Below are 221615 nucleotides of genomic sequence, written 5' to 3' on the forward strand. Positions count from 1 at the left end.
CACACCACCGCGCCCCAGGGCGTCGCGAGCCAGAGGCCGACCGCGGCAACGAGCTCGATCACGGCGAAATAGACCGTGGCGGCCTGCCAGGCCATCGACTGGTTCTCGAACGCCTCGTCCTCGCCGCCGACGAAGCCTGTGACCTGGGCCCAGTGATAGAGGCCCTTCAGAATCGACAGCAGCGCCATCACTCGCAGGAACAGCACGAGCCGGCGCGTCCAGACATTGTCGTCGGACTCGGAGCGCTCCGACGAGATCGCCGCCACCGACATCGCATTGTCTCTGGCGTTGTCTCTGGCGGCGTCCCTGGCACTGGCGCCGTCGCGGGCCGCATCGCGGGTGGAGATTTCGGACATGGTCCCCTTCTGGCTGCTTCGCCCCGCAAAATCAATCGGCTGCCCGAGTGACTTCAATTTTGCCTTGCGGCAGGTCAAGCCGCGGTGGCGGGAACCATGCGAGCTGGTATAAGAATAATTCCAGCCGGAGGAAGAATGATGGCGATCAAATACGGACGTCCGATCGAATTGCGCGAGGTTTCGCGCCGGGATGGCGCCAGTGCCTCCCCTGCCCTCGATCTGACCGTCCGCCCGCGCCGCAACCGGAAGGCCGAATGGGCCCGGCGCATGGTGCGCGAGAACGTGCTCACCACCGACGATTTGATCTGGCCGCTGTTCCTGATCGACGGTGACAACAAGCGCGAGCAGATCGCCTCGATGCCGGGCGTCGACCGCCTCAGCGTCGACCAGGCCGTGCGCGAGGCCGAGCGCGCCATGAAGCTCACCATCCCCTGCCTCGCGCTGTTTCCCTACACCGACCCGTCCCTGCGCGACGAGGAAGGCTCCGAAGCGACCAATCCGAACAACCTGGTCTGCCAGGCGGTGCGCGCGATCAAGAAGGAGTTTCCCGACATCGGCATCCTCTGCGACGTCGCGCTCGATCCCTTCACCAGCCACGGCCATGACGGCCTGATCTCCGACGGCAAGATTTTGAACGACGAGACGGTCGCGGTGCTGGTGCGTCAGGCGCTGGTCCAGGCCGAAGCCGGCTGCGACATCATCGCGCCCTCCGACATGATGGACGGCCGCGTCGCCGCGATCCGCGAGGGGCTGGACCGCTCTGGCCTGCTCGACGTGCAGATCATGGCCTATGCGGCCAAGTACGCCTCCGCCTTCTACGGCCCGTTCCGCGACGCCATCGGTTCGGCCAAGACGCTCACCGGCGACAAGCGCACCTACCAGATGGACAGCGCCAACACCGACGAGGCGCTGCGCGAGGTCGATCTCGACATCTCCGAGGGCGCCGACATGGTGATGGTGAAGCCCGGCATGCCCTATCTCGACGTGGTCCGGCGCGTGAAGGACACCTTTGCGATGCCGACCTTCGCCTACCAGGTCTCCGGCGAATACGCGATGATCGCAGCGGCCGCCAACAATGGCTGGCTCGACGGCGAGCGCGCGATGATGGAGAGCCTGTTGGCGTTCAAGCGCGCCGGCGCCGACGGCGTGCTCAGCTATTTTGCGCCGAAGGTGGCGGAGAAGCTGCGAAGCCAAACGTAAGGTATCGCGGGGTGGGCCAAGCGGCTTGTCCGCCGTAGCTCGAAGAGCGAAGGCGGAAGCGTGCCCACCATGCCAGCTAACGATCGCGGAACGATGGTGGGCACGGCGCTAACGCGCCTTTGCCCACCCTACGACGCCTTCCCTGAACGACAGCGGTAACAGCCCCGCCCCCGAATTGCCGGAATATTTCGGCTTGTTGACGCCCGCACGCCCTTGGCACGGGGATGACTTGCTCCCATGTCCTGCCACGGGAGTTTCCCTTGGGAGAACGGACTATGTCGTATTCGGACTCGGGCAATGCCTGGCGCAATGACGGCGCCATGCAACCGCACGCCTTCGATCCCTATCTGCACCCGGAATTGTTCCGTGGCGTGGCAACGCGGCGGGCGTTCGCGTTCCTGATCGACATGGTCGTGATCTCCGTTCCCGTGATCCTCGGCTACATCTTCATCGCGCTGTTTGGCATCGTCACGCTCGGCATCGGCTGGGCGCTGTTCTGGCTGGCCTGGCCGGCCTCCGTTGTTTGGGCCATCGTCTATTATGGTGCCTGCATCGGCGGTCCGTCGTCCGCGACGATCGGCATGCGCTTGATGGATCTGGAGTTGCGCACCTGGTACGGCGCGCCCGGCTATTTCGTGCTCGGCGCCACCCATGCCGTGCTGTTCTGGGTGACGGTCTCGTTCCTGACACCTTTCGTGGTGCTGGTTGGGCTGTTCAACGGCCGCCGGCGCCTGCTGCATGATGTCGTGCTGGGAACGGTCGTGATCAACAATTCCGTCCGCGCGCCCGTGCCGCAGGCCGCAAGGACCTACTGAGAGCCTGATGATCAAGAACCTATCAACCAGGACCGACTAAACTGACTGATCTGACCTGCCGAGTAGACCGATTGACCGGGGGCCTTCGTAGCGCGATGTTAATGCCCACTTTGGAGGCCCACGACGTCCCTTGACCCAGCACTCGCGCGACACCCCCCAATTTTACCTCACGGCGCCCTCTCCCTGCCCGTATCTGCCGGGCCGGCATGAGCGCAAGGTGTTTACGCACCTCGTGGGGGAGCGCGCGGGCGACCTCAACGACCTTCTGACCCATGGCGGGTTCCGCCGCAGCCAGTCGATCGCCTACCGGCCGGCCTGCGACCAGTGCCGCGCCTGCGTCTCCGTCCGGGTGGTCGCCAACGAGTTCCGCCCCTCCCGCAACTTCCGGAAAGTCATCGCGCGCAACTCCGACATCATCGGCGAGCAGCGCAGTGCGGTGCCGACCTCCGAGCAATATTCGGTGTTCCGCGCCTATCTCGACTCCCGCCACCGCCATGGCGGCATGGCCGACATGACCGTGCTCGACTACGCCATGATGGTCGAGGACAGCCATGTCGAGACCAGGATCATCGAGTACCGCAAGCGCGGCCCCGACAGCGGTATCACGGGCCGCGGTGAGGAGCTGATCGCGGTTGCGCTGACCGATGTGCTCAGCGACGGCCTGTCGATGGTCTATTCGTTCTTCGAGCCCAGCCAGGTCAGCCGCTCGATGGGCACCTTCATGATCCTCGACCATATCGCACGGGCGCGACGTCAGGGCCTGCCCTACGTCTACCTCGGCTACTGGATCGAAGGCTCCAAGAAGATGGACTACAAGGCCCGCTTCCTGCCGCAGCAGCGCCTTGCGCCCTCCGGCTGGCTGCGCATCGATGCGCAAGGTGACGCGACGTCAGAGCCGCAGGACTAGCTCGCTGTCATGCCCCGGCTTGACCGGGGCATCCAGTACGCCGCGGCTTCTCGGCTCAATCACAACCGTCTCTGGAATACTGGGTCGCCCGGTCAAGCCGGGCGACGACGGCGGTGTGTTGGGCGAACACTTACCCGAACAGTGTATCCACCAACAACTTCACGTTCAAAACCACGATCACGCCCGCGACGATCCACGCGATCGCGGCGACGTATGGCGGTATCGCGAACTTCCCCATCTTGCGCCGATCCGAGACGAAGCGCACCAGCGGGATGACGGCGAAGGGCAGCTGCATCGACAGCACGACCTGGCTGAACACCAGCAGATCGGCTGTGCCACGTTCGCCGTAGATCGCGGTGACGACGATCACCGGAACGATGGCGATGCCGCGCGTCAGCAATCGCCGCGCCCAGCTCGGCAAACGCAAGTCGAGAAAACCTTCCATCACGATCTGGCCGGCGAGCGTCGCCGTCACCGTCGAGTTCAGGCCCGAGGCGAGCAGCGCAATCGCAAACAGCGTCGAGGCGATACCGAGGCCGAGCAGCGGCGACAACAGCTCGAAGGCCTGGCCGATCTCGGCGACGTCGGAATGGCCGCTCTTGTGGAAGGTCGCGGCTGCCACGACAAGGATCGCGGCATTGATGAACAGTGCCAGCATCAGGGCGATGGTCGAGTCCGTCGTCGCCCATTTGATCGCTTCGCGCCGGCCGGTGTCGTTGCGCTCATAGGCACGCGTCTGCACGATCGAGGAGTGCAGATAGAGATTATGCGGCATCACGGTCGCGCCGATGATGCCGATCGCGATGTAGAGCATTTCCGGATTGGTGAAGATCTCGGTCTTCGGCATGAAGCCGTGCAGGACTTCCGCCATCGGCGGCGCCGCGGCCACGATCTGGACCACGAAGCAGACCGCGATCACGACAAGCATCGCGATGACGAACGCTTCGAGAAAGCGAAAGCCGCGGTTCATCAGGAGCAGCAGCAGGAACGCATCGAGCGCGGCAAGCAGCGCACCGCCGATCAGGGGAATGCCGAACAGCAGTTTGAGCGCGATCGCTGTGCCGATGACCTCGGCGAGATCGCAGGCGATGATCGCCGCCTCGCAGGCGAGCCAGAGCAGGAAGTTCACCGCCGGCGAATAGGTCGCGCGGCAGGCCTGCGCGAGGTCGCGGTCGGTGACGATGCCGAGCCGCGCCGCCAGCGACTGGAGCAGGATCGCCATCAAATTCGAGAGCAGGATGACCGAAAGCAGCGTGTAGCCGAACTTCGACCCTCCGGCGAGGTCGGTCGCCCAGTTGCCGGGGTCCATGTAGCCGACCGAGACCAGATAGCCGGGGCCGACAAAGGCGAGGAATCGCCGCCACCACACCCCCGCCGTGGGGATGGCAATCGTGGCGTTCACCTCGGCGAGGCTCTTGGTAGCAGGCGCATCAGTGCGCCAGCCGGCGGCATCTTGGGTCAAATCGGGGGAGCGGGCATCCATATCAGCAGAATACCGAAGTCGAAGCTTATTGCAACTCATTTGCAACTGCATCTAGCCGATGAGGTCCCGACGCGGCGGTTATCCGCCGCCCTGTCGGGAAGCGGGTGGGTTTGGCCGTCCTCGGGGGCGGATACTGGCGCCAACACGACTTTGCAGGAAATGCGCCATGTCAAACCCGCTTCGCCTCCCCGACACCTTCAACCGCCTCGCCTGGTCCAACCTGGCGGCGCAATCGGCCGAGCAGATCGCGCTGGCCGCGGCCCCCATCGTCGCCGTGCTCACGCTGGGTGTTGCGGAAGGCCAGACCGGCCTGCTCCAGACCGCCCTCACCCTGCCCTTCGTCCTGTTCGCCATTCCGGCCGGCCTGCTCGCCGACCGCATCTCCCGCCGCTCGCTGATGGCGGGTGCCGAAGCGCTGCGCGCGGTCGCGCTGGCGGCCATCGTGCTGCTGCTTACACTTGGCGCCCTCAATTTGCCGCTGCTGGCTCTGCTCGGCTTTGCCGCCGTATGCGGCACGGTCGTCTACAGCGTGGCGGCGCCGGCCCTGGTGCCCTCGCTGGTGAGCGCGGAGCTGTTGCCGTCGGCAAATGCCCGCATCGAGCTCGCCCGCACCATCGCCTTTGCAAGCGGGCCTGCGCTCGGCGGCGCGCTGGTCGGCTGGTGGGGCGCGAGCCCGGCCTTCGGCTTTGCCGCGGCGCTCTCGGCCATCGCTGTCGTGCTGCTCTCCGGGATCTACGAGCCCACCCGGACGCCCTCGCCGCGGCGCCATCCGTTCCAGGACATCCGCGAGGGCGCGGCCTTCGTGTTCCACCATCCGCTGCTGCGGCCGGTGTTCATCACCCAGTTCATCTTCAACACCGGCTGGTTCCTCCAGATCGCCGTGTTCGTGCCATATGCCGTGCGCCATCTCGGCCTGACGGCCGCAGGCGTCGGCACCGTGCTGACGATGTACGGGGTCGGCATGGTGATCGGCGCGCTGTTCGCCACGCGCGTGATGAAGCGCATCGCCTTCGGCACGGTGGTCGGCCTTGGCCCGGTCACGGGTTTCGTCGCCGCGGTGGTGATGGCGCTGACGGTGCTGGTCCCCTCGCCCTGGCTCGCGGCCTTGAGCTTCTTCCTGCTCGGCGTCGGGCCGATCCTGTGGGTGATTTCGACCACGACCCTGCGCCAGTCCGTGACGCCGCCGCGCCTGCTCGGTCGCGTCTCCGCCATCAACATCATGAGCTACGGCGCTCGCCCGCTCGGCTCGGCACTGGGCGCGATCGTCGGCGGCCTCTGGAGCGCGGAAGCCTGCCTGTATCTCGCAGCCGCCGTGTTCGGCGTGCAGGCGCTGGTGATCTGGCTGTCGCCTGCAGCGGCGCTGGACCGGCAGCCGGCCATGGTGGGGGATGAAGTGCCGGCGCGGTGCTAGTCCGGTACCCAATCAGCGGCGATGGCCCGCGCCAGTCGGGCGACCGCCGGCGCAATGGTCTGCTGCGGGTAGCCGCTAAAGCCCAGCATCAGCGCCGACTGCGCCGGCGCCTCGATATAGTGGCGGCTCATCGCGCGAACGGTGACGCCGTGGTCGCGAGCGGCCCGCTCGATCTTCACGTCGGAAAGTCCCCTTCGCGTGTAGGCAACCAGGTGCATGCCCTGGTCCGGCGGCTCGACCGACAAATGGTCGCCCAGGCGCCGCCTCAGTGCCGCAACGAGGGTATCGCGCTGGCGGCGGTACACTTCCCGCATTCTGCGGATGTGGGCTGCGAAATGCCCCTCTTCCATGAAGGCCGCGGCAACGGATTGGCAGAGGCTCGACGGTTGACGGTCGATCAGATAGCGCGCGGCAACGAAATTCCGCACCAGCGGGTGTGGCAGCAGGGCGTAGCCAAGCCGCAGTCCCGGGAAGAGCGCCTTGTTGAGCGTTCCGACGTAAATGACACGGCCGGCCTCATCCAGGCCTTGAAGCGAAGCGAGGGGACGGCCGCCGTAGCGGAATTCGCTGGCGTAATCGTCCTCGATGATCCAGGCGCCGGACTCGCGGGCCCAGGCGAGAAGTTCGAGGCGGCGCGCCATCGACAGGGGAACGCCTGTCGGAAACTGATGCGAGGCCGTTATGAAAACTGCGCGCGCCTTCGGGGCGCGGCGGATCCCTTCCGTGACGTTGACGCCGTGCTGGTCAACCGGGATGGCGCAAACCTTCGCGCCCGACGCAGCGAGCGTAAGACGGGTCAGGGTATAGCCGGGGTCTTCGATCCAGACCTCCTTGTCCGGCCCGGGCATGACACGTGCGACGATGTCCACGGCTTGCTGCGTGCCGGCGGTGATCACGATCTGGTCGACCTCGCAGCGCACGCCGCGTGCGGCCCGAAGATAGTCGCAAACCGACTTGCGCAGTTCCAGCAAGCCACGCGGATCGCCATAGCCGAGATGATGTCGCTCAAACGATCGCAGCGTGCGCGCCGTGAGTTTGCGCCACAATTCGGCGCTACGTGCATCCAACAGCGTGCGACCCAGGTTGAAGGGACGCTCGTCATTCTGCGTCGTCACATCGACGAAATCGCCGAGGCCGTGGAAGGAGGCCGCGCCTGCCGCGGCCGGTGCCGCCCGCGTCTTACGGCCGTGGGGCGCGGCAAACGGTTCAGGCAGATCGGACGCAACGTAAGTCCCCGCCCCCTTCCTGCCGAAGGCATAACCTTCGGCTAGCAGCTGCTCGAAAGCCGAAACAACTGCGGTACGCGAGACACCGAGCTGCGCCGCAAGGTCGCGCGTCGAGGGCAACTTGGCCGCCGGACGAAGCGCTCCGGACAGAATTGCCGATCGTAGCTCGAGGTAGATTTGGCGGAATACCGGCGCCTCCGCCGTGCGGTCGAGGCTGAAGGAATAGAGTTCTGCCCAGCTCTGCCTGCTCTTCACGGGTCCTCGTCCGACAGGTGAGCGCACGTCGGGAAGTGGTATGCCGCAATAGGGCCAAGTGGACCTTTGCTCAAGACCACTATTTTTCTATCCTGTTTCGGATAACAAGGAAACCTGAAATGTCCGCTCATTCGGATCGCGGCGCGGAGCGCCTTGCACCATGAGTTCACCGCAAATCCGTCGCGAGGACCGCGCCATGTCGCAGGAGCGGATTCTGGAGATGCTGGCACGCGGATATGCCGGCCATATTGCGACAGTCAGCGAGGACGGCTTTCCCTACTGTATCCCGCTCCTCTATCTCTGGCTCGACGGTGAGGTGTATCTGCACACGACGGCCGCCCGGGGACATCTGCGCGCAAACATCGAGCGAGATCCCCGCGTCTGCATCGAGATCGATGAGCACGAAGGTGTCTTCGACTATGGCCGGTTCGAATGCGATTCCGGTCTCGCCTATCGAAGCATATGCCTGTTCGGCCGCATCAGGGTCGTGGGCGACACGGGCATCAAGCAGCGGTTCTGCGAAACGTTGATGGCCAAGTACGGCAAGCCGGATACGACGCGACCGAAGGGGTTCTTCCCGCGGCTCGACGTCATCACCGTCTACGCCGTCGCCGTTGAGCGCATGACCGGCAAGGAGACTTCAATGCCGCCGCTTTCCGAACAATGGCCCGCCAAGGATCGAACGAAAACGCCCAATGTCTCGGCCCCTACGATCCGCCGCTAATTCGCCAGATACCGCTCGTAGCTCCCGGTCACCGGCTCGCTCGTATCGACCTCGGGATCGAGCGTGTAGAGGTCCTGCGCGCGGCCGATGCCGCGCAGCGCGTAGCGTCCGGTGGAGACGAGGTAGCGGCGGCCGGCGGCGTCCAGGCCCTTGTAGAACTCGGCCGAGGCCAGCAGCTCGCGGTCGACCGAGCGGCTCATCGAGGCGATGCGGCTGACCTCGTTGACGGTGGGGCCAACGACGGTGAAGTCGAGCCGATCCGCGCTGCCGATATTGCCGTAAAAGACCTCGCCGACATGCAGGCCGATATAGGCCGACGTTGTGGGACGGCCATCGGCCTCCCGCCGCTTGTTCAGCGCAGCGACGTTCTTGCGGAACAGATGCTCGGCGCGCAGCGCAGCGCGCCGCGCGTCCGACATGTCCTCCCCCCAGAACATCGCGAGCACGCCATCGCCGATCAGCTTCAGCACGTCGCCGCCGGCATCGTGGATCGCGTCGATCACGGCCTGGGCATAGTCGTTGAGGAACGGGATGATCTCGTCGGGGCCGATGCTCTCGCTGATCCCGGTCGAGCCGCGCAAGTCCGAATACCACAGCACGGCGTTGATGCGCTCGGTGACGCCGCGCGTGATGCGCCCGCCCAGCACCTGCGCGGAGGCATCGCGGCCGAGATAGACGCGGCCGAGGGTTCGCGCGATGTCGACCTGCTGCGCCGACTTGATCGCGAGCCCCAGCACCGGCACGAGATCGCGCAGAGCTTCGAGCTCGGGTTCGGAGAAGCCGCTGTCGCGGCGCGTGGTCCAGCAGGAATAGAGGCAATCCATCAGGCCGAGCGCGCCGTTCTCGCCGAAGCGATGCACGAAGGCGAGATAGTGCTTGTGGCCTTTTTCCGCGAGCTCGCCGATCTGTGAGAAATCCATCGACGGCGCGTCGGCAAGGTCGATCACCCTCTCGTCCTCACCGTGCTCGAGCATGTGGAAGAACACCGAGCGGCGCCAGCTCTTGGCGGCATCGCCTTCGGCGGTCGAACCGTATTCGAACACATCGCTCTCGTTGCTCTGCCGGTCGCTCCACCGGAAGCCGCGGCCCTCATAGATCGGATGCAGCGTGTCGATCACGACGAGCCCGCGCGAGAGTTCCAGCCCTTCGGCGCGGCAGCGCTCGCAGAAGCCGCGGAGTAGCTCGTTTTCGGGCAAGCCCGTCAGCCCTTGGCCGGTCAGCCAGTTCATCAGCGCGAGGCGCGAGGTCAATTGCATGCGCCATTATGGCGTGCATTCGTGACGAGCGAAAGGCCACGCGCGAACCGTGCGCAACCAAGGCTCCCGTCCGCAGCAGATCGAATATGTCGCGGACGCTGTTGACGCACTCTCGCCGCGGGCCGCAAATGCAACCGATGACACCGCCACACACCGCGACCAGCATCGCACCGAGATGAGCCAGCGCCAGCTTCCAATCATCCTGGCGCTCGGCACCACGCAGACCCTGGCCTGGGCTTCCAGCTACTACCTGCCGGCGCTGCTCGCCGATCCCATGGCGCGCGACCTCGGCGTCTCCTCCAACTGGATCTTTGGCGCGTTCTCGGCCTCGCTGGTGATCTCGGCGATGCTCGGCCCGCGCATCGGGCGGCAGATCGATCTGTTCGGGGGCCGGCAGGTGCTGTCGGTCTCGAACCTGACGATGGCCGCCGGTCTCGTCCTGCTCGGCCTCTCGCACTCATTGGCGGTGATGGCGTTCGCGTGGCTCGTGCTCGGCATCGGCATGGCGATGGGGCTCTATGACGCCGCCTTCGCCGCGCTCAGCCGCATCTACGGCACCGAGGCGCGCAGGCCTATCACCGGCATCACGCTGATGGCAGGCTTCGCCTCGACCGTCGGCTGGCCCCTCACCGCCTGGGGCCTGTCCCATATCGGCTGGCGCGAGACCTGTTTTGCCTGGGCGGCCGCCAACATCCTGATCGGCCTGCCCCTGAACTTCTTCATGCTGCCGGCGATCAAGGGCGCCAAGCAGGCCGCGGCGACGGCCGAGAAGCCGCATCTGCCGCTCGACCGCACCATGGTGCTGCTCGCCTTCGTGTTCGCGGCGGTCTGGACCGTCACCGGCGCAATGGCCGTCCATTTCCCGCGCCTGCTGGAGGCCATGGGCGCGACGCATGTCGAGGCCATCGCCGCCGGCGCGCTGATCGGTCCCGCACAGGTGGCCGCGCGCATTCTCGAAGCGGGCTTTCTGAGCCGCTTCCATCCGCTGTGGTCGACGCGCCTTGCCTGCGTCACCCACCCCCTCGGCGCCGCCGTCGTCGCCATCTTCGGCGCGCCCGCCGCAACCGCGTTTGCGCTGCTCCACGGCTCGGGCAACGGCATTCTCACGATCGCGCGCGGCACGCTGCCGCTGTCGATCTTCGGTCCGAAGGATTTCGGCTACCGCCTCGGCATCATCGGCGCGCCGGCACGGATGGCGCAGGCGGTGGCGCCGCTGGCCTTCGGCCTGCTCATCGACGTCATGGGCGCCAAGGTGTTGATGGTCTCCTCCGCGCTCAGCCTCTCGGCGCTGGCCGCGCTGTTCATGATCCGCGCCGAACGGCGCCCGGATTGACCGCGCAGCCGCTTTCGCGCACAAGCGGGCCATGAGCGAAGACAACAGCCCGCCCCGCACTTTCAAAGGCCTGCTGCGCTGGGCAACCACGCCGCCACAGGCCTGGGGCGTCTATCTCCTCGCCATCATCCTGGTCTGGCTGCTCTCGTTCTACGCCGGCACGCTCAAGCCGAAGAAGACACCGGACGCCAGCCCGCCCCCGGTCGCGGCACCGCGCAACTAGGCCGGCTTCGCCTGGCTGGTCGCGATCCAGATGCCGGCGAACACAGCAACTAGCCCGATCAGAAGGTTTGCCGTGATCGGCTCGCCGATGAGCAGCGCCGCCAGCAAGGTCGCGGCAATCGGATTGACCGTCATGGTATTGGCAACGCGGGTCGGCGTCGCCCGCGCCAGCGCCATCACCCAGAGGATGAAGGCGAGCGCGCCGCCGCCGATGCCGAGATAGATGCCGGCGATCCACTGCGCTGTCGTGAAATGATCGAGCGCCGCAAAGCTGCCCTTCACGAACCCCGCCAGCACCAGCACGGCGGCGCCCGCGCCCATGCCGACGGTGAGAAAACCCAATGCGCTGGAGCGCTGCATCAGCGGGCGCGACAGCACGTTGTAGAACGCCATGCAGAACACGGCACCGGTCATGATCAGTTCGCCGCGCCAGGCGCCGGGCGGGCTCTGGGCAAGCCCCGCTGCCAGCGCGGCTGTCACACCGAGCACGGCGATGCCAACGCCAATGATCTTGCGCGCCGTCAACCGCTCGACGCCGAGGATCGCACCGACGACCATGGTGTGGAGCGGCAGCGTCGCCAGCGCGAGACTGGCGCGCGCGGCGGTCGTGTAGGACACCGCGATATTGTAGAGGATGAAGAACAGGCCGAAGAAGCAGATGCCGAGCAGCGCCACCGCCGGCCAGTCGGGCCGCTGCGGCCAGCGTACGCCGAGCAGGAGCGCACACGGCAGGAGGCAGAGAAAGCCGCCCCCCCAGCGCAGGATCGCGAGCAGAACCGGATCGGCGCCACCGACGAGATAGCGGGTGATCGCCGCGGCGGTGCCGCCGAGGCTGCTGGACGCCAGCGCGATCGCAACCCCGGCCCACTCTCCCACGATCATCTCCTGTCGCGGAGCTTTCCCGGGCCGTAGCACGCTGCTGCTGCCAGCGTCATGGCAGCAGCCTCGGCGCAAACGTTAGTCGTAAAACTCAGGCGCCATCTTCTGGCTGTCGCGCTGGGCCTTGTCGTGGTTGATCCAGAGCTGCGCCTTCTCCTTGGTCAGCGTGTCGGCGATCTTCTGCATCGACGCCGCGCTCTGGTCCTTGTTGGCGTTCATGCTGGGGACGCGGCGGTTGTCCCAATTGTCCTTGAAGTGGACGGCGTCGCCCGACAGCACCACCGCCCCGGTTTTCGGCAGTTTCACCAGCAGCGACTGGTGTCCCGGCGTGTGGCCGGGCGTCGACAGGATGGTCACGCTGCCGTCGCCGAACACGTCCTTGTCACCCGCGAGCAACTCGACCGGATGCGAGGGCTTGAAGCGCGGTTCGTTGTTGGCGCCGGGCCAGTCATATTCGGCCTTCTGCACGTAGAGCATGGCCTGCGGGAACAGCTCGACATTGCCGGTGTGATCAGGATGCGTGTGCGACACCGCCATCGCCTTGACGTCATCCGGCTTGAGGCCGAGCTGTTCGAGCTGGGCGGCAAGCGTCTTCGGCCGGCGCCAGGTGACGGCCTTGGGATCGGCGGGGACCAGGCCATTCGGCATGGCGGCGACGGCATCGGCGATGCCGGTGTCCCACAGGAACCAGCCCTTGCTGCTGTGCTTGATGAGATAACAGCTGTCGACGAAATCCATCGCCTTGCCCTCGTTCAGGCCGGGCGTCCAGCGCGAGATGTCCCCGGCGGTGCCCTCCCCGCAATTGAGGACGTAGAGCTTTTCGACGCCCGATTTCTCGGACCGCGCAACGGCCGCGTGGCCGGACAGAGCCAGCGCGGCAACGGCGAGAGCAAACTTGATCCTGGGCATCATCCTTGGTCCCTCTTGCAGAGCCGTGTATGGCTGCGACCGAGGATCAACCCCGGCCGCGCCGCCGAATTCCGTTTCGGCAGATCACATCAATGCGGGCAGGTCTCGACCTCGACCGTGACGTGGCTCAGGCCCTTCAGCCCAGCGAGCCGCTTCTTGTAGACGGCCGGCTGCTTCGGCTTGTCCGACACCACGGAGACCAGCACGGCGCAATGGCCGGGCCCGACCTGCCAGAGATGCAGGTCGGTGACGCGGTCCTCTCCGACCTCCATGCGGGCGCGGATGGTGCGTTCGAGCTTCTCGTCGGCGCGCACGTCGAGCAGCACCGCGCCTGATGACTTGACCAGGCCGAACGCCCAGCTCGCGATCACGGCGCTGCCGATCAGGCCGACGGCCGGATCGGCCCAGACCCATCCCGAATACATCGCGACCACCAGCGCTGCGATCGCCAGCACCGAGGTCGCCGCATCGGCCATGACGTGGACATAGGCCGCACGAAGATTGTTGTCGTGATGATGGTGGTGATGACCGTGATCGTCGTGATCATCATGCGCATGCCCATGGCCGTGGTCATGGCCGTGATGATGGTGATCATGGCTGTCGCGCAGCAGCCACGCGCTGGCGAGGTTGACGCAAAGGCCGAGGGCGGCGACCGCGATGGCCTCGCCATAGACGATCGGCACCGGCGTGAACAGCCGCAGCACACTCTCATAGGCGATCTCGACCGCGATCAGGCCCAGGATGATCGCGCTGGAGAAGGCGGCGAGATCGCCGAACTTGCCCGTGCCAAAGGTGAAATGCGCATTCCCCAGGTGCCGGCGCGCGAAACGGTAGGCGAAAGCGGTAATGCCGAGCGCGGCCGCATGCGTGCCCATGTGCCAGCCGTCGGCCAAAAGCGCCATCGAGCCGAACAGCGAGCCGGCAACGATCTCGCCGACCATCATGACCAGGGTCAGGACGACCACGAGCCAGGTGCGCCGCTCGTTCTCGTCGTGCTTCTCGCCGAGAAAGGCGTGGTCATGGGTCCATTGCTCGATCGAATGGGAATGCATCGAAAAGTCTCCGAAAGGTCCGGTCCGTTGACCCGCAATATAGACCTGCGGAATGTCCGGGCAAAATCAAGTCAACGAGCCGATTGACAGCCCGGGGCGGTTTCGTTGTAATGACGCTCATGGGGACTGAGCGATCTCCCCACGAGGCGACAAGCCCAAGTATCGCGTCCCGTTTGTTCTTACGAGGGCGCATCATGTCTTCCTACACAACGATATCATCTGACAAATTGGCACGGCTGATCGGCACGGCGAACGCACCTGTCCTGATCGACGTGCGCACCGACGAGGATTTTGCCGCCGACCGGCGACTGATTCCCGGCTCGATCAAGCTCAGCCACGACAACGTTCCGGATTGGGGCGGCGAATTCTCCGGCCGTTCCGCCATCGTCGCCTGCCTGCGCGGCGAAAAGCTCGCACAGGGCACGGCCGCCTGGCTGCGCCAGCTCGGCGTGCAGGCCGAGACGCTGGAAGGCGGTTTCGAGGGCTGGAAGAACGCAAAGCTGCCGCTGGTCGATGCTGCAAAACTGCCGCCGCGCGACGCTAAGGGGCGCACCGTCTGGGTGACGCGGGCGCGGCCCAAGGTCGACCGCATCGCCTGCCCCTGGCTGATCCGCCGCTTTGTCGATCCCAACGCGGTGTTCCTGTATGTCGCGCCGTCCGAGGTCGTCGCCGTGGGCGAGCGCTTCAACGCGGCGCCGTTCGACATCGAGAACGTGTTCTGGAGTCACCGCGGCGAGCTCTGCACCTTCGACGTGATGATCGAGGAGTTCGGGATTGCAACACCGCCCCTGCTGCGGCTTGCCACGCTGGTCCGTGGCGCCGACACCGCGCGGCCGGACCTCGCGCCGGAAGCGCCCGGCCTGCTCGCGGCCTCGCTCGGGCTGTCGCGGATGTACGATGACGATCTCGAGCAGCTCGAAGCCGGCATGACGCTCTACGACGCCTTCTACCGCTGGTGCCGCGACGCGACGGCCGAGACCCACAACTGGCCGACCAACAAGGTGAAGGCGTGATGGACACCCGCGCCAATCCAACGGGAGCTGATGCCGGTCACGGCATCAGCTTCGGCGAAGCCTTCCGTGTCTGGCTCCGCGTCGCCTGCCTGAGCTTTGGCGGGCCCGCGGGCCAGATCGCGGTGATGCACCGCATTCTGGTCGAGGAGAAGAACTGGATCTCCGAAGGACGATTCCTGCATGCGCTGAACTACTGCATGCTCTTGCCCGGACCGGAGGCGCAGCAGCTGGCCACCTATGTCGGCTGGCTGATGCATCGCACCGCCGGCGGCCTGATGGCGGGCGGGCTCTTCATCCTGCCCGGCATCATCGCCATCATGGGCCTCAGCTATATCTACGCGGCTTTCGGCAATGTCAGCTTCGTCGAGGCGCTGTTCTTCGGGCTGAAGGCGGCCGTGCTGACCATCGTCCTCGAAGCCGTGGTGCGCGTCGGCAAGCGCGCGTTGAAGAACCGCATCATGATTGCACTCGCCGCAATCGCCTTCGTCGCGATCTTCTTCTTCGCGGTCCCCTTCCCGATCATCATCATCGCCGCCGGCGTGATCGGATATGTCGGCGCGCGAGCCGGCCGTCCGGAGTTTGCCCCGGCGGCCCACGGCCCCGGCGGCAGCACCGCCGTGATCGACAGCATGCTCGGCGAAGCCGTTCCCGAGCATGTGCGCCCCAACACCGCACGCGCGATCCGCGTCGGTGCGCTCTGGCTCGCGCTCTGGCTGGTGCCGGTGATCGCGCTGCTTTTAATCCTCGGGCAGGCCAGCGTGTTCAGCCAGATCGCGCTGTTCTTCTCGAAGATGGCGCTGGTCACGTTCGGCGGCGCTTATGCGGTGCTGGCCTATGTCGCCCAGCAGGCGGTCGAGCATTATCACTGGCTGAAGCCGCACGAGATGCTCGACGGTCTCGGCATGGCCGAGACCACGCCGGGTCCGCTGATCATGGTGCTTCAGTTCGTTGGCTTCATGGCCGCCTATCGCGATCCAAGCGGCCTGTCGCCGATGCTTGCAGCGACGCTCGGCGGACTGCTTGCGACCTGGGTCACGTTCACCCCCTGCTTCCTCTGGATCTTCGTCGGCGCCCCCTACATCGAGCGCCTGCGCGGCAACACGGGCCTCGCCGGCGCACTCAGCGCGATCACCGCCGCCGTCGTCGGCGTGATCCTTAACCTCTCGATCTGGTTCGCGCTGCACACGCTGTTCCGCGAGACCGTGCCGGTGCACGCCTTCCCGCTGTCCTTCGACAGGCCGGTGCTGACGAGCGTTGACGTCCCGGCGCTGCTGCTGTCGATCGCGGCCGCGACCGCGATCTTCCGCTTCAAGCTCGGCATGCTCACCGTGCTCGCCGGCAGCTGCGCCGCGGGCGTGGCATTCCGGCTGGCGGGGGTGATCTGAGCAGCAGCTTCATCGAGCTGTCATCCTCAGGCCGCAACCTCATTGCGTGACATTTGCGCCACGCTCTACCAAAACTTGTATGGATCGCATCGATGCGACCTTCCGCCACGCCCACCATATCTGGCAAAGATGCATGCACGTTTTGGGCATGTGGGGACATTTCAGAAATGACGCGTTGCATCAATCTTTGCGCCGGTATGCTTTTGGCATTGGGATTTTCCAGCGCGGCCTTGGCGGCTGATCTGGCGGTGAAGGCACCTCCCCTCGCGCCTATCCCCTTCACCTGGACCGGTTGCTACGTCGGCGCACACGTCGGCGGTGTCGTCAGCGACGACCGGACCACCAACTCGCTTGGAAACTCTGTCTCCTTCAGTTCAACAGGCTTCGTTGGGGGCGGACAGGTCGGCTGCGACTATCAATTCGCGAGCAGATGGGTCGTGGGTGCCGAAGGCCGTGCGGCCTGGAACAGCCTCCGCAACTCGCACGCCGGCACGGTCAGAAACCTCGTGACGGGCGTCGTCGTTCCCAGCCAGTTCACGATGAGCAACGACTTCCTGGCCTCGGCCACGGCGCGGCTCGGCTACGCGTTCGCTGATCGCTGGCTGGTGTTCGTTCGGGGCGGCGGCGCCTGGACGCGTGAAAAGCTTGACGATGCCTTCACGCCCGCTGGTGGCGTCCCCGTCAATCCCAGCGGAGCCAGCACCCGAACCGGCTGGACCGCCGGCACCGGCGTCGACTGGGCGTTCGCGCCGCATTGGTCCGCGGTTTTCGAATACGACTATTACGACTTCGGCGACCACAGCGCGTTCCTGAGCAACGGGGCCGGCACGACCGTCAACATCTTCAGCCTGAAGGATCGCATTCACGCAGTGACGGCAGGCGTGAACTATCACTTCTAGCGCTAACGCATCATCATCCGCGCAATCGCCTCGCCGATCACCACCGTCGTGAAGTGGGTGTTGGCGCGGCAATCGGACGGCATGATCGATGCGTCGGCGACGCGTAGGCCCGAGATACCCTTCACGGTGCCGTCGGGGTTGACCACGCCATCGGGGTCGTTGACCCCAGTCATGCGGCAACTGCCGGCGGCATGCTGGATGTCTCCGGTCTCGCGGCGCAGCAGCGCATCGAGCTCGTGATCCGGCAAGGCCGCAGCTTGCGGCAGCGTCAGATCGGTGTCGGTCAGCCTGATCCAGTCAGCAATGCCTGAAAGCGCCGGCTGCGAGGTGATCACGGCCAGTCGTTTCACCGCGTCCATCATGCGCAGCATGTCGCGGGGATCGGCGAGCATGTTCTCCTCGACGATGGGATCGATCGCCGGATCGGTCGAAGCCAGCTTGAGCGTGCCGCGCGAATAGGCGTTGAACAGGCCGGCGCCGATCGCACCGGGCACGCCGATGCCACGGTGGTTGAAGGCGATCAGGATCATGTCGCGCTTGCCGCCATCGGCGAGGCCGGAGGAATAGGTCACGCAGCAATTGGTGTGGCGGGTGTCCGGATCGGTCGGCCGCAGATTTTCGTGGAGCTGGATCGTGGCGCGAAACAGCGGGTGGTCGAAGAAGTGGCGGCCGACCGGCAGATCGCGCTCGACCGCAATCCCCATCGCCTTCAGCTCATCCGCCGGTCCGATGCCCGAACGCAGCAGGATCGCCGGACTGTGGATGGCGCCGGCGCAGAGCACGATCTGGCGCGCGCTGATCTCGTGGGTGCCCTGCCCTTCGATGTGAACACGAAGGCCGGTCGCCCGGCCGTCGCTGATCAGCACGCGATCGACCAGCGCGTGCCCGCGAATCTCGAGATTGGCACGGCCGCGCGCCGGCTCGAGATAGCCCTCGTTGGTCGTGATGCGGCGGCTGTCCCGGCTGTTGATGGGATAGCAGGCGACGCCCTCGCCATCAGGACCGTTGAGGTCGGCGCACCAGGCATAGCCGCTCGCCAGCGCCGCATCGCGCAGGCCGCGATCGATCGGGCCCCACTTCTCGGGCGGAGCGCGATAGACCGGCAGCGGTCCGCTGCGTCCATGGCCCGGGGCGTCACCAAATTCCAAATCATCCTCGATCACCGAGAACAGCGGCATCACGTCCTTGGCCGACCAGCCGGTGCAGCCATTGGCCGCCCATTCGTCGAACGCGTCAGCGACGCCGCGGATGGCGATCTGGCCGTTCATCATCGATGAGCCGCCAAGCCCCTTGCCGCGCCAGTAGAAGCGCGGCTCCTGCCCCGCCACCCGGCGCGTCAGGAGATCGGGCCATTGCCATTTCTCCTGGTACTCACGCTTGTGGATGATCGGGATCGGATTTGGCGTCATCACCTCCCAGGGCGCCTCGTCCGCGCGCCAGTCCAGCCCCGCCTCGAGCAGCAGGACACGCCGTGCGGGATCTTCGGAAAGCCGTGCCGCAACAGCGGCGCCGGCGGAGCCGCCGCCGACAACAATGACATCGTACATCGCGTTACTTCTCAACGTTCCAGAACACCGGGATGGCGGACGGTATCAGACCACGCAGGGTGGCGCGATAGGCCGCCGGCTGCGCAAACTGGCCCCACGGGATCGCGGGCGCCTGATCGTACATGACGCTCTGAATCTCGCCGGCGATCTTCTTGCGATCCTCCTCGGCAGGCGCCTTGGCGAAGGCTTCCATCAGCGGCGTGATGCGCGCATCGCACTGCCAGCCGGTGAAGTCGGCGCAGTTGAAGGCGACCATGACGTTGGTCAGCGGCGAGCCCAGGTCAAAACCGCCGGCGTGGACGCCATAGACGCTCCAGCCTTCCTTCTTGGCGCGGCGCGCCAGCACGCTCGCCCAGTCCATCACCTGGAGATCGACGTTGAACCCGGCCTGCTTCAGCCGCTCGGCCAGCACCTGCGCCGAGACACGCGGGGCTTCGAGATCGTTGGCTTCCATGACGACCACGGGCTCGCCGGCATATTTGGTCGCCTTCAACGCGGCGTTCGCCGCTTCAATCGACGTCTTTGCGGCCGCTTCCGTGCCGGCCTTGCTCTCATAGGTGGTGCCGCAGGTGAAGAACGTCGCGCAAGGAGCGGCGTATTTGGCATCGAGCCCGAGCGCATCCAGCACCTCGCGCTGGTCGACCAGCTTCCACAGCACGCGGCGAATTTCCGGATCATCAAACGGCTTCGATGCGGCGTTGAGGCGGTAGGCGCCTGCGAACATGTTGCCGCCGGTGAAGTTCACGAGTTTTACGCGGGAATTCTTTTCCAGCTGCGGCAGCAGATCGAACGGCGCATATTGCATGAAGTCGACCTCGCCCGCCTGCAGCGCAGACGCGGCGGTCGCACCATCAGGGATGACGCGGATCTCGAGCGTGTCGATGCCGACGCGCTTGCCGCCGGCGAGGAAATCGGCGGGCTCGGGGCGCGGCACATAGTCGGCGAATTTCTTCAGGATCATGCGATCGCCGGTGCGGTGATCGGCCTTGCTGTAGACGAACGGGCCGGAGCCGATGATCTCCGTGATGCGCTGGTCGCCGGGTGTTTTCGCGATGCGCTCGGGCATCATGAAGGCGACGGGGCTGACGGGATTGCCGAGCGCATCGATCACGAGGCCGGACGGCTCCTTCAGCGTCAGCACGAAGGTTTTCGCATCCGTCGGCTCGAGCGAGGCCGTAATCGCGAAGATCCGACGGCCGAGCGCGCTCCGGGTGCCCCAGCGGCGCAGCGACGCCACGCAATCGGCCGCCGTGACCGGCTGGCCGTCATGCCATTTCAGGCCATCGCGCAGCGTGAACGTATAGGTCAATCCGTCGGATGAGACTTTCCATTCCTGCACCATCTGCGGCTTGATGTCGCCCTTGGAGTCTTTCGCAAAGAGCGTGTCGAACACCATGTAGCCAAACGTGCGCGAAATGTAGGCCGTGGAAAAATGCGGATCGAGCGTGACGATCTCCGCCTCGAGCACTGCAACGAGATTACCAGCGGCATGCGCGGGCGCCGCGACCAGCGCGAGGCCGAACAGCGCCGGAATGAAAGCCTTCAGTTTGAACATTGTGCCTTTTGCTTCTTCTTGAGAGTTCATTTGCAGGCAAAGAAAAAGCAATGTTCGTGCCCGATCAACGCAGGCACTTATGCGCTCACGCCTATCTGCCAAGCGTTTGCGCCACACTCGCTGTCATCGCCCGCCTAGTGCGCACTTGCGCACAGGGGCGGGCGATCCAGTATTCCAGAGAGGGGCGTGATGAAACCGAGAAGCCGCGGCGTACTGGATGCCCCGGTCAAGCCGGGGCATGACACCTGTGTTGTGGCGTCCCGGTTCTGCGCAGCAGCGTTTCACGCTGCAGCGCGTCCGGGACACGAGCCTGCTTACCCGATCACCTTGCCGAACTTGTTCGACTTCGGGAAACCCTTCGGCGGCATGCGGCCGGCATCCGCACGGGTGCCTTGCCACTCGGCAAGCTCCTTCATGGTCGCGGAGAATTCGCGGCCGGCGGAGTCCTTCCAGGTCAGGCCCGCCTTGGCCTCGAACACGGCGACGTCGGACAGGCCGCCGTCCTTGTACTTCTGCAGCCGCACGCCGCGACCGCGGGCCATCTCCGGCACCTGGTCGAGCGGGAAGATCAGCATCTTGCGGTTCTCGCCGATGACCGCGACGGTGTCGCCGATCACCTCGGTGACCGTGCGCGCCTCGTTCGGCATGTCGACGTTGAGGACTTGCTTGCCCTTCTTGGTCGTGCCGACGCAATCGTCCTCGTTGACGACAAAGCCCTGGCCCTCGTGGCTCGCGACCAGGAACTTGCGCCCGCCCTTGTTGACGAACAGCGCAACGGGAGCGGCCTCCTGCTCGAGGTCGATGAACAGACGGATCGGCTCGCCGTGACCGCGACCGCCCGGAAGCTTTGCGACATCGAGCGAGTAGAACTTGCCGTTGGTGGCGAACAGCAGCAGCTTCGAGGTCGTCTCCGCAAAGAAGGCAAAACCGAGCTTGTCGTCCTGCTTGAAGGCCAGCCCCGAGAGATCCTCGACATGGCCCTTCATGGTGCGGATCCAGCCCTTGTCGGAGACCACGACCGTCACCGGCTCGCGCTCGACGAGGGCTTCCTCCATTGCGGCGAGGTCGTGCTCGGGCGCATCCGCAAAGGTGGTGCGGCGCTTGCCGAGCGGCGTCTTCGGTCCGAACATGTCGCGGACCTTGCCGACCTGCTCGCCGACCTTCTTCCACTGCTCCGGCTCCGAGGCGAGCACCGCGTTGATGCCCTTGAGCTCGGCTCGGAGGTTCTTTTCCTCGGTGCGGATCTCCATTTCCTCGAGCTTGCGCAAGCTGCGCAGGCGCATGTTGAGGATGGCCTCGGCCTGCACCTCGGTAAGCTTGAACGCCTTGATCAGCGCCGGCTTCGGCTCGTCCACGGTGCGGATGATCCTGATCACCTCGTCGAGGTTCAAGTACGCGATCAACAAACCGCCCAGAACTTCAAGCCGGTTCTCGATCTGCGCCTTGCGGAAGTTGGTCCGGCGGATCAGGACGTCGCGCAGATGGTCGAGCCATTCGCGCAAGCACTCCGCGAGCCCGACGACCTTGGGGATGCGGCCCTTGATCAGCACGTTGAGGTTCAGCGGAATCTTGTTTTCGAGCTCGGTCAGCCGGAACAACGATTCCATCATCAGGGCGGGATCGACGTTCTTCGACTTCGGCTCGATCACGATGCGGACGTCTTCGGCCGACTCGTCCCTGATGTCGCCGACCAGCGGCAGCTTCTTCTGGTCCAGCAGCTCGGCGACCTTCTCGATCAGGCGCGACTTCTGCACCAGGAAGGGAATCTCGGTGACGACGACGACCCAGGTACCGCGCGTACCCTCTTCCTGCTCCCATCGAGCGCGAACACGGAACGAGCCGCGACCGGTCGTGTAGGCTTCAGCGATCGCCTGCTTGGAATCGACGCAGATGCCGCCGGTCGGGAAATCCGGGCCCTTCACCCACTTCAGCAGCGCCTTGGATTTCGCGTCGGGCTTCTCGATCAGATGCAGCGCGGCGTCGCAGAGCTCGGCGGCGTTGTGCGGCGGGATCGAGGTCGCCATGCCGACCGCGATGCCCTGTGCGCCGTTGGCGAGCAGGTTCGGAAAGCCGCCGGGCAGCACGACCGGCTCTTTCGACTGGCCGTCGTAGTTGGGCCGGAACTCGACGCCGTCCTCGTCGATGCCCTCGAGCAGAAGCCGCGCGACGTCGGTCATGCGCGCTTCGGTGTAGCGGTAGGCAGCCGGGTTATCGCCGTCGATATTGCCAAAATTGCCCTGGCCGTCGACCAGCGGGTAGCGCGAGGAGAAATCCTGCGCGAGGCGTACCATGGCGTCGTAGATCGCCTGGTCGCCATGCGGATGGAACGAGCCCATCACGTCGCCGACGATCTTGGCGGATTTCTTGAACGCCGTGCCGGGGTCGAGCCGGAGCAGGCGCATGCCGTAGAGGATGCGCCGGTGCACCGGCTTCAGACCGTCGCGCGCATCCGGCAGCGCACGGTGCATGATGGTGGAGAGCGCATAGGCGAGATAGCGCTCTTCCAGCGCCTCACGCAGCGGCACCTCGTGAATTTCGGCCGGTTCCTCCGGCGGAATCAATCGTTTTCCCATGCCGCCCGGTTAAACCGTGGAAGCGAATCGGGCAAGGATCGATTGGTTCCCTGTGGGCGGCTATTGCCCTGCCCAGCCGGCGGTCACTGGCTGCTGGGTCTTGGCTTGCGCGGTGACCGGCGCATTCGTCAGGCAACGCCGGGCGACCTCGATTTCGGCCTCCGTTGCCCCCTTGGACCGCGCCCAACTCTCTGCGGCCGCAGCGGAATATTTCGCCACGTAATACCGGATCACGGTGCAGGATGCCCGGCGAAAGACACCCGGTTGCGGCTCGCCAGCCACGGCGTCAGGCGCGAACGCAAGCAACGCCGCCGACACGGCGAATCCCTTGATCAACATTTTTGGCTGTCCCCGTTGTGGAACCCTGCGAGGGCCAATTCAGCCAGGGGGATTTCGTTCCCGGGAAATATCATGCCCGCGGGCAAGGCAGAGGCGCCCTCAGGTCATGGCGCCGGAATAGCCGCCTTCGCCTGCTGCCGCGTCAGCGCATTGATGAAGCCGGCGCGCGCGTCGGAATGGCCCTGGCCGCGGGGCTCCAGCACATGGCGCAGCAGGAACAGGCCGGTGAGCCGGAAGCCGTCCTGGAGATCCTGGTCGGTGAGGTCGCTCGCGGCCTCGCCACGACGCAGGAACGGCGGCAGGCGCAACAGCCGGTCGCGCCACGGTTCGCCGGCCCCGCGCGACACCGCGCCGCCGGATTTCGGCGAAACATAGATCAGGTCCGTGGTCTCGCCGGTCACCGCGCAGTTTTCCAGCGCGAGCCCGAAGCCGAGCTCGGCGAGCATCGCCAGCTCGAAATGGATGAGGTGCACAGCGGCACTGCCGATATCGTCGAAATCATCGAGCGAGTGTTCGAGCATCGCAAAGATGTCTTCGTGCGGATCGCGCTCCGGCAGCAGCCGCGCAATCGAGGCGAGATGGGTGACGCCATAGACCCCGTGGGCGGATCCCAGCAGCGTCGCCGCGCGCAGCTTGAGGCCCTCAATCGCATAGGTGCCGAGATGCTCGTCGAGCCGCGCCCGCCACACCACACCGACGCTGTTGCCGGGCTGCAAGAGCGGCCGCATCCGCGAACCGGCGCCACCGCGCACGAGGCCGAGATGCCGGCCGTGCGCACGCGTCAGCAGCTCGACGATGGCGCTGCTCTCGCCATGCCGCCGCACGCCCAGCACGATGCCTTCGTCGGTCCATTCCATGGAACGGAGCTTATCGCATTTCAGGTGAGTGTAGGACGGGCAAAGCGAAGCGTGCCCACCAATTTGATCCGCAGCGCGATTATGGTGGGCACGGCGCGCAAGGGCGCGCCTTTGCCCACCCTACGGCATCGCGCAAGACGTTAGGCGTTGAACCAGCCCTGGGCGTCGCCGCTGAACGAGAAATACAGCCCCATCGCGGTCAGCACGCAGGAGACGATCTCGATGACGCTGTCGAGCTCCAGGCCCTTCTCGCCGATGATCTGGCCGAGCGAGATCACGGACAGCACGAGGGCCGCCGCCAGCACCCAGCGCGGCCAGTTCTTGCGCCAACGCGCAGCCAACCAGACGAAATAGACCAGCAGCAGGATCATGCCGCCGGCGAGCATGGTCGCCATCATGATCATCTGCTCGGTCATCTCGGCATTGGGCGTGCGGTCCTGCACCGCGACCGACAGGGCATCCAGCATCAATGACGCATAGAGCAGCGCTTCGAAGCGCCGGACGTTGCTGGGTACGCTCATCGGTGACCGATCTTTTCTTGGTTATTCTTTGGGAAATTCCAGGCCCATCTCGCGATAGCGATCGGGATCGTCGCCCCAGTTTTCGCGCACCTTGACGAACAGGAACAGGTGCACCGGCACGCCCAGGATCTCGCCGATCTCCTTGCGCGAGTCCGCGCCGATCGACTTGATGGTGGCGCCGCCTGCGCCCAGCACGATCTTGCGCTGGCTCTCGCGCTCGACGAAGATCGTCTGCTCGATGCGCACCGACTTGTCCTTGCGCTCCTCCCACTTGTCGGTCTCGACCGTGGATTGGTAGGGCAATTCCTGGTGCAGCTTGCGATAGATCTTCTCGCGCGTGATCTCGGCCGCAAGCTGCCGCATCGGCGCGTCCGACATCTGGTCTTCGGGGTAGAGGAACGGGCCCGGCGGCACGATTTCGGCCAGCGTATGCCTGAGGTCGTCGACGCCGTCGCCCGAGATCGCCGCGATCATGAAGGTCTTTGCAAAGGCCATGCGCTCGTTGGCGGCCTGCGCCAGCGCCAGCAGCTTCTCGCGCTGGACCAGATCGACCTTGTTGATGACCAGGATCTTCTCGTGCTTGACGCTGGCGACCTTGGTGAGGATCGCCTCGGCCTCTTCATCAATCCCGGCCTTGGCGTCGAGCAGCACGCAGACGAGGTCGGCGTCGTGCGCCCCGCTCCAGGCCGTCGAGACCATGGCGCGGTCGAGCCGGCGCTTGGGCAGGAAGATGCCGGGCGTGTCGACCAGGATGATCTGCGCGTTGTTCTCGATGACGATGCCGCGGATCAGCGCGCGCGTGGTCTGCACCTTGCGCGAGACGATCGTGACCTTGGCCCCGACCAGCGCATTGACCAGCGTGGATTTTCCGACATTCGGCGCGCCGATCAGCGCAACGAAGCCGCAGCGCGTTGTGGAGGGCGCCTCGCCGCTTGCTTCAGCCGTCATTGCCGCCGCCAACACCTTCACGTTCGATCATCACTGAGGCCGCCACCTTCTCCGCTGCACGCTTGCTGCCACCGATGCCTTCGGCCGACGCCAATCCCGGCAGATCCACCGCGACGCGGAACTGCGGATCGTGATGCGGGCCGGTGCGCTCGACCTCGCGGTAGACAGGCGTCGGCAGCCCCTTCCCCTGCGCCCATTCCTGCAGCACGGTCTTGGGATCGCGCAAGGGACGCCGCGGCTTGTGCATGCGTTCGGTCCAGTTGCGCCTGACGAATTCCGCCGCCGCCGCGTAGCCACCGTCGAGGAAGACGGCGCCGATCACGGCCTCGCAGATGTCGCCGAGCACGCTCTTGCGCAGGCGGGCATCGGCGCTCGGTCCGACCGAACCGAGCTTGACGTCGTCGAGCAGACCGAGCGACTTGGCAACGTCGGCGCAGCTCTCCTTGCGCACCAGTTCGGCAAGTCGCTTGGACAGCTCGCCCTCATCAGCATTCGGGAAGGCGTGATAGAGCATGTCGGAGACGACGAGCCCCAGCACATGGTCGCCCAGGAATTCCAGCCGCTGATAGCTGTCGCCGCGCTTGCGCCCCGACTTCAGCGCCGAGACATGCGTGATCGCCTGCATCAGCAGATTCGGATCGGCAAAGCTGTGGCCGATGCGCGCCTCGAGCGCCGCGTTCGCATCCGAGCCCTTGGCCTTGCTGCTGCGCACCCGCTTCTTCTTTGCAGGCGTCTTGGTTTCAGGTCTCTTGGCTTCAGGCGTCTTGGTCGCAAGCGTCTTGGTCGCAGCTTCGCCGTCGGCGCCCGCCGCGGGCTCGGTCGATTGGATCGGGATGTCCTTGGCTTCGTCTTTCATCGGACGATTTTGAAGAAACGGTTCCAGCGCACCGCCCAAGGCCAGCGCCAGAACATCCAGGCATGTTCGCCTTCGGCGATGGAGAAGAAGATCATCTGGGCGCGGCCGATCAAATTCTCCTGCGGCACGTAGCCGACCTGGCCGAGGAAGCGGCTGTCGGTGGAGTTGTCACGGTTGTCGCCCATCATGAAGAAATGGCCCGGCGGCACGTTGTAGACGTTGGTGTTGTCCATGTAGCCGTTGTCGGCGCAGTCCAGCGTCTCATAGGACACGCCGTTCGGCAGCGTTTCCTTCCAGCGCTTCACCCGCGAGATGCCCCCGCCTTCGGATCCGCAGGGATCCTCGCCGAAAAATTCGCTCATGCGCTGCCGTTCGACCGGGATGTCGTTGATGTACAGCAGCCCATCCTTCATCTGGACGCGGTCGCCGGGAAGGCCGATGACGCGCTTGATGTAATCGGTGGAGTCGTCCTTCGGCAGGCGGAACACCACGATGTCGCCGCGGTTCGGGTCCGAGCCCCAGATCCGCCCCGAGAACAGCGGCGGCGAGAACGGGATCGAGTAGTGGCTATAGCCGTAGGAATATTTCGAGACGAACAGATAGTCGCCGACCAGCAGCGTCGCCTTCATCGAACCGGACGGAATATTGAACGGCTGGAACAGGAACGTGCGGATCACGAGCGCGATCAGGAGAGCATGGATCACGACGCGGATCGTTTCGCCGACGCCGCTTTCAGTTTTCGTTCCCGAAGTCACGCTCATTGCTCTCTCAATTCCGGCCGGCGGTCACAGAGCGCCCTCCTTCCGCGAACAGCCCATCGCTTCGCGGCCCAAGGAGATTGTCCTGATTCTGATAATGAGGGCCAATTCCGGCGTAAAGCCGAATTCGCCCAGCCTGATTTGCGTTCGCGGACTTTTAGACGGTTGTCGGGGGCCACGCAATCAAGGATCGCATCAAAACTGCATAAGACATTGATTTTTAATGTGAATTATAAAAACAGCCCGCCGACGGTCAGGGCTTGGCCAGCGGCACCGCGGAAATGATGACGAAGGCCTGCGCCAGCGGCCAGTCGTCGGTGATCGACAGGTCGATTTTCGCCTCGAACCCCTCGGGCGTCAGGGCCTGGAGCCGGGCCAGCGCCCCGCCCGTCAACTGCATGGTCGGCCGCCCTCCCGGCAGGTTGACCACCCCCATGTCGCGCCACCAGACACCGTTCCGGATGCCGGTACCGAGCGCCTTCGAGCAGGCCTCCTTGGCCGCGAAGCGCTTGGCGTAGGTTGCGACCACCATCTTCTCGCTCTTGGCGCGCCGCTCCGCCTTGGCCCGCTCGGCCGCGGTGAAGATGCGGTCGAGGAACCGTTCGCCATGGCGCTGGATCACCTTGCCGACGCGGGTGATGTCGATCAGGTCGGAGCCGATGCCGATGATCATGCCCGGCTCCGGCCACGGTCCATCGCCGCGCGCATGGTCCGCACCGTCTCGGCAAGCCCGACGAACAGCGCCTCGCCGATCATGTAGTAGCCGATGTTGAGCTCCATGATCTCCGGCAGCGCCGCGATCGTCTCCGCCGTCGCGTAGTCGAGCCCGTGGCCGGCATGGATTTCGAGCCCGGCTTGCTTCGCCAGCTTCACCCCCGCCACGATCCGCTTCCACTCCGCCTCGGCCTTGTCGGTATGACCGTCGACGACGGCGTCGCACCAGGCGCCGGTGTGGATCTCGATCACGGGCGCCTTCAGCCGCGCCGCCATCTCGATCTGAGCGGGATCGGCGGCGATGAACAGCGAGACCCGGATGCCGGCATCGTTCAGCCGCGCGATGTAGGGCGCGAGCGCATTGTGCTGGCCGACGACGTCAAGGCCGCCTTCGGTCGTCACCTCCTGGCGGCGCTCCGGCACGAGGCACACCGCGTGTGGCTTGGTCGCGAGCGAGATCCGCATCATGTCGTCGGTCGCCGCCATCTCGAAATTGAGCGGCCTGGAGATCTCGGCCTTCAGCCGCGCCATGTCCTCGTCGCGGATGTGGCGGCGATCCTCGCGCAGATGCGCGGTGATGCCGTCGGCGCCGGCCTCGATCGCCAGAAGCGCGGCGCGCACCGGATCGGGATGGCGGCCGCCGCGCGCGTTACGCACGGTTGCGACGTGGTCGATATTGACGCCGAGGCGGAGCGGAGAAGCGGACATTTCAGGACTCTCGAAATCAGGGAGATGGAGCCTACGAAAGGCGTCTATCCATTAACACGTTCGACGCGAGCGACGACCGCCTTCGCGCGCAACTGGGCGAGGATCGCGCTCAGATGCTTGAGATCGTAGACCTCGAGGTCGATCGTCGTCTCCGTGAAATCGGGCGAGCGGCGCTGCATGCTGATGTTGTCGATGTTGCCGTCGTGCTCGGCGATCACAGTCGCGATCTGCGCCAGCGCGCCGGGCTCGTTGACGTTCTCGACCTTGATGCGGGCCGGGAAGCGCTGCGGCGCGGAATCCTCGATGTCCCAGCGCACGTCGAGCCAGCGCTCCGGCTCCTCCTCGAAATCCTTCAGGGCCGGCGCCTGGATCGGGTAGATCGTGATCCCCTCGCCCGGCGTGACGATGCCGACGATGCGGTCCCCGGGCACGGCGCCGCCGTTCGGCGCGAACTTCACCGGCAGGTCGGAATTGATGCCGCGGATCGGGATCGCGACCGGGCTGCGCGGCGGCTCCGACGACTTCTCCCTGAGCTTGGCGGCGAGCCCCTTCTTGACGCCGTAGCGCGCGATGCGCTCCTCCTTGTAGTCGGGATACATCGCACGCGCGACGTGGGAGGCCTTGATCTCGCCGCGGCCGACCGCCGCCATGACGTCCTCGATCGAGGTGCGCGCCAGCCGCGGCAGCGCGCCCTTGAGCTTGTCGTCGGCATATTCGATCTTGGCGCGCTCGAACAGGCGCTCGACGATGCGCCGGCCGAGACCGACATATTGGTCGCGCACCGCGGTCCTGGTGGCGCGGCGGATCGCGGCGCGCGCCTTGCCGGTGACCGCGAGCGTTTCCCAGGCCGAGGGCGGCGCCGCTTGCGCCTCCGAGGTCAGCACCTCGACCTCGTCGCCATTCTGGAGCTCCGAGGACAGCGGCGCGAACTGGCCGTTGATCTTGCAGCCGACGGCGCTGTTGCCGACGTCGGTGTGCACGGCATAGGCGAAGTCGATCACATTGGCATGGCGCGGCAGCGCGATCAGCTTGCCCTTCGGGGTGAAGCAGAACACCTGGTCGTGGAACAGCTCGAGCTTGGTGTGCTCGAGGAATTCCTCGGGGTTGGCGCTCTCCGAGAGGATGCCGATGGTGTGGCGCAACCAGGCGAACGCATTGGACTCGCGCTTGAGAAACTCGGTCGGCGAGCCCACGTCTTCCTTGTAGAACACGTGTGCGGCGATGCCGCGCTCGGCGATCTGGTCCATCGCCTCGGTACGGATCTGGAGCTCGACGCGCTGGTTGCCGGGGCCGATCACCGTGGTGTGGATCGAGCGGTAGTCGTTCTGCTTCGGCGTCGAGATGTAGTCCTTGAAACGCCCGGGCACGACCGGCCAGTTGGTGTGGACGATGCCGAGCGCGCGATAGCAGGCCTCGATGTCGTTGACGACGAGGCGGAAGCCGAAGATGTCGGACAATTGCTCGAAGCCGACCGACTTGCGTTCCATCTTGGTCCAGATCGAGAACGGCTTCTTGCGGCGGCCATAGACCCGCGCGCCCAGCCCCCGGTGGCGCAGATTGTTGGAGAGCTGGTCCTCGATTTCGCCGATCAGGTTGCGATTGCGCTCGGCGAGCGCGTCGAGCCGCTGCATCACCACCGAATAGGCTTCCGGATCGAGGGTGCGGAAGGACAAATCCTCCAGCTCCTCGCGCATTTCCTGCATGCCCATGCGGCCGGCCAGCGGCGCATAGATGTCGAGCGTCTCCTCGGCAATGCGCCGTCGCGACTCCGGCGGCACGAAGTCCAGCGTACGCATGTTGTGCAGGCGGTCGGCGAGCTTGACCAGCAGAACGCGGACGTCGTCGGCAATGGCCAGCAACAATTTGCGCAGGTTCTCGGCCTGCTTGGCCTCGCGCGACACCAGTTCCAGCCGCTTCAGTTTGGTCAGGCCCTCGACCAGCGCGCCGATCTCGGGCCCGAAGATCTGGTCGATCTCGGCACGCGTCGCCTCGGTGTCCTCGATCGTGTCGTGCAGCAGGGCAGCCACGATGGTGGCGTCGTCGAGCTTCAGATCGGTGAGAATCGCCGCCACTTCGAGCGGGTGCGAGAAATACGGATCGCCCGAGGCACGGGTCTGCGAGCCGTGTGCCTTCATGGCGTAGACATAGGCGCGGTTCAGCAGGTCTTCGTTGGTATTGGGATTGTAGGACCTGACGCGCTCGACGAGGTCATATTGACGCATCATGCGCGCGCGAGGCTTGGCCGGGCGCCCCACCGGCGCAGTCGGGGCCACGGCAACCGATTCGGTTGCGGCCAGCATCTGCGTTTGTCTCCGGCGCCGATACACCATGCCATCCTGCCTTCAAACGGACCATGAGCCGTCCGTTGCATACATCTTAGCCCCGATCGCGCGTGCGTCCGATCAATTCGGTGACAGGCGCGCAACGCGATGCGGCAACGCTATGGTAACCACGAAAACGCCAACAAAAGCAAAGGCCCGAACACGGGTTCGGGCCTTTGATAAGATCACAAGAAATCGACGACTGCGACGGGACGATTACTCGTCCTCCTCGGGCTGTTCTTCCGGCGGCGCGAGGCCCTCGAGGCCCTTCAGGAGCTCCTCTTCGGTCATGCGCTCAACGGCAACTTCGGTATCGTCCGCATCGACGCTGGCGCCGGCGGAACCGATCAGCGGGACCGTATCGGGCTCAGGCTCGTCGACCTCGACGAATTTCTGGAGCGAGTGGACCAGCTCCTCGCGGAGGTCCTCCGGCGAGATGGTTTCGTCCGCAATTTCGCGTAAAGACACAACGGGGTTCTTGTCGTTATCGCGGTCAACCGTTAGTTGTGAACCGGACGAAATCATGCGGGCCCGGTGGGCGGCCAGCAGGACCAAGTCAAACCGGTTGTCGACCTTGTCGATACAATCTTCTACGGTGACGCGAGCCATGGACTGTCGCTCCGTTGTGGGTGGGACGAAATATGTGGATGATTGGGGCTAGTTATAGGGGACAGGGCGATTTCGCAAGGCCAATTTGTGATTTGGCCTCGCCAAACGGCTCTGCTACCCCCACATTGGGGCTGGGATGGGTGGTTTGCCGGGCTGCTATTGAGGGTGGCACCGGGCGTATGCAGGTCCGCCATAACTATACCTTGATTGCCACGACTTCTCCGGATTTGCGGTTTCGACGGGCTTCGGCGGCACCATAGACCTGCGCGGCTTGCTGTCGCCGCGCCAACAATAAACGATCAATCACGAACGCTACGCGAGCAAACTGAATGTCACCTTCTGCCACTAACAAGATCGCGCTCTTCATCGATGGGGCCAATCTCTACGCGACGGCGAAAACTCTCGGCTTCGACATCGACTACAAGCGCCTGCTGAAGGAGTTTCAGAGCCGCGGGACGCTGTTGCGGGCGTTCTACTACACCGCGATCATCGAGGATCAGGAGTACTCCTCGATCCGCCCGCTGATCGACTGGCTCGACTACAACGGCTACACGGTCGTCACCAAGGCGACCAAGGAGTTCATCGACGCCTCCGGCCGCCGCAAGGTCAAGGGCAACATGGACATCGAGCTCGCCGTGGACGCCATGGAGCTCGCCGAGCACATCGACCAGATGGTGCTGTTCTCGGGTGACGGCGACTTCCGCTCCCTGGTCGAAGCCGTCCAGCGCCGCGGCGTCCGGGTTACCGTGATCTCCACCATCGCGAGCCAGCCGCCGATGATCGCCGACGAGCTGCGCCGCCAGGCCGACGTCTTCACCGACCTCGTCGAGCTGCAATCCAAGCTCGGCCGCGACCCGTCCGAACGCCCCGCCCCGCGTGACCGCGGCGAGCGTGGCGAGGGACGCCATCACGCCCCGCAGTTCCTCCAGCGCGCGACCACGATGGCGCCGAGGGGCGATGACGACTTCGAGGAGTGAGGCGGCTCGGTCAAGCCGCCAGCCTCTCACCCTCGTCCCCGACCGTGACTGTCCGCTTTGTCCGCGCCTGGTCGCCTTTCGCGAGGCGAACCGCGCGCGCGAGCCGTTGTGGCACAACGCCCCGGTCCCCCCCTTCGGCGACATCAAGGCGCGCCTGCTGATCGTTGGCCTTGCACCAGGCATGCAGGGCGCCAACCGCACCGGCCGCCCCTTCACCGGCGACTATGCCGGCGACCTGCTCTACGCCACGCTGCTCGAATACGGCTTCGCCAAGGGCACCTATCAGGCGCGGCCCGACGACGGCCTGAAGCTGGTCGACTGCCGGATCGCCAATGCCGTGCATTGCGTTCCGCCGCAGAACAAGCCGCTGCCGGTCGAGATCAACACCTGCCGCCAGTTCCTCGGGGCTACCCTCGCGTCGATGCCGAAGCTGCGCGCCATCGTCGCGCTCGGACGCATTGCGCACGACACGGTGCTCAAACCGCTGAACCTGAAGGCCTCGCAAGCTCCCTTCGGCCACGGCGCCGTGCATCAGGCTGGCGCATTCAGGCTCTACGACAGCTATCATTGCTCGCGCTACAACACGAACACCGGCGTGCTGACGACAGACATGTTCCGCAGCGTGTTCGCGAAGGTGAAGGCCGACCTGGACTAGGGCTCGGCTGGATTGGCCTTGAGCCAGTCCAGGACATCGCCGGCGTTCCGGTCGGGCGGAAACACCGGATAGAACACATGCGTGATCTTGGCGTCGTCGATGATCAGCGCAAGGCGCTTGATCAAGGTCAGGCCAGCGACCTCCATGGTCGGCAGATTGAGGGCGCGCGTCAGCGCCAGCTTCTCATCCGACAGCACGGGGAACGGCAGGTGCAGCCGCGATGCCATCTCGGTCTGGTACGCATTGCTCTGGGTCGAGAGGCCGTACACCTGGGCGGCGCCGGCGGCTTTCAGCTCGGCAAACAGATCACGAAACGCGCAAGTCTGCGGCGTGCAACCGCGCGCGCCCGGGATCATGTCCCAATCGTCCACCAGCCCGATCTTGCCGGGCTCGCCGGTGCGCGGATAGGCGAACACCACGGTCCGGCCGGAGAGCGCTGACAGATTCACCGACGTATCGTCGGTCGCGAGCAGGCTGACCGGAGGCAAGGTCAGGCCCTTGAGATGCGCGGCGCCGCCGTCGTCGGCGGGTGCGGGAATCTGGCTCCAATCGACCTCGAGCAGGTTCTTCTGAGTCATCCGCCAACCTCTTGCCGCTATCCCCTCGCCCGCAACAGCCGGCCCTTCTCCCGGCTCCAGTCGCGCTTCTTCTCGGACTCGCGTTTGTCGTGCAGCTTCTTGCCCTTTGCAACCGCCAGCTGCAGCTTGGCCCGCCCGCGCTCGTTGAAATAGAGCTTGAGCGGGATCAGCGTCATGCCTTCGCGGTCGACCGCGCCCATCAGCTTGTTGATCTGCTTGCGATGCAGAAGCAGCTTTCGCGGCCGCTTGGGCTCGTGATTGAAGCGGTTGCCCTGGAGATATTCGGGAATGGTGGCGTTGATCAGCCAGATCTCGCCGTCCTTGGAATCGGCGTAGGACTCCGCGATCGTGCTCTTGCCGTTGCGGATCGATTTGACCTCGGTGCCGGTGAGCGCAATGCCCGCCTCGATCGTGTCTTCGATCGCATAGTTGAAGCGGGCCTTGCGATTTTCCGCCATGACCTTGATTGGACGTTCGTTCTTGTCGGCCATGGAAGACAAACCTGATCGAGATACGCGCGTAAGCTAACAGCTCGGATGAAGCGCGCGCGTCACTTCTTGAGGAGATCGCGGATCTCGGTCAGCAGTTCGACCTCGGCCGACGGCTTCGCTGGAGCAGCGGGCGCAGCCTCTTCCTTGCGCTTCAGCGTGTTCATGGCGCGGATCACCAGGAACAACACGAAGGCAACGATGATGAAGTTGATCGTCAGCGTCAGGAAGCTGCCGTAAGCAAGTACTGCACCTTGCTTTTTCGCATCCGCTAAGTTGGTGGCGGTCACCGCCTTCGACAAGGGGGCGAAGTAGTTCGAGAAGTCGAGGCCGCCGGTCGCGGCGCCGATGATCGGCATGATGACGTCACCGACCAGCGACGTGACGATGGCGCCGAAGGCCGCACCGATGATGACGCCGACGGCGAGGTCGACGACGTTGCCTTTCATGGCGAACTCGCGGAACTCCGTGAGCATCTTCCTGCCCTTCTCGTCGACGCTCATGAACGGCTCCCCGGTTGGCTAAATCAGTTGATCAGCCCAGCATGAACCATCGCGCTGCGCACGGCAACGCGCGTCGGCTCGGTGACCGGAACCATCGGCAGGCGCAGCGTCTCGTCCAGCTTGCCGAGCAGCGACATCGCGTACTTGATCGGCGCCGGATTGCTCTCGATGAAGAGGTTGTTGTGCAGCGGCATCAGCTTGTCGTGGATTGCGAGCGCCGCCTTGGTGTCGCCCTTCGCCCAGGCGGCCTGGAATTCCGAGCACAGGCGCGGCGCGACGTTCGAGGTCACCGAGATGCAGCCATGGCCGCCATGCGCCATGTAGCCGAGGATGGTCGCGTCCTCGCCGGAGAGCTGGTTGAAATCCTCGCCCATCGCCGCGCGCTGCTGCGAGACGCGGACCATGCTGGCGGTGGCGTCCTTGACGCCGGCGATGTTCTTCAGCTCCCACAGCCGCTTCATGGTGTCGACCGACATGTCGATCACCGAGCGCGGCGGAATGTTGTAGATGATGATCGGGATGCCGATCGCATCGTTGATTGCCTTGAAGTGCTGGTACATCCCTTCCTGGGTCGGCTTGTTGTAGTAGGGCGTCACGACCAGCACGGCATCCGCGCCAGCCTTCTCGGCGTGCTGCGCGAGCTCGATCGCCTCCTTCGTCGAATTGGAGCCGGCACCCGCGACCACGGGTACGCGCCCCTTGGCTTCAGCGATGCACCATTCGACGACCTTCTTGTGCTCGTCATGGCTGAGCGTCGGGCTCTCGCCGGTGGTGCCGACCGGGACCAGGCCGTTGGTGCCTTCCGAGATCTGCCAGTTGACCAGCGAGCGGAACGCCGCCTCATCCAGCGAGCCGTTCTTGAACGGCGTGACCAAGGCGGTGAACGATCCCCGGAATTTCGTCTTGGCTGCCATGGACTTCCTCCGTACGCGGCTATCTCTTGAGCAAGCTGCATTCATATCGGGTCTATCCCGCCGGTAAAAGACCCGCTTCCGTGTGACGCACCGTTTAGGCCGCGATTTTGCCGCGGTGGTGGTGCAAACCGGGCAAAGGTAAGCAGCTGTTGGTATTTTGTCCGCATATTCAAGCGAATACAGCTAGGTCTTGAGCCAACTGACTGATTCGGGGCGACCAAACGCCGTGACCTCCTTTCCTCGTTCCGCATGGCGATCCACCGGTCTGGCCGTGTGCCTCATGGCCGGGCTGTCGGTCGGCTGCGCCGCCCTGGCCAAGTCCAATGAGACGACCGCGGACGGGGCCAAGGACACCGCGAAGCCGGCGGCCAAGGACGCCGCGAAGGGATCAGCCAAAGAAACAACGAAGGGAACCGGCAAGGAAACACCGAAGAGCGCGAGCAAGGGAGCAGCTGCCGCCCCGGCCAAGGATGCCGCGAAGAAACCTGGCAAGGATGCTGGCAAGGACGCCGCCAAGGATGCAGGCAAGAGCGCCGGCAAGGAACCCGCCAAGGACAAGCCCAAGCCCGCAGCCGCCGCGCCAAAATCACAGCCGGCCGCCAATGGCTCGCCCCCCAAGACCGCACCCGCGCCGGCCGTGACGGCTACCGTCAGGCCTGCCGCCCCGGCGCCCGTCGCCAAACCCGTCGCAGCTCCTCTGCTTGCGCCGGCGACCCGCCAGCACGCCACGCCGCGCAAGCCAGTCACGCCGGCCGCGGTCGCTGCGACCTCCTCGACGTCGCAGGCCGACAAGGACACGCTCGAGAACGTCATCGAGCTCGTGCGCAAGCGCAAGGCGGCCGACGCTACCAATTACGCCGCCTCGATCTCGGATCCCGTCGCACGAAAGCTCGCCGAATGGATCATCCTGCGCAGCGAGGACAATGGCGCGACCGTGGAACGCTATCGCGCCTTCCTCTCCGCCAATCCGAGCTGGCCGTCGCAGACCTTCCTGCGCCGGCGCCTGGAGGCCGCGATGTGGGACGACAGGCGCGACGATTCGGTCGCGTGGTCGTGGTTCGAGAATGAATCGCCTGTGTCCGCCAAGGGCCGCTTCACGCTCGCCAAGGCGATGCTGGCGCGCGGCGACCGCGCCAACGCCGAGCGGCTGGTGCGCGAGGCCTGGCGCAGTGATCCGATGTCGGAGGAGACCGAGAACAACGCGCTCGACCAGTTCGGCGCCCTGCTGACGCCGGGCGACCAGAAGGCGCGGATGGACACCTTGCTCTACGGCAGCGAGAACGAAGCCGCGCTCCGCGCCGCAAAACGCCTCGGCGCCGGCTATGTCGCGCTGGCCAAGGCCCGCATCGCCTCCGTCAAGAAGGCGCCGAATGCGCGCGCGCTGCTCGACGCCGTGCCGCGCGAGCTGCACAACGATCCCGGCTTCATCTTCAGCAAGATCCAGCTCCTGCGCCGCGAGGAGAAGTTCGCCGAAGCCGCCCAGCTGATGTTGTCGGCGCCGAAGGATCCGAACCGTCTCTACAATCTCGACGAATGGTGGATCGAGCGGCGTCTACTGGCGCGCAAGATGATCGACACCGAGGAATTCCGCAGCGCCTATCTGATCGCGCGCGACGCGGCCCTGCCCTCGCGCGACATCTACAAGACCGAGCAGGAGTTCACCGCCGGCTGGATCGCGCTGCGCTTCCTCAACGACCCCGCGGCCGCCACCCAGCATTTCGCCCGCATCGGCGTCGGCAGCGTCAATCCGACCACGCTGGCGCGCGCCGGCTATTGGCAGGGCCGCGCGGCGGAAGCGGCGGGCCGCCAGCAGGAGGCGCGCAACGCCTACGCCCGGGCGGCCGAGCAATCCACCAGCTATTACGGCCAGCTCGCGCGCGCAAAACTCGGCCTGCCGCAGATCGAGCTCAACAGCCAGCCGCGCGGCCGCGGCGCCGAACGGCTGGAGATCGTGCGCGCCGCGCACCTGCTCTACGAGCTCGACGAGCGGGAGATGGCGATACCTGTTCTCGCCGACATGGGCGAGAACGGCGATCCCGAGGCGCTTGCCGGCCTTGGCGAGCTCACCCAGCGCTACAGCGACGCGCGCGGCATGCTGCTGCTCGGCAAGGCTGCGCTCAACCGCGGCCTCCCCTTCGACTTCTACGCCTATCCCGTCAACGGCATTCCGCAGTTCACGCCGATCGGCCCTGAGGTCGAGCGCAGTATCGTCTATGCGATCGCGCGGCAGGAAAGCGCGTTCAACCCCTCCGTGGTCTCGCCGGCGCAGGCTTACGGCCTGATGCAGGTGACGCCGGACGCCGCGCGTTACGTCTGCAAGCGGCACGGCGCGACCTACGATCTGGGGCGGCTGAAGAACGATTCGGTCTACAACGCCACGCTCGGCTCGGCCGAGCTCGGCGGACTGCTCGAGGACTACCGCGGCTCCTACATCATGACCTTTGCCGCCTACAATGCCGGCCGCGGCAGCGTGAAGAAATGGGTCGACCGCTACGGCGACCCGCGCGATCCCAAGGTCGACGCGGTCGACTGGGTCGAGCTGATTCCGTTCTCCGAGACGCGCAACTACGTGCAGCGGATCATGGAGAATCTTCAGGTCTACCGCGCCCGCTTCGGCGGCGGCACACGGTTGCAGATCGAAGCTGACCTGCGCCGCGGCACCGGCAGCGTGGAATAGAGCCATCCTCCTGTGCGCTCCCGATTGACCACCGAGAGCGTCGGCGGCGAGCGCCGCAGCGCGTCCGGACGTGAGCTGCTGAAGAAGAGCTGAAGCTCGCGCGTGATCTTCAGGCGAGCCTTGCTCGACGCTGAGCCCTGAGCGCTCCCTGGTCGTAGTCCGATCGGCAAGCTAGCCGTTCCACGTCCTCAAACATGAAGGGGTCGATCGCCGCCTGCTGCAGCGTCAGGACGGTGGGGCGCTTGCAAGGCCATGCCGGTCAACGGCAGGCGGCCCGTTGCATACATTGCGCGGAGATGCCCGCAGCGCAGAGGCCCCTCCTCCGTAACAGCCTCGTCGAGATCGTCACGGACGATGGAGCACGGGAGCAACGTCGCCCTCCGCCAGCCCTCCGCGGCGTTAGAACAGCCATGCCGCCAAAAGAAAAGCCCCGGCGGTTTCCCGCCGGGGCTCTCTGTCAGGTCGTTAGACCGAACTTACCAGTTGCGCTGAGCGCGGAGCAGCAAGCTGACCGTGTTCTGATCCTTCAGCTCGTACACAGCACCCGGCTTTGCGACAACTGCCGCAGGGCCAGCAGCGAGCGTGCTGATCGTGCCCGCGAACTTCTGGTCGAGCATGGTGTAAGCCACGTCCGCCGAGAAGGTCAGGTTCTTCACCGGCGTCCAGCGGGTGATCAGACCGATCGTGCCGAGGTTGAAGTTCGGGTTGCAAGAGGTGATACCCGCAGTGGCGGCACCCAACGTAGCGAGTTGGTTGCAAATGAGAGTCGCACCACCGTTGCTGTACGTCAGCTGAGCGTACGAACCGTAGATCGCGGTGTTCCAGTAAGGATCCCAGTTGTGGGTGTAGGCGCCGCGCATACCCCAGCTCGTAACCGTGTTGATACCGGTTCCGTTGGCGAACACACCGTCAGCCGCACCGGCAAGGCCAATGCTCTGATAGGCACCAGCCAGGTTGGTACCGCCGAACATTGCATAGTTCTGCGAAGCCAAGCTCTGGAAGTTGTAGCGGGTCGCACCATCGGTGTAGACCGCCTGGACGTTGATCACGTCGCCCGCACCAGTCGGAATGTTCTTGATGGACAACGCCGCCTGGACAGCCCAGCCCCACTTGTCGCCCGGATGACCGGCCGCTTCGGTTCCGACAAGCCCCGGAGTCGCGTAGTACGCTACGTGGTTGTTGTGCGCCGCGGCGGACAACTGGAACAGACCCCAAGCCTGGTCAATACGGACCATACCCTGGATGTCAGGAGCCCGCGTGCCGCCGAAGGCATTGATGCCGTAGCCGCCGGTACCAAAATTCGCGACCGAAACGCCGGCGCTGGTGTTGTACAGGTTGCTCTGATAGTAGGCCGTCGGATCCACCGCCGAAATCGCGGCAGTGATGCCCTGACCGAAGTCGGCAGTATAGGTGAACTGGTTCACACCAGTGACCGTGCCGCCGCCGCCAGTCAGACCGTCGAAGTTGTTACCCGGATAGTTGGTCCAGGGAGCGTCGAACTGGGCAACAGCTTTACCCATCGTGAAGCCCGCGAACTGGATGAAGGCGTAGTACACGCCGAGCGTACCGCCGGCGATTGCGCCTGAGGTAGCATTGTTGGGTCCGCCAACGCCGGTGCTGCCGAGCTGCGAGTAAACGGTGGAGCCGTTGCCGGTGCCGTTGCCCGAGTAGTTATCCGTCGTCCACGAGAACACCACGTCGGCGAAGGTACGAACCACGCCGTATTCGGTCGCGGTGCGCGTGTCGACGTTGAAGTCTTCACGGGCGCGAGTGACGTAGTAGTTCGTCAGACGGTTCGCAGAACCGTTAACACTGCTGAAGTTACCGTTGAAATCGGTAGCGTTGATCGCGACTTCAGCACGCAGGTAACCACCCAGCTTGATGCAGGTGTCAGTGCCCGGGATGTAGTAGAATCCGGCACCGTACAGGGAGCAGATCTTCACGTATTCGACCGCTTTGGCCTTCACGGGGAGATCGGCTGCCTGTGCTCCGCCAACGGCAATCAGACCTGCCGCTGAACCGAGCAAAAGGCTCTTAACCAACTTCATGTTAAACCTCCAAGTTTGCTCTATAGGGAAGGTTCCGGATCCGCTGGGTGACGACACCCTAAGGTTGGTTCCCTTGTCCCTTAACTCACCGCTTAGTCGCTTCGCGCCTTCGGACACACCCGCTGAACGCGAGGGACTTAAGCGAACCACCTAAAACGGGACGACCTCGGGATGCCCCCCTCCGTCGCTCAGTCACAATTACCGAACGTCTTTGCACACACAACAAGAGAACGCTCCGTAGCGAACCCATGACGTTTGTTTTCCGAAGGGTGTTGCACAAATAACACGCAGATGTGATCGAAGCGCTCTCGCAACATATTGTTTTTGCTTATTTTTCTAGGACGGTTCCGTTTGCCGTCAAAATTCCCCACCTGAGGCGTTGTGGACGGAACTCCGGCCTGAACAGGCTTTGACGCGCACGAATCGTGGAATCAGAAGGAGACTCAACGAGAAGGCACACAGGTCTTCCCGCGACTCTCCACCAGGCGCAGACATGGTCGCGGCAACACTCAAGGCGCGCTGCGAAGGCTCTTTATCGATGGTGGGGATGATTGAGACCGGAGCGGACAGCTCGGCTGGCGGAGACGGAGGGATTCGAACCCTCGATAGGCCTTTACAAGCCTATAACGGTTTAGCAAACCGCCGCCTTCAGCCACTCGGCCACGTCTCCAATATGCCGGGTATGCCCGACACGGCGGCGAGCCGCAAGCGGCAGAATCAAGGTCTGTGCGTTCTTTCACCTGAAAGCGACCGCCGGACGGCTGCGAAAGCCTGGCGCATGGATCAGCGCGGCACGCGCAGCCGATTCGCGCTCTCTATATATGTGTGCATCCATCCACGGGATTGCCGGATCCGCCGCTGCCAGGGCGCATTCAGCACCACCTCGCCGGCTCAGATATTGAACCAGACGCCGGAGCTGCGCCGGGACGGAAGGCCCAAGACCTCTGTATCCCCGGCAAGAGGCCCGTCTTGTGCGGCCGTCCGGGTTCCAGAGCGGAATCGTCGGGCGGCGGCTCGGTCATGCCGCGCGGGTCGATGCGGCGACACGACGAAGGAACTTGATTGAGCGCAATCCGTCCCCGTGAAGACAAGGGTGTGGATGCGATTCTCGGCTCAGTGAGCCGAGACCCACGCCCTCGCCTCGCGCTGCGCGGCCGAGATCTCGGCGTCCGACATCTGCCCGGCGACTTCCTGGCGCAGCGCCACGGCGTCCTTGCGGCCCTTCAGCGCGGCGAGGTTGAACCATTTATGTGCGGCGACGAGGTCGACGAGGCCGGAGCGGCCGCTCGCCCAATAGATCCCGCGCTCGAACAACACGTCCGACAGCGCGCTCGCGTCGATCGGCGTCGCCGTCTCCAGATCGAAAGTACCCTGAAACATAACGCATCCCCTTTTTTTCTGCCGCCTCGTTCCCCCGAGCGCGGCTCCCGTCCAAAGACTTGTTCAACTCATCCCCATGCCGTTTGCCGGCTTGTTGAAGGCGATGATGGCGGGCAAATTTGAATGGCAGTTTAAGTATCGCGATGAAGCAGACGTAAACGCACCCGCACGGGGCGCACGCGACGAATGCAAGAAGTCCGCGCTTTGCAGGCACTTCTGCGATTCGTCAGATTCGGTTTACCCTGGGATTTTGGGAGAACGATAACCATCGCGCGCGGTGACGCGTGTCCTGCGGTTACAATTCGTGGGAGGGGCGCGTTGTGGGAGGGGCGCGCTGGCAAGGCCACACAGGCGCCTCGCGCGGCGGCGCCACCCCGTGGCCGGCAGGCCGCGCAGCACGAAGCGCGCGACTTTAGGAATCGGAGCGACGGCCTCGCATTGCGCCTGCGCGGCGAACGTCGCGGCAAACGACAGTTCGCCGCAGCCCTCGCCTGCCCCACGGCAGCGCGGCCACGTCACGGTCAGATCAGCAATGTGGGAAAAGGGAATGCCGGCAATACCCCGGCCTCAAAAGAACGAGGGCGTCGGCGAACACGTCAGGACCAGATTCCACGTTGGCCCGAAGGCCGCTTGTGAAATTGCGGAGCCCTTGAGAAGGAGAACCGCACCGAACGAAGAAAACTTGTTTCTTCTGCCGGACCGTACTTTGGCGAGCGAACCCGCGAAAGAGAACGATCCGACCGTTGGCCTGATGTCTCGCCGACACCCTCTATCGCCGACCAGAACCTGTTAGAAGGCGCTGATGACGTGCCGGCTCTCTAGGAGCCGGCAACTTCAGAAGCGAAGTTACTTCTTCTTCGCGACCTTGCGGGTCTTCTTCGCAGTCTTCTTCACTGCGCTCTTCGCCTTCTTCGCCTTCTTCGCCTTCTTCGCTTTCTTGGCCATGTTGCCCTCCGATGTGTGAGATGGCTGTAATCGCTGCATGCAGTCGGGGATCGAATGCACACTCATCCCGAATACACCAACACGACGAAAAAAACAGCTTCTCGCTTAAAGAAGTGTTGACGGCACAACGCGCCTGCGCTTGGCGAGCGCGATGCGGGCGCACTGCATGACGCGTGCTTGCGATCGCGGGGAGTGCCCGCATCGTCGATGTTTGCGCGAGATGCGATTGCAGAAAAACACTACACGGCAAGTATTTTTCTGCACGCGCGCATTGCGCATGCGCGATGCGATGATGTGCATCGTCGATCCCGCGATCGCCGCGCAAGGGCGCTTCGCGGACTCTGAGTCGCGAGTTTTGGCAACGAAAATATTTTCATGCTTAACGGCGCAAGCGCTCGTCAGCGCGTGTGGAAGCCGCCGTTTTGCGCGAATCGCGTGGCGGCGATTCGGCCGCCGCATCGCCGTCGGTCGGGATGGAGTTTGCCGCCGAGGGTGCGCGCGAGCGTCGCAGCGCGAACCGGAAACGAGGTGACGAAGCGTATCCGTCACCTCGTTCGAACGTGTGACGTCAGATGCCGAGCTTCGACTTCAAGAGGTCGTTGACGCTCTGCGGGTTGGCCTTGCCGCCGGACGCCTTCATCACCTGACCGACGAACCAGCCGAGCGACTGCGGCTTGTCCTTGACCTGCGCGGCCTTGTCGGGATTGGCCGCGATGATGTCGTCGACCACCTTCTCGATCGCCGAGAGGTCGGTGACCTGCTTCATGCCGCGGCTTTCGACCAACGCGCGCGGATCGCCGCCCTCCTGCCAGACGATCTCGAACAGATCCTTGGCGATCTTGCCGGAGATCGTGCCCTCGCCGATCAGGTCGATGATCGCAGCCAACTGCTCGGCGTTGACGGGAGAGGCCGTAATATCCCGGCCTTCCTTGTTGAGACGGCCGAACAGCTCGTTGATCACCCAGTTCGCCGCCATCTTGCCGTCGCGGGCGCGGTTGCCGAGCGTGTCCAGCACCGTCTCGTAGAACACCGCGCTCTCGCGCTCGGCGACGAGCACGCTCGCATCGTAAGCCGACAGGCCGAAATCAGCGACGAAGCGCGCCTTCTTCTGGTCCGGCAGCTCCGGCAGCTCTGTCTTCAGCTCGTCGACGAAGCTTTGCGAGAATTCGAGCGGCAGCAGGTCGGGATCGGGGAAGTAGCGGTAGTCATGCGCCTCTTCCTTGGACCGCATCGATCGCGTCTCGCCCTTGTTGGGGTCGTAGAGCCGCGTTTCCTGGTCGATCTCCCCGCCGTCCTCGAGGATCTCGATCTGGCGCCGCGCCTCGTACTCGATCGCCTGGCCGATGAAGGTGATCGAGTTCATGTTCTTGATCTCGCAGCGGGTGCCGAGCGGTGCACCCGGCTTGCGCACGGAGACGTTGACGTCGGCGCGCAAAGATCCCTTCTCCATGTCGCCGTCGCAGGTGCCGAGATAGCGCAGGATCGAGCGCAGCTTGGTCACATAAGCCTTGGCCTGCTCGGCGTCGCGGATGTCGGGCTTGGAGACGATCTCCATCAGCGCCACGCCGCAACGATTGAGATCGACATAGGACATGGCCGGCGACTGATCGTGCAGCAACTTGCCGGCGTCCTGCTCAAGATGAAGGCGCTCGATGCCGATGATCGCGGTCTTGCCGCCATCCAGTTCGACCACGACCTCACCTTCGCCGACGATCGGCGACTTGTACTGGCTGATCTGGTAGCCCTGCGGCGAGTCTGGATAGAAATAGTTCTTACGGTCGAACACCGAACGCAGATTGATCTGCGCGTTCAGCCCGAGCCCGGTCCGGACAGCCTGTCTGACGCATTCCTCGTTGATGACGGGCAGCATACCCGGCATCGCGGCATCGACCAGCGACACGTGGCTGTTCGGCTCGCCGCCGAACGTGGTCGAGGCGCCCGAGAACAGTTTTGAATTCGAGGTCACCTGGGCATGGATCTCCATGCCGATGACCATCTCCCAGTCGCCGGTGGCGCCCTTGAGAAGCTTGCCAGATTTACGCTCTACGGTCTCGTGCATGTCAGATATCTTCGAAATAGAGAGGCTTAGGTTGGACATGATCTGTTCCACCGCTGGTAGGAAGCCCAAAGCGGCAAGAATGAACAGACCGTTCTTATCGGGATCTCGCTCGTCTGAGAAATGATACGTCTCCTTCGGCAAATCTAACCGACCAAACAAATAGGTGTGCCCCAGAGCATTAGGGTGGCACCGTTCAGAGAGATCGAGATATAGCTTCTCAGCACCGGGATGCTGCTTGTCGAAGTTTTTCAGGCAAGTGAGAACGTTTTTGGCCTTAACCTCAGGGGCCTGCTCCAAGACTTCGGAGTCTCGAATCGCGAAAACTCCCTTTTTCGCAAGCTCATCTAATCCATTGATGTCCTTCTCAGCGAGAAGTGGACCCGTAAGCTTCTCTAGTTCGGCCAGCACCGAGACCGTTTCAAGGAGTGCTCTGCTAGCGAGAAAAGCCGAAACGATGGATCGGCCGTTCCAAGCTAAGGCTATTCCATCAGTCAAAGCTACGATGCGATAAAGAAGCCCTTGCTGCAAAGCAGCCAAATTCCAAGCGGCCCGTGAGCGAAGTTGCCCTGAGTGCCTTACTTCTCGAACTCTAAGCTTCGCGAGACGCTCTGCGCAGGCATTGAACTCAGCAACCGACTCCTTGTCGGCGGTCTCCAGGCGATCGTCCCAATTCATCGAAGTTGGGACTTTCAAGCCTTCCTGAGGGTGATGGGCCGGTCCTCTCGCCATCACCCCACCCCGAGCAGCGTGGCAGCGATCCGCTCCCACTCCGCCTCCAATGAATCCTTTGCCGCGGGTTGGCCGGCCTGGCGATACCAGTAGCCGGCATTGCCGAGATCGCCTTCGACCCGGTGCAGATAGGCGTGCACCCAGGCGGCGTCGCGGCTGCTCTCGTCCTGAACGATCTTGTGCGCCTGATCCCAGTCGCCCTTCGCGGCCCACCAGAGGCCGGCGAGCGGCGCGCTCAGATCCGGCGCGGGCGCCGCGCCGTCGAGGCTCGCGATGAACGCGGCGACATTCACCACCACCTCGCGGGCGTGAAGCGGCCGGCGGCCTGCTCGATCACCTCGCCGAGCGAGAACAGCGTCTCCTCGTCGAACGGACGTCCGATCAGCTGCAGGCCGAGCGGCAGGCCTTGCGCGTCCTTGCCGGCGGGCACGGCGATGCCCGGCAGGCCCGCCATGTTCACGGTCACCGTGAAGATGTCGTTGAGATACATCTCGACGGGATCCGCCCCGCCCTTCTCGCCGATGCCGAAGGCCGCCGACGGCGTCGCCGGCGTCAGGATCGCGTCGACGCCCTTGGCGAAGCAGTCTTCAAAATCCTTCTTGATCAGCGTCCGCACCTTCTGCGCGCGCAGATAATAGGCGTCGTAATAGCCGGCCGAGAGCACATAGGTGCCGATCATGACGCGGCGCTTCACCTCCGCGCCAAAACCCTCGGCGCGGCTGTTCTCGTAGAGCTCGATGATGTTCTTGCCCTGCTCGCGCAGGCCGTAGCGGACGCCGTCATAGCGCGCGAGGTTGGAGGACGCCTCCGCCGGCGCCACGATGTAATAAGCCGGCAGCGCGTATTTGGTGTGCGGCAGCGACACCTCGACGAGCTCGGCGCCGGCCGCCTTCAGCCAGGCCGCCCCCTCGCTCCAGAGCTTCTCGATCTCGGCCGGCATGCCGTCGAGGCGATATTCCTTGGGGATGCCGATCCTGATGCCCTTCACGGACTTGCCGATCGCGGCCTCATAGTCCGGCACGGCAATGTCGACCGACGTCGTGTCCTTCGGATCGTGCCCGGCCATCGAGCGCAGCAGCATCGCGCTATCGCGCACGCTGCGCGCAATAGGACCGGCCTGGTCGAGCGAGGAGGCGAAGGCGACGATGCCCCAGCGCGAGCAGCGGCCGTAGGTCGGCTTGATGCCGACGGTCGCGGTGAACGCCGCCGGCTGGCGGATCGAGCCGCCGGTGTCGGTCGCGGTCGCACCCATGCACAGCAGCGCCGCCACGGCCGAGGCCGAGCCGCCGGACGAGCCGCCCGGCACCAGCGTCGTGTTGCTTCCGTCACGCCGCCAGGGATTGCCGACGGGACCGAAGCACGAGGTCTCGTTGGCCGAGCCCATCGCGAATTCGTCATTGTTGAGCTTGCCGAGCATCACGGCGCCGTCGCGCCAGAGCTGGGAGGTGATCGTGGACTCATAGGTCGGCACGAAATTGCCGAGGATCTTTGAGCACGCCGTGGTGCGCACGCCCTTGGTCGCGAACAGGTCCTTGATGCCGAGCGGAATGCCGGCGAGCGGGCCGCCCTCACCCTTGGCGATCTTCTCGTCCACGGCCTTCGCCATGTCGCGCGCGCGATCGGGCGTCTCCATCACGAAGGCATTGAGCACGCGTGCGGCTTCGATCGCGTTCAGATGCGCGTCGGTCAGCTCGAGGGACGTGAAAGTCTTGGCCGCGAGACCCTTGCGGGCCTCGGCGAGCGTCAGCGATGTCAAATCGGTCATTTATTGATCGGGCTGCAGAAGAACGGGGACAGGGTTTTGTCGTTGGCCGGGTCGTCTTTTTTCTTGGCGGCGGCGTTCGCGGCGGCCTCGATCTCGTCGAGCACGGCATTGACGGCGACGTTGGGATCGGCAGCCTTGCCCTGCCGCTCCATCTTGTCGAGATAGTTCATGTAGGCCTGATAGGCCTTCTCATCGTCGCAAAGCATGCACATCGGACTTGGTCCTAAGGCTCTTTAGTTTGACGCGTTTTCTTTACGCGAACCGGCTTCCACTTCGCTCGAAAACGCTACGTCACTCGACCACCTTGGGCACAAGAAAGAAGTGACCTTCGGTCGCGGGCGCGTTGGCAACGATATCGTCGGCGATCTCGCCGTCATTGACCACGTCCTGCCGCTTCTTCATCTGCATCGGGGTGACCGAGGTCATCGGCTCCACGCCCTCGACGTTGACCTCCGAGAGCTGCTCGACAAAGGCGAGCATGGCGTTGAGCTCGCCCTGCAGATGCGGAACCTCGCCCTCGGAAACCGCAATGCGCGCCAGATGCGCGATGCGGCGGACGGTAGTGGCGTCGACGGACATTATATAAGGCCTCTCACGGCAAAATCTAACTGCCGTATAGCAGAGGCCGGTTTTGCGCCGCAACCGGCGGCGCGACCTTAGCCAGCCAGTCCCTTCATGCGGGCCAGGGCCGATTTGGCGAAATCCCGGGTCAATTCGGCTGCGGGGACCTCGCGGCCCAGGGCCACGGCCTGGCCGGCCCAGAGATTGGTGAAATCCACCCTGCCCTGCTTTTCGGCAGCCGCCTTGAGCGGCCCCAGCGCGGTCGCGGCATGGGGAAACGGCGGCGCCTCGGGCGAGATCGGGCCGGCTTCGCGCATCAGGCGGTTCTGGACGCCGCGCGCCGGACGCCCGGTCATGACATTGGTGATGACGGTGGAATCGTCCCGCGCTTCAGCCAGCGCCTTGCGCCCGCCCGCGCTGACCTTGGATTCCGGGCAGCGCAGATAGGCGCTGCCGATCTGCACGCCGGATGCGCCGAGCGCGAAGGCTGCGGCGATGCCGCGCCCGTCGGCGATACCACCGGCCGCGATGACAGGCACCTTCACGGCGTCGGCGACCTGCGGCACCAGCGCAAAGGTGCCGGGCTGCTCGGAGATCTTGTCGGTCAGGAACATGCCGCGATGGCCGCCGGCCTCGGCGCCTTGCGCAATGACGGCATCGACGCCGCGCTCTTCCAGCCAGACTGCTTCCTTCACCGTCGTGGCGGACGAAATGACGAGGCAGCCGGCAGCCTTGACGCGCTCGAGCAGCGCCTGATCCGGCAGGCCGAAATGAAAGCTGACGATCTCCGGCTTCAGCTCCTCGACGACCTCGCAGAACGCGGCGTCGAACGGCGCACGGTTCGCGGCGTTGATGGGCGCTGCGGGATCGAGGCCGTGCTCGGTGTAATAGCCCGTGAGCCGCTGCTTCCAGCGCGCTTCGGCTTCGGCCGTGAGGTCAACCGGCGTGTGGCAGAAGAAGTTCATGTTCACCGGCGCCTTCACCCGCTGGCGAATGATGTTGACCTGCTCGCGCGCCTTCTCCGGCGACAGCATCGCGCTCGGCAGCGAGCCAAGCCCGCCGCCCTCTGCCACGGCAATCACCAGTTCGGCATCCATCACACCGGCCATCGGCGCCAGCACGATCGGGAATTCGGTCTTGAAGAGATCGATCAGTCGACGGTCAGGCCACATAATTCTTGCCTCATGTTCGCTCTTCCCTCTCCCCTTGTGGGAGAGGGCGGATCGCCGCGCAGCGGCGAGACGGGTGAGGGGTTTGCATCCGCGGAGACAGACCCCTCATCCGGCGCGGATTGCATCCGCGCCACCTTCTCCCACAAGGGGAGAAGGAAAAGAAGAAACCGAGTTGCGCCGGCCGGCGAGCAATTGCTCCGCTTCAATCGCAATCCGCTCCACGATCTCGGCCGCCGGTGGAATATCATGAATCAATCCGACCGCTTCGCCTGCGATCACCGCCGCGACATCGAAATTGCCGGTTGCTTTCGCGGCCACATAGTCCACCGCGACTGCGGCAACATTCTGCATCAGCTCGACCTCACGGCCGATCCAGCGCCTGGCGTGGTCGTTGATGAGGCACCTTCCCGTGAAAGGCGCCGGCCAGACATTGTTGCGCGAGAGATCGAAGATGATGCCGCGCACGGTCGTGCCGCTGTTCGCTGCGCAGATACGCCGCTTGGCCTCCTCCGCGCCATCAGCCTCCTGGCTCGCATAGAAGCGCGTGCCGAGCAGCACGCCGCTCGCGCCCAGCATCATCATGGCGGCGAGACCGCGCCCGTCGGCGATGCCGCCGGCCGCGACGACAGGCACGTGGCCCGCGGCAAGATCGACGATTGCAGGCACGAGATCGACGGTAGTGCGAGAGGCGCCGTGACCACCCGCCTCCGTGCCCTGCGCGATCAGGATGTCGGCGCCGGCATCGAGCGCCTGCCGCGCCATGGCTTCATCCTGCACCTGGCAGATCAGGCGTGCACCTGCGGACTTGATCTTCGGCGCGAACGGCGCGGGATCGCCAAACGACAACATGATCGCAGACGGTTTTGCGGCAAGAGCGACATCGAGAAGCTCGGGCCGCTTGGCGAGGCTCCAGGTGATGAAGCCGATCCCGAATGGCGCCGACAAGCCCGCAAGCTTCGCAGTCTCCTGCTCCAGCCACACCTTCTCGCCATAGCCGCCGCCCAGAATGCCGAAACCGCCGGCACGGCTCACGGCCGTCACAAGCCGGCTGCCGGCACGATGTCCATCGGCGCCAGCAGGATGGGATGCTCAATCTTCAGCAGCCTGGTCAGCGACGTCTCAATGGGCATAGCCCCTCCCTGATCTGGACAGGGAGACTAGGCGCGACTAACATTCTCGAAAAATGAATTGTTACGAACACTGCCATCACAAAAGCGAAACGACGCCACCATGGAACTCAGCGATATCCAGACCTTTGCCGCGGTCGCTCGTACCGGCGGCATCACCCGCGCCGCCGAAGAGCTCAACACGGTGCAATCCAACGTCACCCAACGCGTGAAGGCGCTGGAAGCGGAGATCGGCACACCGCTGTTCGAACGCCACAGCCGTGGCATGACGCTGACCGGCGCCGGCAAACGCCTCCTCCCCTACGCACAGCGGATGGCCGCGCTATCGCGGGAGGCCGTGCTCGCCGCGCGTGACGACGGCGAGCCGAAGGGACCGCTCGCGATCGGCTCGATGGAGACGACGGCAGCCGTGCGCTTGCCGTCCCTCCTCGCCGATTTCCACCGCAGCTTCCCTGCCGTGCGGCTGAGCCTACGCACCGCGACCACCGCCGACCTCGTCGCGGGCGTGCTCGAAGGCACGCTCGACGGTGCCTTCGTCGCGGGTCCCATCGCACATGCCGACCTCACTGCGACGAGCGCGTTTCGTGAAGAGCTGGTGCTGGTCAGCGCGCGGCGCTGGGCCTCACTTGCCGAGCTGCGCGCCGGCACGCCGGAGTCCGGTCCGACCGCGCTGGTGTTCCGTACCGGCTGCACCTACCGCCAGCGTCTCGAACAGATCTTTGTCGAGTTCGGCTGGCCGTCGGCGGCACGCTTCGAGCTCGGCACGCTCGATGGCATGATCGGCTGTGTCGCCGCCGGCATGGGCGTAACGCTGCTGCCGCGCGCCGTGGTCGAACGCAGCGCGATGGCCGGCAGCGTGTCGATCCACGCGCTGGGCCCGTCACATGCGCGCGTCGAGACGCTCTTCATCCAGCGCAGCGGCGGACATCAATACAGCGCGCTCGGCGGTTTCATCTCCTGCCTGAAGAAAGACAACGACGTCATCGCGGCCTGAGATACCATCGCCGCAATGCAACGAAGGCCCAGATGGCTTCGACGAGGCCAAACGGCCAGGCGCCTTGCAGGAAGCCGTAAGCCGAGCCAAGCGCGCAGGACACCGCGAACAGCAGCACGAACCAATGGCTGCGATCCTCCAGAGCATAGCAGACCAGCATCGCCGTCACGGCAAACAGGCCGAATAGTGTCAGTGCATCCATGTTCCGGGTTCACTCCGCAGCGCGACGCGTGATAAGCGCTAGTCCCATGCCGGCTCTTATCCTGCCCCTGATCGATGCTGCAACCCACTGGCCCGAACGCGGCGGGTTGGTCGGCCTTGACCTCGGCACCAAGACCATTGGTGTTGCCGTGTCCAACCCGGACCGGCGCCTCGCGACCGGCGTCGAGACCATCCAGCGCAAGGCGTTCAAGCATGACGCGGCGCGGTTGCTCGCGATCGCGGCCGAGCGCAAGGCGGTCGGCTTCGTGCTCGGCCTCCCCATCAACATGGACGGCAGCGAGGGCCCGCGGGCGCAATCGACCCGCGCCTTCGCCCGCAACCTTGCCGGGCTCACCACACTCCCCATCGGCTTCTGGGACGAGCGTCTGTCGACCGCCGCGGTCGAGCGCGAGCTGATCGGCATGGATGTCAGCCGCGCCAAGCGCGCCGAAGTGATCGACGAGCACGCCGCGATCTTCATCCTTCAAGGCGCGCTCGACCGCCTCGCCAATCTTCGCGCGGCATCGGGCTGATCCATGGCCGTCGTGATCGCGGCGCTGCTGCCGGTCTTCATCCTCATCGTGCTCGGCATAGTGCTCAGACGCACCCTGATGCGGCTCGACACGCAATGGCACGGGCTGGAGCGGCTGACCTATTTCGTGCTGTTTCCGATGCTGCTGATCCAGACGCTGGTGAAGGCCGACCTCTCCAGGGTGCCGGTCGCCGGCGTCGGCGGCGCTCTGCTGCTGTCGGTGCTCGCGATGTCGCTGCTCTGCCTCGCGCTCCGCCCGGCGCTCGCGCGGTTCGACATCGACGGTCCCGCCTTCACCTCGATCTTCCAGGGCGCGACGCGCTGGCAGACCTATGTGGCGCTCTCGGTGTCCGCCAACATGTTCGGCGATGTCGGACTGGCGCTGGCGTCGGTGGCGATGGTCGCGATCATTCCGCTGGTCAACGTGTTCAGCGTCGCCGTGCTCGCGCACTATGCTTCGCCCGAGAAGCAGTCCGCGCGCGCCATCGTCATGACGGTGGTCCGCAATCCCCTGATCTGGGCCTGCGTGATCGGCCTCGGCATCAACGTCATCCATCTGCCGCTGCCAAAAATCTGGCACGAGGTCGCGGACGCGCTCGGCCGGTCCTCGCTCGCCATCGGCCTGCTCGTCACCGGCGCCGGCCTGCAGCTCAACGGCCTGCTCCGCCCGAGCGTGAGCGCAACCATCGGCGTGGCGTTCAAGCTGGCACTGATGCCCGTGCTCGCGCTGGCGCTCGCCGCCTGGTTCGGGCTCTCGGGCGACAGCCTGGCGATCGTCGCAATCTGCGCGGCGGTGCCGACCTCGCCCAGCGCCTATGTGCTGGCCCGCCAGATGGGCGGCGATGCGCCGCTGCTGGCGCAGATCATCACGCTGCAGACGATCTTGGCGGCGGTCACGATGCCGATCGCGATCGCGCTGGTAGCTTAGGCCTCATGCGAGGCCTCAGCTCCCCAGCCACATCGTCAGCACCACCGCAGTCAGATTGTTCAGCGCATGCAGCACGATGGTGAGCCAGAGCGAGTTGGCGCGGTAGCGCATGTAGCCGAACCACAGGCCGATGGAGAAGACCTCGGCGAGGAAGTACATATCGTACTGCAGATGCACGACCGTCCACACCAGTGACGACAGGATGATCGCGCCGGGCACGCGCAGGAAGCTCGCCGACCAGCCGCGAAACAGGAAGCCGCGCGCCAAAACCTCTTCCGACATCGGCGCAGCGACACTGAACGCGAACAGCAGCATCACAGCCGCGCCCTTGTCGCGGCCCGATTTCAACAGATCGGTCATGAAGCCCGGCGTCGCCTCGCGGCCCAGGCTCCGCGACATCGTCTCCCAGGCGACCACGATCAGGACAAGCCCGATGGCGCCGAACAGCATTTGCTTCCAGGACGGCCAATGCAGCGCGAGGTAATCGACGAACGAGGCCTTCTTGATGCGGATGGCGAGCCACACCGCGGCCAGCGTCGCCGGCAGGCCCATGGTCACCGACAGTGCGAGCGCCGCGGGCTCGCGACCGACACGCTGGATCGACATCAGGTCGAGGGGATCGCCACGGTCCCAGGCCAGATAGAGGATGGCGCCGACCTGGCCGAGAAACATCGCGACGAAGATGAGCAGACCCCACACCGCCGTGCCCCAGAATTTCCAGACACGCGGCGCGGCTGGCGTCACGGTCATCGGCGGGAGATCGGGATTGAGGGAGTCCATTCAAGCGCTTTCGTTGGGACGGCACCGTCATTCCGGGGCCGTTCGCACGACGATCTACTTCGTTCGCGGCGGAATCGGGAAATCATAGGCCGCCCCGCCCGCCCCCGGCAGGGAAAAATGCCACCACTCCTTCGCATAGTTCACAAAGCCTTGCTTCGCCATCGCGGCCACCAGCCGCTTGCGCCAGGCGCGCTGGTCCGGATTGATCGACGTTACAGCGGTATGCCCCTTCACGTCCGTGCAGTCATAGCCCGTGCCCATGTCGACGCTGCCCTCCGGCAATCGTGCCTCGACCGGCGCCGTGCAATCGGCATAGGTTTTCGACGGGTCGTATCTGGCGGAATTGTCGGCCTTGAGATCGACCAGCGTGAGATCGAGCGCCGCGCCCGTGGAATGCTGCGAGCGGCTCGCGATGTAGCCGAGGCGGAACAGCTCGCTCTTCGGGATCTTCGGATTGTAGCGCCGCTCGGCCGCCGTCTCGTTGCCGTTCTGCGACCACTTCACCATGTCGAGCGAGGCCCGCGCCGGCCGGTAGCAGTCGAACATCTTCAGCGACAGGCCTTGCGCCGCCAGCTCCTGCTGGACCGCCTTCAGCCGCAGCCCCACCTCCCGCTTCACCACGCATTCGCCGGCGCCGTAACCGGCCAGCGGACGGCCGACGAAATTGTTCGAGGTGGCGTAGCGGATGTCCTGGATGATGCCGGGATCGATGTCGCGCAGATAGACGAAGCCGCCGGGGAGCGACTGGGCGTGGGCTTCGCTGATCACGGTTGCTGCCAAGAGCGCGGTCAAAATTGTTTTCAACTGGAGCTCCCCACATCGTGATGGCCGGGCTTGTCCCGGCCATCCACGGCCTTTTACGTCAAATGCGAATGAAGCACGTGGATGCCCGGGACAAGCCCGGGCATGACGGAGAGGATGAGCCCGCACCGACAGATCAGGGGATAACTCCCCGCCCCGGCATTGGCCCTTGCCCCCCCAGCCATCCCCGCCTATAGCTCTCGTTTTAATGACATCGAAATCGACCTTCGTCCTCGGCCACCGGCATTTGCTGGGCATCGAGGGCCTTTCCGCGGCCGACATCACCGGCCTCCTCGACCTGTCCGAAGAATATGTCGAGCTCAACCGCCAGGTTGACAAGAAGCGCACCGTCCTGCGTGGACGGACGCAGGTGAACCTCTTCTTCGAGGCCTCCACCCGAACCCAGTCCTCGTTCGAGCTCGCCGGCAAGCGGCTGGGCGCGGACGTCATGAACATGTCGGTCTCCTCCTCGTCCATCAAGAAGGGCGAGACGCTGGTCGACACCGCGATGACGCTCAACGCCATGCATCCAGATATCCTGGTGGTGCGCCATCACGCCTCCGGCGCGGTGGAACTGCTGGCGCGCAAGGTCGACGGTTCCGTGATCAATGCCGGCGACGGCGCGCACGAGCATCCGACGCAGGCGCTGCTCGACGCCCTGACCATTCGCCGCAACAAGGGCCGGATCGAGGGCCTCGTGGTCGCGATCTGCGGCGACGTGCTGCATTCGCGCGTCGCCCGCTCCAACATCATCCTGCTCAACACCATGGGCGCCCGCGTCCGCGTCGTCGGCCCCTCGACGCTGCTGCCGCCCGGCATCGAGCGCATGGGGGTCGAGGTCGCGCGCGACATGCGCGAAGGGCTCAACGGCGCCGATATCGTCATGATGCTGCGGCTCCAGCGCGAGCGCATGAACGGCTCCTTCGTGCCGTCGACCTCCGAATATTTCAACTATTTCGGGCTGGACCAGAAAAAGCTCGCTTACGCCAAGCCGGATGCTCTCGTCATGCATCCCGGCCCGATGAACCGCGGCGTCGAGATCGACACAGCGGTCGCCGACGGCGCGCAATCGCTGATCCGCGAACAGGTCGAGATGGGCGTGGCGGTACGGATGGCCGTGCTCGAAGCGCTCGCCCGCAATTTGCCGAACGCGTGATGCTCATGCTGACTGACCGCCGTCCCATCCTGCTCGCCAACGCCCGCGTCGTCGATCCCTCCAGGGATTTCGACGGCCCCGGCGATGTCCTGATTGCCGACGGCATCATCCGCGAGACCCGTCGCGGGATCGGAGCGGCCGGCGTCCCCGAGGGCACCGACGTCGTCAACTGCGCCGGCAAGATCGTGGCCCCCGGCCTCGTCGACATGCGCGCCTTCGTCGGCGAGCCCGGCTTCAGCCACCGCGAGACCTTTGCCTCCGCGAGCCAGGCGGCTGCGACCGGCGGCATCACCACCATCATATGCCAGCCCGACACGTCTCCGGTGATCGATAACTCGGCAACCGTCGACTTCGTGATGCGCCGCGCCCGCGACACCGCGATCGTCAACATCCTGCCGATGGCGGCGCTCACCAAGGGCATGCACGGCGAGGAGATGACCGAGTTCGGCCTCCTCAAGGCCGCCGGCGCGATCGCCTTCAGCGACAGCGACAAGAGCGTGATCAACGCGCAGGTGATGCGCCGCGCGCTGACCTACGCGCGCGATTTCGACGCGCTGATCGTGCATTACACCGAGGATCCCGATCTCGTCGGCGAAGGCGTGATGAACGAGGGCGAGTTCGCCTCGCGGCTCGGCCTGATGGGCATCCCGAACGCGGCGGAGGCCGTGATGCTCGAGCGCGACATGCGTCTCGTCGCGCTCACCGGCGGGCGCTATCACGCGGCATCGCTGACCTGTATCGACTCGCTCGACGTCCTCAAGCGCGCCCGCGACGCCGGCCTCGCCGTGACCGCCTCCGTCTCGATCAATCATCTTGCGCTGAACGAGAACGACATCGGGCCCTACCGGTCGTTCCTGAAGCTGTCGCCGCCGCTGCGGACCGAGGACGACCGCCGCGCGCTGGTCGCAGCGGTCGCCTCCGGCCTCGTCGACGTCATCATGTCCGACCACAATCCGCAGGACGTCGAGGTCAAGCGCCTGCCGTTCGCGGAAGCAGCACCCGGTGCCATTGGGCTCGAGACCATGCTGCCCGCGGGCCTTCGCCTCGTGCACAATGAGGAACTCGACCTGAAGACGCTGATCCGGGCCATGTCGACGCGGCCGGCCGAGATCCTGGGCCTGCCGGGTGGAACCCTGCGCACGGGCAGCCCGGCCGACGTCATCGTGATCGACCCCGATGTGCCCTGGATCGTCGATCCCGCCGACCTCAAATCGCCCTGCAAGAACACCCCGTTCGACGAGGCCCGCTTTACAGGCCGCGTGGTCCGCACCATTGTCGGCGGACGGACGGTCTACGAACATGTCTGACGGGCAAATTCATGCGTGGCGTCGCAGTTCAGCATGGAGATGCGCCCATGGGGCTTGAAGCCTTCCTGCCGGTGGCCTTCGTCATCGGCTACCTGCTCGGCTCGATTCCGTTCGGGCTGGTCCTGACCAAACTCGCCGGCACGCAGGATATTCGCTCGATCGGCTCCGGCAGCATCGGCGCCACCAACGTGCTGCGCACGGGCCGCAAGAGCCTTGCCGCGGGCACCCTGCTGCTCGACGCGCTCAAGGGCACGGTCGCGGTGGTGATCGCCGGCTACATCGCGGGACCCAATGCCGCCATGGTGGCCGGGCTCGGCGCCTTCCTCGGCCATCTCTTCCCGGTCTGGCTGAAGTTCAAAGGCGGCAAGGGCGTCGCCGTCTATATCGGCATCCTGCTCGGCCTGTTCTGGCCCGGCGCAATCGTGTTCTGCCTGCTTTGGCTCGCCACCGCCTTCACCACCCGCTACTCCTCGCTGTCCGCGCTGGTGGCGGCATTCATCACCCCGATCTTCCTGTGGTGGTTCGGGCACCTCGCGCTTGCATCGCTGTTCGCCGCGCTGACGCTGCTCTTGTTCTACGCGCATCGCGAGAACATCAAGCGACTGCAATCCGGCAAGGAAAGCCGGATCGGCGAGAAGGCCTAGAGCGTTTTCGAGCGAAGTGGATACCGGTTCGCGTCAAGAAAACGCGTCAAAACAAAATCCCAAGGCCGGAAAAAGTACGGATATCGCCGCACCGCCTCCGCATTATGTGCCAATTCCTGTTCGCAACTCGGAAGCTGCTCGCGGCCGGAGTGGCGAACGAGTTCCACGCCTGTCATCCTGACAGCGGAAATGGCGTTACGCGGTAGCTCAGAATGAGCGAGAAGATTGTCGGCGCGCATGACGGGTCCGGTTCGCACGGTGCTTCCAGCACCGCAGCAAGCCGGCTGCTCTCAGCGACCAATGTCTGGTGCGATGCGCCCTCGCCGCGGCCCGCGCCCGAACCTGCTCCCGTTCCCCCGCCAGTGACCCAGCCTGCGCCCGTCGCGCAAGCCGCAGCGCCAGTCGAGATTGTGACCATTGCCGCGCCGGTCGCGCCCATGCAGCCGCACTCCGGCCAATGGCCGCCGCAAAGATTGTCGCTAGCCCTTCAGGGCGGCGGCACTTTTGCCGCCTTCACCTGGGGCGTGCTGGAGCGGTTGCTGGAACACCCGACCATCCAGATCGACACCATCAGCGGCGCCAGTGCCGGCGCCATCAATGCGCTGCTGCTCGCCTCCGGCCTCGCCGAAGGCGGACGCGAAGGCGCCCATTCGCGGTTGAACCGGTTCTGGGCCCGCCTGATGCACGAGGCCTCGTTCCGCTCCTTGATGCTGGTCGGTGGATTCTCGCCGGCGGGAAGCTCGGTCGCGTTCGGTCCGACGCTGCGCTCCGGCCAGTTCGATCCGTTCGATCTCGATCCGCTGCGGCTGGCACTGTCGCGCGACATCGATTTTGCCGCCTTGCGCGACGCGGCCTGCCCAAAACTGCTGATCGCCGCGACGCGAATCCGCGATGGGCAGCAGCAGATCTTCCGCAACGATTGCATTACCGCCGACGTCGCGCTGGCCTCGACCTGCCCGCCTTTGGTTCACTGCGCCGTCGAGATCGACGGCGAGGCCTATTGGGATGGCGGCATTGGCGGCAATCCGCCGCTGGTGCGCCTGGCGCAGGAATCGACAGCCTCCGACCTGCTGCTCGTCCAGGTCACGCCCACGCGTGACAGCTACGTGCCGATCACGCTCGCCGCGATCGACCGCAGGCTCGACCAGATCGCGGCCAACGCCGCTCTCAACGCCGAGATCGCGGCGCTGGAATGGGCGCGAGCCACGGCCGCACCTTCGCTTCGGCTCTCCAAGATCGCGGCCGAAGACTCCATTGAGGGCCTGGCGCAGCGCTCATCCACCGATCTCGGCCGCGGCTTCATTCGTGCGCTGCACCGGAGTGGCCGCGAGGCCGCCGAGCGTTGGCTCGGACAAGGCGCGACAGGCGCCGAGGCCGAACGCGTGCTGCCCGCCGCTGAGCCTGCGCTAGCCTGATTTCGCCAGCGCATCCTCCAGGAACCACGCCGCCGCAAGCGCGCCCGGATCGTTGCCGAACCGCGCGATCACCTGCACGCCGATCGGCAGGCCGCCGACCTTCAGCACCGGCACGTTGACGCAAGGATTGCCCATCAGCGTCCAGAGCCGGTTGTAGCGGGGCGAGCCGGTCGAGGCGAGCTCCTTGGCCGGCGCGGTGCCCGGCGCCGAATAGGTCAGCAGCACGTCAAAACCCTCGAACAGTTCGCCGAGCTCGCGGCGGCCACGGCGGGCGATCCGACGCGCGTCGTCATATTGCTTCGGCGTCAAGCCGACGGCGTCATCGAGGCTGGCACGCAGCATCGGCGCGATCTCGTCGTGATGCTCCGAAAACTCCCAGGCCAGCGCGCGATGCGCCTCGAAATCCTGGATGATCGGGTGGATGCGCCAGGCTTCCTGCACCGACTCCGGCAGATCGATGGTCTTGACACTGGCACCGGCCTTCTCGGCCGCCTTGATCGCAGCCTGCAAGCCCTCTTCCGCCGCCGGCTCGACGGCCTCGGCAAACTCCTGCCTCACCACGGCGATGCGCGGCGCCTTGGCCGCGGCGATGCCATCGAATTCAGTGCGGCCGGTGATCGCCAGCAGCCCGCGCGCGAGATCTTCCGCGCGCGATCCGAACAGGCCGACAGTATCAAGCGCCCATGAGTAGCACTTCACGCCGATGGTCGGCAGCATCCGGAACGACGGCTTGATCGCGGCAGCCCCGCAATAGGCGGCGGGCCGGATCACCGAGCCGCCAGTCTGGGTGCCCAGCGCCAGCGGGATCATGCCGGCGCCGACGGCCGCGGCCGAGCCCGAGGACGAGCCGCCCGGCGTATGGCCGAGATTGTGCGGATTGAGCGTCGGGGTCGGATCGCGCGAGGCGAACGCCGTGGTGGTGGTCTTGCCGATGATGGTGGCGCCTGCCCGCTTCAGCATCATCACGACCGGCGCGTCCGAGCGCGGCTGCCAGCCGCGATAGATCTCCGAGCCCATCTCGGTCGGCATGTTGGCGGTGTCGATGATGTCCTTGATGCCGACGGCGATGCCGCGCAGCGGGCCGGAGGCTTGCGCCTTCGCGGATTTGTCGTGACGGACGAAGGCGTGGACGTCCTTCTCCCTGGCCTCGATCGCCGCGTGCGACTGGGCGATTGCGTCATCGGGCGAAAGCTCGCCCGCTTCGATGCGGCGCTGGAGGTCGGCGAGTGAGATCATGGCAATACCCTTCTTATTGCCATCGCTTTTAGCATCGGGACGAGGTCGCGCAAGCGCACGTGGACGCGGTCGATCCATGCGTGCAGTCGACCGGGACCAGCGGCTCGACCAGAGCATCCGCGTCCGCGGGCGCCGCGCGGATGAGATCAAAAATGGAAACAGTATCTTTCAATTATTTCTATTTTTATCGCGATTCAATCGAGCCAGTGTGAGGTCACAACGCAGGGCCCTGCGGCGCGCACTCTCTTACGAACCACAAACGCCTGGTGCGTCACCGCCGTCGGACCTCAACCAAGCACAGGAGCGATGACCATGGATACGACCCGTTATGCTTCCCTCGTTGGCCGCCTGCTGATCGGCCTCCCGTTTGCAATGAGTGGCTTCAGCAAGCTCACCGCTTATGGTGCGACGACCGCTTACATCGCCGCTGCGGGATTGCCGGTGCCCCCGTTGGCATATGCGATCGCAGTTCTCGTCGAGCTCGGTGGCGGTCTCCTGCTGATCGCGGGCTATCAAGCCCGCTCGGTCGCGCTGGCGCTCGCCATATTCTCGCTGGCCGCGGCAGTCTCGTTCCACAACAACTTTGCCGACCAGAATCAGATGATCCACTTCCTCAAGAACGTGATGATGGCAGGCGGCCTGCTCCAGATCTTTGCCTTCGGTGCCGGTGCGCTCAGCCTTGACGCTCGCGTCTCGCGGAGCGGCGTCGCTGTCGCTCAGGCGGCCCACGCGCGTTGAATCGACGACCTTGCGGAAGACCCGTCGACCACGTCGGGTCTTCCGGCAGCGCCTTTGAAGCCCGATCAAGCGCACGCAGCTGTTGCCCACGCCCTCAGGTTGTTCCATGCTGCCTCCACAAGGAGACGCCGTGGACGCCATCAATCCGAGCGTTGAGCTGACCGAGGCTGAGCGGATCGACCGCCTGCGGCTGATCCGTTCCGACAATGTCGGGCCGCGCACCTTCCGTTCTCTGGTCGATCATTTCGGCGCGGCGCGCGCCGCGCTGGAGCGGCTGCCCGATCTGGCGCGCCGCGGCGGCGCTCAGCGATCGGGGCGCATCTGTAGCGTGGACGAGGCGAAGGCCGAGCTCGCCGCGAGCCGCAAGTTCGGCATAGCTTGGCTCGCGCCCGGTGAGGACGGTTATCCGGCGCGGCTCGCCACGCTCGACGATGCGCCGCCGCTGCTCGCCGTGCGCGGCGACACTACGACGCTGATGCGGCCGATGATCGCGATCGTCGGTTCGCGCAACGCCTCCGGCGCTGGCCTCAAATTCGCCGGCCAGCTCGCGCGTGAGCTCGGCGAAGCTGGCTTCATCGTCATCTCGGGCCTTGCCCGCGGCGTCGACCAGGCGGCGCACCGCGCCAGCGTCGACAGCGGCACCATCGCCGTGCTCGCCGGCGGACATGATTGCATCTATCCGCCCGAACATGGCGATCTGCTCGCCTCGATCCTCGATCACGCGGGCGCTGCGATCTCGGAGATGCCGCTCGGCCACGAGCCGCGCGCCCGCGACTTCCCCCGCCGCAACCGGCTGATCTCGGGCGCAGCCCTCGGCGTGGTCGTGGTCGAGGCGGCGCACCGCTCGGGCTCGCTGATCACCGCGCGCATGGCGGCCGAACAGGGCCGCGAGGTATTCGCGGTGCCCGGCTCGCCGCTCGACCCGCGCGCTGCCGGCACCAACGATCTGATCAAGCAGGGCGCAACGCTCGTCACCGAAGCCGCCGACATCATCAACGCTGTCGCACCGATCATGGAGCGGCCGCTGATGCATCCGGCGAGCGAGCCCGACAGCGAACCGTTCGAGAGCGATCCGCAATCACACGACCGCGACCAGATCACCGGCCTGCTCGGCCCCGTTCCCATCTCGATCGACGATCTCGTGCGGATGTCCGGCGCCTCGCCGGCGATCGTGCGCACCGTGTTGCTGGAGCTCGAGCTTGCCGGGCGCCTCGAACGCCACGGCGGTGGTCTCGTTTCTCTTCTCTAGGTCTCGTTGCGCTCATCGAACCGCGTGCGTGCCGCCGCGATCTGCGCCTGGTGCTCCTTCGCCCATAGCCCAAGCGCCATCACGGGCTGCTGGAGCCCGCGGCCAAGATCGGTCAGCTCATAGTCCACGCGCGGCGGAATGGTCGGGAAAATCGTGCGCGTGACGAGACCGTCGCGCTCCAGCCCGCGCAGGGTCAAGGTCAGCATCCGCTGCGAGATGCCGTTGATCATCCGCTTCAGTTCATTGAAGCGCTTAGGCCCGTCGCTCAGCATCATGATGACGAACACGCTCCATTTGTCGCCGACGCGCGCCAGGATCGAGGCGACCCCGCGGCAGTCCGCGTGGTCGCGATCCGGCATCTGGGGCGCAGGAAAATCGGTGTGTGCAGGTCTCAAAGATGTGCCCATGGCTCAAAAAAGTGCGTTCTTGCGGGGAATTTGACAGTCACTCATGTAGTGCGGGTTACAAATCTATACCATAGGTGAACCCCAATGAAACTCCTCCATATCGACTCCAGCGTGCTCGGCCCCCACTCCGTCTCACGGCAGGTTTCCGCCGCCATCGTCGACCGTCTCAGGCAGGCGACGCCGTCGCTCGACCTCGTCTACCGCGATTTGACGCAGATTCCGCTCGCCCACCTCTCCGGCTCGCACCTTGCGGCCGCGCAAGGCGCGCCGGCGCCGGCGGAACTCGGTCCCGACCTGGCCGCGAGCGCGGCCGTGCTCAACGAGTTCCTCGATGCCGATATCGTCGTGATCGGCGCGCCCATGTACAATTTTACGATCCCGAGCCAGCTCAAGGCCTGGATCGACCGCGTCCTGGTGGCGGGGAAAACGTTCAAATACGACGCGAACGGCCCGCAGGGCCTTGCCGGCAACAAGCGCGTGATCGTGGCGATCTCGCGCGGCGGCTATTATGGCCCGGGCACGCCGGCCGCCTCGCTCGAGCACCTCGAAACCTATTTGCGTGGCGTGTTCGCGTTCATGGGCATCACGAGCCCCGAATTCATCGTCGCCGACGGCATCCAGGTTGGCCCTGAGCATCGTGAGAAAGCGCTGGCCGGAGCGCTTCAGGCTGCCACCAGCCTGCAGGCGGCGTAAGACTTACGCCGACACCAGCCGCTGCCGGAGCCCGGCGGCGGCTGAGAATTCGACAGCGCTAAAACCAGGCGCCCTGAACGCCAAGAATGACGGCGACGAGCGAAATGAAAAGCCCGATGCCTGAGAAAAGTGCCACCCCGATGAACTCGGACGTATCGGAGTGCTTGGCTGGAATGGCGGAATGTTCGGTGTAAATACGTGGTTCTGAAATCGACGAAGAAATACGAGCTGCTTTTGACATCGCGGGCTCCCTGAAAGTGAGTCTTATGACCCTGCCCGCAAAAGGGTCTTGGCAGCGCAAGCGAAGGTTCAACGCCTCACGGAAGGTTCAGAGGAATACAGCCACCGAGGTGTAGGAACTGGCCGGCGCAACCGATGTCGTCGCGCCGACCGATTCAATTTTCGCAAACGTTGATCAGCCGCGATAGATCGGTGCGCCCGCGGGAGAGGCAACCGCGCCACCATCGACGAAGATCTCCTGACCCTGGATGTGCCCGGCATCGTCGGAGGCGAGGAACAGGACCGTCTTCGAGATGTGATCCGGTTCAGCAATGCGGCCGAGCGGCGTGGATAGTCCAAGGCGCTTCTCGAACGCCTTCTCCGCTTCAGGCGTTGCGATCGCGGCGCCCCAGATCGGCGTGCGGGTCGCGCCGGGCGCAACCACGTTGACGCGGATGCCGCGCGGCGACAGTTCCGAGGCCATGATCCGCGCTAGCGCGCGCACGCCGGCCTTGGCGGCTCCGTAAGCGGAGTAGCCGGGAACGCCGAGCACGGAGATTACCGAACCGTTGAGGATGATCGAGGCGTTGTCGTTGATATAGGGCAGTGCCGACTGCACCGTGAAGAACACGCCCGTGAGGTTGGTGCTGATCACCTTCTCAAAGACATCCAGCGTCGTCGAGCCCAGCGGCGTGCTGCCGGGGATGCCGGCATTCGCGAACACGATATCGAGCTTGCCGAATTTTTCGGTGCCCTTCTTGATCGCCGCTTCAGTCGCGGCGACGTCGGTCGCGTCCGCAACCAGCGCGATCCCGTTCGGCCCGAGTTCCTTTGCTGCGGCCTCCAGCGTCTCCTTATTGCGCCCGGTGATGATCACCTTCGCGCCCTCGGCCACGAACAGCTTTGCCGTTGCCAATCCAATTCCGCTGTTGCCGCCGGTGATGAGTGCCGTCTTGCCGCTCAGTCTCATGCTCGCCTCTCCAGTAGTTTCATTATGAAACCGTATTGCAATCTAGGCGTATGGTTTTATGATGCGACCACACAAGCGCGTGATTGGCGCCGACATCGTGCGAATGTGAGGAGACCTCAGACGATGGTGAAACGAACGAGTTTTGAGGGTGACGGCTGCCCGGTCGCGCGGTCGCTGGAGGCGATCGGCGACTGGTGGACTCTGCTGATCATCCGCGAAGCGATGCTCGGTATGCGCCGCTTCGGCGAGTTTCAGGGCAAGCTCGGCATGGCCAAGAACATCCTGTCGGCGCGGCTGCGCTCAATGCTCGAACACGGCATACTGGCGACCGCCCCCGCCTCCGACGGCAGCGCCTACCAGGAGTATGTGCTGACGCCGAAGGGACTTGGCCTCTTCCCGATCCTGGTCGCGCTCCGGCAATGGAGCGAGGAGTTCGACGACACGCCCGAGGAGATCGACACCGTCATGGTCGATCGCGTCAAAGGCCGCCCGGTGAAGAAGCTCGAGCTGCACGCCGAGGATGGACGGTTGCTCAGCCTGGCCGACATCACGCTGAAGCCCCGACCGGCACCGCGGCGGCGGTCAGCCTGATCGCGGCACACTGCCACCACACCGTCATTGCGAGCGCAGCGAAGCAATCCAGGATTTCACCGCGGAGGGATTCTGGATTGCTTCGCTGCGCTCGCAATGACGGGATTGAAGCAGCGCGCTCCGATCCATCGCCGTCACCCTGAGGTGCTCGCCTCTTCGGCGAGCCTCGAAGGGCGACGGAGCTGATAAAGGCGCAAGCCCATCACGACAGCTTGCGCTTGCTCCGCAGCCGCAGATGCTCGTCGGCCTCCAGCTTGGTCATCCCCAGGAGATAATGCAGCACATCGAGCTTGTGGCGCTCGGCGAGCTTGCGCAAAGCCCCGACCTGCTCGGCGATGAAGGCGACGGCCTCATCGACGCCGCCCTCCCCTGGTTCCTCACCGCGCGAGCCTCCCGCCACGCCTGACGCGGCGCGCGCCCGTTTCTTTCCTGGCTTAGTCACCAGACCCCACCCGAATCCATGCCCCGGGCGACTCTACGCCGACATTGACCGCAACTCCAAGGTGGTATTTTGCAACTTTCTCGATATGAAACTTTTCCCATTTGTGATGCTTTCAACACCCCTCGATTTGACAGCGAGGGCCTCACCACCCATGTTCGGGTCGAAACGGCCGATCCGAATCTCATCGAAAGCGGCTCGTAATTTCCCCGTAAGCTACTGGAACTACATGAATATCGTCATTGTGGAGTCGCCGGCGAAAGCCAAGACGATCAACAAGTATCTGGGCTCGTCCTACGAGGTTCTGGCCTCGTTCGGCCATGTCCGCGACCTCCCGGCGAAGAACGGTTCCGTCGATCCGGACGCAAATTTCAAGATGATCTGGGAGGTCGACCCCAAGGCGGCCGGCCGGCTCAACGATATCGCCAAGTCCCTGAAGAACGCCGACCGCCTGATTCTGGCGACCGACCCTGATCGCGAGGGCGAGGCCATCTCCTGGCACGTTCTGGAGGTGCTGAAGGAAAAGCGCGCGCTGAAGGATCAGAAGATCGAGCGCGTGGTGTTCAACGCCATCACCAAGCAGGCGGTCACGGATGCGATGAAGAATCCGCGCCAGATCGACGGCGCGCTGGTCGACGCCTACATGGCGCGCCGCGCGCTGGACTATCTGGTCGGCTTCACCCTCTCCCCCGTGCTGTGGCGCAAGCTGCCGGGCGCCCGTTCGGCGGGCCGCGTGCAGTCGGTGGCGCTGCGGCTGGTCTGCGACCGCGAACTGGAGATCGAGAAGTTCGTCGCGCGCGAATATTGGTCGTTGATCGCGACCCTGCTGACGCCGCGCGGCGACGCCTTCGAGGCGCGGCTCGTCGGCGCCGACGGCAAGAAGATCCAGCGGCTCGACATCGGCACCGGCGCGGAAGCGGAAGACTTCAAGAAGGCGCTGGAAGCAGCCGCCTATGCCGTGACCGCGGTCGATGCGAAGCCGGCCCGGCGCAATCCGCAGGCCCCTTTCACCACCTCGACGCTGCAGCAGGAAGCCAGCCGCAAATACGGCTTTGCGCCGGCGCACACGATGCGCATCGCCCAGCGCCTTTATGAAGGCATCGACATCGGCGGCGAGACCACCGGACTCATTACTTATATGCGTACCGACGGCGTGCAGATCGATCCGTCCGCGATCACCCAGGCGCGCAAGGTGATCGGCGAGGATTACGGGAACGCCTATGTGCCGGAGGCCCCGCGCCAGTACCAGGCCAAGGCCAAGAACGCCCAGGAAGCGCACGAAGCGATCCGCCCGACCGACATGTCGCGCCGCCCCGACAGCATGAGCCGCAAGCTCGATGCCGACCAGGCGCGCCTCTATGAGCTGATCTGGAAGCGCACCATCGCGAGCCAGATGGAATCGGCCGAGCTCGAGCGCACCACCGTCGACATCACCGCGAAAGCCGGCTCCCGCACGCTGGAGCTGCGCGCGACGGGTCAGGTCGTCAAGTTCGACGGCTTCCTCGCGCTCTACCAGGAAGGCCGCGACGACGAGGAGGACGAGGACTCCCGCCGCCTGCCCGCGATGAGCCCGAACGACGCGCTCAAGCGGCAGTCGCTCGCCGTCACCCAACACTTTACCGAGCCGCCGCCGCGTTTCTCGGAGGCCTCGCTGGTCAAGCGCATGGAAGAGCTCGGCATCGGCCGTCCCTCGACCTATGCCTCGATCCTCCAGGTCCTGAAGGACCGCGGCTACGTCAAGCTGGAGAAGAAGCGCCTGCACGGCGAGGACAAGGGCCGCGTCGTGGTCGCCTTCCTCGAAAGCTTCTTCAGCCGCTACGTCGAATACGACTTCACCGCCAATCTGGAGGAGCAGCTCGACCGCATCTCCAACAACGAGATCTCCTGGCAGCAGGTGCTGAAGGATTTCTGGACCGGCTTCATCGGCGCCGTCGACGAGATCAAGGATCTGCGCGTCGCCCAGGTGCTCGACGTGCTCGACGACATGCTTGGCCAGCACATCTATCCGCCCCGCGCCGATGGCGGCGATATCAGGCAGTGCCCGAGCTGCGGCAACGGCCGGCTCAATCTCAAGGCCGGCAAGTTCGGCGCCTTCGTCGGCTGCTCGAACTATCCGGAATGCCGCTACACCCGCCAGCTCGCCGCCGACAGCGAGGCCACCGCCGACCGTTCGCTCGGCCAGGACCCTGATACGGGTCGCGATGTCTGGGTCAAGGCCGGCCGCTTTGGCCCCTACATCCAGCTCGGCGAGCCCAAGGATTACGAGGAAGGCGAGAAGCCGAAGCGCGCAGGTATCCCGAAGGGCACCTCGCCCGGCGATGTCGAGCTCGAGCTTGCGCTGAAGCTGTTGTCGCTGCCGCGCGAGATCGGCAAGCATCCGGAGACCGGTCAGCCGATCACGGCAGGTCTCGGCCGCTTCGGACCGTTCGTGAAGCACGAGAAGACCTACGCCAGCCTGGAGAGCGGCGACGAGGTCTTCGACATCGGCCTGAACCGCGCGGTGACGCTGATCGCGGAAAAGGTCGCCAAGGGCCCGAGCCGCCGCTTCGGCGCCGACCCCGGCAAGGCGATCGGCGATCATCCGACGCTGGGCACCGTCACGGTGAAGAGCGGCCGTTACGGCGCCTATGTCACGGCAGGTGGCGTCAACGCAACGATCCCGGCCGAGTTCGAAAAGGACACCGTCACGCTGCCGCAGGCGATCGCGCTGATCGACGAGCGCGCGGCCAAGGGCGGCGGCAAGATCAAGGCGAAGAAAGCCGCGAAACCGGCCAAGGCCAAGAAGGCTGCGGCGAAGGCCACCGACGGCGATGACGCCGCGCCGAAGCCGAAGAAACCGGCCGCGAAGAAGGCGGCCAAACCCAAATCCGAATCCACCAGCAAGGCGCGCGCCGCCGTGTCGTCGACCGCAAAAACGTCGCCGACCAAGGCCGCCGCCCCCAAGGCTCCGGCCAAGAAGAGTGCCGGCAAGACCTAGATCAAGAATTAGAGGTTAAGTGAAACGCAAGAATGACCATGGCTTTCCCGACCGGAGCGCCATCGTCGCCTTCATCAAGGCAAATCCCGGAAAGGTCGGGACCCGCGAAATTGCGCGCGAGTTCGGCCTGAAGAACGCCGATCGCATCGAGCTCAAGCGCATGCTGCGCGAGCTCGCCGACGACGGCACCATCAAGAAAAAACGCCACAAGGTTTCCGAGCCGGACGCGCTCCCGTCGACGCTGGTCGCCGACATCACCGGCCGCGACAGTGACGGCGAGCTGATCGCCTCCCCCACCGAATGGGACGAGGTCGAAAGCGGCGAACCGCCAAAAATCCTCATCGTCATGCCGCGCCGGCCAAAGCCCGGCACCGCGGCCGGTGTCGGCGATCGCGCGCTGCTGCGCGTCGAGCGCTCGGACGAGAACGAAGGTCCGGCCTATCGCGGCCACATCATCAAGGTCTTCGACAAGACGAAGAGCCGCATCCTCGGCGTGTTCCGCGAGCTTCCCGAAGGCGGCGGACGGCTGGTCCCGGTCGACAAGAAGTCCGCCGACCGCGAGCTGAACATCGCCGCGGCCGACACGCACGGCGCCCGGGACGGCGACCTCGTCAGTGTCGATATCGTCCGCACCCGCAGCTTTGGGCTGGCCTCGGGCCGGGTCAAGGAGAAGCTTGGCTCGGTCAAGTCGGAGAAGGCGATCAGCCTGATCGCGATCTACGCGCACGACATCCCCCTGCAGTTCCGGCCCGCGGCAGAGCGTGAAGCCGAAGCGGCAGAGCCGGCCAATCTGAAGGGACGTGAAGACTGGCGCGACGTGCCGCTCGTCACCATCGACCCGCCGGATGCGAAGGATCACGACGACGCGGTGCATGCGCAGCCCGATCCTGATCCGAACAACAGAGGCGGCTTCATCGTCGATGTCGCCATTGCCGATGTGAGCTTCTACGTGCGGCCGGGCACCGCGCTCGACCGCGACGCGCTCGATCGCGGCAACTCGGTGTATTTCCCGGACCGCGTTGTGCCGATGCTGCCCGAGCGCATCTCCAACAATCTCTGCTCGCTGGTGCCGGGCGAGCCGCGCGGCGCGCTCGCGGTGCGCATGGTGCTCGGCCCCGACGGGCGCAAGCGCTCGCACAGCTTCCACCGCATCCTGATGCGCTCGGCGGCGAAGCTGAACTATGCGCAGGCGCAGGCCGCGATCGACGGCCGGCCCGACGACACCACCGGACCCCTGCTCGATCCGATCCTGAGGCCGCTCTATGCCGCCTATGCCTGCGCCAAGCGCGCCCGCGACGAGCGCGATCCGCTCAATCTCGATCTGCCCGAGCGCAAGATCCTCTTGAAGAGCGACGGCACGGTCGATCGCGTCGTCGTGCCTGAACGTCTCGACGCGCACAAGCTGATCGAGGAGTTCATGATCCTCGCCAACGTCGCGGCGGCCGAGATGCTGGAGAAGAAGTCTCTCCCGCTGATCTACCGCGTGCATGACGAGCCGACGCTGGAGAAGGTCCACGCGCTCGCGGAGTTTCTGGAGACGCTGGACGTTCCGTTCGCGAAAGGCGGCGCGCTGCGGCCGGCTTTGTTCAACCGCGTGCTGGCGCAGCTCGAAGGCCACGACCACTTCCCGCTGGTGAGCGAGGTCGTGCTGCGCGCCCAGGCCCAGGCCGAATACTCCTCCGAGAATTACGGTCATTTCGGCCTGAACCTGCGCCGCTACGCGCATTTCACCTCGCCGATCCGCCGCTATGCCGACCTCGTCGTGCACCGCGCGCTGGTTCGCGCGCTCGGCCTCGGCGAAGGCGCCCTGCCCGACAGCGAGACGCCGGAAAGCCTTGGCGAGGTCGCAGCCCATATCTCGGTGACCGAGCGGCGCGCGATGAAGGCGGAGCGCGAGACCGTCGACCGGCTGATCGCCCATCACCTCGCCGACCGCATCGGCGCGAGCTTCCAGGGCCGCGTCTCCGGCGTCACGCGCGCTGGCCTGTTCGTCAAGCTCGCCGAGACCGGCGCCGACGGCCTGATCCCGATCCGATCCCTTGGCACGGAATATTTCAACTATGACGAGAGCCGGCACGCGCTCGTCGGCACGCGCAGCGGCACCATGCATCAGCTGGGTGACGTCGTTGACGTCCGTCTGATAGAAGCTGCTCCCATCGCAGGCGCGCTACGCTTCGAGCTGCTGTCGTCGACCGGCGAGACTGCGCCGCGCGGCCGCAGGCCATCCGGTCCGCAGCGCCGCCCCTCGTTCAAGGCACATCCTGGACGCAGTCCGGATAAAAAACGCAAGCCGCCGAAGCAAAAGTCCGGCAAACCCAAGAAGGGCAAGGGCAAGAACAAAGGAAAAGGCGGGGGTCAGAAGGGCAAGGCATGGTGACGACGAGCACGGCCCCAAAGATCTGGACGCGCGATACCGGTCTCGTCGAGAAGCGCGACGTCTGGACGGCCATGAAGCGCGGCTTTCGCAGCCGCTGCCCGCGCTGCGGCGAGGGCAAGCTGTTCCGTGCCTTTCTCAAAACCGCGGACAATTGCTCGGTCTGCGGCCTCGATTTCACGCCGCATCGCGCCGACGATCTGCCGGCCTATCTCGTGATCGTCATCGTCGGCCACATCGTGGTGCCCACGATCCTCTGGATCGAGACCAACTACACCACGCCGGTCTGGCTCAGCTTCGCGGCCTATCTGCCCTTCACCTTCGTCGCCTCGCTCGCGCTGCTCCAGCCGGTCAAGGGAGCTGTGGTCGGCTTGCAATGGGCTCTGCGCATGCACGGCTTTGACGACAACCCTCCGGATGGTATTCCGCCGGTCTAAGCAAATAATCAAAAAGCGGTTTGGGTGAGGACATGACGGATACGTCGCAGGGAGCCGAGAAGGCCAAGATCCACGAGGGCAAGGAAGCCGACCACCATCCCTATTTCCGCCCCCGCGATGCGGCGACGCTGATCCTGGTCGATCGCAGCGGCAACATTCCAAAAGTCCTCGTCGGCAAGCGCCACGACAAGGTGGTGTTCATGCCCGGAAAGTTCGTCTTCCCCGGCGGCCGCGTCGACAAGGACGATTACCGCGTGCCGTGTGCTGCACCCATCACCACTGAGCTGGAAGCCAATCTCGCCAAGGGCAGCCCGAAGACTCCGGCCTCGCGCGCAAAGTCGCTTGCGATTGCAGCAATCCGCGAGGCCTGCGAAGAGACCGGCCTCTGCCTCGGACGCAAGTCCGAGGGGAAAGCAAAACTCGAGGGTGCCTGGAAGCCGTTCGCGGATGCGGGCCTGCTGCCCGACCCCTCAAGCCTGTTCCTGATCGCACGCGCGATCACCCCGCCCGGCCGCGTCAAGCGCTTCGATACCCGCTTCTTCACCGCGGATGCCTCTGCGATCACCCACCGCGTCGAGGGGGTGATCCATGCGGATGCCGAACTGGTCGAGCTGGTCTGGGTCGAACTCGGCTCAAAGCCGCTCGCCGATCTGCACCCGATGACACGCAACGTGCTCAACGAGCTCGACACGCGCCTTGCCACAGGCCCGCTCCGTCACGACGCGCCGGTGCCGTTCTTCCATTTCTACGGCGGCAAGATGCAGAAGGATATTTTGAGCTGATCCAGCCACCGAACTCTCCAGGCTCGTTCACGCGATCAGCAAACTCAGCGCGGCACCTCTGAAGGCGCGGTCTTCGCTGCCACCTTGTCCGTGGCCGATCGCCCATTGCTGCGGCCACGCCAGCTGATCCAGCCCTCGCGCCGTCGCAGAGGTGAAAGACGACCAGCGCGTGGAATCGTGACGACGGTACAAGAGACCGCCCGGACCCATGTCCGGGTAGATCGCGACGTGAATATCGAAACCCTCGCCCGCCGGAAGATCAGGTCCAAACCAATAGGTTGGGCTTCGCCCCGGCTCACGAGCAACGATGGCTGTCAGGGTTTGCCTCGGTCCCCTGAGACCAAGCCAGAACGGCGCGATCGAACCCGGCGCGAAAGCCGTGAAAATCGTCTGGGCCGATGCGACATCGGTCGCAGCGCTTTGCCCCACGAGCCTCAGCTCGATCCGGCGCCCGCTTTCCACACGTCCGCTAAACGGTGCTTCGACATCTCCGCGCCGCAGCTCTCTCCATTTGGCGGGATCAGGATCCGACAGCGGCCATTCCATCCTCTCCCTGACAACGCCGTCGGTATCGAGCACCTGATAACGCAGGCCTTCCTCGTCAAGCGCGGCTTGAACGCAATGCAGATACTCGACGCCTTCCGGCATCCTGTGAGCCGTTCCCGCGCCCGCAGTGCAGATCTGCAGGACACCGCGATGCGCCTGCACGTCGAAGGCGAGGATGTGGCTGCACAGATAGGCAAGCACGTTTTCGTTCACCAGGATGTCCCAGAACGGGCGAGCGTATTCGTGGCCGATCTCGCGCTGATACGTCCCCGTAAAGCCGTTGACGGGAAACACCGGGTGATGACCAAGGACGAGCTTGTGTCGGGCATCACCATGTTCTCTGAGGGTTGTTTCCAGCCACCCGAGCTCGACATGGCCCTCACCTCCCAGGCCGCTCCAGAGCGTGTTGACGAACACCATCAGCAGGTCGCCGCGCCGCACGAAGTAGGAGAGGCTCGCCTGTCCCGGCGGTCCATTTTTCGGCAGCTCGAGCACCGCACGAAACACCGCCTCGCTCATCAAATCATAGGTCGTGTGATTGCCGGTTGTGTGCCACATCGGAATGGCCGCACGGTCGAGCCATGCCATTTCCGTATCCAGCCAATAGCGCCACTGCGCGCGGAGCGCGTCCGGATCCGGCGTCAGCCCGATAATCTCATCGCCCGGAAAGAGAATGAATTCAGGCTGGGGTCTCAGGCGTTAAACGACCGCATTGACCGAGGCGAAGGTGGTTTCGTGCAATCCACCCGGCACGCCCGAACAGGAGTCGCCATACAACAGGAATTGGTGGCCCTTGCCGCGCGGCAGAAGCGCGGGAATGGAGTTATTCGCTGAGGTCATGGCCTTCCATTGCGGTGTTCGGCCGCGAGGATGGCAATTTCCGCGACGCGTAGCAACAGGTCGTGGCTGGACCTCAATCAGGAATCATCAGGCTCGGTGCCGACATAGTCGCGCGCCGGCAGCTTGAGGACGCGGCCGATCTCGCTTGCGAGCTTGTCCGCCTCCTCGCGCCTGGTGAAGCTCTGAAGCGTGATCGGCTCGATGCCTCTGTTGCCGCAGAGATTGACGTCGTAGGTCGTCAGATCCGCATCGTAGTCGTCGGTGATGCTGACGAAGTGATAGTCGGCGAGATCGCGCTGGCTGCGGATATTGAGCGGGCCGAACTGCCTGGTGATGACGATCTGGCGCAGCGTCTCGTTGAGCACGACGAAAGTGCGGTACGTCAGCAGGATCATTCCGGGGATGCCGACGAGCAGTCCCAACCCCGTGAACACCAGCACCGGCACGAGATCATCGGCGAGCCGGCCGAAGCCGGAAAAATCCTGGCGCAGGCCGAGGCCGACATTCCACAAGAGATAACCGCTCGCGGCCAACAGAGGCAGCGACAGCAGGCGGCCGACCCAGGGCATGGGCCGGTCGATGCGAACGGTGCCGCCGTCCACGGTCATTGCGCCTGCCATTGAAGGTCTCCTCACGAGGTCATGGCTTGGTCGGGGCGAGTGCGGGATTGGTTCGATGCGGGCCGCATTCGTCATGCCCTTGCCGCTGCGCGCGGCCTGGAATGACGCGATTGTGCTGAGCGCGTCGCAAAAAACGAAAAAATCTTCCCGCCTCCCCCGATGGCGGAGTTCCCAGGCGTCCCTATGTCTTCCCCAACGACACCCAGAACGGATACGGGGCGATGGCACAACGGCAACTCAAGCTTGGCGCGTTCATGCGCCCGATCAGCATCCACACCGGCGCCTGGCGCTATCCGGGGGCCTGGCCGGACGCCAATTTCAACTTCGGCCATATCAAGACGCTGATCCAGAAGCTCGAGGCCGGCAAGTTCGACGCCTTCTTCATGGCCGATCACCTCGCCGTGCTGAACATGCCGGTCAACGCGCTCAAGCGCAGCCACACCGTAACCTCGTTCGAGCCGTTCACGCTGCTGTCGGCGCTGTCCGCCGTCACCGAGCGCATCGGCCTGATCGCGACGGGCTCGACGACGTTTGACGAGCCCTACCACGTGGCGCGCCGCTTCGCCTCGCTCGACCATCTCAGCGGCGGGCGCGCGGGCTGGAACATCGTCACCACCTCGAATCCGGACGCGGCGCTGAATTTCGGCCTCGACGACCACATGGAGCATGCCGAGCGCTACAAGCGCGCCCGCGAGTTCTACGACGTGGTCACGGGCCTTTGGGATTCCTTCGCCGACGACGCCTTCGTGCGCGACGTCGAAAGCGGCGTGTTCGTCGATCCCGCGAAGATGCACGTGCTCGACCACAACGGCAAATATCTGAAGGTGCGCGGCCCCCTCAACATCGCGCGTCCGGTGCAGGGTTGGCCGGTGATCGTGCAGGCCGGCGCATCGGAGGACGGCAGGCAGCTTGCGGCGGAGACGGCGGAAGCCGTGTTCACCGGCGGCGGCCCCCTCGCCGACGGCCAGAAACTCTATGCCGACATCAAGGGCCGCATGGAGAAGATCGGCCGCGACCCCGAACATCTCAAGATTCTTCCCGGTGCCTTCGTCGTGGTCGGCGACAGCGTCGATGAGGCCAAGGAGAAGCGCGCGCTGCTCGACAGCCGCGTGCATTACGACAGCGCCATCGCCTCGCTCTCGGTCATCCTCGGCACGGACGCCTCGGGCTTCGATCCGGACGGGCAACTGCCGGAGATTCCGGAGACCAACGCCAGCAAGAGCGGCCGCCAGCGCATGGTCGACCTCGCCAGGCGCGATAAGCTCACCGTGCGCCAGCTCGCCCAGCGCGTCGGCGGCTATGGCGGGTTGTCCTTCGTCGGCACCGCCAAGACCATCGCCGACCAGATGGAGGAATGGCTGGTCGGGCGCGGCTCCGACGGCTTCAACATCATGTTCCCGTTCCTGCCCGCCGGCCTCGACGATTTCGTCGACAAGGTGGTGCCGGAGCTGCAGCGGCGCGGGATTTTCCGCAAAGAGTATGAAGGGGCCACTTTGAGGGAGAATCTGGGCCTGCCGCGGCCGAAAAACCGGTTCTTCGAGGCGTAATGGGACCGTTTTGGGTGGTTTTCCGCCCTAGAGCCCCGTTCGGGGCTCTAGGTTGTTGTTTTTGACGCGTTTTCTTGACGCGAACCGGTGCCCACTTCGCTCGAAAACGCTTCGAAACCTTGACATCAGGCGGTTTCTGGCTAGGTTGCCGGCCAACGCGGGCCGTTTGGCCGGCTCCAGATTCCCTTCATTCCTGAGGTTCTGAACATGGCCAAAGCGGTCACCATCAAGGTCAAGCTCGTGTCCTCGGCTGACACCGGCTTCTACTACGTCGCCAAGAAGAATTCGCGCACCATGACCGACAAGCTGGTCAAGAAGAAGTACGATCCGGTCGCGCGCAAGCACGTCGAATTCCGCGAAGCCAAGATCAAGTAAGAAGATCAAGTAAGATCGCGGAAAGCTACGGACTTTTGACGGGGCCTCACGGCCCCGTTTTTATTTGTGCCCTCTCCTGTCGGGGCACGAGACCGAAGTTGACGCGCTGCTCCTTCTCCACGCCGTCGTTGCGAGGAGCTCTTGCGACGGAGCCATCCAGAGCCGTTCCGCCGAGGGCCACGCTTTGTGTGGATGGCGAGTTTATAGGCAGATGCCACCTCAACCCTCGGTTGCTCAATCCGAAATGTATGTTACCGTGCATTTACCGGGGCGGCATCTCCGTCCCGAATTTGGGAAGGACATGCTCATGAAATTCTCGTCAAGCTTTGTCGTGCCCTCAGCCGTCGCTGTCTTATCAACTGCCTTGCTGTGCGCCCCGGCAGCGTCGCAAATCCCGACTGGCTCCGCCGCTACGATTCCCCCTGTCACGGTCGACGCGCCGAAACAGGTGGCAAAGCCGCACGTGTCGGAGCGGAGAGCAAGCACAACGGCGCCGCGTCGGACTGCGCCAACCGCTCGAACAACCGCGAGCACGCCTTCGTATGCGCCGGGTTCGGTGATGGGGAGGCTTGCCAGCCTGGAGAAAGTCGCCAGCAGCTGCAACGGCGGCTGTGCATCAAGCTTCCCAAGCGGCAAAGATCCCTGGGTCGGATGCAGCGAGTCGGGCGGCGGTACGGACTATGGACCTTTCTCGCCAACGTGCCGAGACACCATCACCCATAAATCCTACCTGGATTGCGTTGAAACCAAGGTGTTCCTGGGAGAAAACCGAAACAAGGCCCACTGGTTTTGCAGCAGCCTGGCCGCCGGCAACAGGTTTAAGGTCGCCGAACTCAAGCGATCAGGACGTCGCTAGTCCATACCGCCCGCTGGCTTTCTGTTTCAGTTGAACCTGGACCCGATGTCGGCCAGCGCTGGCCGCTGCTAGCCCCAGCGTCGCCCGCCGGTCGCGCGCAAGCGCACCGTCGAGGTGACGCTGCGCTGTGTCCGGGGCACGAGAGCAAAGACAGGCGCGCTGCTGGCGGCGGTGGCCCATTCTTTTGCGTTCCACAAGCAAACGATTCTTTCTGCATTTGAACGACGAGACCGCGTCAGGTCGCGGGTATGCGATCAAGCGCGCTTGTTCAGCGCAGATGTCGATCCAACTCCTCTCGCACCGGCAGCACGATTGCACCGGGCAATGATGGAGATGGATCATGACTGGACTTAAAATTCTCGCTGCCGTGGCTTTGTTGTCGGGCCTGACCGCAAGCGCCGCCTACGCGCAATCCGGCTTTGCGAGCAGCCATCCTGATACGTACGAGGCCGAGAACCCCAATCGCAACCTGAACGGCACGCTGACGCCGGCCGGTCGGCTGGGCCTCGAGTTGCCGGATGGCGCAGCTCCTGCGCAAGGCGCGGACAGCGCCATGGCTCGCGCAGACGGCACTGCTTCACGTTCCTGCGCGGAGCGTTATCGATCCTACGATCCGGCAACGAGCACCTACCTCGGGTGGGACGGCAACCGCCATATCTGCAGGTAACGCAAAGCCGCAAGTCACCGGATCAAGTGGACGTCCGAACGGATGGCCAGATGACCCGGTTGGATTCGAGGCGCCGTCGAGATGGCGTCTCGAACTTTCCATGACGCGTTGCGCATCACGGTCAACGCGTGACTCTCCTCGGGTCCTCATGCTCATCGTTCTGCCGGAGGAGACGCTCGGGTGCCGCCGCTCGTGACAGCGCGCCCCCGAAGCGTCGCGTTGCGTCCAAGGCACGAGCGCAGACGTAGATGCATGCTCCTGAATTGTCGCGTCCGCCATGCGCGCAGAAGACGACGTTGATACCTGGTCACTCCATGTCAACGATGGGCCATAAGCGGAAGTCGAAACATGAAGCTTCAAGACGCGACGTCGGTCATCGAAACTCAGTCGAAGACCGCCAAAGTCTTGTCATCGCGGACCTCGAAGAAGCGAGCCGCGATGACCTCACGCTCCGAGCCGCCGGCCTTTGTCGCCAGCATACAGGCGACATAGTCGGGACGTTTCGCATTCGGCTGCGAAATCATCGATTCGACCCAGGATGCCGCCAGAATGCGGCACACTTTGCGGGAGAGCAGGCGCACCCAGAAACTGGCGTCGACGCGCGCAAAGCCGACCAACGCGGTATACGGGCCCCCATCGGATTGCATCAGGCAAATCGAGCTCGTATCGACACGAAGGTCCGAAGAGTACAACGGAAACCCGAACTCAGGTGGTTTGGGGGAATGGCAGTGAGCCGGCCGCCATTCACGGTTGCCAAATTCAAGCGCCTCCGCCGGGGCCGTCTTCGCGAAGCGAGCCTTGACCTTGTCGACGGTCTGGCCCGGCTCAACAGGATCTTTTGGTTCGATCGAAAGCTCGAACGGAAAGCTCTCCACGTTCGACACCATAAACACGCCAAGAAAGCCGTAAACGGAAAATCCAAAGGGACGTGTTTCGACAACCTTGTCTCCGACACGGGCCACCCATGTCAGCCCATGGGAAGACATCGACGCATATGTCGATGCATCCGGTCCATACTTGGCTTTGGCCGCGCGATTCCATTCGTCGATGTGTGAGAGGTCCGCCTTTTCCGATGTTGTAACATCGAAATAACCAGTCCGGCGCGAATGCGGGACAGGCCAATCCGTCACCAGGAGGGCAGCGGAGATTGCTGCCGCCCCGCAAAGCGCTGCCGCCACGATCACTTTCTTAAGCACCGGCGTCACCGATTGACTGAGCGACAAGGCCATTGCGGCAGCTGAGATTCCCGCCGCACGTTGCATGCCCCTTTCGTTGATTGAATCCGTCAACCTAAGCAACCAAAGGTTAAGGTCCGGTATCTGCAGCATGTGACGGTGCTGATGGCCGCTCTGGCTCACAAGCTGCCATCGCGAAGAACCAGCACGGCGTCCGCTGTAAGCTCCCAAGCTGAAGTTAGTGAGCACCGCCCCGCCTCCGCCGTCGGCAACACCGGCGCCGGCGGCCACGACGGCCGGATCACCGTGAGCCAGATCCCGAAGATATTGAACGCATTTTAGAAGCTCTCAGCGAAGCAGGAATTTGGCTTGAGGGAGAGTGAATCAGGTGACCCTGGCGATGTAGACAGTTGACCACGAACCGACATCCGGCACGCTTCCCAATCGCGCGAAAACGCGGTCATATGGCGTCCGGGGACACTTGGCGTTTTGGAGCGAGGGTGTCCGCTTGCACAGGGAGAATGCGCGTGAAGGAACTCGCTGGAAAGACTGTGTTCGTGACCGGTGCAGCGTCAGGCATTGGACTGGGGATCGCGACCGCCTTCGCCCAAGCGGGGGCGAAGGTCATGCTTTGCGACATTGAAGAAGCGGCTCTGTCCGCAGCGCTCGAGCAACTGAGGCTCACCAACGTCGATGTCGACGGCGTGAAAGCGGACGTTTCACTCAAAGCCGAACTCGTGGCGGCCGCCGAAGCCACGACTGCCCGCTATGGCAAGGTGCATATCCTCGTCAACAACGCAGGCGTCGGCGCCGGTGGGCCTTATGGCGCCTGGACCGAGGCGTCGTGGAGCTGGACCATGGGCGTCAACCTGATGGCGACCATTTGGGGGATCGAGATTTTCGGGCCGTTGATCGAGCAGCATGGCGAGGGTGGACACATCGTCTCCACAGCCTCGATCGCTGGCCTCATTTCAGGGGAGAGCAATGCATACAACGTCTCCAAGTATGGCGTTGTCGCGCTGTCCGAGGGCCTGCGGCGTGAACTCGCGCCCCGAGGGATTGGCGTATCGGTGCTGTGTCCAGGGATCATCCGCACTCAAATCATGAACTCGAGACGCAATCTCCCCAAGCGCTTCGAGGGGGCGCTCCCTCCCTTGCCGACTTCGGGCCCACGTGCCGAGTGGATCAATATGCTCCAGGAACGCATCTCTCAGGGCATAGAACCCAACTATGTCGGTGAACTCGTCCGCGAAGGCGTCGAAAAGGACTTGCCGTACATCTTCACCGACCTCGAATTTGAGCCGATGATCGAAGCGCGCTTCGCCGCAATCAAGCAAGGCTTCGACCACATCCGCGGGCGCACCCCGAAACGTTGAGCGCGCAGCCCTTCCACCAGCCTTAGCGGCCAACACGAATATTCGGATAGGGCTGAAACCGGCTTCAAAGCCGTTGCGCAGTGGACCGCCAATGTCTCAGTTGGATCAAAATGCGAAGAACTCAGAGTGAGCAAAGTCAGTCCGCTCTACCTCACCAGGCGGACCTCAATGAAAGGTGTCGCCACTTCGCTGATGGGCCAGAAGCGGACGACGAGACCGAGCGTCTTGGCATCCCCAAGGCCAACGATAAGCTCGAACTTCTCCGGTGACTGCGTCCATCTGGGCTTGCCTTACGAACCCACTGACTACACGCTACCCAAATGAGCAGATTCCACGCCCGAGGTAAGGTCATGATCGGCGCCACGGCACTCCGTGCGCTTGTGCTGACTGCAGCTTTTTTCGCGACTTGTCGCCGGCCACCTGCCTTGGCGAAAACAGCAACCGCTTGCCGGCCAAGGCTACAAAGGAGCTACCACCCGAGTTGCTCTCGCTGCTCCGACAAAAGAAGATGCCAAAATGCTCGCCTATCCTTGTGCGCGTCTTCAAGCAAGAGGCGGAGCTCGAAGTCTGGAAACAGGACACCACCGGCCTCTTCAAAATCCTCAAGGTGTACCCGATCTGTCGGTGGTCGGGGGATCTCGGGCCGAAACTGAAGGAGGGTGACCGTCAGGCTCCAGAGGGGTTCTATACGATTACTCCCGAGCTGATGAATCCCAACTCCGATTACCATCTCGCGATCAACGTCGGCTTTCCCAACAGCTTCGACAAGGCAAACAATCGCGACGGCAGCTTACTCATGATCCATGGCGACTGCTCATCGAGCGGTTGCTATGCCATGACCGACGAACAGATAAGCGAGATCTATTCGCTAGCGCGGGACTCCCTCGGCGGCCGACCGTCCTTTCAGGTCCAGGCTTATCCATTCCGCCTGACGCCGGCAAACCTGGCGCAGCATCGAAATAGCCCGAACCTCTCCTTCTGGAAAATGCTCAAAGTCGGCAACGATCACTTCGAGACGACGCATCTCGAACCTAAGGTGGACGTGTGCAATCGACGCTATGTGTTCGATGCGCAAGCTCCACCAAATTCGCCGTATCCTCTCGTGTTCAGTCCCACCGATAAATGCCCCGCGTTTGTCGTGGATTCCAAAATTGCGCGGCGGGCGCTTGAGAAGCAACGTACCGACGAACTCGAATTCGCGCGATTGCTCAATGACAACGTGCCGGCAGCCCCGATCTATAGCGGACTGGACGGCGGAATGAACGAGGCTTTTCTAGCAAAGTATCTGGTCAGAGCGACGCTTGCGAAAGTGATGCCGTATGCATCTTATCTGCCGCAACTGCCGCCAATCCCCTGGGTCACCAACGATGGTTCGTTGACGAGTAGATGGTTTGGCACCTCGTTCTCGAAACCGATTGCATGTGATCTGGCTCGTTCCAGCTTCCTGTCGACCGTCGTGGAAGGAGACGACGGGTGCTAGAGCGCCCGGTCTACTTCAGGCTTGCATCCCCGCGCTCGCTATCAGCCCATGCTCCCCGGCATGAAGCAGCGCGGCTTCGGATGACCATCTAGGTAGTAAGGCCAGACCATCGTACGGCCAGCGCGGTTCGGTCCATCCACGACAGCTTCGTTCGGAACATCAACCCACTCGCCATCAAGGCGTACGCGATAGTGACCGTCCTTAGTTTCCCAATCGGCGTCATCAACGCGCTTCGCATCACTGCCATCGCAGCAAGGCCCTTTGCCACTGTGCAAGCTCTCATACCAGCTGTTCAACTCGGGGTGCTGATAATCGTGGGCGCGAGCGTGACCGATTGTAAAGATCGGCAGCATGACAGTGAATACAGCAAGCGCTGCATGCCGAAGGTGATTGTTCATCTTACTCCTAATCCCGCAGTGGAAGTCCCACACGCCGAACACGTCAAGGCACGCCAAACTTGGGCCCGTAGTAGCCACTCCAGGGCCACACACATCGCCGCCCCGGTACCGCAGAGTTTAAGCTTGCTCACTCACCACCGGATATGAAAGGCCAACAGTGCTTGTATTCTCTCTGGAGATGGAGAATCGATCGACCCGATTAAAGGAATATTTCGTCACATCGTTTTCAACGATGCGCGATGTCGACGCGTCGTATGATCACGAGTTCCGGCGCATGCTGAAGAAGTTGAGTTTGGCCCTAAGCACGCCCTCCGCATCGCAGCGCCCGGTCCGCAATCTCAACGACGCAGCAGTATCTCCGTCCGAGATGACAAATCCGCCTGCTCCGATCGTCAACCCGCTATTAATTTCGATGTCGGCACAGTAGGCGGATATCGCTGCGACCACGACGCACGTCCGCTTCGGGTCACCCCCCGAAGAACTCGGGCTGAGCATATCAAGTCTGCTTCAGCCCCAAGGAGCGGACATCTAGCGGACATGCCGGGTCGACCGCTTGGGGCCAAATCCGGACCTTCCCGTGGGCCAGGCAGAGACTTCGTTTCACATGTTCCCAAGACTCGTCAGGTGACGTAGAATGTCGCTGCCCTTAAAGTGGGATGTGCCGAAATCACCGTCTGGGCAAACGAGCAGCACTGGTGCCATCGGCAAGCACGCTCTCTTAGAAGCCGTTCTTTTTTCGGTTTCGACCACCGTTCACCACGAACTTTGCGCGCTGCTTATGCGGCGGCTCGTTCGGTAACGTCGGGAGAAAGCGATGAGCAAGATCGATCGAAGGTCCGCACTGGGAATCGCGTTGGCAGCGGCCTCGGCTGCCATGGTCAGGCCAGCCGCCGCTCAAGCCACAGGCTACAAGGATATGACGCCTTGGCCAGGTGTCGTGGTGCGTGAATATGAAGGCGAGACACCATCCCTGATCCCAGGTTTTAAGACCGTCTCAATGCGCGATGTCATCATGCAGCCGGGGGCGAAGACCATGGGGCCCCCGATGATGAATGCCATGATCTGCCATATCACCGAAGGGGAGCTTCGGCTTGAGCAGGACGGAAAGACCTTTACGGGCAAGAAGAATTTTGTCTGGACCTGCAACAAGGAAACAAAAGAACAGGCGTACAACGACGGGAATGTGGTCGCGATTATGCGGATCACGGACCTGAAAGCTTAGGGCCCATGTGGAGGAGCGGATGGCGCACGCGACGACGCGCCATCCGCCTGCAGGATCATGAATTGTTGCAACGTCACAGCCGGAGAAAAGTTCGTCCGCGCGCCAAGCTTCGGGTCACACGCTGCCATCACGACGAAACAGCACGGCGTCCCCTGCAAGCTCCCTCTGACGTTCGCGAGCACCGCCCCGCTACGCCGTCCGCAGCACCGGCGACGGCGGCTGCGACGGCCGGATCAGCGCGAATGCGACCTGGATGATGCCGCCGGCCAGACCGAGCGCCACGCCGATGCGCCAGGCCATGGTGTAGGAGCCGAGCGTGTCGTAGAGCACCCCTCCTCCGTAGGCGCCGAGGAAGCTGCCGATCTGGTGGCTCATGAAGGCGAGGCCCTGGATCATCGCCTGCCAGCGCAGGCCGAACATTTCGGCGACGGCGCCGGCGACCAGCGGGCCGACCCCCATCCAGAGGAAGCCCATGATGGCGCCGAACAGCAGCGTCGAGAACGACGTCGCCGGCAGCATGAAGTACCAGGCCAGCGCGAGCGAGCGCAGGATGTAGATGCCCCCTAACAGCGCGAGCTTGTTCCAGCGCTGGCCGGCCCAGCCGAAGAACAGCGAGCCCAGCACGTTGAAGCCGCCGATCATGCCGAGCGTCTGCGCGCTCAGCATCGGATCGAGGCCGCAGATCGCCAGATAGGACGGCAGATGCGTGGTGAGAAACACGAGCTGCATGCCGCAGACGAGATAGGCGCAGGTCATCACGACGAAGGACGCGTTGCCGAACGCCGTCTTCGCTGCCGTCGCGGCGGTGGCATCCCCGATGTCGTCAGCGGCGGGCTTCGGCAGCGGAATGGTGTCGACACGGCCGGCATACCAGGCCGCAGGGATCATCAGCACCGACATGATCACGAAACCGGCGAGCCCGACGCGCCAGCCAAATCCTTCGTTGAGCAACTGCCCGATCGGCGCCGACAGCAGCGCGCCGAGCGAGCCCGCGCCGGAGACCATGCCGAGCACGGTGGAGCGCACGGTCTCGGGTACAGCGCGCGCGGCCACCGACATCGCGATCGCCGCCGCGGTGCAGGCGAGCGAGGTACCGATCAGCACGCCGGCGCCGATCATGATGCTGACGAGCCCGTTCGCGGTCGCCATTAGAACGAGGCCCACGATGTACATCAGCGAGCCCACGATCATGATCGGGCGGAAGCCGTAGCGCACCGTCATCGCGCCGGCGAGCGGCTGGAGAAAGCCCCAGGCGAGGTTCTGCACGGCCAGCGCCAGCGTGAAATCCGAGATCGAAATGTGGATGTCATGCGTCAGCGGCTGCATGAAGATGCCGAGGCTCTGCCGCAGCCCCATGCTCAGCGTCAGCATGATCGAGGCGCCGATCAGGATGGGCAATGTCGGACGCAGGACCTGCAAAAGGGGCATATTTTTCTCCCTCGTCGGCGCGACGCGCGTGCCGGCGTCTGCAATTCTCGATGTTTTTAGTTACACAGACCTGTGTACTTAGGCTATGAAAGGTGCACGCTGTCAAGCGAACAGGACGCACGCTGCCGCATGGCTCCCCCGCCCACACCACAGACGATGAAGGAGCGGATCCTCGAGACCGCCGACAAGCTGTTCTATCTGCAAGGCATTCGCGCCATCGGCGTCGACACCATCGCGGCTGAGATCGGCATCTCCAAGCGCACGCTCTACAACCACTTCCCTTCCAAGGACGCGCTGATCGCGGCCTATCTGGAGCGGCGCTTCGTCAAGCCGCGCCCCTCCGACAAGCCCCCGGCCGAGCAAATTCTTGGCACCTTCGATTCGCTGGAGCGGCGCTTTGCGGCCAAGGATTTTCGCGGCTGCCCGTTCGTCAATGCGGTCGCCGAGCTTGGCCCAAAGGACCGCGCCGTGAAGAAGATCGCAATCGCCTTCAAGGAAAGCCGTCGCGTCTGGTTTCGCGAGCGGTTGAACGAGCTCGGTGTTGCGGAGGCGGATGCGCTGGCCACCCAGCTCGTGCTCCTGGTCGACGGCTCGATCGCGCAGGACCTCGTGCGCGACGACCCCGCGATGGCCCGCGCCGCGAAGGAAGCGGCGAAGGTGCTGCTGCGGAATGCCGGGGTGGATGTGGGTGATGCGGAGAAGACGGCCGTGACGCACAGCAAGCGCACGCCGCACTAATCAGCATGGCCGTATCGTTCGGTGTCATCACCCGCGAAAGCGGGTGATCCAGTATTCCAGAGGCGGTTGTGATTTGAACCGAGAGGCCGCGGCGTACTGGATTCCCCGCCTACGCGGGGAATGACAGCGGAGCTTGTGGAGAGGACTTCGCGCAACAACCGCGCCCTGCCCGATCCTATCAAAATGCTCCTGTTTTGCCCGACGTGTCAAACGGCTTTGCTGATGCATTTGCTACCCGCATAAGCCATTGATCCAACTAACGCCGGCTACTGTGCATGGGGTTGTTTTCGCAGTTTTTGTCGCAGGCAGCCTCACGCCGCCTGCGACACCACGCGATTGCGGCCGTCGTGCTTGGCGCGGTAGAGCGCGGTGTCGGCGCGCTTGAGGACGTCGGCGACCGCCTCGCCCTTCTGCTCCAGCGTGGTGAGGCCGATCGAGATCGTGACCTCGATGCGCTTGGTGCCCTTGTGGACGGCGAACGGCTCGCCCGCGATCGAGCGGCGCAGGCGCTCGGCGACCATGCCGGCGACGTGGAGATCGGTCTCCGGCATCACGATGACGAACTCCTCGCCGCCGTAGCGGCAGGCCAGGTCGATGCCGCGGATCGACTTGCGGACGCGCACCGCGAACTCGCGCAGCACGTCGTCGCCGGCGTCGTGGCCGTAATTGTCGTTGATCGACTTGAAATAGTCGATGTCCAGAATCATCAGCGCCAGGGGCTTGCCGCGGGTCGAGGCTTGGTCAGCGAGCGTCGCCAGATGGCTCTCCATGTAGCGGCGATTGTGCAGGCCGGTGAGCGCATCCGTGATCGCCATCTCGATCGAGTTCTGCACGTTGTCACGCAAATGATCGGTGTAGCGGCGGCGGCGGATCTGCGTGCGGGCGCGGGCCAGCAGCTCGGTCTTGTCGATGGGACGCAGCAGATAGTCGTTGACGCCGATCTCGAGGCCGCGAAGCAGCCGCGTCGAGTTCTCGGGGTCTGCGATCGCCAGGATCGGCACGTGGCGCGTGCGTTCCAGCGAGCGCGCCTGGCTGCACAGCCGCAGCCCGTCGAAATTGTTGAGGTCGAGCGAGACGATCAGCAGGTCGTAATTGCCCTCGGCCGCGTGGAACAGCGCTTCCGTCGGGTTCGGCTCGACGTCGATCGTGTGCTCCGCGGCGAGGATCGTCGCCAGCCGCTCATAGGAGGACTGACGGTCGTCGACCAGCAGAATGCGGCCGCCCCGGCCGGTGTCGGCCACAGCGCTGCGTTCGGGCGCCTGCATGCCGATCTCGAGCGAGGTGATGGCGCGCATGCGCAGCTCATCGGTCATCATCTTCAGCCGCGTCAGCGAGCGCACGCGCGCGATCAGCACGACGTCGGAGACAGGTTTTGTCAGGAAATCGTCGGCGCCGGCTTCCAGCCCGCGATTGCGGTCGGCGGGGCTGTCGAGCGCAGTGACCATCACGACGGGAATATGGTGCGTCGCCGGATCGGTCTTCAGGCGGCGGCAGACTTCAAAGCCGTCCATGTCGGGCATCATCACGTCGAGCAGGATGATGTCGCATTCGGCGCGGCTGGCCAGCGCCAGCGCCTCGGTGCCGTTCGAGGCGGTCATCACGTCGAAATATTCGGCGGACAGGCGAGCTTCGAGGAGTTTGACGTTGGCGGGAACGTCATCGACAACCAGGATACGCGCAGACACTTTGAACTCACTTCCTATCCGATAAAACGCCGGACCGTCTCAATGAATTTGCCGACCGAGATCGGCTTGGACAAATAGGCCTCGCAGCCGCCCTCGCGGATGCGCTCTTCGTCGCCCTTCATCGCGAACGCCGTGACCGCGACGACGGGAATGGCGCGCAGCTCCGGATCGTCCTTGATCCAGCGCGTGACCTCGAGCCCCGAGACCTGCGGCAATTGGATATCCATCAGCACGAGGTCGGGTCGCATCTTGCGAACGAGGTCGAGCGCCTCGTAGCCGTTGCTGGTGCCGGAGGTCTGGTAACCGTGCGCCTCCAACAGGTCGCGGAAGAGCTTCATGTTGAGCTCGTTGTCTTCCACGATCAGGACGGTCTTAGCCATCCCGCCCTCCTGATTGGCACGAAGCCCTATACATGTGACGCCTCAGGCGCCGCTCGCCGGCGCTTCGAAAACTGGATTCAAACTAGCCTCAGATTCGCTTGAGTTTCGTTAAACCCGAGGGTCGACTTTCTGCGATGTGGTTTCCAGTTGCTTGTCGGCGGTCTTGAGACTCGGGCATGATGGTTTCAAAGTAGACACCGAAAGTTAACGGAAAGGCAAACCGAACCCTTGAAAAAGCCTGTTCACAACCCTCGCGAAGTCGCTGAAATCGTTGCGATTCAGGCGCTCTCCTTCGTGGCCGGCGATCCGGAGCGGCTTGGCCTGTTCCTGGCTGAGACAGGCGTCGGTCCTGAGACCCTGCGCAATGCCGCCTCGGACCCGAATTTCCTCCTCAGCGTACTCGATTTCGTGATGCGCGATGACGCCACCGTAAAGGCCTTTGCCTCGACCGCGGAGCTGCATCCGACCAACGTTGCTGCGGCGCGGCAGGTGCTGGGCGACGCGCTCGGCGACCCCTCCTGGGAGCGCGACGTGCCGTGACCGTCCCTGATACGGCCGGACCCCGCTGCTTCTGCCGGGATTGTCTGGCCGATCTGGATATGGGCGTACGACGCTGCTCCGCCTGCGGTTCCCCTCGCCTCGTCCGCCACCGCGCGCTCGCAGGCCTGACCATCGCCCATATCGACTGCGACGCCTTTTATGCGACGGTCGAGAAGCGCGACAACCCTGATATCGCCGACAAGCCCGTCATCATCGGCGGCGGCAAGCGCGGTGTGGTGTCGGCCGCCTGCTACATCGCGCGGACCTATGGCGTGCGCTCGGCCATGCCGATGTATAGGGCGCTCGAGGCCTGCCCGCAGGCGACCGTGATCCCTCCCGACATGGCCAAGTACGTCCGCGTCGGGCGCGAGGTGCGCCAGGCCATGCAGGCGCTGACGCCGCTGGTCGAGCCGCTCTCGATCGACGAGGCCTTCCTCGATCTCTCGGGCACCGAGCGGGTGCACGGCATGGTTCCGGCCAAGGTGCTGGCGCGGTTCGCGCGCAACATCGAGCGCGACATCGGCATCTCCGTCTCGGTCGGCCTGTCCTGCAACAAGTTCCTGGCCAAGATCGCCTCCGACCTCGACAAGCCGCGCGGCTTTGCCGCGCTCGATCAGGAGGAAGCCCGTTCGATGCTGGCGGAGAAGCCGGTCGGCTTCATCTTCGGCGTCGGCCCGGCCACGCAGGAGCGCCTCGTGCAGCGCGGCTTCCGCATCATCGCCGACCTGCAAAAGGCCGAAGAGATCGAGATGATGTGGCAGTTTCCGAGCGATGGCCGCAGGCTGTGGCGGCTCGCGCGCGGCATCGACGACCGCCGCGTCGAGCCCGATCGGGGCGCCAAGACGATTTCGAGCGAAACCACCTTCGAGACCGACATCCGCGATTTCGCGACGCTGGAGAAGATCCTGTGGCGGCTCTGCGAGAAGACGTCGTCGCGGCTCAAGAGCAGCGAGCTTGCCGGCTCGACCGTCACACTGAAGCTGAAGACCGCCGATTTCCGCCAGCGCACCCGCTCGCAATCGATCGCAGGCCCGACGCAGCTTGCCGCCAAGATCTTCTCGATCTGCCGCGAGATGCTGGCGAAGGAGATCGACGGCACCGCGTTTCGCCTGATGGGCGCCGGCGTCAGCGCGCTGCGCGAAGGCTCGCCCGCCGACGACACCGACATGCTCGACCGCCGTGCTGCGCATGCCGAGCGCGCGGTGGACAGTCTGCGCAAGAAGTTCGGCAACTCCGCCGTCATTCGCGGCATCGCGTATGATGGCCCTGAAACAGGACAGCAGGAATGATCGAGTCCTGCTCAATTCAGTCGCGTTCGAAGATCCGTGCACCCGGATAGACACGCCGGGCATACTGAATGACCAACTGCCGATCCTGACTCGCCAGGAACGGCGTTCGGATCTGACAAGACCCGACGATGAGGTGCCACAGGCCGTTGAGCTTTCCAATCATGACGTTCATTTGAGCTTCCTCGCAGTGACCCGAGTAGACTCAAATTGTAAGAATCTCCGGCCGTCGCTCAATTGTACCAGCGTAAGGTCAGCGTATGAGAAGGATTGGAAGAGATATACAAAGGTATGTTGGCGAGGCCCCTGTCAGGTTCCCGCGTTGATGGGTTTCGCAAGGGCTGTACGCATCCGAACGCGCTGAGAGGCTGGCCATCGTGACAGGCGAACGCGACCTCGACGCGCTGTTGAGAAACATGAAGCCGGAGCTGCTGGACGGCATCTTCGTGTTTTGCACGGTTCCAGCAAACGAACCCATTTCCAAAGCGCTCAATCCGCGGCTGACGTTTCGCGAGCAGGAAGGAACCACGCTGGTGATCCTGCGCGAAGAAGCCGAGGCGTCAGGCTTACGCTACGCGTTCGCCTCGCGCCTGATCACCCTGACGGTTCACTCCGCACTCGATGCGTTAGGCTTTCTAGCGGCTATCACGGCGCGACTGGCCGAAGCCGGCATCAGCGTGAATGCGGTGTCGGCCTTCCATCACGACCATCTCTTCGTGCCTGCCGACAGGGCCGATGAAGCGATGGCTGTTTTGCGAGCTATGTCCGCAGCAAAGTAAGATGGGTAGAGCGAAGCGAAACCCATCGAGCTCTTCCTGCGCAACAAGGGTGATGGGTTTCGCTTCCCTCTACCCATCCTGCGGTCGTTTCAATCCGCGACCGCCACCGCCTCGATCTCGATCAGCCATTCCGGCGCGGCGAGCGCGGAGACGCCGACGAGGGTGCTGGCCGGCGGCTCCATGCCTTCGAAGAAGGCCGAGCGGGCCTTGCCGATGATCGGGCGCAGCTCCGGCTTGTAGTTCACGACGAAGGTCGTGATCTTGACGATGTTGGCGTAGGTCGCACCGGCCGCCTTCAGCGCATGGCCGAGATTCTGCATCACCTGCGTCGTCTGCGCGGCAATATCGCCCTCGCCGACGATCCGCCCTTCCTCGTCCACCGACACCTGGCCGGAGATGTAGATCGTACGTGCACCGGAAGCGGTGACGACGTGGGAATAGGCTGGATTGTGATGCAGGCCGCTGGGGCGGAGATGGTCGAGCTTGGGCATGGTGCTTGCCTCCCGGGTTTGTGGTTGGGAGGAAGCGTAGCCGGAGAGCGAGCGGAGGGCTAGTCTCGCCCCTCAATTGCAGGGCTTGCTGTCCTTCGCGTCGAACTTGCCCATCGCGCCGGAAATCACGAAATCGTTGTAATCGAGCACGAGCTGGCGCGAAACGCCGTTTTCGTAGAGCTCGAATGCCATCGCGTAGACCGGCGTCTGCTCGCCTTCCTTCTGCTGGGACTCGCGGTCGAAATAGCTGACGGTAACCGGCCAGCGCTTGAGCGACTTCATGTGCTCGTCCGTGGTCGATGCATCGGGCGAAGCAGTGCGGTCGGCGGGAATCGGCTGACCGATCACGGTCAGCGTGTTGTAGACCTTCTGGCCGTCGTCGGAGCCGTCATAGACCGACAGCTCGAGCAGCGACTTGCCGTCCTTGGCGGCGGCAATGATGCGCTGGATCTGCTCGGTCGGGAACACGATCTTGCCGTCGAGGGTGAAGCTCTTCGGCGCCGGCAGCTTCAGCTTGACGTTGATGTGGTCACCGTCGCGCTCGGCCGAACCGTCGACCCGGCCGGCATCGGCCTCGTTCATCCGCGTCTCGATCTTGAAGCGGTAGCTTTTTCCCGCGGCGTCCTCCCAGGAGTTCGAGCGGAGGTCGCTCAGCGTGATCTTGCCCTCGCCGCTGTCGAGCTCGGAGACCTGGCGGAATTCGGAGGTGTAGCCCTCGCACGAACTTCCCGTGAAATTGTAGAGGATGCGGCCGCGCGCGCTGTTGATCGAATTGGAGCGCGATTTGACGAGGCTGAGGTCATAGAGCGCCTGGTGCGCAAGGAACGGACCGCTGGCCGCCTGCGCTCCACCGCCTGCGCCGAAAGCAGCCGCCGCGAGCGCCATCACACCGAGCGAAGTCCGGAAAAGGTGCACCATGTGTCATCCCTGGGGAAAGCGCAGATTCGACATTTTAATGACCGTTCCATTGCGTCGCAACTGAGGCCGTTTCACGTAAAGTTGCGGCCCCCGCCTTGAACCTGCTGCCTGGCCACAACAAAATGCAGTCGCTCCGGTTGCTTGCATGTGACGGCACGATGGGCGAAACAGGGCGCGCCCGGCCGCCAAATGGACGTAGCCGGGCGGATGAAATTTGGACAACGAGGTCGAACATGGCGGGCACGGTCGAGCAGAAACTGGCGGAACAGGGCATCAAGCTGCACGAGGCCCCTACCCCTGTCGCCAATTACGTGCCGTTCGTGCGCACCGGTAACCTGCTGTTCGTCTCCGGCCAGGTCTGTTTCGACCCCGCCGGCAAGCTGATCGCCAAGGGCAAGCTCGGTGCCGGCGTTTCGATCGAGGACGGTGCCGCGGCGGCGCGCGGCGGCGCCGTCAACCTGCTGGCCCAGGTCAAGGCGGCGCTCGGCGACCTCGACAAGGTCGTGCGCGTGGTGCGCCTCGGCGGCTTCATCAACTCGGCACCCGACTTCCTGGACGGGCCGAAGGTGCTCAATGGCGCCTCCGACCTGATGGTCGCCGCCTTCGGTGACAAGGGCCGCCACGCCCGCACCACCGTAGGCGTCGCCTCGCTGCCTGCGGACGCGGCGGTCGAGGTTGAAGGCGTGTTCGAGGTCGCCTGACACGGAGCTGACGGCGTTGCGCGCTCCTGATTGGCTGACAGCCCGGCCGGTCGCCCATCGCGGCCTGCATGACATTTCCCGCGGTGTCGTCGAGAACATGCCGGGCGCGGTGCAGGCTGCGATCGCGGGCAATTTCTCGATCGAGGTCGACATCCAGCTCTCCGCCGACGGCGAGGCCATGGTGCACCATGACCACGCGCTCGGCCGTCTCACCGAGGCCACCGGCGAGGTGGTGTCGAAGACCGCGGCCGAGTTGAAGGCGGTCAAGTTCAAGGACACGGACGAGCGGATGATGTCGCTGTCCGACCTCTGCGCCATGGTCGCCAGCCGCGTGCCGCTGGTGATCGAGGTGAAGAGCCATTTTGGCGGCGACCGCAAGCTGGTGAAGCGGATGGCCGAGGTGCTGGCGTCCTATCAGGGGCCCGCCGTCGGCATGTCGTTCGATCCCGACCAGGTGCTGGCGCTGCGTGAGCTGTTGCCGTCCCGCCCGCGCGGCATCGTTGCGCAGCGGACCTACGAGGACGAGTACTGGGCGGAGCTGACGCAGGCGCAGCGCGACAGCATGCTGTATCTGCGCCACGGCTTTCAGACCCAGCCGCATTTCGTCGCCTTCAAGGTCGACCACCTGCCGGCCCCCGCCCCCTGGATCGCCCGCAACGTCCTCGGCTGCGCCCTGCTCGGCTGGACCGTGCGCACCCCGGAGCAGCGGACGCGGGTCGGGCAATATGCGGATCAGATGATCTTTGAGGGGTTCGTGCCGTAGGGCTTGATGTTCCTCACTCTTGAAGTCGCTACTGCAATGCACGATCTTGGGCACGATGGCATCATCTGAAATCACACTCGAGGCTGTACCCTCGATTGGCGAGGTATCGGCCGAGGATTGGGACGCCTGTGCCAATCCCGACAAGGCTTGCAACGGGCATGGCGCGGGAACTTCATCCGGGCTTCCAGGCGATTCCCTCGGCCTCTCAAAACCCGCTTATAACCCGTTCGTCTCGCACGCGTTTTTATCCGCGATTGAGAAATCAGGTTCAGCAACCATCCGCACCGGCTGGGGGCCGCGGCATCTGGTGGCCAAGGTCGATGGCCGCGTCGCCGGGGTCGTGCCCTGCTATCTGAAATCGCATTCCCAAGGCGAGTACGTGTTCGACCGCGGCTGGGCGGACGCCTATGAGCGCGCCGGTGGACGCTACTATCCGAAGCTCCAGGTCTCGGTTCCCTTCACCCCGGCCACAGGGCCCCGGCTGCTGGTCCGCGACGGCGTCGATCGCGAGCGCATCGCTGAAGCGCTGGCGAGCGGGTTGGTGGCGCTGTGCGGCGTCAGCAAGGCCTCCTCGGTGCACGTGACCTTCGCGCGTGAGGCGGAGTGGAAACGGCTCGCCGGGCACGGATTCCTCCAGCGCACCGATCAGCAGTTCCACTGGCGCAACGAGGGATTTGCGACCTTCGACGATTTCCTCACCACGCTCAATTCGCGCCACCGCAAATCGATCAAGCGCGAGCGGCGCGATGCGCTTGCCGGCGGCATCACCATCCACTGGCTCACCGGCAGCGACATCACCGAGGATGCCTGGGACGCCTTCTTCGACTTCTACACGGAGACCGGCTCGCGCAAATGGGGCCGTCCCTATCTCACGCGGGAATTCTTCTCGCTGATCGGCGAGACCATGAGCCAGGACGTGCTGCTGGTGATGGCCCGCCGCAACGGCCGCTGGATCGCGGGCGCGATCAACTTCATCGGCTCGGATACGCTGTTCGGCCGCAACTGGGGCGCGGTCGAGCATCATCCGTTTCTGCATTTCGAGGTCTGCTACTATCAGGCGATCGATTTCGCGATCAAACACGGCCTCGACAACGTCGAGGCCGGCGCGCAGGGCGAGCACAAGATCGCGCGCGGCTACCTGCCGCGGACGACCCATTCCGCCCACTTCATCGCCGATCCCGGCCTGCGCCGCGCCATCGACGATTACCTCAAGCGCGAGCGCGCCTATGTCGCCGAGGCCGGACGGGAGCTGGCCGAGCTCGGCCCGTTCCGCAAAGGCGTCGACGAGGCGCCTTGACGGTTTGCCACGGCTGATGACAGTAAGCGCAAAATTCGAGGAGCCGCCGCCATGACCGCCTACGACCCCAACAACATCTTCGCGAAGATCCTGCGCGGCGAGTTTTCCTGCCACAAGGTCTATGAGGACGAGCATGTGTTTGCCTTCCTCGACATCATGCCGCGGGTATCGGGCCATACGCTGGTGATCCCGAAGGCCCCTGCCCGCAACATCCTCGACATCAAGCCTGACGACTACGCCCACGTCGCCCGGGGCGCGCACAAGATCGCGGCCGCTGCGATGAAAGCGTTCGAGGCCGACGGCATCACCGTGCAGCAGTTCAACGAGCCCGCCGGCGGCCAAGTGGTGTTTCATCTCCACATGCACGTGATGCCGCGCCACGACGGCGTGGCCATGCTGCCGCCCGCCAGCCGCAAGGAAGACGTCAAGGTCCTGGAAGAGAATGCGGCCAAGCTGATCGCGGCGCTGAAGGCGGGATAGCGCCAGATACACTCCGTCATTGCGAGCGCAGCGAAGCAATCCAGACTGCCTCCGCGGAAACAGTCTGGATTGCTTCGTCGCAAGAGCTCCTCGCAATGACGAGGTCAGGGCGGCGCGCCCCTCACTCCGTCTGGAAATCCCCTGCCTGCGGGGCCGCCAGCGGCGTAAATTCGCAACGATCTGGCTTGATGTCGATCAGCGGCGTGTTGTCGATGCAGTCGAGCCCGCGCACCAGAATGGCATTGCCCTCGATGCCGACGAGCTTGACGATCGAGGTGCCGATCGGGTTGGGCCGGACCGGTGAGCGCAGCGAAAACGTGCCGCGGGTCTTCTCGTTGTTCTTCGGGCTTTGCAGGACGATGTCGCGGCGCGACTTGTCGAGCCAGTAGAGCACCTCGAGATTGCTGTAGAAATCGACGCCCTTGATGGCCGGCACGAACGGCTCGAAGATCTCGAGCCGGCACACCGGGCCGTCCTGACGCCCCTGTCGCGGCGTCTCCATGCGCGAGGTCCAGGGCGTGCGGATGCGGCCGATGAAGACGAGGCCGGCATCCTCCGTCGACGGCAGCTCGATGGCGACCTCGCCCTCGCGGAGCTCGTTTTCGCGAACCATATTTCCCGTTCCTTGCTGTTCGCCGGTGGTTTTAGCCTAACCACCACTTTCCGGCCAGCATGAAGACTTCGCCTGTCACCACGCCTGCGAAGATCGAGCGGCGGGTCAGCAGGAAGGCGACGAGGCCTGCGCCGACCGCGCCATAGCGCAAGACGTCCGGCACGCTGGCGAGCGCCCCCGGCGGCTCCACCACGATCTGGGCGATGACGCCGGCCAGGATGGCGGTGGCGACCGCCCTCACCCAGACCAGCAGCTCCGAGCCCTCGTCGATGCCGCCGCCGAACCACAGGCCCAGCATGCGCCATATCTGGTTGGGAACAACGCCCGCAACGAACAGCACGACGAGTGCGTGCCAGTCGCCGATGAGCTGCGCAAAGCTCATGCGCGCACCTCCCGCCACCAATGCACGCCATAAGCGATCGTGCCGGCCACCAAACCGCTGACGAGAATGTCGAGCCCGGAGTTCATCTTCGCGGCCAGCGGATAGAGCAGAACCCCGAGCGTCAGCGCGACGACGTCGGCGACCTCGCGACTGTTGCGCGCGGTCGAGAACAGGAACGACAGCGGCGTCAGCATCAGGATCGCGGCGCCGAGCGTCTGCGTCAGGTTGGCGGCAAGGAAATAGCCGACCGTGTTGGCGGTGAGACACACGGAGACCAGACCAAAACCAAGTCCGTTGACGAAGGCGATGCGCCGCTCGCGCGGCACCTGCGGCAGGAAGCGATGGCATTCGACCCACAGTGTCACCGCCGTAAGATGCGCGGCGAAGAACAGCTCGCGCCGCTTGGTCGTCGGCGTGCGCATCAAGGGCAGCACCGAGACCACCATCGGAAACAGCCGGATCGCGCTGACGGTGACCGCGATCGCCGATTGGATGATGGTCGCGCCGGAGCCGAGCGTGGTGATCAAAATGATCTGCGCGGGGCCGGCCCAGACGAACAGCGTCGAGCAGAGCGCCCAGAGCAGGCTGAAATGGGTGTCATGGGCGAGCGCGCCGATGCCGAGATAGGTCGCGAACAGGACGAGCGTGAGGATCGTCTGCGTGATCGAACGCAGTCCCCACGCAAACGCGCGCCAGGAACTTTGCCATTGAGGGGAATCGAGCGGAGGAAGCGCCACGGGAGTCTTTGGCCGGATTGCGGAATCGTGCCCGCATAACGGGCAATGCTGTGGCTGACGTCAAGGAAGCGCGCGGCGGGGCTGGCATGCGCGCGCAGGCAGACGCGCCTACCCGCTCACACCCCGGTTCTTCAGCACGAAGCACGCCCCGCCCGCCTTGCGGATACGGTTGCACAGATCATCCGCCTCGCTGCGCGTGTCCGCGCCGATGCGCACCTGGTAGAAGGCGCGCGTACCGCGGCTGCGCATCACCGAGCTTAGCAGGCTCGGATCGCGGTCGCCGATCACGGTGTTCAGCCGCGTGACGGCGCGGGAATACATCGCCAGCGCCCTGTTGCGATCGAAGCCGGCAGCGAGCTGTACGCCCCAGACCTTTGCGGCAGCGAGCTCGACATGCTGTTCGAGCTCGGCGACGAAGGCATTCGGCGCGCGCTTCAGAAGCGCCATGAGATCGCGGCAGCTCGTCGGCGGCGAACTCGGCGGTCCCTTGCCGGTCGCTCCCGCCTTGGCCCACGCGTCAACGCTCGTGCCGGTGATGGCATAGACGTAGTTGCGGGTCTGCTCCGGCATGCCGCCGGTGCCGGCGAGCCATTCCTGCACCCGGCGCGGCCCAGCGTTATAGGCGGCTGCGGCCAGGCCGAGATTGCCGAACTGGTTGCGCAGCTCGTTCAAAAATTCGGCCGACTTCGGCAGCGCCTGCACCGGATTGAAGGGATTGAGCAGCCCGCGCTCGCTGGCAGTGCCCGGCATGAACTGCGCGATCCCCTGCGCATGCTCGCCGCTGCGCGTCATCGGCCCCACGGCATCGGCCTGGAATCGGCTTTCCTGCCAGATCACGCGGGCGAAGAATTCCAGCGGCAGATTGGCATCCCGTGCGGCGGCCTCGACGATCAGGCAGATCGATTCCCGCGTATCGCTCTCGCGCGCAGCGACCGGACTCGCCGGTGGCATCGCAAGCTCCTCGACGCTGGGGACAGCAATATTGGTCTTCGCGGGCGAGCTGTCCCACGCCGCCACCCGTGTCGCCGAGACGAGCAGTGCAGCGATGGTGAGTGATGCGATTCGCGTCAGCCGTGCCCAAGCATCGCTGTGGCGCGCTCCGGCGCGGCATGCAACAAGATGATCTGCCATGTTGTGGCATCGTGCCATGGTTCGACGAGTTGCCAATATATGCTGTTTGACCCGCTTCTCCCAATGCGCTGCCCCGCCCCAGGGATCCGCGCGATCCTTGTCCTCCTAGCCCTCGTCCTGTCCGCCGCGCCGGCCATGGCGCAAGTCAACTGGCGGATGACCACGGAATATCCGCAAAACAACATTTCCGGGATCGGGCTCACCAGTTTCGCTGATCGCGTCGCGGCACGCACAAACGGTTTCGTGACCGTAGCTAGCGCTTTCGACAACGAGCTCAAGATCAACTCGGGCGAAATGCCGCGCGCCGCGCTGGATGGTCGCATCGCCGGCGGCGACGCCTTCGCTGGCGCGCTTTCGGGCCTCGACCCGGTGCTCGGATTGTCCACCCTGCCCTTTCTGGTGCAGTCCGTCGACCTCGCCCGCGCCACCAATCTGCGGGCGCGCCCGCTCTACGAGAAGGCGCTCGCGGCGCGCGGCCTGAAGCTGCTCTACGTCACGATCTGGCCGGCCACGGGCCTCTGGTCGGACCATGCGCTGGAAGGCGCCGACGCCCTGCCGAGACTGAATTTGCGGGCCTACGACGTCAACTCCGGCGAGGTCATGCGCGCAGCCGGCGCGAATGCACAGTTCCTGCCGATGGACGCGGCACTCGCTGGCCTCAGGGAGCACCGGCTGAATGCGTTCCTGACCTCCGGCGACGGCGGCGCGGGACGCAAGCTCTGGGACTTCCTGCCCCACTTTACAGCGATCAACTACGCGATGCCGGTCTCGATCGCCTTCGTCCGCAGCGACACATTTGCCGAACTGTCCGAGCCGATGCAGCGCGAGGTCCTGGCCGCGGCGGCCGAGACCGAGCAAAGCCAATTCGCGCTATTGACCCATCGCACCATCGAAAATTATGCGCGCATGCGCGACAACGGCGTCCACATCGCCGAGCCGGCGCCGGCGTCCCTCGTCGCCGCACTTCGGAAAGCGGCAACGCCCGCGATCGCCACCTGGGAGACGCAGGCGGGCGCCGATGCCGCGGCGATCGTCGAATGGGCAAGACAGCAATAGAGCGAGCCGTGGCGGCCGCGGGCATGCCACTGCGGTGCTGCGTTGAAATGTCCGCCAGTCCCGCCCTTCACTCGCTTCGGTCCTATGCCGAGGCCGGCTTTTCTGCGCTGATTGCGCGGTCCAGGGCATCGATCAGCGTTTGAAGCTCGACAAACTTGTTCCGTGCTCGCTCGGCATTGTCGCGATCAAAGGGAGCGGCCAGCACCTTCGCATGCGTGTCCCTGTCCTCGATCATTCGATCGCGGGCCTTCTTCAATATGTCCAGTCGCTCGTTCATCTGTGCCTCTCCGCCAATATCTGCTCGACCACGATCAGGGCCTCAGTCGAAACCAGCCGGAAGCTCGCCCTTTCGGAAGAACACCGTAGGCTCATCGTCATAGTCACCCATTTCGGGATCGCCGCTGGACGAGAACGCGACGACGCCGAGTTTGCTCAAGGCCAGTCTCTCCGCCGTGCGCAGCGCGCCGCTTTCCGACTTGCAGACGATGGGAGAGTCGGCCTTCAGATTTCCACCCTTGCCGGCGTTGAACGCCTGCACCACGTAGGTTGTTTCGCGGACCATGACGGCACCTCTGACCTGTTGACACACGGAGTTGACGTCAACGACCGCGACAACCGCGCTCAGCCGCGCATCGCTTCGATGAGCGCGGAAATCCTGATCGTTGCAAAGCTGGAGAAGGTGTCCGACACGGCATATGGCAGGATGATCTGGTCATTGTGCCTCATCGCACCGCAGGTATAGACGACGTTGGGGACATACCCTTCGCGTTCGGACGGTTCAGGCCGCAGCAGCGGCTCGGCCGAGCGAGCCAGAACCCTGGACGGGTCGCGCTTGTCGAGCAGAGCCGCTCCGATCGAGTATTTCCGGATCGGGCCGACACCGTGCGTCAGCAGCAGCCAACCTTCGTCAAGTTCGATGGGTGCCCCGCAATTGCCGATCTGGACGAACTCCCAGGGAAATTGCGGTTTCAAAAGCACCCGGCCGCCCTCCCATGTGTAGAGGTCGTCCGAATAGACCAGATACAGGTTCTCATTGTCCTGTCGCGCGATCATGGCATAGCGGCCGTCGATCTTGCGTGGGAACAGCGCCATGCCCTTGTTGTGGGCTGCAGCCCCCCGCAAAGGCGTTAGCCGAAACGACATGAAGTCGCTGGTCTCGATCAATTCAGACCGGATCGCACGTCCGCTATAGGCCGTATAGGTCGCGCAGTAGATCGCCCGATCACCGTCGTTGAATTTGACGAAGCGCGCATCCTCGATGCCGTTAGATTGGGATTCGGTCACGGGAAAGATGACCCGCTCGCTGAGGTCTTCCTCGGGCCTGAACACCAGTTCCACACGGTCGCCGTCCGATCCGGATACGCGATGGCTGATCCGGGGGACCGAGGCAAGGCGCGCCGTCGGATCGACGGCCAGGCTTCCGTCAGCCGCAATCGTTCCGGTTCGAAACGTCAGTGACGACACATGCCCCTCGCCGATGGCCCGGAGGCTGACGATGAATCGCGAACCTCCGTTCGGTGCTCCCGATTGATCGGGGTGCGGGACGATGCTGGGGTTGAACAAGGCAGAGGCTTCGAACGAATACTCACTGAGAAAATAGGCACCAATCAGCTGGCGCTGCGTCTTCGAGAAGACGCCATGCGTGGCGAAAGCGTCCTCCATTTCATCCGCTCGGGTCTCGAACCGCTCCAGGAGGTTACGATGTCGCCCCTGGAAATTGTCGAGCACATCCGCAAGCTGAACTGCAACGGCCTCCGAACTGAGCGCAAGAACCCGGTCGACGATATGATTTGCACGCATCTTGTCGGTCGGGTTCAGGTCGCGGGGTTCGGTTGCCGGCTTGAAGGGCCGCACGATGACTCGCGCTGGATCGGGGCGCAGATTAAGCCCCTGCCGGTTCAGGAAAGAAGCTTGTGACACGGTATCCTCGGCGTGCTGAATGAAAAGATGAAGTTCAGGCGCTCACGGCGCGCAAGGCTGTGGGCCTCGTCAAGCTCGGGTTGACGCGCGCAAGCTGGCGCATCTCGGCAAGCCCGAGGAGATAGCAAACAACGGACTCGCCCCCACGGTTTTCGTTGGCGCGATCAGCGTGCAAACCATCCCGGCAACTGCCAGTGAGCGGATCGACCAGCGCCACTGAGAGATCGTTGCTGCCAAGGAACCAGGCGAAGGCCCGAGTTGCCATGGCTTTCCATTCGGCATCGCCATCGGCACGCCACGCGGCGAGGCAGGCGGCGATGGTCGCCGTTGCCTCCACGGGCTGCTGATCAAACGCACGGGGACGTTGCCGCCGCTCGCCGAAGCCGGCGGTGCCGACCGGCCGGAAATGCCCTGCCGCGGTCGTCTGCTGCGTCATGAGCCAGCGCAGAGACCTCAATCCGGCATCGAGATATTGGGGCGCCTGCGTCGCCATGCCTGTGAGGATCAACGCCTGCGGCAGCCGCGCGTTGTCGTAGGCCAGCCCTTCCTCGAACCACACCCAGTCCGACGTCTCGACCGACGCCAGACACGCCATCAACCTGCCGGCAAGGGAATGCCGGACGTCCCTGGCGTGGAGATCGTCCGGAGCCACAGCGCAATAGGCGTCCAAGCCCAGCAGCATGAATGCCCATGCGCGGGGCGAACGAAAGCCCGCCGCGATCGACAATGCCTGGGCGAACAAGGCAGCGGCCCACAGGCGCCGGGCCGGGCTCGCGTCTCTGCGTGCAGCCTCGCCCAAAGCCCATAGCGTCCGCCCGTGACTGTCTTCCGACCCTCTGTCCTCAAGCCAGGTTCGATTGAACCCCATGAAGTTGCGAAATTGCCCGGTGTCGGGATTCCAGGCGTGCTGCACGAATGCCGCAAACCGGCTCGTTAGAATTTCGGACAGCGGCTGTTCGCCTGGACCATTGAGGGCGCAGGCCAGCAGCAGCGCTCGGGCATTGTCGTCGACGCAATAGCCGTGCGCGCGATCCGGCACCGAATGGACCGCATGCTGGAACAGGCCGACATCATCGCACATCGACAGGAAATGGCCGATCTGCATATCGGGCGATGCGGGGCTACGTGGCTCCGGCACATTCATGTCCGAGCACGCGAAGAGTTTAAGCCGATGGCCTTGCCGTACATTCTCGAAGACGGACACGTAGCGCTCGGCCACCCGTTCCCATGTCATCATCCGGCTCGCCGCATAGGCGCGCCGCGACATCGCCTGCCGGCGGGCGTCGTCGGTCAGCAGGCCTGCGATCTCGTTGCCGATCGCCGCGGCGTCGCTGAAAGGCACCAGCACGCCGCACCCGTCGGCAAGCAGCTCGCGGGCGTGCCAGTAAGGCGTCGAGACGACCGGCTTCCCCAATCCGAAGCTGTAGGCCAGGGTTCCCGAGGTCATCTGGGCCTCGTTGAGATAGGGCGTGACATAGACGTCGCACATCGAGATGAATTCGAGCAGCGTGGCGAGATCCGCGAACCGGTCGAAGAACACCACGTGGTCATCAATTCCGAGTTCGCGCACCCGCGCCATCAGGCTCTCGCGATAGGCCTCGCCCTGGTTTCGGACCAGGTTGGGGTGCGTTGCGCCAAGCACGACATACACCGCATTCGCGCAGCGCTTCAGAATCGACGGCATGGCGTCGATCATGATTTCGATGCCCTTGTTCGGTGACAACAGGCCGAATGTCAGGATGACCGATTTTTGCTCAAATCCAAGCTTGGCCTTCGCTGCATCGGGCTCGACGAAGGCGACGTCCGGAATGCCGTGGGCGATGACCTCGATCTTGTCATCGGCCACCCGGTAGACGTCGCGCAGCAGTTCGCAGCCCTTATTGGCCATCACCACGACCTTCGACGACGCCTCGACGATGCGCTCCATGACCGTCCGCTGCGCAGATGTCGGATCGGCGAGCACGGTATGGAACGTCGTCACCACCGGCATGGCAAGGCGGGACAACAGCACGAGGATATGGGCCCCGGCCTCACCACCGAAAATCCCGAACTCGTGCTGCAAACACACGGCATCGAACCGGCCGGCATTGAGGAAATCCGCGGCCCGCATGTAGTCTTCGATATTGCCGTCCTTGATCTGGAACGCGACCGCCGGAGGATAATCATAGGCTTGACCGCGATCGGTCATTGCCACGATGCAGGTCTCCAGATCCTGGCGCGAAATCGATATCGCGTTCTTCAGGTCGGTCGTATAGGTCGCAATTCCGCATCGTCGAGGCAGCGAGTTGCCGATCACGGCGATACGGCGGAGCGGCGTCATGTCGGCACCTCTATGATTTCGCTTGATGTCGGAGCGTGCACGGCGGGCGGACGCGCCGGCGAATTCTGTCGTCCGTCACCTCTGCCACGCGCGGCTTGATTGCAAACCTCAACAGCCGCGACAGATATTCTTCAGCTTCGCTGCGGTTCTGGCCTCTTCCGCAATGAAGGGGTCCTTGTAGGCAGCCCGCGCGGCGTCTTGTTCGGCAGCAGCGGGTTGCTTCGCTTTCGGCGGAAACGCGGCGTCGTAACAGGCGAGCCGGCCGCTCGTGCTTTCGATCGCGCGGCAGTCCGGCTCTCTGGCGACTGCACTTTGCACGAATGTGCCAAGCGCCAATGCGACAATAAGCATTTTCATACGGGTATCGTTCCTCGCGGAGGATCCGGGCGCGCCGTTTGACGCCCCTGCGTTCCTCATGCCTCGAACTGGTCGAACTCGTCAGACAGCAGAACCCGGCCCTGCGGCGTGCATATCCGCACGTCGACATAGCCTTCCTGCAACAGCTCCCTCGCCTTCTTCAGAGCGGCGGCCGTCGTGGTGCGGGCCAGGCTGACGTAGCCGCTTTGATCGCGTCCGCTCACCAGAAATTGGAGCGGCGTCCTATCCATGCAGAAAGGCCGCAGCGGCCACCAGGAGCAACAGAAACAGCGGGACGATCACCGGCGGCACGATCCAGTCGGCCAGATTAAAGCGAGGCATGCGCGCTCCTCCTCGTTCGGCGGGAGCGCTAGTGACCCTCAGTCACCGATGGATGCCATGGGAAGGGCGGTGATCGCAGGACTCTACGCTTATGCCCTGCCAATAGCGAGCTTTAAAACGGCACGCGACATCGACGCGACGGCGTTGCCTTGAGCAGCCGCGTCGTTTAGGTCAAACAACGGCGGTATCAACACGGGCACGACTGGCATGGCTACAATCTTCTTCGATCTCGACGGAACGCTGACCAACCCGAAGCCCGGGATCACCCGCTCGATCCAATACGCGCTGGAGCGGCTCGACCTTGCCGTGCCGAGCGAGGACGAGCTGACCTGGTGCATCGGGCCGCCCCTGCACGCCAGCCTGAAGAAGCTCACCGGAAGCGACGAGCTCGCCGACCGTGCGCTACTGCTTTATCGCGAGCGATTTGCCGATATCGGCCTGTTCGAGAACGAGGCCTATGCCGGCATCATCGACACGTTGACGACGATCGCCGCAACCAGCCAGCGTATGTTCGTCGCCACCAGCAAGCCCGCGGTCTACGCCATCCGCATCGTCGATCATTTCGGCCTGAAACCGTATTTCGAGCGCGTGTTCGGCTCCGAGCTCGACGGCACGCGTGTCGACAAGCGCGACCTGCTGCGCTATGCGCTCGACGAAACCAAGGTCGATCCCGGCAGCGCGATCATGATCGGCGACCGCAGCCACGACGTGATCGGCGCCCGCACCAACGGCATGACCGCGATCGGCGTGCTCTATGGTTATGGCAGCGAGGCCGAGCTGCGGGATGCCGGCGCACATCACATCTGCGCCGCGCATCCCGAACTGCTCGGTCACTGCGCAGCCTAGAGCATGATCCGGAAAAGTGCGCAGCGGTTTTCCGACAAGATCATGCTCAAAACAACGAGTCTTACGCGCTGACGGTCTCGACGGCCGCCAGCATGCCGGTCTTCGAATGGCAGTTCAGATATTCGAAGAACTGCTCGTCCGCGGCGGCCACTGTGACCTCGTGATAGAGCCGTAGCTTTGCCGACGGCCCGAGCGTCGACAGGTATTTCATCGCCGCGCCGAATATCTTGACGTGGGTCGGATGCGACTCCGCCCAGCGCTCAAGTGCGGCGAGGCTCTTCCACCAGCTCTGGCCGTAGGACTTTTCGCTCACGCTGCCGTCGGCGGAGAGCACCTGCATGTAGCGGTTGGCGTAGCATCCGATGGCTAGCCCGTCGTCGCGCAGGAAATCCATGCCCTCGCGCAGCACCGGCTCGACATCGTCAAGATAGAGCTTTCGCTCCGATGCCTCCGTATCGCTCCAGTCCTGCCCGGAGCGGATCAGGCAGAGATTGTCATGCGCCTTCACTCGCAGCCGCGCGCCGTCGCGGACCAATTCCGGCGCGCCGCCCGGCGTCATCGGATCGGTCTGCGACAGCGGAATGCGATCGCGCATGCCGCCCCAATAGGCGTGCTCCTGCACCTCGCCGCTCATGCCGTCGGCGATTGCGGCCACGCCCTCGGGCCGGTCGAGCGAGGAGAACAGCGTCTCGTGCCGGGCGACTGTGGGACGCAGCACCTCGATGAAGGTGCCGATGCCCTCGCGCGCCTTCACAGTCCACGCCTCGCGTGCCGGCGCGAACCATGCGTCGAAGCGCGCGATGTCGTCCCAATAGGCAACCGACACGACGGTCTCATAACCGGCGCGGTCGACGTAGCGGGCGCGGTCCCAATGCGAAGGCCCGCCCTCGGTAGCAAACCCCGCCGCGATCTCGGCGAGTGCCGCCGTCGCAGCCGCCGGCGCCGCGCCGCGATACTGCACACCGAAATAGGCCATCACGACGCGGCTCACGGCGGGCTTGTAGCGCGCCACGAACGACGGATATGGCGGCTGGTAATCGTCCGGCACGCGCTTGTGGCGCGTGCGCTGGGTCTCGAGATGCAGAGGAATTGCGGATTCCATGATCGTACCCTCCCCTTGATCCCGGCGATCAGCTCGCCGCCGCCGCGATGTCCGTGGGCTCAATGGTGTCGACCGGCAGCGCGAACTGCTCGACGCGCTGGTATCGCTTCTTGTTGAGCAGGAGCCGCGTCACGTCGGGCCGCGAATAATGCCCGGCGGGATCGGCAGCGTTCTTGGCAACACCGATGGCACCGAGATCGATCTCGGCAATCAGCAGCCCTTCCTGGTCCGGCGCCAGCTTGTCGCCGATCTGGCTGCCGTCGGGACCGTAGATCGCGGCGAATCCGCCGCCCACATGCAGCAACGCGTTCTTGTCGGGCCGGTCGCAGAGCTCGTCGATCATGGCCTGCGAGACCGTCGCGCACGGCGCGAGCACGAAGCAGGAGCCCTCTACCGCATAGACGCGCGAGGCGGCATTGTTGACCTCGGCGCCGAGCGCCGGCGCGAAGGGATCGTAGAGCGAGAAGCTCGGCCAGGCCGCGACATGCACCTGCTCGTTCTGGGCGTACATCGCGTATTTCGACAATGGCTGGAGATGCTCCCAGCAGCACAATGCACCGATGCGGCCGATGTCCGATCTTGCGTGGACGGCGAGATCGCTGCCGTCACCCTCGCCATAGACCGTGCGTTCGGCATGGGTCGGCCGCAGCTTGCGGCGCTTTGCGATGGTCTCGCCGTCGGGCCCGATCAGCCATTGCGCCAGATAGAGACTGCCGCCGTCGCGCTCGGACAGGCCGAGCACGGCGGTGAGCTTTGCCTTGCGTACGGCGTCGCGCAGCCGCTCGGCCTGCGGACTGTCATAGGACAGCGAGTTGTCGAAGTAGCGCTGCACGAAGCCGCGGCCGATCGCCCAGGCCGGCGAGTCCATCCAGATATGCCAGGGGTAGCCGGGGATGAAGGCCTCGGGAAAGGCGATCAGCTTGGCGCCCTTCTCGGCGGCGTCGCCGATCAGCGCGATCGACTTGTCGATCGAGGCGTCGAGATCCAGCCAGGCGGGCGCCGCCTGCACAACCGCGACCTTGTATTTCGGATGTTCGATGCCCATTCCCGCCTCCATTGCCGGTTGATCGGAAGCCACGTCCGATGCAGTCTATTTGGCCAAGCCACCCGGCCGGGCGCTCGACCGCGGTGGAACAAAAACTCGACTGGCCGGGATCGCCGACGGGTACGGGACTTGCCTTCGGTCTGGCTGGATCTGCGCCAACATGCGGTTTTGCTGGATGTGACAGGGAGGCTTGCCGATGCCAATCCAGTTCACGACAGACGGCAGCCCCGGCTACCGGCGGCTGGCGCTGTGGCAGGACATCGTCTGCGACGTCTTCGTCGGGCTCGACTGCAAGTCCGACCTCGGCAGCGCCTTTCGCGGCTCGGTCACGCAGGCCCCGCTCGGCAAGGCCGTGTGCTCCGAGGTCTGCTCCGACCGCCAGCACGTATTCCGGACGCCATCCCGCATCGCGCGTTCGGATCAGGATTTTGTCCTGGTTGCGCTCGGCAATCGCGGCGACGGAGGCGTGGTGCAGGACGGCCGCGAGACCGTGATCCATCCCGGCGAGTTCGCGCTCTACGACACGACGCGGCCCTATGAGCTGAAGTTCAACCACGCCTTCACGCAGACCATCTTCAAGGTGCCGCGCGAGATGCTGCAGCGCCGGCTCGGCGCCACCGAGACGCTCACCGCGATGTCGTTCGGCGCCGATGTGCCGCTCGAACGGCTCGCCTATGATTTCATCTTCAGGCTTTGCCAGAGTGCGGACCGACTTGCCCCCGACAACGCTGCGGCGTTGTCAGAGCAGGCCGTCGATCTGCTCGCGATGGCGCTGAGCGAACGGCTCGGCAAGACATCGCTGCCGTCCTCCACCCACCGCTCCGCCCTGCTCTATCGCTTGAAGGCCCATATCCGCGCTCATTTGGCGGATCCCGACCTCTCGCTGTCGGAGGCCGCTGCTGCACTCGGCATCTCGCCGCGCTATGTGAACGATCTCCTCGCCGACGAGGATACCTCGTTCCAGCGCCATGTGCTTGCCGAGCGTCTCGCCCAATGCCGGCGTGACCTCGCCTCGCCCGTGCTGGCCCATCGCCATGTCAGCGAGATCGCCTTCGCCTGGGGCTTCAACGACCTCTCGCATTTCGGCCGCGTTTTCCGCGAGCATTTCGGAATGTCGCCGCGCGACTTCAGGCAGAGCCAGTTGCGACACTGACATCCAGCCAGCTATCACCTTGAGCCTTCGCTGCAGACGAAGGCAAGGCTCGTCAATTCCAGATTGCCTTGTCCGGCTGCGCGCATCAGGCTGGCGTGCATGAGGACTCACGCCACCATAAGCCGATCGGAGCTGTTGCTGGGTGTGATCGCGATCAGGCTCGCGGTGCTGGTCCTGGTGGGCTGGGGCCTGACGCTGCTGCCGCGGCAGGCGCGTGACGGCGAAGCTGCCTGCTTCCCCTCGCCCGCAACCAGGGTCGAGGCTCAGTCATCGGTGAAGACGCCAAGCGCGCGCGTTGCCGATGCAGCATTCGATGACATGCGCCTGCACGACTAGGCCATTCCCGAGCAAGGCCGGTATGTGAGCGCGTGATAGGACGCGGCCCGCGCTTGCATTACCATCGCCCAAAGGCCGCACCGGTCAACCAGCGGCCAGCCGAGGAGCATATCGATGGAATACCGACGCTTGGGCCGATCCGGCCTCATGGTGCCCGCTTTGAGCCTGGGAACGGGCACCTTCGGCGGCGTCGGCCGCCTTGCTGCGTGGGGTACGACGGACGCGGCCGAGGCGCGGCGCCTTCTGGATATCTGCCTCGATGCCGGGGTATCGATGTTCGACACTGCCAACGTCTATTCGCTCGGCGAATCCGAGCGCGTCCTCGGCGAGGCCATCAAGGGCCGCCGCGACAAGGTTCTGATCTCGACCAAGGCCACCTTCCGCTTCGGCGATGGGCCCAACGACATCGGCTCGTCGCGGCAGCATCTGCTCGCGGCCATCGACGGTTCGCTGAGCCGGCTCGGCACCGAATACATCGACCTGTTCCAGCTTCACGGCTTCGACGCGTTCACCCCGCCTGAAGAGGTGCTTGCGACTCTCGACGTGCTCGTGCGCGCCGGCAAGATCCGCTATGTCGGCGTCTCCAACTTTTCGGGCTGGCACCTGATGAAGTCGCTCTCGGTTGCCGACAAGCATGGCTTCCCACGCTATGTCGCCAACCAGACCTATTATTCACTGATCGGGCGCGACTACGAATGGGAGCTGATGCCGCTCGGCGTGGACCAGGGGCTCGGCGCGGTGGTCTGGTCGCCGCTCGGATGGGGGCGCCTCACCGGAAAAATCCGACGGGGTCAACCGAAGCCCGAGGTCAGTCGCCTGCCCAAGACCGCCGATTTCGGCCCGCCCGTGCCCGATGAGCACGTCTATCGCGTGGTCGAGGCGATCGACGAGGTCGCCAAGGAAACGGGCAAGAGCGTCTCGCAGATCGCGCTGAACTGGCTGCTCCAGCGTCCGACGGTCTCGACGCTGATCATTGGCGCGCGCAACGAGACGCAGCTGCGCGAAAATCTCGGCGCGGTCGGCTGGACATTGACCAAGGACCAGATCGCAAAGCTGGATGCCGCGAGCAAGGTGACCTTGCCCTATCCCTACTGGCACCAGCGCACCACCTTCACCGACCGCAATCCGCCGGCGGTGTAGAGACAGCCAACTGCCCGACCGCTCGGCTCCCCGAGCTCTCGCGAAAGCGGTCCCGACCCGTTTTCCTGTGCCGGAAGGCCTGCTTCCGGCACAGGAACCGTCCGGGTCCTGCCGGGTTGCGATCCATCCTGCAATTTCCTAATCCGGGGATGAATCACGGCTCCAATCAGGCGCGCCTCCATCATGTCGTCTGCCCCGATCGAGCATGCCGACGGTCTGCCGCAGCCGCAGCGCAACCAGGCGGTGCTGACGATTGCGCTCGGCATCATCATGGCGGTCGTCGACAGCGCCATCGCCAACGTGGCGCTGCCGACGATCGCAGCCGACCTTGATGCGAGCCCGGCCTTCTCAATCTGGATCGTCAATGGCTACCAGCTCGCGATCACGATCTCGCTCCTGCCGCTGGCGTCGCTCGGCGAGATCGTCGGCTATCGCCGCGTCTATCTGGCCGGGCTCGTACTGTTCACGCTCGCATCCGCGTTCTGCGCGCTGGCGCATACGCTGCCGCTGCTGACGATCGCGCGCATCATCCAGGGTTTTGGCGCGGCCGGCATCATGAGCGTCAACGCGGCGCTGGTGCGTTTCACTTACCCGCGCAGCCAGCTCGGCCGCGGCATCGGGATCAACGCGCTCGTCGTCGCCTTCTCGGCCGCGGTCGGCCCGACGCTCGCCGCGGGCATCCTGGCGATCGGAACCTGGCCCTGGCTGTTCGCCATCAACGTCCCGCTGGGTGCGGTGACGCTGGTGCTCGGCCTGCGCAGCCTACCGCACACAAAACCCGCCGGCCATTCCTTCGACTGGCAGAGCGCAGGGCTATCCGCGATCACCTTCGGCGTCGGCATCGCGGCTGTCGACAGCGTCGGTCATGGCGAGGCCGCCATCACCTGTCTCGTTCAATTCGCCATCGCCATCGTCGCGGGCGCGCTGCTGATCTACCGCGAAACCCACATGACCTCGCCGCTGCTGCCGGTAGACCTGTTGCGTATTCCGGTATTCGCGCTGTCGATTGCGACCTCGATCGCCTCGTTCTGCGGACAGATGCTGGCCTTCGTGGCGATCCCCTTCTACCTCCAGAGTCGCTTCGGTTATTCGGCGGTGCATATGGGCCTCCTGATCACACCATGGCCGATCGCGGTGGCGTTCGCGGCCCCGCTCGCCGGCCGCCTGGTCGAGCATTATCCGGCCGGCCTGCTGGGCGGCATCGGGCTCACGCTGTTTGCCTGCGGCCTCGGCGCACTCGCCTTCCTGCCTGCAAGCCCGACGCCGCTCGACGTGATCTGGCGGATGGCGCTGGCGGGGGCCGGCTTCGGCCTGTTCCAGACCCCCAACAACCGCACCATGATCGCGGCCGCCCCGCGCGAGCGCGCCGGCGGCGCCAGCGGCATGCTGGGCACGGCGCGCCTGCTCGGCCAGACCACCGGCGCGGCGCTGGTGGCGCTGCTGCTCGGCCGCTATCCGACCGAGGGAACCAGGATCGCGCTCCTTGTCGGCGTTGGATTTGCGCTGTGCGGTGCAGTGCTGAGCATGCTGCGGCTGTCGCCCGCGGGCGCGCGCGGCGCCGAGCACGTCCGGGTACAGGACGACCAGCGCCTGCGCGGCGAATAGCTCACGCCCAGGTTCCGCCGTCCTCGGGCGCAACTTGTGCGTGGCTTAACTATCTGGACCAATGACGTATTGCCCTCCCGCTCCGGTTGCGCTTCATTGACGCGGGGAATAAGGGGCATTTCATGCGTTCATTTGGAATTGTGGCGCTCAGCGTCATGCTGGGCGGCTGCGCGTCGGTCACTCGGGGCACGACCGAAAACATCAGCATCTCATCGACACCGTCGGGCGTGGAAGCCGTCGTTAGCGGAATGGAAGTTCCGACCACCTGCACGACGCCGTGCTCCGTGGTCGTCAAGCGGAACGCCGACATTTCGATCACCTTCCAGAAGGAAGGCTATGAACCGCAGATCGTGCCGCTCAGCCGGGACATACCGACCTCCGGGGCCGCCGGCTTCGCCGGAAATCTTTTGCTCGGCGGTGTCGTCGGCATGGGCGTCGATGCTGCCACCGGGGCGGCAACCGATCACAAGCCCAACCCTGTCATCGTGACCATGCAGCCGTCAGCTCCCGCTCGCGCACGGCCACCCGCGCCGAAGAAGCCGCGGCCGCCGGCGGCGCCTGCGCCTGACACCGGCACCTAGCGCCTCGCAACTGCCACGCAAACAAAAAGGCCGGCTTTTCAGCCGGCCTTTTCAATTCATATCGCTCGCAATCAAGCCTTGACCAGCGGGCCCTTCGAGGTCGGCCCCTTCGAACCGCCGGAGCCACCACCGCCCGGCTTGGACTTGCCCGGCGGACGCTTGCGGGCGCCGGGCAGCTTCTCCTGCTTCGGCGTGATCGGACCGTCGAGGAACTCGAACCCGATCTTGTCCTTGGTCTCGTCGGCCTCGTCCTTGACCAGGACGACGCGGACGTGGCCGCCACCCTTGAGCTTGCCGAACAGCACCTCGTCGGCCAGCGGCTTCTTGATGTGCTCCTGGATGACGCGGGCCATGGGCCGTGCGCCCATCTGCTCGTCGTAACCGTGCTGGACCAGCCAGGTCTTGGCGGGCTCGGACAGTTCGATGGTGACATCGCGATCGCCGAGCTGAGCCTCGAGCTGAAGCACGAACTTCTCCACGACCGTACCGATCACCTCGACGCTGAGATGGCCGAACGAGACGATGGCATCGAGGCGGTTGCGGAATTCCGGCGCGAACTGCCGGTTGATCGCCTCGTGGTCGTCGCCTTCCCGCTTCGAGCGGGTGAAGCCGAACGCCTGCTTGGCGAGATCCGAAGCACCTGCGTTCGTGGTCATGATCAGGATCACGTTGCGGAAGTTGACCTGCTTGCCGTTATGGTCGGTGAGCCGGCCGTGATCCATGATCTGGAGCAGCACGTTGTAGAGGTCGGGATGCGCCTTCTCGATTTCGTCGAGCAGAACCACGCAATGCGGATGCTGATCGACGCCGTCAGTGAGCAGGCCGCCCTGGTCGAAGCCGACATAGCCGGGAGGCGCGCCGATCAGGCGCGACACGGTGTGCCGCTCCATGTATTCGGACATGTCGAAGCGCAACAGCTCGACGCCTAGCGACGCCGCGAGCTGCTTTGCAACCTCGGTCTTGCCGACGCCGGTCGGACCCGAGAAAAGGTAGCAGCCGATCGGCTTCTCCGGCTCGCGCAGGCCGGCTCGCGCCAGCTTGATCGAAGCGGCCAGCGACTCGATCGCCTTGTCCTGGCCGAACACGGTGCGCTTCAGCGTCTGCTCGAGATGCTTCAGCACCTCAGCATCGTCCTTCGACACGCTCTTCGGCGGGATCCGCGCCATCGACGCGATCGTGGTCTCGATCTCCTTGATGCCGATGGTCTTCTTGCGCTTGTTCTCGGCCACCAGCATCTGCGCCGCGCCGGACTCGTCGATCACGTCGATCGCCTTGTCGGGCAGCTTGCGGTCGTGGATGTAGCGCGAGGAGAGCTGCACCGCGGCCTCGATCGCCTCATTGGTGTACTTCAGCCGATGGTAGTCCTCGAAGTACGGCTTGAGACCCTTGAGGATCGCGATCGCATCCTCGACCGTCGGCTCGTTGATGTCGATCTTCTGGAAGCGCCGCACCAGCGCGCGGTCCTTCTCGAAGTGCTGGCGGTATTCCTTGTAGGTGGTCGAGCCCATGCAGCGGATCGTGCCCGAGGCAAGCGCCGGCTTGAGCAGGTTCGACGCATCCATCGCCCCGCCCGACGTCGCGCCCGCACCGATCACGGTGTGGATCTCGTCGATGAACAGGATGGCGTTGGGATGCGCTTCGAGCTCCTTCAGCACCTGCTTCAGGCGCTCCTCGAAGTCGCCGCGATAGCGCGTGCCCGCGAGCAGCGTGCCCATGTCGAGCGAGAACACGGTCGCAGCCGCAAGAACCTCCGGCACCTCGCTGTCGACGATGCGCTTGGCGAGGCCCTCCGCGATCGCGGTCTTGCCGACACCGGCCTCGCCCACGAACAGCGGATTGTTCTTCTGCCGGCGGCACAGCACCTGGATCGCTCGGTTGATCTCGGAATTGCGTCCGATCACCGGATCGATCTTGCCGTCGCGCGCCTTCTTGTTGAGGTTGACGCAATAGGTCTCGAGCGCTTCGCCCTTCTTTTTGGCGTCCTCGGTACCCTTTGCCTCGGTCTCTTCGTCGACGCCGCGCACCGGCCGCGCCTCGGAGACGCCCGGCCGCTTGGCGATGCCGTGGCTGATGTAGTTGACGGCGTCATAGCGCGTCATGTCCTGCTCCTGCAGGAAGTACGCGGCATGGCTCTCGCGCTCGGCGAAGATCGCGATCAGCACGTTGGCGCCGGTCACCTCTTCGCGACCGGACGACTGCACATGGATCACCGCGCGCTGGATCACACGCTGGAAACCGGCGGTCGGCTTGGCGTCGTCGGCGCCATCCGTCACCAGATTCTCGAATTCGGTTTCAAGGTAATTGACGAGGCTCGTGCGGAGCTTGTCGAGATCGACGCTGCAGGCGCGCATGACGGCGGCTGCATCGGAGTCGTCGATCAGGGAGAGCAAGAGATGCTCGAGCGTCGCGTATTGGTGATGACGCTCGTTTGCGATCGCCAGCGCACGATGCAGGGATTGTTCAAGGCTTTGGGAAAAAGTCGGCATTCGCGTCCTCTATGGCCCCCACCATCATGATCGCCATCGCCCGGTCAGGCAACAACAACCTTTGTCACATATAGTTATACAAGACCGCGGCGAAAGACCGGTTCCGCGACTCAAATGGGCATTACGCGCCCACGGCATGCTCGATGCAAAACCCGTTCCGATTTGGGCAGAACTACCCATTTGGGCAGGATTGACGCCGCTGATTTTCGCGGGATCACGCAGCAGGATGTGCTGCCGTCACATACCGCGCAACCAGAACCGATCTAAATAACTCTGGATGTGAACGCGCAGTTATTTCTTTTCCATCACGCATTGCAGCGGATGCTGGTGCTTGCGGGCGAAGTCCATCACCTGCGTCACCTTGGTCTCGGCGATCTCGTAGGTGAATACGCCGCACTCGCCGATGCCGTGATGATGGACATGCAGCATGATCTTGGTCGCGGCCTCGATGTCCTTCTGGAAGAACTTCTCCAGCACATGGACGACGAATTCCATCGGCGTGTAGTCGTCGTTCAGGATCAGCACACGATACAGGTTCGGCCGTTTGGTCTTCGGCTTGACCTTGGTGATGACAGACGTATTCGGCCCCGTCGGTCCGCCCGAACGGTTCTCGTCATTGCTCATACGAGGAGCGTGGGCAGCGGCTTGCGCGGACAGGTCTAGTCTGAAAGTCAGGTGCGGCATGGCTCAGGCGTTCAAATTCCCCACGGAAGCGAGTGACGGTCAGCCGCGCGGCCCCGCCCTTCGGAGCTTTGCACGGGCGCGCCGCCTTGTTGGATCACCGCTTCCAACCGGTCCGGTCAAGCCCGGCTCGATTGTAGGGAATATGGGCCCGCCCCCGGCTCGCCGCAAGCGTGCAACGGTCTGGCCAAAATGGTCGAGGCAGTCCCGATTCCCGGTCCGGCGATCCTGACCAAGGTTAGTCAATCCGGACCGATTTGACAAAAGTTTCGGCCGGCACCGTTTAGAACATCTTCACTAGGAATCCGGCCGTTAAGCGGCAGCGGCGATTTCGCGGGAAACCTCCGGTTTTCTACGGTCCAATCGAGCTGCCGTTCAATCGCGTGGCCCCTGGTGCGCATGCGCGTCGCCATGCTGCTCGACAGCGCCGGCTCGATGGCCCAGGACGGCAAGATGTCGACGATGCAGACGGCCGCGAAGAACCTGGTCGATCGGCTCAGTGGCCTCGTGCTCCTCGCCGGCGGTCTCGATGCGCAGAATCGCTGGCGGTACAGCAATGCCTCGCAGATCGACACGCGGCGGAAGAAGCTGCGCGACGACGCCAAGGCGAGCGGCATCGACGCGTTCTGTCCGGTGATGTCGGCGAGTCAGACCGTGTGGGGTTGACGTCGGTACGTCGCTGTCGAAGCTGCGCGTGGCGCGCTGAACCGGATCTCTGTCGCAACAACAAAAAAGCCCGGCTGAACCAGCCGGGCTTTTCGATTCCAGGAGTTCCAGAGGACGTTAGTTGGCAGCCGGGGTGAACTTCGAAACGATGGTCTCGACCGGCTTGAACGCCTGCTTGGCGAGGTCGCTGTAGAGGCCGGCGATCTTCTGCGATTCCGCAACGAAGGTCTCGTAGCTGGAACGGGCGAAGTCGGTCTGCGCTTCCACGGCCTTGTCCAGCGACTTCACGCCGGAAAGCTTCTCGACGAAGGACTTGGTGTCTTCAAACGACTTCTTGGTGTAGTCGCCATACGCGCTGGCGATCGCCTGGAGGCCATGCTGCATCGAGGTCGCGGAAGCAACGCACTGCTCGAACTGCTCTTTCCCGTAGCTCTGAAAGTCTTCAACCTTGAACATTTCGGAATCCTTTTTCCCTGGCTTTGGTCCGGAAGCCCCGGCTCCCTGACTCCGCCCAAAAATAGTGCAACGCACAAAAAAGTCAAGAATCTTGTGCGGCGCACAAAATTAGATGCAAATCGCTGAGATTCCCGGGGTTTCCCGCAATGGTTCCTTAAGCTTTTGGAAACCGCGGACCCCTACCCTGATTCCCTGGACGTGTTCAGCTTCCGCGAACGGTCAAAAGCCGTTCGAGAACATCACCTTAGCCAGAACAGCGGCTCAGGCCCAACGTTTCCCGCAGCGAACACCAGCGGAGAGACAGCCTGAGCAGGTAATGATCCCGGGTCGAGTGGGCACAATTTCGCCTCACGGGCCGGTGATCAAGTCAGAAACGGGGACGGGGTTTCATGCTTCGTAAAAACTTGTCTTCCTCGCGCTTGGCGCGGGTTGGCGTTTTCGGGCTTCTTACGGTCACCGCCGTAGTCATCTTCACCGATGCTGCCGAGGCACGGCGTCACCGGCGCCAATACGCTCACCACCGGGTGCAGCGCGATGTGTCCGACAGCTCCAGCCCGAAATTCGCATCGATCATCGTCGACGGCAATTCCGGCTCCGTGCTCCAGGCAACGAGCCCAGACGGAATCCGCCACCCCGCCTCGCTCACCAAGATCATGACGCTCTATCTGCTGTTCGAGCGCCTCGAGTCCGGCAGGATGAAGCTCGACACCGAGATGCCGGTCTCGCAGCACGCCGCCGATCAGGATCCGACCAAGCTGAACCTCCGTGCCGGCCAGACCATCCGCGTCGAGGACGCGATCAAGGGCCTCGTCACCCGCTCCGCCAACGATGCGGCCGTCGTGATCGCGGAAGCGATCGGCGGCGACGAGGACGACTTCGCCCAGATGATGACGCGCAAGGCGCGCTCGCTCGGCATGTCCAAGACGGTCTACCGCAACGCCAACGGCCTTCCCAACGACGAGCAGGTCACGACCGCGCGCGACCAGGCCACGCTCGGCCGCGCCATCCAGGAGCGCTTCCCGCGCTACTATCGCTATTTCGCGACCTCGACGTTCAATTGGCGCGGACAGTCGATCCGCAACCATAACCACCTGCTCGGCAGCGTCGAGGGCGTGGACGGTATCAAGACCGGCTACACCCGCGCCTCCGGCTTCAACCTCGTGACCTCGATGCGTCGCGGCAACCGCCACCTGATCGGCGTGGTGCTCGGCGGCCGCAGCGGCGGCTCGCGCGACGCCACCATGCGCAACCTGCTCGCGGAGAACCTCGAGAAGGGCGCCACCACCCACACCGTCGTCGCTGTCACCGAGCGCAACGGCGCAGATGCCAATACCGACGTCGCCGATGCATCGGAGACCCCGGCCCGCCCCGCTTCGCAGGTCCAGCAGGCTGCGGCCGCCCCTGCCCCCGAAACGGCCCCGCAGCGTCTCGCCTCGCGCCTCTCAGCGCTGGCGGCCGCGACCGCCGCGATGCCGCCGGCTCAAGCCAGGCCTGACACCAGCAAGCCTGAGGTTCGGCCAACTGAATCCAGGATCGAGCCCGCGCCGCTCACCAATGGCGTGATCTCCAGCCAGCCGCTCTCCATCATCCCCGGCTCGTCCGAGCCGATGAAGCCGGTCCGGGTGAAGACTGTTCAGGTCAAGGCCGGCACCGTGAAGGTCGCCTCCGCCGCCCCGGCTCAGGTCGCACCGCAGGTCACGAGCACGATTGCGGCCCGCTCCGACGTCGCGGAGACCTCCGGCGCCGTCGTCGCCCGCGCCGATCTCATCAACAAGCCCGAGATGGCGAGCCAGCCGGAAGCGCCGAAGGCCGAACTCGCCCGCACCGAGATGCCCCGTCAGCCGGCGGGCTTCGGCACCGGCAACGGCATCCTCGGCGTGCTGCCGGCTGCAACGGTCGCCGCGCCCACTCCGGCTGCTGCGAAGCTCGCTTCGGCCGATCCTGTGCCGCAGCCGATCCAGATGAGCGCCACCACCAAGCCGGTCGTCACCCATAGCGGCTGGATCGTCCAGGTCGGCGCACTCGAGAGCGAGAACGAAGCCCAGCAGCGCATCGACGCCGCCCGCAGCTCGGCCCGCGGCCTGCTCAGCAAGGCCGACCCGTTCACCGAGCCGGTCCTCGCCAAGGACAATCGCAAGCTTTACCGGGCCCGTTTCGCCGGGCTCGAGCGGGACCAGGCCGAAGCCGTCTGCCGCGCCCTGAAGCGCGCCGACATCTCCTGCATCACCGTCCGCAACTGATCTGTCGTACCGCTCCAATCAAAATGCCCGCGCCTTGCGCGGGCATTTTTGTTTGGGGGATGCGGCGATGCCAGTTCCGCGACAACCTCTCGTCAAGGATTTACGGTTAAAACTTTACCCAAGGGATCGACCACGCCGACAAAGGCGGGCATCGGGGCGACGGCAGACAGAGCAAGCGGAGCTTACGCGGTACGGGCGTTTGTAGCGTAGTGCCGGAGTTAGCCGTTATGCGTGCGAAGCAGAGTATCCTTGGCCTCGTTCACACGGGCAGCGAGATACGTCGAGCCCCCCTGGTCGGGATGGAGTTTCTTCATCAGGGACTTGTGCGCCCGGCTGATGTCGTCGCGCCCCGCGCCCGGCTGCAGGCCAAGGATCTGATAGGCTTCCTCCGCCGTCATTTTGCCGCTCGGCGCCGTGCGGCGCTGCCGCCCTGCCGCATCGCCCTGCGCGTTCTGACGCCAAGCGGGAAACCGGCGGTCCAGATAGCTTTCAAGTAGGGCCACGCTCTCGGCGTCGAACGCCGGAGCCATCGCCAGCAGGCCAGCGAGATCGAACTCCTGGAGATCGCGCCCGGCGTGAGGACCGGCGACGATCTGGCCGGCGAGCTGCCCCGAATCGTGGTCGAGCCGCATGTCCAGGAATTGCGAGCGTACGCGCGAGGCCTGTCCGGCCGGGCGCGTTGCGCCACCGCCGAACAGCCCGCCGATATTGCCGAAGCCGGCATTCGCCAGCGGCGTCCAGCCCAGGAGCCCGGCGCCGAAAATCCCGAGCGGGATCGCCACCGCCAGCTCGCCCCGCAGGCCAGTGAACGCTGCGACCGCGAGCGCCACCACGCCGCCACCGAACTTGATGGTGCGCGCCAGCACCGCCGGATTGGCGGAGCGGAACATCTGGAGCAGCAGATAAAGCGTGATAACGGCGATGGCGCCGGCGATCAGGGTCATGGCCGGAATATAGTCGCCCTCACGGCAAAATGCATGGCGTCCGTCTCCGACGCGGGCCGCTACTTCATCTGCCCGATCAGCTTGGCCGCACCGCTCGCACTCTTGGCGAGTTTCAACAGCGCCTCGCGGCCGCCGGCGGCATAAGCCGCGGCCGCGCGCAGCAGCTCGCGAAGCTGCGCCGCCGCGCCGGGATCGAACCGGCACCAGGCCCCGCCGGTCAGCCGCGCGATCTCGCGAAAGGCCTGCTCGGCCACGGCGTCGGCGCCTTCCTGAAACACGAACACGGGCACCTTGAGCATGCCGAGCTCGCCGGCCTTGGCGCAGAGCTCATCGACCTTCTCCTCCATGGCATCGCCGACGAAGACGACCGCGCGCACGCCCGAGGCGACCGCCTCGCGCCGCACGTCGCTCAGCACCTTGCCGATCTGGGTGTCGCCGCCGCGACAGTCGATCTTGCTCATCAGCGTCGCGAGCTTCGCGCTGTCGGAGATCCAGCCCGTGGCGCGACACTCGTTCAAGCCGCGATAGTAGACGAGCCGGATGTCGAGGCTGCCGATCGCTGCGGCCTCGCGGAACATGTCCGCCTGGAGCGCGCAGGCCATGTCCCAGGTCGGCTGCCGGCTCATCGTCGCATCCAGCGCGAAAATCAGCCGCCCCTTCGCGCCGGGGGCATGCGGCGACAGCGCACGCGCCTTGGCGACGAACGCGGCGATGTCCTCAGCGGTGCTGGCTTGAGGCAGCGTGCCGCCGGTTTGGCTCGAGACGGCATCACGGCCACGCGGTTTGACGGGTTCGCCGGGCATCCCTGCTCGCTTCTTGCGTGAGCAGCTAATGTGGCTAGCGCCTGCGGCCCGGTCAATGTGCAAAGCCTCCGCTGGCGGATGCCAGCGGAGGCTTTGCAGGTCGTGCTGACGATCGGAGCGGGTCGATGTCGGCTGGTGTCGGTGTCAGCTCTTGGCAGGCGCCATCAGAGCAACCGGACCGGGCTCCAGGATATTGGGCGGTGCCGAGCGCGTATCGACGGGCGCCACGGCGCTGTCGCCGTCGCTCAGGAACTTGTCGAGCATGCTCTGGATCGAGTTCTTCGCCGCATCCGGACCGGTGTCGCGCATGTCGTTGTGCTGGAATTCGGTCTTCACGACCTGGATGCCGGCCTTCTCGCATTCCTCATCGGTCGGGATGACACCCGCGTCGGTCTTGAACTGCGGATCCTGCGAACGGAACGACAGGATCTTGAACTTGCCGGCAGTGACGAAGGGCACGCGCAGATTGTCGAGCGTGACGACCTTCTTGACCTCATCGGGATACTGCTTGGCGAAATACATCGTGATGTCGCCGCCCATGGAGTGGCCGACCATCGTCACCCTGTCGTAATCGGCGTTGGGCTGAACCTTCTTCATCTCCTGCATGGCGAGATGGATGTTGGCAACGCCGCGCAGGATCTGCGGCAGCCGGCCGACATAGAGCTCACCGGGCTTGGTCACCATGGGAGGATCGGTCGGCAAATCATGCTGCGGGCTTACGACCATATAGCCGCGCGCCGCGAAGATGTTGGCGAGGAAGCCGTACTCGGTATTCTTGACGGTGTTGCCGTGATTGATCACGGCAACCGGCAGCGTGATCATGCCGGCATTGGCCTGCATTTCCTTGTCGCGGCGGACCGCGATATCGACAGGCACGGGACGGTTGTCGCGCGAGGCGTCGTAGAAGGTGACGGTCTCGTGCTTGATGGCCCACTTGCTCGCCGTGACATAGGCGACGCCGAAGAGGGCACTAACCGAAACCAGAACGGCAATTCCACGCTTCATTTTCGTCCTCAGCCTCAGGCTCTTGCGGCCTGAATCCCTGTTGAAAATCGTGTTCTTCCGGGGCTCTTCGGCCCCTGGTCGCCTATTCCCTAATATATGTCACAGCCGCGTGACAGGAAGCTTAAATATTGTGAACCTTCAGCCCTTTCATTGTGCGGCGCACGCGTTTCTTGGGCATCCCGTTCTCAGGCGGCTACGTCAGGTGCAGGCTACCATCCGACGCAACCGGTCTCGATTGGCTTCAATTTCACGGTAAACACAGGGTGAAACGGCGAAGTCCGCACTCAGTTCCGGCGGGAACCGGCAGCTTCAATCGGCTGGAAGTAGCGATATACCGCCGCCTCAGGCGCCGAGGATGTCGTGGACTTCGAGCGGCTTGTCGACCTGGCTGAACCACTCGGCGCGATTTGCCGCACGGCGGCGGCCGCGTTCGTCGAGCGGCAGCTTGAGCTGGCGGAGCAGGCCCGTCACCTCTTCCCGCGCGGTGAGATGGCCAAGGTTGGGCCGCATGCCGAGCGTGGCCTCGTCAATCTCGTCGAGCGCGGTCAGGCCGCGCGGAAAAAATTCGCGATAGACGACGCGCTCGGCAAAGCCGTCGACGTAGCGGAAGCCGAGCCGTAGCGACAAATCCTTGAGGCCCTCGGCGACGAGCTGCTTGTTGCGGGAGCCGAGCATCGACAGGCGGTTGCGCACGACGATCCAATCGGTGCTGGAGCCGTCGAGCTGGCGCCGCTTGCGCCTGACATCCCGCACCATCTCGGCATAGTGGCTCTCGCCAGTCACTGCGTAGTTGGCGGGATCGACGGTGCCGAGCACGTCGAAATCGAGGAAGCTGTCGTTGATCGGCGTGACCAGCGTGTCCGCCATCGAGTGCGCCAAGCGCATCAGATAGCTGTCGGTGCCGGGCGTATCGATGACGATGAAGTCGAAATTGCTCTCGACCGCCGAGACCGCCTCCATGAACTGCTGGAACTCGGAATTCTCGTTCTCGGCGATCTGCATGGTCTCGCCGAGCTTGATGCAGCGATGCACCGGCAGCTCGAGGCCGAGGCCGGTGCGGCGCGCCCAGGCGGAACGGTTGCCGATGTAGCGGGTAAAGCTCTGCTGACGGCAGTCGAGGTCGATAGTGGCGACGCGCTGGCCGGCCTTCAGCAGCGCGACCGCGATGTGCAGGGCGGTGGTCGACTTGCCGGAGCCGCCTTTTTCGTTGCCGAGCACGACGACATGCGCCGAGCCGGATTGGCCTTGGCTAGCCTGCACAAGCATAGCGATCCTCAACACCCCTGATGAATATCTTCGAGTTGGCCGCGTCTGCGGTCAAGTGAAATGCGTGACAGTAAATGCAAATCGCAGCGCGCCGTGTTCGAAATGAATCACGGCACCATCTCTCGCTTGTGATTCAGCCATGTCGCGACATCGTGCGCGGCCTCGCGCGGGATGCTGTGCCGCATCCGAATGCATGGCGTCCACGATCGGCGCTTGTTAAGGTTAGCCGGCCGGGCGCCGGGACGCGCCCGCTTCCCATTCCCAACCCTGTCGAGTCCTGATGTCACGAAGCCCCTTGATCGCCCGCACGGTCCCCGCCTTGCGACGCGCCGTCGACAATCTTCGCAAGCGAAAGGCCACGATCGCGCTGGTCCCGACCATGGGGGCCCTCCATGACGGGCATGTGTCGCTGGTGCGCCTCGCCAAGCGGCGCGCGAGTCGCGTCGTGGTGTCGATCTTCGTCAACCCGACCCAGTTCGCCCCGACCGAGGACTTTGGTGCCTATCCGCGCACCTGGAAGTCTGATCTCGCCAAGCTCGCCGCCGAGGACGTCGACGTCGTCTGGCACCCCGGCGCCGAGGCGATGTATCCGGAAGGCTTTGCGACCCGCATCGTGCCGGAGGGGCCGGCGCTGGCCGGCCTCGAGGACCGCTTCAGGCCGCACTTCTTCGGCGGCGTCGCCACCGTCGTCGGCAAGCTGTTCACGCAGTGCCGGCCGGATGTCGCGATCTTCGGCGAGAAGGACTTTCAGCAGTTGCGGGTGGTGACGCAGATGGCGCGCGACCTCGACCTCGGCGTCAAGGTGACCGGCTCCCGCACCGTGCGCGAGCGCGACGGGCTCGCGATGTCTTCGCGCAACGTCTATCTCTCGCCGGAGGAGCGGCAGACCGCGACCACGCTTTACCGCACCATGAAGGACAGCGCCGGGCGCATCCGCGCCGGCGAAGCGATCGCATCCGCGATGGCGCGCGGCGCCGGGATGATCACGGCGGCCGGCTTTGCGCTCGACTATTTCGAGGCGCGCCATGCCGAGACGCTCGCGCCGGTCACCTCGCGCAAGGACGGCCCGTTGCGGATCCTGGTGGCGGCCAAGCTCGGCACGACCCGGCTGATCGACAATATCGCGGTGTAACCGCCGAGCTCGATCTTGCGCGTTCCCTCGCCCGGATGGATGATCGGCGCGAGGAAACGGGCCGGCTGGCAGGGCATGACATTCATCCGCACGATGATCGTGAACGGCGTGCTGGCGCTTGTCGCCGCGACTGCCGCCCAGGCACAACAGCGTCCGCCGATCGGCCTTTACGGGTCGCCGCCGGATGCGATGATCTTCTACGTCGCCCATGGCCCCGCCGGGGCCTGCGGACCAGGCTGCTCCGACTGGATCGCCGCCGAGGGCACGGTGCAATGGGACAGCTACAAGCGGCTGATCGCGATTCTCGATCGCCAGGCGGGACACAAGCTGCCGCTCGTCATCCATAGCTGGGGCGGCTCCAACCTCAATGTTGCGGTCAGCATGGGCCGCATCCTGCGCGACCGCGGCCTGGATGCCACCGCCGGCGCGACCGAGGTCGAGGCCTGCGCCGGCAAGCCGGAGGCGGATTGTTTTGCGCTGAAGCGCCCGGGCGGGCCGCTCGATGCCAAGGTGTCCTTGCCGGATCCGGCGTGCGATTTCGCGTGCGTCCTCATGCTCGTCGGCGGGGTGCATCGCAGCCTCCCGCAAGGTGCGACGGTGGTGCTGGCCGGCCGCTCCATCCGCAATCGCCGCGCGCCCAACGTGGCGCCCGAACAGCGCGAGAGCCTGACGGCGATCTTTGGCGAGCAGTATCGCAAGTACCTGCACGAGATGGGCGTCGAGCCCGAGCTGGTCGACATCATCGACGCCATCGGCGAAGGCGAACGTCCGGTCGTGATGCCGCCCTCCGACTGGGCGCGGCTGCACATCGTCACGCCGCCATGAGCGGCCGCGTCAGAGCAGTCCGAGATCGCGCAGCTCGCGCCGCATCGGCTCCGGCATCGCCGCGATCGAGCCGGCGGCCGACTTGCCGAGATCGGGCGGCACGGAATCGTCGCTGAGGTAGCGCCAGCCCTGGAACGGCCGCATCGGCCGCGGCGATACCGAGATCACCTTCGGCTGCATCACGATCCGGCAACGGCCGATGCCGTCCTTGTCGCGGAACGGCTCGATCCCGATGATCTTTTCACGCGCGGCGATCTCGCCCTTGATCACCCAGTACAGCGATCCGCCCGCCAGGATCTCGGCGTCGCGCTTGGGCACCATGCGGGTGATGTGGATGTGATGTTGCGGCAGACCTTTCTTCTTGGCGGTCTGCATCCGTTCGGCGACCCACCCCTTCAATTCCTTGACGGAGTCGCAGCCGACGGCGAGCTTGATCAGATGTAGCGGCATGCCCCCAGCATTAGCCGGGCAGCCACGCATTTGGAATGCCGAACTATTCGTTATCCGCAGCTGCAGGAGCCGGGGCTGGGGCCGGCGGGGCGAGCGGAACCGGCGCTGCGGCCGGCGCACGCGCGGCCTTCGGTGCCGGCGGCTTCTTCGCAGCCGGCGCCGCTGGAGCAGCGGCCTGCGCCGAGGTCGGAGCGGACGCGCGCGGCGCCGAGGCTGCGCCTCCGGCGGGCGCCGCCTGTCGCACCGCCGCCGTGGGCGGCTCCGGATTCATGATGCTCACCGGCGGCGTCGATGACGCGCTCGGGAACTCCGCATTGGTCGGCCTGCCCGTCGGCATCGATGGCGGCATCCCGGCAAGCGCCGCGGTGGCCGGCATCGCCGGGGCCGTTGCGGGCGCGTTCCAGCCCGGCGCATAGCGTGCGACCAGCGTGTCGTAGAGATGGGAATCCATGTTGGCGGCGACCCGCTGCTGATCGGTCAGCGAGCGGAAGGCGGGGCAGTCGAACTGCGTGCAGCCGTCGCGCGCGACCAGCACCTGCGCGACGAGGCCGTAGCGGTCGCGCTCCAGCGCCTTGCGCAGCACCTTCATGTCCAGCGTCAGGCTCTTCTCGGCGGTCGCGGCATCGCCGAGCGCGGTGAGCCGGTCGATCCGTGCGGCGGTGTAGGAGACGGCCGCAGCCGCCGCGTCAGGCGAGCCGAACAGCGCCTTCTCGCAACCAATCGCCACGGCATTGCCGGCGAGATCGTCGAGACAGGACAGCGCCGGCAGGCTGGCGACGACCGCGCTCTGCGCGCGCGCCTCGCCGGGCGGCGCCTCCTCCGCCGGACCATAGACGCGCACGGTGGCAGCCACGGCGATGGCAATGGAAAGCAGCGTGATGACGGTCAGCGCGCCGTTGGCAACCGACCTTTCGGCGCGCACCAGCGTAATCAGGAGAATCAGGCCGAGGAGGCCGGCGGCTACCAGGATCATCCACATCGGAAAGGCCTGTGGGCGCGAGATTTGGTCGAACGAAGTGGCCCATGCCCAGTTCATGCGCGACGTCCCTCACGCGAGCAAAGAGCGAATGGTCAAAGCGAGCCCCCGCGAGTCGGCAACTGCCCCCGGTTCACCATGTCGAGGCGAAGGGGGCCTTTTGACGGCGAGCGAAGCGAATTCGTCCGCGATGTCAACGCGCGGCACCGTCATCCGTCAGGATTGGGCGAGCTGGCTTTCCTTGGCGACGCGCTCGAACGCTTCAGTCGAACTCTTGATGCGGTACTGGCAGTCGTCACCATCCGTCGGCAGCAGGCGGATGATCTCGTATGAGCCACTCGCAGCCGGGCGCGCGACGTTGCTGGCAGTGAACAGTACGCGCGTTCCCACGGGGAATTTATGCTTCAACGCCCATCTCCATGACTCAAACAGCGCCGGCTGTGCCCAGGGTCCCACTGCGACGGACCGGCTGAAAACCCGGCGTGACATATAGCACGCAATGCGGCGTTTTGGCCAGCGGTATACAGGCATAGCAAATAGGCCGATCCGGCAGTATTTTCAGGACGATAGTGCGGGAACTGGTGGGTGGAGGATACCGCTGGAACCGGCTCCCTCAGGCGGTGTGGGGCAGATGCCCCTCCGGGCTTGCCTGGTCCACGGCCTTGGGCAGTTCCTGGGCCAGAATCTGGCCGAGCTGATCGACCGGGATGTTGTAGCGCGCCGCAAGCTGCCGAACCGTGTCGCTGCCGAGCACCGCGCGGAGCTGGTCGGCCGAGATCGGCAGGTTCTGGCCGTTACCGAGCCAGGATTTGACCTGGTCACCGAAGCCGGACTGCTGGAGCTTCGCGACGATTGCGCTGAGGCCGCCCTGATTGTTGCTGCCGAGCACCTCGTTCAACACCGCCGGCAGGACCGCGGCGCCGAGCTGACCGAGCGCACTGCGAAGCGCCGGATTGTTTTCCAGCGAGTCCAGAATTCCCATGCCCCTGCCCTTTCCCAAGCGGTCCTTCCGCCGCGATTGAGCGCCGCCAGCCTGCACATCGTCAAGCGGCGCCCGATCACATTCGCGGGTTAGACGTTCTCGAATTTCTCGATGACGAGCGTTTCGGCGATCCCGTCGCGGGTCCATTCCTGGAACGCCGGCAACGTCATCATCGTGTCCATGTAGGCCCTGGTCTCCCGCGTGACCTCGATCGCGTAGGTGCGGAAACGGTGCACGACCGGGGCGTACATCGCATCCGCCGCACCGAAGCGGCCGAACAGGAACGGTCCCTTGGCACCGTAGCGCGCCCGGCACTCCCGCCAGATCTCCTGCACGCGCGCGATGTTGGCCCTGGCGTCCGCCGACAGCGTCACGGCGCCCACGGGGCGGTGCAGGTTCATGCCGCATTCGTTGCGCAAGGCCATGAAGCCGGAATGCATCTCGGCGCACACCGAACGGGCGTGCGCGCGGGCGGCAACATCGTCGGGCCACAGCTTCACGTCCGGATAGCGCTCGGCGAGGTACTCGATAATGCTGAGCGAATCCCACACCGTGATGTCGCCGTCGACCAGCACCGGCACCTTGCCGGCGCGGCTGAAGGACAGGATCTGATCCTTGTCTGCGGGATTCTCCGTGTAGAGCGGAATGACGGTCTCGACGAACGGGATGTCATTGGCGCGCAGTGCAAGCCATGGCCGCATCGACCATGACGAGTAGTTCTTGTTTCCGATCGCGAGCTTGAGCGCGGCCATGTCGCTGGTCCTTCCCTAAGTCCTCTGGATGCGGCTGCTTTTAGCGCCATCGCCTGCCGCCAATCAATCGTTGCCGCACCCGGCCGCGCGTGGCAATCGTTGCGATCTTCGCGAGGAGTGAGACATGGGCAGGCATTGGGTCGACATCACCGCGGTCGGCTTCTTCATCATCGAATGGCTGGTCTATGCCCTGACGCTGGAGCACTCGGCCTATGGCCGCGACAGCCTGTCGGCGCGCATGAACCGCTATCGCGAGGTCTGGGTCCGCCGCCTGCTCGACCGCGACACCCGCATGGTCGACATGCAGATCATGGCCTCGCTCCAGAACGGCACCGCCTTCTTCGCTTCCACCAGCCTGTTCGCGCTCGGCGGCGCACTGGCACTGCTGCATGCCACCAACGACGCCATCACCATCCTCGCCAAGCTGCCGATCGATCTCAGCCCCTCGCCTGCGCTGTGGGAGCTGAAATGCGTCGGCCTCGTGCTGATCTGCGTCTACGCCTTCTTCAAATTCGCCTGGGCCTATCGCCTGTTCAACTATGTCGCGATCCTGTTCGGCGGCATGCCGCCGGCTGACCGGCGCGACACGCCGGAGGCCGAGGCCCACGTCATCCGCACCTCGCGCCTGTTCGAATCCGCCGGCCGCCACTTCAACCGCGGCCAGCGCGCCTTCTTCTTCGCACTCGGCTATCTCGGCTGGTTCGTCAGCCCCTGGGTGCTGTTCGTGACCACGGCGGCGGTGGTGATCGTGACCTGGCGAAGGCAGTTCGCGTCCAGTGCCTGGGCGGCGATGGCGCCGGAGGAGACGGATGGTGCGGAGACGCGGAAGCGCGGTTCTTGAGGCATCTGCTGCGCGCGAGCGAAGGGCGGCACGCGTTTTCTCCACACCGTCACTGCGAGCGCAGCACTCCAGGATCTTTTCACGGTGACAGTCTGGATTGCTTTGCTACGTTCGCAATGACGACACGACTGGCTCCGTCATCCCAAGACGCGAGGCCTGCCCACACCGCGATATCCCGGCCTACTTCCTGCGCATCGTCCCGGACCGGCAATCGAATCTGGCCACAGGCCGATCCATCTGCCAGAGCTCCACGTCGCGACCGTCGACGAGCCGCTCCGCGGAGCTGATCGCGGCTTCATCGTCGATGCAATCCATGTGGATCATTCTGATGGGACGATCGTGTAGTCCCACGATCAATGCACGGTAAGCGGACATTTTGGTCTCCAGGCAAGGCGCGATAGCAAGCGCGGGCCGGAAGAACGGCGCTGACGGCATTTGAATGCGATGGGGAATGCATCGTCTGTTTATAAGCGCGGCGTAAGTTTCCGGCAGCGCGGGGCCGAGGCCGATCCTATGCCGATCCTATGCAACCGCGATCGCGCCAATCTCGAAATCATACAGCATCCGGCACCATATCCGCTCCGTCGCGCAAGCTCGCGCGGCGTAGCGAACTGGTGAAATGATGTCGAACTCAGGGGTCAGCGACAGGATCATCGATCCGATGATGGCCATCGCGAACTGCTCGACGCGGCAACGCATCGTCGTGGTCGGCGCGAAGAGCATGGAATTGGTGATTGAGCTGCATCGTCGCGGATATCTGCTGGCGGCTGCTGCAGGTAATTGCGGCCGGCCGGCAGGTCAATATGAAGTCGCGCTCGTGGATTGGCGGCGACGCACGCTTCACGCACTCGATGCGACAGTGGATTGGCTCGACGATTTCCTGAGCCCCCGCGCCGTGCTGGTGATCTGGCTCGATGCGCAAAAGGCAGCTGCGAAGGACACTCTTCGTGCCGCAGTGACGAAGCGCGGCTTCGTCGTCCTGCAGGGCGCCGAGCATCCTTGCGGCAGCGTGCTTCTGGCGCGGCGCTCGGAGGCCATCCCCCTTCGGCAGGCCGCGTGAACATCCGCCGCAACTCATGGATTTGATCCGATGCCAAAATCGAAAATTCGACGCACCGTCATTCGCGAGTGGATGGCTCTCGCACCGGCGCAGCGAGGCTCCGCCGAGCAGGCCGGCGCGTTTGCACGGCGCACCATCGAAAGACATAGCTTGCCACGCAGCCGGAGAACGCCGCAGGCCGTGATCATGGCATGGCTGAAGCCGCGAACCGGGAGGCCTTAGCTCGCAGGATGGATAGAGTGGGGCGAGCCGCCTACCCTCCGCCAAAATCCCGCGGCGAGAACGGCAGGTCCAAGATCTTCCATTCGCCGTACTTGTCGGCCGGCAGCATCTTGTAGGGCTGGCAGGCCTGGAGCGCTGCGGTCGCGGATTTCACGATGGCCACGCCCTTCGCGGATGGCGGAGCTTCGATCAGGATCGGCGGGCGCGCCAGCGTGCCGTCGGTGGCGAACACCGTGCGCAGCTTGATGTTGACGTTATCGGTCGGGTCGACCCCGGCCGGCAGCTTGGCGCAGCTCTTCAGGTGGCGACGCAGCGCGGCGATGACCTCGGGTGGCAGCTTGGCTGCGATCGAATCCTTGGCATCGCCGCCATCGTCCTTGGGGGCGTCTTTCGGCAGCTCCGGCGGCAATTCCGGCGGCAAGCCCAGCATGACGCCGTACTTGACCGTCACGTCAGGCTCCGGCGCCTGATAGGCCGGCGGCGCGGCCTGTGGCTGCTGCATCGCTTGCGGCGGCGGCTGTTGCTGGGGTTGCGGAGGCGGCTGTTGCGACGGCTGCGGCTGTTGAGGCTGCGGCTGCACATTGGCCTCCCGCTGCTTCGGTGCCTGTGAGGGTTGCGGCTGCGGCTGTTTCTGCTGCGGTTCAGGCGAGGCCTGCGGTGACGGCGATGGCGCCGCGGCCTGCTGCTGGGTCGCAGGCTTCGGCGCGGCCTCCGCCTTGTCCTTGTCGCTGAAATCCAGCTTCGGCAGTTTCAGGTCCGGCAGCGGCTCCGGCGGCTTCTCCTTTGCCTGCTCCTGAGCCTTCTCCTCGGCCTTGGCCTCCTCCTCCTTCACCTGCTCCGGCGTGACGATGTCCACCGAAACAGTCTCGGGCGCCGCGGCGTGAAACGGATGGACTTCGCTGATCAGGATGATCAGCGCCACCAGCGTCAGATGCGCGACCGCCGACGCTGCAATGTCCGTCCGTATGATCTTCCGCAGTTCCATCGATCGATCTTGGGTTGCCACGCCGGTCCTAGCATACAGCGGCCCCCTCTCAATCCCATTTTGGCGCGAAGCCGAAATCGGTCAGACGGCCCTTGGGATTTGCCAGCGCGGCGATCTGGGCCATCTCGTCGTCCGAGAGCTCGAAATCGAAAATATCGATGTTTTCCGACAGACGTTCGACGCGCGAGGTGCGCGGGATCGCGGCGACATTCTGTTGCACCAGCCAGCGCAGGCAGATTTGTGCCGGCGTCTTGCGATGCGCGCGGCCGAGCCCGGCGAGCGTCTGGTCGGCCTTGACGCGTCCCCTGGCGATCGGGCTGTAGGCGACCAGCGCGAGGCCATGCTGGTCGCAGGTTGCCCTCACCTTCGTCTGGTCGAGATAAGGATGATATTCGACCTGGTTGCAGACGAGTGGCTCCGGCGACAGCGCCACCGCCTGCTCGGTCAGCGCCACGGTGAAATTGGAAACGCCGATGTGGCGGGTCAGGCCCATGCGCTTGGCATGCGACAGCGCACCCAGCGTCTCCTCCAGCGGCACGTGCGAATTGGGCCAGTGCAGCAGCAGGAGATCGACGGAGGAGAGCCGCATCCGGGCGAGGCTCTCCTTGACCGAACGTTCGAGATCATGGGGCGCGAAATGGTTGGTCCAGACCTTTGTCGTCAGGAAGATGTCGTCGCGACGCACGCCGGAGCCGCGCAGGCCGTCGCCGACCTCGCGCTCATTGTCGTAGACCTGCGCAGTGTCGATGTGGCGATAGCCGAGCCGCAGCGCCTGCTCGACCACGCGGCCGCAAGCGCGCCCGCCCAGCTCCCAGGTCCCGAGCCCGATCGCCGGTATCCTTGCGCCATTGGCCTCGACGAACAGCATGAGGAATCCTCTCTGTTGCGATCGCCTCAAAGCATCATCCGGGCGCCATTATGGACCCGGCCCGTGACAGTGCCAACGGACGACGCCGGCGCCGGGCCGGATATTCGGGGCAATGCTAACGGGAGGTTCGCGCCTGGACGTCAGGCTTTGGCGAGCGCCTGGAATACGGTGTCCGGCGCATGCGCGATCACGGCGAGCAGCGCGCGGGCGGGTCCTCGCGGGGCGCGCTTGCCCTGCTCCCAGTTGCGGATCGTCTCGACGGGAACGCCGAGCTTGGCGGCGAACTCCATCTGGGTGAGGCAGGCGCGACGGCGCAGAGCGCGCACGGCGAGCGAGCTGGCATCATCGCCCGGGGCGGCATTGGCCGCCGCCTGGACCGGCAACGGCTGGACCGCAAACGACTGGACCGGAAGCTCCTGCCCATCCCGCAACTCGACGACCCGTCCGTCCGCCTTCAGCCGCAACCGCATGTCCATTCCCCCAAGCACGGGCAATGATGCGGCAGGTCGCTTAAGTTCGGATTAAAGATAGCGCCGCGTATACGGTCTCGTGCCTCGGACGCAGCGCAGCGCACAGCGGTGCGCTGCCGAGCCGGGGCCCATTTCGCCACCACGTGCCGTGCTGCTTTCTGGGTCCCGGTTCTGCGCAGCAACGCGAAGGGCGTTGCAGCGCGCCCGGGACACGCGAGGGCATAGCGCGCCTTACCTCAACCCGAACCACAGCGTCGCGATGCCGAGGAAGGAGAAGAAGCCGACGACGTCGGTCACCGTCGTGACGAACGTGCCTGACGCGACCGCCGGATCGGCCCTGACACGTTCGAGCGCCATCGGGATCAGGATGCCGCCGAGCGCGCCCGCGACGAGGTTGCAGATGATCGCAAGCCCGATGACGATGCCGAGGCCCGGGATCTTGAACCAGGCCACCGCCGCGATGCCCGTGATCAAGGCGAAGGCAAGGCCGTTGACGAGCCCGACCAGGCCTTCGCGCATCACCACCCGCCAGGCGTTGGAGGAGCCGAGCTCGCGCGTCGCAAGCGCGCGCACCGCGACCGTCATGGTCTGGGTCGCGGCATTGCCTCCCTGGCTGGCGACGATCGGCGCCAGCACCGCGAGCGCGACCATTTTCTCGAGCTGCCCCTCGAACAGACCGAGCACCGAGGATGCAAGAAAGGCGGTGGCGAGATTGACCAGCAGCCAGTTGAACCGCGCCCGCGCAATGGTGAACACGGTATCGGAGAGTTCTTCATCGCTGTTGACGCCGCCGAGCGCCTTGAGGTCTTCGTCCGCCTCCTCCTCGATCACGTCAACGACGTCGTCGACGGTGATGACGCCGACCAGGCGATCCTGGGTGTCGAGCACGGGTGCTGCGACGAGATTGTACTTGCCGAACATGCGCGCCACCTCCTCCTGGTCCTCCAGGACGGAGACGCGGCGGCGATCCTCGTCGGTCAGCTCGGCAAGCGCCACCGGGCGGCGGGCGCGGAGCAGGACGTCGAGCGAGACCGCACCCTGCCAGTGCTGGTCCTTGTCCACGACGTAGATCTCGTAGAAGCGGTCGGGCAGATCCGGCGTCTCGCGCATGTAGTCGATCGCCTGCCCGACGGTGAAATCCTGCGGCACCGCGATGAACTCGGTCTGCATCCGGCGGCCGGCGGAATTTTCGGGATAAAGCAGGCTGCGCTCGAGCGCGACGCGCTCCTGCAACGGCAGCTTCTCGAGGATTTCCTCCTGCTCCGCCTCGTCCAGGGTTTCCAGCAGCTCGACCGCGTCATCGGATTCGAGCTCGCGGACGCCTTCCGCGACGGTCTCCGGCGGCAGCTCCTCGAGGATCTCCTCGCGCACGCCCTCGTCGAGTTCGTTCAGTGCCGAGAAGTCGAAGTCGCGCCCGGTCAGCTCGACCAGGCGAACGCGGTGGTCGGGCGCGAGAGCTCCGATCAGATCGCCGAGATCGGCCTCGTGCAGCTCGGCGACGCAGGCGCGCAGCGCGGCGCTGTCGCCGGCCTCGATCGCATGGGCGATCTCCTCGACGAATTCATGACGAATTTCGCCGTCTTCATTGCGCATCGGAACGTGGTCGAGTACCGAGGCCTCGGCGGATGGGGCACCGTCCATATGTTCATCCATGGCGCGCCTCGCCGTTTGACAGGTTGGAACGAGTGGTCTGAGCTGACGGTCAGGCAATACCCACAAGCGAACTGCGAGCGCAATGGCAAAGATGCTTCGGCTGAAATGGATGTCGATCTCGGTGGGCGCGGTCTTCGCGGGCCTCGCCGGCATCGCCGCTTCGGAGGCCGCGGACTGCCCGCGCAAGGACGCGCTCGGCACCTCGCGCGTTCTGAGCGTCGACGCCAAGACCACGCCGCGCGTGGGCCTGAAGAGCTTTCCGCAGACGCTGCCGCTCGCCGATCACGAGGTCGTGCTGACCTTTGACGATGGCCCGCATCCGCCGACGACGTCGAAGGTGCTGGCGGCGCTGGCGCAGGAATGCGTGCGCGCCACCTTCTTCCTGATCGGCCTGCACGCCTCCGAACATCCTGACATGGTCAAGCGTATCGCGCGCGAGGGCCACACCATCGGCCACCACACCTGGTCGCACCCCTTCATGGCGCGGATCCCGTTCGAGAAGGCGAAGAGCGAGATCGACCGCGGCATCGCAGCCGACGAGACGGCGCTCAAAGGCGCGTCGACGACGACGCCCTCGACGCCGTTCTTCCGCTTCCCCTATTTCGAGGGGACGCCAGCGCAGCTCGACCTGCTCCAGTCGCGCGGCATCGTCGTGTTCGGGGCCGACCTCTGGGCCAGCGACTGGAACGAGATGACGCCGGAGCAGGAATTGAAGCTCGTCACCGAGCGCCTCGCCGCTGCCGGCAAGGGCATCATCCTCTTCCACGACCCCAAGGCACGCACGGCCGCGATCATGCCGGCCTTCCTGCGATACCTCAGGGACAACGGTTATCGCGTCGTTCACGTCGTGCCGGCGGGCACATCACAGAAGAGCGCCGATGCGCATTGATGCCGTAATGTCACGGCGGTGCAAAATGGGGTGATTTGGGCCCTATTAACAGTCTGTTCATGCTACGGCATGCAAGGATGTAGAGGGTATTGCGCCTGAACCGTTTCTGGGCGTCTCCGACCAATTAAGGCGGCAGTCGCGTAAGGAGGCAGACGAGGTTCATGATCGGAAGTAGCGTTGTTGTTCGGACGCGATCGTGGATCGTCCTGTGTCTGGGGCTGTTGGTCGTCGGTTCACCGGCGGCCCTTGCGGCGGACTGTCCCGGCCATCCGGATGCACTCGGGACCTCCCGCACCCTCGTGGTTGATCCGCGCGAGCATCCGCGCATCGGTACCATGCAGTACCGCGAAACGCTGCCGCTGAAAGACCATGAAGTCGTCCTGACCTTCGACGACGGTCCGCTGCCGAAATATTCGAACCAGATCCTCAAGATGCTCGACGACGAGTGCATCAAGGCGACCTTCTTCATCATCGGCGAGCAGGCCAAGGCGAACCCGGAAGGCGTGCGCAAGCTGATTGCCGCGGGCCACACTGTCGGCACGCACAGCATGAACCATCCGCTGACGTTCGACCGGATGCCGCTCGACAAGGCCGAGGCGCAGATCAACGGCGGCATCGAGTGGACCTCGGCCGCGATGACCGATTCGTCCAAGCTCGCGCCGTTCTTCCGCATTCCCGGCCTGATGCGCGCCGAAGGCGTCGAAAACCTGCTGATCTCGCGCGGCATCCAGGTCTGGAGCGCCGACTTCCCCGCCGACGACTGGCGCCACGTGTCGTCCGACCGCGTCTACCAACTCGCGATCCAGCGGCTGGAAGCCAAGGGCAAGGGCATCCTGCTGCTGCACGACATCCAGCCCCGTACGGTGGCGGCGCTGCCGAAGATCATCCGCGACCTCAAGGCGCGCGGCTATCGCATCGTGCATGTGGTGCCCGCGACTGCCGACCGGCCGGCGACACCGACCACGCCGGTGGAATGGCTGCTGCATCCGCCGACAGAGACCGTGCCGATCGCACGCTGGCCGTCCGTGCCGAACTTCGTGTTCGCGCAGACCAAGACGCTGCCGGCGCCCTCGCTTGCCGACCTCAACGCGCAGACCGAGCATCAGCCGCTGCTGCCGCGCAAGACCATGGCGCTGGCGAATGTCGCGGCCACCCTGCCCGTGCCCGGCCGCGATCTTTTTGCCATCCCAGAGGGCTCGGTCGAGGTCCTGCTGTCGACGACCTTGTCGCGGCGCGCCGCGATGCGGCTGGCAATGGCGGCCGAGACGCCCCATGCGGCCAAGGGCAAGGCCGGCAAGTCGCGCGGACATCGGACCGCACATACGGCGCCGGCCGGAGCGAAGCACACCGCGCAGGCTACGGGCACCGCCCCCAAGAGCATTGCCCCCAAGAGCACGGCGCCCAAGGGCGCTACACCGCGGAGTTCCGCGACGCATCCGACCCGCGTCGCCAGCCTGAAGAAGCGCGCGCAGTAAGCTCTACTGGCGCATGATGTTGGCGACACAGAGCAGCACGATCAGCGCCAGGAAGAACAGGTCCATATAGGACTTGAGCTCGCCGTCGCGGCGCAGCCGGCCAACGTCGGCCACGACCTGCTTGCGCGCGTTCGTTGCGCCCGAACCGTCATTGATCGGAGCCTGCAGGCGCTTGGTCTCCGCCTCCAGCTTCTCGATCTTCTGGAAGAAATAGAACGCACGCAACGTCGAGGCCGCGCGCATGCCGGCATAGACCAGCACCAGGATCGCGAGGATCGCCCGGTTCTGGTATTTCTCCATGAAATTCAGGCTGAAATAGACCATCGCCATGAAGGCGAAGTTCGTCACGAAACGGTAGACGAAGCTAAGAAAGACCATGCTGGCTCCAGCCCTGAGCGGTGCGATCCGTCTACGCCATCTTTATTTCGACAAAGATACGATCGCCGGCCGCCTTTTAGCCACGGGCGTTCATAATGCAAGCGAGAGTACCGGGGCCTGCGTGTTCCACGTAAACGCGAGGTTGCCAGCTGCGCGATGGAGATTCGCCGGAAGCTACGGTACATTGGCACAGCCACCGCATGTGGGGTCTGCCGATGCCGAAGAAGGGAATCACGGGCCACGACGACTGGGTGCTGACCGAGGCCCTGGCGACCGCGCTCGTCGCGCTGGAGCAGCTCGAACCAAAACACCAGCCGAGCGCGCATATGGACGACATCCGCAAGATGCTGGCAAACGGCAAGGAGCCGTCGGCGGTGAGCCTGCACCTCGCCCAGGCCAAATGCCGCCTGTTTCCGGACACGGACCCGCTCGAGATCTACCGGGAATACGGGATCGGCGACGAATATGGCTGAGAGGCCCGTGCCGGTCCTTCGAGCGCGCTGCTGCCTGGAGCTGAGCGGCAGCCGGTCGTTACAACGATCATCCACCTCAATGTTCGCGTGAATTTGAGCTGAGCCGCGAAACGACTTGACGACGGCGCCGCCAACGAATGTAATGTTATAACATTACATATCCGGTCCCAATGCCCATCCCCACGCGTCACCGCCCTATCCCCTTGAAAAGGCTCTTCGATCTCCATGCAAAAACTCCCCGTCACCGTCTTGTCCGGCTTCCTCGGGGCTGGAAAGACCACTTTGCTAAACCACGTCCTGAACAACCGGCACGGCCTGAAGGTGGCGGTGATCGTCAACGACATGAGCGAGGTGAACATCGATGCGGATCTGGTTCGCGATGGCGGTGCGAACCTGTCCCGGACTGACGAGAAGCTCGTCGAGATGACGAATGGCTGCATCTGCTGCACATTGCGAGACGACCTCCTGAAGGAGGTGCGCGCCCTCGCAGACAATGGCCGCTTCGATTATCTCTTGATCGAATCCACCGGCATCTCCGAACCGCTGCCGGTTGCGGCGACCTTCGATTTCCGTTCCGAAGACGGCGAAAGCCTCTCCGATGTGGCGCGCCTCGACACCATGGTCACCGTGGTCGACGCCGTGAACCTGCTCAAAGACTATTCGTCGACGGATTTTCTCGATCAGCGCGGCGAAGCGCTTGAGAACGACAAGCGCACGCTGGTCGATCTCCTCGTCGAGCAGATCGAATTTGCCGACGTCATCGTTCTCAACAAGGTCGATGACGCGTCGCCCGCACAACGCGAGGCAGCGCGAAAGATCATCCGCGCGCTCAATCCGGACGCGGATCTGATCGAAGCCAACCACAGCCGGGTCGCCTTCGATCGCATTCTCGACACCGGCCGGTTCGACTTCGAGCGGGCGCAGCAGCATCCGTTCTGGTTCAAAGAGCTCTACGGCTTTGCCGATCACGTGCCGGAGACCGAGGAATACGGCGTGACGAACTTTGTCTATCGCGCGCGCCGGCCGTTCGATCCCGAAAAGTTCGACAAGTTCGTCAGGGAGCCCTGGCCCGGCGTCATTCGCGCCAAGGGACATTTCTGGCTGGCAACACGCCCGCAATGGCTTGGCGAGATCAGCCAGGCTGGCACGATCACGCGCACGCAGGCGCTTGGCTTCTGGTGGGCGAGCGTACCCGCGGAAAGATGGCCGGATGACCCGTCCTGGCGGAAGCAGCTGCGCGCGAACTGGAACGAGATCTACGGCGATCGCCGCCAGGAAATCGTGTTCATCGGCACCGGTATGGATGAAGGTTCGCTCCGCGCCCGTCTGGATGCCTGCCTCGTCCCGGGAAGGCCGGCGATGAACGTCACGGAATGGGCGAAGCTCGCAGACCCCTTCCCGGTCTGGCGCCGCGCGGATGAAATCGCCCAGGCGGACCACCAATGACCAAAATCGTTCGCTTCGTTCCGAAATCCGAACTCGAGCGGCAGCGCCTCATTCGCGAGGCGCGCGCAATCTACGACAGCATATTCCCGCCGGTCACTTTGACCGGCGGACAAGCTGATGATCGCTTAGACCATTGGGCGCAGCGCGAGGCAGCCGAAATCCAGCCAAAACAACAATAAGGATGAAGGCTCAGCTGCCATACTGCTGCTTCAAGTATTTCAGGTAGTTGCCGAGGTGGTGCTGCCAGAAATAGTCCAGCTTCTGGCATCCCGGCGTCCCATCGGTCGGGTTGCCGCCCGGGTTGGCGAAGAGCGGCAGCAGCGCGCCGACGTCAGCATAGTTCAGCGAGGCCTGAAGCTGGTCGAGGATCTGTTGGATCAAGTCCGAGATCGTTGATCCCGTGATCGGTGCGGCGGTTGCCGCGCCGAGATCGGCGGCGGTCAAATGGATCGTCTCGGATATCAGTCTCCGAGAAAGACTCTCGACCCGCTGCTTGAGCCGCCTCACCGCATCGTCGCGAACGCGACTGACTGCGCTCTCACCGTCGGTGACCACGCCGCCGAGCGCGATCGTTGCTTCAGGATTGGGACTGCCGCCGAACCCACGCAGCGGATTTGGCGTGTTGAGGTCTGATATCCACTCCAGGGCAAACGGCGCCTGCGGCACCCAGTCCTGCGTCGACGCCACGGCCCAACCGTATCCGTCGACGGCGGCAAGCCGCGCGTAATCGTATGCGTAGTGGTCGTTGCCGGCCTTGGCAGGCGCGAAGGTATAGGTCTTGTAGGCCGGCCCCTTAAAAACATCCGTCGAGTGCCGGACCAGCGAGGTCAGCAGCGTGGCGATCGAGGCACCCTGGCTGTGCCCGGTGATGTAGACGTCGTTGCCCTGCTCCGCGAGCAGCCCCAAGGTCACGAACAACGGGCTATCGGTGGTGAACAGCATGAGCAGCAAACTCAGAGCGAAGCCCGAATGCACACCGGATTTCACCGCACTGTCACCCTCATCGCGGGCAAGATAGAACGGCAGCGAGATCGGACCGAGCTTCACGTCAAAGCGCGCGTTGATCAGGGGGAACAGCAAGTCGGCCAACACGCTGGCCGCACTTGCGACCGTGCCGCGCACTGCGATCGCGTATTGGGTGGTGTCACTCTGGTTCTGCCAGACCTGCCAGTAATTATCCAATAGCGTGGCACTCGTCGGGGTGAGGTCCTTGCGGATCGCCCAATTTGAGCTTGGATCGGGCACGGAGGGTACGCCGCAGGTTGCCACCGCTTCGGTCAGCGATGGCGTGCCGGCGTAGGCACGCTGCGCCATCTCAAGCAGAAGTTGCGCCTCCGCGAATTGGAATCCCGACTTGAGCGTCATGCTGCCCTCCTTGCAAAGGTGCTCGACTCCAGCCGCCCGTGTTCGGACCCGGAAGCCAGCGACCGATATTTCGTGTCTCTCGGAGTTCATCAATTATAAGATGTGATAGCATAGAAACGCAATAAGAAGGTGTCGATCGACCAGCGCCCCTGGCAGACTACGTCCAGGAACAATTGCGTGAGCAGGGAGGATCCCGCGGGGTGGCCGGTGTTCCAGGCTTTGCCCGCTCCAACTCATTCCAACCGGACGCGCACTGTTCTATCGAAAGCGACATGAGGCATCTGCGGATTCATCGGCCACAGGTTTCGATAATCACGCCGGAGGAAGTCTATAATTTCAGTTTTGCCACAATCGATCGGGGACCGCCGCCGCGCCAGGCTGCCGTGGTCAATCTCGGCAAATCGGATTGGCTGAATAGATTCGCTCAGACGCATCTCGTCCGATGCAGCCACTTTCGTCTGATGTTCTATGATCAGATCATCGACTTGATCAGAGAGGGCACTTCTGCAGAAACAGGCCCCTACCCCGGCTAAACGGCGCGATCCGCCGTTTGGCGCGTTCGGAGGGCGGTCGCATTTATTGAAGTTTCAATGGATTGCGGAAATGGGCAAAGAGTTCAGGTGGATCTCCAGCTGATAGGTGCTTTTTCCCGTGGATTGACCGAACCTCACAATAGCTTGCGGGACTTCAGCTTGCGGGACTTCGCCCCGCAGCGTAACTTTCAACTCTACGTAGCTCCTTCGAAAGCAATCTGACGGGTTCGGCCTAGCGGGAGATGGCGATGGCGGATGTCCCATGGCACCTTTCCGGTGACTACTTCGAGAATTGCAGTTGCAGCATCGTGTGTCCCTGCCTCGTGTCGGCGGCTCCCCCGCTGACCGCGCGACCGACCGAGGGCTTCTGTAACGTACCGCTGATCTTCCACGTCGAGAGCGGCCGCTATGGCAACATCGAGCTCGATGGACTCAATGTCCTGGTTATCCTCCACGCGCCGGGGATCATGGCGGACGGAGATTGGTCGGTGGCCGCCTATATCGACCAGCGCGCCAACGATGAGCAGACCGAGGCTCTAGCTGCGATCTTCACCGGCGCCGCCGGTGGTCCGATGGCTGCGTTCACACCGCTGATCAGCAAGAACCTGGGGGTTCGCAAGGTCCCGATCACATTCCGAATCGAGGGCAAGACGCGGTCCGCGGAAATCCCTGGCATTCTGCACATGTCCGTCGACCCGTTGCCGACCATGCATCCGAGCGGGGAAATGTGGGCCAACATCGGCCATCCAGTCAGCCCTGACAGCATGGTGATGGCAGTCGGCGCCGCCGGTAATACGTTCAGCGATCATGGCATGCGCTGGGACAATTCCGGCAAGAACGGCCTCTATGCGCCGATCCGCTGGTCGAACCAGGCGTGATGCAACTCCTGATCCGGCCTTGCGAGAAGGCCGGCAACACTTATCGCAAATGACCGACGGCCCCCTGGAAACCGTGCTGCGGCGCGATCGCTGGATCGTCGGCGGCGCGATCGGGATCATTGTCGCGCTGGCATGGGGCTATGTGCTCTGGCTCGCCAAGGACATGGACATGGGCGGCATGGACATGACCGGGTTCCGCATGATCCCGGCCGGGATCGGAATCATGTTGCCGGCGAGCGAGCCATGGCGAGCGATCGAGTTCGCGTATGTGTTGCTGATGTGGGCGGTGATGATGGTCGGAATGATGGCACCCTCGGCAGCGCCCATGATCCTCATGTACGCCCGCGTGGGTCGACAGGGGAAAGCGCAGGGCAAGCCGTTCGCTGCGACCGGCTGGTTTGCGGCCGGTTATCTCCTCGTCTGGGGCGGCTTTTCGCTGGCAGCGACCCTACTCCAATGGGCGATCGAGCGGGCAGTCCTGCTGGATTCCCGGATGACGATCGCCAGCAATCTGCTCAGTGCAATCGTGCTGATCGCGGCGGGAGTCTATCAATGGACACCGCTCAAGGACGTCTGTCTCGCCCAATGCCAGTCGCCATTTCTGTTCCTGATGCGCCACGGCGGCTTTCGCGACAACCTGCGAGGCTGCCTGCTGCTGGGGCTCCGGCACGGAGGCTATTGTGTCGGCTGCTGCTGGGTCTTGATGGCGCTTTTGTTCGTAGGCGGGGTGATGAACGTGCTTTGGATTGCGCTTTTGGCCCTGCTCGTCCTGTTGGAGAAACTTACGCCGATCGGACGATGGATCGCGCGCGCCGCCGGGATTGCGTGTGCGGCCGCCGGCGTCTGGCTACTGGTGACGTTGCCACGGTGATGAGCAACCTGCGTGATGTTCAGTACGCGTGCCCTGTTGCAAACGGCGATCACGCCGAGCCGCCAGCCTTACACTCGAACCGTCAGGCGGGGACGGCCGAACGGCGAAGACCTGGGCTCCCTGAGCCGGTCTCTCCATAGATCGGCTTTCGAGGTTGGTGCGCTCGGAGGGACTCGAACCCCCACGATTTTACTCACTGCCACCTCAAGGCAGCGCGTCTACCAATTCCGCCACGAGCGCTTTGGGGATGCCGGCTTAGGGCTTGAGGCCTGCCGGATCAACGGCGCCGATCTAACAAATCCATCAGAGGGGTACAAGCCTGCAAAGGCCCAGAATTCCACAAGCTTGGCAGGAAAAATCCGGACCCCTGCCCGGATCGGCCCTATCGAGGGCCCCGGCCCTACCGGGTACCCGGGCCGCTACCGCGTGCCCAGGGCCGCTACCGCGTCCCCGTCGTGCGCGGCAGCATCTGCTTGACCTCGACCGCGATCCGGTTGCGGTCGACCAGCACGACGCCGGAGGCGACCGGCAGATTGTTGGCGAGAACCTTGACCTCGTCGGCCTCGGTTGCATCCAGCTCGATGATGGCGCCGCGGGAAAGACGTAATACTTGATGGATCGGCATGGTGGTCGTCCCGAGGACGACCATGAGATCCACGGTGACTTTATCGAGAGTTGGCACTGTCAGGACCGCCGCAACTTGGGACTTAAGCCAAAGGACTTGGCATTTGCTCCTGAGATGATCACCACGTTATGGTTAGCCAATGGTTAATTCGCCTCAAAACCCCCGCCAAGACCTCGATTTGACGTCGTTTTCCGCCTCCACCGGCGAGCCCGTGGAGTGGCGAATCTCGGATGCGCCGGTGCCCTATCCGGAGGCCGTGGCCGCCATGGAGGCGCGAGTCGCTCAGATCGCCGCCGGCGAGGCGCCCGAGCTGGTCTGGCTGCTTGAGCACCCCCCGCTCTACACCTCCGGCACCTCGGGCAAGGAAACCGACCTGCTCGATCCCCGATTCCCGACCTTTGCCACCGGGCGCGGCGGGCAGCTGACCTATCACGGGCCCGGCCAGCGGGTGGCCTACATCATGCTCGACCTCAAGCGGCGCCGGCCGGACGTCCGGGCCTATGTCGCGAGCCTGGAGGAATTGATCCTGCGGACGCTCGCCGCCTTCAACATCCGCGGCGAACGGCGCGAGGACCGGGTCGGCGTCTGGGTGAAGCGCCCGGACAAGGGGCCCGAGCACGAGGACAAGATCGCGGCGATCGGCGTCCGGCTGAAGCGCTGGGTCTCGTTCCACGGCATCGCCATCAATGTCGAGCCGGAGCTGTCGCATTTCGCCGGCATCGTGCCCTGCGGCGTCGCCGACCCCCGCTACGGCGTCACCTCGCTGGTCGATCTCGGCCAGCTCGTGACCATGGCCGATGCCGACGTCGCGCTGCGCCAGGCGTTCGAGGAGCTGTTCGGGCCAACCCGCGCGCTGGTGGCGGAAGCAGCCGTCTAGCACTTTTTCTGTTTGAGCCCCACCGCGCCTGTTCTCGGCCAGTCGCGGAATCGGTTACGCTTGCTTCCGGTGCCGCCCACGCCTCCCCCCTCCGCCGGGAAAGCAGACATCATGCCGGGCGAATGATCATCGGACCGACTGTTCGAGCGCTAGGCATAAGGAGGGATTGCGCTTTCTGCTCGCAATGGGAGGTTTTGACGATGAGACTCTCTGCGCCGATCTATCATCTGAAGCGACGAGCCAAGCGCCTGTCGCGCGAGGAAGGCATTCCGCTCCACGACGCGCTTGACCGCATCGCTGCGACGGAAGGGTTTTCCGCCTGGAGCATGCTCGCGGCAAAGGCCGCCGCACTGACGCCCGCCAATCGCCTGTTCCCGCAATTCCGGCCGGGTGATCTGGTGCTGGTGGGCGCGCGCCCCGGCCAGGGCAAGACCCTGTTGAGCCTCGAACTCGCCGTGGAGGCCATGAAGTCGGGCCATCGCGCTGCGTTCTTCTCGCTCGAATACACCGAGAAAGACGTCTTCGACCGCTTGCGCGCGATTGGCGTGGACCCCGCGCAATTCGCTGACATGTTCGAGATCGACTGCTCCGACGCCATCAGCGCCGACTACGTCGTCAAGCAGATGGCCGCGGCGCCTCGTGGCACGGTCGTGGTGATCGACTATCTGCAATTGCTCGACCAGAGGCGGGAAAATCCAGATCTCGCTGTTCAGGTGCGCGCACTGAAATCCTTCGCGCGCGACGCGGGGCTGATCGTCGTCTTCATCTCGCAGATCGATCGATCCTATGATCCGTCGGTCAAGCCGTGCCCAGACCTCGACGATATCAGGCTGCCGAACCCGCTGGACCTCAAGCTGTTCGACAAGACGTGCTTCATCAACAACGCCGAAGTCCAGTTCCGCGCGGCGAGCTGATGGCGTCAGGCCGCGGGTGAGTTTCTTCACCCGCGGCTTGTGACCTCACGCCGCCTGCAACGCAACTTCGAGCTTGCCGGCAATGTAGCGCCGCTCCTGGGTCAGGCCACCAAAACCGTAGGCATCGCCCTTGACCTCGTCGACGTGCAGATACGTCTCGGGATGCAGCGGGCCCAAAATCTCGGCCATGCGCTTGAACATCGCGGCGAGATAGGCCGCCTTCTCGTCCTTGGTGTTGGTGCCTTCGCTGACATGGATGTCGATCCAGTAGCTGGCCAGTTTCTGCTCGGCGAGCGACTTGCCGCCGGCGAACCAGTCGCCTGCGTCGACCGATTTCACGATGATGGCGGTCACCCTGGGATCCTTGTGCAGGATCTTTGCGGTGAGCTCGGACACGGCGTTGGCGATATCGGCCTTCAGCGACGGCGACTGGCGGGAGGTGGTGTAGGACACGGTGATCAGGGGCATGGTGGTTCTCCTCAAGATGCTGCGCGGAGTTTGCGCGGCGTTGATGAGAAGGTAGACTTTGCTCCGTCATTTTGGTATCTTATTTCTGTTGATACCAGTGATAACAACTCATAATGACAGCAACGCTCGACATCGCCACAATCAAGGCCTTCCTGCTGGTCGCCGACCTCCAGAGTTTTACGCGCGCCGCCGAAGCACTCGGCACGACGCAGGCCGCCGTCAGCCTCAAGCTTCAGCGGCTGGAGGCGCTGCTGGGAAAACGCCTCGTCGAGCGCTCGCCGCGGGCGGTCCGGCTCACCGCCGACGGCGCCGCGTTCCTCGATCGCGCCCGCGCACTGATGGAGGCGCATGACCGTGCGCTGTCGGGCGACGCCCCGGCCGCGCAGTCGCTCTCGCTTGGCATCTCCGATCACGCCGCAGGCCCTGAACTGGTGCCGCTGCTCGAACGACTGCACGCGATGTCCTCAAGCCTCACCCTCGCCGTCACCATCGGCTTCTCGCGCGAGATGCAGGATGCCTACGACGCAGGTCAGCTCGATGCCGTGATCGTCCGCCAGGAAGGCAGCCGCCGCGGCGGCGAGAAGCTGGCCGAAGACGAGTTCGGCTGGTTCGCCGCGCGACGCTTCACCCTGCCGAAGGGTGAGCCGCTGCCGCTCGCAACCCTCGCCCCGCCCTGCGGCGTCCGCGCCATCGCCGTCCGCGCGCTCGACAAGGCCGCCATCGCCTGGCGCGAGCGCTTTGTCGGCGGCGGCGTTACGGCGGTGGTCGCGGCTGCGCTTGCCGGGCTCGCAATCGCTCCGCTGGCGCGGCGGATCGCGCCGGCAGGCCTGATCGACATCGGGCCTGCGCACAAGCTGCCGAAACTTGGAAGCTCGAAGGTGATGCTGCATTCGAAGGTCAGCGATCCGGCAAAACTTGCGGCGTTGCGTGCGGTGGCGGCGACGTTTCGAACCGTGGCAGCCTAGCGCTCAGACTGCCGCGCTTGTGTTCCCGCGAACCTGCCTGCGACGCGCCAATAGTGCAGCCCGGCAAAGCCCCCCGCGACAACGAAGAGCCAACCCAGATTGTCGAAAGAGCCGTAAAGAACGATCTGGCCCGCGGCTCCGGCGAGGCCGCCAACGAGACCGAAGAAAGCAAGCGACCGGATGCAGAGCCGTTCGCTGACCCAAATTGCAACGGCAGACGGAATGCCACTCAGCGCGCAAACGCAGAACAGGATCACGAGCATGCCGGTCAAGATGATCGGCACGCCAATCAGGACCGCTCGAACGAAATCCATCACAGACAGTACGGCGAGGCGATCGACGCTTACCAGTCCGAAGAGGAACAGGAAGAACGACTCAATGATAGCGCTTGCCGTCAGGCAGCCCTCAAACCAGCCTCGTGTCGCCCGGGAGCAGGTCTCGCAGGTCATGACATCACCTCACAGGATCGCCTCGAACGCGCTGCGCAGCGTTTCGTGCCTGAACACAAAGCCGCGGCTCAGCGCCTTGTTCGGCAGCACGCGCTGACCGCCGAGCAGGAGTTCGTCGGCAAAGCCGCCGCCGATCCGGCGCAACAGGCCGCCGGGGATACGAAACACCGCGGGCCGGTGCAGACGGCGGCCGAGCTCTTCGGTGAACTTTGCGTTGGTGACCGGGATCGGCGCGGTGGCGTTGACGGGCCCAGTGAGATCGGGCGTCGCCATCACATAGGCAATCAGCCGGATCAGATCGTCGCGCTCGATCCAGGACATCCACTGCCGGCCGGTGCCGAGCGGGCCGCCAAGGCCGAACTCGAACGGCGTCAGCATGCGCGTGATGAAGCCGCCTTCGGTGCCCAGCACGAGGCCGATGCGCAAACAGACCACGCGGACACCGAGCTCCTCGGCCGGCCGCGCCGCCTTCTCCCAGGCCGCGCACAGCTCATGGCTGAAGCAGGCATGTGACTTCGCCGATTCCGTCAGCACCTGGTCGGCCCACAGGCCGTACCAGCCGATCGCAGAGCCGCTGACGAGCACCTCCGGCTTGCGCTCGAGCCGCGCGATCAGTTTGACGACGTCGCCGGTCATGTCGATCCGGGAGCCAAGAATCTTCGCGCGCTTCGCCTCGGTCCAGAGGCCGTTGCCGATCGGCTCGCCGGCGAGATTGACGATGGCGTCGATTGGCGTGTCCGCGGCGAGCTGATCGAGGCTGGTGATCAGCGTGACCGGCGGCGGCAGCATCTCGGCCTTCGCGGGGTTGCGGATCAGCGCGATGACGTCGTGCCCTGCCCCGCTGAGGCTCGCGGCAAGGCGGCTGCCGATGAAGCCGGTGGCGCCAGTGATCAGCACGGTCTTGCGGCCGGGGACCTTCTCGACGAGCCCGTGCGCAGGCACGCTTTTCATGCGCCCGAGCCGGCGCATCGCGGCAAAATCCCTGACGCCGCAGAGCGCAGCTCCCACCGCGCAGGCCGTCGCGGCGATGCTGAGCAATCCCTGATACACGATCGTCACGCCAAACGGCTGCATCGCCCAATCGATCAGCACCGGCAGCAGCAGCACCAGGATGGCGCCATAGTTGATCGCAAGCAGCGTGTGGTTAATCCGCTCGCTCGGCGGCAGTTTGCGGCTCAGATCCTCCTCGACGAAATCCATCAGCGTAATGACGATCTCGGCGACCAGGACTGCCACGATCAGGATCGCCAGCACGCCGTAAACCTCCAACCAGCCGAGCAGCAGGAACAGCAGCGCATAGAGCATGTTGCGGATGCCGTGCAGCTTCAGCTCGAAGCGCTGCGACGGGCGCCAGGCCAGGCGTTCGGTGAATTCGTGGTGATAGAAGGTATCGAACACGCCCATCACGATCTGGATGGCGATGAGGGTCCACAACAGCGGCGTCATGATACGGCCTCCCTGAACACGGCGGACTGGTGGATCAGCGCGCCGTAACGCGGGTGAGTGACATCGAGGGTGAAACGAAAGGCGCCCTCGCCGAGATCGCTATGCGTCACCGTGAGATCGCCGGGCGTGAGCCATTGCGGCAGCGGGATCCACAAGCGTCCGAGCTGGAGTCCGTAACCGGCACTCCGGAAGGTCAGCGCCTGTCCCTCGACCGCGATGCGGAGCGCCATCGAGACGCCGAAGCCGACATACTCTTCGAGCCCGGTCGGGCCGGCAAAACGCTTGGCGGAATGGATCACCTGCGGAAAGCCGCGCTTGCGCGCGCAGATGCGGGTCCAGGTCTGGCCGCCGGTCGCGCCGTCCTCGGTGACGGTGACGATCATGGGGACGCCGGTGTCGCGGCCGGTTGGCAGCGGTCCGCCGATCAGGCGGGCGGCTTGCGCGAACCACCAACCGATCTCGCTGAAGGAGACCTCGTCGACCACGCCGACATAGACGACGCTGTCGCCGTCAGCGACCCGTTTCGAAAAGCGCCGCCAGGTCGCGAGCGGCAGCCGGCCCTAATCCTCGTCCGACAGCAACGCGCGGAAGCGGCGGTCGTCGAGTAGTTTGACGTGAACGGAGGGAGATGCGCTGGAGCCTGATAATCGAGCCGACGTCATCGCACCCTCCTCAACGCTATTTGGCCTTGCCCAGCGGCAGCAGGTTGCCGATCTTCTCGCCAAGCCGCATCAGGGCGACCAGCCGCGGTCGCGGCACCTTCAGCATCTGCATGAACCAGTGGTCGGCGAGCTCGGTGAAAGCGAGCATCTCCTTCAGCCGTTTGGCTGCGACCGGATTGATGGTCGGATCATCTGCGGCATCGGACACGCAGGCCCTGAGCGCCGTGATCGCCGGATCGAGCTCCCGCTCCTTGCGCCGCGCCGCGATTCTCGCGGCGACCTCCCAGATGTCCGTCTCGGCCTCGTAATGGTCGCGGCGGTCGCCGAGGATCGGCACCCGCCGGATCAGATTCCAGGCGAGCAGCTCCTTCAGCGAGTTGGAGACGTTGGAGCGCGCCATGCCGAGCGTGTCGGCGATGTCCTCGGCCGTCATCGGCGCCTCGGCGAGATAGAGCAGCCCGTGGATCTGGCTGACCGAGCGGTTGACGCCCCACCCGTCCCCCATGTCGCCCCAATGCAGGATGAAGCGCTCGACGGCGGTGGGCAGTTTCTTCTTTCCGGTTATTTCTGTCATGACAGAAATATCTGACGAACGCGACTGATTGTCAAGAGCGCTCGGCGGCTTGCGTCCTGTATACCGTCCGTCGTATTTGCCTAAAAACGGCCCAGAGAACGGGAACCAAACGCCCTTCGGGGCGTTTGCCCCGGTTCCAGGCGGGTTGAGAATGACGACAAAGTCCAGTCAACAGAGAGACTTGTTCGAAAGCGAGCGCAGTTTTCGGCTGTTGGTGGAAGGAGTCGCGGACTACGCGCTCTACATGCTCGATCCCACCGGGATCATCACGAGCTGGAACATCGGCGGCGAGCGGATCAAGGGCTATTCGCCCGAAGAGATCGTCGGCCAGCATTTCTCGCGCTTCTACACCGAGACCGACCGCGCCAACGGCAAGCCCGCGCGTGCCCTCGGCATCGCGCGGGACCATGGCCGCTACGAGGAGGAAGGCTGGCGCGTTCGTAAGGATGGCACATTCTTCTGGGCGAGCGTCATCATCGATCCGATCTACGAGCACGGCAGCCTGGTCGGCTTCGCCAAGATCACCCGCGACATCACCGAGCGGCGCAATTCGCAGCTCAAGCTCGAAGCGATGCAGAGGCAGCTTGCCGAGTCGCAGAAGTTCGATGCGCTCGGGCAGCTCACCGGCGGCGTCGCGCACGATTTCAACAATCTCCTGATGATCATCAGCGGCAGCCTTCACATCCTCAAGAAGCGCGATGAGGACGACGCCAAGATTCAGCGCGCGATGTCCGCGATCGAGACCGCAACCAAGCGCGGCGCCGCACTGACCGCCCAGCTCCTGACCTTCGCGCGGCGGCAGAGCGTCAATCCCCAAGCGATCCGCTTCGGCGACCGCATCGAGGCGATCCGCGAAGTGCTTCACGCCGGCGTCGGGAGCGCCGTTCGTCTCGCCTTCGACATCGACCGCGAGGTCTGGTCGGTCAAGGCTGATGTCTCCGAGCTCGAGACGGGGCTGCTCAATCTCGTCATCAACGCTCGCGATGCCATGCCCGACGGCGGTACCGTGACGGTCGGCGCACGCAACGTCGTCCTGGATGATCCGCTCTACCGCGGGGAGTTCGTCGCCATCACCGTCGCCGATACCGGGCTTGGCATCCCCTCCGACGTCGTCAACAAGATCTTCGAACCGTTCTTCACGACCAAACCCGTCGGAAAAGGCACCGGCCTCGGCCTATCGCAGGTGCACGGCTTCGCTCATCAGGCGGGCGGCACGGTCAGGGTCGCAAGCGAGCTCGGCAAGGGCACGACCTTCACCATCCTGCTGCCGCGCGAAACCGCGACCGCACCAATCGATATCCCTGAAGCAGTGCCGGTTCCCGGTAGCGGCACCGTGCTGCTGGTCGAGGACAATCCCGACGTCGCGCTCGTCAGCATCGGATTGCTGGAGCAGCTCGGCTATCGCGTGCACCGGGTTGCCGACGCCGAGTCCGCCTTGCGCGAGCTCGAGAAGAACGGCGTCGACTTCGTGTTCACCGACATCGTGATGCCCGGCAAGATGGACGGGCTCGGTCTCGCCCATCATCTGCGCCAGATCCACCCTAGCCTGCCGATCCTGCTCGCCACCGGCTACAGCGAAGCCGCCGCCGATGTCCGCGGCGACTTCCCGATCCTGCGCAAGCCCTACGAGATTCACGAGCTGAGCGAGGCGATCTCGAAGCTGCCGCGGTGATTTTTCACCTCTCTCCGTAAGAACGGGGCGAGGGAGCGCACCGCCCGCGCGGAAAGAGAATCCGCTCTCACACCGTCGGCAACACCGAAAACGCTTCCCCTGCCCTCCGCAGGTTCAACTCATCGGCACCGGCCGTCTCGCTCGTCACGCTATCCACGCGCGAGGACGGCGGGCCATGGCGGCACAGCGCGACCATGTCGGCGACGTGCTTCGGCGTTCCCGCAAACAGCGCTTCCACGCTGCCGTCGCGGCGGTTGCGAACCCAGCCTTCGAGGCCACTTGTTGTCGCCTGGTACTCGACCCAGGCCCTGTAGCCGACGCCCTGCACGCGGCCGCGGATCATGACCTGGAGGATCGCCCGGCTCATTTCTTCAGCCCGAGAAGATCGGCGCTGCGCGCCTTGACGTCGGCCTCGCGCATGACGCGGCTGGTCAGGTCCGGCGATGGGAGGCCCTTGAGGTTCTTCGGCGGCGTGCCCTCGCGCAACGCTTTCTGCGTCTCGTAGACGGCCTGCATGGCAGCCGCGATCGGCGCGTGGCCCTGAAGCGCGACGCGGACGCGCTGGCTGGCGAGATAGTCAATCGCGTTCAACTCGTCCGGCGCGCCGCCGAGCACGATGGGGAGATGCGTCGCGGCTACGATGGCTTCGAGCTCAGCGCGCGACTTGACGCCGGTGAAGAACAGCGCGTCGACGCCGGTCGCCTCATAGGCCCTGGCGCGGCGGATCGTATCCTCGATCGAGGTGACCGAGGCAGCTCCCGTGCGGCCCATGATGACGAGCGAGGGATCGCTGCGGCCATCGAGCGCCGCCTTCATCTTGCCGACGCCTTCTTCCAGCGAGATCAGCTGTGTCTTGGCCTCGCCAAACGCGGCCGGCAACAGCGTGTCCTCGATGGTGAGCCCGGCGGCGCCAGCGGTCTCCAGCTCTTGCACCGTGCGGCGCACGTTGAGCGCATTGCCATAGCCGTGATCGGCATCGACCAGCACCGGCAGCGTGGCCGCGCGCGACATCCGCCGCATCTGCTCGGCAAGTTCGGTGAGTGTGATCAGCGTGACATCGGGGTCGCCGAGCACCGCGAGCGAGGCCACCGAGCCGCCGAACATGCCGAGCGGAAAGCCGAGATCCTCGGTGATGCGGATGGAGATCGCGTCATAGACCGAGCCGGGATGAACGCAGGCCGAGCCCGTCAGGATCGAACGCAGTTTTTCGCGGCGGGAACGAAAGGCCATGGTGCCCTCTCAACTGTTGCGACGCAGCCGCAACATACTCCGTCATTGCGAGCGCAGCGAAGCAATCCAGAATCTTTCCGCAGAGGCAGTCTGGATTGCTTCGCTGCGCTCGCAATGACGATGTTGGTGGGGCCAGTGAGGGCCCCACTCACTTGCTTTACGCAAATTCCAGAATCAGCGCGTCCACCGCGAGCGTCGCGCCCGCGCTGGCGTGGATCTTCTTCACCGTACCGTCCTGCTCGGCGCGGAGCACATTCTGCATCTTCATGGCTTCGATCACCGCGAGCGTCTCGCCGGCCTTGATCTCCTGCCCTTCGGTCACCGCGATCGAGACCACAAGGCCGGGCATCGGGCAGAGCAGCTTCTTGCCGGTGTCGGAGGCCGTGGTCACCGGCATCAGCCGTGCCGAGGCTGCTTCCGCCTCGGTCCAGACATAGACCGGCACCTCGACGCCCTGGTGCGCAAGGCGGATGCCGTTGGCGATCGGGCGCGCCTGCACCGCGACGAAATGGCCGTCGATGGTGCCCTGCCAGACCGGATCGCCCGGCTTCCACGGCGACTGCAGCAGATGCGCGTTGCCGGCCTTGCCTTCGGCATCGACGAACCGGATCGCGATCGCCTCGCCCTCGCGTCCGACCTCGAGCAGAATCTCCTGGCGGTCGAGCCAGACCGCGCGGCGACGCTCGCGCTGCACGATGCGGCCGCCCATCTGGCCCGATATCTGTCGCTTGCGCTCGCCGAGCACGTGGTCGATGGCGGCGCCGACCGCCGCGATCCGACGCGCGACCTCGCCTTCGGGCACGCGCACAGCAAAGCCCTTGGGGAATTCCTCGGCGATGAAACCGGTCGAGAGCCGTCCCTCGCGCCAGCGCGGATGGTGCATCAGCGCCGACAGGAACGGGATGTTGTGCCTGATACCCTCGACATAGAACGAATCCAGCGCGGTGGCCTGCGCCTCGATCGCGGCCGCGCGCGACGGCGCATGCGTGACGAGCTTGGCGATCATCGGATCGTAATGGATCGAGATCTCGCCGCCCTCCTGCACGCCGGTGTCGTTGCGCACGGTGATGCCGTCTTGGCTGGCTTCGGCCGGCGGGCGATACTTCACGAGGCGCCCGATCGAGGGCAAGAAGTTACGGAACGGGTCCTCGGCGTAGAGGCGGGATTCCACCGCCCAGCCGGTGAGCGTAACGTCCTTCTGGGTGATCGCGAGCTTCTCGCCGGCGGCGACGCGGAGCATCTGCTCGACGAGGTCGATGCCGGTGACGAGCTCGGTGACGGGATGCTCGACCTGAAGGCGCGTGTTCATCTCCAGGAAGAAGAAGCTCTTGTCCTGCCCTGCGACGAATTCGACGGTGCCGGCGGAGTCGTAATTCACCGCCTTGGCCAGCGCGACGGCCTGCTCGCCCATCCTGCGGCGGGTGGCCTCATCGAGCAGCGGCGACGGCGCCTCCTCGATGACCTTCTGGTTGCGGCGCTGGATCGAGCATTCGCGCTCGCCGAGATAGATGACGTTGCCGTGCTTGTCGCCCAGCACCTGGATCTCGATGTGGCGGGGATCGACGATGAACTTTTCGACGAAGACGCGGTCGTCGCCGAACGAGGCTTTCGCCTCGGCCTTGGCAAGGTTGAAGCCCTCGGCAACCTCGCTCCTCGAATGCGCGATGCGCATGCCCTTGCCGCCACCGCCGGCGGAGGCCTTGATCATCACGGGATAGCCGATCTCGTCGGCGATCTTGACCGCGTGCTTGTCGTCCTCGATGACGCCGAGATAGCCCGGCACGGTCGAGACCTTGGCCTTCGCGGCGGCCTTCTTGGATTCGATCTTGTCGCCCATCGCGGCGATCGCGCCCGGGTTCGGGCCGATGAAGACGATGCCGGCGGCCTCCAGCGCGCGCGGAAACGCCTCGCGCTCGGACAGGAAGCCGTAGCCGGGATGCACGGCCTCGGCGCCCGTCTTGCGGCAGGCCTCCACGATCTTCTCGATCACCAGATAGCTCTCGGCGGCTGCGGGCGGGCCGATCAGAACGGCCTCGTCGGCCATCTCGACATGGAGGGCATCGCGGTCGGCCTCGGAATAGACCGCAACCGTCTGAATTCCCATGCGGCGAGCGGTCTTGATGACCCGGCAGGCGATTTCGCCGCGATTGGCGATCAGAATGCGTTTGAACATGCTTTTCTTGAGTCTCGACCTTGGGCGGGACCCTTCCCTGGCCGTTGGGGCCTGCGGGGACGGGCCGTGTGACCCCCGTGGTACATCAAAATCGGCCGGAGGCAACGGTCTAAATCCGCGCCCTCTGGCGTACCAGCGCAAGACCGAAATCGGCCTGGTCAGCCCATGAGCGGACCTACGGCTTCGCGGCCTTGGCCACGTCCCGGACCAGGCCGTGAATGAAGCCCAGCTTGCCGACCACCGCCGGAGACAGGATGAACGGATAGAGATCGCGCAGCCCCATGGCGCGGTTGACGCTGTTGATGGCGAAGGTGAAGGGCAGCCATGCATTGACGAGCGCCTCGACGTCCCTCGTCTCATAGGGGTTGAAACGGATGCGCGCCGTCAACTCCCCGTCGCGATCGACCCTGGGGCGCACCTCCATGCCGAACTCGGAGGCCATCTCCAGGGTATCGACGATGTGGAGGTAGTGCGCCCAGGTCTCGGCGAAATCCTCCCAGGGATGCGTGGTGGCGTAGGCCGAGACGTAGGTCTGCTGCCAGTCCGGCGGCGCGCCTTCGGCATAATGGAGCTGCAAGGCCTGGCCGTAATCGGCGGAATCGTCGCCGAACACCGCGCGGCATTCCTCCAGCCTGCCGCCCTCGCGCACGAGCACGTCCCAGAAATAGTGGCCGACCTCGTGGCGGAAATGCCCGAGCAGCGTGCGGTAGGGCTCGCCCATCTCGAGCCTGCGCCGCTCGCGCTCGATCTCGTCGGTCTCGGTCAGCGCGATCGTGATCAGGCCGTTATCGTGGCCGGTCATGATCCTCTGCCCGCTGTTCGGATCGTCCGCGAGGAAATTGAAGATCAGCCCATGTTCGGGATTTTCCTGCCGCGTCTGGAGCGGCAGCTTCCAGCGGATCAGGGAATAGAACAGCCGGTGCTTCGCCACCTCCAACTCGCGCCAGCCGGCAAGCTGAACCGGATCGGACAGATCGGGCACGATGCCGTTGTGGCGGCAGGCGCGGCAATAGCCGGTGGTATCGCCCGCATCCGTCAGCCAGTTGCACGCGTCGTATTCGGCGTTACGGCAGAGCATCCGCCCCCTGCCCTTGTCGGCGAGCGTCATCCAGGCCTCGCCGTCGGGCTCGATCGCCGACATCGTCTCCTTCTCCGGCAGGAACGCGACGCGGTGGCCGCAGCGTTCGCAGGCGCGGTTCTCGAAATAGAGGACGTTGCCGCAGTCCTGGCAGACAAAGAGCTTCAAGATTTAGCCTCTTCGGGAAGGGAGTCTTATGATTAAGAGTTGCGACGCCTCGCAAATACGCGCGCGGGGGCTCATCGTTCCAACATTCGGGAACAAATAGCCAGACCCGGCGTTCGTTCATACCCGCCCCTGCGATCGGTGGCCCTTTCCGTCCTTATCCCCTTTTGAGTAATGGCTATCACGCTTTGTCTGTGGGAATATCGGCCCGGCACGTGCGCTCTTGCATCACAACGGCCGACACCTTGAACGATCCCTTGCCCGATACCACCGCCGCCGAAAGGCTGCGCCAGCACCTCGAAGAGATCGCGCGCGAGCGCGACGACGCCTATCACGCGCTCCAGGAGCGCGAGGCAGAGCTGGCGCGTATCCAGCGCATCGGCAAGGTCGGCGGCCTCGAGGTCGACTTCCGCGAAGGCTTCAAGAACCGCCGCTCGCCGGAATATCTGATGCTCCACGGGCTGCCGGCGGATGCCACCGACGAGTCGCATGAGGATTGGGTCAACCGCATCCATCCCGAGGATCGCGACGCCGCGGTCAAGCACTTCCTCGATGCGCTGGCCGGGACGAACGAAGACTACACCGCCGAATACCGCATCATCCGCCCCAACGACGGCGAGACCCGCTGGATCCGCGTCGTCGCCAAGTTCGAGCGCGACAGTGACGGCCGCGCCATTCGCCTCGTCGGCGCCCATATCGACATCACCGCCCAGGCACTCGCGCGCGAGACGCTGCGCGAGAGCGAGGAGCGCTTCCGGCTGATCGCCGACAGCGCGCCGGTGCCGATCTGGGTCACGAAGCTCGACCGCACGCGCTCCTTCGCCAACCAGGCCTATGTCGACTTCATCGGCCTGCCCTACGACCAGGCCATCGATTTCGACTGGCGCAAGATATTGCATCCGGACGACCTGCCGCATGTGCTGCAGCAATCCGTCCAGGGCGAAGCGTCGCTGAAGCCGTTCGTGCTGGAAGCGCGCTACAAGAACGCCAGCGGTGAATGGCGGTGGCTGCGCTCGGAATCGCAGCCGCGCTGGGACCCGACCGGCAAGCACATCGGCTTCATCGGCGTCGCCCACGACATCACCGCCGCCAAGCAGGCCGAGATCGAGCTGAGGCGACTCAACGAGACGCTGGAGGAGCGCATCACCGAGCGCACCGCCGAGCTCGAATCCAACGAGGCGCGGCTGCGCGCGATCCTGGAGACAAGCAACCAGTATCAGGGGCTGGTCAATCTCAGGGGCGAGCTGCTCTACGCGAACCGGACTGCGCTCGATGGCATTCGCGTGGAGGCCCGCGACGTCATCGGCAAACCGTTCTGGGACACGCCCTGGTTCAACCAGACCCAGGGCATGAGCGCCGTCGTGCGCGAGGCCTTCGACACCGTGCTCAGAGGCGAAGCGGTGCGGCTGGAGATGCGCCTGCGCCTGCCCATCGGAGAGCGCGATTTCGACTTCGGCATGCGTCCCGTGCTCGACCGCCACGGCAACATCACCGGTGCGGTGCCCGAGGCCGTCGACATCACCGAGCGCCGCCGCGGCGAGGAAGCGCTGCGGCAGTCGCAGAAGATGGAGGCGATCGGCCAGCTCACCGGCGGCGTCGCCCACGACTTCAACAACCTCCTCACCATCATCCGCTCCGCGACCGACTTCCTGCGCCGCCGCGAACTGCCGGAAGAACGCCGCCGCCGCTATGTCGACGCCATCTCCGACACCGTGGAGCGCGCCTCCAAGCTCACCGCGCAGCTTTTGGCCTTTGCGCGCAGGCAGCCGCTGAAGCCGCAGATCTTCAACGTCGGCAGCCAGGTCGAGGCCGTGGCGCAACTGGTCCGGCCGCTGGTCGGCGGCCGCATCGCGATCGCCGTCGAGGTGAACGATGCCGACTGCTTCACGGTGGCCGACATCGCGCAGTTCGAGACCGCGCTGATCAACCTCGCCATCAACGCCCGCGACGCCATGGAGGGCGAAGGCCGCCTCACCATCGCCGTGCGCAAGGTCGCGGGCATCCCGAGCCTGCGTGCGCAGTCGGCGCGCGGCGGCGACTACGTCGCGATCTCGGTTGCGGACACCGGCAGCGGCATCGCGCCCGAAAACATCGACGCCATCTTCGAGCCGTTCTTCACCACCAAGGAGGTCGGCAAGGGCACCGGCCTCGGCCTCAGCCAGGCCTTCGGCTTCGCAAAGCAGTCCGAGGGCGACATCGCGGTGACGAGCACGCGCGGCGAAGGCGCGACCTTCACCATCTATCTGCCGCAGGCGCACAGTCCCGCCGCGGAGAAGGACGCTGCGGCACTGACCAGCGAGGCCGCCACCACCGGGCGCGGCTATCGCGTGCTCGTGGTCGAGGACAATGACGACGTCGGCCAGTTCTCGACCGAGCTGCTGGAAGATCTCGGCTATGTCGTCCGCCGGGTCGCCAATGCCAATGCGGCGCTCGGCATTCTCGGCGAGAACGAATTCGCCGTCGACCTCGTCTTCTCCGACGTCATCATGCCCGGCATGAACGGGGTCGAGCTCGCCGGCGTCATCCGCGAGCGCTATCCGGGCCTGCCCGTCGTGCTCACAAGTGGCTACAGCAACGTCCTCGCCGAGAACGCGCATCGCGGGTTCGAGCTGATCCAGAAGCCGTACTCCGTGGAATCGCTGTCGCGCATTTTGCGCAAGGCGATCACGGAGAAGTTGGCGGCGGCAAGGTGAGAGACAATCGATGAAACCCGCCCTCTTCTCCGCCTGGCAGACCTGGGCGCTTCTGTCGGCCTGCTTTGCGGCGCTCACCGCGATCTTCGCCAAGGTCGGCGTCGAGAACATCAATCCGGATCTGGCGACGTTCATCCGCACGATCGTGGTGCTGCTCGCCTTCTCGGTGCTGCTGTTCTTCACCGGACAATTCGCGGTGCCGTCGGCGGTCTCGTCGAAGACCTGGTTGTTCCTGGTGCTGTCCGGGCTTGCGACCGGCGCGTCCTGGCTGTGCTATTTCCGTGCGCTGAAGCTCGGCCCGGCGACGCTGGTGGCGCCGATCGACAAGCTCAGCGTCGTACTGGTCGCCCTTTTCGCCTTCACCTTTCTCGGCGAGCGTCCGACTGGACAGGGCTGGCTCGGCATCGCCATGATCGGCGCCGGCGCGGTGCTGCTGGCCGTGAAGTTTTGAAGGGCGGAACAAAGGTGGCGTGAGATCGGTTTCTGGCGGATCGCTTCCCAGCCTCGATCGAGAGACCGATGTCGAGCCAAGCCTCCCATTACCCCACCGACCAGACGAGACGCGCCGGCCGCGCGCTGGATGCGGCCAACTTCTTCCTCGCCGACGTCCGCGACGGGCTTGGGCCCTATCTCGCCGTCTATCTCCTCACCGAGCAGCACTGGGACGAGGCACGCATCGGCCTCGTGATGTCGATTGCGACCATTGCCGGCATCGTGGCGCAGACGCCGGCCGGCGCGCTGATCGATGCGACGCGGGCGAAGCGGCTGGCGATGGTCATCGCCGCCATCATGGTGACGCTGGCGTCATTGTCGCTGCCGCTGTTTCCCAGCTTCCTGCCGGTCGCGGTCTCGCAAGGCATCGCGCAGGCCGCCGCCGTGATCTTTCCGCCGGCGATCGCCGCCGTCTCGCTCGGCATCTTCGGTCATGCCGCCTTCACCCGGCGGATCGGCCGCAACGAGACCTTTAATCACGCCGGCAATGCAGTCGCCGCCGGGCTGGCGGGACTTTCCGCCTATTGGTTCGGCCCGACCGCCGTGTTCTACCTTCTCGCTGCCATGGCGGTCGCAAGCCTCGTGAGCATTCTCGCAATCCCCGCCCGCGCCATCGACCACGACCTCGCGCGCGGGCTGCACGACGCCGATACCGGTGACCAGCCGGAACAGCCCTCAGGTCTCGCGGTGCTCCTGACCTGCCGCCCCCTCCTCGTCTTCGCGGTCTGCGTCGTGCTGTTTCACCTGTCCAACGCGGCCATGCTGCCGCTGGTCGGGCAGAAACTCGCGCTCCAGGACAAGAACATGGGCACCAGCCTGATGTCGGCCTGCATCGTCGCAGCTCAAATAGTGATGGTGCCGTTCGCGATGCTGGTCGGCGCGAAGGCCGACCGCTGGGGCCACAAGCGCTTCTTCCTCGCCGCATTGTTGATCCTGCCCATTCGCGGCGCGCTCTATACGCTCTCCGACAATCCGTTCTGGCTGGTCGGCGTGCAGCTTCTGGACGGCGTCGGCGCCGGCATCTTTGGCGCGATCTTCCCCGTCATCGTCGCCGACCTCATGCGCAACACCGGCCGCTTCAACGTCGCGCAGGGCGCCATCATCACCGCCCAGAGCATCGGCGCGGCGCTATCGACGACGCTTGCGGGCCTCGTCGTGGTCGGCGCCGGCTACAGCGCGGCGTTCATCACGCTCGGCGCGGTCGCCGCGATCGGCGCCGTCGTCTGCCTCCTCGCCTTGCCCGAGACCCGGCGTGGCACCTTGCAGGCACAGGGGAAGACAGCGGCTCCAGCATCGGTTATCGCTGCCGAATGAACCGACCCAACCTCAAGGACTGAACGTGCCGTCTGACGCCATCTGGGCCTGGAGCATCATCGTCGCCGCGACCGCAGGCGTCATCATCCGGCCTTTTCGCCTGCCCGAGGCGATCTGGGCCGTGATCGGTGCCGGCGCCCTGGTGCTGCTCGGCCTCCTGCCGTGGCAGGACGCGCTCACCGGCATCGAGAAAGGCGTCGACGTCTATCTCTTCCTGATCGGCATGATGCTGATCGCCGAGCTCGCCCGGCTCGAAGGCCTGTTCGACTATCTCGCCGCGCTTGCGGTGGAATATGCAGCCGGCTCGCCGCAACGGCTGTTTCTGCTGATCTATCTCGTGGGCACCGTCGTCACCGTGCTGCTCTCCAATGACGCCACCGCGATCGTGCTGACACCCGCCGTCTACGCCGCCACGCGCGCAGCCGGCGCCAAGCCGCTGCCCTATCTCTTCGTCTGCGCCTTCATCGCGAACGCCGCAAGCTTCGTGCTGCCGATCTCGAACCCCGCCAATCTCGTGGTGTTCGGCTCGCGCATGCCGCATCTGACCGAATGGCTGCGTCAGTTCGCCCTGCCCTCGCTCGCCTCGATCGTGCTGACCTATGTCGTACTGCGCATCACCCAGCATCGCGCGCTGAAACAGGAGATCATCGAGCGCCGCGTGCCGCACAAGGTGCTCAGCCGCGGCGGCAAGCTGACCGCGATCGGCATTGCTGCGATCGGCGTAGTGCTGATCACGGCCTCCGCGCTCGACAAGCAGCTTGGCCTGCCGACCTTCATCTGCGGCGCCGTGACGACCGGCCTCGTCCTGCTGCTCAGCCGTCAGTCGCCCATGCCGGTACTGAAGCACGTGTCCTGGAGCGTGCTGCCGCTGGTCGGCGGGCTTTTCGTGATGGTGGAAACACTGGTGAAGACTGGCGTGATCGGCCATCTCAGCGCACTTCTGCACGAGGCCGTCGCGCAGTCCGTACCCGGGGCCGGCTGGAGCGTTGGGATCGCCACCGCCATCGCCACCAATATTGCCAATAACCTGCCGGTCGGCCTCGTCGCCGGGTCGATCGTGGCCGCCGATCACCTGCCCACCTCGGTCGTCAGCGCCATCCTGATCGGCGTCGACCTGGGACCGAATTTCTCGATCACCGGTTCGCTCGCGACCATCCTGTGGCTGGTTGCGCTCCGCCGCGAAAAAATCGAGGTCGGCGCCTGGCCGTTCCTCAAGCTGGGCCTGCTGGTGACGCCACCCGCCTTGATCGCAGCGCTTGCGGCTGCGATCTGGTAATCGCGCGCAATTTGCGGCGCATCAATGTCGCCGCCAAAGCCGGACCTATGCTTCTTCGCGTCGCGCAGTCTCATACGGCGCGGCACGGAGGTCCATCATGCAGATTCAATCAAAGGCATTGCCGCAGAGTTCTTCGCCGCGTCGCTCGTTTCGGAGCCTTACCGCGCCGGAGCAAGGTGGCGGGACATACCACCCTCTGCTCGTCGTCTCGGTCGTGGTGCTGTTGACCCTGTTTGCGATCGTGGAGATCGACCTCCACAGCGCCCAGCTTCAGGCGATCGGTCTGCTCGGGTCCGGGATCAATCCCGTCTTCCTGAGCCCGTAGCGGAAAAAGCCCGATCGCGGCCACAAGGCCGCGACCGGGCAACGCGTCAGTCGTTCTCGTAGCCGTAGACTTCCGGCAGGATGAAGATTGCGGCGAGCAATCCGATCAGCGGGAAGATCGCGACCATCAGCGTGGCATTGGCCTGCCCGATCGCGGCGAATACCGTCGGGAACAGGAAGATCGCCAGGAACGACGGCAGCTTCACGAACATGTAGGCGAAGCCACTGGCGGTGCCGCGGTACTTCGGCTTGGCGACCATGGTCGGGATCGTCATGCAGTTCGACGCGTCCCAGTAGTGGCCCCACAACATGGCGGCCGCCGCGAACGGCAGCAGTATCTTGTTGTCGGTGTAGAGCGCGAAGGCAGCAACCAGCAGCGAAGCCAGCACGATGCTGAAGCCGGCGATCGAGATGCCGCGGTGGCCGATCTTCGGCGTCAGCAGCGGACCGACCCAGCCGGACAGAGCCGCGAAGGAAAACAGCGCCATCGTCACCAGATTGATGCCGAGCACGCTCGACACGCCAACCATCACGAACAGCACCGGCAGATAGAATGCGAAGGTCGAGAACTCGCTGCCTTGCGCGAAACAGGCGATCCAGCCGTAGATCGTGGCGCGCCAGCGGATCGGGTCCTTCCTGAGGTCGGCGATGAAGGCACGTGTGCTGACCTTCGGCACCTTCACGTCCTGGTCCGGCAACATGTCGAGATTGTCGTTGAACATCTCGCGCGCGACCTTCTTGGCCTCGCGGTAACGTCCCTTCTGCACCAGCCACACCGCCGTCTCCGGCACGTCGTGACGCATGATCAGGATGATCAGCGCCGGCACCGCGCCGAGACCGAGCGTCACGCGCCACAGCATCTCGTGCTGCATGTCGATCAGCAGGAAGATCACGATGACACCGATGGTGAGAACTTCACCGACGGCGAACATGAATTGCCAGCGATTGCCCATCACCTCGCGCTCACCCTTGGCCATGGATTCCATGATGTAGGTGTAGCCGGTCGAAATATCCGAGCCGAGCGGAATGCCGAGCAGGAAGCGGATCACGATGAGCCAGGTCACGTTCGGCACGAAGGCCTGCGCCAGCGCGAGCACGATGAACAGCACCATCGTCACCAGGAACATGACGCGGCGGCCGATCTTGTCGGAGAGCCAGCCGCCGAGCAGCGCGCCGATCAGGGCGCCGCCCTGCGTGCCGGCTGCAGCGAGACCGAGCATCAGCGGATCGGGATTGTACTGCTCCTTGATGAAGATCAGCACGAAGGCGATCGAATAGAGATCCCAGGCTTCGACCAGGATCGAGGCCATCATCAGCCAGCCGACCTTGTTGCCCTTGGGACTGTAGTTCGTGATGAGGTAGCGGACCGCGGCTTCGCTCGCGGTCGGTTGTGGCATCGCCGTCGTTAACATCTTTGGTCCTCTCTTCAAAACTTTCTTACGTGCCGAGCAGCGGCTCGATGCTGCAATCGAGCAGGCGCGGATCGATCCCCGCCTCCATGCCCGTGAACATGTGGTCCATGTAGTCGATCAACGCATCGCTCGCCTTCACCGCGTCCTCGACGTGGCGGCCGGCGACCGCAACGAGAATGGCGAGGTGGCGATCGATCGTGCCTGACAGTTCGGCCTGTCCCGGCATGAAGCGATGGTGGATGTAGCCGATGCGGCGGTACAGCGTGTGCAACGGCCGCAGCGTGTGCACCAGGAAGGGCTCGCCGGCTGCTTCCAGCACCAGCGCGTCGATGCGGCGATCGATGCTGTTGAATTCGTCGAGGGTCAGGGTGGCGCGGCGTTCGCGCAGCAGGCGCTCGATGTGCAGCGCCTGATTGCGATGCGACAGGCTGGCGCGATCGGCCGCGAGCCGCACGACAAAGCGCTCCATGTCGCGGCGCAAGGCCAGCAGCATCCGCTCGCGCGCAAGATCGATCGGCGCGATGTGCAGGCCGTGGCGCGGACGGATGATGATGAGCGTGTCGGCGGAGAGACGATTGACGGCGTGATGCACCGGTGTGCGCCCGAAGCCAGTGATGTGCTGCAATTCCAGCATCGTCATGAATTGTCCGGGCTTGAGCTCGCAGTGGACGAGCAGCTCTTCGATCCTCTGATAAGCCAGCTCGAAGAAGTTGAGCCGGTTGCGCCGGGAGGGCTTGCCCTCGCCGTCGTCCTCGTTTCTCACCACCTCGAGCGCGCGCTTGCGCCGTGCCATGTCGTCCTCCTGTCAGCCGCGCTCTCATTGCTGGGTGGCGCCTTAGTTGTGGGACCCTTAAAACATGTTGTGATATATTACAAGCAAGCGTAAGACGTTCGCGCGACCTGCAACATGTTGCAGTGCGAAATGAGACGTCAGGCGCGAGGCGCCTGTGATGGGAGGATTATTGCCGTGAAGATCACGTCAATCGAGACGCTGCGCACCGAGGAATTTTCCAACGTCATCTGGGTGCGTGTTCACACCGACACGGGCATGATCGGTCTCGGCGAAACCTTCTATGGCGCGGGCGCGGTCGAAGCGCAGATCCACGACACCTTTGCCGGCCGCCTGCTCGGCCGCAATCCGCTGCACATCGAGGCGATCCACCGCGACATGCTGAACCTGCCGATGGCGCAATCCTCGACCGGCGTCGAATACCGCGCGGCGTCCGCAATCGACATCGCGCTATGGGATTTGTTCGGCAAGGTCTGCAATCAGCCTGTGCACCAGATGCTCGGCGGCCTCTGCCGCGACAAGCAGCGCATCTACAACACCTGCGCCGGCACTCAATATGTCCGCTCCACCAATATCAGCCCCGTCGCCAACTGGAATCTCGGCGCCTCCAAAGGCCCCTACGAAGACCTCGACGGCTTCATGCACCACGCCGACGCGCTGGCCGAAAGCCTGCTGGAGAGCGGCATCTCCGCGATGAAGATCTGGCCGTTCGACCCGGCGGCACAGGAGAACAAGGGGCTCTACATCACCGCAGCCCAGATGAAGCGGGCGATCGAACCGTTCGAGAAGATCCGCAAGGCCGTCGGCGACAAGATGGAGATCATGGTCGAGCTCCACTCGCTCTGGAACCTGCCGACCGCCAAGCAGATCGCGCGCGCGCTCGAGCCCTACAAGCCGACCTGGTACGAAGACCCGATCCGGATGAACTCGCCGCAGGCGCTGGCCGAATATGCCCGCTCGACCGACGTCTGGGTCTGCGCCAGCGAGACGCTGGGCTCGCGCTTTCCCTACAAGGACATGCTCGACCGCGACGCCATGCATGTGGTGATGGCGGATCTGTGCTGGACCGGTGGCTTGACCGAAGGCCGCAAGATCGCGGCGATGGCCGAGACCTATCACCGCCCGTTTGCGCCGCATGACTGCATCGGCCCGATCGGCTTCATCGCCGCCATCCACATGTCGTTCAGCCAGCCCAACACGCTGATCCAGGAATCGGTACGCGCCTTCTACAGGGGCTGGTACAATGAGCTCGTCACCACGATGCCGACGATCAAGGACGGCTTTGTCTATCCGATGGAAGGACCCGGCCTCGGCGTCGACCTTCTGCCCGCCGTATTCGACCGCTCCGATCTGACCGTGCGTCGCTCCAACGTCTGAGGATTTCTTGAGATGAGCACCGCCCTCTTCGACCTTTCCGGTCGCACCGCGCTCGTGACCGGCTCCTCCCGCGGGCTCGGCCGCGCCATTGCCGAGGGCATGGCCAAGGCCGGCGCCAAGATCATCATCAACGGCGTCGACCCCAAGCGCGTCGAGCAGGCCGTCGCCGAGTTTCGCGCCGCCGGTCATCAGGCCGAGGGCGCCGCGTTCAACGTCACCGATGAGCCCGCGATCGTCGCGGCCTTCGAGCGCTTCGACCGCGAAGGGCTCGCGGTCGACATTCTCGTGAACAATGCCGGCATCCAGCACCGCAAGCCGCTGGTCGAGTTCACCACCGACGAATGGCGCAAGGTGATCGAGACTGACCTCACCAGCGCCTTCGTGATCGGCCGCGAGGCCGGCAAGCGCATGATCCCGCGCAAGCACGGCAAGATCATCAATATCGGCTCGCTCGGCAGCGAGCTCGCGCGTCCCACCATCGCGCCCTACACCGCGGCCAAGGGCGGCATCAAGAACCTGACCCGCTCGATGGCGGTGGAATGGGCCCAGCACGGCATCCAGGCCAATGCGATCGGCCCCGGCTACATGCTGACCGACATGAACGAGGCGCTGGTCAACAACACCGACTTCAACAACTGGCTGATGGGCCGCATCCCCTCCAAGCGCTGGGGCAGGCCGGACGAGCTGGTGGGCGCGGCGATCTTCCTGGCGTCGGACGCTTCGACCTACGTCAACGGACAGATCATCTATGTCGATGGCGGCATGATCGCCGCGATGTAATCGCGAAAGCCAAGGGAACGAGACCATGCGCGCCGTCGTCATCCACGCCCCGAAAGACCTGCGGATCGACAGCTATCCCGATCCAGCCCCCGCCCCGGGCGAAGTCCGCGTCAAGATTGCGAACGGCGGCATCTGCGGCTCCGATCTGCACTACTATCATCACGGCGGTTTCGGCGTCGTGCGCATCCAGCAGCCGATGGCGCTGGGCCATGAGATCGCGGGCGTGGTCGCTGCCGTCGGTGACGGCGTCACCAATGTGAAGCCGGGCGCGCGCGTCGCCGTCAATCCGAGCAGACCGTGCGGCCAGTGCCTGCATTGCCAGGAAGGCATGCGCAACCAGTGCCTCGACATGCGCTTCCTCGGCAGCGCGATGCGCTTTCCCCACGTGCAAGGCGGGTTTCGCGAGTTCATCACGGTCGATGCCACGCAGGCCGTGCCGATCTCCGACAAGCTGTCGCTGGCGGAGGCCGCGGTCGCCGAGCCGCTCGCGGTGTGCCTGCATGCCGGCAAGCAGGCCGGCCCCCTCCTCGGCAAGCGCGTGCTGATCACGGGTTGCGGGCCGATCGGTGCACTGATGATCCTGGTCTCGCGCTTCGGCGGCGCGTCCGAGATCGTGGTGACCGATGTCGCCGACGCGCCGCTCGCGGTTGCAAAGAAGCTCGGCGCCACCCACGCCATCAATGTCGCGGCCGATGCCACAGCGCTCGATCCCTGGCGCGCCGGCAAGGGCGTGTTCGACACCCTGTTCGAGGCGTCCGGCAACCAGGCCGCACTCCGCACCGCGCTCGACGTGCTTCGGCCCGGCGCGACGCTGGTGCAGCTCGGTCTCGGCGGCGAGATGACCCTGCCGATCAACTCCATCGTCGCCAAGGAATTGCAGCTCCGCGGCACCTTCCGCTTCGACCCCGAATTCGAGCTCGCGGTGCGGCTGATGGGCGAAGGGCTGATCGACGTGAAACCGCTGATCACGGCCACCATGCCGTTCGAGAACGCGGTCGCCGCGTTCGAACTCGCCAGCGACCGCTCGCAATCGATGAAGGTGCAGCTGACGTTCTAGGGCGAGTATCGCGGTTACTGGCTCCCGATCAGCTTATCGCTGACCAGCCGGACCGCGCCCCGTTTCCACGAATAGTCGGCCCCCATGCGCAGGCCGCTGTCGCCACGCGACAGCACCGCACCGGTCCTGGCATCGCGGACCTGGAAGCCGAGCGTGTATTCGGTGCGGCTGACCCGCCGCACCACGCCGATGAGCGACTGATCCGCGCCGAGCTTTTGCGCGATCGCCGCCTCGCAGCCACCGCAATCCCGCAAGGCGCGCGCCTTGACCGCCTCGCCGCCGGCATCAACGATGCGGTAGCGGCCGGATTGGCCCAGCGCCTCGCGCACGCTAGTGGTGACCTCGGCCAGATATGACGCATCCGACGCGGCCGAAGTGCCCGCCGAGGCGGCGGTCGTATCCTCGAGCTCGAAATCGAACACGGCCAGCGCGACCGGCGCGGGCGTGGCGAGCGCGGCCATGACCTCGCGAGACACGAAAATCTCGGCACGCTCCCATGATTCATCATTGTCGCCGCGGAAGGTGTAGAGCTTGTCCATCACGAGCTTTTTGGCGCCGACGTCGATCACGGCGACCTTGGCCCATTGCACCAGCGTGCTGGTCTTCTGGATGCCGCCGATGACCTTGAATGCCGCGCCGTCTTGGGCAGACGGCACCGGCCGGTAGCGGCCGTCCGCACTGATATCCCGCCTGAGCGCGGCCATGAACGCCGACAGCCGCCGCTCATGGGCGGCGGTCTGGTTGGCCGGCTCGGCCGACGTATCGGTGTAGCTGAAATCGTCCATGGCGACGCCGATGGCATCCTCGGCGCCGGCAGGCGAAGAGGCCGCCGGGAGGACGAAGAGGAGGAAAGCAGAGAGGATCAAGCTGATACGGCGCATGCGGGCCTCGTGTGATGGAGCGGCGGCGCAATCTGGACGGCAACCTCATGCCATGCAGCCGTCCCCGTCCCGGCGCGTGCCGGGAAAATTTCACGACGTTGCACCGCGGTAAGCGCGGCGCTTTGCGCCGCTTGCGTTCTGCCGTTTAATGCCGGGGCGACAATTCCGTTCGCGCCAGGTGCCCGCCGATGTGGAACCGCCCAAGGTTCGATCTCAAGGTCCGTCTGACGTTGCGCGTGGCCGCCATATCGGCCGCGTGCTTCGCCGCGATCTCCGCCTATTTCCTCATCACCGCCGACCGCGCGGCCCATGCGCGCCTCGACGACATCGCCGCCATCGTGGCCAAGACGCTGGAGCTGCAACAGGGCAAGATCCAGTGGGTGGCTAGCCCGCGCTCGGACTTTCCCAACCTCGACCCCGTTTCGGCCTATGTGATGACGCCCGGCCTGTGCCTGGCGTTCCGCGGCGTGAGCGGCGACATCCTCCAGCGGTTCTGCAGTGGCGCGCCGATCCCGGCGAACCCGCCGCCGCAAGTCTTCGTGGCTTTCTATCGCAGCCTGTTCGACCCCGGCCGCGAGGCGGCACGGCCCGTGATCGCGCGCGGAACGAAACTCGGCGAGACCGTGGTCTCGGTCGATCCGGCCGTGCAGACGGCCGACGCCTGGCACGAGGCCGGCCGCCTGATGCTCGCACTTGCGATCGCACTGCCGCTGTTGTGCGTCCTGGTCTACGCCGCACTGGCGCGTGCGCTGCGCCCCACCCGCATGATCCGCTCCGGCCTCGAACGGATCGCCGCCAATGACCTTTCGACGCGGCTGCCGCCGTTCGATCTCGCCGAGCTGTCGGCGATCCGCGACGTCTTCAACCATCTCGCCGAAAGCCTCGACACCGCGCTGGCCGAGCGCAGCGAATTGACGCGGAAACTGATCGCACTCCAGGACGAGGAGCGCCGCCATCTCGCACGCGAGCTGCATGACGAGTTCGGCCAGTCGCTGGCCGCCATCCGCGCGCTCGCCTCCTCCGCCCGCCAGACCGCCGTACAGGACTGCCCCTCCCTGCTTGGCGAGTGCGACGGCATCGCGCGGACCGCAACCGGCATGATGGAGACGCTGCGCGGCGCGCTGTTCCGGCTGCGCCCGCCTGATGTCGAGGAGCTCGGGCTCGTGGCGAGCCTCGAAGGCCTGGTCGCGGGCTGGAACGGACGCAGCCGCGGCCAGACGCGGTTTTCGATCCGTTTCGACGGTGCGTTCGCGACCCTACCCGCCACGATCAGCGCGAGCCTCTACCGTATCGTGCAGGAGGCGCTCACCAACGCCGCCAAGCATGCCGGCGCCACCCGGGTAAGCCTGGAGCTCGCCATGCATGCCGACGAGATCGCACTTGCGATCGACGACGACGGACGGTCGAACGATCCCGTCGCAAAATCCGGAATGGGCCTGCTCGGCATGCGCGAGCGCGTCGCGGCCTTGCGCGGCCAGTTGAGCTTCGAGGCCGCGCCAAACGGCGGCTCCGCGCTGCGCGTGGTCATTCCGCTTGCAGGCGTCGACCGGCAGCCACTGGAGCGCGCGGCATGAGCGCGGCCGATGCGACCATCCTGCTGGTCGACGACCATTCCGTCGTCCGCGAGGGCTATCGCTCCGTGCTCCAGAAGCAGCCCGGGCTTCGCGTCGTCGCCGAAGCCGCCGACGGCGCCGAGGCCTACCGTCTGTTCAAATCCGAGGCGCCCGACCTCGTCATCATGGATCTGAGCATGCCCGGCATCGGCGGCATCGAGGCCGTCAGGCGCATCAGGCAATGGGACAAGGCGGCACGGATTCTCGTCTTCACCATGCACGAGAATGCCGGCTTCGCCGTGCAGGCGATCCGCGCCGGCGCGCGGGGCTATGTCACCAAGACCAGCCCGCCGGAGACGCTGGTGCGCGCCGTGATGGACGTGCTCGCCGGCAAGATCGCCATCAGCCCCGACATCGACCACGAGCTCGCGCTCAGCCGTATCAGCGGCGAGAGCTCGGCCGCCGACGTCCTCACGCCGCGCGAGTTCGAGGTGCTGCGGCTGCTGCTCGCCGAGAACACGACGGAGGAGATCGCCGAGACGCTCCACGTCAGCCCGAAGACGGTGGCGAACCTGCATTCGCTGATCAAGGACAAGCTCGGCGTCGGCTCCGACATCGAGCTGGTCCGGCTGGCGCTGCGGCAAGGCCTGCTGACGCAGGCCGATCTCGGCGAAGCCCGGTCGCTCAGGCCAGATAACGCGTGAGATAGCCTTCCATGGCGTAGAGCGCGCAGAGCGCGAGGCTCGACCACACCGCAGCGGTGAAATACAGGAACATCCAGGTCAGCTCGCCCTTCCAGTGCGCGATGTCGTGGGTCACCACCCAGCGCGTCGCGACGTCATGCAGACCTTCGAGGAAGCCGAGGAGCTTGTTGCCCTCTTGATGCCCGGCCCGCCAGCGGCTGAGATACATCGGCACGTCGACGGTGACGAGGAAGGCGAGGAAGCAGGCGATGCCGATGATGCCGGCGATCAGCGCCCAGCGCACCGGTCCCTGGAATTCCGGCATGAGGCGGCATAGCGCGATGCCGGCGAGGAAAAACGTCACCGCCCACAACGAATTCTCGATCGCGTTGTAGAGGAAATTCGTGGTGACGACCGCGTACCAGGAGAAGCACTCCGCGATGATGATGATGGGCACGATCACCAGCGCGATGTTCACCGCGGTCTCCGCCGCCGTCATGTGACCTAGCTGATGCAGGATGATCGCCCATTGCGCGACGAAGCACAGCTCGGCCACGGTCGCGACGGTGCGGCCGACGAAGACACTGGAGAGCCAGGTGTCGAACAGGCAGATGCGCTGCACATCGGCGCGCGGCAGGAACGATCGGAACGCGCAACCGAATACATAGCCGGCGCAGAGCAGGAACATCAGACCGATATCCGAACCGCCGCCGGCGCTGCCGGCAACCGTCGGATAGAACTCGCGGTACAGCATGAACCAGACGAGAATGTTGGCACTGCTGACAAGCGTCAGGGACCCCCACCACCACGCGAGGGGATTTGACCGCGCCTGCCACTGCAACATGAATCGCTCCGCCGTAACCGATATGACATTTAGTGGTAGCAATTCTGTCATAAATCGGCGGCACGACGCGACAAGAATCTACGTTATGGCGCTGTCATAATTGAGCTGCGCGCTGTCATATTCGCGAAGGCGACTGCTCTCCCCATGCGTTTCCGAGCTTATTCCGGGGCGCCTCTTCGAGGCCCCCGGAATAACGCTGGGGATTCTATTTCTTCATCCCACCAACATACGCCGCGAGCTTGTCCAGCGTCTGGTAGCCGTATTCGACGGCACCGAAGCCGATCATGCCGTCGCGCTGCTCGGTGCTCGAGGCCAGTTGCCGCATCATCAGCACGGTCTTGCCGTTGCTCTGCTCGGCAAAGGTGAGGGTGAAGCGGAACATGCCGGGATCGTCGTCCTGGTCGACGCCGTGATCCATCTCCATCAGCGACGGCCGCTCGATGCGGCGGAAGCGCATGCGGTTCGGATAGACGGTGCCGTCGGGACCGATCATGTTGAAGCGCCAGACGCCGCCGACACGCACGTCGATCTCGAAGGTCTCGATCTTGAAGCCCTTCGGCCCGAACCATTGCGGGAGATGTTTTGGATCGGACCACGCCTCGAACACCAGATCGCGCGGCGCGTCGATCACGCGCGACATCACGATCTCGCGGTCGATCGACCATTGCGACAGAGCGGGATTGGCAGAATTCGTCATCACTCAGAACCTTTCCGTTTGGTTATGCGGGACGGTCGCTTGGCGGCCGCCCTCTCCTTCTCTTTCTTCAGTTGCATGACGTAAGCCTCGAACCGGTCGAGCCGCGCCTCCCAGATCGCGCGCTGCTGCTGGAACCAGTCCTCCGCGCCGACGAGCGCGTCCGGGCTGAGACGGCAGGTGCGCACGCGGCCGGATTTCTCCGACTGAACGAGCCCGCTCGTCTCCAGCACATGGATGTGTTTCATGAAGCTCGGCAGCGCCATCTCGAACGGATCGGCGAGCTCGCCGACCGACGCCTCGCCGGCGCAGAGCCGCATCACGATCGCCCGCCTTGTGGGATCAGCGAGGGCTGCGAAGATCTGGTCGAGCTGAGATAATTGGTTAGCCATGAAGCTAACTATAGGCCCACCACCGCCCTGCGTCAATAATTGTTAGCTCACAAGCTAAGTAATTTTCCGCAAGGCCCCCACCGACGGAACCCACAACGCGCAATCGTGAATTGGGACACGCAGCCCTCGCCGTTAGAAGAGAGAGGGGGCGCATCGCACCATGCGTCAGAGCCGTGCCGTCTGTTGTCACCTCATCACACCTCACCCGGCGGGCCCTCGCGCGGGCTGCGCTGGTTCCCCTCGTGTTGGCCTGGCCGCGCCGCGCATCCGCGGATTCCGACATGATCGCGCAGATGCGCGACATCGTCGCCAACGAGCTGGCGCCGACCATGACGCCGGACCAGCCGGGCGGCCTCGCCGCCGCGCTCTATGCCGGCCGCCATGTCGAGTTCTTCAACTACGGCTTCGCCGACGACGCCACGCGAAGACCGGTCACGCCGGACACGCTGTTCAACCTTGGTTCGCTGCGCAAACCGTTCGAGGCGACGCTGGTGGCGCTGGGCTCGCTCCGGAGTGAATTGCGGCTCGACGACCGCCTGCCGAAATATCTGCCCGAACTCACGGGAGACTATGTCTGCCGCGTCACCGTCGGCCAGCTCGCCACGCACACGTCGGGCATGCTGCTGTCGACCGACCATCCACCCTGGCCGAACGACTCGTTCTCGCGGGCGCAGTTCATCGACATGTTCAACGCCTTCGAGCCGCAGGCGGGCGAAGCGCCCGGCAAGCAGCGCATCTACAGCCATGCCTGTTACGTGCTGCTTCAGCTCGTGCTCGAGCGCTGCTACGGCGCTCCGATCGCAACCCTGTTCGAAGAGCGCATCCTTGGGCCGATCGGCATGAATGCAACCTCTCTGCCGGAGCGCGGCGAGGACAACCGCGCCGTCATGGACGCGGCGTGGATGCAGCGCGTCGTGCAAGGCTATTCGGATCAGGGCATGGCGATCGGCCCACCCGGCAACCAGCAGAGCTATTTCGACTTTCCCGGCGCCGGCCAAATGTTTTCGTCACCGCGGGATCTCGCGACCTTCGTTGCGGCCTGCGTCGACGGCCGCACGCTCGATCCGCATTTGCGCGAGGCGCTGCGGATGACGCAGCGCGAGACCTTCCGCGTCGACGACAAATTCGGACAAGGCATGGCCTGGGAGACGGTCCACCTCCCCGAGGCCACCATCGTCGACAAGCCCGGCGGCCTCAACAATGCCTCCGGCTATCTCGGCCTCGTCCCTATCAGGCAGATCGGCTTCGTCCTGCTCGCCAATCGCGGCGAATACCCGCACGAGATCGTTCGCTACAAGATCCTGCCCGCGCTGGCGAAGCTCGTCGCCTCGCACTGAACCGTCCCTCGCAACAGAAAGCCCCGGCAGAGCCGGGGCTTTCCGCGCCAGATCAGGAACGGGATGCTCAGTACCTGGCGACGACCGGTCCGCCGAACTTGTAGTTCACGCCGACGCGCACAATGTTCGACTTGAGATCGACCGAGTGGGTATAAACGTTGCTCGGATATTGCGTTACGCCGCCGACCAGATTGGTACTGGTCGCGCTGGCGCGGCCGAGATCGACGTAGAGATATTCGGCCTTGAGCGACCAGCCGCCGCCGAAGGCATATTCGGTGCCGACGCCCGCGGTCCAGCCGAGGCGCGTGTCGCGAATCGCGGCCGACTCGGTCGCGGCTGAGAACGTGTCGGTGAAATTGAAATTGCCCTTCACCTCGGAGATCGCCGCGCCGCCCGTCGCGTACAGCAGCCAGGTCGGAGCCGCGAGGAAGCCGATGCGACCGCGGATGGTGGCGAGCCAATCGGCCGAGACCTGCGACGACACGGTAAAGCCTGTCGGCGCGCAGCAGGGATAGAGCGCAGAGCCCGTCGCGCTGCCCTTGAAACCGAAATAGTTGATGTCGCCTTCGAGGCCGAGCACGGCGTGGTTGACCTGCCAGTTGTAGCCCGCGGTAAAGCCGCCGGTCACGCTGGAGCTGTTGACGCCCTGGGCGCCGACCGTGTTGATGGCGGGGACGCTACTCGCCGCAAAATAGCCGGCCGGCGTCCAGATGGTCGAGGTGTTTAGATCGGCATTGCCCCACTGCCCGCCGACATTGCCGCCGACATAGAAGCCGGTCCAGTTGTAGGCTGGCGCCATCGCCGGCGCCTTGGTGTATTGCGCCGCGAGGTCGGCCGCATGCGCGGATGCGGTGCCGAGCACAATTGAAGCGACCGCCAGCAAAAACTTGTTCATTCCGAGTCTCCATGCCCCACGCGATCGACGCTCGCGTTTCAAATGCGCACCGGTGGGAGCCATCCGGCGCAGATTGGGGATAGGGAGTGGACCGCTCGCCGTCTCGGTCTGCGGCGCAGTTCGTATGGACTGTGACGTAGTCCGTGACTTATCGCGCAAGACCAGTGACGAGTGTGACCCGAACGCCACGCGTCGCCCCGCCGCAGCGGCGCACCACGCAAGCCGCGCGTCGCGTTACGACAAGTGCACCAGAATGGCGGAGCGAAGCCGCGCGCCGACTCACACCGAGCGCGTCAGTCCGCCGTCGACGCGGATATTCTGGCCGGTGATGTAGGCGGCACCCTCGGACGCCAGGAACGACACCGTCGCCGCGACCTCCTCGACCTTGCCGTAGCGCTTCATCGGCACGCTGTCGCGGCGCGCATCGGTCTGCGGCAGGCTGTCGATCCAGCCCGGCAGAACGTTGTTCATGCGGATGTTGTCGGCGGCATGGGTGTCGGTGAAGATCTTCGTGAAGGCGGCGAGGCCGGCGCGGAACACCGCGGAGGTCGGGAACATCGCGCTCGGCTCGAACGCCCAGGCGGTCGAGATGTTGATGATGGCGCCGGCCTTCTGCGCCTGCATCACCGGCGTCACCAGCCGGGTCGGACGGATCACGTTGAGGAGATACGTGTCGAGGCCGGTGTGCCACTGCTCGTCGGTGATCTCCGTGATCGCCGCGCGCGGCCCGTGGCCGGCGCTGTTGACGAGCACGTCGATGCGTCCCCATTTGGCCATCGCCCCGTCGACGAGCCGCTTCAGATCATCGTTCGACTTGTTGGAGCCGGTGACGCCGAGGCCGCCGAGCTCGACTGCCAGCGCCTCGCCCTTGCCGGAGGACGACAGGATCGCGACGCGAAAGCCGTCGGCCGCGAGCCGCCGCGCAGCCCCTGCCCCCATGCCGCTGCCGCCAGCCGTGACCAGTGCGACCTTCTCTGCTGCCATGACCGATCATCCCTGTGTTGAGGCGAGCCCCGGGCCCGGCCTATCATGAGGCCTTCTACCGCCGGACCTGCCGCCAGGTCCACCGCCGAAGGCATCCGTCATGAGCGATCTGCAGATCCGCAATTTGCGTCCCGAGGAGATCGCCATCGCCGTCGACTGGGCCGCGGCCGAGGGCTGGAATCCGGGCCTCGGCGACGCCGCCTGTTTCGCGATCCCGGACGCGAAGGGCTTCTTCGTCGGCGAGATCGACGGCGAGCCGGTCGCAACAATCTCCTGCGTCAATTACGATGATCGCTTCGCCTTCCTCGGCTTCTACATCGCGCGCTCAGGCTTTCGCGGCGCCGGCCACGGACTGCGCATCTGGAACGCGGCGATCGCGCATGCAGGCGCCCGCGTGATCGGGCTCGATGGCGTCGTCGCGCAGCAGGACAATTACAAGAAGTCCGGCTTCCAGCTTGCCTACGCCAATATCCGCTACGGCGGCATCGTCGCCGCGCCGCCGAATCCACCCGCCGAAATCGTCGCGCTCGACAATATCCCGTTCGCGCTCGTTGAAGCCGACGACGCGACCGTCTTCCCGGCCGCGCGCAGCACCTTCCTGCGCGCCTGGATCAACACATCAGGCCATCTCGGCGGCGCGCTGCTGCGCGACGGCAAGCTCGCCGCATGGGGGGTGATCCGGCCCTGCCGGACCGGCCACAAGATCGGCCCGCTCGTCGCCGACGACCGCGGAGCGGCGGAAGCGATCGTGCAAGCCCTGCTGGCGAGCGCAGGCGGCGGCGAAGTCTTCCTCGACGTCCCCGCGATCAATCGCGAGGCCATCGCGCTCGCGGAATCGCTCGGGCTCAAGCCGGTGTTCGAGACGGCGCGGATGTACACAGGGCCGATCCCGCCGCTGCGGATCGACCGGGTCTTCGGCGTGACCAGCTTTGAGCTGGGCTAGCTGAGCGGACTAGGCCACTCAGTAGCAGCGCATGATGTTGACGGTGTGCTCGCCGCCGCCGCGGCCGGGCACCGTCACCTGCTCCGTCGGGCAGCTCGGCACATAGGGTCGGTCGGACGGCACGACGTTCGGCGGGAAGCGATGGGTCCAGTCCCAGGGAACGTCGTACGTATAGGTGTAACGCACGTCGGTGGAGGCCGGCTGCCCGGCATCGACGAAAGGCTGGTTATAGCCGGCGTTGTCGTAGAACCCGCCGCCGCCCGGCCAATAGACCCAAGGCGTGTTGCGGCCGCGGAACCGGGCGCCAGGACCGATCTGCGGACGCGCGATCGCGCCGGAAGGCGCGGCGGCCATCCCGTGCGCGGCGGTGGCGGTGGCGCCGGGCCTGGCAAAACCGTCATTGGCAGAAAGGAGCAGCGCGGCTGCGCTGAGCGAGGCGAAGAGCGCCCCATATGATCTGGACATCATGATACGCACCAACTCGTTTGGCTTCGGCGGCTCCCCACCGCACGCTAGGCCGGGCCGTCACCCACCCGCAAACGTATAATTAATTGTTGGTTAAGGCACGGGATTAACAGGGAGCTTGGTGCGGCAAGTCGCCCGGGATTCTGTGCTGATTTCAGACACTTCGTTCCGGGGTAGTCCTCATGACCCGTTGATCGGAGTTGATCGCGCTCGCCGAATTTGGCGGCGGCAATTTTGCTTGAAGTCGCCTCCTCCCCGAGCGCAGCGAAGCAATCCAGGGTCTTGCCGCGGAGGAATTCCGGATTGCTTCGGTGCCCTCGCAGTGACGGCGTCGAGGCGGCTGAGCGCAACAACTGCGATCTCGTGCCCGACAACGCCCCATCCGTGGGTGCCTGGTCACCTCCCCGTCACTTCTGCTTGCTCCTTGGGCCTTGTAACAAAACTGTCATGCAGCAAAACTAAACGATGGCCGGGGCCGCGGTCGCGGCCATTGCCGCCTCACCGCAGGAGATTTCGATGCGCCGTTCACTGGTGTTGCTGTCCGCCGGGCTGACAGTCTTGTCCACCGGACTTGCCTCCGCCCAGAACAACACACCCCGCAACCTGATCCTCTTCATCCCCGATGGTCTGCGCGCGCTGAAGGTGACGCCGGAGACCGCGCCGGCGATGGCCGAGGTCCGTGACAAGGGCGTCAACTTCAAGAACCCGCACTCCCTCTTCCCGACCTTCACCATGGCCAACGGCTCGGCGATGTCGACCGGCCACTATCTCGGCGACACCGGCGTGTTCTCCAACACGATCTGGACCAATTATACGTCCGTCCCCGCCGGCGACACCGTGGTCCCCTTCATCGAGAACGACGCCGTGCTCGGCGACATCGACGAGCATTTCAAGGGCGACTATCTCAACGAAGAGACGATTCTGAAGATGGCCCGCGACAAGGGCTTCAGCACCGCGGCGATCGGCAAGGTCGGTCCAACCTACCAGTTCGACCACACTGACAAGCCCGAAAAGGCCGGCCTGCATTCGGTCGTGTTCGACGACTCCACCGGCGGCAAGAACGGCGTGGCGCTGTCGGACGAGGTGAAGGACGCGCTGACCAAGGCCGGTCTGCCCCTCGCCACGCCACCGCGCGGCGACAATTCCAAGGCGGGCGATGCCAAGACGCCCGGCACCGTCGTCGCCAACGTCGCGCAGCAGGCTTATTTCGCCGACGTCGCCGCCAAGGCCGTGCTGCCGATGTTCAAGGCGCGCAACAAGCCGTTCGTGCTGGTGTTCTGGTCGCGCGACCCTGACGGCACCCAGCACAACCAGGGCGACAGCCTCAACCAGATCAAGCCGGGCATCAACGGCCCGAGCACGATGGCGAGCATCAAGAACGCCGACAACAACCTCGCCCAGCTCCGCAAGGCGCTCGACGAGCTTGGGCTGGCCGCGAATACCAACATCATGATCCAGGCCGACCACGGCTTCTCGACCATCTCCAAGGAGAGCAAGACCAGCCCCTCGGCCAAGGTCAGCTATGACGACACGCCGAAGGACTTTTTGCCGATGGGCTTTTTGGCGATCGACCTCGCCAAGGCGCTCGACCTGCCGCTGTTCGACCCCAACGACAAGAACGCCGCCGTCACCGGCAACGCCCATCCGAAGGCCGGCAACGGCGTGCTCGGCAAGGATCCGACCAAGCCTGACCTCGTCATCGCCACCAATGGCGGCTCGGACCTGATCTACCTGCCGAACAAGGACAAGAAGCTGGCGGTCAAGACCGTCAAGGCGCTGCTCGAGCAGGATTACGTCTCCGGCCTGTTCGTGGACGACTCGCTCGGCCGCATCCCCGGTACCCTGCCGCTGTCGAGCATTAATCTGCGCGGCAAGTCGGCGACGCCAACGCCGGCGATCGTCGTCAATTTCCGCTCCTATGCCAGCGATTGCGGTGAGGCGCCGACCAACTGCTCGGTGCAGGTCGCCGACACCGTGCTGCGCCAGGGCCAGGGCATGCATGGCAGCTTCAGCCGCGGCGACACCATGAACTTCATGGCCGCGATCGGTCCGGACTTCAAAGCCGGCTATGTCAGCCAGATCCCGGTCAGCAATGCCGACGTCGGCATGACGGCCGCCCAACTCATGGGCCTGCGCGGCCCGCAGAACGGCGGCCTTGTCGGCCGCGTGATGTCGGAGGCCCTGCCCAACGGCATCGTGCCGAAGGCCTATACCGGCACGCTGAAGTCCAAGCCCGCCGAGGGCGGCCTGGTGACCGTGCTGAACTTCCAGCGCGTCGGCAGCCAGCGCTATTTCGACGCCGCCGGTTTCCCGGGCCGCACGCTCGGGCTCGAGCCGGACGCCGGCAAACAAAAAACGGCGGGGAAATAACCCCGCCGCTGTCTGTCGCGCCTCGCAAGGGGCGCGACAGTCTCGTCTAACTCTTACATTCCCAGATCTTTTACATGCCGATGTCGAACACGTTCGGCAATTGGCCCGCCAAAGGCAGCGCAGTGGCGCCCAGGAAGGTCGCCACCATCGCCATCAGGCGACGGTTGTTCTGGCGCTTGCCGCGCATCTGTCCGGCGATCCACTCCAGCATCTCGCTGTTGACCTTGGCGGCGTAGGACGGCGCCCAGCTCTCGATCTCGGACTCTGCCGACAGCGCGACGCTGCGCGGCGGCACCTTCAGGCCCGAGGCGCTCGCGGCGTAATGGGCAACGGCCTTGGCGAGCAGGTCGTCGAACCGGCCGCCATCGGTGCGCTCGGTTGCGGCTTCATTGATCTCGAACAGCGCCTCGGCTTCGGCGCGGCTGACCGGCTGGTCGTTGACGGCCGTGGCGGTCAGGATGCGCGCGCACCAGGCGGTGTCATCGGCATCGAGCGAGCGGGAAAAGTGGACCCGGCCCTTGGTGGTCGGGCCTTCGCCCGTGATCACGCCGTCGCGCACGACGGTCAATGCATGAGCCGCGGTATCGCGGCAGGACGGTTCGAGGGACGGCGACTCAACAGACTTATGCGCAGCGGCAGACATAGTTCACTTCCAGATTTCTTCTGATCGACCAGCATTTTCATGCGGGCGTAAAGGGGTGGTTAATGATTCGATATGGGGATCGCGACTTTTCTCAATGGTTGCCGATTAGTCGCTACGAGGACCATTTCGGTTCCGGAGGCGTCGGGGCGAGCGTGATGCGGGTCATAAAAGGCTTTATGGGGGCAATCGAGACCGTACGGCTCCGGTCGAGATGTTTCGTCGCAGGCGCGGCTGTAACAGAAAGGTGCTAGGAAATCGGCCCTTCAGAGAAGAAATTCACATTTTACTTGAAGCGGTTCACTTAGGGGCGCGAAGACCCTATACTGGCCGCGACGGCCGAAGATAAATTACCAAGTAAATTCAATGAGATGAGGTAGAACCATGACACTCCCGATCGGCACCACCGCGCCCGACTTCGAAGCCGAGACCACCGAAGGGAAGATCAAGTTCCACGACTGGATCGGCAATAGCTGGGCTCTCCTGTTCTCCCACCCCAAGGACTTCACGCCGGTTTGTACGACCGAGCTCGGCGCGCTTGCCAAGCTGAAGCCGGAATTCGACAAGCGTGGCGTCAAGCTGATGGGCCTCTCGGTCGATCCGGTCGACCGCCATTCCAAATGGTCGGAGGACATCAAGGAGACCCAAGGCGCCGCCCCCAACTACCCGATGATCGGCGACACCGACTTCAACGTCTCGAAACTCTACGAGATGCTGCCGGCCTCGACCTCGGGCGATCCCCTCACCCGCACGCCGGCCGACAACCAGACCGTCCGCAACGTCTTCATCATCGGGCCGGACAAGAAGATCAAGCTGGTGCTGGTCTATCCGATGACGACAGGCCGGAATTTTCAGGAGATCCTGCGCGTCATCGACTCGCTTCAGCTCACCGCCAAGCATCGTGTCGCCACGCCGGCCGACTGGACGCAGGGCGAGGACGTCATCATCGCCGGCTCGGTTTCCAACGACGAGGCGAAGACGATCTATCCGCAGGGCTGGAAGGAACCGAAGCCCTACATCCGCATCGTGCCGCAGCCTAAGTGACTTTTGGCGATCGCGGATAGCGACCGCAAAAAGTCATCCCAGGGTGATGCGTCAGAACCCGGGATCTAGAGATTCCCTGGTGCGCAATGCGCACCAGGGTTCGGTCCTTCGGACCGCCCCGGAAATGACCGAGTTGGATTAGGCCGCGTGCACGCGGTCGAGGAAGCTGTCGACCTCGGCCTTCAGATGCAGGCTCTCGCCTGACAGCGCCTGGGCAGAGGCGAACATCCGGCTCGAGGTCTCTCCCGTCTCGCTCGCGCCCTTGGCGGCGTGACGGACATTGACCGCGACATCGGCGGTGCCCGAGGCCGCAGCGCGAACGCTGGCCGCGATGTTGTGGGTGGCGCTTCTCTGCTGCTCGACCGCGGCCGAGATCGAGCCCGCGATGCCGCTGATGCGCTCGATGGTCTGGCCGATCGCCTTGATGGCGGTGACCGATTCCTCCGTGGCAAGCTGCATGCTGGCGATCTGGTTCGAGATCTCGTCCGTCGCCTTGGCGGTCTGGCCGGCGAGCGTCTTGACCTCCTGGGCCACCACCGCGAAGCCGCGACCGGCGTCCCCGGCGCGCGCCGCCTCGATGGTGGCGTTCAGTGCCAGAAGATTGGTCTGCTCGGCGATCGAGGTGATCAGCTTGACGACGTCGCCGATGCGCGCCCCCGCCTCCGAGAGCTGCGCCATGCGCTGGTCGGTGGCTTCGGCCTGCCGTACCGCCTCGGCGGAGATCTCGTTCGATTCCTGAACCCGGCGGGTGATCTCGGAGATCGACTGAGACAGTTCGTCGGAGGCCGAGGCCGCCGTGCGCACGTGCTCGGAGGCGTTCTCGGATGCGCCGGCCGACTGCGCCGACAGGTCGGCGGTGGAGCGTGCGGTGTCGGTGAGTTGCCGCGCCACCCGCTCGAACTCACCGGAGGAGCTCAGCACCTTGTCGAGGATGCCGCCGACGCTGCCGCGGAATTGCTCGACGAAATTGCGCAGCTCCGCCTTGCGCTGCTCCGCCGCGGCAGCCGTGGCCGCGGTCTGCTCGCTGCGCAGGCGCGCCCGCTCCAGCGAGTTGCTCTTGAACACCGCGACCGTGCGGGCGATCTCGCCGATCTCGTCGGCGCGATCCTCGCAATCGATCTCGACGTCGCTCTTGCCTTCGGCGAGCGCCGTCAGCGAGCGCGTGACCGAGGTGAGCGGCTTGGTGATACGGCGGACGACCAGCAAGGTGAGGACCAGCACCAGCAACGCCGCAATACCGGCCGCAATCGCCATGCTCTCGATGGCCTGCGTCAGCATGCTCTCGAACTGCGCCATGGGGATGCCGACATAGAGAATGCCGACGACCTTGCCGGTGGCATCCGCGACCGGGAAATAGGCGGTCATGAAGGTTTTGCCGAACAGCGTGGCCGGGCCCTTGTACGCCTCGCCGCGGCGCAGGACGGCCTGCCCGGGATGATCGGCGGCAAGCTGGGTCCCGACAGCGCGGTCGCCGTTCTCCTTCTTCACGTTGGTCGAGCGGCGGACGAACTGCCCGCTCGCATCATCGAACACGAACAGGGTCGCGTTGCCGCCGACATAGGACACCGCACGATCGACGATGGCGTGATCCCTGAACTCCGGCATTTTGGGAATCTCGGCGCGCGCCACCCCGCCATCCCGCATCGTGATCTTCGCGTCGGGAACGACCTCGGCAAAAGCCAGGGCCAGCGTGCGCAAATTGACCTCGATGTCGCGCAGCGCACGATCGTTGAAGGCGGAGGTGAGCGACCAGTATCCGGCGCCGACCACGAGCGCCGTGTTCACGGCGATCAGCAGCACGGCGCACAGGACGGCCTTGGTACCCAGCTTGAATTGCGGCAAGAACTTTGCCGTCGCACGGTTGGACATGAATGGAACTACCCCCGGAATTCTTGCATATTCATGCAATCGGCTTACGACCGAATTAACGACGGTTCACACCGCCGCACGCGGCATGCTTGCCAAATTGTAAACGAGGCCCGCCCTGACCACGCCAAGCGCGCCGCCTGTCATCGTCTGGTTCCGCGATGACCTCCGCCTGTCCGACCATCCCGCCCTCCATGCCGCCGCGAAGACAGGCGCGCCAGTGATCTGCCTCTATGTGATGGATGAGATGGCCGGACGGCCGCCGGGCGGTGCGACGCGCTGGTGGCTGGCACAGTCGCTGCGGGCGCTCGGCGCCGAGATCGCCACGCGCGGCGGATCGCTGATCCTGCGCAAGGGGCCGGCGGCCAAGGTGATCCCCGAGGTGGCGCGGGAGAGCGGAGCCGCAATGGTCTACTGGAACGGGGTCGCGCAGGCGCCACATCAGTCCGTCGAGAAACAGCTCGAAGCGGCGCTGGCAAAGCTCGGCGTGGACTCGCAGAGCTTCCCTGGCGACTTGCTGGTGTCACCCTCGGCGATCCGCAACAAGGAGGGCCGCGGCCTTCGCGTCTTCACGCCGTTCTGGCGGCGGGTGCTGTCGCTGGGCGATCCGCCCAAGCCTCTGCCCGCACCGCGGGAGCTACGCCCTGCGCCGCAGCTCGCCAGCGACGCGCTGGAGAGCTGGACGCTCGAGCCGACAAAGCCCGACTGGGCTGGCGGCCTGCGCCAGACCTGGACGCCGGGAGAAGCCTCGGCCCGCGTACGCCTCCGCGACTTCCTCAAGCACGCCGCGCACATCTATGTCGGCGATCGCGACCGTCCGGATCGCGAGGGGACTTCAAGCCTGTCGCCTCATCTGAGGTTCGGCGAGCTCAGCCCGCGCCAAGTCTGGCACGCCGCGCGCTTTGCAGCAGCGGAGAATCCCGCGATCGGGCCCGGCGTCGAAAAGTTCCTGAGCGAGCTCGGCTGGCGCGAATTCTGCCGCCACCTCCTCCACGATCACCCGAGCCTTGCCACCGAAAACCTGCAAACGAATTTCGATGGCTTTCCCTGGAAGGGAGACAAGAAAGCGCTCGCCGCCTGGCACCGCGGACGCACCGGCTATCCCATCGTCGATGCCGGCCTGCGCGAGCTCTGGCACACCGGCGTGATGCACAACCGGGTGCGGATGGTGGTGGCGTCCTTCCTGGTCAAGCATCTCCTGATCGATTGGCGCGACGGCGAGAGCTGGTTCTGGGACACGCTGGTCGATGCGGATGCCGGCAGCAATCCCGCCAACTGGCAATGGGTCGCCGGCTGCGGCGCCGACGCCGCACCCTATTTCCGCGTGTTCAATCCAACTCTCCAGGGCGAGAAGTTCGATCCTGATGGAGCCTATGTCCGGCGCTGGGTGCCCGAGCTGAAAGACGTGCCGGCCAAGCTGATCCACCAGCCCTGGCAGGCATCACCGATCGAGCTTGCGAGCGCGGGCGTCACGCTCGGCAAGACCTATCCGCAGCCGATCGTCGATCACGCGAAGGGGCGCGAGCGCGCGCTCGCCGGCTACGCAAAGATCCGCAAAGGTTGAGCGCTGCTTTGACTCGATTTTGAAACCCGCTATCGTCATCGCTCCATACAAACCGTGGGGGACGATATGGACGACGAGAAGCCGATCACCGAACAGGCGCTGGACACGATCACCACCGCCGTGGAAGCAACCAGCGAAGCCGCAGTCACCGCCGTCAAGAAGGTCAGGAAAGCCGCCAAGAAGGTCGCGAAGAAAGTAGCGCCGAAGAAGGCTTCCAAGAAGAAAGCCAAGAAGGCATCCAAGAAATCTGCGAAGAAAGCTTCGAAGAAAGCTTCGAAGAAGGCTGCAAAGAAGTCGTCGAAGAAAGCGGCCAAGAAGGCTGCAAAGAAGGCCACCAGGAAGTCCGCGAAGAAGGCGGCCAAGTCGAAAAGGAAGGCCAAGCGCTGATCGCAGCGCTCGAGCAGGTCTCCGGGTACGGGCGCGCCCGGAGACTTCTCCCGCCCCTACCCTCGCCGCTTGGCTGCGCGCCGGCCCGGGTGATGCTCGCCTTGCGGATCACGAAATTCGCTGCGATGGCCGCGCCGGTCCTCCTTGGCGAAGCGCCTCCGCTTCTCGGATGAGCCGAACTGCTTGATCACCTTCCGGCCGTTGACCTTCTTGATGACATAGCCGCCTTCCGTCATCGAGAACGGCGCCTTGAGCGACCCCATATGGTCGAACTTGGTGCCGCGGGGATGCTCGAACGGTTCGAACCAGGACGGATAGACGAAGTTCGACATCGGAAAGCCGTTGACGAGAAAAGACTCCTCTTCCACGGCGTCGCAGACCTCGTAGGCATATTGGGTGTGCCGAGTCTTGTCGGCCCACAGATTGGCCATGGGATCGAGCACCATCTCGAACAGTTCGTGCGAGGCCGCCAGGCTGACCGGATCGTCCTCGCCGAGTGCCTTCAGAAAGATCTTTGAGATCGGCTGGCCGCGGTGCGTCAGCTCGTGCCGCCCGAGGAAGTTCTTGTGGGTGGCGTCGTCAAAATAGAGCAGCTGCCAGTCCGTCGGCTTCGGGTTGCGGGTGACGTCGAGATCGATGGGATAGCCCCAGACCGGCAGGAAATGCTCGTCGTAGCATTTCTGCAGCGCCGCCGTGAGCCTCCCCATCATCCGCTCGCTCATCATCTCCTCGGCGTAGTTGATGCAGGCAATCCGGACCGGCCTCAAGGACCTGCCGAGCAGTGCACGCCGTGCTTTTTTCATGGAAATCACCTTGCCAAAGGGAAGCTGAAATCAGTCCAGCCTAGCACGAGCGCGCGCCGCACGTCAGGGATGTATTCCGACGTACTGGCCTGCCTGCCTAGAAACGCCGGTTGACGACGAACACCGCCGCCGCGCACATCGCCATGCCGGCAATCGCCAGCGCATCGAGCTTCTCCCCGAACAGCAGATAGGCCATCAGCGCCGTGACGGCGGGCACCAGGTAGAACAGGCTCGCAACCGAGGTCGCCGCCGCGTGGCGGATCAGCCAGTACAACAGCCCGATCGATCCGATCGAGAGCGCCACGGCGAGCCAGGCAAGCGCGAGCACGAACTCCCGCGTCCAGTGCACCACGCGGTCCTCGAACAGGAAGGCGCCGACCGTGAAGAAGACGGTGACGGCGATATATTGGACGAGATTGCCGGCGCGCCAGTCGATGTGGTTGCAGTAGCAGCGCTGATAGAGCGTGCCGAGTGTGATGCTGATCAGCGACACCACCGAGGCGAGCCAGCCGAGCCCCGCCTCGCCGGTCATCGGACGGCCGTGCAGGATCAGCGCTACACCGCCGAGGCCAAGCACCAGCCCCGCCCATTGCACCGGCGTCACGCGTTCGCCGAGCCAGCGATTGGCGATGGTCGAGGTCAGGATCGGCTGAAGGCCCGGAATCAACGCCGAGAGTCCGGCCGGGATCGAATGCGCGATCGCAATCGCCGTGCCGCCGAGATAGAAGCCGTGGACGAGAATGCCGGCAACGGCGCTATGCGCGACGTCGACACGGTCCGGCCATTTCGGTCGCGCAATCGCTGCGATGATCGCCATCAGGCCGACCACGATCGCCATGCGAATGGCGAGATAGGTCAAGGGATCGGCGTTGTTGATGATGTATTTGGTGCCGATGAATCCGGTGCTCCAGAGCACGACGAACAGGATCGGTGCGGCGCGGGCGGTCAGGGCTTCTTGATTATGGTTCATTGCCGCCCTCATTGCCCGACCGGGGCCTATGCGGCAACGCGAATTTCCAAACGAGCGATGCTGCGCTGCGACGGACAGCGGGCGCGCAGCTCAGCCGCTCACCATTCTTCCGGACAGGGGTCGATGATCTTCCAGAGCTCGACACCGTTCTTGATCTTCTTCATGTCGGTGGTGAGCCCGCCATTGCGGCGGATCCAGTCCTTCACCGTGTTGGGGTAGTAGGACATCAGGTCGGATGTCCCCTCCGCGCTGGTGACCTTGATGCCGAAGGTGAAGGCCTTGTCGTAATAGGCCTGATGGAAGCCGAGGCTGGCGCGCGGCGTCACGCAGATCTTGTTCATCGGCACCATGCCGAGCACCAGGGTGCAGGCCGAGTTGCAGATGCCGTCGATGATGACGCGCTCACCCTTCTCGCGGACGCGCTTGTACTTGGCCTTGTACTCCTCGACGTAGCCGCCGTGGTCACGGGTGATGTGCAGCTCAGCGCGCGCCGGCGTGGCGGCGGCGACGGAGAGCAACAGCAGGCTCAAAAGCGTGATGCGCATGGTGCGTGACGGCGAAAGCCTTCAGGAATGAACCGGCCTCGAAGGACCCCCAAAGGGCCGGCGACAGGATTCTTAAGCGAATTCTCTTTGGCCATACTTGTGTGGGGAATTCGTTAAGCATCCCGAAAAGGCCAAAAATGGGCAGCCTTCGACCCTGCTCCGGGCAATTCTGTCACACCCACCCAGGAATCGGCGGGATTGGCCCCGATTTCCGTGCGCCGGACGGGTGTTCCGGCGGCCCGAAATGGCTATAAACACCTGACCTATTCGCGCGGGTTCCGGAGAATCGAGATGAGCACGTTGAAGCTTGTAGCCGCGGTTGCTGCCCTGTCGGCCGCAATCCTCGCCCCCAGCCTCGCGGAGGCGCGGGGACACCACCGGTACCACCGCCACTACACCAACCCGCTGCCCTACCCGATCAGCTATCTGCACAATTACGGGCCCGGCATCACCCCCGGCACCTTCGCCTTCTACGACGGCCCGTCGAACAACCGCTGCTACCAAAGCTCGGCCACCTATATCGGCCAGGACGGCCGCCGGCACCCCTGCTTCTGAGGGGCTCTGGCGTATCCTCTGCGGGTGCCGCTATTTGGCGGTGCCCGACAGCAGCAATTGCTTCTCGATCTCGTAGACCGGCAGCTTGACGAGGTCCTTGCCGACCCCGCCTTGAAGCGCCTTGCGCACGATGTCCGAATAGTCGGCGCGGATTATCCCGAGCGCGCGTGGTGAGGCCACCATGGTCAGGGCCGAGGTCTCGCCCGCGCTGACGGCGGCATCGAGCCGGCCGGCCAGGCTCCGCAGGAAGGCACGCTCCGCCTCATCGTGCCAATCGGTCTGCTCGACCGAGCTGCGCGCGCCGCCGACGGCGGCGTTCAGCCGGCCCGGCGCATCGGTCCCTTGCGCACTGGTCGAGGGATTGGGCTGCTCGTGCACCTCCCGGGTGTGGAGGTTCGGAAACATCTCGTCGCCGAGGTTTTCCAGAATGAGCGCCTTGCGCCCGTCGCACACGATCAGCCAGTCACCCTTGTCTAGTCTCATCTTGTCCATTGCACAGCTCCAGGCAATCTCGCGAGCCTGCTCTTCGAATTCCTCGAAACGCTGGCCACAGCAGCAAGACTAGGGATGAAGTCGTGCGGGCGAATTGCGCAGGATCAAGGATGAATGCAATGTCCTGCCAGGTAGCGCCAGTGCAAGCGCAGCATTGGGCACGCGCGCGAACCTGGGATAGTCTTGCGAAGCGAAAGGTCAGCCCTGCGGCGAGCTTGCTGAAGATTTGTTCATCAGCATTACATTTCGGTTCCGCCACAATTTGATCAGAACAACTTCGATATCCTGCATTGCGTAAGCAAAGGAAGACATCATGAATCTCAAGACTGGCTTCGTCGCCGCATCCCTGTTCGGTGCCATCATGGCATCGCCGGCGGCGTCCGCCATGCCCATCGCGCCCGCACCTGCGACGCCGCAGGTCTCCGACGTCGAGCAGGTCCGCATGGTCTGCGACGCCTGGGGACGCTGTTTCTGGCGCCCGAACTATGATGGGTATTACGGCCCCCGGCCGTATTACGGGCCCCGATATTATGGGTATGGGCCACGCGCCTATGGGCCTCGCTATTACGGACCACGCTATCGCCGCTGGTGATTTCCAAAGGGGCCCTCTCGGGCCCCTTCGCTTTTGCGAGATCGCGCGTTGTGTCCATTCGCGTGCTCGCGGCTTGCGTGGAGCGATTCCAAAACTGATCTAGATCAAAGATGAAATTCGCTGTGCCGTCATTCTACGTCGATGGCGGATTTCATTGTTTTCCGGTGCCCCCAGACGGGCATGAATGTGCAGACGCATCTCGAGAGGCAACCAAGGCCTGACGAGCGGAGGCTTGAGGGGCGGCGGCTCGAGGGGCGGAGCTTCGAGTCCTTCGCATGTCCCGCCTGCACGCGCCTCCATTTCATCGACCTCGCCTCAGGCCAACCGATGAACCGGGACCGTTGACGGTGACATCGAACTGCCGCGCCGCGTGGCATGATGTCCGCAATACTACGGCCCGGAATCCGGTTTACTGAATCATCCTGTTTCGCCATTGATTGCGATGTATCGAATTTTATTTAATTGTCACATTTCAGCATTCGGCCAGAAGCATGTTCTTCGACGCTCTCGCCCCCTCCTCCGCCCTCCAGTTGATCCGGTTTTCCGATGTCGACGCGTTTCGACCGGCCGAGTCGATGGAAGACGCCCGCAGCATTCCGCTCGACGTCGCCAACTTCGCTGCGGCGCGTGCGATCGTGAACCTGCCGGGGTGCCGGCTCATCGTGGCGAGGTCGTTTGCGCGGATTCTCGATACCGCCTATCGCGCACCGGGCGGCATGGTGATCCTGCCGATGACCGACGATCTGCGCGCCAGCTCGAGTGGGATCGAACTCGACTCGCGCTTTTTCATCGCCTTGCGCGGCAATCATCATTGTCATTTCGTCGAGCATCAGACCAATTACCACGCGCTGATCATGTTCTCCCCCGCGCTCAGGGATCGCGGCTGGTTCGATCGCGCCGATGCATTGTGGGTTCGCATCGCGGACCCCGTGGCGCATCTCTACGCGCGTCAGCTTGTTCTCGACATCCTGCGGACCGCGTCCGTAGAGCCGCACATGTTCGAAACCACAGAGGTCGCCGCGCATCTCCAGGAGGGTCTGCTGCTCGCCTTCGACGACCTGTTTCAAATCGACCCGTTGTCTGATCGCACCGCCCCGAATGCAGGCGCGCGATCAGCCAGGCTCGTGCAACAGATCGACGATTACGTCTCGGCCTATCCGACCGCTCCGATCTATACGGCCAATCTCGCCGGCGAGTTGGGCGTTTCGGTCCGAACGCTCGGCGGCGCCGTGAGCAAGGTGCGCGGCATGAGCCTGCATCAATACATCCGCCTGAAGCGGCTGTGGGCCACACGCTCGCGGCTCCTGAAGGGCGGCGGCGCGACGGTCGCCACGTGCGCACGCGCCCAGGGATTTCATCACCTCGGCGAGTTTGCCGCGGCCTACCGCGCGACCTTCCACGAGGCGCCCTCCGACACGCTGGCACGGGCCCGGCACACCTGCCGTTCCGCAAGCTGACATCACAGGCGCGACGCCGATGGCTCGCCTTGACCACGCGTCGGGCGGCTATGGAACAGGTTCCCTCGAACGACGTTGTCAGGTCCGAGCAGTGCGCCGCCAGCCAGCCCCGGGGGCGCGCTGAGAAACCCCGCGCGCCCTACGCGCGGGGTTTTTCTCGCCGTCAATCAAGTGGTTCAGGGAAGAGAATGTCCATCAACCGCAACGTCCTGTTTCTGATCATCGACGCTCTGGTCGTCACGGCAGCCGTGCTCGGCTACAACCTCTACCAGGCGAAGAAACAGCCCGACGGCCTGCAGATCAATGTCGGCCCCAATGGACTGAAGATCCAGGGCAAGTAAGGGGACCCGAAGATTGAGCCGGCCGGGCCTCGAGGCTCCGGCTTTGCAAGTGGCGCGCTCGGAAGGATTCGAACCTCCGACCCTCGGAATCGAAATCCGTAACGACGCCAGCAATCATAACGACTTAGAACGACCGTGTTGCTTTTGACCCCGCCGGGCAGCGAGGGCTACCGGGACCGGGCTGTTCAATCCTGCATTCAGCAGCTCCAGGAAATGATCCACGGCACCGGGCCGGCGGTTGGCCACGGAGGGAGGACCGTATGAGTGACATGAAAGTCCCCACCATGGACATTTACGGCCTTTCGCTGGCGATCCAGGCAACGTGGAACGTCTTTCTTTACAAAACCTCTCACTCGCTCGAGGACGTTCTCGTGCCGGGCTATTTCAATCAGGCAGCGACCAACTCAGTGCGGCGCCTTGATCGCATCGAGGTGGCGGCAGGCCCGGACGGCGAGCCGGAATTTGCGACGCTCGTGGTGTGCTCGGTGACGACCAAGGGCGGTGGGAAGTCGGTTGAGGTTTCTAGGCTGGAAAGGCGCTGACATGCTGCGAATGGTTGTTTCGCCGCCGGAATCTGGCGCGCCTGAAATAGAAGTAACCCCTGCCATGATCGAGGCGGGATTATTCGAGTTGGCGTGGCATGAAGATCATTCGCGCGCGAATGAGGCGATTGTCGCGAACATCTTCAGGTCGATGGAGGCTGTTCGTCCCCGAAGAAAAGAGGAACCTTCTCGCCGTTAAACGAGAGATGGGACATGAAGATTCCGCAACTGCTCAGAAATCGCTCGCGGTTGTCGCCAAGAACGGCCTGTCTGTCCTTAGTGTAAACGGTCCCCATAATGCTGCTGTTGTGAAGGGTAAGCGTATCCCAATCTTCTTTTGAAAAGGTCCCGTTCGTAATTTGGGGCCAATTGAACAGGCGGGATTTGTCGGTGTCTAACAGGAAGTAACTCTCAACGATCTTTAGATTTTGGCAGAGGTTTGCGATCTCGTTGGTTTTGAATGAAAGAATGTCCATCTTGTGCGCAAACAAGTTGCGGATATCTTTGATGGCAACCAGGTCCTTGTAGGCGGTCGAGCCGTACAGTCGCATTAGGTAACCGAGCCGGATCTTATTGGCGAAAACACCGAGTGGCCCGCTGGATCTAAACATCTCTGTAACGGCAGCCGTTACAAGCTTGGTGTCATCGTTTCTTAGATTTGCCTTCAGCTTTCTTGAAAGCCTATCTTCAACGATAGTCCCAGCAATGATAGCCGCCGCTCGGTCGGTTTCATTCAGGAGGGCGGAGATAATCTCTCCCTCTTTTTCGCCTTCTAACGTCCAAGTTGACATGACCACCCCATGACCAAAGAGAACTCGGAGAACTACCCTTTTATGGTTTCATAAAATAGCGAGCCGGTCAGTGTTGGAAGCACTATCCGCCGCTATTGGCATGCTGGCCGGTTTGTTCTTCCTCGGCCACAGCAAGATTGATCGGCGGAGACGCGATTAACCCGGTCCGCATGAGCATAGTGAGCCCGCCGGTTCACGCTGGCGGGCTGGGCGTCTCTCGCAACTGCCCTAGTAGGCGCGGCGGCCGTGCCGCCGATAAGCTGCGGGGTTTTCCACGCCCGCGAAGTATGGATTTATGGCGCACTCTGCGGCGCGGCCCGATGCCGAAGCATTGCACTGAGGCAGCGATGTGTAGCTGCAATCGTAATAGTTGGCCCCCGCGCGGTAAACGTGCAGGCAAACCGGATAGGCCGGATTATACGTCTGAGCTGCCGCCGGCTCTGTTGATGCCATCCCGATTGCCAAAATCGCCAAGGCCGGAGTACGCATTGGAACCTCCTTTCGGACATTGAGAACGCGCGCGAAGCTCCACGAGCCAGTACTTCGATCGTACCCCGCGGAGGTCGCGACTGCGCCTGACGATCGCTACCAGCCCGCTGGTCACGCTGGCGGGCCGTCCCTTCTAAACTTCATTGCGATCGGTTCCGTTCCCGATCTGGAACTACCGCTTTGTACAAAAGCGGACAGAACTGATTGCCGGTTTTTCCTATGCTCATGACCACCTGGCAACCCCATTACCGCCAAGGTAGCCTCCAAACGGCCCCGGCAACTTAGTCTTTTGCTGGGGCCGCTTTTGCGCTGGTGCCGATCAGCCGGACATAGGTCCCGCTCTCGTGCAGCTCGAGCCAGCCACATTCAACCGCATACTTGATGCCGGCCCCAAACTCCGAGCCACTGGCTTTTAGCGTGTAAAGGAAGGGCGCGTTGACCTTCTCGATGTGGATGCGGCCGTCCTGGACAGCTTCAATAGTCGTCGCGAGTTCTATCAGCTTGCGGGCCGCGACTTCTGGGTTGGCGAAGGATCGTTCGGTGGCAAGTTTCATCGGTACCCCATAGCTGGCACGGTCGGCCTATTCCAATCGAAGTGTGGTCGGACATCGGCGCCTCTTCTGCCGCACGTCCGGCAGACGAATTTCGTCTCAATATCCGAGAGCCGCACCTCGTCAGACCATCGATCCGCGCTTAGAGCAACGTGGTGGCTGCAACGATAGTCGGCGCAATAGATGAGGACGCCGCGCACACCCATCTCGCGCATCTCGCCAAAGGTGATCTTTTGAGGCCGCATCTCGCCATCGAAATGCGGCGCAAGGCGGAGTCAAATTATCGATTCCTAGTATTTCGGAACGCGCGCGAGCTACTGCTTATCGTGGGTGTGGAAAGGCGAACCGCACAGGAAAAGACACGGCCGCGGCCGGCGGCGCACCCCACCGGTTGAAGCGGTAGCTTATCCACAATTCCGGCGCTGCGAGCATTTGCTTCGGCGCCGCCGGGATCCAAAATCAAAATCGCGACTCATCAGGGGAGCAAGCACATGCGCAACAGGGCGGAAGCAAATTCCGATGTTGAGGCGCGGATTGCTCAAATCGAGCAGATGACGTTAGACCAGATCGCGACGTTTCAGGGCAGGATGCTGTCCGATATTACCACCGGTAGAATTGCGCCAAGAGAAGCCAGCGCCCTAGATCGCGCTCTCCGAAAACGTTTGAAAGTGATTGAGCAGGGACTGCGCAAGGGGGGCTGAGGCGCGAGGCTTCGGTCCCGCGCTCACACCGCAGTTGAAAGGCCCGCCGGTTCACGCTGACTGGATGCCCTCTTGGATATCTCCTGCCTGGGAAAGCCTCGAAACGCGCTCAATGAAGGGCTCCTCCTGCGACTGGTCTACATGGAGGGAAATCGCCTCTATGCCGCTAACGAACTGCCGTTCATTTATGAGCTTGAAAAGCTCTTCCACGGCCACCTTGCCATCCACCACGAACGTGCTGTTCTTGCCGTTGGTTTCGAAGATTGCGACGTAACGGCTCATGCGTGTTCCTCGGTGCGCTCGAATCAATGGGAGCGCTCATCCTGCCACGTGCGCAGTTCGATGCGACAAGCCTCGAACGTTGTGCAGGTTATCCACACCGCCCCCTGCGAACGAAGCGAGAATCGCCATGTTGCGCTCGTGTTGCGGGGACTGCGCGGCACAGAACGGGAAGCATTGAAATCAAAGGGTTTTTGCAGTTACAGCCCGCAACACGGCCGAAAGCCGCTCTTTCAACCTAAGTCATTGATTTTACTGGCGCGCTCGGAAGGATTCGAACCTCCGACCCTCGGAATCGAAATCCGATGCTCTATCCAGCTGAGCTACGAGCGCCCCGGCCCGGGTATGGGGCCGCAACCGAGAAGCGCCTGACCGCTGCTGGCAAGCCAGCGCACCGGACGGCGTTCGGATCGGTTCGAATTAGCAGAGAGATTGACCAATAAAAAGCCCTCTCCGTCTCGTTTCGAGACGGTCGGAGGCGCCCTTACCAGGTCGTGTTGAAGAGACCGAAATGGGGCTGCTGCGCGACCAGCATCATCGACCGGCCCTGCTGTGGAACCGGATGCGCCCTGGCGACCTTGCGCTTGGGCTGAGCCTGGATCTGAGGCGTCTGCCCCTGAGGAAGCTGAGCCTGCGCCTGAACTTGCGGCTTGGCCTCGGTCTTCCTGGCCGCAGCGGCGTTGGCCTTCGGGGCCGGTGTAAACTGGGCGAAGGTCTCGCGCACCCGCGCCTTGGCCGACATCTCGGCCAGCTCCGGCGAAGCAGCCTCCTGCACCGGCGGCTGAGGCGCAACGACCGCAGCGGTCTTCACTACGGGTGCGGCAATCGTCGGCTGGCTGGTGTCGAGCACGACACGCTCAGGCAAATGGCGATCCGACCGGATCCGGATCAAGGGCTGATCGTTGCTTGCGGTGACAATGGCCCGCGCGACCGGTTGCGACGGCAGAACGTAATCCGCCGCGAACAACAGTGCGAGCAACGCTCCACCGACGAAAACGAAGTACCTGAAAATGGGCATCGGCCACGCTCCGCCCCCCGCATCCCCGCGTGGGCTCTTCGCCTTAAACAGGCGATACTCTAATTGGTTCCTGCACCCGGCCCTTGGTTCAAATGGCAACGCCAAGTTTTTCGGCCAAGGCCTGCCGACAGTAACTTTTCCGCTACCGGGAACTCCGGGCGTTACGCGCGCTGTGCTGCGACCAGCGAACACTTCGCCTGATCGGCATTAACGTTGATGAAGCCGACAGCAATACGGGCAAAGGTCTTGCGGCTCTTCATCGTTACCGTGTCGGCAAGCACGCGGCTACGGTCGGTGAGATGACTGCCATCGCGCCGCGTGAACGCGCAGACGATCTCCAGATCCTTAACGGCATAGTCATTGTCGTTTCGCAGCGTGAACGTCACCAGCGCCTTCGAGCCGAGCCCGCCACGGCGCCAGGTCTGCGATGAGATTTTGAGGCGATCGAGTTCTGCCGCAGGTGGAGCCTGAGCTTCGACAATCGGCGAGACCGCCGCCGCCGTACTGCCCGGAGGTGCCGGTTCGACCGTTGCCACGTCAGACTTCACCGGCTCGGTGCTGTTGCCCCTGGAGAGCGGCAGCAGCATCCACACCCCGCAGCCGACGATGATCGCCGCCAGTGGCCAGAGCAGGCTTCGCCCGAACGAGACGCTCGCGATCGTCACGGCTCGCGCCAGGCGCTCGCCGCTCCCGGCGAAACGTCCCCACCCGATCCGATCAAACCTGGCGTTCATGGCTGTATCACCGACCGCGGCCTGGGCTCGTTCAACGACGGACTCGGCCACTGCTTACCTTAATCCGGGAGACGAACTAAGGTTCCCGCGCTCATGCCGAGTCGGTAAGGACGGTGGCGATCACCAGCCGGGGCCGCTAACATGCGCTGCAACATCGAAGACCCCGTTGGGAGAACATGAAATGCCAGTCGTCGTCACTTGGGATCACGTCCATCTACGCAGTCCCGATCCGGAGGCCACAGCGGCTTGGCTGCGGGACATCCTCGGCGGCGAGATCGTGCGCGCACCGGGACGGATCGACGTGAATCTCGGCGGCGCAAAGATCTTCATCGCATCGCTCGAGGGCGACAACGCCGTCAACCCGCCGCCGCCGCACCCGCATCAGGGCCTCGACCATCTCGGTCTCACCGTGAAGGACATCGACGCCGTCGCGGCCGAGATCAAGGCCAAGGGCGTCACCTTCACGCGCGAGCCGACCACGATCCGGCCCGGCGTGCGCATCTGCTTCATCCGCGGCCCGGAAGGCATCTCCATCGAGCTGCTCGAGCGCGACAAGAAATACACCTAACGCGGCGCCGCATCTGAGGTCGACGAGAGGCCGGGCGTGCTGTCGCCCGGCTAACTCATGCTGCCAGGCATAAAGCAGCGGATGGCGACGCCCATGTAGCCGTAGATCGGCCACACCATGGTGCGCCCGACCCGGTTCGGCTCCGAGATGACGGCCTCCTCGGGCACGTCAACCCAGACGAGTTCCTGCTGCTGGCCGTCGAGCACGTGGCCCAGGCGCGGGATGCGGACACGATAATGTCCGTCCTTGCTCTCCCAGTCAGTGTCCGAGAGCGCCGAGCCGTCGGCATCGGAACAGCAAGGCCCCTTGCCGCTGCGCAGGCCGTCGAACCACGCCTTCAATTCGGCATTGGTGTTGGCGAACTGGCCGCGGTCGCGCGCATGCCCCGAGGGGGCTGCGAGCGCAATCAGAGCCAAGGCGCAAGCGAGGCTGGCCACGCTTCGCCAGCGTGGCGCACCGCCAGTCGGCCGTTGTGTTTCGCAAATCGTGGGACGCACACTGTATAGACGCGGCTCATCGCCGCCGGAATCGATCCAGTTGCTCACGTTTGTCTTGCTCCAGCACCCCGCGGCCAGTGCAACAATGGTTATGCATTTCGCGGGCCAACTTGATTCGCAACGACTGGCCTCGCCTCATGATCAGACCGTCATGGCGGTGTCATAGACAAGCCGGGACAACTACGGCTGGCGGCGGCAAGATCGCACCGCCGCCCGGCAAACTGCCGCGTTGCGCGCGGGAACGCGCTTTGGCATAAAAGCTCTACCGGTTACGCCGTTGGGCGATGGCGGCCGGCCTGTGGGACGTGATGAAGAACGGCCTCTATTCGATTCACGTGAACCTGCTCGACGGTCGAGTCGGTAAGGGCAGCGGCGTGATTCTTTTTCGCGACGGCAAGATCCTTGGCGGCGATGCGTACCTCTATTACACCGGCAGCTACGTCGTGAAGGACGACCACACCTTCAAGGGCGAGGTGCTGGTGCAACGGCACACCTCGCCGCGGGGCGACGACAATCCGCTGTTCGGCGGCCCTGCCCCGGTCGGCATCGGCGTCAGCGGGACCTACACGGACACCCGCGCGGAGATGACGGGCACAGCACTCGTCGGCAAGGCCAGCCTGATTTTCGGCGCCACGCTGCACAAGCTCGCGGAAGCTGATTAGGCGCGGGACTATTCCGCAGCCTGCTCGAGCGGCGCGGTGCGCGGCAGGATGATCTGGATGCGCGTCCCCTCGCCCGGCTCGGAATCGAGATCGAGCCGCCCGCCGAGGCGGTTCGTCACGATGCTGTAGACGATGTGCAGTCCGAGGCCTGTGCCGCCCTGGTCGCGCCGCGTGGTGAAGAACGGATCGAAGGCGCGGCGGCGGACGTCGAGCGACATGCCGCAGCCATTGTCCGAGAAGATGATCTCGACATTGTCCTTTCCGGACTCGCGCACCTGGATGTCGATGATCCCCGGCCGGCCGTCCGGGAAGGCGTGCGCCACCGAATTGAGAAACAGATTGGTCAGCACCTGGCCATACGGGCCGGGATAGCTGTTCATGGTCAGGCTCGGCTGGCACTCGACGTTGAGCGTCAGATTGTGTTTGCGCAAGCCCGGCCGCAGGCTCATCACCACCTGCTCGGTGAGGTCGCCGAGATCGAAGCTGCGCTGGTCCGAGTAGTTGCGGTCGGCCGCGACCTGCTTGAACGACTGGATCAGCTCGGCCGCGCGGTTCAGGTTGGAGACGAGCTGCGAGGACGCATCGCGGCTGGTGTTGAGGAAGTCGTTGAGCGTGGAGCGACGGAGCTCGCCGCGCTCGACTTCGGAGGTGAACATCGCGGTCTTGCGCTCCAGCGCGGATGCGACCGTGAGGCTGATACCGACGGGATTGTTGACCTCGTGGGCGACGCCGGCGACGAGCCGTCCGAGCGCGGCGAGCTTCTCCGCCTCGATCAGCGAGGCCTGGGTCTCGCGCAGGTTTCGCAACGCGGTCTCGGCGGATTCCTTGGCTTTGCGCATCTCCTGCTCGCCGCGCTTGCGCTCGCCGATGTCGAGCGCCACGGTGACGATCCGCTCGATCTCGCCGTCGGCATCGAGCAGCGGCAACTTGTTGACCAGCCATTGCCGCATGTTGCCGGAGGCGTCCTTGTACTCCTCTTCGTAGAAGCCGAGACCTTTTCGAAGCCTGAGCACCCGCTTGTCGTTCTCGTCGGTCTTGGCTGCGCCATAGCGCGACATCAGATCCGCGGTGGTGCGGCCGAGCGCATCGGCGGGCTCGATGCCGAAGATGCCGGCCATGTAGCGGTTCATCAGCACGTAGCGCAGCTCGCGGTCCTTGACGTTGATGACCGCGGGCACGGTGTCGATGACCTGCTGGAGCAGGCGCCGTCCTTCGGCGATGGCGTCTTCCGCCCGCTTCTGGTCGGTGATGTCGCGCAGCGTGCCCTCGTAGCGGACGATGTTGCCCGCCTCGTCCTGCACGCCCGTGGCGCTGTCGGAAAGCCACAGGATGTTGCCGCTGCGCTGGCGCACCTGGTACTCGAACTCGCGGACGATGCCGTCGCGCGCCATCAGCCGCTGGTATTCGGCGCGCGCCTCGGGGTGGACGTAGATGGTGTGGGCGATGTCGTTGATGCTGTCGATGAGCTGCTGCGGGCTGTCATAGCCCATCATCCGCGCCAGCGCCGGATTGGCGTTGAGGAGATCGCCGGCCGGCGTCGTGACGTAGATGCCGTCGACCGAGCCCTCGAACAGTTTGCGGTAGCTCTCTTCGGCAAGGCGCTGCTCGGTGAGCGCCCGCACCGCCGCCTCGCGCGCCGTGTCGGCCTCCTCCAGCGCGCGGCGGAACACTTCGGCCGCGCGCGCGATGTCGCCGATCTCGTTGTCGAGGTCGGCCGACGGGATCGAAGTGTCCTTCTCGCCCGCTGCGAGCGCACGGATGGATCTCGCGATCTTCGCAAGCGGCCGGACGGTCCGCCGCACCACGAAGCCCGCCGCGAGAATGCCGATCAGCACGCCGATGGAGCCGAGCACGATGCTCTGCCACCGCGCCTCAGTCAGCGTACGGGCGAAATCGCGCGACAGCACGTGGCCGCGCCTGGCGCTGACCTCGCGCAGCAGTTCCGTGACGCGGCCGATCAGGCGGCCCTCGGTGCCCAGCACCTCGCGGTCGATATCGGCGATCTGCCGCTCCCGGACCGCCACCGCGATGATGGCCTCGGCATAGTCGTTCACGGCCGTCTTCAGCCTGGCGTCCGCGATGTCCATCGCCCGCATCCCCTGTGCGGCCTGCTCGGCGGCGGACGGGTTGCGCGCGAGCAGCCCGAGTGCGATCCGGCTCTGCGATTCCGACAGGCGGGAGGCGAGCTCGCGGTCGGCCGCGGCTCCGACGGCTACGTCGAACCGGTCGCGCAGCGGCGGCAGCCCGGCGAGCAGCTGGGCGCGGCGGTCGATCAGGGTCGAGATCCGCTCGAGGCCATTGCGATAGGTCGCAAGGCGCTCCGTGACCCCGTCGATCATGTCCTGCTGCTCGGGCGCGAGCTCGATGCGGGTCTTCCTCAGGATGTCGTTCAGCGTCGAGGCCGCCTCGCCGACCTGCTTGAACTGCGTGCCGGCGCCGGGATCGGTGACGAAATCGCGCGCGGCGAGCCGCAGCTCGTTCATGCGGCGGTCGATGTCCTCGGCCAGGTCGCCGACGCTCTGGAGCCGCTGCAACTCGGCGAAGGTCGTGTCGATGTGCCGGATCGCGATCACGCTCGCGGTCGAGGTGACGATGATCACCGCCAGCACCAGGAGGAAGCTGCCGAAGGTGAGCTGGCCGATGGAGAGCGAGAATGTTCGCTTTTTCTCAGGGGTCGGCGTCAATTCGGCGGACATTGGGGCTTTTGAGGACCGGGCTATTGGAGGCCCAATATACGATGGTTTGCGGCCCCGGGGGAACATGCCTCTGGCCGTTGAATATCCTTAATATCGCGAGCCCGCCGCCCTTCTCCCCACCTGATTATGACGTTTTGACGCTGACCGGCCGCCGGGCCGGAATCGTCATGGCGGCGACGCCGAGGACGACGCAGGCAAGCCCGATCCAGGCGGTCCGGCTCAGGGTTTCGCCGAGGAAGGCGACGCTGATTGCGACCCCGATGGGTACGCGCAGATAGGCCTGCGCGGTGGTGCCGACCGAACCCAGCGTCTGGATCAGGCGGAAGTAGATCGCGAACGCCGCCGCAGTCGAAAAGGTCGCCAGCGCGAGCAGCGCCAGCACGGAACTCAGCGAGGGCGACAGCGTCCAGGGCTGTTCGACGATCAGCGAGGCCGGGATCAGCGCCGCCGCGCCCGCCAGCAGCGAGCCCGCGGCCGGCGCCATCGGATCGAGACCTTTGAAACTGCGGCCGAAGATCGCGGCGCAGGCGTAGCAGACGGTAGCGGCGACGATGGCCGCCTCCGCGACGAGGCCACTGCCGACGTCGTGGAAAGCGTCGACGCCGACGATCAGCAGGATGCCCGCCATGCCGGCGACCACGCCGAACAGTTTTCGCGGCGTCGTCACCTCGTGGCGCGTGACGACGGCCGTGAGCAGGAAGGTGAAGATCGGCCCGGCCGAGTTGAGGATGGTCGCGAGCGACGCGTCGACATGACGCTCGCCCCAGGCGATCAGCGTCCAGGGGATGACGCTGTTGAGTACGGCCTGGAACGCGAAGCGCTGCCAGGTCGCGGCATCCATGGGCATCCTGATGCCGCGTGCCCACATGACGACGAGCAGCAGCAGCCCGGCGATCGTGGTGCGCGCCGCGATCAGCGTGATCGGCGGAATGGTGGCGACGCCGAGCTTGATGAAGGTGTAGGAGCCGCCCCAGAGCGTTGCGAGCGCGACCAGCAGCGCCAGCTCGACGGCGATGTTGGGGTCCCGTCCCTGATCCATTTTGCACGTCCCGTCCATTCGCGATGGACGGAACCTAGCGCGTCCGTGGCCGCCAATACTTCGTTTGGTATCGAAGTATCCTAGCCGACCGCCCCGACCTCGAACACCTCGCCGTCATAGCCGGCTTCGCGGGGAATGCGGAGCTGGCGGCCGCCTTCGGTCTTGGTCATGACCGGCATCACCGTGACGATCGACATGCCGCGGGCGTGCTCCAGCGCGGCGCCCACGCTGCCCTGCTTGGCGAGCCGGATCAGGTTGCGCGTGGTCGGGAACGGCAGCTTGAAGCGGCCGCTCTCGCCGCCCTCCACCGCCTCGCGCGGCGACACCCAGATCGAGTCGGTCGACTCCCGGCCGTCATGGGCGCCGAGCTGATCGGGCGGTGCGGCCGCGAGGAAGAACCAGGTGTCGAACCGCTTCGGCATGCCCTCCGGCGTGATCCAATGCGCGTAGGGCACGAGCGTATCGAGCGCGAGCTGGAGGCCGTTGTCGGCGAGGATACTCAGGAAGCTGATCTTGTGCTCGTTGAGGGCGACGCGATGCTTGTCGGCGATCTCGCCGGCGCGCCTGGCATCGATCGGCGTGCCCGAGTCCTTCGCCCGCGCCAGCAGGATGCCGCTCTCCTCAAAGGTCTCGCGGATCGCGGCGATCCGAAAACCGCGATCCGATTCACTTAAGGCCTCGCCGCCCGAATAGAGGTCAGCACGGGCGACGATCTCGTTGTCGCCGGCATCGACACTGCCGCCGGGAAACACCAGCGCGCCCGAGTTGAACTCGATCTGATGATGGCGGACCATCATGAAGACTTCGATTTCGTCGCGGCTCTTGCCGTCGACCTTTGCGCCGTCACGGAGCAGAAGGATGGTCGAAGCCGGGCGTGATGCTGATGTCTCTGGCATTCAACTAACCTGCGGCGCTGGATTGCGGGCCAAGATTGGCGCGCTTGTCGACGCGGGCGACGCGCGACAGGAGGTAATCGACCTCCGCCTTCGCCGCCGGCGTGATGGTCGCGCCCGGCTTGCGCTGGGCGCTGGACGAGATGATACCGCGCTTCTGCAGCACATGCTTGCGCACCGCCAGACCTGCGCCCGGCTGCTGCTCGTAGCGGATCAACGGCAGATGCGCGTCGAACAGATCATGCGCAGCGTCGCGCTTGCCCTCCTTCGAGAGGCGCACGACATCGATCAGGAGCTCCGGGAATGCGTAGCCGGTCATGGCGCCGTCGGCGCCGCGCTCCATCTCGAAGTCCAAAAAGAGTCCGCCATTGCCGCAGAGGATCGAGAGCGGACGGAGCGAGCCGTCCTTCTGGAAGTTGCGCAGCGTCGAGATCTTTTCCAGACCCGGCCAGTCCTCGTGCTTGAGCATCACGCAATTCGGATTGTCGGTGACGATCTTGCGGATCACCGCAGGCGTGAAGATCACCGAGAGCGTCAGCGGATAGTCCTGCAATACCCAGGGCACATCGGGCCCGATCGCCTCCGCCGCCTGCTTATAGTAGCCGACGATCTGGTCGTCGGTACGGAGCGACGGCGGCGGCGCGATCATCACGCCGGCCGCGCCGGCATCCATCGAGGCCTTCGCCAGCGAGCGCATGGTGGCAAAGCCCGGCGCGGAGACGCCGACGATCACCTGCATCTTCTTGGCGCGCTTGACGAAGCGCACCGCCACCTGCTCGGCCTCCGCGGCATCGAGCTTCGGCGCCTCGCCGAGGATGCCCAGCACCGTGACGCCGTCGCAGCCGACCTCCTCGTAGAAATCGGTCAGGCGGTCGATCGAGCGCTCGTCGATCCGGCCGTCATCGTGGAACGGTGTCGGCGCGATTGCGAAGGTGCCCTTGGCGTCGGCGGTCAGTTTCATCGTCTTTCCTTGTCTCTCTATTGTCATTCCGGGGCGCGACGCAGTCGCGAGCCCGGAATCCATAACCACGATCCGGAGTATGGATCCCGGGCTCACGCTTCGCGTGCCCCGGGATGACGACCTTTAAAACCGCCGCGCACCCATCTTGATCTGCTCCTCGGAGAAGAAGATCTCCTTGGCATGATCGGCGATGTCCTGGGCGTTCCAGCCCGAGTGCGGCGGTTTCCAGCCTTCCATTTCCATCATCCGCATTTCGCGCACGCCGCGGGGCCCGGACACACCCAGCACCTTGCCGGTCTGGTCGCCGGACAAGTCGCTGACCATGTATAGCACGGCCGGCGCGATGCCGTCCGGCCCCAGCGCCGCGCCGGGGTTCTCCTTATAGCGGGGCAGGTCTGCGGTCATGCGGGTCAACGCGCCCGGCGCCAGTGTCCAGATCCGGATGTTGTACTTCCGCCCCTCGATCGCCAGCACGTTGGACAGGCCCCAGATGCCGCCCTTGGCCGCGCCGTAATTGGTCTGGCCGAAATTGCCGATCAGCCCTGATGTCGAGGAGGTGTTGACGATGACGCCGCCGCCGTTTTCCCGCATCCAGCGAAACACCGGCATGGTGCAACAAAAGGTGCCCTTCAGGTGCACCTTGATCACCTTGTCCCAGTCGGATTCGGACGCCTTGGAAAAGGTCTGGTCACGCAGGATGCCGGCGTTGTTCACCAGGATATCGGCGCGGCCAAAGTGCTTGATGGCGTCGTCGAACACCGACTGGCCGCCTTCCATGGTGGAGATGTCAGCGCCGTTGGCGACCGCCTTGCCGCCCTCGGCCTTGATCGCGTCGACCACAAGCTGCGCCATCGACTTGTCGGCCCCGGAGCCGTCACGGGGACCGCCGAGATCGTTGACGACGACGGACGCCCCTTCCCGCGCGAATAGTTTTGCGTAGGCCTCACCGAGCCCTCCGCCCGCGCCGGTGATCAGCGCAACCTTGCCGTCGAGTAGTCCCATGGTGGCCTCTCCCTGTTTTTGTTTTTCGTGTCCCGGACTCGATGCAGCGTGAAACGCTGCGTCGCAGAGCCGGGACCCAGCTCTTTGTTGGGTTCGCTCTGGGCCCCGGCTCTGCAGCGCACCGCTAAGGAGCGCTGCGCTGAGTCCGGGGCACGAGACCGCCCTAACCCAGCACCGTCTTGCCGTTCTTGATCACGGTGACGCCGCGCGACTTCACCTTGGCTTCGAACGAGATCGTGTTGCCGTCCTTCCAGAGGTCCATGGTCACGGTCTCGCCGGGATAGACGGGCGATGAGAACCGCGCGACGTGCTGGCGGAAAGCAGAGGCGTCGTAGTCGGCATAGGTCTGGAGCACGCCGCGGCAGGTGATGCCGTAGGTGCACATGCCGTGCAGGATCGGGCGCGGGAAGCCGGCCTTCTTGGCGAACTCGGGATCGCTGTGCAGCGGGTTGCGGTCACCGCAGAGGCGATAGACCAGCGCCTGGTCGGGGCGCGTGACGATATCGATGGTCCTGTCGGGGCTCCGCGTGGGTATCTTGTGCGGATCGGGCTGGGTCAGGTTCGGCCCGCCAAAGCCGCCGTCACCGCGGGCGAAGCGCGAGGCAACGAGAGTGGCAAGCTTCTCGCCCTTCTCGTTCTTGAGCACGGTCTGGTGGCTGATGACGACGCCCTTGTCCTTGCCCTTGTCGTAGACTTCGACAACCGAGGAGTCCGCCGTGATGTTTGCGCCCACCGGCAGCGGCTGGTGGAAGGTGATGTCACGCTCGCCATCGACCACCATGACGCGGTTGAGGTTCATCTCGCCCGGCCCCGAACCCCAGGCTGCGACGGACGCAAACGTCGGCACCACCTTCAGCGGCCGCGGCGTGAACGTGCCCTCGTTGACGAAGGTGAGCTCCTTCTCGTCCATCGGATCGGCGCCGAGGCCGATCCCATAGGCGTAGAGCATGACTTCGCGATCGCTGTAGGCATATTTCTGGCCGATGTTTTTGAGGCCTTTGAGTTCTTCGTATCTGGCGGACATTTTTCTGGTTTCCTCCCGGCTCTCTCCGCGAGAAGCGGTGCCCGTTGATGTGCCCTCTCCCCTTGTGGGAGAGGGCCACGAGGTGCTCGCAACAAACTCACTGGGCAGCGGTGCGCCATCCGTCGGCTTGAACACCACTTTCACCTTCTGACCGATCTTCAGCTTCTCGAGATCGCAGTCGACGAAGTTGGTCTGCACCGACGGACCTTCCTTCAGCGTGACGTAGCCGATGGCGTAGGGACCGGTCGGCGATTTGCGCATCAGGCTCCAGGTGTAGATCGTGGCCTCACCCGAACTCTCCTCCCACACCGTCTTGTCCGAATAGCAGAACGGGCAGATCGAGCGCGGGAAGTAATGCGCTTCGCCGCAGGCGGTGCAGCGCTTGATCATGAACTTGCCCTGCTTGGCCGCGTCCCAGAACGCAGCGGTCTCGGGGTTCGTGACCGGGGCCGGATACTTTTTCGCTTCGCTCATCACACGCGCTCCAGAATGGCAGTCGAAGCGGCGTGGCGAACGCCCAGAAGGCCGCCGGTGCCGTGGGCGATGGCGAGATCGCAATTCTTGACCTGCACCTTCGGATGCGCCTCGCCGCGCAGCTGCCTGACGGCCTCGATGATCTTGGTCATGCCGCCGCGATTGACGGGATGGTTGCTGCAGAGCCCGCCGCCGTCGGTGTTGAACGGCAGCTTGCCGACGCCCGAGATCAGATTGCCGTCGGCGACGAACTTGCCGCCCTCGCCCTTCTTGCAGAAGCCGAGGTCTTCGAGCTGCATCAAGACGGTGATGGTGAAGCTGTCATAGATCGAGGCGTACTTGATGTCCTTCGGCGTGATGCCGGCTTCCTCGAACGCACGCGGGCCGGACCAGATGCCGGCGGAGTAAGTCAGGTCGAGATCCTTGCCGCCGCGCGGGCCCTTCATGGCTTCGCCGTGACCGATCAGCTTGACCAGCGGCTTCTTCAGGCTCTTGGCGATTTCGGGCGTCGTCACGATCAGCGCACCGCCGCCATCGGTGACGACGCAGCAATCCATGCGGTGCAGCGGATCGGAGATCATCGGCGAGTTCAGCACGTCCTCGACGGTGACGACGTCCTTGAGCATCGCATGCGGATTGTATTGCGCGTGATGCGAGGCCGCGACCTTGATCCAGGCGAGCTGCTCGCTCGTGGTGCCATAGTCGTGCATGTGGCGCATGGCACACATGCCATAGGCATTGTGCGTGGTCGCACCGTAAGCGGACTCGAAATCGGCCTCCGCGCCGGCCGCGCGCGGCGGCATCACGCCAGTGCGCGGCTTGCCGGCGAGTGTGATCAGCGCGATCGAGCACTTGCCGGCCGCGATGGCTTCAGCGGCATGGCCGAGATGGATGATGTAGGAACAGCCGCCGGTCTCGGTGGAATCGACGTGGCGGAGTTTTTTGGTGTTCAGGCCGAGATAATCGACCATCGGCCAGGCGCCGCCGGGTGCATCGCCGGCGCAGAAATAGCCGTCGATATCGTCCTTGCTGAGCCCGGCATCCTCGATCGCGCCCTTGGCGACCTCGGCATGGAGCTGGGCGGTGGATTTGTCCGGCGCATGCCGGGTCGGGTGTTCGTAGATCCCGGCAATGTAGGCCTTGCCCTTGATGGTCAAAACGTCAGATCTCCGCGCTCGCGTTTCTTCTTGCTCCGTTTTTCTGAACCGCGGGGGCCAGCTTGGCAAGCGCGGAAATATTCCGTCGGGCGAGAGGGCAGCGCGTTGGCGCAAGTGGGGCTGGTCATGAAGTGCCTGTCCGCCTCCGCATCGTCATTGCGAGCGCGGCGAAGCAATCCAGAGCCTCACCGTGGATGCACTTCTGGATTGCTTCGCTGCGCTCGCAATTGACGGGAGCAGCGAGCGAAATCCTAAAGGTGTTTTGCCCGACGGCACAAGCAATATTTCGTTTTATCGAAAGAACCCGTTTGCGAAAACAACCCCATGCACAGTAGAACGGCGGTTGATTTCAAATAGGAAATCGCAAGGCACATCCGTCCAACCCAGCAGACGTCCCTCTCCCGCGATCAAGCCGGGCTTGGCCGCGCGCGGTAGCGGAACGCGGTCACCGCGGCCAGGATCAGGCCAAAGACAAGGAAAACTGCGCCACCCTTCACGCCAAAGCTGTTCTGATATTGGGCTTCGGCCGCATCGTCGACGATCAGAGGCCGCGCATCCGGCCTGCCTGAGAGATAGCGGATCCTCGTCTGCTTGACGGTCTGGACACCGTTGCGCGTGATCTTCAGCCAGAAGCTCGGGCTGATGTGGGTCGGCCCGTAGCTCTGCCGTTGTCCGCTCTTGTCGGTCCACGCCAGGGTGACGAGATAGCTCGGCGCGTCGCCGGCCTTGGTCACTTCACCATAGGCACGCGTGAGATCGGCGGTGACTTCGTCGCCATGGTCGAGGATCTCCTTCAGCGTGTTCTGCTCGAAATAGGAGTTCACCAGCATGTAGCCGCCGAACGGAAGCATCACCGCGGTCAGGATCCCGAGGATGAAAGGAAAGGGCCGCCGCGTTTCCGTGGCGATTGCGGCACTGCCCGGCCCGCTTCGACGCGCCGACCAAGTCTGCCATCCGATCACGAGCGCCAGAATGACGGCGCTGATGCCCGCGCCCGCCAGCATGAACCTTGACGTGGACTGGATATGGCTCAGATGGTCGCCGAGATCCTCGACCACCACCGGAAGCGATGAATCGTCGTCAACGGCCTGAATGGGGATCGTCAGGAGCTTGAGCTGATTGCCGACCGTGATGCGCGCCGCATAGGCGGCGCTGACCGCGATCCCTGTGCGCTCGCGCTGAACGCCGTCCTTTCCGGTCCATTGCAGTCCGATCGACAGGTTTTCGTCGACATAGCGGGGCCAGACCCCGTCGAACACGAACGGAAACCGCGTCGACACGACTTCGGCGGACATAATCTTGCCTGTCGTGCCATAGCCATCGCGCATGACGCGTTCGATGGAATGCTGGTTCCAGTACATCCCCAACGTCGCCAACACGCCGACGGCGACCAACACAATCAAGACACCGCGCAATGACATCGATCGCCGCCCCGCATAGCGCACGACCGCATTCCCCGCCGCGCTTCACTATCGAAGGTTGTTCGTATCGCGACGCTACAACTTTTGTCAAACGACAGGTGAATCGGAGTCCGTAGGGTGGGCAAAGCGAAGCGTGCCCACCATGTTACGCGCAAAATCCTGCGAGATGGTGGGCACGGCGCTTTGCGCCTTTGCCCACCCTACGAGACCGGGGCTTCCCTACTCCGCCGCGATCTGCCTCGGCGCGGGCGGTGGGCTCGCGAGGTCGGCGGCGAGCTGGGCGTAGCGGGCTTTCGCATCCGCGACGGCCTTCTCCTTCACCGGGCCGTAGCCGCGGATGCGGTCGGGCAGCGATAGCAGCTCCACTGCGGTGTCGATCGTGACCGGCGAGAGCAGGCCGAGCACGGTGGCGACGTCCTTCTCGTAGCCCACGATCAGATCGCGCTCGAGCTTGCGGTCGGCGCTGTGGCCGAAGATGTCGAGCGGCGTGCCGCGCAGGAACTTGAATTTCGCGAGCACCCTGAATGCCTTCAGCATCCACGGGCCGAACGCGCGCTTCTTCGGGCGACCCAGCGCGTCGACGCCGCGGCTGAGGATCGGCGGGGCAAGGTTGAAGTTGAACTTGAAGTCGCCCTCGAACTGGTCGCGGAGCTGCTGCTCGAAAGCGCCGTCGGTATAGAGCCGCGCAACCTCGTATTCGTCCTTGTAGGCCAGCAGCTTGGCATAGTTCACCGCGACCGCGCGCGGCAGCGCATCGTCATAACCGCCCTGCTTGGCGGCATCGCGAACCTGATCGACCAGCTTGCGATAGCGTTTTGCGAGGCGGCCGCTCTGGTAGGCGGTCAGGTGCTTGGCGCGATGCGCGACGACCTCATCCAGCGTCATTGCGTCGAGCGTCTTCGGCGCGACAACCTCGTCCGCCCCCTTCAGCATGTCGGCGAGGCGCTGGGGATCGGCGACCGCGAGACGGCCGAGGCGGAAGGCCTCCTTGTTCATCTTGATCGCGACGCCGTTGACCTCGATCGCCTGCTCGATCGATTCTGCCGACAGCGGGAACAGGCCTTTCTGATAGGCATATCCCATCATCATCATGTTGGTGGCGATGCTGTCGCCAAGCAGCTGCTCGGCCGGCTTGGTGAAGTCGAAGAACACCGAGTCCTTGTGCAGCGCCGTTTCCAGCAGCCCGTTCAGCTTGCGGGTCTGGAAGTTGAAGTCGCGGTTGAGGACGAAGTCGGCGGTGGGAATGACGTGGCTGTTGATGATGCCGCGGGTGCGGCTGGTGTCGCAGAGCGAGATCGTGTCCTTGGCGACCGCGACCACCTCGTCGGCGGCGAGCACGAGATCCGCCGTACCAGTGACGATGCGCGAGCAGGTCACCTCGGCCGGATGATCCGACAGACGGACGTGACTGAGCACCGCCCCGCCCTTCTGCGCCAAGCCCGACATGTCGAGGATCATCGAGGCCTTGCCCTCGATATGAGCGGCCATGCCGAGCAGCGCACCGATCGTGAGCACACCGGTGCCGCCGACACCGCCGACTGCGATATTATAGGGCTTATCCACCGTCGGCCGAGACGCGGGCTCCGGCAGCTCGCCGATGTCACCGAGATCGGCCGGCGCACGATGGCGCGGCTTGCCGCCGTCGACGGTGACGAAGGACGGGCAGAAGCCCTTCACGCAGGAATAGTCCTTGTTGCAGGACGACTGGTTGATGGCGCGCTTGCGGCCGAACTCGGTCTCCAGGGGCTCGACCGAGATGCAGTTCGACTGCACCGAGCAGTCGCCGCAGCCTTCGCAGACCGCCGGGTTGATCATGACGCGGCGCGCCGGATCCTCCATCAGGCCGCGCTTGCGGCGGCGGCGCTTTTCGGCCGCGCAGGTCTGCACGAAGACGATCGCCGAGGTGCCCTTGTACTCGCGGCACATCTTCATGACGTTGTCGAGTTCGTCGCGGTGATACAGCTTCACGCCGGGCGCGATGGTGTCGGCCGGATAGGTATCGGGCGCCTCCGAGACCAGGTAGATCTCGCGGATGCCTTCGGCGTGGAGCTGGAACGTGATCTGCTGCGGCGATAGATCGCCGTCATGGCGCTGTCCGCCGGTCATGGCGACGGCGTCGTTGTAGAGGATCTTGTAGGTGATGTTGGTTTTGGAGGCGACGGCCTGCCGGATGGCGAGAAGGCCGGAGTGGAAGTAGGTGCCGTCGCCGAGATTGGCGAAGATGTGGTTCTCGTTGGTGAAGGGCGCGATGCCGACCCACGGCACGCCCTCGCCGCCCATATGCGTGAACGTCTCGGTCGAGCGATCCATCCACAGCGCCATGAAGTGACAGCCGATCCCGGCGAGCGCGCGGCTGCCTTCGGGGACCTTGGTGGACGTGTTGTGGGGACAGCCGGAGCAGAAATACGGTACGCGAGAGACAGGCGCCGTCGCCTGCATTTGCGTGGCCTGGCGGCCGTTGAACCAGTCGGCCTTGGCGCGGAGCATCTCCGCGATCTCGGGGTTGAGATTGAGGCGGAGAAGCCGCTCGGTGAGCGAGGTCGCAAGCGAGGCGACGCTGAGTTCGGCGGCGAAGGTCAGGAAGCGTTTGTCGTGCTCGTCCATCTTGCCGACGATGCGCGGGCGGACGTCGTCGCGCCAGTTGAACAGCTCCTGCTTGACCTGGTTCTCGACGATCTCGCGCCGTTCCTCGATGATGAATATCTCTTCGAGGCCGACCGCAAACTGGCGTACGCCTTCCGGCTCCAGCGGCCAGGGCATGCCGATCTTGTAGAGGCGAAGCCCGATCTTGGCGGCGACCTCCTCGGTGATCCCGAGCTCGCGCAGCGCCTGGCGGACGTCCTCGTAGCTCTTGCCCGACGCCATGATGCCGAAACGGGCGTTCGGCGAATCCATAGTGACGCGGTTGACCTTGTTGGCGCGCGCAAAGGCGATCGCGGCAAAGCCCTTGTAGTCCTGGAGGCGGCGGTCCTGCTCGAAGCGGTCGTCAGGCCAGCGCAGATTGAGGCCACCGGGCGGCAGCTCGAAATCGGGCGGGATGATGAACGGCTTCATCTCGTCGGTGAGGTCGATCTCGGCGGTAGTCTCCACCGTCTCCGTGATCACCTTCATGCCGACCCAGCAGCCCGAATAGCGCGACATCGCGATGCCGAGCAGGCCCATCTCGATCATTTCGTGGATGCTGGAGGGATAGAGATACGGCATCAAAGCCGACATGAAGGCGTGGTCGGACTGATGCGGAACAGTGGAGGATTTTGCACCGTGGTCGTCGCCGGCCAGACACAGCACACCGCCGTTCTTGGCCGAGCCGGCGGCATTGCCGTGGCGGAACACGTCGCCGCAGCGATCGACGCCGGGGCCCTTGCCGTACCAGATGCCGACGACGCCATCATATTTGGCGCCGGGCGAGAGGTTGAGCTGCTGCGAGCCCCACACCGCGGTCGCCGCTAAATCCTCGTTCACGCCGGGCTGGAACTTGATGTTGTACTGCTCGAGATGCTTTCGCGCCGCGAAGAGCTGCTGGTCATAGCCGCCGAGCGGCGAGCCGCGATAGCCGGAGATGAAGCCCGCGGTGTTGAGGCCGTTGGCGCGGTCGCGCCGGATCTGGGCCATCGGCAACCGGACCAGGGCCTGGATGCCCGTGGTGAAGACGTGTCCGGTTTCCTGGGTGTATTTCTGGTCGAGACTGATCGGACCCTGGTTGATACCCATTCTTGTCCTCTTCCGCCCGTTTGAGCGTTTGGCCACTTAAGCCGTTGCCTGCCCGTTGTTTTTAGCTAGGGCGCGCCGACCAACTCCGCCACTCTATGTCGGATATTTAACGCTCCGCATCACAAATCTGGACCAAAGGAAGCGCCTGGTAATAATCGCAATTTCGTGGCTGCAAAGGCATCAAGCATTTTCAATTTGTGTCACCATACCCCCACCGACGCGAAACGACGTGAGGCTCCTATCCGGGCGATTGGTCGCAGGGGAAGCTTTCGATGCGAATGATTCTGGCTGTTGTCGCATTGTGCAGTGCAGTTGCGAGCGCGGCCCGCGCCGCCGAGCCATCGCCGGAGCTGATCGCCTATGGCAAGGCGCTGGTCGAGGCCGGCGACTGCGCGGGCTGCCACACCACCGATCCGGCAAAGCCATTCGCGGGCGGAAAGCGCATCGATACCCCCTTCGGCGCGATCTACGCGCCGAACCTGACGCCGGATCGTGACACCGGGATCGGCGCCTGGACCGACGCCGATTTCACCCGCGCGGTGCGCACCGGCGTCGCGCCCGACGGCTCGAACTATTACCCGGCCTTCCCCTATCCCTATTTCACGAAGGTGACGAAGGACGACACGCTAGCGATCCGGGCCTATCTCGGAACGCTGGCGCCCGTCGCGAGCCGCAACAAGCCGCCAGAGCTGCGCTGGCCGTTCGGTTATCGCGGCCTAATGCGGGTCTGGAACGCGATGTATTTCAAGCCCGGCCTGTTCGAGCCGGACCAGAGCCAGAGCGCGGCGTGGAACAGAGGCGGCTATCTCGTCACCGGGCTCGGCCATTGCGGCGCCTGCCACACGCCGAAGAACTATTTCGGCGCGGACAAAACTGCGCAAGCGCTGTCGGGCAACGAGGTCGGCGGCTGGTACGCACCAAGGCTCGATGGCGCCGCGCGCACCGGGCTGAAGTCGTGGAGCGTCGAGGACATCACGGAATATCTCCAGAGCGGCCGCAACGCCAAAAGCCATGCCGGCGGGCTGATGGCCGAGGTGGTCGTCGGCTCGACCTCGAAGATGAGCGATGCCGATGTGCGCGCCATCGCGGAATATCTGAAGAGCCTGCCGCCGTCGCGGCGCGAGACGATCGTGACGCCGCCCGACGATGCCGAGATGAAGGCCGGTCAGGCCGTCTACGCAAAACTCTGCATCGCGTGCCATGAAGCCGACGGCTCCGGCGCGCCGCGCATCTATCCGCCCCTGCCCGGCAACGCGCTTCTGCAATCGGTCAATCCGTCCTCCAGCTTGCGCATCATCCTCGACGGCGCCCACACCGTGACGACGCCACGCGCGCCCAACAGCGGCGAGATGCCGGGCTATGCCAAGCAATTGTCCGACGAAGAGATCGCCGCAGTGACGAACTACATCCGCAATTCCTGGGGCAACGCCGCGCCGCTGGTGACCACGGCGCAGGTGGCGAAGGCGCGGAAGGAGCAGTAGTTCACTCTCCTCGGTATTCACCAGAGGTCGTCATGCCCGGGCTTGTCCCGGGCATCCACGTTCTTTCGTTCCGTGGCAAAGGTCGTGGATGGCCGGGACCGGCCCGGCCATGACGCCGTGGATGCGATAGCGCTCAAACTCTACGAAAGGCGAAGTAAGCCCTACCGCTCCTCGCCTTCCGTGAACACGAATTTCGGCATCTCCCATTTGTAGCGCACCGCGAGCAGGCGGAAGCTGACGCCGAGGACAAACGTCAAGAGCGTCCAGAGCTCCGCGTTGAGTTTCAAGCCGAAGGCGGTGGCGTAGAACAGGCCGGTCGCCACCGAAACGGTCGCATAGAGCTCGGAGCGGAACAGCAGCGGCACGTCGTTGCAGAGCACGTCGCGCAGCACCCCGCCCGCGCAGCCGGTCACCATGCCGGAGACGATGACGATCGGCAGCGTGGCATTCGTCTGCCAGGCGATGTCGCAGCCGGCCATGGTGAAGACGACGAGGCCGATGGCATCGAGCACGATGAAGGCCACCTTCAGCCGGTGCACGAGCCGCGCGATCAGGATGGTGAGGAAGGCAGCGCCGCCGGCCAGAGCGAGGTAGATGGGATGAGCGACCCAGGCCAGCGGATAGTGCCCGAGGAAGAGATCGCGCAAGGTGCCGCCGCCGAGCGCGGTGATACAGCCGAGGAAGCAGACGCCGAGCCAGTCCATGCTCCGGCGGCCGGCCGCGAGCGCGGCGGTCATGCCTTGCGCTGCGACCGCGACCAGCGACAACAGATGCAGCACGCTATCGCTCGGCGGCACGCTCCACATCGCTTTGTTCCCTTCCCCTTCGATGGAACCGACGCGCAACTGTTCCAAAATGAACAGGTTCCCGATTCCTCGCGCAAGGGCAACATGCGACGAAAGCACTAAGGAGGGCGGAACAGAATCTCGCATCTAGGGGTTGTCCAGCCGCAATAATCGAGGAGACAAAATCGATGGCTGACGACCGTTTTCCCAACGATCCGTATCGCCCGAATCTCGCCGATGATGAGTATGTCCGTGCGGCGCGACGGGATGCCGAGCTTCAGGTCGATCCCGAGCTTGGCGAAGGCCCCGCCTCCAGCGGCAAGGTAGCCTTGTTCGCAGTGGCGATCGCCTTGGTACTGGGTGCCGTGTTCTACGGACTGAACAACACGAGCACCGGCAACCAGGCCAGCAACACGCCGGCGACGCAGACCGCCCAGCAGGCTCCGCCTGCGAATCCGGCCGCGCCTCCCGGCATGCGTGACGTGACGCCGCGCAACAACACCGGACCCGGCGTGACCACGGGTGCTGCCCCTAGTAAGCCGGCGGCGCCTGATCCGGCCGCCCCGTCCGAGGGCGCGAAGTAACGACAACAGCTGTCGTCGCCCGGCTTGACCGGGCGACCCAGTATTCCACCAGCGGCGGAGATTGAATCGAGAGGCCGCAGCGTACTGGATGCCCCGCTTGCGCGGGGCATGACACCGAGAGGATGAGAGAGCGGCGGGACCTCACATCCCGCCGCTTTTCGTTTAGCTGAATATCTTGTTGAGTTCGCCGCCGGAATAGCCGGTGCCGAGCTCGGTAAAGGTCCCCTTCTCCGCCATCTCCTTCGCGGCGCGCATGAAGCCGCCCCAGGCGGCGCGGGCGAGCGAGCCGCCGACGCTGATGCGGCGCACGCCGAGATCAGCGGCCTCCTGCAAGGACAGGCCGGACGCGCCGATCAGCAGGTTGAACGGCTTTGGGGCGACAGCCTTCACCACGGCGGCGATGTCCTCGCGCGTCTTCAGGCCCGGCGCGTAGAGACAGTCGGCGCCGGCATCGGCATAGGCCGTAAGCCGGTCGATGACGAGCTTGAGGTCGGTCACGCCCCACAGATACGCCTCGCAGCGGCCGACCAGCAGCGTTCCGCTGTCGCCGATCGCCTTGCGCGAGGCCTTGATGCGCTCGACCGCCAGCGCGCGCTCGTAGAGCGGCTTGTCCTTGTCGCCGGTGGAATCCTCGATCGAGAGGCCGGCGACGCCGGTGCGCACACCGCGCTCGACATTGTCCGCGACCTTGTCCGGCTCGACCGCAAATCCGCCCTCGAAATCCGCATTCACGGGGATGTCGACGGCCGAGCACAATGCTGCCAGATGCTGACAGACGTCATCGACCGTGACGTGGTTGTCGGCCTTGCCGATGGTCCAGGCAAAGCCCGCGCTCGATGAGGCCAGTGCCTTGAACCCGAGATGCTGCAACGCCCTGGCGCTGCCGACGTCGACCGGATTGGGCAGGATGAAGCAGCCGCTCTCGTGCATCGTCTTGAACGTCGCGCGCTTGTCAGCGGTTGTCACATGCATGTTTCTCTCCCTTGTTGGCCGCGCAGACATAAGCGCGCGCAAATGCAAACGCTAGTGCGCGTCGTGCACGGCGCGGCTGTCCTTCGGCGCCTGCTCGCGATCATTCATGCCGTAGTCGCGGATGACGCTGGCGATGCGCAGGTGATAATCGGCAAAGATCTTCGCCCTGCCCTTCGCCTGCGTGCGCCGGTGCTCCATCGTATTGCGCCAGGCCTGGACTGCTGCCTCGTCCCGCCAGAACGACAACGACAGGATCTTGCCCTTCTCGGTCAGGCTTTCAAAGCGCTCGACCGAGATGAAGCCATCGATGGTTTGCAGGATCGGCTTCAGGTCGGCCGCGAGGTCGAAGTAGTCCTGGCGATGTTCCGGCTTGGGCCAGACTTCGAAAATCACGGCGATCATGGGCGTCTCCTTTGCGTTGGCGGTCTACAATACCACCTTGCGCAGGAAGGTGCGCTCTTCCGCGAGGATGAATTTGTTCTCCTCGGCGAAATGGAAGTTGGCCATGCCGTCTGCGTCCTGCCGCAGCCGGGCGCGATAGGCCTCATAGGCGGCCAGACTCTCGAAGGTGATCAGCGCAAACGCGATGTTGTTGGTGCCCTCATGCGGCATGAAATAGCCGATCAGGTCGCCGCCGCATTTCGGGATGATGGTGAGCCAGCGCTTCGAGTACTCCTCGAACTGCGCACGCTTGAAGGGATCGAGCTGGTAGCGGATGAAGACGGTGACGGACATGGTGAGCTCCCTGATTTTTCATTGCGGCAAGCGCGAGCAACACCGTCGCCGCTGAAGCAACTGGATTGCTTCGCTTCGCTCGCAATGACGTGTTCGCAGGGACAGACTACGTCCTTGCTCCACCGCAATGCTTCGGCTACCATCGAAGCATGAAATCAGGTCCTGACATCGCCATGATTGCCTCGCTGGTCGGCGACCCCGCCCGCGCCAACATGCTCACCGCGCTGATGAACGGCCGCGCGCTGACGGCGAGCGAGCTCGCGCAGGAGGCCGGCATCACGCCGCAGACCGCGAGCTCGCATCTGGCCAAGCTCGAGGCCGGCGGGCTGATCGAGCCGGAGAAGCAGGGCCGCCACCGCTACTACCGCCTCACCGACGACGACGTCGCCGGCGTGCTCGAAGGCCTTGCGGGACTTGCCGCGCGCACCGGCCACATGCGCGTGCGCACCGGGCCGAAGGATCCGGCGCTGCGGCGCGCGCGGATCTGCTACGACCACCTCGCCGGCGATCTCGGCGTGCAGATGCTCGACAGTCTACGCACGCGAAACCTGGTCAGGCAGAAGAAGCAGGACATCGAGCTGACGGCCGAGGGCGAGCGCTTTCTCGCAAAGCATTTGCAGATCTCGCCCGACATGCTCACCCATCCGCGCCGTCCGGTGTGCAAGGCGTGCCTGGACTGGAGCGAGCGGCGCCATCATCTCGCCGGCACGCTGGGCGCCGCCATGATGCAGCGGTTCGCCGAGCTGAAATGGGCCGCGCGCGACGCCACGCCCGGCAGCCGCGTGGTGAACTTCACCCGCACCGGCGAGAAGCAGTTTGCGACGCTGTTCGGGACCGGGAAGGATTGATCACGCGAGAGGCGTGACGGCACACAATCGCGTGTGAACTCTCGCTCTCGTCATGGCCGGGCTTGACCCGGCCATCCACGTCGTTAGTGCAGGTCGCGCAGAACCACGTGGATGCCCGGGACAAGCCCGGGCATGACGGAGATCCTCTCTCCCACCGTCATATGACCCAGAGCCTTCAATGAACCGCATCCTCCCGGTTACGCTTGCCGCAGCCCTCCTCGCTTCCCCGTTCACGTCCACCCACGCCGCCGACACCACCCCGCGCGAGCCCTACGGCATCGCGCTCGAAGGCTTTGCCTATCCGTATCCCGTGCATCTGCTGCCTGTCATCAATGACGGCGAGCAGCTCAGCATGGCCTATATGGACGTTGCGCCCGAGCGGCCGAACGGCCGCACCGTCGTGCTGCTGCACGGGCGCAATTTTCCGTCGAGCTACTGGGCGCCCGTCATCAAGATGCTGAGCGAGGCAGGCTTCCGCGTCGTGGTGCCGGACCAGATCGGCTTCGGCAAATCTTCGAAGCCGACCGGCGAATTGCACTTCGACACGCTGGCGCGCAACACCATTGCGCTGCTCGATCATCTCAAGATCGACAAAGCCGAGGTCGTCGCGCATTCGCTCGGCGGCATGCTGGGCGTGCGCATCGCCCGCGCCTATCCGGACCGCGTCGCCCATCTCGTGCTGACCGCACCGATCGGGCTGGAAGACTACCGTCTCTATGTGCCGCCAACGCCGACCGAGAAGATCATCGAGAGCGAGGACAAGCTCACACCCGACGGCTATCGCAAGCAGCTCCAGACCAATTACGCGATCAAGCTGCCGCCCGACGCGATCACGCCGTTCGTCGACGCCCGCTACAACATCAAGGGCAGCCCGGACTATCCGCGCTGGCTGCGCGCCTACGTCAGCTCCGGCCAGATGATCTATCGCGAGCCGGTCGCGCACGAGGTCGCGTTGATCACCGAGCCGACGCTGTTCATCATGGGCGCCGACGATCACAACGCGCCGGGCCGACCGAACGCGCCGGAGGCATTGCGCGCGAAAATGGGCCAGAACGCCGAGCTCGCGAAAGCGCTTGCGGCCAAGATGCCGAACGCACGGGCCGAGGTGATCCCGGACACTGGCCACCTCGTCTTCCTGGAGGCGCCGGAGAAGTACAAGGAATTGGTGCTGGGCTTTCTTGGCCGCTAGAGCGCTTTCGAGCGAAGTGGATAGCGGTTCGCGTCAAGAAAACGCATCAGCATTAAGAACCTGGAGCCCCGTTCCGATTCCATCGGGACGGCGCTCCAGCGCAATTGCTGTCGCCAGAAGCCGTATGCGGAGAATGTTCATGCCGCATTCAGGTCATGATTGGCAGGTTTGGATCGCGACGTGTCGGCACGTCCCCAAATTTAACGTGTCGAATCGTGTCTTTTGATTCATTGTGCGCCGCAAGCGCTCCAAAAACCTGCCCAAGGACAAGAGGAAGATCTCATGAAATACCTGTTTGCCGCCGTCATGCTCGCCAGCGCGGTCGTCGGTTTCAGCGAAGCGGCCAGCGCCGCCGGCGGCTGCGGCCCCGGCTGGTACCGCGGCGCCTATGGCGGCTGCCGCCCGATGCGCGGTGCGGTCGTTGTGCGGCCCGGCCCGGTGGTGGTTGCCCCGCCGGTCGTCGTCGTGCCCCGCGCCCGCGTCTGCCCGTACGGCTTCCGTTGGTGGGGTGGCCGCTGCCGCCCGATCTGATCTCGTCTTTTCGCGTTACGAAGTGGCCGCGCGGCGAAAGCCTGCGCGGCCATTTTCGTTTTGAACGCCTGGCGTCGCATCCGCCGGCTCCAAATCAAAACGGGGACCGCAATCGCGATCCCCGTTCAAGGCCTGGCGTGTGCCGAGCTTACCAGTGGTGGCGGTGCCAGCGCCGGCGATGCCAACCCCAGTGGCGGCGGCGCCAGCCCCAATGGCGGTGATGGCCATGCCAATGCACCTGCTCGGGCTTGAGCTGCGCGGTCTCCTCACTGGTGGTGACGGCGGGACGAGCGTCGGGATTGCCTTGCGGCGCGCGCGCGGGATCACCAAGCGGCTGCGGCGCCAACGGCGCAGCTTGTGCGGTCGCGGTCAACGTCGCGGCTCCAGCCGCGACGCCGAATGCAAGTTTCAAAAAGTTCCGACGCTCCATGACATGTCCTCTAGGCTATCGAGCAAGTGATGCAGAGGGAGTGTCGCGGTCACGACATGAACGAAAGCTGAATCGCATCTTCAGGTTCATGACATGGGTGTCAGGGACAAGCGGGCTGCGGGACTCGGTGCGGACTACGCTCCGGCGTCCTGCTTCGCAAACTCCTGCGCCAGCACCAGCGTCTCGCGCGTGCGCTTCACGTCGGGCCAGTCGCGGTTGAAATCGGCGACGAGCTGCTTCAACGCATCGCCCTTCAACATCGCAGCCAGCTTGGCCTCGTCATCGAACTGATACATCGCCTGATGCAGCGAGGGATCGTCCAGGCTCCAGAACCGCCAGGCCTTAGCTACGCCGAACGCCTTCACCGCGTCGGGCACATGCGCGGTCTCGTACCATGTGTCGAAGGCGGCGCGCTTGCTGGCGTCGGTGACGGTCGCGCGAACGACGAAGTAGGCAGCAGGCATGTGTTTCCTCCCGTTGTTTGGCCGCAGCATAGACGGTTATAGTCGCGGCAACAAAAAGCCCGCGCGACGGAACATTCGGATCGCGCCGATGGGGGAAGGAATGGCCATGCGCAGGATCATCACGGGCCTCGTTGCGATCACCTGCCTGTGGCCCACGGCCTCGCTCGCCGAAATCATCCGCTTCGACATCCTCGCGCGCGAGCCCGCCTTTGCCGGGCGCAGCTTTGGCGATGTCGGCACCTATGAGCGCATCACCGCGCGCGCGACCTTCGCGCTCAACCCGTCCGACGATCGCAACGCCGTCATCACCGACCTCGCGCTCGCGCCGCGTAGCTCCGACGGCAAGGTGGCAGCCACCGCCGACGTCGTGATCCTGCGTCCCACCGATCCCACCCACGGCAACGGCACGTTGCTGCTCGAGGTGCCCAATCGCGGCCGCAAGCTGGCACCGCAATTGTTCGACGATTCCGCCCAGCCCGGCGCCAACAATGCCGACAAGGCCGAGGACGCCGGCATCGGCTTCCTGCATCGCCAGGGCTTTACGATGGTCTGGGTCGGCTGGCAGGGCGACATCCCCTCCAGGCCCGGCCAGATGGCGATGACGGCGCCGGTGCTGAAGACCATCACCGGGCCCGCGCGCGAAGAGGTGGTCTTCGACAACACGACCAATCCCGCGCGTGCGACGCTGACCTGGCCGGCGACTGATGCCGCCGACCTCAAGGTCTCCGTGCGCGCCGCCTGGGCCGATCCGCGGCAGTCGCCTTCCGGCCTCCTCGCAAAGCTCGTCGATCCCGTGACGGTGGAGATCACCCGGCCCGATGGTTTTGATGCCGGCGCGCTCTACGAGATCACCTACACCGCGCGCGATCCTGTGCCGCTCGGCATGGGCTATGCCGCCGTGCGCGACGTCGTCAGCTTTCTCCGCCACGACGAGACGCAGGCGAACCCGCTGCTGAACGGCCTGCATCCCTCTGTCAGCCACGCGATCGGCTTCGGCGTGTCGCAATCCGGCCGCTTCCTGCGCGACTTCCTCTATCTCGGCTTCAACGAGGACCTCCAGGGCCGCACGGTGTTCGACGGATTGATGCCGCATGTCGCGGGCACGCGGCGGATGGCGACCAACGTCCGCTTCGGCCAGCCCGGCCGCAACCCGCGCCATCCGCAGGATCCGGCGTGGCAGGCTGATCTCTTCCCCTTCACCTATGCGAGCCTGAGCGATCCCTATTCCGGCAAGACCGACGGCCTGCTCCGCCGCTGCGCGCTCTCGGCGACGTGCCCGAAGGTGATGCAGACCGACAGCGAGCACGAATGGTGGGCCTCGCACGCCTCGCTGCTGGTCACCGACCTCGCCGGCAACCACCTCGACCTCCCCGACAACGTCCGCGCCTACATGATCTCAGGCACGCCGCATTTTGCCGAAGCCGCCGACGTGATGAAGAAGGGTTTGCCTGCGATGTCGCTGCCGCAAAACCCGATGCATGCGGGCATGCCTATGCGCGCGCTGCTCACCGACCTCAACGCCTGGATCAGCGACGGCATCAAGCCGCCCGCAAGCCGCGTCCCCATGCGCGCCCATGGCACGCTGGTGCCGGCGCAAGGCGCCGTGCCGATGGATATCCCCGGCCTGCCCTATGCCGGCATCCACACGCTCGCCGCCTTCTCCGACCAGAGCGTGCTGCCGCCCAAGGAGGTCGGCCGCTATCCCGTGTTCGTGCCGAAGGCGGACAATGACGGCATGGCCATCGCAGGTATCCGCCAGCTTGCACTCGCGGTGCCACGCGCGACCTACACCGCATGGAATCCGCGCGCGCAGGGATTTGGCCCGACGGCGCTCTATCCGCTGCAAGGCGCAGTGGTGCCGTTCGCACCGACCGAGGCCGCGCGGAAGGAAGTGCATGATCCCAGGCTGTCGATCGCGGAACGATATGCGGATGACGGGGCGTATGTGGCGGCGGTGCGGCGCGAGGCGGCGCGGCAGGTGGCGGAGCGGATTCTGTTGCCGGAGGATGCGGAGCGCGCGGTTGAGGCCGCGAAGCAAGGCAAGCTGGCGAAGCTTGGGCAGTGAGCGAAGCCCAGTGGCCCCGTAGGGTGGGCAAAGCGGAGCGTGCCCACCAGTTCTATCGTCGGCCAAAAGATGGTGGGCACGGCGCAAGTGCGCCTTTGCCCACCCTACGGTCGCTGCCTGCAGAGAAAAAACGTCTTCCCCTGTCGGAACGCCCGTCCTTCATCCGTCCTATGCCCAGACAGCACGGAGACGCCGCATGGCCAACCTCACCCTCACCACCTTCGACTGGGTTCCCGAGATGCCGCGCGGTTTCGTGCGCGACCTGCGCGTACGCTGGGCGCTCGAAGAGGCCGCACTGCCCTATCGCGTCGCGAGCGTGCCGTTCGGCCCGAGGGACGCCGCGCATTTCGCGCACCAGCCGTTCGGCCAGGTGCCGTGGCTGACCGATGGTGACCTCTCGATCTTCGAGAGCGGCGCGATCCTGCTGCATCTGGGTGAGCTCAGCCCAGCATTGATGCCCACCGATCCGCGCGGCCGCAGCGACACGGTCGAATGGGTGTTCGCGGCGCTCAATTCGGTGGAGATGCCGGCCCTGCCCTGGACGATGTTCAAGTTCACCGGCAGTGATGATGGCTCACCTGCCGTGAAGTTCGTCGACGACTTCCTAAAACTCCGGCTCAAGCACATGGAGACGGTGCTTGCGGTGCGCGAATGGCTGGCGGGCTCCTTCTCCGTCGCCGACATCCTGATGTCGGACGTGCTGCGCGTCGTCGATAAATTCGACGGCCTGGCAACACATCCGGCCTGTCGCAACTACGTCGCACGCGCCACCGCTCGCCCGGCCTTCGCCAAGGCCCACGCCGACCA

At 64.5% G+C, this 221615-nt stretch carries 226 protein-coding genes, 3 tRNA genes and 3 pseudogenes (2 of these 232 running past the window's edge); 98 read left to right on the top strand and 134 right to left on the bottom strand.

The window, feature by feature from the left end; all coding sequences use genetic code 11:
* Nucleotides 1–356: the 5' portion of a DUF6163 family protein gene (locus ABIB95_RS15045; protein WP_354240318.1), read on the bottom strand. Its footprint begins 148 nt before the window's first position; only the first 356 of its 504 coding nucleotides appear in the window; it begins with the start codon at nt 354–356; its stop codon lies off the left edge, out of view.
* Between the two features lie 138 nt (nt 357–494).
* Here ABIB95_RS15045 and hemB point away from each other — a divergent pair, with 138 nt between their 5' ends.
* From hemB to ABIB95_RS15060, 3 genes are all read left to right on the top strand, one after another.
* On the top strand, nt 495–1556 hold the full coding sequence (gene hemB / locus ABIB95_RS15050) for a porphobilinogen synthase (protein WP_247302108.1): 1062 nt from the start codon (nt 495–497) through the stop codon (nt 1554–1556).
* Between the two features lie 275 nt (nt 1557–1831).
* Nucleotides 1832–2371, top strand: coding sequence for an RDD family protein (locus tag ABIB95_RS15055; RefSeq protein ID WP_063982851.1), 540 nt, complete (start codon nt 1832–1834; stop codon nt 2369–2371).
* A 130-nt stretch (nt 2372–2501) separates the two neighbouring features.
* Nucleotides 2502–3278 carry an arginyltransferase gene (locus tag ABIB95_RS15060; RefSeq protein WP_354240320.1) on the top strand — a complete coding sequence of 259 codons (777 nt, stop codon included), beginning with the start codon at nt 2502–2504 and terminating at the stop codon, nt 3276–3278.
* 130 nt (nt 3279–3408) lie between these two features.
* On the opposite strand, the gene ABIB95_RS15065 is transcribed toward ABIB95_RS15060, so the two are convergent.
* Nucleotides 3409–4761 carry an Nramp family divalent metal transporter gene (locus ABIB95_RS15065; protein ID WP_354240322.1) on the bottom strand — a complete coding sequence of 451 codons (1353 nt, stop codon included), beginning with the start codon at nt 4759–4761 and terminating at the stop codon, nt 3409–3411.
* A 166-nt stretch (nt 4762–4927) separates the two neighbouring features.
* On the opposite strand from ABIB95_RS15065, the gene ABIB95_RS15070 reads away from it, so the two are divergent.
* Complete coding sequence (locus ABIB95_RS15070) at nt 4928–6172, top strand: MFS transporter (protein WP_354240324.1); 1245 nt, start codon at nt 4928–4930, stop codon at nt 6170–6172.
* On the opposite strand, the gene pdxR is transcribed toward ABIB95_RS15070, so the two are convergent.
* The gene (gene pdxR / locus ABIB95_RS15075; RefSeq protein ID WP_354240326.1) at nt 6169–7653 is read right to left on the bottom strand and encodes a MocR-like pyridoxine biosynthesis transcription factor PdxR; all 1485 of its coding nucleotides are present in this window, start codon (nt 7651–7653) and stop codon (nt 6169–6171) included. The genes ABIB95_RS15070 and pdxR overlap by 4 nt on opposite strands.
* A 160-nt stretch (nt 7654–7813) precedes the next feature.
* On the opposite strand from pdxR, the gene ABIB95_RS15080 reads away from it, so the two are divergent.
* Nucleotides 7814–8377 (top strand): pyridoxamine 5'-phosphate oxidase family protein, encoded by a 564-nt coding sequence (locus ABIB95_RS15080; protein WP_354240328.1) that lies wholly within the window; start codon nt 7814–7816, stop codon nt 8375–8377.
* Here the strand turns inward: ABIB95_RS15080 and ABIB95_RS15085 are convergent.
* Complete coding sequence (locus tag ABIB95_RS15085; RefSeq protein WP_038943265.1) at nt 8374–9633, bottom strand: adenylate/guanylate cyclase domain-containing protein; 1260 nt, start codon at nt 9631–9633, stop codon at nt 8374–8376. The genes ABIB95_RS15080 and ABIB95_RS15085 overlap by 4 nt on opposite strands.
* A gap of 175 nt (nt 9634–9808) precedes the next feature.
* Between ABIB95_RS15085 and ABIB95_RS15090 the strand changes: the two genes are divergently transcribed.
* Entirely contained in the window at nt 9809–10966 is a 1158-nt protein-coding gene (locus ABIB95_RS15090; RefSeq protein WP_354240705.1) for an MFS transporter, read from the top strand.
* A gap of 31 nt (nt 10967–10997) precedes the next feature.
* The gene (locus ABIB95_RS15095; protein ID WP_354240330.1) at nt 10998–11189 is read left to right on the top strand and encodes a hypothetical protein; all 192 of its coding nucleotides are present in this window, start codon (nt 10998–11000) and stop codon (nt 11187–11189) included.
* Here ABIB95_RS15095 and ABIB95_RS15100 read toward each other — a convergent pair.
* From ABIB95_RS15100 to dmeF, 3 genes are all read right to left on the bottom strand, one after another.
* Nucleotides 11186–12064 (bottom strand): DMT family transporter, encoded by an 879-nt coding sequence (locus ABIB95_RS15100; RefSeq protein ID WP_354240332.1) that lies wholly within the window; start codon nt 12062–12064, stop codon nt 11186–11188. The two genes, ABIB95_RS15095 and ABIB95_RS15100, sit on opposite strands and share 4 nt — an antisense overlap.
* Nucleotides 12065–12145: 81 nt before the next feature.
* Nucleotides 12146–12979 carry an N-acyl homoserine lactonase family protein gene (locus ABIB95_RS15105; RefSeq protein WP_354240334.1) on the bottom strand — a complete coding sequence of 278 codons (834 nt, stop codon included), beginning with the start codon at nt 12977–12979 and terminating at the stop codon, nt 12146–12148.
* An 86-nt stretch (nt 12980–13065) separates the two neighbouring features.
* On the bottom strand, nt 13066–14028 hold the full coding sequence (dmeF, locus tag ABIB95_RS15110) for a CDF family Co(II)/Ni(II) efflux transporter DmeF (protein ID WP_354240336.1): 963 nt from the start codon (nt 14026–14028) through the stop codon (nt 13066–13068).
* Between the two features lie 194 nt (nt 14029–14222).
* Between dmeF and ABIB95_RS15115 the strand changes: the two genes are divergently transcribed.
* The 3 genes from ABIB95_RS15115 (at nt 14223) to ABIB95_RS15125 (ending at nt 17325) form a co-directional block, all read left to right on the top strand.
* Nucleotides 14223–15041 (top strand): chromate resistance protein ChrB domain-containing protein, encoded by an 819-nt coding sequence (locus ABIB95_RS15115; protein ID WP_354240338.1) that lies wholly within the window; start codon nt 14223–14225, stop codon nt 15039–15041.
* Nucleotides 15041–16426: a chromate efflux transporter gene (gene chrA / locus ABIB95_RS15120; RefSeq protein ID WP_354240340.1), complete on the top strand. Its 1386-nt coding sequence runs from the start codon at nt 15041–15043 to the stop codon at nt 16424–16426. Before ABIB95_RS15115 ends, chrA begins: the two co-directional genes overlap by 1 nt.
* 167 nt (nt 16427–16593) lie before the next feature.
* Complete coding sequence (locus ABIB95_RS15125; protein WP_354240342.1) at nt 16594–17325, top strand: outer membrane protein; 732 nt, start codon at nt 16594–16596, stop codon at nt 17323–17325.
* Between the two features lie 2 nt (nt 17326–17327).
* Here the strand turns inward: ABIB95_RS15125 and ABIB95_RS15130 are convergent, their stop codons facing one another.
* The 13 genes from ABIB95_RS15130 to rpoZ form a co-directional block, all read right to left on the bottom strand.
* Entirely contained in the window at nt 17328–18872 is a 1545-nt protein-coding gene (locus ABIB95_RS15130; RefSeq protein WP_354240344.1) for a GMC family oxidoreductase, read from the bottom strand.
* 4 nt (nt 18873–18876) lie between these two features.
* A complete protein-coding gene (locus ABIB95_RS15135; protein WP_354240346.1) occupies nt 18877–20427 on the bottom strand; it encodes an ABC transporter substrate-binding protein in 1551 nt (516 codons plus the stop codon).
* Between the two features lie 314 nt (nt 20428–20741).
* Complete coding sequence (gene parC, locus ABIB95_RS15140) at nt 20742–23000, bottom strand: DNA topoisomerase IV subunit A (RefSeq protein ID WP_354240348.1); 2259 nt, start codon at nt 22998–23000, stop codon at nt 20742–20744.
* A 60-nt stretch (nt 23001–23060) separates the two neighbouring features.
* Nucleotides 23061–23339 carry a hypothetical protein gene (locus tag ABIB95_RS15145; protein WP_071913189.1) on the bottom strand — a complete coding sequence of 93 codons (279 nt, stop codon included), beginning with the start codon at nt 23337–23339 and terminating at the stop codon, nt 23061–23063.
* 104 nt (nt 23340–23443) lie between these two features.
* On the bottom strand, nt 23444–24196 hold the full coding sequence (recO, locus tag ABIB95_RS15150) for a DNA repair protein RecO (RefSeq protein ID WP_354240350.1): 753 nt from the start codon (nt 24194–24196) through the stop codon (nt 23444–23446).
* 140 nt (nt 24197–24336) lie between these two features.
* A complete protein-coding gene (locus ABIB95_RS15155; protein ID WP_028150631.1) occupies nt 24337–24717 on the bottom strand; it encodes a hypothetical protein in 381 nt (126 codons plus the stop codon).
* 21 nt (nt 24718–24738) lie between these two features.
* Entirely contained in the window at nt 24739–25665 is a 927-nt protein-coding gene (gene era, locus ABIB95_RS15160) for a GTPase Era (protein WP_063982835.1), read from the bottom strand.
* A complete protein-coding gene (gene rnc / locus ABIB95_RS15165) occupies nt 25655–26521 on the bottom strand; it encodes a ribonuclease III (protein WP_247343422.1) in 867 nt (288 codons plus the stop codon). The genes era and rnc overlap by 11 nt, the downstream gene beginning before the upstream one ends.
* A complete protein-coding gene (gene lepB, locus ABIB95_RS15170) occupies nt 26518–27282 on the bottom strand; it encodes a signal peptidase I (protein ID WP_354240353.1) in 765 nt (254 codons plus the stop codon). The genes rnc and lepB overlap by 4 nt, the downstream gene beginning before the upstream one ends.
* Before the next feature lie 250 nt (nt 27283–27532).
* Nucleotides 27533–27952: a holo-ACP synthase gene (gene acpS / locus ABIB95_RS15175; RefSeq protein ID WP_354240355.1), complete on the bottom strand. Its 420-nt coding sequence runs from the start codon at nt 27950–27952 to the stop codon at nt 27533–27535.
* A complete protein-coding gene (locus tag ABIB95_RS15180) occupies nt 27949–28701 on the bottom strand; it encodes a pyridoxine 5'-phosphate synthase (RefSeq protein ID WP_354240357.1) in 753 nt (250 codons plus the stop codon). The genes acpS and ABIB95_RS15180 overlap by 4 nt, the downstream gene beginning before the upstream one ends.
* A gap of 44 nt (nt 28702–28745) precedes the next feature.
* The gene (locus ABIB95_RS15185) at nt 28746–31031 is read right to left on the bottom strand and encodes a RelA/SpoT family protein (protein ID WP_071913178.1); all 2286 of its coding nucleotides are present in this window, start codon (nt 31029–31031) and stop codon (nt 28746–28748) included.
* A 207-nt stretch (nt 31032–31238) separates the two neighbouring features.
* Nucleotides 31239–31631: a DNA-directed RNA polymerase subunit omega gene (rpoZ, locus tag ABIB95_RS15190; protein WP_014494742.1), complete on the bottom strand. Its 393-nt coding sequence runs from the start codon at nt 31629–31631 to the stop codon at nt 31239–31241.
* Nucleotides 31632–31960: 329 nt separating this feature from the next.
* On the opposite strand from rpoZ, the gene ABIB95_RS15195 reads away from it, so the two are divergent.
* Together ABIB95_RS15195 and ABIB95_RS15200 are read left to right on the top strand one after the other, a co-directional pair.
* Complete coding sequence (locus ABIB95_RS15195) at nt 31961–32608, top strand: LabA-like NYN domain-containing protein (protein WP_014494741.1); 648 nt, start codon at nt 31961–31963, stop codon at nt 32606–32608.
* Nucleotides 32589–33263, top strand: a complete 675-nt coding sequence (locus tag ABIB95_RS15200; RefSeq protein ID WP_063982832.1) for a uracil-DNA glycosylase — start codon at nt 32589–32591, stop codon at nt 33261–33263. The genes ABIB95_RS15195 and ABIB95_RS15200 overlap by 20 nt, the downstream gene beginning before the upstream one ends.
* Here the strand turns inward: ABIB95_RS15200 and ABIB95_RS15205 are convergent.
* The 4 genes from ABIB95_RS15205 to dapA are packed head-to-tail and all read right to left on the bottom strand — an operon-like array spanning nt 33260 to nt 35746.
* Nucleotides 33260–33841: a peroxiredoxin gene (locus ABIB95_RS15205; RefSeq protein WP_354240359.1), complete on the bottom strand. Its 582-nt coding sequence runs from the start codon at nt 33839–33841 to the stop codon at nt 33260–33262. The genes ABIB95_RS15200 and ABIB95_RS15205 overlap by 4 nt on opposite strands.
* A 17-nt stretch (nt 33842–33858) precedes the next feature.
* Nucleotides 33859–34332, bottom strand: a complete 474-nt coding sequence (gene smpB, locus ABIB95_RS15210; protein ID WP_008133025.1) for an SsrA-binding protein SmpB — start codon at nt 34330–34332, stop codon at nt 33859–33861.
* Between the two features lie 59 nt (nt 34333–34391).
* Entirely contained in the window at nt 34392–34805 is a 414-nt protein-coding gene (mscL, locus tag ABIB95_RS15215; protein ID WP_063986320.1) for a large conductance mechanosensitive channel protein MscL, read from the bottom strand.
* Nucleotides 34806–34855: 50 nt separating this feature from the next.
* Entirely contained in the window at nt 34856–35746 is an 891-nt protein-coding gene (dapA, locus tag ABIB95_RS15220) for a 4-hydroxy-tetrahydrodipicolinate synthase (protein ID WP_038975901.1), read from the bottom strand.
* Nucleotides 35747–36026: 280 nt separating this feature from the next.
* Between dapA and ABIB95_RS15225 the strand changes: the two genes are divergently transcribed.
* Complete coding sequence (locus tag ABIB95_RS15225) at nt 36027–38423, top strand: lytic transglycosylase domain-containing protein (RefSeq protein ID WP_354240361.1); 2397 nt, start codon at nt 36027–36029, stop codon at nt 38421–38423.
* Nucleotides 38424–38899: 476 nt separating this feature from the next.
* Here the strand turns inward: ABIB95_RS15225 and ABIB95_RS15230 are convergent, their stop codons facing one another.
* The 10 genes and pseudogenes from ABIB95_RS15230 to ABIB95_RS15275 form a co-directional block, all read right to left on the bottom strand.
* On the bottom strand, nt 38900–40471 hold the full coding sequence (locus tag ABIB95_RS15230; protein WP_166097085.1) for a porin: 1572 nt from the start codon (nt 40469–40471) through the stop codon (nt 38900–38902).
* A gap of 576 nt (nt 40472–41047) precedes the next feature.
* Nucleotides 41048–41141, bottom strand: a tRNA-Ser gene (locus ABIB95_RS15235).
* A gap of 443 nt (nt 41142–41584) precedes the next feature.
* A complete protein-coding gene (locus ABIB95_RS15240) occupies nt 41585–41851 on the bottom strand; it encodes a hypothetical protein (protein WP_014494734.1) in 267 nt (88 codons plus the stop codon).
* Between the two features lie 1513 nt (nt 41852–43364).
* A complete protein-coding gene (gene gatB / locus ABIB95_RS15245; protein WP_354240363.1) occupies nt 43365–44855 on the bottom strand; it encodes an Asp-tRNA(Asn)/Glu-tRNA(Gln) amidotransferase subunit GatB in 1491 nt (496 codons plus the stop codon).
* Between the two features lie 728 nt (nt 44856–45583).
* Nucleotides 45584–45883 carry a hypothetical protein gene (locus tag ABIB95_RS15250; RefSeq protein ID WP_354240365.1) on the bottom strand — a complete coding sequence of 100 codons (300 nt, stop codon included), beginning with the start codon at nt 45881–45883 and terminating at the stop codon, nt 45584–45586.
* Nucleotides 45874–47349 (bottom strand): Asp-tRNA(Asn)/Glu-tRNA(Gln) amidotransferase subunit GatA, encoded by a 1476-nt coding sequence (gene gatA / locus ABIB95_RS15255; protein WP_354240367.1) that lies wholly within the window; start codon nt 47347–47349, stop codon nt 45874–45876. The genes ABIB95_RS15250 and gatA overlap by 10 nt, the downstream gene beginning before the upstream one ends.
* Complete coding sequence (locus tag ABIB95_RS15260; protein WP_014494728.1) at nt 47346–47561, bottom strand: hypothetical protein; 216 nt, start codon at nt 47559–47561, stop codon at nt 47346–47348. Before ABIB95_RS15260 ends, gatA begins: the two co-directional genes overlap by 4 nt.
* Before the next feature lie 79 nt (nt 47562–47640).
* The gene (gatC, locus tag ABIB95_RS15265) at nt 47641–47928 is read right to left on the bottom strand and encodes an Asp-tRNA(Asn)/Glu-tRNA(Gln) amidotransferase subunit GatC (RefSeq protein ID WP_028150645.1); all 288 of its coding nucleotides are present in this window, start codon (nt 47926–47928) and stop codon (nt 47641–47643) included.
* 77 nt (nt 47929–48005) lie between these two features.
* The gene (locus ABIB95_RS15270; protein ID WP_354240369.1) at nt 48006–49082 is read right to left on the bottom strand and encodes an NAD(P)H-dependent flavin oxidoreductase; all 1077 of its coding nucleotides are present in this window, start codon (nt 49080–49082) and stop codon (nt 48006–48008) included.
* Between the two features lie 105 nt (nt 49083–49187).
* A pseudogene (locus ABIB95_RS15275) lies at nt 49188–50212 on the bottom strand (NAD(P)H-dependent flavin oxidoreductase).
* Between the two features lie 100 nt (nt 50213–50312).
* Between ABIB95_RS15275 and ABIB95_RS15280 the strand changes: the two are divergent.
* The gene (locus ABIB95_RS15280) at nt 50313–51203 is read left to right on the top strand and encodes a LysR family transcriptional regulator (protein ID WP_354240371.1); all 891 of its coding nucleotides are present in this window, start codon (nt 50313–50315) and stop codon (nt 51201–51203) included.
* Here the strand turns inward: ABIB95_RS15280 and ABIB95_RS15285 are convergent.
* On the bottom strand, nt 51190–51405 hold the full coding sequence (locus ABIB95_RS15285) for a hypothetical protein (protein ID WP_354079168.1): 216 nt from the start codon (nt 51403–51405) through the stop codon (nt 51190–51192). The two genes, ABIB95_RS15280 and ABIB95_RS15285, sit on opposite strands and share 14 nt — an antisense overlap.
* Before the next feature lie 46 nt (nt 51406–51451).
* Here ABIB95_RS15285 and ruvX point away from each other — a divergent pair, with 46 nt between their 5' ends.
* Nucleotides 51452–51937, top strand: a complete 486-nt coding sequence (gene ruvX / locus ABIB95_RS15290; protein ID WP_354240374.1) for a Holliday junction resolvase RuvX — start codon at nt 51452–51454, stop codon at nt 51935–51937.
* Between the two features lie 3 nt (nt 51938–51940).
* Nucleotides 51941–52864, top strand: a complete 924-nt coding sequence (locus ABIB95_RS15295; protein ID WP_354240376.1) for an AEC family transporter — start codon at nt 51941–51943, stop codon at nt 52862–52864.
* Between the two features lie 15 nt (nt 52865–52879).
* On the opposite strand, the gene ABIB95_RS15300 is transcribed toward ABIB95_RS15295, so the two are convergent.
* Entirely contained in the window at nt 52880–53644 is a 765-nt protein-coding gene (locus ABIB95_RS15300) for a CPBP family intramembrane glutamic endopeptidase (protein WP_085398484.1), read from the bottom strand.
* 54 nt (nt 53645–53698) lie between these two features.
* A complete protein-coding gene (locus ABIB95_RS15305; RefSeq protein ID WP_354240378.1) occupies nt 53699–54448 on the bottom strand; it encodes a M15 family metallopeptidase in 750 nt (249 codons plus the stop codon).
* Between the two features lie 205 nt (nt 54449–54653).
* Between ABIB95_RS15305 and ABIB95_RS15310 the strand changes: the two genes are divergently transcribed.
* The 4 genes from ABIB95_RS15310 to ABIB95_RS15325 all read left to right on the top strand — a co-directional run bounded on the left by ABIB95_RS15310 (nt 54654) and on the right by ABIB95_RS15325 (nt 58967).
* Nucleotides 54654–55601 (top strand): aspartate carbamoyltransferase catalytic subunit, encoded by a 948-nt coding sequence (locus ABIB95_RS15310; RefSeq protein WP_014494716.1) that lies wholly within the window; start codon nt 54654–54656, stop codon nt 55599–55601.
* A 5-nt stretch (nt 55602–55606) separates the two neighbouring features.
* The gene (locus ABIB95_RS15315) at nt 55607–56908 is read left to right on the top strand and encodes a dihydroorotase (RefSeq protein ID WP_208089455.1); all 1302 of its coding nucleotides are present in this window, start codon (nt 55607–55609) and stop codon (nt 56906–56908) included.
* 47 nt (nt 56909–56955) lie between these two features.
* On the top strand, nt 56956–57552 hold the full coding sequence (gene plsY / locus ABIB95_RS15320; RefSeq protein WP_063986317.1) for a glycerol-3-phosphate 1-O-acyltransferase PlsY: 597 nt from the start codon (nt 56956–56958) through the stop codon (nt 57550–57552).
* A 212-nt stretch (nt 57553–57764) separates the two neighbouring features.
* Nucleotides 57765–58967 (top strand): patatin-like phospholipase family protein, encoded by a 1203-nt coding sequence (locus tag ABIB95_RS15325; protein WP_354240380.1) that lies wholly within the window; start codon nt 57765–57767, stop codon nt 58965–58967.
* On the opposite strand, the gene ABIB95_RS15330 is transcribed toward ABIB95_RS15325, so the two are convergent.
* Entirely contained in the window at nt 58959–60203 is a 1245-nt protein-coding gene (locus ABIB95_RS15330; protein ID WP_354240382.1) for an amidase, read from the bottom strand. The genes ABIB95_RS15325 and ABIB95_RS15330 overlap by 9 nt on opposite strands.
* Nucleotides 60204–60515: 312 nt before the next feature.
* Between ABIB95_RS15330 and ABIB95_RS15335 the strand changes: the two genes are divergently transcribed.
* Both ABIB95_RS15335 and dprA read left to right on the top strand, forming a co-directional pair.
* Entirely contained in the window at nt 60516–60941 is a 426-nt protein-coding gene (locus ABIB95_RS15335) for a DoxX family protein (RefSeq protein WP_063982811.1), read from the top strand.
* Nucleotides 60942–61047: 106 nt separating this feature from the next.
* A complete protein-coding gene (dprA, locus tag ABIB95_RS15340) occupies nt 61048–62190 on the top strand; it encodes a DNA-processing protein DprA (protein WP_354240384.1) in 1143 nt (380 codons plus the stop codon).
* Here dprA and ABIB95_RS15345 read toward each other — a convergent pair.
* The gene (locus ABIB95_RS15345; protein WP_354240386.1) at nt 62187–62597 is read right to left on the bottom strand and encodes a winged helix-turn-helix transcriptional regulator; all 411 of its coding nucleotides are present in this window, start codon (nt 62595–62597) and stop codon (nt 62187–62189) included. The genes dprA and ABIB95_RS15345 overlap by 4 nt on opposite strands.
* An 84-nt stretch (nt 62598–62681) precedes the next feature.
* Here ABIB95_RS15345 and ABIB95_RS15350 point away from each other — a divergent pair, with 84 nt between their 5' ends.
* Complete coding sequence (locus ABIB95_RS15350; RefSeq protein ID WP_014494708.1) at nt 62682–63290, top strand: FMN-dependent NADH-azoreductase; 609 nt, start codon at nt 62682–62684, stop codon at nt 63288–63290.
* Between the two features lie 58 nt (nt 63291–63348).
* Here the strand turns inward: ABIB95_RS15350 and ABIB95_RS15355 are convergent, their stop codons facing one another.
* A complete protein-coding gene (locus tag ABIB95_RS15355) occupies nt 63349–63531 on the bottom strand; it encodes a hypothetical protein (RefSeq protein WP_071917406.1) in 183 nt (60 codons plus the stop codon).
* 174 nt (nt 63532–63705) lie between these two features.
* On the bottom strand, nt 63706–64479 hold the full coding sequence (locus tag ABIB95_RS15360) for an SDR family NAD(P)-dependent oxidoreductase (protein WP_354177605.1): 774 nt from the start codon (nt 64477–64479) through the stop codon (nt 63706–63708).
* A gap of 123 nt (nt 64480–64602) precedes the next feature.
* On the opposite strand from ABIB95_RS15360, the gene ABIB95_RS15365 reads away from it, so the two are divergent.
* The gene (locus tag ABIB95_RS15365) at nt 64603–65070 is read left to right on the top strand and encodes a winged helix-turn-helix transcriptional regulator (RefSeq protein ID WP_063982808.1); all 468 of its coding nucleotides are present in this window, start codon (nt 64603–64605) and stop codon (nt 65068–65070) included.
* A 202-nt stretch (nt 65071–65272) separates the two neighbouring features.
* On the opposite strand, the gene ABIB95_RS15370 is transcribed toward ABIB95_RS15365, so the two are convergent.
* Nucleotides 65273–65512 carry a hypothetical protein gene (locus ABIB95_RS15370; RefSeq protein ID WP_071913093.1) on the bottom strand — a complete coding sequence of 80 codons (240 nt, stop codon included), beginning with the start codon at nt 65510–65512 and terminating at the stop codon, nt 65273–65275.
* A gap of 226 nt (nt 65513–65738) precedes the next feature.
* Here ABIB95_RS15370 and topA point away from each other — a divergent pair, with 226 nt between their 5' ends.
* From topA to ABIB95_RS15390, 4 genes are read left to right on the top strand one after another with little or no spacing between them, the layout of a single operon-like run.
* The gene (gene topA / locus ABIB95_RS15375) at nt 65739–68486 is read left to right on the top strand and encodes a type I DNA topoisomerase (RefSeq protein WP_354240388.1); all 2748 of its coding nucleotides are present in this window, start codon (nt 65739–65741) and stop codon (nt 68484–68486) included.
* Nucleotides 68487–68505: 19 nt separating this feature from the next.
* Entirely contained in the window at nt 68506–70863 is a 2358-nt protein-coding gene (gene rnr, locus ABIB95_RS15380) for a ribonuclease R (protein ID WP_354240390.1), read from the top strand.
* Nucleotides 70857–71297, top strand: a complete 441-nt coding sequence (locus ABIB95_RS15385; protein ID WP_354124242.1) for a DUF983 domain-containing protein — start codon at nt 70857–70859, stop codon at nt 71295–71297. Before rnr ends, ABIB95_RS15385 begins: the two co-directional genes overlap by 7 nt.
* A 32-nt stretch (nt 71298–71329) precedes the next feature.
* Nucleotides 71330–72079, top strand: a complete 750-nt coding sequence (locus tag ABIB95_RS15390; protein WP_354240392.1) for an NUDIX hydrolase — start codon at nt 71330–71332, stop codon at nt 72077–72079.
* Between the two features lie 27 nt (nt 72080–72106).
* Here ABIB95_RS15390 and ABIB95_RS15395 read toward each other — a convergent pair whose 3' ends face one another.
* The 3 genes from ABIB95_RS15395 to ABIB95_RS15405 form a co-directional block, all read right to left on the bottom strand.
* Nucleotides 72107–73213 carry a metallophosphoesterase family protein gene (locus ABIB95_RS15395; protein WP_354240394.1) on the bottom strand — a complete coding sequence of 369 codons (1107 nt, stop codon included), beginning with the start codon at nt 73211–73213 and terminating at the stop codon, nt 72107–72109.
* Nucleotides 73214–73324: 111 nt separating this feature from the next.
* Nucleotides 73325–73465 (bottom strand): hypothetical protein, encoded by a 141-nt coding sequence (locus ABIB95_RS15400; protein ID WP_354240396.1) that lies wholly within the window; start codon nt 73463–73465, stop codon nt 73325–73327.
* A 77-nt stretch (nt 73466–73542) separates the two neighbouring features.
* A complete protein-coding gene (locus ABIB95_RS15405) occupies nt 73543–74085 on the bottom strand; it encodes a hypothetical protein (protein WP_354240398.1) in 543 nt (180 codons plus the stop codon).
* A 221-nt stretch (nt 74086–74306) separates the two neighbouring features.
* Between ABIB95_RS15405 and ABIB95_RS15410 the strand changes: the two genes are divergently transcribed.
* The 3 genes from ABIB95_RS15410 (at nt 74307) to ABIB95_RS15420 (ending at nt 77530) form a co-directional block, all read left to right on the top strand.
* Entirely contained in the window at nt 74307–75632 is a 1326-nt protein-coding gene (locus ABIB95_RS15410; protein ID WP_063982799.1) for an LLM class flavin-dependent oxidoreductase, read from the top strand.
* Between the two features lie 207 nt (nt 75633–75839).
* Nucleotides 75840–76007, top strand: a complete 168-nt coding sequence (rpmG, locus tag ABIB95_RS15415) for a 50S ribosomal protein L33 (protein WP_007603295.1) — start codon at nt 75840–75842, stop codon at nt 76005–76007.
* Nucleotides 76008–77203: 1196 nt separating this feature from the next.
* Entirely contained in the window at nt 77204–77530 is a 327-nt protein-coding gene (locus ABIB95_RS15420; protein WP_063982797.1) for a BA14K family protein, read from the top strand.
* A 383-nt stretch (nt 77531–77913) separates the two neighbouring features.
* Here the strand turns inward: ABIB95_RS15420 and ABIB95_RS15425 are convergent, their stop codons facing one another.
* Nucleotides 77914–78792, bottom strand: a complete 879-nt coding sequence (locus tag ABIB95_RS15425; RefSeq protein WP_354240400.1) for a hypothetical protein — start codon at nt 78790–78792, stop codon at nt 77914–77916.
* A gap of 434 nt (nt 78793–79226) precedes the next feature.
* On the opposite strand from ABIB95_RS15425, the gene ABIB95_RS15430 reads away from it, so the two are divergent.
* Together ABIB95_RS15430 and ABIB95_RS15435 are read left to right on the top strand one after the other, a co-directional pair.
* Nucleotides 79227–80081: an SDR family NAD(P)-dependent oxidoreductase gene (locus ABIB95_RS15430; RefSeq protein ID WP_354240402.1), complete on the top strand. Its 855-nt coding sequence runs from the start codon at nt 79227–79229 to the stop codon at nt 80079–80081.
* A 406-nt stretch (nt 80082–80487) separates the two neighbouring features.
* Entirely contained in the window at nt 80488–81561 is a 1074-nt protein-coding gene (locus tag ABIB95_RS15435) for a L,D-transpeptidase family protein (protein WP_354240405.1), read from the top strand.
* Between the two features lie 41 nt (nt 81562–81602).
* On the opposite strand, the gene ABIB95_RS15440 is transcribed toward ABIB95_RS15435, so the two are convergent.
* Nucleotides 81603–81959, bottom strand: a complete 357-nt coding sequence (locus tag ABIB95_RS15440) for a hypothetical protein (RefSeq protein WP_223154002.1) — start codon at nt 81957–81959, stop codon at nt 81603–81605.
* An 814-nt stretch (nt 81960–82773) separates the two neighbouring features.
* On the opposite strand from ABIB95_RS15440, the gene ABIB95_RS15445 reads away from it, so the two are divergent.
* A complete protein-coding gene (locus tag ABIB95_RS15445) occupies nt 82774–83181 on the top strand; it encodes a hypothetical protein (protein ID WP_135217314.1) in 408 nt (135 codons plus the stop codon).
* Nucleotides 83182–83370: 189 nt separating this feature from the next.
* Here ABIB95_RS15445 and ABIB95_RS15450 read toward each other — a convergent pair whose 3' ends face one another.
* Entirely contained in the window at nt 83371–84609 is a 1239-nt protein-coding gene (locus ABIB95_RS15450; RefSeq protein WP_354240407.1) for an MFS transporter, read from the bottom strand.
* A 129-nt stretch (nt 84610–84738) separates the two neighbouring features.
* On the opposite strand from ABIB95_RS15450, the gene ABIB95_RS15455 reads away from it, so the two are divergent.
* Complete coding sequence (locus ABIB95_RS15455) at nt 84739–85347, top strand: TetR/AcrR family transcriptional regulator (RefSeq protein WP_354240409.1); 609 nt, start codon at nt 84739–84741, stop codon at nt 85345–85347.
* A gap of 311 nt (nt 85348–85658) precedes the next feature.
* Here the strand turns inward: ABIB95_RS15455 and ABIB95_RS15460 are convergent, their stop codons facing one another.
* Complete coding sequence (locus ABIB95_RS15460; protein WP_028150565.1) at nt 85659–87032, bottom strand: PleD family two-component system response regulator; 1374 nt, start codon at nt 87030–87032, stop codon at nt 85659–85661.
* 14 nt (nt 87033–87046) lie between these two features.
* Complete coding sequence (locus tag ABIB95_RS15465) at nt 87047–87412, bottom strand: response regulator (protein ID WP_008566616.1); 366 nt, start codon at nt 87410–87412, stop codon at nt 87047–87049.
* A gap of 228 nt (nt 87413–87640) precedes the next feature.
* Between ABIB95_RS15465 and ABIB95_RS15470 the strand changes: the two genes are divergently transcribed.
* Both ABIB95_RS15470 and ABIB95_RS15475 read left to right on the top strand, forming a co-directional pair.
* On the top strand, nt 87641–87952 hold the full coding sequence (locus ABIB95_RS15470; protein ID WP_028150563.1) for a DUF3572 domain-containing protein: 312 nt from the start codon (nt 87641–87643) through the stop codon (nt 87950–87952).
* On the top strand, nt 87949–89241 hold the full coding sequence (locus ABIB95_RS15475; RefSeq protein ID WP_354240411.1) for a DNA polymerase IV: 1293 nt from the start codon (nt 87949–87951) through the stop codon (nt 89239–89241). Before ABIB95_RS15470 ends, ABIB95_RS15475 begins: the two co-directional genes overlap by 4 nt.
* Before the next feature lie 16 nt (nt 89242–89257).
* Here the strand turns inward: ABIB95_RS15475 and ABIB95_RS15480 are convergent, their stop codons facing one another.
* A complete protein-coding gene (locus tag ABIB95_RS15480; protein WP_166097113.1) occupies nt 89258–89413 on the bottom strand; it encodes a hypothetical protein in 156 nt (51 codons plus the stop codon).
* Between the two features lie 202 nt (nt 89414–89615).
* Here ABIB95_RS15480 and ABIB95_RS15485 point away from each other — a divergent pair, with 202 nt between their 5' ends.
* The gene (locus ABIB95_RS15485) at nt 89616–90017 is read left to right on the top strand and encodes an ACT domain-containing protein (protein ID WP_354240413.1); all 402 of its coding nucleotides are present in this window, start codon (nt 89616–89618) and stop codon (nt 90015–90017) included.
* A gap of 89 nt (nt 90018–90106) precedes the next feature.
* On the opposite strand, the gene ABIB95_RS15490 is transcribed toward ABIB95_RS15485, so the two are convergent.
* Nucleotides 90107–90508: a RidA family protein gene (locus ABIB95_RS15490; protein WP_014494674.1), complete on the bottom strand. Its 402-nt coding sequence runs from the start codon at nt 90506–90508 to the stop codon at nt 90107–90109.
* A 72-nt stretch (nt 90509–90580) separates the two neighbouring features.
* Nucleotides 90581–91426 (bottom strand): cell envelope integrity EipB family protein, encoded by an 846-nt coding sequence (locus ABIB95_RS15495; protein ID WP_247341615.1) that lies wholly within the window; start codon nt 91424–91426, stop codon nt 90581–90583.
* A 233-nt stretch (nt 91427–91659) separates the two neighbouring features.
* Between ABIB95_RS15495 and ABIB95_RS15500 the strand changes: the two genes are divergently transcribed.
* From ABIB95_RS15500 to ABIB95_RS15515, 4 genes are read left to right on the top strand one after another with little or no spacing between them, the layout of a single operon-like run.
* Nucleotides 91660–92127 (top strand): RidA family protein, encoded by a 468-nt coding sequence (locus tag ABIB95_RS15500; protein ID WP_354240415.1) that lies wholly within the window; start codon nt 91660–91662, stop codon nt 92125–92127.
* 16 nt (nt 92128–92143) lie between these two features.
* Nucleotides 92144–92890 (top strand): glycerophosphodiester phosphodiesterase, encoded by a 747-nt coding sequence (locus tag ABIB95_RS15505; RefSeq protein ID WP_354240417.1) that lies wholly within the window; start codon nt 92144–92146, stop codon nt 92888–92890.
* Between the two features lie 55 nt (nt 92891–92945).
* Nucleotides 92946–94187, top strand: a complete 1242-nt coding sequence (locus ABIB95_RS15510) for a GNAT family N-acetyltransferase (RefSeq protein WP_354240419.1) — start codon at nt 92946–92948, stop codon at nt 94185–94187.
* Nucleotides 94188–94238: 51 nt separating this feature from the next.
* Nucleotides 94239–94667 (top strand): HIT domain-containing protein, encoded by a 429-nt coding sequence (locus ABIB95_RS15515; protein ID WP_063982784.1) that lies wholly within the window; start codon nt 94239–94241, stop codon nt 94665–94667.
* Nucleotides 94668–94788: 121 nt separating this feature from the next.
* Here the strand turns inward: ABIB95_RS15515 and tsaA are convergent, their stop codons facing one another.
* The 4 genes from tsaA to ABIB95_RS15535 form a co-directional block, all read right to left on the bottom strand.
* The gene (gene tsaA / locus ABIB95_RS15520; RefSeq protein ID WP_014494668.1) at nt 94789–95280 is read right to left on the bottom strand and encodes a tRNA (N6-threonylcarbamoyladenosine(37)-N6)-methyltransferase TrmO; all 492 of its coding nucleotides are present in this window, start codon (nt 95278–95280) and stop codon (nt 94789–94791) included.
* Between the two features lie 31 nt (nt 95281–95311).
* The gene (locus ABIB95_RS15525) at nt 95312–95662 is read right to left on the bottom strand and encodes an AzlD domain-containing protein (protein ID WP_063982782.1); all 351 of its coding nucleotides are present in this window, start codon (nt 95660–95662) and stop codon (nt 95312–95314) included.
* Nucleotides 95659–96399, bottom strand: a complete 741-nt coding sequence (locus tag ABIB95_RS15530) for an AzlC family ABC transporter permease (protein WP_063982781.1) — start codon at nt 96397–96399, stop codon at nt 95659–95661. The genes ABIB95_RS15525 and ABIB95_RS15530 overlap by 4 nt, the downstream gene beginning before the upstream one ends.
* A 108-nt stretch (nt 96400–96507) precedes the next feature.
* The gene (locus tag ABIB95_RS15535; protein ID WP_354240421.1) at nt 96508–97530 is read right to left on the bottom strand and encodes a transglycosylase SLT domain-containing protein; all 1023 of its coding nucleotides are present in this window, start codon (nt 97528–97530) and stop codon (nt 96508–96510) included.
* A gap of 39 nt (nt 97531–97569) precedes the next feature.
* Here ABIB95_RS15535 and ABIB95_RS15540 point away from each other — a divergent pair, with 39 nt between their 5' ends.
* Nucleotides 97570–98586: a TRAP transporter substrate-binding protein gene (locus ABIB95_RS15540; protein ID WP_354240423.1), complete on the top strand. Its 1017-nt coding sequence runs from the start codon at nt 97570–97572 to the stop codon at nt 98584–98586.
* Between the two features lie 82 nt (nt 98587–98668).
* Here ABIB95_RS15540 and ABIB95_RS15545 read toward each other — a convergent pair whose 3' ends face one another.
* From ABIB95_RS15545 to ABIB95_RS15570, 6 genes are all read right to left on the bottom strand, one after another.
* Nucleotides 98669–98863, bottom strand: coding sequence for a hypothetical protein (locus ABIB95_RS15545; RefSeq protein WP_063982779.1), 195 nt, complete (start codon nt 98861–98863; stop codon nt 98669–98671).
* Nucleotides 98864–98905: 42 nt separating this feature from the next.
* Nucleotides 98906–99148, bottom strand: coding sequence for a hypothetical protein (locus tag ABIB95_RS15550; protein ID WP_063982778.1), 243 nt, complete (start codon nt 99146–99148; stop codon nt 98906–98908).
* Between the two features lie 59 nt (nt 99149–99207).
* The gene (locus ABIB95_RS15555) at nt 99208–100506 is read right to left on the bottom strand and encodes a glycoside hydrolase family 130 protein (RefSeq protein ID WP_354240425.1); all 1299 of its coding nucleotides are present in this window, start codon (nt 100504–100506) and stop codon (nt 99208–99210) included.
* 34 nt (nt 100507–100540) lie between these two features.
* On the bottom strand, nt 100541–102826 hold the full coding sequence (locus tag ABIB95_RS15560) for a glycosyltransferase family 4 protein (protein ID WP_354240427.1): 2286 nt from the start codon (nt 102824–102826) through the stop codon (nt 100541–100543).
* A gap of 108 nt (nt 102827–102934) precedes the next feature.
* Nucleotides 102935–103183 carry a type VI secretion system-associated protein TagO gene (locus ABIB95_RS15565; RefSeq protein ID WP_354240429.1) on the bottom strand — a complete coding sequence of 83 codons (249 nt, stop codon included), beginning with the start codon at nt 103181–103183 and terminating at the stop codon, nt 102935–102937.
* A 56-nt stretch (nt 103184–103239) separates the two neighbouring features.
* The gene (locus ABIB95_RS15570; RefSeq protein ID WP_135216952.1) at nt 103240–103434 is read right to left on the bottom strand and encodes a hypothetical protein; all 195 of its coding nucleotides are present in this window, start codon (nt 103432–103434) and stop codon (nt 103240–103242) included.
* A 298-nt stretch (nt 103435–103732) separates the two neighbouring features.
* Here ABIB95_RS15570 and ABIB95_RS15575 point away from each other — a divergent pair, with 298 nt between their 5' ends.
* Nucleotides 103733–104371 (top strand): HAD family hydrolase, encoded by a 639-nt coding sequence (locus tag ABIB95_RS15575; protein WP_354240432.1) that lies wholly within the window; start codon nt 103733–103735, stop codon nt 104369–104371.
* A 61-nt stretch (nt 104372–104432) separates the two neighbouring features.
* On the opposite strand, the gene ABIB95_RS15580 is transcribed toward ABIB95_RS15575, so the two are convergent.
* Together ABIB95_RS15580 and ABIB95_RS15585 are read right to left on the bottom strand one after the other, a co-directional pair.
* Nucleotides 104433–105473, bottom strand: coding sequence for a phenylacetaldoxime dehydratase family protein (locus tag ABIB95_RS15580; protein WP_354240434.1), 1041 nt, complete (start codon nt 105471–105473; stop codon nt 104433–104435).
* A 28-nt stretch (nt 105474–105501) separates the two neighbouring features.
* On the bottom strand, nt 105502–106518 hold the full coding sequence (locus tag ABIB95_RS15585) for a carbon-nitrogen hydrolase family protein (RefSeq protein ID WP_063982771.1): 1017 nt from the start codon (nt 106516–106518) through the stop codon (nt 105502–105504).
* Between the two features lie 196 nt (nt 106519–106714).
* Here ABIB95_RS15585 and ABIB95_RS15590 point away from each other — a divergent pair, with 196 nt between their 5' ends.
* From ABIB95_RS15590 to ABIB95_RS15610, 5 genes are all read left to right on the top strand, one after another.
* On the top strand, nt 106715–107671 hold the full coding sequence (locus tag ABIB95_RS15590) for an AraC-like ligand-binding domain-containing protein (protein ID WP_135216955.1): 957 nt from the start codon (nt 106715–106717) through the stop codon (nt 107669–107671).
* Between the two features lie 99 nt (nt 107672–107770).
* Entirely contained in the window at nt 107771–108007 is a 237-nt protein-coding gene (locus tag ABIB95_RS15595; protein ID WP_354240436.1) for a hypothetical protein, read from the top strand.
* Nucleotides 108008–108121: 114 nt separating this feature from the next.
* A complete protein-coding gene (locus ABIB95_RS15600) occupies nt 108122–109147 on the top strand; it encodes an aldo/keto reductase (RefSeq protein WP_354240438.1) in 1026 nt (341 codons plus the stop codon).
* A gap of 183 nt (nt 109148–109330) precedes the next feature.
* Nucleotides 109331–110752, top strand: coding sequence for an MFS transporter (locus ABIB95_RS15605; RefSeq protein WP_208087304.1), 1422 nt, complete (start codon nt 109331–109333; stop codon nt 110750–110752).
* 122 nt (nt 110753–110874) lie between these two features.
* A complete protein-coding gene (locus ABIB95_RS15610) occupies nt 110875–111333 on the top strand; it encodes a PEGA domain-containing protein (RefSeq protein WP_092193127.1) in 459 nt (152 codons plus the stop codon).
* Between the two features lie 71 nt (nt 111334–111404).
* Here the strand turns inward: ABIB95_RS15610 and clpA are convergent, their stop codons facing one another.
* Both clpA and clpS read right to left on the bottom strand, forming a co-directional pair.
* Nucleotides 111405–113819, bottom strand: a complete 2415-nt coding sequence (clpA, locus tag ABIB95_RS15615) for an ATP-dependent Clp protease ATP-binding subunit ClpA (RefSeq protein ID WP_014494656.1) — start codon at nt 113817–113819, stop codon at nt 111405–111407.
* Between the two features lie 291 nt (nt 113820–114110).
* Nucleotides 114111–114443, bottom strand: a complete 333-nt coding sequence (gene clpS / locus ABIB95_RS15620) for an ATP-dependent Clp protease adapter ClpS (protein ID WP_014494655.1) — start codon at nt 114441–114443, stop codon at nt 114111–114113.
* A 450-nt stretch (nt 114444–114893) separates the two neighbouring features.
* Here clpS and ABIB95_RS15625 point away from each other — a divergent pair, with 450 nt between their 5' ends.
* Nucleotides 114894–115166, top strand: a complete 273-nt coding sequence (locus ABIB95_RS15625; RefSeq protein WP_354240439.1) for a hypothetical protein — start codon at nt 114894–114896, stop codon at nt 115164–115166.
* Nucleotides 115167–115283: 117 nt separating this feature from the next.
* On the opposite strand, the gene ABIB95_RS15630 is transcribed toward ABIB95_RS15625, so the two are convergent.
* A complete protein-coding gene (locus ABIB95_RS15630) occupies nt 115284–115622 on the bottom strand; it encodes a phasin family protein (RefSeq protein ID WP_014494653.1) in 339 nt (112 codons plus the stop codon).
* A gap of 389 nt (nt 115623–116011) precedes the next feature.
* Here ABIB95_RS15630 and ABIB95_RS15635 point away from each other — a divergent pair, with 389 nt between their 5' ends.
* Nucleotides 116012–117862 carry a serine hydrolase gene (locus ABIB95_RS15635; protein ID WP_354240440.1) on the top strand — a complete coding sequence of 617 codons (1851 nt, stop codon included), beginning with the start codon at nt 116012–116014 and terminating at the stop codon, nt 117860–117862.
* 218 nt (nt 117863–118080) lie between these two features.
* Here the strand turns inward: ABIB95_RS15635 and ABIB95_RS15640 are convergent, their stop codons facing one another.
* The 4 genes from ABIB95_RS15640 to ABIB95_RS15655 form a co-directional block, all read right to left on the bottom strand.
* On the bottom strand, nt 118081–118806 hold the full coding sequence (locus ABIB95_RS15640; protein ID WP_063982763.1) for a DnaJ domain-containing protein: 726 nt from the start codon (nt 118804–118806) through the stop codon (nt 118081–118083).
* Between the two features lie 59 nt (nt 118807–118865).
* Nucleotides 118866–119609, bottom strand: coding sequence for a vWA domain-containing protein (locus tag ABIB95_RS15645; protein ID WP_039147674.1), 744 nt, complete (start codon nt 119607–119609; stop codon nt 118866–118868).
* A 144-nt stretch (nt 119610–119753) separates the two neighbouring features.
* The gene (locus tag ABIB95_RS15650; protein ID WP_071913021.1) at nt 119754–120614 is read right to left on the bottom strand and encodes an alpha/beta fold hydrolase; all 861 of its coding nucleotides are present in this window, start codon (nt 120612–120614) and stop codon (nt 119754–119756) included.
* 342 nt (nt 120615–120956) lie between these two features.
* The gene (locus tag ABIB95_RS15655; protein ID WP_063982760.1) at nt 120957–121880 is read right to left on the bottom strand and encodes a division plane positioning ATPase MipZ; all 924 of its coding nucleotides are present in this window, start codon (nt 121878–121880) and stop codon (nt 120957–120959) included.
* Between the two features lie 280 nt (nt 121881–122160).
* On the opposite strand from ABIB95_RS15655, the gene panC reads away from it, so the two are divergent.
* Both panC and ABIB95_RS15665 read left to right on the top strand, forming a co-directional pair.
* On the top strand, nt 122161–123012 hold the full coding sequence (gene panC / locus ABIB95_RS15660; protein WP_354240441.1) for a pantoate--beta-alanine ligase: 852 nt from the start codon (nt 122161–122163) through the stop codon (nt 123010–123012).
* A gap of 75 nt (nt 123013–123087) precedes the next feature.
* The gene (locus ABIB95_RS15665; RefSeq protein ID WP_354240442.1) at nt 123088–123837 is read left to right on the top strand and encodes a COG3904 family protein; all 750 of its coding nucleotides are present in this window, start codon (nt 123088–123090) and stop codon (nt 123835–123837) included.
* Nucleotides 123838–123846: 9 nt separating this feature from the next.
* On the opposite strand, the gene ABIB95_RS15670 is transcribed toward ABIB95_RS15665, so the two are convergent.
* From ABIB95_RS15670 to ABIB95_RS15690, 5 genes are all read right to left on the bottom strand, one after another.
* Complete coding sequence (locus ABIB95_RS15670; RefSeq protein WP_028155001.1) at nt 123847–124287, bottom strand: DUF1489 family protein; 441 nt, start codon at nt 124285–124287, stop codon at nt 123847–123849.
* A 43-nt stretch (nt 124288–124330) separates the two neighbouring features.
* Nucleotides 124331–125323 (bottom strand): hypothetical protein, encoded by a 993-nt coding sequence (locus ABIB95_RS15675; RefSeq protein ID WP_354240443.1) that lies wholly within the window; start codon nt 125321–125323, stop codon nt 124331–124333.
* Nucleotides 125324–125479: 156 nt separating this feature from the next.
* On the bottom strand, nt 125480–125671 hold the full coding sequence (locus tag ABIB95_RS15680) for a hypothetical protein (protein ID WP_014494643.1): 192 nt from the start codon (nt 125669–125671) through the stop codon (nt 125480–125482).
* A gap of 205 nt (nt 125672–125876) precedes the next feature.
* Nucleotides 125877–126245: a YidB family protein gene (locus ABIB95_RS15685; RefSeq protein ID WP_166342151.1), complete on the bottom strand. Its 369-nt coding sequence runs from the start codon at nt 126243–126245 to the stop codon at nt 125877–125879.
* A gap of 89 nt (nt 126246–126334) precedes the next feature.
* A complete protein-coding gene (locus tag ABIB95_RS15690) occupies nt 126335–126997 on the bottom strand; it encodes a glutathione S-transferase family protein (RefSeq protein WP_354240445.1) in 663 nt (220 codons plus the stop codon).
* A 124-nt stretch (nt 126998–127121) separates the two neighbouring features.
* Here ABIB95_RS15690 and ABIB95_RS15695 point away from each other — a divergent pair, with 124 nt between their 5' ends.
* Nucleotides 127122–127838: a DUF599 domain-containing protein gene (locus tag ABIB95_RS15695; protein WP_354240447.1), complete on the top strand. Its 717-nt coding sequence runs from the start codon at nt 127122–127124 to the stop codon at nt 127836–127838.
* 522 nt (nt 127839–128360) lie between these two features.
* On the opposite strand, the gene ABIB95_RS15700 is transcribed toward ABIB95_RS15695, so the two are convergent.
* Complete coding sequence (locus ABIB95_RS15700; RefSeq protein WP_161495942.1) at nt 128361–128510, bottom strand: hypothetical protein; 150 nt, start codon at nt 128508–128510, stop codon at nt 128361–128363.
* Between ABIB95_RS15700 and ABIB95_RS15705 the strand changes: the two genes are divergently transcribed.
* Nucleotides 128500–128898 carry a hypothetical protein gene (locus ABIB95_RS15705; RefSeq protein WP_135214881.1) on the top strand — a complete coding sequence of 133 codons (399 nt, stop codon included), beginning with the start codon at nt 128500–128502 and terminating at the stop codon, nt 128896–128898. The two genes, ABIB95_RS15700 and ABIB95_RS15705, sit on opposite strands and share 11 nt — an antisense overlap.
* Before the next feature lie 253 nt (nt 128899–129151).
* Here the strand turns inward: ABIB95_RS15705 and tolA are convergent, their stop codons facing one another.
* From tolA to mgtE, 4 genes are all read right to left on the bottom strand, one after another.
* A complete protein-coding gene (gene tolA, locus ABIB95_RS15710) occupies nt 129152–130105 on the bottom strand; it encodes a cell envelope integrity protein TolA (RefSeq protein WP_354240449.1) in 954 nt (317 codons plus the stop codon).
* Nucleotides 130106–130154: 49 nt separating this feature from the next.
* Nucleotides 130155–130973: an aldo/keto reductase gene (locus tag ABIB95_RS15715; RefSeq protein ID WP_231142135.1), complete on the bottom strand. Its 819-nt coding sequence runs from the start codon at nt 130971–130973 to the stop codon at nt 130155–130157.
* Between the two features lie 140 nt (nt 130974–131113).
* On the bottom strand, nt 131114–131449 hold the full coding sequence (locus ABIB95_RS15720) for a helix-turn-helix domain-containing protein (protein ID WP_283016784.1): 336 nt from the start codon (nt 131447–131449) through the stop codon (nt 131114–131116).
* Between the two features lie 225 nt (nt 131450–131674).
* The gene (mgtE, locus tag ABIB95_RS15725; RefSeq protein WP_028150524.1) at nt 131675–133096 is read right to left on the bottom strand and encodes a magnesium transporter; all 1422 of its coding nucleotides are present in this window, start codon (nt 133094–133096) and stop codon (nt 131675–131677) included.
* Between the two features lie 82 nt (nt 133097–133178).
* On the opposite strand from mgtE, the gene ABIB95_RS15730 reads away from it, so the two are divergent.
* Together ABIB95_RS15730 and ABIB95_RS15735 are read left to right on the top strand one after the other, a co-directional pair.
* A complete protein-coding gene (locus ABIB95_RS15730) occupies nt 133179–133985 on the top strand; it encodes a polysaccharide deacetylase family protein (protein WP_283016785.1) in 807 nt (268 codons plus the stop codon).
* Nucleotides 133986–134146: 161 nt separating this feature from the next.
* Nucleotides 134147–135460, top strand: a complete 1314-nt coding sequence (locus tag ABIB95_RS15735; RefSeq protein WP_354240451.1) for a polysaccharide deacetylase family protein — start codon at nt 134147–134149, stop codon at nt 135458–135460.
* A 3-nt stretch (nt 135461–135463) separates the two neighbouring features.
* On the opposite strand, the gene ABIB95_RS15740 is transcribed toward ABIB95_RS15735, so the two are convergent.
* Complete coding sequence (locus tag ABIB95_RS15740; protein WP_063982749.1) at nt 135464–135838, bottom strand: hypothetical protein; 375 nt, start codon at nt 135836–135838, stop codon at nt 135464–135466.
* A 215-nt stretch (nt 135839–136053) separates the two neighbouring features.
* Here ABIB95_RS15740 and ABIB95_RS15745 point away from each other — a divergent pair, with 215 nt between their 5' ends.
* From ABIB95_RS15745 to ABIB95_RS15755, 3 genes are all read left to right on the top strand, one after another.
* Entirely contained in the window at nt 136054–136311 is a 258-nt protein-coding gene (locus ABIB95_RS15745) for a hypothetical protein (protein ID WP_174770120.1), read from the top strand.
* 225 nt (nt 136312–136536) lie between these two features.
* A complete protein-coding gene (gene zigA / locus ABIB95_RS15750; protein WP_354240453.1) occupies nt 136537–137757 on the top strand; it encodes a zinc metallochaperone GTPase ZigA in 1221 nt (406 codons plus the stop codon).
* Nucleotides 137754–137936: a hypothetical protein gene (locus tag ABIB95_RS15755; protein WP_354240455.1), complete on the top strand. Its 183-nt coding sequence runs from the start codon at nt 137754–137756 to the stop codon at nt 137934–137936. The genes zigA and ABIB95_RS15755 overlap by 4 nt, the downstream gene beginning before the upstream one ends.
* A gap of 10 nt (nt 137937–137946) precedes the next feature.
* On the opposite strand, the gene ABIB95_RS15760 is transcribed toward ABIB95_RS15755, so the two are convergent.
* Nucleotides 137947–139122 (bottom strand): lipase family protein, encoded by a 1176-nt coding sequence (locus ABIB95_RS15760; RefSeq protein ID WP_354240457.1) that lies wholly within the window; start codon nt 139120–139122, stop codon nt 137947–137949.
* Nucleotides 139123–139903: 781 nt separating this feature from the next.
* On the opposite strand from ABIB95_RS15760, the gene ABIB95_RS15765 reads away from it, so the two are divergent.
* Nucleotides 139904–140533 carry a DUF1326 domain-containing protein gene (locus tag ABIB95_RS15765; protein ID WP_354240707.1) on the top strand — a complete coding sequence of 210 codons (630 nt, stop codon included), beginning with the start codon at nt 139904–139906 and terminating at the stop codon, nt 140531–140533.
* Between the two features lie 49 nt (nt 140534–140582).
* A complete protein-coding gene (locus tag ABIB95_RS15770; protein WP_354240459.1) occupies nt 140583–141404 on the top strand; it encodes a DUF2182 domain-containing protein in 822 nt (273 codons plus the stop codon).
* Nucleotides 141405–141559: 155 nt separating this feature from the next.
* On the opposite strand, the gene ABIB95_RS15775 is transcribed toward ABIB95_RS15770, so the two are convergent.
* Nucleotides 141560–141644: transfer RNA gene (locus ABIB95_RS15775), tRNA-Leu, on the bottom strand.
* 199 nt (nt 141645–141843) lie between these two features.
* Nucleotides 141844–142086, bottom strand: a complete 243-nt coding sequence (locus ABIB95_RS15780) for a FliM/FliN family flagellar motor switch protein (RefSeq protein ID WP_015685538.1) — start codon at nt 142084–142086, stop codon at nt 141844–141846.
* Nucleotides 142087–142168: 82 nt separating this feature from the next.
* Between ABIB95_RS15780 and lipB the strand changes: the two genes are divergently transcribed.
* Both lipB and ABIB95_RS15790 read left to right on the top strand, forming a co-directional pair.
* Entirely contained in the window at nt 142169–142906 is a 738-nt protein-coding gene (lipB, locus tag ABIB95_RS15785; RefSeq protein WP_354240461.1) for a lipoyl(octanoyl) transferase LipB, read from the top strand.
* Between the two features lie 200 nt (nt 142907–143106).
* Nucleotides 143107–143820 carry a DNA helicase gene (locus ABIB95_RS15790; protein WP_354179964.1) on the top strand — a complete coding sequence of 238 codons (714 nt, stop codon included), beginning with the start codon at nt 143107–143109 and terminating at the stop codon, nt 143818–143820.
* Nucleotides 143821–143865: 45 nt separating this feature from the next.
* On the opposite strand, the gene ABIB95_RS15795 is transcribed toward ABIB95_RS15790, so the two are convergent.
* The gene (locus ABIB95_RS15795) at nt 143866–144288 is read right to left on the bottom strand and encodes a tautomerase family protein (protein ID WP_039147641.1); all 423 of its coding nucleotides are present in this window, start codon (nt 144286–144288) and stop codon (nt 143866–143868) included.
* 113 nt (nt 144289–144401) lie between these two features.
* Between ABIB95_RS15795 and ABIB95_RS15800 the strand changes: the two genes are divergently transcribed.
* Complete coding sequence (locus tag ABIB95_RS15800) at nt 144402–145253, top strand: LysR family transcriptional regulator (protein WP_354240463.1); 852 nt, start codon at nt 144402–144404, stop codon at nt 145251–145253.
* Here ABIB95_RS15800 and ABIB95_RS15805 read toward each other — a convergent pair.
* The 4 genes and pseudogenes from ABIB95_RS15805 to ABIB95_RS15820 form a co-directional block, all read right to left on the bottom strand.
* Nucleotides 145250–145702, bottom strand: a complete 453-nt coding sequence (locus ABIB95_RS15805; RefSeq protein WP_354240465.1) for a hypothetical protein — start codon at nt 145700–145702, stop codon at nt 145250–145252. The two genes, ABIB95_RS15800 and ABIB95_RS15805, sit on opposite strands and share 4 nt — an antisense overlap.
* Nucleotides 145703–145711: 9 nt before the next feature.
* Complete coding sequence (locus ABIB95_RS15810) at nt 145712–147148, bottom strand: TIGR01777 family oxidoreductase (RefSeq protein ID WP_354240467.1); 1437 nt, start codon at nt 147146–147148, stop codon at nt 145712–145714.
* A pseudogene (locus ABIB95_RS15815) lies at nt 147145–147810 on the bottom strand (DUF4166 domain-containing protein). The gene ABIB95_RS15810 and the pseudogene ABIB95_RS15815 overlap by 4 nt, the downstream one beginning before the upstream one ends.
* 16 nt (nt 147811–147826) lie before the next feature.
* A complete protein-coding gene (locus ABIB95_RS15820) occupies nt 147827–148384 on the bottom strand; it encodes a GbsR/MarR family transcriptional regulator (RefSeq protein ID WP_354240469.1) in 558 nt (185 codons plus the stop codon).
* 151 nt (nt 148385–148535) lie between these two features.
* On the opposite strand from ABIB95_RS15820, the gene ABIB95_RS15825 reads away from it, so the two are divergent.
* Entirely contained in the window at nt 148536–150056 is a 1521-nt protein-coding gene (locus ABIB95_RS15825) for a PAS domain-containing hybrid sensor histidine kinase/response regulator family protein (RefSeq protein WP_354240471.1), read from the top strand.
* A 67-nt stretch (nt 150057–150123) separates the two neighbouring features.
* Here ABIB95_RS15825 and ABIB95_RS15830 read toward each other — a convergent pair whose 3' ends face one another.
* From ABIB95_RS15830 to ABIB95_RS15845, 4 genes are all read right to left on the bottom strand, one after another.
* On the bottom strand, nt 150124–150423 hold the full coding sequence (locus ABIB95_RS15830; RefSeq protein WP_014494616.1) for an acylphosphatase: 300 nt from the start codon (nt 150421–150423) through the stop codon (nt 150124–150126).
* A complete protein-coding gene (locus ABIB95_RS15835) occupies nt 150420–151286 on the bottom strand; it encodes an isocitrate lyase/PEP mutase family protein (protein ID WP_354240473.1) in 867 nt (288 codons plus the stop codon). The genes ABIB95_RS15830 and ABIB95_RS15835 overlap by 4 nt, the downstream gene beginning before the upstream one ends.
* A 157-nt stretch (nt 151287–151443) precedes the next feature.
* Nucleotides 151444–153459 carry an acetyl-CoA carboxylase biotin carboxylase subunit gene (locus ABIB95_RS15840; protein ID WP_354240475.1) on the bottom strand — a complete coding sequence of 672 codons (2016 nt, stop codon included), beginning with the start codon at nt 153457–153459 and terminating at the stop codon, nt 151444–151446.
* A gap of 175 nt (nt 153460–153634) precedes the next feature.
* The gene (locus ABIB95_RS15845; RefSeq protein WP_354240477.1) at nt 153635–154705 is read right to left on the bottom strand and encodes a zinc-binding metallopeptidase family protein; all 1071 of its coding nucleotides are present in this window, start codon (nt 154703–154705) and stop codon (nt 153635–153637) included.
* A gap of 212 nt (nt 154706–154917) precedes the next feature.
* Between ABIB95_RS15845 and ABIB95_RS15850 the strand changes: the two genes are divergently transcribed.
* The 5 genes from ABIB95_RS15850 to ABIB95_RS15870 all read left to right on the top strand — a co-directional run bounded on the left by ABIB95_RS15850 (nt 154918) and on the right by ABIB95_RS15870 (nt 160802).
* Nucleotides 154918–157395, top strand: coding sequence for a PAS domain-containing hybrid sensor histidine kinase/response regulator (locus ABIB95_RS15850; RefSeq protein WP_354240479.1), 2478 nt, complete (start codon nt 154918–154920; stop codon nt 157393–157395).
* A 10-nt stretch (nt 157396–157405) separates the two neighbouring features.
* A complete protein-coding gene (locus ABIB95_RS15855) occupies nt 157406–157846 on the top strand; it encodes an EamA family transporter (protein WP_063982673.1) in 441 nt (146 codons plus the stop codon).
* A gap of 68 nt (nt 157847–157914) precedes the next feature.
* Nucleotides 157915–159201 carry an MFS transporter gene (locus ABIB95_RS15860; protein WP_354240481.1) on the top strand — a complete coding sequence of 429 codons (1287 nt, stop codon included), beginning with the start codon at nt 157915–157917 and terminating at the stop codon, nt 159199–159201.
* A gap of 25 nt (nt 159202–159226) precedes the next feature.
* Nucleotides 159227–160477 carry an arsenic transporter gene (locus ABIB95_RS15865; protein WP_354240483.1) on the top strand — a complete coding sequence of 417 codons (1251 nt, stop codon included), beginning with the start codon at nt 159227–159229 and terminating at the stop codon, nt 160475–160477.
* A 97-nt stretch (nt 160478–160574) separates the two neighbouring features.
* Entirely contained in the window at nt 160575–160802 is a 228-nt protein-coding gene (locus tag ABIB95_RS15870) for a hypothetical protein (RefSeq protein WP_354240485.1), read from the top strand.
* A 46-nt stretch (nt 160803–160848) separates the two neighbouring features.
* Here the strand turns inward: ABIB95_RS15870 and ABIB95_RS15875 are convergent, their stop codons facing one another.
* On the bottom strand, nt 160849–162213 hold the full coding sequence (locus ABIB95_RS15875; protein ID WP_063982669.1) for an MFS transporter: 1365 nt from the start codon (nt 162211–162213) through the stop codon (nt 160849–160851).
* A 25-nt stretch (nt 162214–162238) separates the two neighbouring features.
* Nucleotides 162239–163006, bottom strand: a complete 768-nt coding sequence (locus ABIB95_RS15880) for a GntR family transcriptional regulator (protein WP_028152288.1) — start codon at nt 163004–163006, stop codon at nt 162239–162241.
* A 174-nt stretch (nt 163007–163180) separates the two neighbouring features.
* Between ABIB95_RS15880 and ABIB95_RS15885 the strand changes: the two genes are divergently transcribed.
* From ABIB95_RS15885 to ABIB95_RS15895, 3 genes are read left to right on the top strand one after another with little or no spacing between them, the layout of a single operon-like run.
* Complete coding sequence (locus ABIB95_RS15885) at nt 163181–164380, top strand: mandelate racemase/muconate lactonizing enzyme family protein (RefSeq protein WP_167768060.1); 1200 nt, start codon at nt 163181–163183, stop codon at nt 164378–164380.
* A 12-nt stretch (nt 164381–164392) separates the two neighbouring features.
* Nucleotides 164393–165160, top strand: coding sequence for an SDR family oxidoreductase (locus ABIB95_RS15890; RefSeq protein ID WP_063982668.1), 768 nt, complete (start codon nt 164393–164395; stop codon nt 165158–165160).
* Nucleotides 165161–165185: 25 nt separating this feature from the next.
* Nucleotides 165186–166217 (top strand): L-idonate 5-dehydrogenase, encoded by a 1032-nt coding sequence (locus ABIB95_RS15895; protein ID WP_354240487.1) that lies wholly within the window; start codon nt 165186–165188, stop codon nt 166215–166217.
* 14 nt (nt 166218–166231) lie between these two features.
* On the opposite strand, the gene ABIB95_RS15900 is transcribed toward ABIB95_RS15895, so the two are convergent.
* Nucleotides 166232–167098 carry a DUF3280 domain-containing protein gene (locus tag ABIB95_RS15900; protein ID WP_354240489.1) on the bottom strand — a complete coding sequence of 289 codons (867 nt, stop codon included), beginning with the start codon at nt 167096–167098 and terminating at the stop codon, nt 166232–166234.
* Between the two features lie 188 nt (nt 167099–167286).
* On the opposite strand from ABIB95_RS15900, the gene ABIB95_RS15905 reads away from it, so the two are divergent.
* Together ABIB95_RS15905 and ABIB95_RS15910 are read left to right on the top strand one after the other, a co-directional pair.
* Nucleotides 167287–168672 carry a HAMP domain-containing sensor histidine kinase gene (locus tag ABIB95_RS15905; protein ID WP_354240491.1) on the top strand — a complete coding sequence of 462 codons (1386 nt, stop codon included), beginning with the start codon at nt 167287–167289 and terminating at the stop codon, nt 168670–168672.
* On the top strand, nt 168669–169355 hold the full coding sequence (locus ABIB95_RS15910; RefSeq protein ID WP_063982664.1) for a response regulator: 687 nt from the start codon (nt 168669–168671) through the stop codon (nt 169353–169355). The genes ABIB95_RS15905 and ABIB95_RS15910 overlap by 4 nt, the downstream gene beginning before the upstream one ends.
* Here ABIB95_RS15910 and ABIB95_RS15915 read toward each other — a convergent pair.
* The 3 genes from ABIB95_RS15915 to ABIB95_RS15925 form a co-directional block, all read right to left on the bottom strand.
* Nucleotides 169336–170178 carry a hypothetical protein gene (locus ABIB95_RS15915; RefSeq protein WP_354240493.1) on the bottom strand — a complete coding sequence of 281 codons (843 nt, stop codon included), beginning with the start codon at nt 170176–170178 and terminating at the stop codon, nt 169336–169338. The two genes, ABIB95_RS15910 and ABIB95_RS15915, sit on opposite strands and share 20 nt — an antisense overlap.
* Nucleotides 170179–170383: 205 nt before the next feature.
* Complete coding sequence (locus tag ABIB95_RS15920) at nt 170384–170875, bottom strand: SRPBCC family protein (RefSeq protein ID WP_071912944.1); 492 nt, start codon at nt 170873–170875, stop codon at nt 170384–170386.
* On the bottom strand, nt 170875–171264 hold the full coding sequence (locus ABIB95_RS15925) for an ArsR/SmtB family transcription factor (protein WP_354240495.1): 390 nt from the start codon (nt 171262–171264) through the stop codon (nt 170875–170877). Before ABIB95_RS15925 ends, ABIB95_RS15920 begins: the two co-directional genes overlap by 1 nt.
* Before the next feature lie 281 nt (nt 171265–171545).
* Between ABIB95_RS15925 and ABIB95_RS15930 the strand changes: the two genes are divergently transcribed.
* Nucleotides 171546–172601, top strand: coding sequence for a serine hydrolase (locus tag ABIB95_RS15930; RefSeq protein WP_354240497.1), 1056 nt, complete (start codon nt 171546–171548; stop codon nt 172599–172601).
* Between the two features lie 67 nt (nt 172602–172668).
* On the opposite strand, the gene ABIB95_RS15935 is transcribed toward ABIB95_RS15930, so the two are convergent.
* Together ABIB95_RS15935 and ABIB95_RS15940 are read right to left on the bottom strand one after the other, a co-directional pair.
* The gene (locus tag ABIB95_RS15935; protein ID WP_354240499.1) at nt 172669–173496 is read right to left on the bottom strand and encodes an outer membrane protein; all 828 of its coding nucleotides are present in this window, start codon (nt 173494–173496) and stop codon (nt 172669–172671) included.
* 279 nt (nt 173497–173775) lie between these two features.
* The gene (locus tag ABIB95_RS15940) at nt 173776–174480 is read right to left on the bottom strand and encodes an SDR family oxidoreductase (RefSeq protein WP_135214930.1); all 705 of its coding nucleotides are present in this window, start codon (nt 174478–174480) and stop codon (nt 173776–173778) included.
* Between the two features lie 100 nt (nt 174481–174580).
* Here ABIB95_RS15940 and ABIB95_RS15945 point away from each other — a divergent pair, with 100 nt between their 5' ends.
* Nucleotides 174581–175423, top strand: coding sequence for a GNAT family N-acetyltransferase (locus tag ABIB95_RS15945; protein ID WP_354240502.1), 843 nt, complete (start codon nt 174581–174583; stop codon nt 175421–175423).
* 18 nt (nt 175424–175441) lie between these two features.
* On the opposite strand, the gene ABIB95_RS15950 is transcribed toward ABIB95_RS15945, so the two are convergent.
* Nucleotides 175442–175891, bottom strand: a complete 450-nt coding sequence (locus ABIB95_RS15950; protein WP_354117895.1) for a hypothetical protein — start codon at nt 175889–175891, stop codon at nt 175442–175444.
* A gap of 513 nt (nt 175892–176404) precedes the next feature.
* Between ABIB95_RS15950 and ABIB95_RS15955 the strand changes: the two genes are divergently transcribed.
* Nucleotides 176405–178258, top strand: a complete 1854-nt coding sequence (locus tag ABIB95_RS15955; protein ID WP_166342244.1) for an alkaline phosphatase family protein — start codon at nt 176405–176407, stop codon at nt 178256–178258.
* A gap of 70 nt (nt 178259–178328) precedes the next feature.
* Here ABIB95_RS15955 and ABIB95_RS15960 read toward each other — a convergent pair whose 3' ends face one another.
* Nucleotides 178329–178901, bottom strand: coding sequence for a hypothetical protein (locus ABIB95_RS15960; protein ID WP_028154483.1), 573 nt, complete (start codon nt 178899–178901; stop codon nt 178329–178331).
* 381 nt (nt 178902–179282) lie between these two features.
* Here ABIB95_RS15960 and ABIB95_RS15965 point away from each other — a divergent pair, with 381 nt between their 5' ends.
* A complete protein-coding gene (locus ABIB95_RS15965; RefSeq protein ID WP_014494579.1) occupies nt 179283–179942 on the top strand; it encodes a peroxiredoxin in 660 nt (219 codons plus the stop codon).
* A 138-nt stretch (nt 179943–180080) separates the two neighbouring features.
* Here ABIB95_RS15965 and ABIB95_RS15970 read toward each other — a convergent pair whose 3' ends face one another.
* Entirely contained in the window at nt 180081–181811 is a 1731-nt protein-coding gene (locus tag ABIB95_RS15970; RefSeq protein ID WP_354124195.1) for a methyl-accepting chemotaxis protein, read from the bottom strand.
* A gap of 169 nt (nt 181812–181980) precedes the next feature.
* On the opposite strand from ABIB95_RS15970, the gene ABIB95_RS15975 reads away from it, so the two are divergent.
* The gene (locus tag ABIB95_RS15975; protein ID WP_354240709.1) at nt 181981–183372 is read left to right on the top strand and encodes a cryptochrome/photolyase family protein; all 1392 of its coding nucleotides are present in this window, start codon (nt 181981–181983) and stop codon (nt 183370–183372) included.
* A 66-nt stretch (nt 183373–183438) separates the two neighbouring features.
* Nucleotides 183439–183759 carry a histone gene (locus ABIB95_RS15980; protein WP_354240505.1) on the top strand — a complete coding sequence of 107 codons (321 nt, stop codon included), beginning with the start codon at nt 183439–183441 and terminating at the stop codon, nt 183757–183759.
* Between the two features lie 56 nt (nt 183760–183815).
* Here the strand turns inward: ABIB95_RS15980 and ABIB95_RS15985 are convergent, their stop codons facing one another.
* The 3 genes from ABIB95_RS15985 to ABIB95_RS15995 form a co-directional block, all read right to left on the bottom strand.
* On the bottom strand, nt 183816–184562 hold the full coding sequence (locus tag ABIB95_RS15985; RefSeq protein ID WP_063982651.1) for a hypothetical protein: 747 nt from the start codon (nt 184560–184562) through the stop codon (nt 183816–183818).
* Between the two features lie 97 nt (nt 184563–184659).
* The gene (locus ABIB95_RS15990) at nt 184660–185532 is read right to left on the bottom strand and encodes a DMT family transporter (protein WP_354240507.1); all 873 of its coding nucleotides are present in this window, start codon (nt 185530–185532) and stop codon (nt 184660–184662) included.
* Nucleotides 185533–185630: 98 nt separating this feature from the next.
* Complete coding sequence (locus tag ABIB95_RS15995; protein ID WP_063982650.1) at nt 185631–186077, bottom strand: hypothetical protein; 447 nt, start codon at nt 186075–186077, stop codon at nt 185631–185633.
* 291 nt (nt 186078–186368) lie between these two features.
* Between ABIB95_RS15995 and ABIB95_RS16000 the strand changes: the two genes are divergently transcribed.
* On the top strand, nt 186369–186632 hold the full coding sequence (locus ABIB95_RS16000; protein ID WP_028153618.1) for a hypothetical protein: 264 nt from the start codon (nt 186369–186371) through the stop codon (nt 186630–186632).
* A 30-nt stretch (nt 186633–186662) separates the two neighbouring features.
* Here ABIB95_RS16000 and ABIB95_RS16005 read toward each other — a convergent pair whose 3' ends face one another.
* Entirely contained in the window at nt 186663–187124 is a 462-nt protein-coding gene (locus tag ABIB95_RS16005; RefSeq protein ID WP_354240509.1) for a host attachment protein, read from the bottom strand.
* Between the two features lie 313 nt (nt 187125–187437).
* Between ABIB95_RS16005 and ABIB95_RS16010 the strand changes: the two genes are divergently transcribed.
* From ABIB95_RS16010 to ABIB95_RS16030, 5 genes are all read left to right on the top strand, one after another.
* Nucleotides 187438–187716, top strand: a complete 279-nt coding sequence (locus ABIB95_RS16010) for a hypothetical protein (protein WP_354240511.1) — start codon at nt 187438–187440, stop codon at nt 187714–187716.
* A 141-nt stretch (nt 187717–187857) separates the two neighbouring features.
* Entirely contained in the window at nt 187858–188061 is a 204-nt protein-coding gene (locus ABIB95_RS16015; RefSeq protein WP_224517799.1) for a hypothetical protein, read from the top strand.
* A 146-nt stretch (nt 188062–188207) separates the two neighbouring features.
* Nucleotides 188208–189173 (top strand): AraC family transcriptional regulator, encoded by a 966-nt coding sequence (locus ABIB95_RS16020; RefSeq protein ID WP_166342249.1) that lies wholly within the window; start codon nt 188208–188210, stop codon nt 189171–189173.
* A 188-nt stretch (nt 189174–189361) separates the two neighbouring features.
* Entirely contained in the window at nt 189362–189514 is a 153-nt protein-coding gene (locus ABIB95_RS16025; RefSeq protein WP_354240514.1) for a hypothetical protein, read from the top strand.
* Nucleotides 189515–189774: 260 nt separating this feature from the next.
* Entirely contained in the window at nt 189775–190056 is a 282-nt protein-coding gene (locus ABIB95_RS16030; protein ID WP_354240516.1) for a hypothetical protein, read from the top strand.
* A gap of 143 nt (nt 190057–190199) precedes the next feature.
* Here the strand turns inward: ABIB95_RS16030 and ABIB95_RS16035 are convergent, their stop codons facing one another.
* The 3 genes from ABIB95_RS16035 to ABIB95_RS16045 form a co-directional block, all read right to left on the bottom strand.
* Complete coding sequence (locus ABIB95_RS16035) at nt 190200–190847, bottom strand: MltR family transcriptional regulator (RefSeq protein WP_354240518.1); 648 nt, start codon at nt 190845–190847, stop codon at nt 190200–190202.
* 228 nt (nt 190848–191075) lie between these two features.
* Nucleotides 191076–191336 carry a DUF3551 domain-containing protein gene (locus ABIB95_RS16040; RefSeq protein ID WP_071911927.1) on the bottom strand — a complete coding sequence of 87 codons (261 nt, stop codon included), beginning with the start codon at nt 191334–191336 and terminating at the stop codon, nt 191076–191078.
* 281 nt (nt 191337–191617) lie between these two features.
* Nucleotides 191618–191890 (bottom strand): hypothetical protein, encoded by a 273-nt coding sequence (locus ABIB95_RS16045; protein WP_063982644.1) that lies wholly within the window; start codon nt 191888–191890, stop codon nt 191618–191620.
* Between the two features lie 488 nt (nt 191891–192378).
* Here ABIB95_RS16045 and ABIB95_RS16050 point away from each other — a divergent pair, with 488 nt between their 5' ends.
* Nucleotides 192379–192588, top strand: coding sequence for a hypothetical protein (locus ABIB95_RS16050; protein WP_354240520.1), 210 nt, complete (start codon nt 192379–192381; stop codon nt 192586–192588).
* Nucleotides 192589–192639: 51 nt separating this feature from the next.
* Here the strand turns inward: ABIB95_RS16050 and ABIB95_RS16055 are convergent, their stop codons facing one another.
* From ABIB95_RS16055 to ABIB95_RS16070, 4 genes are all read right to left on the bottom strand, one after another.
* Nucleotides 192640–192870 (bottom strand): hypothetical protein, encoded by a 231-nt coding sequence (locus ABIB95_RS16055; protein ID WP_354240522.1) that lies wholly within the window; start codon nt 192868–192870, stop codon nt 192640–192642.
* A 253-nt stretch (nt 192871–193123) separates the two neighbouring features.
* Nucleotides 193124–193200: transfer RNA gene (locus ABIB95_RS16060), tRNA-Arg, on the bottom strand.
* A gap of 151 nt (nt 193201–193351) precedes the next feature.
* A complete protein-coding gene (locus tag ABIB95_RS16065; RefSeq protein WP_354240524.1) occupies nt 193352–193885 on the bottom strand; it encodes a hypothetical protein in 534 nt (177 codons plus the stop codon).
* A 161-nt stretch (nt 193886–194046) separates the two neighbouring features.
* Nucleotides 194047–194619: a hypothetical protein gene (locus ABIB95_RS16070; protein ID WP_354240711.1), complete on the bottom strand. Its 573-nt coding sequence runs from the start codon at nt 194617–194619 to the stop codon at nt 194047–194049.
* 181 nt (nt 194620–194800) lie between these two features.
* Between ABIB95_RS16070 and ABIB95_RS16075 the strand changes: the two genes are divergently transcribed.
* Complete coding sequence (locus ABIB95_RS16075; protein WP_085405489.1) at nt 194801–195187, top strand: VOC family protein; 387 nt, start codon at nt 194801–194803, stop codon at nt 195185–195187.
* 50 nt (nt 195188–195237) lie between these two features.
* On the opposite strand, the gene ABIB95_RS16080 is transcribed toward ABIB95_RS16075, so the two are convergent.
* Nucleotides 195238–195732: a hypothetical protein gene (locus tag ABIB95_RS16080; RefSeq protein WP_354240526.1), complete on the bottom strand. Its 495-nt coding sequence runs from the start codon at nt 195730–195732 to the stop codon at nt 195238–195240.
* A 260-nt stretch (nt 195733–195992) separates the two neighbouring features.
* Here ABIB95_RS16080 and ABIB95_RS16085 point away from each other — a divergent pair, with 260 nt between their 5' ends.
* On the top strand, nt 195993–196346 hold the full coding sequence (locus ABIB95_RS16085; protein ID WP_063986297.1) for a GrlR family regulatory protein: 354 nt from the start codon (nt 195993–195995) through the stop codon (nt 196344–196346).
* An 8-nt stretch (nt 196347–196354) separates the two neighbouring features.
* On the opposite strand, the gene ABIB95_RS16090 is transcribed toward ABIB95_RS16085, so the two are convergent.
* The 10 genes and pseudogenes from ABIB95_RS16090 to ABIB95_RS16135 all read right to left on the bottom strand — a co-directional run bounded on the left by ABIB95_RS16090 (nt 196355) and on the right by ABIB95_RS16135 (nt 210724).
* Nucleotides 196355–199042 carry a PAS domain S-box protein gene (locus ABIB95_RS16090; protein WP_354240528.1) on the bottom strand — a complete coding sequence of 896 codons (2688 nt, stop codon included), beginning with the start codon at nt 199040–199042 and terminating at the stop codon, nt 196355–196357.
* Nucleotides 199043–199166: 124 nt separating this feature from the next.
* Nucleotides 199167–200081: a DMT family transporter gene (locus ABIB95_RS16095; protein WP_354240530.1), complete on the bottom strand. Its 915-nt coding sequence runs from the start codon at nt 200079–200081 to the stop codon at nt 199167–199169.
* Between the two features lie 80 nt (nt 200082–200161).
* A complete protein-coding gene (locus ABIB95_RS16100; protein ID WP_354240532.1) occupies nt 200162–200977 on the bottom strand; it encodes an NUDIX hydrolase in 816 nt (271 codons plus the stop codon).
* A gap of 4 nt (nt 200978–200981) precedes the next feature.
* Nucleotides 200982–201935: a dihydrodipicolinate synthase family protein gene (locus tag ABIB95_RS16105; RefSeq protein WP_354180021.1), complete on the bottom strand. Its 954-nt coding sequence runs from the start codon at nt 201933–201935 to the stop codon at nt 200982–200984.
* 123 nt (nt 201936–202058) lie between these two features.
* Nucleotides 202059–202937, bottom strand: coding sequence for an SDR family oxidoreductase (locus tag ABIB95_RS16110; protein ID WP_283016829.1), 879 nt, complete (start codon nt 202935–202937; stop codon nt 202059–202061).
* Nucleotides 202938–203100: 163 nt separating this feature from the next.
* Nucleotides 203101–203961, bottom strand: coding sequence for a MaoC/PaaZ C-terminal domain-containing protein (locus ABIB95_RS16115; RefSeq protein WP_354240713.1), 861 nt, complete (start codon nt 203959–203961; stop codon nt 203101–203103).
* A gap of 102 nt (nt 203962–204063) precedes the next feature.
* Nucleotides 204064–204435: pseudogene (locus tag ABIB95_RS16120) on the bottom strand (Zn-ribbon domain-containing OB-fold protein); the annotation flags it as partial.
* Nucleotides 204435–205592 carry a thiolase family protein gene (locus tag ABIB95_RS16125; protein ID WP_354240534.1) on the bottom strand — a complete coding sequence of 386 codons (1158 nt, stop codon included), beginning with the start codon at nt 205590–205592 and terminating at the stop codon, nt 204435–204437. The pseudogene ABIB95_RS16120 and the gene ABIB95_RS16125, both read right to left, overlap by 1 nt.
* A gap of 407 nt (nt 205593–205999) precedes the next feature.
* Nucleotides 206000–207013, bottom strand: coding sequence for a hypothetical protein (locus ABIB95_RS16130; RefSeq protein WP_354240536.1), 1014 nt, complete (start codon nt 207011–207013; stop codon nt 206000–206002).
* Nucleotides 207014–207232: 219 nt separating this feature from the next.
* Nucleotides 207233–210724, bottom strand: coding sequence for an indolepyruvate ferredoxin oxidoreductase family protein (locus ABIB95_RS16135; protein WP_354240538.1), 3492 nt, complete (start codon nt 210722–210724; stop codon nt 207233–207235).
* Nucleotides 210725–210996: 272 nt separating this feature from the next.
* Here ABIB95_RS16135 and ABIB95_RS16140 point away from each other — a divergent pair, with 272 nt between their 5' ends.
* The gene (locus ABIB95_RS16140; protein WP_354240540.1) at nt 210997–212205 is read left to right on the top strand and encodes a c-type cytochrome; all 1209 of its coding nucleotides are present in this window, start codon (nt 210997–210999) and stop codon (nt 212203–212205) included.
* 161 nt (nt 212206–212366) lie between these two features.
* Here ABIB95_RS16140 and ABIB95_RS16145 read toward each other — a convergent pair whose 3' ends face one another.
* Nucleotides 212367–213011, bottom strand: coding sequence for a trimeric intracellular cation channel family protein (locus ABIB95_RS16145; RefSeq protein ID WP_354240542.1), 645 nt, complete (start codon nt 213009–213011; stop codon nt 212367–212369).
* A gap of 167 nt (nt 213012–213178) precedes the next feature.
* Here ABIB95_RS16145 and ABIB95_RS16150 point away from each other — a divergent pair, with 167 nt between their 5' ends.
* Nucleotides 213179–213574 carry a hypothetical protein gene (locus ABIB95_RS16150; protein ID WP_063982629.1) on the top strand — a complete coding sequence of 132 codons (396 nt, stop codon included), beginning with the start codon at nt 213179–213181 and terminating at the stop codon, nt 213572–213574.
* 162 nt (nt 213575–213736) lie between these two features.
* Here ABIB95_RS16150 and ABIB95_RS16155 read toward each other — a convergent pair whose 3' ends face one another.
* The 3 genes from ABIB95_RS16155 to ABIB95_RS16165 are packed head-to-tail and all read right to left on the bottom strand — an operon-like array spanning nt 213737 to nt 215281.
* Nucleotides 213737–214546, bottom strand: a complete 810-nt coding sequence (locus ABIB95_RS16155; RefSeq protein ID WP_354240544.1) for an isocitrate lyase/PEP mutase family protein — start codon at nt 214544–214546, stop codon at nt 213737–213739.
* Nucleotides 214547–214597: 51 nt separating this feature from the next.
* Entirely contained in the window at nt 214598–214948 is a 351-nt protein-coding gene (locus ABIB95_RS16160) for an antibiotic biosynthesis monooxygenase family protein (protein WP_354240546.1), read from the bottom strand.
* Nucleotides 214949–214972: 24 nt separating this feature from the next.
* Nucleotides 214973–215281 carry an NIPSNAP family protein gene (locus ABIB95_RS16165; RefSeq protein ID WP_028151164.1) on the bottom strand — a complete coding sequence of 103 codons (309 nt, stop codon included), beginning with the start codon at nt 215279–215281 and terminating at the stop codon, nt 214973–214975.
* Between the two features lie 149 nt (nt 215282–215430).
* Between ABIB95_RS16165 and ABIB95_RS16170 the strand changes: the two genes are divergently transcribed.
* From ABIB95_RS16170 to ABIB95_RS16180, 3 genes are all read left to right on the top strand, one after another.
* The gene (locus ABIB95_RS16170) at nt 215431–216129 is read left to right on the top strand and encodes a winged helix-turn-helix domain-containing protein (RefSeq protein WP_028154913.1); all 699 of its coding nucleotides are present in this window, start codon (nt 215431–215433) and stop codon (nt 216127–216129) included.
* A gap of 178 nt (nt 216130–216307) precedes the next feature.
* Complete coding sequence (locus ABIB95_RS16175; RefSeq protein ID WP_354240548.1) at nt 216308–217318, top strand: alpha/beta fold hydrolase; 1011 nt, start codon at nt 216308–216310, stop codon at nt 217316–217318.
* A gap of 282 nt (nt 217319–217600) precedes the next feature.
* Nucleotides 217601–217849, top strand: a complete 249-nt coding sequence (locus ABIB95_RS16180) for a GCG_CRPN prefix-to-repeats domain-containing protein (protein ID WP_063982626.1) — start codon at nt 217601–217603, stop codon at nt 217847–217849.
* A 148-nt stretch (nt 217850–217997) separates the two neighbouring features.
* Here the strand turns inward: ABIB95_RS16180 and ABIB95_RS16185 are convergent, their stop codons facing one another.
* Together ABIB95_RS16185 and ABIB95_RS16190 are read right to left on the bottom strand one after the other, a co-directional pair.
* Complete coding sequence (locus ABIB95_RS16185) at nt 217998–218279, bottom strand: hypothetical protein (protein WP_028154910.1); 282 nt, start codon at nt 218277–218279, stop codon at nt 217998–218000.
* A 134-nt stretch (nt 218280–218413) separates the two neighbouring features.
* Nucleotides 218414–218743, bottom strand: coding sequence for a hypothetical protein (locus ABIB95_RS16190; RefSeq protein ID WP_354240551.1), 330 nt, complete (start codon nt 218741–218743; stop codon nt 218414–218416).
* A gap of 106 nt (nt 218744–218849) precedes the next feature.
* Between ABIB95_RS16190 and ABIB95_RS16195 the strand changes: the two genes are divergently transcribed.
* Entirely contained in the window at nt 218850–220808 is a 1959-nt protein-coding gene (locus tag ABIB95_RS16195; protein WP_354240553.1) for an alpha/beta hydrolase domain-containing protein, read from the top strand.
* Nucleotides 220809–221004: 196 nt separating this feature from the next.
* A protein-coding gene (locus ABIB95_RS16200) for a glutathione S-transferase family protein (protein ID WP_354240555.1) crosses the window boundary here: on the top strand, nt 221005–221615 show its 5' portion. 46 nt of this gene lie beyond the right edge of the window; 611 of the gene's 657 nt are visible here — the first part of the coding sequence; its start codon is at nt 221005–221007; its stop codon lies beyond the right edge, outside the window.

The sequence above is a fragment of the Bradyrhizobium sp. LA2.1 genome, assembly GCF_040547725.1.
Classification (GTDB): domain Bacteria; phylum Pseudomonadota; class Alphaproteobacteria; order Rhizobiales; family Xanthobacteraceae; genus Bradyrhizobium; species Bradyrhizobium barranii.

Coding starts and splice junctions, on each gene's coding strand:
- hemB (WP_247302108.1), top strand. CDS start 495: ATGGCGATCAAATACGGACGTCCGATCGAATTGCGCGAGGTTTCGCGC.
- ABIB95_RS15055 (WP_063982851.1), top strand. CDS start 1,832: ATGTCGTATTCGGACTCGGGCAATGCCTGGCGCAATGACGGCGCCATG.
- ABIB95_RS15065 (WP_354240322.1), bottom strand. CDS start 4,761: ATGGATGCCCGCTCCCCCGATTTGACCCAAGATGCCGCCGGCTGGCGC.
- ABIB95_RS15070 (WP_354240324.1), top strand. CDS start 4,928: ATGTCAAACCCGCTTCGCCTCCCCGACACCTTCAACCGCCTCGCCTGG.
- ABIB95_RS15080 (WP_354240328.1), top strand. CDS start 7,814: ATGAGTTCACCGCAAATCCGTCGCGAGGACCGCGCCATGTCGCAGGAG.
- ABIB95_RS15085 (WP_038943265.1), bottom strand. CDS start 9,633: ATGCAATTGACCTCGCGCCTCGCGCTGATGAACTGGCTGACCGGCCAA.
- ABIB95_RS15090 (WP_354240705.1), top strand. CDS start 9,809: ATGAGCCAGCGCCAGCTTCCAATCATCCTGGCGCTCGGCACCACGCAG.
- ABIB95_RS15095 (WP_354240330.1), top strand. CDS start 10,998: ATGAGCGAAGACAACAGCCCGCCCCGCACTTTCAAAGGCCTGCTGCGC.
- ABIB95_RS15105 (WP_354240334.1), bottom strand. CDS start 12,979: ATGATGCCCAGGATCAAGTTTGCTCTCGCCGTTGCCGCGCTGGCTCTG.
- dmeF (WP_354240336.1), bottom strand. CDS start 14,028: ATGCATTCCCATTCGATCGAGCAATGGACCCATGACCACGCCTTTCTC.
- ABIB95_RS15115 (WP_354240338.1), top strand. CDS start 14,223: ATGTCTTCCTACACAACGATATCATCTGACAAATTGGCACGGCTGATC.
- chrA (WP_354240340.1), top strand. CDS start 15,041: ATGGACACCCGCGCCAATCCAACGGGAGCTGATGCCGGTCACGGCATC.
- ABIB95_RS15125 (WP_354240342.1), top strand. CDS start 16,594: ATGACGCGTTGCATCAATCTTTGCGCCGGTATGCTTTTGGCATTGGGA.
- ABIB95_RS15130 (WP_354240344.1), bottom strand. CDS start 18,872: ATGTACGATGTCATTGTTGTCGGCGGCGGCTCCGCCGGCGCCGCTGTT.
- ABIB95_RS15135 (WP_354240346.1), bottom strand. CDS start 20,427: ATGTTCAAACTGAAGGCTTTCATTCCGGCGCTGTTCGGCCTCGCGCTG.
- parC (WP_354240348.1), bottom strand. CDS start 23,000: ATGGGAAAACGATTGATTCCGCCGGAGGAACCGGCCGAAATTCACGAG.
- ABIB95_RS15145 (WP_071913189.1), bottom strand. CDS start 23,339: ATGTTGATCAAGGGATTCGCCGTGTCGGCGGCGTTGCTTGCGTTCGCG.
- recO (WP_354240350.1), bottom strand. CDS start 24,196: ATGGAATGGACCGACGAAGGCATCGTGCTGGGCGTGCGGCGGCATGGC.
- ABIB95_RS15155 (WP_028150631.1), bottom strand. CDS start 24,717: ATGAGCGTACCCAGCAACGTCCGGCGCTTCGAAGCGCTGCTCTATGCG.
- era (WP_063982835.1), bottom strand. CDS start 25,665: ATGACGGCTGAAGCAAGCGGCGAGGCGCCCTCCACAACGCGCTGCGGC.
- rnc (WP_247343422.1), bottom strand. CDS start 26,521: ATGAAAGACGAAGCCAAGGACATCCCGATCCAATCGACCGAGCCCGCG.
- lepB (WP_354240353.1), bottom strand. CDS start 27,282: ATGAGCGTGACTTCGGGAACGAAAACTGAAAGCGGCGTCGGCGAAACG.
- acpS (WP_354240355.1), bottom strand. CDS start 27,952: ATGATCATCGGCATCGGCTCCGACCTGATCGACATCACCCGCGTCGGC.
- ABIB95_RS15180 (WP_354240357.1), bottom strand. CDS start 28,701: ATGTCCGCTTCTCCGCTCCGCCTCGGCGTCAATATCGACCACGTCGCA.
- ABIB95_RS15185 (WP_071913178.1), bottom strand. CDS start 31,031: ATGGTGTATCGGCGCCGGAGACAAACGCAGATGCTGGCCGCAACCGAA.
- rpoZ (WP_014494742.1), bottom strand. CDS start 31,631: ATGGCTCGCGTCACCGTAGAAGATTGTATCGACAAGGTCGACAACCGG.
- ABIB95_RS15195 (WP_014494741.1), top strand. CDS start 31,961: ATGTCACCTTCTGCCACTAACAAGATCGCGCTCTTCATCGATGGGGCC.
- ABIB95_RS15200 (WP_063982832.1), top strand. CDS start 32,589: ATGACGACTTCGAGGAGTGAGGCGGCTCGGTCAAGCCGCCAGCCTCTC.
- ABIB95_RS15205 (WP_354240359.1), bottom strand. CDS start 33,841: ATGACTCAGAAGAACCTGCTCGAGGTCGATTGGAGCCAGATTCCCGCA.
- smpB (WP_008133025.1), bottom strand. CDS start 34,332: ATGGCCGACAAGAACGAACGTCCAATCAAGGTCATGGCGGAAAATCGC.
- mscL (WP_063986320.1), bottom strand. CDS start 34,805: ATGCTCACGGAGTTCCGCGAGTTCGCCATGAAAGGCAACGTCGTCGAC.
- dapA (WP_038975901.1), bottom strand. CDS start 35,746: ATGGCAGCCAAGACGAAATTCCGGGGATCGTTCACCGCCTTGGTCACG.
- ABIB95_RS15225 (WP_354240361.1), top strand. CDS start 36,027: ATGGCCGGGCTGTCGGTCGGCTGCGCCGCCCTGGCCAAGTCCAATGAG.
- ABIB95_RS15230 (WP_166097085.1), bottom strand. CDS start 40,471: ATGAAGTTGGTTAAGAGCCTTTTGCTCGGTTCAGCGGCAGGTCTGATT.
- ABIB95_RS15240 (WP_014494734.1), bottom strand. CDS start 41,851: ATGTTTCAGGGTACTTTCGATCTGGAGACGGCGACGCCGATCGACGCG.
- gatB (WP_354240363.1), bottom strand. CDS start 44,855: ATGCACGAGACCGTAGAGCGTAAATCTGGCAAGCTTCTCAAGGGCGCC.
- gatA (WP_354240367.1), bottom strand. CDS start 47,349: ATGACCGATTTGACATCGCTGACGCTCGCCGAGGCCCGCAAGGGTCTC.
- ABIB95_RS15260 (WP_014494728.1), bottom strand. CDS start 47,561: ATGTGCATGCTTTGCGACGATGAGAAGGCCTATCAGGCCTACATGAAC.
- gatC (WP_028150645.1), bottom strand. CDS start 47,928: ATGTCCGTCGACGCCACTACCGTCCGCCGCATCGCGCATCTGGCGCGC.
- ABIB95_RS15270 (WP_354240369.1), bottom strand. CDS start 49,082: ATGTGGCCTGACCGTCGACTGATCGATCTCTTCAAGACCGAATTCCCG.
- ABIB95_RS15280 (WP_354240371.1), top strand. CDS start 50,313: ATGGAACTCAGCGATATCCAGACCTTTGCCGCGGTCGCTCGTACCGGC.
- ABIB95_RS15285 (WP_354079168.1), bottom strand. CDS start 51,405: ATGGATGCACTGACACTATTCGGCCTGTTTGCCGTGACGGCGATGCTG.
- ruvX (WP_354240374.1), top strand. CDS start 51,452: ATGCCGGCTCTTATCCTGCCCCTGATCGATGCTGCAACCCACTGGCCC.
- ABIB95_RS15295 (WP_354240376.1), top strand. CDS start 51,941: ATGGCCGTCGTGATCGCGGCGCTGCTGCCGGTCTTCATCCTCATCGTG.
- ABIB95_RS15300 (WP_085398484.1), bottom strand. CDS start 53,644: ATGGACTCCCTCAATCCCGATCTCCCGCCGATGACCGTGACGCCAGCC.
- ABIB95_RS15310 (WP_014494716.1), top strand. CDS start 54,654: ATGACATCGAAATCGACCTTCGTCCTCGGCCACCGGCATTTGCTGGGC.
- ABIB95_RS15315 (WP_208089455.1), top strand. CDS start 55,607: ATGCTGACTGACCGCCGTCCCATCCTGCTCGCCAACGCCCGCGTCGTC.
- plsY (WP_063986317.1), top strand. CDS start 56,956: ATGGGGCTTGAAGCCTTCCTGCCGGTGGCCTTCGTCATCGGCTACCTG.
- ABIB95_RS15325 (WP_354240380.1), top strand. CDS start 57,765: ATGAGCGAGAAGATTGTCGGCGCGCATGACGGGTCCGGTTCGCACGGT.
- ABIB95_RS15330 (WP_354240382.1), bottom strand. CDS start 60,203: ATGATCTCACTCGCCGACCTCCAGCGCCGCATCGAAGCGGGCGAGCTT.
- ABIB95_RS15335 (WP_063982811.1), top strand. CDS start 60,516: ATGGATACGACCCGTTATGCTTCCCTCGTTGGCCGCCTGCTGATCGGC.
- dprA (WP_354240384.1), top strand. CDS start 61,048: ATGCTGCCTCCACAAGGAGACGCCGTGGACGCCATCAATCCGAGCGTT.
- ABIB95_RS15345 (WP_354240386.1), bottom strand. CDS start 62,597: ATGGGCACATCTTTGAGACCTGCACACACCGATTTTCCTGCGCCCCAG.
- ABIB95_RS15350 (WP_014494708.1), top strand. CDS start 62,682: ATGAAACTCCTCCATATCGACTCCAGCGTGCTCGGCCCCCACTCCGTC.
- ABIB95_RS15355 (WP_071917406.1), bottom strand. CDS start 63,531: ATGTCAAAAGCAGCTCGTATTTCTTCGTCGATTTCAGAACCACGTATT.
- ABIB95_RS15360 (WP_354177605.1), bottom strand. CDS start 64,479: ATGAGACTGAGCGGCAAGACGGCACTCATCACCGGCGGCAACAGCGGA.
- ABIB95_RS15365 (WP_063982808.1), top strand. CDS start 64,603: ATGGTGAAACGAACGAGTTTTGAGGGTGACGGCTGCCCGGTCGCGCGG.
- topA (WP_354240388.1), top strand. CDS start 65,739: ATGAATATCGTCATTGTGGAGTCGCCGGCGAAAGCCAAGACGATCAAC.
- ABIB95_RS15385 (WP_354124242.1), top strand. CDS start 70,857: ATGGTGACGACGAGCACGGCCCCAAAGATCTGGACGCGCGATACCGGT.
- ABIB95_RS15390 (WP_354240392.1), top strand. CDS start 71,330: ATGACGGATACGTCGCAGGGAGCCGAGAAGGCCAAGATCCACGAGGGC.
- ABIB95_RS15395 (WP_354240394.1), bottom strand. CDS start 73,213: ATGGCATGGCTCGACCGTGCGGCCATTCCGATGTGGCACACAACCGGC.
- ABIB95_RS15400 (WP_354240396.1), bottom strand. CDS start 73,465: ATGACCTCAGCGAATAACTCCATTCCCGCGCTTCTGCCGCGCGGCAAG.
- ABIB95_RS15405 (WP_354240398.1), bottom strand. CDS start 74,085: ATGGCAGGCGCAATGACCGTGGACGGCGGCACCGTTCGCATCGACCGG.
- ABIB95_RS15410 (WP_063982799.1), top strand. CDS start 74,307: ATGGCACAACGGCAACTCAAGCTTGGCGCGTTCATGCGCCCGATCAGC.
- rpmG (WP_007603295.1), top strand. CDS start 75,840: ATGGCCAAAGCGGTCACCATCAAGGTCAAGCTCGTGTCCTCGGCTGAC.
- ABIB95_RS15420 (WP_063982797.1), top strand. CDS start 77,204: ATGACTGGACTTAAAATTCTCGCTGCCGTGGCTTTGTTGTCGGGCCTG.
- ABIB95_RS15425 (WP_354240400.1), bottom strand. CDS start 78,792: ATGCAACGTGCGGCGGGAATCTCAGCTGCCGCAATGGCCTTGTCGCTC.
- ABIB95_RS15430 (WP_354240402.1), top strand. CDS start 79,227: ATGCGCGTGAAGGAACTCGCTGGAAAGACTGTGTTCGTGACCGGTGCA.
- ABIB95_RS15440 (WP_223154002.1), bottom strand. CDS start 81,959: ATGAACAATCACCTTCGGCATGCAGCGCTTGCTGTATTCACTGTCATG.
- ABIB95_RS15445 (WP_135217314.1), top strand. CDS start 82,774: ATGAGCAAGATCGATCGAAGGTCCGCACTGGGAATCGCGTTGGCAGCG.
- ABIB95_RS15450 (WP_354240407.1), bottom strand. CDS start 84,609: ATGCCCCTTTTGCAGGTCCTGCGTCCGACATTGCCCATCCTGATCGGC.
- ABIB95_RS15455 (WP_354240409.1), top strand. CDS start 84,739: ATGGCTCCCCCGCCCACACCACAGACGATGAAGGAGCGGATCCTCGAG.
- ABIB95_RS15465 (WP_008566616.1), bottom strand. CDS start 87,412: ATGGCTAAGACCGTCCTGATCGTGGAAGACAACGAGCTCAACATGAAG.
- ABIB95_RS15480 (WP_166097113.1), bottom strand. CDS start 89,413: ATGAACGTCATGATTGGAAAGCTCAACGGCCTGTGGCACCTCATCGTC.
- ABIB95_RS15490 (WP_014494674.1), bottom strand. CDS start 90,508: ATGCCCAAGCTCGACCATCTCCGCCCCAGCGGCCTGCATCACAATCCA.
- ABIB95_RS15495 (WP_247341615.1), bottom strand. CDS start 91,426: ATGGTGCACCTTTTCCGGACTTCGCTCGGTGTGATGGCGCTCGCGGCG.
- ABIB95_RS15500 (WP_354240415.1), top strand. CDS start 91,660: ATGGCGGGCACGGTCGAGCAGAAACTGGCGGAACAGGGCATCAAGCTG.
- ABIB95_RS15510 (WP_354240419.1), top strand. CDS start 92,946: ATGGCATCATCTGAAATCACACTCGAGGCTGTACCCTCGATTGGCGAG.
- ABIB95_RS15515 (WP_063982784.1), top strand. CDS start 94,239: ATGACCGCCTACGACCCCAACAACATCTTCGCGAAGATCCTGCGCGGC.
- tsaA (WP_014494668.1), bottom strand. CDS start 95,280: ATGGTTCGCGAAAACGAGCTCCGCGAGGGCGAGGTCGCCATCGAGCTG.
- ABIB95_RS15525 (WP_063982782.1), bottom strand. CDS start 95,662: ATGAGCTTTGCGCAGCTCATCGGCGACTGGCACGCACTCGTCGTGCTG.
- ABIB95_RS15535 (WP_354240421.1), bottom strand. CDS start 97,530: ATGGCAGATCATCTTGTTGCATGCCGCGCCGGAGCGCGCCACAGCGAT.
- ABIB95_RS15540 (WP_354240423.1), top strand. CDS start 97,570: ATGCTGTTTGACCCGCTTCTCCCAATGCGCTGCCCCGCCCCAGGGATC.
- ABIB95_RS15545 (WP_063982779.1), bottom strand. CDS start 98,863: ATGAACGAGCGACTGGACATATTGAAGAAGGCCCGCGATCGAATGATC.
- ABIB95_RS15550 (WP_063982778.1), bottom strand. CDS start 99,148: ATGGTCCGCGAAACAACCTACGTGGTGCAGGCGTTCAACGCCGGCAAG.
- ABIB95_RS15560 (WP_354240427.1), bottom strand. CDS start 102,826: ATGACGCCGCTCCGCCGTATCGCCGTGATCGGCAACTCGCTGCCTCGA.
- ABIB95_RS15565 (WP_354240429.1), bottom strand. CDS start 103,183: ATGAAAATGCTTATTGTCGCATTGGCGCTTGGCACATTCGTGCAAAGT.
- ABIB95_RS15570 (WP_135216952.1), bottom strand. CDS start 103,434: ATGGATAGGACGCCGCTCCAATTTCTGGTGAGCGGACGCGATCAAAGC.
- ABIB95_RS15575 (WP_354240432.1), top strand. CDS start 103,733: ATGGCTACAATCTTCTTCGATCTCGACGGAACGCTGACCAACCCGAAG.
- ABIB95_RS15580 (WP_354240434.1), bottom strand. CDS start 105,473: ATGGAATCCGCAATTCCTCTGCATCTCGAGACCCAGCGCACGCGCCAC.
- ABIB95_RS15585 (WP_063982771.1), bottom strand. CDS start 106,518: ATGGGCATCGAACATCCGAAATACAAGGTCGCGGTTGTGCAGGCGGCG.
- ABIB95_RS15590 (WP_135216955.1), top strand. CDS start 106,715: ATGCCAATCCAGTTCACGACAGACGGCAGCCCCGGCTACCGGCGGCTG.
- ABIB95_RS15595 (WP_354240436.1), top strand. CDS start 107,771: ATGAGGACTCACGCCACCATAAGCCGATCGGAGCTGTTGCTGGGTGTG.
- ABIB95_RS15600 (WP_354240438.1), top strand. CDS start 108,122: ATGGAATACCGACGCTTGGGCCGATCCGGCCTCATGGTGCCCGCTTTG.
- ABIB95_RS15605 (WP_208087304.1), top strand. CDS start 109,331: ATGTCGTCTGCCCCGATCGAGCATGCCGACGGTCTGCCGCAGCCGCAG.
- ABIB95_RS15610 (WP_092193127.1), top strand. CDS start 110,875: ATGCGTTCATTTGGAATTGTGGCGCTCAGCGTCATGCTGGGCGGCTGC.
- clpA (WP_014494656.1), bottom strand. CDS start 113,819: ATGCCGACTTTTTCCCAAAGCCTTGAACAATCCCTGCATCGTGCGCTG.
- clpS (WP_014494655.1), bottom strand. CDS start 114,443: ATGAGCAATGACGAGAACCGTTCGGGCGGACCGACGGGGCCGAATACG.
- ABIB95_RS15630 (WP_014494653.1), bottom strand. CDS start 115,622: ATGTTCAAGGTTGAAGACTTTCAGAGCTACGGGAAAGAGCAGTTCGAG.
- ABIB95_RS15635 (WP_354240440.1), top strand. CDS start 116,012: ATGCTTCGTAAAAACTTGTCTTCCTCGCGCTTGGCGCGGGTTGGCGTT.
- ABIB95_RS15640 (WP_063982763.1), bottom strand. CDS start 118,806: ATGACCCTGATCGCCGGCGCCATCGCCGTTATCACGCTTTATCTGCTG.
- ABIB95_RS15645 (WP_039147674.1), bottom strand. CDS start 119,609: ATGCCCGGCGAACCCGTCAAACCGCGTGGCCGTGATGCCGTCTCGAGC.
- ABIB95_RS15650 (WP_071913021.1), bottom strand. CDS start 120,614: ATGAAGCGTGGAATTGCCGTTCTGGTTTCGGTTAGTGCCCTCTTCGGC.
- ABIB95_RS15655 (WP_063982760.1), bottom strand. CDS start 121,880: ATGCTTGTGCAGGCTAGCCAAGGCCAATCCGGCTCGGCGCATGTCGTC.
- panC (WP_354240441.1), top strand. CDS start 122,161: ATGTCACGAAGCCCCTTGATCGCCCGCACGGTCCCCGCCTTGCGACGC.
- ABIB95_RS15665 (WP_354240442.1), top strand. CDS start 123,088: ATGACATTCATCCGCACGATGATCGTGAACGGCGTGCTGGCGCTTGTC.
- ABIB95_RS15670 (WP_028155001.1), bottom strand. CDS start 124,287: ATGCCGCTACATCTGATCAAGCTCGCCGTCGGCTGCGACTCCGTCAAG.
- ABIB95_RS15675 (WP_354240443.1), bottom strand. CDS start 125,323: ATGAACTGGGCATGGGCCACTTCGTTCGACCAAATCTCGCGCCCACAG.
- ABIB95_RS15685 (WP_166342151.1), bottom strand. CDS start 126,245: ATGGGAATTCTGGACTCGCTGGAAAACAATCCGGCGCTTCGCAGTGCG.
- ABIB95_RS15690 (WP_354240445.1), bottom strand. CDS start 126,997: ATGGCCGCGCTCAAGCTCGCGATCGGAAACAAGAACTACTCGTCATGG.
- ABIB95_RS15695 (WP_354240447.1), top strand. CDS start 127,122: ATGGGCAGGCATTGGGTCGACATCACCGCGGTCGGCTTCTTCATCATC.
- ABIB95_RS15705 (WP_135214881.1), top strand. CDS start 128,500: ATGATGGCCATCGCGAACTGCTCGACGCGGCAACGCATCGTCGTGGTC.
- ABIB95_RS15700 (WP_161495942.1), bottom strand. CDS start 128,510: ATGGCCATCATCGGATCGATGATCCTGTCGCTGACCCCTGAGTTCGAC.
- tolA (WP_354240449.1), bottom strand. CDS start 130,105: ATGGAACTGCGGAAGATCATACGGACGGACATTGCAGCGTCGGCGGTC.
- ABIB95_RS15715 (WP_231142135.1), bottom strand. CDS start 130,973: ATGCTGTTCGTCGAGGCCAATGGCGCAAGGATACCGGCGATCGGGCTC.
- ABIB95_RS15720 (WP_283016784.1), bottom strand. CDS start 131,449: ATGGACATGCGGTTGCGGCTGAAGGCGGACGGACGGGTCGTCGAGTTG.
- mgtE (WP_028150524.1), bottom strand. CDS start 133,096: ATGGATGAACATATGGACGGTGCCCCATCCGCCGAGGCCTCGGTACTC.
- ABIB95_RS15730 (WP_283016785.1), top strand. CDS start 133,179: ATGGCAAAGATGCTTCGGCTGAAATGGATGTCGATCTCGGTGGGCGCG.
- ABIB95_RS15735 (WP_354240451.1), top strand. CDS start 134,147: ATGATCGGAAGTAGCGTTGTTGTTCGGACGCGATCGTGGATCGTCCTG.
- ABIB95_RS15740 (WP_063982749.1), bottom strand. CDS start 135,838: ATGGTCTTTCTTAGCTTCGTCTACCGTTTCGTGACGAACTTCGCCTTC.
- ABIB95_RS15745 (WP_174770120.1), top strand. CDS start 136,054: ATGCCGAAGAAGGGAATCACGGGCCACGACGACTGGGTGCTGACCGAG.
- zigA (WP_354240453.1), top strand. CDS start 136,537: ATGCAAAAACTCCCCGTCACCGTCTTGTCCGGCTTCCTCGGGGCTGGA.
- ABIB95_RS15755 (WP_354240455.1), top strand. CDS start 137,754: ATGACCAAAATCGTTCGCTTCGTTCCGAAATCCGAACTCGAGCGGCAG.
- ABIB95_RS15760 (WP_354240457.1), bottom strand. CDS start 139,122: ATGACGCTCAAGTCGGGATTCCAATTCGCGGAGGCGCAACTTCTGCTT.
- ABIB95_RS15765 (WP_354240707.1), top strand. CDS start 139,904: ATGGCGGATGTCCCATGGCACCTTTCCGGTGACTACTTCGAGAATTGC.
- ABIB95_RS15770 (WP_354240459.1), top strand. CDS start 140,583: ATGACCGACGGCCCCCTGGAAACCGTGCTGCGGCGCGATCGCTGGATC.
- lipB (WP_354240461.1), top strand. CDS start 142,169: ATGGTTAATTCGCCTCAAAACCCCCGCCAAGACCTCGATTTGACGTCG.
- ABIB95_RS15790 (WP_354179964.1), top strand. CDS start 143,107: ATGAGACTCTCTGCGCCGATCTATCATCTGAAGCGACGAGCCAAGCGC.
- ABIB95_RS15795 (WP_039147641.1), bottom strand. CDS start 144,288: ATGCCCCTGATCACCGTGTCCTACACCACCTCCCGCCAGTCGCCGTCG.
- ABIB95_RS15800 (WP_354240463.1), top strand. CDS start 144,402: ATGACAGCAACGCTCGACATCGCCACAATCAAGGCCTTCCTGCTGGTC.
- ABIB95_RS15805 (WP_354240465.1), bottom strand. CDS start 145,702: ATGACCTGCGAGACCTGCTCCCGGGCGACACGAGGCTGGTTTGAGGGC.
- ABIB95_RS15810 (WP_354240467.1), bottom strand. CDS start 147,148: ATGACGCCGCTGTTGTGGACCCTCATCGCCATCCAGATCGTGATGGGC.
- ABIB95_RS15820 (WP_354240469.1), bottom strand. CDS start 148,384: ATGACAGAAATAACCGGAAAGAAGAAACTGCCCACCGCCGTCGAGCGC.
- ABIB95_RS15825 (WP_354240471.1), top strand. CDS start 148,536: ATGACGACAAAGTCCAGTCAACAGAGAGACTTGTTCGAAAGCGAGCGC.
- ABIB95_RS15830 (WP_014494616.1), bottom strand. CDS start 150,423: ATGAGCCGGGCGATCCTCCAGGTCATGATCCGCGGCCGCGTGCAGGGC.
- ABIB95_RS15835 (WP_354240473.1), bottom strand. CDS start 151,286: ATGGCCTTTCGTTCCCGCCGCGAAAAACTGCGTTCGATCCTGACGGGC.
- ABIB95_RS15840 (WP_354240475.1), bottom strand. CDS start 153,459: ATGTTCAAACGCATTCTGATCGCCAATCGCGGCGAAATCGCCTGCCGG.
- ABIB95_RS15855 (WP_063982673.1), top strand. CDS start 157,406: ATGAAACCCGCCCTCTTCTCCGCCTGGCAGACCTGGGCGCTTCTGTCG.
- ABIB95_RS15860 (WP_354240481.1), top strand. CDS start 157,915: ATGTCGAGCCAAGCCTCCCATTACCCCACCGACCAGACGAGACGCGCC.
- ABIB95_RS15870 (WP_354240485.1), top strand. CDS start 160,575: ATGCAGATTCAATCAAAGGCATTGCCGCAGAGTTCTTCGCCGCGTCGC.
- ABIB95_RS15875 (WP_063982669.1), bottom strand. CDS start 162,213: ATGTTAACGACGGCGATGCCACAACCGACCGCGAGCGAAGCCGCGGTC.
- ABIB95_RS15880 (WP_028152288.1), bottom strand. CDS start 163,006: ATGGCACGGCGCAAGCGCGCGCTCGAGGTGGTGAGAAACGAGGACGAC.
- ABIB95_RS15890 (WP_063982668.1), top strand. CDS start 164,393: ATGAGCACCGCCCTCTTCGACCTTTCCGGTCGCACCGCGCTCGTGACC.
- ABIB95_RS15895 (WP_354240487.1), top strand. CDS start 165,186: ATGCGCGCCGTCGTCATCCACGCCCCGAAAGACCTGCGGATCGACAGC.
- ABIB95_RS15900 (WP_354240489.1), bottom strand. CDS start 167,098: ATGCGCCGTATCAGCTTGATCCTCTCTGCTTTCCTCCTCTTCGTCCTC.
- ABIB95_RS15905 (WP_354240491.1), top strand. CDS start 167,287: ATGTGGAACCGCCCAAGGTTCGATCTCAAGGTCCGTCTGACGTTGCGC.
- ABIB95_RS15910 (WP_063982664.1), top strand. CDS start 168,669: ATGAGCGCGGCCGATGCGACCATCCTGCTGGTCGACGACCATTCCGTC.
- ABIB95_RS15915 (WP_354240493.1), bottom strand. CDS start 170,178: ATGTTGCAGTGGCAGGCGCGGTCAAATCCCCTCGCGTGGTGGTGGGGG.
- ABIB95_RS15920 (WP_071912944.1), bottom strand. CDS start 170,875: ATGACGAATTCTGCCAATCCCGCTCTGTCGCAATGGTCGATCGACCGC.
- ABIB95_RS15925 (WP_354240495.1), bottom strand. CDS start 171,264: ATGGCTAACCAATTATCTCAGCTCGACCAGATCTTCGCAGCCCTCGCT.
- ABIB95_RS15930 (WP_354240497.1), top strand. CDS start 171,546: ATGATCGCGCAGATGCGCGACATCGTCGCCAACGAGCTGGCGCCGACC.
- ABIB95_RS15935 (WP_354240499.1), bottom strand. CDS start 173,496: ATGAACAAGTTTTTGCTGGCGGTCGCTTCAATTGTGCTCGGCACCGCA.
- ABIB95_RS15940 (WP_135214930.1), bottom strand. CDS start 174,480: ATGGCAGCAGAGAAGGTCGCACTGGTCACGGCTGGCGGCAGCGGCATG.
- ABIB95_RS15945 (WP_354240502.1), top strand. CDS start 174,581: ATGAGCGATCTGCAGATCCGCAATTTGCGTCCCGAGGAGATCGCCATC.
- ABIB95_RS15950 (WP_354117895.1), bottom strand. CDS start 175,891: ATGATGTCCAGATCATATGGGGCGCTCTTCGCCTCGCTCAGCGCAGCC.
- ABIB95_RS15955 (WP_166342244.1), top strand. CDS start 176,405: ATGCGCCGTTCACTGGTGTTGCTGTCCGCCGGGCTGACAGTCTTGTCC.
- ABIB95_RS15960 (WP_028154483.1), bottom strand. CDS start 178,901: ATGTCTGCCGCTGCGCATAAGTCTGTTGAGTCGCCGTCCCTCGAACCG.
- ABIB95_RS15965 (WP_014494579.1), top strand. CDS start 179,283: ATGACACTCCCGATCGGCACCACCGCGCCCGACTTCGAAGCCGAGACC.
- ABIB95_RS15970 (WP_354124195.1), bottom strand. CDS start 181,811: ATGTCCAACCGTGCGACGGCAAAGTTCTTGCCGCAATTCAAGCTGGGT.
- ABIB95_RS15980 (WP_354240505.1), top strand. CDS start 183,439: ATGGACGACGAGAAGCCGATCACCGAACAGGCGCTGGACACGATCACC.
- ABIB95_RS15985 (WP_063982651.1), bottom strand. CDS start 184,562: ATGAAAAAAGCACGGCGTGCACTGCTCGGCAGGTCCTTGAGGCCGGTC.
- ABIB95_RS15990 (WP_354240507.1), bottom strand. CDS start 185,532: ATGAACCATAATCAAGAAGCCCTGACCGCCCGCGCCGCACCGATCCTG.
- ABIB95_RS15995 (WP_063982650.1), bottom strand. CDS start 186,077: ATGCGCATCACGCTTTTGAGCCTGCTGTTGCTCTCCGTCGCCGCCGCC.
- ABIB95_RS16000 (WP_028153618.1), top strand. CDS start 186,369: ATGAGCACGTTGAAGCTTGTAGCCGCGGTTGCTGCCCTGTCGGCCGCA.
- ABIB95_RS16005 (WP_354240509.1), bottom strand. CDS start 187,124: ATGGACAAGATGAGACTAGACAAGGGTGACTGGCTGATCGTGTGCGAC.
- ABIB95_RS16010 (WP_354240511.1), top strand. CDS start 187,438: ATGAATCTCAAGACTGGCTTCGTCGCCGCATCCCTGTTCGGTGCCATC.
- ABIB95_RS16015 (WP_224517799.1), top strand. CDS start 187,858: ATGGCGGATTTCATTGTTTTCCGGTGCCCCCAGACGGGCATGAATGTG.
- ABIB95_RS16020 (WP_166342249.1), top strand. CDS start 188,208: ATGTTCTTCGACGCTCTCGCCCCCTCCTCCGCCCTCCAGTTGATCCGG.
- ABIB95_RS16025 (WP_354240514.1), top strand. CDS start 189,362: ATGTCCATCAACCGCAACGTCCTGTTTCTGATCATCGACGCTCTGGTC.
- ABIB95_RS16030 (WP_354240516.1), top strand. CDS start 189,775: ATGAGTGACATGAAAGTCCCCACCATGGACATTTACGGCCTTTCGCTG.
- ABIB95_RS16035 (WP_354240518.1), bottom strand. CDS start 190,847: ATGTCAACTTGGACGTTAGAAGGCGAAAAAGAGGGAGAGATTATCTCC.
- ABIB95_RS16040 (WP_071911927.1), bottom strand. CDS start 191,336: ATGCGTACTCCGGCCTTGGCGATTTTGGCAATCGGGATGGCATCAACA.
- ABIB95_RS16045 (WP_063982644.1), bottom strand. CDS start 191,890: ATGAAACTTGCCACCGAACGATCCTTCGCCAACCCAGAAGTCGCGGCC.
- ABIB95_RS16050 (WP_354240520.1), top strand. CDS start 192,379: ATGCGCAACAGGGCGGAAGCAAATTCCGATGTTGAGGCGCGGATTGCT.
- ABIB95_RS16055 (WP_354240522.1), bottom strand. CDS start 192,870: ATGAGCCGTTACGTCGCAATCTTCGAAACCAACGGCAAGAACAGCACG.
- ABIB95_RS16065 (WP_354240524.1), bottom strand. CDS start 193,885: ATGCCCATTTTCAGGTACTTCGTTTTCGTCGGTGGAGCGTTGCTCGCA.
- ABIB95_RS16070 (WP_354240711.1), bottom strand. CDS start 194,619: ATGAACGCCAGGTTTGATCGGATCGGGTGGGGACGTTTCGCCGGGAGC.
- ABIB95_RS16075 (WP_085405489.1), top strand. CDS start 194,801: ATGCCAGTCGTCGTCACTTGGGATCACGTCCATCTACGCAGTCCCGAT.
- ABIB95_RS16085 (WP_063986297.1), top strand. CDS start 195,993: ATGAAGAACGGCCTCTATTCGATTCACGTGAACCTGCTCGACGGTCGA.
- ABIB95_RS16090 (WP_354240528.1), bottom strand. CDS start 199,042: ATGTCCGCCGAATTGACGCCGACCCCTGAGAAAAAGCGAACATTCTCG.
- ABIB95_RS16095 (WP_354240530.1), bottom strand. CDS start 200,081: ATGGATCAGGGACGGGACCCCAACATCGCCGTCGAGCTGGCGCTGCTG.
- ABIB95_RS16100 (WP_354240532.1), bottom strand. CDS start 200,977: ATGCCAGAGACATCAGCATCACGCCCGGCTTCGACCATCCTTCTGCTC.
- ABIB95_RS16105 (WP_354180021.1), bottom strand. CDS start 201,935: ATGAAACTGACCGCCGACGCCAAGGGCACCTTCGCAATCGCGCCGACA.
- ABIB95_RS16110 (WP_283016829.1), bottom strand. CDS start 202,937: ATGGGACTACTCGACGGCAAGGTTGCGCTGATCACCGGCGCGGGCGGA.
- ABIB95_RS16115 (WP_354240713.1), bottom strand. CDS start 203,961: ATGTCCGCCAGATACGAAGAACTCAAAGGCCTCAAAAACATCGGCCAG.
- ABIB95_RS16130 (WP_354240536.1), bottom strand. CDS start 207,013: ATGTCATTGCGCGGTGTCTTGATTGTGTTGGTCGCCGTCGGCGTGTTG.
- ABIB95_RS16135 (WP_354240538.1), bottom strand. CDS start 210,724: ATGGGTATCAACCAGGGTCCGATCAGTCTCGACCAGAAATACACCCAG.
- ABIB95_RS16140 (WP_354240540.1), top strand. CDS start 210,997: ATGCGAATGATTCTGGCTGTTGTCGCATTGTGCAGTGCAGTTGCGAGC.
- ABIB95_RS16145 (WP_354240542.1), bottom strand. CDS start 213,011: ATGTGGAGCGTGCCGCCGAGCGATAGCGTGCTGCATCTGTTGTCGCTG.
- ABIB95_RS16150 (WP_063982629.1), top strand. CDS start 213,179: ATGGCTGACGACCGTTTTCCCAACGATCCGTATCGCCCGAATCTCGCC.
- ABIB95_RS16155 (WP_354240544.1), bottom strand. CDS start 214,546: ATGCATGTGACAACCGCTGACAAGCGCGCGACGTTCAAGACGATGCAC.
- ABIB95_RS16160 (WP_354240546.1), bottom strand. CDS start 214,948: ATGATCGCCGTGATTTTCGAAGTCTGGCCCAAGCCGGAACATCGCCAG.
- ABIB95_RS16165 (WP_028151164.1), bottom strand. CDS start 215,281: ATGTCCGTCACCGTCTTCATCCGCTACCAGCTCGATCCCTTCAAGCGT.
- ABIB95_RS16170 (WP_028154913.1), top strand. CDS start 215,431: ATGAAATCAGGTCCTGACATCGCCATGATTGCCTCGCTGGTCGGCGAC.
- ABIB95_RS16175 (WP_354240548.1), top strand. CDS start 216,308: ATGAACCGCATCCTCCCGGTTACGCTTGCCGCAGCCCTCCTCGCTTCC.
- ABIB95_RS16180 (WP_063982626.1), top strand. CDS start 217,601: ATGAAATACCTGTTTGCCGCCGTCATGCTCGCCAGCGCGGTCGTCGGT.
- ABIB95_RS16185 (WP_028154910.1), bottom strand. CDS start 218,279: ATGGAGCGTCGGAACTTTTTGAAACTTGCATTCGGCGTCGCGGCTGGA.
- ABIB95_RS16190 (WP_354240551.1), bottom strand. CDS start 218,743: ATGCCTGCTGCCTACTTCGTCGTTCGCGCGACCGTCACCGACGCCAGC.
- ABIB95_RS16195 (WP_354240553.1), top strand. CDS start 218,850: ATGCGCAGGATCATCACGGGCCTCGTTGCGATCACCTGCCTGTGGCCC.